Annotated in this window: 199 protein-coding genes, 15 tRNA genes and 3 rRNA genes (2 of these 217 running past the window's edge); 129 read left to right on the top strand and 88 right to left on the bottom strand. The window is 31.8% G+C overall.

Features of this window, described 5'->3' with window-relative positions; genetic code table 11:
- Positions 1-122, bottom strand: the 5' end (the start) of a protein-coding gene (gene dusB / locus J9309_RS03300) for a tRNA dihydrouridine synthase DusB (protein WP_230477013.1). It extends 877 nt beyond the left edge of the window; the window shows 122 of its 999 coding nt (coding positions 1-122); it begins with the start codon at positions 120-122; its stop codon lies off the left edge, out of view.
- Between the two features lie 34 nt (positions 123-156).
- Here dusB and J9309_RS03295 point away from each other — a divergent pair, with 34 nt between their 5' ends.
- The 8 genes from J9309_RS03295 to atpG all read left to right on the top strand — a co-directional run bounded on the left by J9309_RS03295 (position 157) and on the right by atpG (position 5927).
- A complete protein-coding gene (locus J9309_RS03295) occupies positions 157-372 on the top strand; it encodes an AtpZ/AtpI family protein (RefSeq protein WP_230477012.1) in 216 nt (71 codons plus the stop codon).
- Positions 373-375: 3 nt separating this feature from the next.
- Entirely contained in the window at positions 376-756 is a 381-nt protein-coding gene (locus tag J9309_RS03290; protein ID WP_230477011.1) for a hypothetical protein, read from the top strand.
- 78 nt (positions 757-834) lie between these two features.
- Positions 835-1965, top strand: a complete 1131-nt coding sequence (gene atpB, locus J9309_RS03285; protein WP_230477010.1) for a F0F1 ATP synthase subunit A — start codon at positions 835-837, stop codon at positions 1963-1965.
- Between the two features lie 73 nt (positions 1966-2038).
- Positions 2039-2248: an ATP synthase F0 subunit C gene (gene atpE / locus J9309_RS03280; protein WP_121934815.1), complete on the top strand. Its 210-nt coding sequence runs from the start codon at positions 2039-2041 to the stop codon at positions 2246-2248.
- 98 nt (positions 2249-2346) lie between these two features.
- A complete protein-coding gene (locus J9309_RS03275) occupies positions 2347-2841 on the top strand; it encodes a F0F1 ATP synthase subunit B (RefSeq protein ID WP_230477009.1) in 495 nt (164 codons plus the stop codon).
- Positions 2842-2843: 2 nt separating this feature from the next.
- Positions 2844-3404: an ATP synthase F1 subunit delta gene (gene atpH / locus J9309_RS03270; protein WP_230477008.1), complete on the top strand. Its 561-nt coding sequence runs from the start codon at positions 2844-2846 to the stop codon at positions 3402-3404.
- A gap of 11 nt (positions 3405-3415) precedes the next feature.
- Positions 3416-4990: a F0F1 ATP synthase subunit alpha gene (gene atpA / locus J9309_RS03265; protein ID WP_230477007.1), complete on the top strand. Its 1575-nt coding sequence runs from the start codon at positions 3416-3418 to the stop codon at positions 4988-4990.
- A 70-nt stretch (positions 4991-5060) separates the two neighbouring features.
- On the top strand, positions 5061-5927 hold the full coding sequence (gene atpG, locus J9309_RS03260) for an ATP synthase F1 subunit gamma (protein ID WP_230477006.1): 867 nt from the start codon (positions 5061-5063) through the stop codon (positions 5925-5927).
- A gap of 147 nt (positions 5928-6074) precedes the next feature.
- Here atpG and glyA read toward each other — a convergent pair whose 3' ends face one another.
- Positions 6075-7349, bottom strand: coding sequence for a serine hydroxymethyltransferase (glyA, locus tag J9309_RS03255; RefSeq protein ID WP_230477005.1), 1275 nt, complete (start codon positions 7347-7349; stop codon positions 6075-6077).
- A 152-nt stretch (positions 7350-7501) separates the two neighbouring features.
- On the opposite strand from glyA, the gene J9309_RS03250 reads away from it, so the two are divergent.
- The 10 genes from J9309_RS03250 (at position 7502) to rrf (ending at position 21666) form a co-directional block, all read left to right on the top strand.
- Complete coding sequence (locus J9309_RS03250) at positions 7502-8560, top strand: anhydro-N-acetylmuramic acid kinase (RefSeq protein WP_230477004.1); 1059 nt, start codon at positions 7502-7504, stop codon at positions 8558-8560.
- Positions 8561-8659: 99 nt separating this feature from the next.
- The gene (nhaA, locus tag J9309_RS03245; RefSeq protein WP_230477003.1) at positions 8660-9817 is read left to right on the top strand and encodes a Na+/H+ antiporter NhaA; all 1158 of its coding nucleotides are present in this window, start codon (positions 8660-8662) and stop codon (positions 9815-9817) included.
- A 94-nt stretch (positions 9818-9911) separates the two neighbouring features.
- Entirely contained in the window at positions 9912-11132 is a 1221-nt protein-coding gene (locus tag J9309_RS03240; RefSeq protein WP_230477002.1) for a bifunctional folylpolyglutamate synthase/dihydrofolate synthase, read from the top strand.
- Between the two features lie 211 nt (positions 11133-11343).
- Positions 11344-12060: a hypothetical protein gene (locus J9309_RS03235; RefSeq protein ID WP_230477001.1), complete on the top strand. Its 717-nt coding sequence runs from the start codon at positions 11344-11346 to the stop codon at positions 12058-12060.
- A gap of 52 nt (positions 12061-12112) precedes the next feature.
- Positions 12113-15583 (top strand): hypothetical protein, encoded by a 3471-nt coding sequence (locus tag J9309_RS03230; protein ID WP_230477000.1) that lies wholly within the window; start codon positions 12113-12115, stop codon positions 15581-15583.
- A 996-nt stretch (positions 15584-16579) separates the two neighbouring features.
- A 16S ribosomal RNA gene (locus tag J9309_RS03225) occupies positions 16580-18098 on the top strand.
- Between the two features lie 123 nt (positions 18099-18221).
- Positions 18222-18295 (top strand) — tRNA-Ile (locus tag J9309_RS03220).
- Positions 18296-18311: 16 nt separating this feature from the next.
- A tRNA-Ala gene (locus J9309_RS03215) sits at positions 18312-18387 on the top strand.
- 239 nt (positions 18388-18626) lie between these two features.
- Positions 18627-21403 (top strand): 23S ribosomal RNA (locus J9309_RS03210).
- A 155-nt stretch (positions 21404-21558) separates the two neighbouring features.
- Positions 21559-21666 (top strand): 5S ribosomal RNA (rrf, locus tag J9309_RS03205).
- The 16S, 23S and 5S rRNA genes sit together here with 2 tRNA genes alongside, the layout of an rRNA operon.
- Positions 21667-21771: 105 nt before the next feature.
- Here the strand turns inward: rrf and J9309_RS03200 are convergent.
- Entirely contained in the window at positions 21772-22176 is a 405-nt protein-coding gene (locus J9309_RS03200; protein WP_230476999.1) for a hypothetical protein, read from the bottom strand.
- Between the two features lie 261 nt (positions 22177-22437).
- Between J9309_RS03200 and J9309_RS03195 the strand changes: the two genes are divergently transcribed.
- The 9 genes from J9309_RS03195 (at position 22438) to J9309_RS03155 (ending at position 28908) form a co-directional block, all read left to right on the top strand.
- Positions 22438-23049: a trimeric intracellular cation channel family protein gene (locus tag J9309_RS03195; protein WP_230476998.1), complete on the top strand. Its 612-nt coding sequence runs from the start codon at positions 22438-22440 to the stop codon at positions 23047-23049.
- 114 nt (positions 23050-23163) lie between these two features.
- Positions 23164-23772, top strand: coding sequence for a trimeric intracellular cation channel family protein (locus J9309_RS03190; protein ID WP_230476997.1), 609 nt, complete (start codon positions 23164-23166; stop codon positions 23770-23772).
- Entirely contained in the window at positions 23772-24701 is a 930-nt protein-coding gene (gene hutG / locus J9309_RS03185) for a formimidoylglutamase (protein WP_230476996.1), read from the top strand. Before J9309_RS03190 ends, hutG begins: the two co-directional genes overlap by 1 nt.
- Positions 24702-24826: 125 nt before the next feature.
- Entirely contained in the window at positions 24827-25693 is an 867-nt protein-coding gene (locus J9309_RS03180) for a sigma-70 family RNA polymerase sigma factor (protein ID WP_121933638.1), read from the top strand.
- A 66-nt stretch (positions 25694-25759) separates the two neighbouring features.
- The gene (locus J9309_RS03175) at positions 25760-26152 is read left to right on the top strand and encodes a hypothetical protein (protein WP_230476995.1); all 393 of its coding nucleotides are present in this window, start codon (positions 25760-25762) and stop codon (positions 26150-26152) included.
- Between the two features lie 51 nt (positions 26153-26203).
- A complete protein-coding gene (locus tag J9309_RS03170) occupies positions 26204-26782 on the top strand; it encodes a DUF3575 domain-containing protein (protein WP_230476994.1) in 579 nt (192 codons plus the stop codon).
- 87 nt (positions 26783-26869) lie between these two features.
- Positions 26870-27517 (top strand): ribulose-phosphate 3-epimerase, encoded by a 648-nt coding sequence (gene rpe / locus J9309_RS03165; RefSeq protein WP_230476993.1) that lies wholly within the window; start codon positions 26870-26872, stop codon positions 27515-27517.
- Positions 27518-27828: 311 nt separating this feature from the next.
- A complete protein-coding gene (locus tag J9309_RS03160) occupies positions 27829-28329 on the top strand; it encodes a regulatory protein RecX (RefSeq protein ID WP_230476992.1) in 501 nt (166 codons plus the stop codon).
- 27 nt (positions 28330-28356) lie between these two features.
- Complete coding sequence (locus tag J9309_RS03155) at positions 28357-28908, top strand: hypothetical protein (protein WP_230476991.1); 552 nt, start codon at positions 28357-28359, stop codon at positions 28906-28908.
- A gap of 45 nt (positions 28909-28953) precedes the next feature.
- Here the strand turns inward: J9309_RS03155 and J9309_RS03150 are convergent, their stop codons facing one another.
- From J9309_RS03150 to J9309_RS03110, 9 genes are all read right to left on the bottom strand, one after another.
- Positions 28954-29586 (bottom strand): CatA-like O-acetyltransferase, encoded by a 633-nt coding sequence (locus J9309_RS03150; protein ID WP_230476990.1) that lies wholly within the window; start codon positions 29584-29586, stop codon positions 28954-28956.
- Between the two features lie 45 nt (positions 29587-29631).
- Complete coding sequence (locus tag J9309_RS03145; RefSeq protein WP_230476989.1) at positions 29632-30174, bottom strand: hypothetical protein; 543 nt, start codon at positions 30172-30174, stop codon at positions 29632-29634.
- Positions 30141-33545 (bottom strand): LamG domain-containing protein, encoded by a 3405-nt coding sequence (locus J9309_RS03140; protein ID WP_230476988.1) that lies wholly within the window; start codon positions 33543-33545, stop codon positions 30141-30143. The genes J9309_RS03145 and J9309_RS03140 overlap by 34 nt, the downstream gene beginning before the upstream one ends.
- Before the next feature lie 124 nt (positions 33546-33669).
- Positions 33670-34557 (bottom strand): DMT family transporter, encoded by an 888-nt coding sequence (locus J9309_RS03135; protein ID WP_230476987.1) that lies wholly within the window; start codon positions 34555-34557, stop codon positions 33670-33672.
- Positions 34558-34606: 49 nt separating this feature from the next.
- Positions 34607-36145, bottom strand: a complete 1539-nt coding sequence (locus J9309_RS03130) for a serine hydrolase (protein WP_230476986.1) — start codon at positions 36143-36145, stop codon at positions 34607-34609.
- A 34-nt stretch (positions 36146-36179) separates the two neighbouring features.
- Positions 36180-36524: a DUF4260 domain-containing protein gene (locus J9309_RS03125; protein WP_230476985.1), complete on the bottom strand. Its 345-nt coding sequence runs from the start codon at positions 36522-36524 to the stop codon at positions 36180-36182.
- Between the two features lie 92 nt (positions 36525-36616).
- Positions 36617-38413, bottom strand: coding sequence for a translation elongation factor 4 (gene lepA, locus J9309_RS03120; protein ID WP_230476984.1), 1797 nt, complete (start codon positions 38411-38413; stop codon positions 36617-36619).
- A gap of 141 nt (positions 38414-38554) precedes the next feature.
- Positions 38555-38983, bottom strand: coding sequence for a hypothetical protein (locus J9309_RS03115; RefSeq protein WP_230476983.1), 429 nt, complete (start codon positions 38981-38983; stop codon positions 38555-38557).
- 13 nt (positions 38984-38996) lie between these two features.
- On the bottom strand, positions 38997-40022 hold the full coding sequence (locus J9309_RS03110) for a homoserine O-acetyltransferase family protein (protein WP_230476982.1): 1026 nt from the start codon (positions 40020-40022) through the stop codon (positions 38997-38999).
- 117 nt (positions 40023-40139) lie between these two features.
- Between J9309_RS03110 and J9309_RS03105 the strand changes: the two genes are divergently transcribed.
- Complete coding sequence (locus tag J9309_RS03105; RefSeq protein WP_230476981.1) at positions 40140-41303, top strand: trans-sulfuration enzyme family protein; 1164 nt, start codon at positions 40140-40142, stop codon at positions 41301-41303.
- A 48-nt stretch (positions 41304-41351) separates the two neighbouring features.
- Here J9309_RS03105 and J9309_RS03100 read toward each other — a convergent pair whose 3' ends face one another.
- The 4 genes from J9309_RS03100 to J9309_RS03085 form a co-directional block, all read right to left on the bottom strand.
- Positions 41352-41921 (bottom strand): hypothetical protein, encoded by a 570-nt coding sequence (locus J9309_RS03100; protein ID WP_230476980.1) that lies wholly within the window; start codon positions 41919-41921, stop codon positions 41352-41354.
- Between the two features lie 9 nt (positions 41922-41930).
- On the bottom strand, positions 41931-43139 hold the full coding sequence (locus J9309_RS03095) for an acyltransferase family protein (RefSeq protein WP_230476979.1): 1209 nt from the start codon (positions 43137-43139) through the stop codon (positions 41931-41933).
- A gap of 80 nt (positions 43140-43219) precedes the next feature.
- On the bottom strand, positions 43220-44368 hold the full coding sequence (locus J9309_RS03090) for a DEAD/DEAH box helicase (protein ID WP_230476978.1): 1149 nt from the start codon (positions 44366-44368) through the stop codon (positions 43220-43222).
- A gap of 88 nt (positions 44369-44456) precedes the next feature.
- Positions 44457-45473: a threonine aldolase family protein gene (locus J9309_RS03085; RefSeq protein WP_230476977.1), complete on the bottom strand. Its 1017-nt coding sequence runs from the start codon at positions 45471-45473 to the stop codon at positions 44457-44459.
- Between the two features lie 88 nt (positions 45474-45561).
- Here J9309_RS03085 and J9309_RS03080 point away from each other — a divergent pair, with 88 nt between their 5' ends.
- The 3 genes from J9309_RS03080 (at position 45562) to J9309_RS03070 (ending at position 48015) form a co-directional block, all read left to right on the top strand.
- Positions 45562-46233 (top strand): response regulator transcription factor, encoded by a 672-nt coding sequence (locus J9309_RS03080; RefSeq protein ID WP_230476976.1) that lies wholly within the window; start codon positions 45562-45564, stop codon positions 46231-46233.
- 2 nt (positions 46234-46235) lie between these two features.
- Positions 46236-47513, top strand: a complete 1278-nt coding sequence (locus J9309_RS03075) for a sensor histidine kinase (protein WP_230476975.1) — start codon at positions 46236-46238, stop codon at positions 47511-47513.
- A 73-nt stretch (positions 47514-47586) separates the two neighbouring features.
- On the top strand, positions 47587-48015 hold the full coding sequence (locus tag J9309_RS03070) for a PepSY-like domain-containing protein (RefSeq protein ID WP_230476974.1): 429 nt from the start codon (positions 47587-47589) through the stop codon (positions 48013-48015).
- Between the two features lie 40 nt (positions 48016-48055).
- On the opposite strand, the gene J9309_RS03065 is transcribed toward J9309_RS03070, so the two are convergent.
- Positions 48056-48703, bottom strand: a complete 648-nt coding sequence (locus J9309_RS03065) for a protein-L-isoaspartate(D-aspartate) O-methyltransferase (RefSeq protein ID WP_230476973.1) — start codon at positions 48701-48703, stop codon at positions 48056-48058.
- A 72-nt stretch (positions 48704-48775) separates the two neighbouring features.
- On the opposite strand from J9309_RS03065, the gene J9309_RS03060 reads away from it, so the two are divergent.
- From J9309_RS03060 to J9309_RS03040, 5 genes are all read left to right on the top strand, one after another.
- Positions 48776-49780, top strand: a complete 1005-nt coding sequence (locus J9309_RS03060; RefSeq protein WP_230476972.1) for a Gfo/Idh/MocA family protein — start codon at positions 48776-48778, stop codon at positions 49778-49780.
- Between the two features lie 24 nt (positions 49781-49804).
- Positions 49805-50695: a 3-hydroxybutyryl-CoA dehydrogenase gene (locus J9309_RS03055; RefSeq protein ID WP_230476971.1), complete on the top strand. Its 891-nt coding sequence runs from the start codon at positions 49805-49807 to the stop codon at positions 50693-50695.
- Positions 50696-50771: 76 nt separating this feature from the next.
- A complete protein-coding gene (locus J9309_RS03050; RefSeq protein WP_230476970.1) occupies positions 50772-53729 on the top strand; it encodes a T9SS type B sorting domain-containing protein in 2958 nt (985 codons plus the stop codon).
- A gap of 26 nt (positions 53730-53755) precedes the next feature.
- Complete coding sequence (locus tag J9309_RS03045) at positions 53756-54697, top strand: PorP/SprF family type IX secretion system membrane protein (protein ID WP_230476969.1); 942 nt, start codon at positions 53756-53758, stop codon at positions 54695-54697.
- A gap of 27 nt (positions 54698-54724) precedes the next feature.
- Complete coding sequence (locus J9309_RS03040; protein WP_230476968.1) at positions 54725-56038, top strand: OmpA family protein; 1314 nt, start codon at positions 54725-54727, stop codon at positions 56036-56038.
- A 78-nt stretch (positions 56039-56116) separates the two neighbouring features.
- On the opposite strand, the gene tpx is transcribed toward J9309_RS03040, so the two are convergent.
- Positions 56117-56620, bottom strand: a complete 504-nt coding sequence (gene tpx, locus J9309_RS03035; protein ID WP_230476967.1) for a thiol peroxidase — start codon at positions 56618-56620, stop codon at positions 56117-56119.
- Positions 56621-56734: 114 nt separating this feature from the next.
- Here tpx and J9309_RS03030 point away from each other — a divergent pair, with 114 nt between their 5' ends.
- The 5 genes from J9309_RS03030 (at position 56735) to J9309_RS03010 (ending at position 65421) form a co-directional block, all read left to right on the top strand.
- Positions 56735-57916 (top strand): pyridoxal phosphate-dependent aminotransferase, encoded by a 1182-nt coding sequence (locus tag J9309_RS03030; protein ID WP_230476966.1) that lies wholly within the window; start codon positions 56735-56737, stop codon positions 57914-57916.
- A 428-nt stretch (positions 57917-58344) separates the two neighbouring features.
- Positions 58345-58418 (top strand) — tRNA-Met (locus J9309_RS03025).
- Positions 58419-58563: 145 nt separating this feature from the next.
- Entirely contained in the window at positions 58564-59616 is a 1053-nt protein-coding gene (locus J9309_RS03020; RefSeq protein ID WP_230476965.1) for an NAD(P)/FAD-dependent oxidoreductase, read from the top strand.
- A 104-nt stretch (positions 59617-59720) separates the two neighbouring features.
- Positions 59721-62633 (top strand): T9SS type A sorting domain-containing protein, encoded by a 2913-nt coding sequence (locus J9309_RS03015; RefSeq protein ID WP_230476964.1) that lies wholly within the window; start codon positions 59721-59723, stop codon positions 62631-62633.
- Between the two features lies 1 nt (position 62634).
- Positions 62635-65421, top strand: coding sequence for a T9SS type A sorting domain-containing protein (locus tag J9309_RS03010; protein WP_230476963.1), 2787 nt, complete (start codon positions 62635-62637; stop codon positions 65419-65421).
- Positions 65422-65462: 41 nt separating this feature from the next.
- On the opposite strand, the gene J9309_RS03005 is transcribed toward J9309_RS03010, so the two are convergent.
- On the bottom strand, positions 65463-66254 hold the full coding sequence (locus J9309_RS03005; protein ID WP_230476962.1) for a TIGR00266 family protein: 792 nt from the start codon (positions 66252-66254) through the stop codon (positions 65463-65465).
- A gap of 143 nt (positions 66255-66397) precedes the next feature.
- Between J9309_RS03005 and J9309_RS03000 the strand changes: the two genes are divergently transcribed.
- The 4 genes from J9309_RS03000 to J9309_RS02985 all read left to right on the top strand — a co-directional run bounded on the left by J9309_RS03000 (position 66398) and on the right by J9309_RS02985 (position 70844).
- Positions 66398-66730, top strand: a complete 333-nt coding sequence (locus J9309_RS03000) for a 2Fe-2S iron-sulfur cluster-binding family protein (protein WP_230476961.1) — start codon at positions 66398-66400, stop codon at positions 66728-66730.
- A 93-nt stretch (positions 66731-66823) separates the two neighbouring features.
- On the top strand, positions 66824-69658 hold the full coding sequence (polA, locus tag J9309_RS02995) for a DNA polymerase I (RefSeq protein ID WP_230476960.1): 2835 nt from the start codon (positions 66824-66826) through the stop codon (positions 69656-69658).
- A gap of 111 nt (positions 69659-69769) precedes the next feature.
- The gene (locus J9309_RS02990) at positions 69770-70195 is read left to right on the top strand and encodes a hypothetical protein (RefSeq protein WP_230476959.1); all 426 of its coding nucleotides are present in this window, start codon (positions 69770-69772) and stop codon (positions 70193-70195) included.
- Positions 70196-70289: 94 nt separating this feature from the next.
- Positions 70290-70844 (top strand): hypothetical protein, encoded by a 555-nt coding sequence (locus J9309_RS02985; protein ID WP_230476958.1) that lies wholly within the window; start codon positions 70290-70292, stop codon positions 70842-70844.
- A gap of 50 nt (positions 70845-70894) precedes the next feature.
- Here J9309_RS02985 and J9309_RS02980 read toward each other — a convergent pair whose 3' ends face one another.
- From J9309_RS02980 to recQ, 5 genes are read right to left on the bottom strand one after another with little or no spacing between them, the layout of a single operon-like run.
- Positions 70895-71641, bottom strand: a complete 747-nt coding sequence (locus J9309_RS02980) for a class I SAM-dependent methyltransferase (RefSeq protein ID WP_230476957.1) — start codon at positions 71639-71641, stop codon at positions 70895-70897.
- A gap of 40 nt (positions 71642-71681) precedes the next feature.
- Positions 71682-72491, bottom strand: coding sequence for a type I methionyl aminopeptidase (gene map / locus J9309_RS02975; protein WP_230476956.1), 810 nt, complete (start codon positions 72489-72491; stop codon positions 71682-71684).
- Positions 72488-72910, bottom strand: a complete 423-nt coding sequence (locus J9309_RS02970; RefSeq protein ID WP_230476955.1) for a BT0820 family HAD-type phosphatase — start codon at positions 72908-72910, stop codon at positions 72488-72490. Before J9309_RS02970 ends, map begins: the two co-directional genes overlap by 4 nt.
- A gap of 27 nt (positions 72911-72937) precedes the next feature.
- Positions 72938-74473, bottom strand: coding sequence for a 2,3-bisphosphoglycerate-independent phosphoglycerate mutase (gpmI, locus tag J9309_RS02965; RefSeq protein WP_230476954.1), 1536 nt, complete (start codon positions 74471-74473; stop codon positions 72938-72940).
- 56 nt (positions 74474-74529) lie between these two features.
- Positions 74530-76731 (bottom strand): DNA helicase RecQ, encoded by a 2202-nt coding sequence (recQ, locus tag J9309_RS02960; RefSeq protein WP_230476953.1) that lies wholly within the window; start codon positions 76729-76731, stop codon positions 74530-74532.
- Between the two features lie 149 nt (positions 76732-76880).
- On the opposite strand from recQ, the gene J9309_RS02955 reads away from it, so the two are divergent.
- The 7 genes from J9309_RS02955 (at position 76881) to J9309_RS02925 (ending at position 83123) form a co-directional block, all read left to right on the top strand.
- The gene (locus tag J9309_RS02955) at positions 76881-77846 is read left to right on the top strand and encodes a KpsF/GutQ family sugar-phosphate isomerase (RefSeq protein ID WP_230476952.1); all 966 of its coding nucleotides are present in this window, start codon (positions 76881-76883) and stop codon (positions 77844-77846) included.
- Position 77847: 1 nt separating this feature from the next.
- A complete protein-coding gene (tatC, locus tag J9309_RS02950; RefSeq protein ID WP_230476951.1) occupies positions 77848-78681 on the top strand; it encodes a twin-arginine translocase subunit TatC in 834 nt (277 codons plus the stop codon).
- A 66-nt stretch (positions 78682-78747) separates the two neighbouring features.
- The gene (locus J9309_RS02945) at positions 78748-79494 is read left to right on the top strand and encodes an electron transfer flavoprotein subunit beta/FixA family protein (RefSeq protein WP_230476950.1); all 747 of its coding nucleotides are present in this window, start codon (positions 78748-78750) and stop codon (positions 79492-79494) included.
- A gap of 25 nt (positions 79495-79519) precedes the next feature.
- Positions 79520-80479: an electron transfer flavoprotein subunit alpha/FixB family protein gene (locus J9309_RS02940; RefSeq protein WP_230476949.1), complete on the top strand. Its 960-nt coding sequence runs from the start codon at positions 79520-79522 to the stop codon at positions 80477-80479.
- Between the two features lie 117 nt (positions 80480-80596).
- A complete protein-coding gene (locus J9309_RS02935) occupies positions 80597-81220 on the top strand; it encodes a bifunctional nuclease family protein (protein ID WP_230476948.1) in 624 nt (207 codons plus the stop codon).
- A gap of 20 nt (positions 81221-81240) precedes the next feature.
- Positions 81241-82617 carry a nucleoside permease gene (locus J9309_RS02930; protein WP_230476947.1) on the top strand — a complete coding sequence of 459 codons (1377 nt, stop codon included), beginning with the start codon at positions 81241-81243 and terminating at the stop codon, positions 82615-82617.
- A 92-nt stretch (positions 82618-82709) separates the two neighbouring features.
- Complete coding sequence (locus J9309_RS02925) at positions 82710-83123, top strand: DUF2752 domain-containing protein (protein ID WP_230476946.1); 414 nt, start codon at positions 82710-82712, stop codon at positions 83121-83123.
- An 8-nt stretch (positions 83124-83131) separates the two neighbouring features.
- Here J9309_RS02925 and J9309_RS02920 read toward each other — a convergent pair whose 3' ends face one another.
- From J9309_RS02920 to J9309_RS02900, 5 genes are all read right to left on the bottom strand, one after another.
- Positions 83132-83623, bottom strand: a complete 492-nt coding sequence (locus J9309_RS02920) for a dihydrofolate reductase (RefSeq protein WP_230476945.1) — start codon at positions 83621-83623, stop codon at positions 83132-83134.
- Positions 83624-83694: 71 nt separating this feature from the next.
- Positions 83695-86232 (bottom strand): M1 family metallopeptidase, encoded by a 2538-nt coding sequence (locus J9309_RS02915; protein WP_230476944.1) that lies wholly within the window; start codon positions 86230-86232, stop codon positions 83695-83697.
- 50 nt (positions 86233-86282) lie between these two features.
- Positions 86283-86744 carry a hypothetical protein gene (locus J9309_RS02910; RefSeq protein WP_230476943.1) on the bottom strand — a complete coding sequence of 154 codons (462 nt, stop codon included), beginning with the start codon at positions 86742-86744 and terminating at the stop codon, positions 86283-86285.
- Between the two features lie 66 nt (positions 86745-86810).
- Positions 86811-89426 (bottom strand): zinc-dependent metalloprotease, encoded by a 2616-nt coding sequence (locus tag J9309_RS02905; RefSeq protein ID WP_230476942.1) that lies wholly within the window; start codon positions 89424-89426, stop codon positions 86811-86813.
- Positions 89427-89590: 164 nt separating this feature from the next.
- Positions 89591-90385 (bottom strand): thymidylate synthase, encoded by a 795-nt coding sequence (locus tag J9309_RS02900; RefSeq protein ID WP_230476941.1) that lies wholly within the window; start codon positions 90383-90385, stop codon positions 89591-89593.
- A gap of 81 nt (positions 90386-90466) precedes the next feature.
- On the opposite strand from J9309_RS02900, the gene J9309_RS02895 reads away from it, so the two are divergent.
- Genes J9309_RS02895 through J9309_RS02885 form a run of 3 tightly spaced genes read left to right on the top strand, consistent with a single transcriptional unit; the run spans position 90467 to position 91737 of the window.
- Positions 90467-90730, top strand: coding sequence for a hypothetical protein (locus J9309_RS02895; protein ID WP_230476940.1), 264 nt, complete (start codon positions 90467-90469; stop codon positions 90728-90730).
- 16 nt (positions 90731-90746) lie between these two features.
- Positions 90747-91496, top strand: a complete 750-nt coding sequence (gene rlmB / locus J9309_RS02890) for a 23S rRNA (guanosine(2251)-2'-O)-methyltransferase RlmB (RefSeq protein WP_230476939.1) — start codon at positions 90747-90749, stop codon at positions 91494-91496.
- Between the two features lie 10 nt (positions 91497-91506).
- Positions 91507-91737: a hypothetical protein gene (locus tag J9309_RS02885; protein WP_230476938.1), complete on the top strand. Its 231-nt coding sequence runs from the start codon at positions 91507-91509 to the stop codon at positions 91735-91737.
- 12 nt (positions 91738-91749) lie between these two features.
- Here the strand turns inward: J9309_RS02885 and J9309_RS13625 are convergent, their stop codons facing one another.
- Entirely contained in the window at positions 91750-92196 is a 447-nt protein-coding gene (locus J9309_RS13625; protein ID WP_394369289.1) for an exosortase F system-associated membrane protein, read from the bottom strand.
- Complete coding sequence (gene xrtF / locus J9309_RS02880; protein WP_230476937.1) at positions 92186-92725, bottom strand: exosortase family protein XrtF; 540 nt, start codon at positions 92723-92725, stop codon at positions 92186-92188. Before xrtF ends, J9309_RS13625 begins: the two co-directional genes overlap by 11 nt.
- A 220-nt stretch (positions 92726-92945) precedes the next feature.
- On the opposite strand from xrtF, the gene J9309_RS02875 reads away from it, so the two are divergent.
- From J9309_RS02875 to gyrB, 3 genes are all read left to right on the top strand, one after another.
- A complete protein-coding gene (locus J9309_RS02875) occupies positions 92946-93392 on the top strand; it encodes a GAF domain-containing protein (RefSeq protein ID WP_230476936.1) in 447 nt (148 codons plus the stop codon).
- Positions 93393-93397: 5 nt separating this feature from the next.
- Entirely contained in the window at positions 93398-94024 is a 627-nt protein-coding gene (rsmG, locus tag J9309_RS02870) for a 16S rRNA (guanine(527)-N(7))-methyltransferase RsmG (protein ID WP_230476935.1), read from the top strand.
- 156 nt (positions 94025-94180) lie between these two features.
- The gene (gene gyrB / locus J9309_RS02865; protein WP_230476934.1) at positions 94181-96118 is read left to right on the top strand and encodes a DNA topoisomerase (ATP-hydrolyzing) subunit B; all 1938 of its coding nucleotides are present in this window, start codon (positions 94181-94183) and stop codon (positions 96116-96118) included.
- Positions 96119-96249: 131 nt separating this feature from the next.
- Here the strand turns inward: gyrB and J9309_RS02860 are convergent, their stop codons facing one another.
- The gene (locus J9309_RS02860) at positions 96250-97872 is read right to left on the bottom strand and encodes an ABC-F family ATP-binding cassette domain-containing protein (RefSeq protein ID WP_230476933.1); all 1623 of its coding nucleotides are present in this window, start codon (positions 97870-97872) and stop codon (positions 96250-96252) included.
- Positions 97873-97939: 67 nt separating this feature from the next.
- On the opposite strand from J9309_RS02860, the gene smpB reads away from it, so the two are divergent.
- The gene (smpB, locus tag J9309_RS02855) at positions 97940-98392 is read left to right on the top strand and encodes an SsrA-binding protein SmpB (protein WP_230476932.1); all 453 of its coding nucleotides are present in this window, start codon (positions 97940-97942) and stop codon (positions 98390-98392) included.
- 55 nt (positions 98393-98447) lie between these two features.
- Entirely contained in the window at positions 98448-99965 is a 1518-nt protein-coding gene (locus J9309_RS02850) for an OmpA family protein (RefSeq protein ID WP_230476931.1), read from the top strand.
- A 140-nt stretch (positions 99966-100105) separates the two neighbouring features.
- On the opposite strand, the gene J9309_RS02845 is transcribed toward J9309_RS02850, so the two are convergent.
- The gene (locus J9309_RS02845; RefSeq protein WP_230476930.1) at positions 100106-101755 is read right to left on the bottom strand and encodes an ABC1 kinase family protein; all 1650 of its coding nucleotides are present in this window, start codon (positions 101753-101755) and stop codon (positions 100106-100108) included.
- A gap of 241 nt (positions 101756-101996) precedes the next feature.
- On the opposite strand from J9309_RS02845, the gene rpsA reads away from it, so the two are divergent.
- From rpsA to J9309_RS02810, 7 genes are all read left to right on the top strand, one after another.
- A complete protein-coding gene (gene rpsA, locus J9309_RS02840) occupies positions 101997-103811 on the top strand; it encodes a 30S ribosomal protein S1 (protein ID WP_230476929.1) in 1815 nt (604 codons plus the stop codon).
- Between the two features lie 159 nt (positions 103812-103970).
- Positions 103971-105407, top strand: a complete 1437-nt coding sequence (locus tag J9309_RS02835) for a porin (protein ID WP_230476928.1) — start codon at positions 103971-103973, stop codon at positions 105405-105407.
- An 84-nt stretch (positions 105408-105491) separates the two neighbouring features.
- Positions 105492-106169 carry a response regulator transcription factor gene (locus J9309_RS02830; RefSeq protein WP_230476927.1) on the top strand — a complete coding sequence of 226 codons (678 nt, stop codon included), beginning with the start codon at positions 105492-105494 and terminating at the stop codon, positions 106167-106169.
- 1 nt (position 106170) lies between these two features.
- Entirely contained in the window at positions 106171-107439 is a 1269-nt protein-coding gene (locus J9309_RS02825) for a sensor histidine kinase (RefSeq protein WP_230476926.1), read from the top strand.
- 144 nt (positions 107440-107583) lie between these two features.
- On the top strand, positions 107584-109005 hold the full coding sequence (locus J9309_RS02820) for a porin (protein ID WP_230476925.1): 1422 nt from the start codon (positions 107584-107586) through the stop codon (positions 109003-109005).
- Between the two features lie 32 nt (positions 109006-109037).
- On the top strand, positions 109038-110411 hold the full coding sequence (locus J9309_RS02815) for an MFS transporter (RefSeq protein WP_230476924.1): 1374 nt from the start codon (positions 109038-109040) through the stop codon (positions 110409-110411).
- Positions 110412-110596: 185 nt separating this feature from the next.
- Entirely contained in the window at positions 110597-111070 is a 474-nt protein-coding gene (locus J9309_RS02810; RefSeq protein WP_230476923.1) for an Lrp/AsnC family transcriptional regulator, read from the top strand.
- Between the two features lie 157 nt (positions 111071-111227).
- Here J9309_RS02810 and ribB read toward each other — a convergent pair whose 3' ends face one another.
- The 4 genes from ribB to J9309_RS02790 are packed head-to-tail and all read right to left on the bottom strand — an operon-like array spanning position 111228 to position 117051.
- Positions 111228-112355, bottom strand: a complete 1128-nt coding sequence (gene ribB, locus J9309_RS02805) for a 3,4-dihydroxy-2-butanone-4-phosphate synthase (protein WP_230476922.1) — start codon at positions 112353-112355, stop codon at positions 111228-111230.
- An 8-nt stretch (positions 112356-112363) separates the two neighbouring features.
- Entirely contained in the window at positions 112364-113830 is a 1467-nt protein-coding gene (locus J9309_RS02800; RefSeq protein ID WP_230476921.1) for an LptF/LptG family permease, read from the bottom strand.
- Positions 113831-113833: 3 nt separating this feature from the next.
- Positions 113834-114466, bottom strand: a complete 633-nt coding sequence (locus tag J9309_RS02795; protein WP_230476920.1) for a LolA family protein — start codon at positions 114464-114466, stop codon at positions 113834-113836.
- A 17-nt stretch (positions 114467-114483) separates the two neighbouring features.
- Entirely contained in the window at positions 114484-117051 is a 2568-nt protein-coding gene (locus J9309_RS02790; protein WP_230476919.1) for an FtsK/SpoIIIE family DNA translocase, read from the bottom strand.
- A gap of 132 nt (positions 117052-117183) precedes the next feature.
- On the opposite strand from J9309_RS02790, the gene dnaX reads away from it, so the two are divergent.
- The 3 genes from dnaX to J9309_RS02775 all read left to right on the top strand — a co-directional run bounded on the left by dnaX (position 117184) and on the right by J9309_RS02775 (position 119934).
- On the top strand, positions 117184-118272 hold the full coding sequence (gene dnaX / locus J9309_RS02785; protein ID WP_230476918.1) for a DNA polymerase III subunit gamma/tau: 1089 nt from the start codon (positions 117184-117186) through the stop codon (positions 118270-118272).
- 251 nt (positions 118273-118523) lie between these two features.
- The gene (locus tag J9309_RS02780) at positions 118524-118913 is read left to right on the top strand and encodes a hypothetical protein (protein ID WP_230476917.1); all 390 of its coding nucleotides are present in this window, start codon (positions 118524-118526) and stop codon (positions 118911-118913) included.
- A gap of 91 nt (positions 118914-119004) precedes the next feature.
- Complete coding sequence (locus J9309_RS02775) at positions 119005-119934, top strand: FKBP-type peptidyl-prolyl cis-trans isomerase (protein ID WP_230476916.1); 930 nt, start codon at positions 119005-119007, stop codon at positions 119932-119934.
- 60 nt (positions 119935-119994) lie between these two features.
- On the opposite strand, the gene J9309_RS02770 is transcribed toward J9309_RS02775, so the two are convergent.
- The 5 genes from J9309_RS02770 to J9309_RS02750 form a co-directional block, all read right to left on the bottom strand.
- Positions 119995-120489: a TlpA family protein disulfide reductase gene (locus J9309_RS02770; protein WP_230476915.1), complete on the bottom strand. Its 495-nt coding sequence runs from the start codon at positions 120487-120489 to the stop codon at positions 119995-119997.
- A 127-nt stretch (positions 120490-120616) separates the two neighbouring features.
- Positions 120617-122311 carry a TonB-dependent siderophore receptor gene (locus tag J9309_RS02765; protein WP_230476914.1) on the bottom strand — a complete coding sequence of 565 codons (1695 nt, stop codon included), beginning with the start codon at positions 122309-122311 and terminating at the stop codon, positions 120617-120619.
- Between the two features lie 33 nt (positions 122312-122344).
- Positions 122345-122617 (bottom strand): Plug domain-containing protein, encoded by a 273-nt coding sequence (locus J9309_RS02760; RefSeq protein WP_262897293.1) that lies wholly within the window; start codon positions 122615-122617, stop codon positions 122345-122347.
- A gap of 272 nt (positions 122618-122889) precedes the next feature.
- Positions 122890-123432: a 16S rRNA (guanine(966)-N(2))-methyltransferase RsmD gene (gene rsmD, locus J9309_RS02755; RefSeq protein ID WP_230476913.1), complete on the bottom strand. Its 543-nt coding sequence runs from the start codon at positions 123430-123432 to the stop codon at positions 122890-122892.
- Positions 123423-124199: a DUF3822 family protein gene (locus J9309_RS02750; RefSeq protein WP_230476912.1), complete on the bottom strand. Its 777-nt coding sequence runs from the start codon at positions 124197-124199 to the stop codon at positions 123423-123425. The genes rsmD and J9309_RS02750 overlap by 10 nt, the downstream gene beginning before the upstream one ends.
- A gap of 197 nt (positions 124200-124396) precedes the next feature.
- Between J9309_RS02750 and kdsB the strand changes: the two genes are divergently transcribed.
- From kdsB to J9309_RS02705, 9 genes are all read left to right on the top strand, one after another.
- Positions 124397-125125 (top strand): 3-deoxy-manno-octulosonate cytidylyltransferase, encoded by a 729-nt coding sequence (kdsB, locus tag J9309_RS02745; RefSeq protein WP_230476911.1) that lies wholly within the window; start codon positions 124397-124399, stop codon positions 125123-125125.
- A 163-nt stretch (positions 125126-125288) separates the two neighbouring features.
- On the top strand, positions 125289-125834 hold the full coding sequence (locus J9309_RS02740; RefSeq protein WP_230476910.1) for an HNH endonuclease: 546 nt from the start codon (positions 125289-125291) through the stop codon (positions 125832-125834).
- Between the two features lie 100 nt (positions 125835-125934).
- Positions 125935-126603, top strand: a complete 669-nt coding sequence (locus J9309_RS02735) for a LolA family protein (protein WP_230476909.1) — start codon at positions 125935-125937, stop codon at positions 126601-126603.
- Between the two features lie 99 nt (positions 126604-126702).
- The gene (locus J9309_RS02730; protein WP_230476908.1) at positions 126703-128667 is read left to right on the top strand and encodes a site-specific recombinase; all 1965 of its coding nucleotides are present in this window, start codon (positions 126703-126705) and stop codon (positions 128665-128667) included.
- Positions 128668-128675: 8 nt separating this feature from the next.
- On the top strand, positions 128676-129119 hold the full coding sequence (locus J9309_RS02725) for a deoxycytidylate deaminase (protein WP_230476907.1): 444 nt from the start codon (positions 128676-128678) through the stop codon (positions 129117-129119).
- Between the two features lie 68 nt (positions 129120-129187).
- Positions 129188-130702 carry a S41 family peptidase gene (locus J9309_RS02720; protein WP_230476906.1) on the top strand — a complete coding sequence of 505 codons (1515 nt, stop codon included), beginning with the start codon at positions 129188-129190 and terminating at the stop codon, positions 130700-130702.
- 1 nt (position 130703) lies between these two features.
- Complete coding sequence (gene xerA, locus J9309_RS02715; protein WP_230476905.1) at positions 130704-131594, top strand: site-specific tyrosine recombinase/integron integrase; 891 nt, start codon at positions 130704-130706, stop codon at positions 131592-131594.
- 14 nt (positions 131595-131608) lie between these two features.
- Positions 131609-132127: an NUDIX hydrolase gene (locus tag J9309_RS02710; protein WP_230476904.1), complete on the top strand. Its 519-nt coding sequence runs from the start codon at positions 131609-131611 to the stop codon at positions 132125-132127.
- 3 nt (positions 132128-132130) lie between these two features.
- A complete protein-coding gene (locus tag J9309_RS02705) occupies positions 132131-132655 on the top strand; it encodes a DUF4136 domain-containing protein (protein WP_230476903.1) in 525 nt (174 codons plus the stop codon).
- Here the strand turns inward: J9309_RS02705 and J9309_RS02700 are convergent, their stop codons facing one another.
- The 3 genes from J9309_RS02700 to J9309_RS02690 form a co-directional block, all read right to left on the bottom strand.
- Positions 132656-133135: a GNAT family N-acetyltransferase gene (locus tag J9309_RS02700; RefSeq protein WP_230476902.1), complete on the bottom strand. Its 480-nt coding sequence runs from the start codon at positions 133133-133135 to the stop codon at positions 132656-132658.
- Between the two features lie 85 nt (positions 133136-133220).
- Positions 133221-133691 carry a hypothetical protein gene (locus tag J9309_RS02695; protein WP_230476901.1) on the bottom strand — a complete coding sequence of 157 codons (471 nt, stop codon included), beginning with the start codon at positions 133689-133691 and terminating at the stop codon, positions 133221-133223.
- Positions 133692-133702: 11 nt separating this feature from the next.
- Positions 133703-134467 carry an exodeoxyribonuclease III gene (locus J9309_RS02690; protein WP_230476900.1) on the bottom strand — a complete coding sequence of 255 codons (765 nt, stop codon included), beginning with the start codon at positions 134465-134467 and terminating at the stop codon, positions 133703-133705.
- Positions 134468-134587: 120 nt separating this feature from the next.
- Here J9309_RS02690 and J9309_RS02685 point away from each other — a divergent pair, with 120 nt between their 5' ends.
- The gene (locus J9309_RS02685; RefSeq protein ID WP_230476899.1) at positions 134588-135343 is read left to right on the top strand and encodes a head GIN domain-containing protein; all 756 of its coding nucleotides are present in this window, start codon (positions 134588-134590) and stop codon (positions 135341-135343) included.
- 69 nt (positions 135344-135412) lie between these two features.
- On the opposite strand, the gene J9309_RS02680 is transcribed toward J9309_RS02685, so the two are convergent.
- Both J9309_RS02680 and J9309_RS02675 read right to left on the bottom strand, forming a co-directional pair.
- Positions 135413-136822: an OmpP1/FadL family transporter gene (locus J9309_RS02680; RefSeq protein ID WP_230476898.1), complete on the bottom strand. Its 1410-nt coding sequence runs from the start codon at positions 136820-136822 to the stop codon at positions 135413-135415.
- Between the two features lie 24 nt (positions 136823-136846).
- Positions 136847-138109 carry a hypothetical protein gene (locus tag J9309_RS02675; protein ID WP_230477885.1) on the bottom strand — a complete coding sequence of 421 codons (1263 nt, stop codon included), beginning with the start codon at positions 138107-138109 and terminating at the stop codon, positions 136847-136849.
- A 104-nt stretch (positions 138110-138213) separates the two neighbouring features.
- On the opposite strand from J9309_RS02675, the gene proS reads away from it, so the two are divergent.
- On the top strand, positions 138214-139692 hold the full coding sequence (gene proS / locus J9309_RS02670) for a proline--tRNA ligase (RefSeq protein WP_230476897.1): 1479 nt from the start codon (positions 138214-138216) through the stop codon (positions 139690-139692).
- Between the two features lie 47 nt (positions 139693-139739).
- Here the strand turns inward: proS and J9309_RS02665 are convergent, their stop codons facing one another.
- On the bottom strand, positions 139740-140048 hold the full coding sequence (locus J9309_RS02665; RefSeq protein ID WP_230476896.1) for a hypothetical protein: 309 nt from the start codon (positions 140046-140048) through the stop codon (positions 139740-139742).
- 213 nt (positions 140049-140261) lie between these two features.
- Between J9309_RS02665 and J9309_RS02660 the strand changes: the two genes are divergently transcribed.
- Positions 140262-142727 (top strand): TonB-dependent receptor domain-containing protein, encoded by a 2466-nt coding sequence (locus J9309_RS02660; protein WP_230476895.1) that lies wholly within the window; start codon positions 140262-140264, stop codon positions 142725-142727.
- A 131-nt stretch (positions 142728-142858) separates the two neighbouring features.
- Here the strand turns inward: J9309_RS02660 and mscL are convergent, their stop codons facing one another.
- The 5 genes from mscL to J9309_RS02635 all read right to left on the bottom strand — a co-directional run bounded on the left by mscL (position 142859) and on the right by J9309_RS02635 (position 145432).
- Entirely contained in the window at positions 142859-143239 is a 381-nt protein-coding gene (gene mscL, locus J9309_RS02655; RefSeq protein WP_230476894.1) for a large conductance mechanosensitive channel protein MscL, read from the bottom strand.
- Between the two features lie 14 nt (positions 143240-143253).
- Positions 143254-144135: a prolipoprotein diacylglyceryl transferase gene (lgt, locus tag J9309_RS02650; protein ID WP_230476893.1), complete on the bottom strand. Its 882-nt coding sequence runs from the start codon at positions 144133-144135 to the stop codon at positions 143254-143256.
- The gene (gene yidD / locus J9309_RS02645; protein ID WP_230476892.1) at positions 144135-144374 is read right to left on the bottom strand and encodes a membrane protein insertion efficiency factor YidD; all 240 of its coding nucleotides are present in this window, start codon (positions 144372-144374) and stop codon (positions 144135-144137) included. Before yidD ends, lgt begins: the two co-directional genes overlap by 1 nt.
- A gap of 82 nt (positions 144375-144456) precedes the next feature.
- Positions 144457-144963 carry a thioredoxin family protein gene (locus J9309_RS02640; protein ID WP_230476891.1) on the bottom strand — a complete coding sequence of 169 codons (507 nt, stop codon included), beginning with the start codon at positions 144961-144963 and terminating at the stop codon, positions 144457-144459.
- A 64-nt stretch (positions 144964-145027) separates the two neighbouring features.
- Positions 145028-145432 carry a hypothetical protein gene (locus tag J9309_RS02635; RefSeq protein ID WP_230476890.1) on the bottom strand — a complete coding sequence of 135 codons (405 nt, stop codon included), beginning with the start codon at positions 145430-145432 and terminating at the stop codon, positions 145028-145030.
- Between the two features lie 120 nt (positions 145433-145552).
- Here J9309_RS02635 and J9309_RS02630 point away from each other — a divergent pair, with 120 nt between their 5' ends.
- The gene (locus J9309_RS02630) at positions 145553-146833 is read left to right on the top strand and encodes a replication-associated recombination protein A (RefSeq protein ID WP_230476889.1); all 1281 of its coding nucleotides are present in this window, start codon (positions 145553-145555) and stop codon (positions 146831-146833) included.
- A gap of 55 nt (positions 146834-146888) precedes the next feature.
- Entirely contained in the window at positions 146889-147311 is a 423-nt protein-coding gene (locus J9309_RS02625; RefSeq protein WP_230476888.1) for a type II 3-dehydroquinate dehydratase, read from the top strand.
- Positions 147312-147345: 34 nt separating this feature from the next.
- Here J9309_RS02625 and yihA read toward each other — a convergent pair whose 3' ends face one another.
- Together yihA and J9309_RS02615 are read right to left on the bottom strand one after the other, a co-directional pair.
- Positions 147346-147981 carry a ribosome biogenesis GTP-binding protein YihA/YsxC gene (gene yihA, locus J9309_RS02620; protein ID WP_230476887.1) on the bottom strand — a complete coding sequence of 212 codons (636 nt, stop codon included), beginning with the start codon at positions 147979-147981 and terminating at the stop codon, positions 147346-147348.
- Between the two features lie 6 nt (positions 147982-147987).
- Positions 147988-148767, bottom strand: a complete 780-nt coding sequence (locus tag J9309_RS02615) for an alpha/beta fold hydrolase (RefSeq protein WP_230476886.1) — start codon at positions 148765-148767, stop codon at positions 147988-147990.
- Between the two features lie 270 nt (positions 148768-149037).
- On the opposite strand from J9309_RS02615, the gene mraZ reads away from it, so the two are divergent.
- The 15 genes from mraZ (at position 149038) to J9309_RS02540 (ending at position 165942) form a co-directional block, all read left to right on the top strand.
- Complete coding sequence (gene mraZ, locus J9309_RS02610; RefSeq protein WP_230476885.1) at positions 149038-149508, top strand: division/cell wall cluster transcriptional repressor MraZ; 471 nt, start codon at positions 149038-149040, stop codon at positions 149506-149508.
- Positions 149492-150400, top strand: a complete 909-nt coding sequence (gene rsmH / locus J9309_RS02605) for a 16S rRNA (cytosine(1402)-N(4))-methyltransferase RsmH (RefSeq protein ID WP_230476884.1) — start codon at positions 149492-149494, stop codon at positions 150398-150400. Before mraZ ends, rsmH begins: the two co-directional genes overlap by 17 nt.
- A complete protein-coding gene (locus J9309_RS02600; protein WP_230476883.1) occupies positions 150393-150785 on the top strand; it encodes an FtsL-like putative cell division protein in 393 nt (130 codons plus the stop codon). The genes rsmH and J9309_RS02600 overlap by 8 nt, the downstream gene beginning before the upstream one ends.
- An 85-nt stretch (positions 150786-150870) precedes the next feature.
- On the top strand, positions 150871-152760 hold the full coding sequence (locus tag J9309_RS02595; RefSeq protein ID WP_230476882.1) for a penicillin-binding protein: 1890 nt from the start codon (positions 150871-150873) through the stop codon (positions 152758-152760).
- Positions 152757-154220: a UDP-N-acetylmuramoyl-L-alanyl-D-glutamate--2,6-diaminopimelate ligase gene (locus tag J9309_RS02590; RefSeq protein WP_230476881.1), complete on the top strand. Its 1464-nt coding sequence runs from the start codon at positions 152757-152759 to the stop codon at positions 154218-154220. Before J9309_RS02595 ends, J9309_RS02590 begins: the two co-directional genes overlap by 4 nt.
- 3 nt (positions 154221-154223) lie before the next feature.
- A complete protein-coding gene (gene mraY / locus J9309_RS02585; protein WP_230476880.1) occupies positions 154224-155450 on the top strand; it encodes a phospho-N-acetylmuramoyl-pentapeptide-transferase in 1227 nt (408 codons plus the stop codon).
- Positions 155451-155455: 5 nt separating this feature from the next.
- Entirely contained in the window at positions 155456-156787 is a 1332-nt protein-coding gene (gene murD, locus J9309_RS02580; RefSeq protein ID WP_230476879.1) for a UDP-N-acetylmuramoyl-L-alanine--D-glutamate ligase, read from the top strand.
- Between the two features lie 23 nt (positions 156788-156810).
- Positions 156811-158019, top strand: coding sequence for an FtsW/RodA/SpoVE family cell cycle protein (locus J9309_RS02575; RefSeq protein WP_230476878.1), 1209 nt, complete (start codon positions 156811-156813; stop codon positions 158017-158019).
- On the top strand, positions 157991-159097 hold the full coding sequence (murG, locus tag J9309_RS02570; RefSeq protein ID WP_230476877.1) for an undecaprenyldiphospho-muramoylpentapeptide beta-N-acetylglucosaminyltransferase: 1107 nt from the start codon (positions 157991-157993) through the stop codon (positions 159095-159097). Before J9309_RS02575 ends, murG begins: the two co-directional genes overlap by 29 nt.
- The gene (murC, locus tag J9309_RS02565) at positions 159097-160440 is read left to right on the top strand and encodes a UDP-N-acetylmuramate--L-alanine ligase (protein WP_230476876.1); all 1344 of its coding nucleotides are present in this window, start codon (positions 159097-159099) and stop codon (positions 160438-160440) included. The genes murG and murC overlap by 1 nt, the downstream gene beginning before the upstream one ends.
- A complete protein-coding gene (locus J9309_RS02560) occupies positions 160430-161167 on the top strand; it encodes a cell division protein FtsQ/DivIB (protein WP_230476875.1) in 738 nt (245 codons plus the stop codon). Before murC ends, J9309_RS02560 begins: the two co-directional genes overlap by 11 nt.
- Positions 161160-162653: a cell division protein FtsA gene (ftsA, locus tag J9309_RS02555; RefSeq protein WP_230476874.1), complete on the top strand. Its 1494-nt coding sequence runs from the start codon at positions 161160-161162 to the stop codon at positions 162651-162653. The genes J9309_RS02560 and ftsA overlap by 8 nt, the downstream gene beginning before the upstream one ends.
- Positions 162654-162685: 32 nt before the next feature.
- The gene (gene ftsZ, locus J9309_RS02550) at positions 162686-164539 is read left to right on the top strand and encodes a cell division protein FtsZ (RefSeq protein WP_230476873.1); all 1854 of its coding nucleotides are present in this window, start codon (positions 162686-162688) and stop codon (positions 164537-164539) included.
- Between the two features lie 88 nt (positions 164540-164627).
- Complete coding sequence (locus J9309_RS02545; RefSeq protein ID WP_230476872.1) at positions 164628-165077, top strand: GatB/YqeY domain-containing protein; 450 nt, start codon at positions 164628-164630, stop codon at positions 165075-165077.
- 319 nt (positions 165078-165396) lie between these two features.
- Positions 165397-165942: a septal ring lytic transglycosylase RlpA family protein gene (locus J9309_RS02540; protein ID WP_230476871.1), complete on the top strand. Its 546-nt coding sequence runs from the start codon at positions 165397-165399 to the stop codon at positions 165940-165942.
- A 125-nt stretch (positions 165943-166067) separates the two neighbouring features.
- Here the strand turns inward: J9309_RS02540 and mqo are convergent, their stop codons facing one another.
- A complete protein-coding gene (gene mqo / locus J9309_RS02535; RefSeq protein WP_262897275.1) occupies positions 166068-167561 on the bottom strand; it encodes a malate dehydrogenase (quinone) in 1494 nt (497 codons plus the stop codon).
- A gap of 316 nt (positions 167562-167877) precedes the next feature.
- Here mqo and J9309_RS02530 point away from each other — a divergent pair, with 316 nt between their 5' ends.
- The 3 genes from J9309_RS02530 to J9309_RS02520 are packed head-to-tail and all read left to right on the top strand — an operon-like array spanning position 167878 to position 170976.
- Positions 167878-168858, top strand: a complete 981-nt coding sequence (locus J9309_RS02530; RefSeq protein WP_230476869.1) for a C-type lectin-like domain-containing protein — start codon at positions 167878-167880, stop codon at positions 168856-168858.
- Position 168859: 1 nt separating this feature from the next.
- Positions 168860-170023, top strand: coding sequence for a C-type lectin domain-containing protein (locus tag J9309_RS02525; RefSeq protein ID WP_230476868.1), 1164 nt, complete (start codon positions 168860-168862; stop codon positions 170021-170023).
- Positions 170024-170025: 2 nt separating this feature from the next.
- Entirely contained in the window at positions 170026-170976 is a 951-nt protein-coding gene (locus J9309_RS02520; RefSeq protein ID WP_230476867.1) for a C-type lectin domain-containing protein, read from the top strand.
- A 67-nt stretch (positions 170977-171043) separates the two neighbouring features.
- On the opposite strand, the gene groL is transcribed toward J9309_RS02520, so the two are convergent.
- The 9 genes from groL to miaB form a co-directional block, all read right to left on the bottom strand.
- Positions 171044-172669: a chaperonin GroEL gene (gene groL, locus J9309_RS02515; RefSeq protein ID WP_230476866.1), complete on the bottom strand. Its 1626-nt coding sequence runs from the start codon at positions 172667-172669 to the stop codon at positions 171044-171046.
- Between the two features lie 115 nt (positions 172670-172784).
- Positions 172785-173063, bottom strand: a complete 279-nt coding sequence (locus tag J9309_RS02510; RefSeq protein ID WP_230476865.1) for a co-chaperone GroES — start codon at positions 173061-173063, stop codon at positions 172785-172787.
- A 163-nt stretch (positions 173064-173226) separates the two neighbouring features.
- The gene (locus tag J9309_RS02505; RefSeq protein ID WP_230476864.1) at positions 173227-175521 is read right to left on the bottom strand and encodes a zinc-dependent metalloprotease; all 2295 of its coding nucleotides are present in this window, start codon (positions 175519-175521) and stop codon (positions 173227-173229) included.
- 9 nt (positions 175522-175530) lie between these two features.
- Entirely contained in the window at positions 175531-175950 is a 420-nt protein-coding gene (locus tag J9309_RS02500; protein ID WP_230476863.1) for a hypothetical protein, read from the bottom strand.
- A 149-nt stretch (positions 175951-176099) separates the two neighbouring features.
- On the bottom strand, positions 176100-176447 hold the full coding sequence (gene secG / locus J9309_RS02495) for a preprotein translocase subunit SecG (protein ID WP_230476862.1): 348 nt from the start codon (positions 176445-176447) through the stop codon (positions 176100-176102).
- Between the two features lie 3 nt (positions 176448-176450).
- The gene (locus J9309_RS02490; RefSeq protein WP_230476861.1) at positions 176451-178271 is read right to left on the bottom strand and encodes a hypothetical protein; all 1821 of its coding nucleotides are present in this window, start codon (positions 178269-178271) and stop codon (positions 176451-176453) included.
- Positions 178272-178292: 21 nt separating this feature from the next.
- Positions 178293-178748, bottom strand: a complete 456-nt coding sequence (locus tag J9309_RS02485) for an LptE family protein (RefSeq protein ID WP_230476860.1) — start codon at positions 178746-178748, stop codon at positions 178293-178295.
- Positions 178749-178816: 68 nt separating this feature from the next.
- A complete protein-coding gene (locus J9309_RS02480; protein ID WP_230476859.1) occupies positions 178817-180073 on the bottom strand; it encodes a sigma-54 interaction domain-containing protein in 1257 nt (418 codons plus the stop codon).
- A gap of 64 nt (positions 180074-180137) precedes the next feature.
- Positions 180138-181583: a tRNA (N6-isopentenyl adenosine(37)-C2)-methylthiotransferase MiaB gene (gene miaB, locus J9309_RS02475; protein ID WP_230476858.1), complete on the bottom strand. Its 1446-nt coding sequence runs from the start codon at positions 181581-181583 to the stop codon at positions 180138-180140.
- A gap of 130 nt (positions 181584-181713) precedes the next feature.
- Here miaB and J9309_RS02470 point away from each other — a divergent pair, with 130 nt between their 5' ends.
- The 7 genes from J9309_RS02470 (at position 181714) to porN (ending at position 191116) form a co-directional block, all read left to right on the top strand.
- Positions 181714-182532 (top strand): DUF2189 domain-containing protein, encoded by an 819-nt coding sequence (locus tag J9309_RS02470; protein ID WP_230476857.1) that lies wholly within the window; start codon positions 181714-181716, stop codon positions 182530-182532.
- Between the two features lie 93 nt (positions 182533-182625).
- On the top strand, positions 182626-185151 hold the full coding sequence (gene topA / locus J9309_RS02465) for a type I DNA topoisomerase (RefSeq protein WP_230476856.1): 2526 nt from the start codon (positions 182626-182628) through the stop codon (positions 185149-185151).
- The gene (locus tag J9309_RS02460) at positions 185151-186299 is read left to right on the top strand and encodes an arginase family protein (protein ID WP_230476855.1); all 1149 of its coding nucleotides are present in this window, start codon (positions 185151-185153) and stop codon (positions 186297-186299) included. The genes topA and J9309_RS02460 overlap by 1 nt, the downstream gene beginning before the upstream one ends.
- A gap of 120 nt (positions 186300-186419) precedes the next feature.
- On the top strand, positions 186420-187862 hold the full coding sequence (gene porK, locus J9309_RS02455; RefSeq protein WP_230476854.1) for a T9SS ring complex lipoprotein PorK/GldK: 1443 nt from the start codon (positions 186420-186422) through the stop codon (positions 187860-187862).
- A 34-nt stretch (positions 187863-187896) separates the two neighbouring features.
- On the top strand, positions 187897-188571 hold the full coding sequence (porL, locus tag J9309_RS02450; RefSeq protein ID WP_230476853.1) for a type IX secretion system motor protein PorL/GldL: 675 nt from the start codon (positions 187897-187899) through the stop codon (positions 188569-188571).
- Between the two features lie 49 nt (positions 188572-188620).
- On the top strand, positions 188621-190177 hold the full coding sequence (gene porM / locus J9309_RS02445; protein WP_230476852.1) for a type IX secretion system motor protein PorM/GldM: 1557 nt from the start codon (positions 188621-188623) through the stop codon (positions 190175-190177).
- 15 nt (positions 190178-190192) lie between these two features.
- Complete coding sequence (gene porN, locus J9309_RS02440) at positions 190193-191116, top strand: type IX secretion system ring subunit PorN/GldN (RefSeq protein WP_230476851.1); 924 nt, start codon at positions 190193-190195, stop codon at positions 191114-191116.
- A 61-nt stretch (positions 191117-191177) separates the two neighbouring features.
- Here the strand turns inward: porN and J9309_RS02435 are convergent, their stop codons facing one another.
- Entirely contained in the window at positions 191178-192233 is a 1056-nt protein-coding gene (locus J9309_RS02435; RefSeq protein WP_230476850.1) for an endonuclease/exonuclease/phosphatase family protein, read from the bottom strand.
- 74 nt (positions 192234-192307) lie between these two features.
- On the opposite strand from J9309_RS02435, the gene J9309_RS02430 reads away from it, so the two are divergent.
- The 12 genes from J9309_RS02430 (at position 192308) to J9309_RS02375 (ending at position 197665) form a co-directional block, all read left to right on the top strand.
- Complete coding sequence (locus J9309_RS02430; protein ID WP_230476849.1) at positions 192308-193375, top strand: NAD(P)/FAD-dependent oxidoreductase; 1068 nt, start codon at positions 192308-192310, stop codon at positions 193373-193375.
- Between the two features lie 4 nt (positions 193376-193379).
- Positions 193380-193820: a hypothetical protein gene (locus tag J9309_RS02425; protein ID WP_230476848.1), complete on the top strand. Its 441-nt coding sequence runs from the start codon at positions 193380-193382 to the stop codon at positions 193818-193820.
- 38 nt (positions 193821-193858) lie between these two features.
- A complete protein-coding gene (locus J9309_RS02420; protein WP_230476847.1) occupies positions 193859-195775 on the top strand; it encodes an ABC-F family ATP-binding cassette domain-containing protein in 1917 nt (638 codons plus the stop codon).
- A gap of 142 nt (positions 195776-195917) precedes the next feature.
- Positions 195918-196700: a patatin-like phospholipase family protein gene (locus J9309_RS02415; RefSeq protein WP_230476846.1), complete on the top strand. Its 783-nt coding sequence runs from the start codon at positions 195918-195920 to the stop codon at positions 196698-196700.
- Positions 196701-196835: 135 nt separating this feature from the next.
- Positions 196836-196908: transfer RNA gene (locus J9309_RS02410), tRNA-Gly, on the top strand.
- A 30-nt stretch (positions 196909-196938) separates the two neighbouring features.
- Positions 196939-197022, top strand: a tRNA-Leu gene (locus J9309_RS02405).
- Between the two features lie 28 nt (positions 197023-197050).
- Positions 197051-197123, top strand: a tRNA-Gly gene (locus J9309_RS02400).
- A gap of 31 nt (positions 197124-197154) precedes the next feature.
- A tRNA-Leu gene (locus tag J9309_RS02395) sits at positions 197155-197238 on the top strand.
- A gap of 26 nt (positions 197239-197264) precedes the next feature.
- Positions 197265-197337: transfer RNA gene (locus tag J9309_RS02390), tRNA-Gly, on the top strand.
- A 32-nt stretch (positions 197338-197369) separates the two neighbouring features.
- Positions 197370-197453, top strand: a tRNA-Leu gene (locus J9309_RS02385).
- Between the two features lie 29 nt (positions 197454-197482).
- Positions 197483-197555, top strand: a tRNA-Gly gene (locus tag J9309_RS02380).
- 26 nt (positions 197556-197581) lie between these two features.
- A tRNA-Leu gene (locus J9309_RS02375) sits at positions 197582-197665 on the top strand.
- 180 nt (positions 197666-197845) lie between these two features.
- Here J9309_RS02375 and J9309_RS02370 read toward each other — a convergent pair.
- Together J9309_RS02370 and J9309_RS02365 are read right to left on the bottom strand one after the other, a co-directional pair.
- Complete coding sequence (locus J9309_RS02370) at positions 197846-198325, bottom strand: hypothetical protein (protein ID WP_230476845.1); 480 nt, start codon at positions 198323-198325, stop codon at positions 197846-197848.
- Positions 198326-198389: 64 nt separating this feature from the next.
- The gene (locus tag J9309_RS02365; protein WP_230476844.1) at positions 198390-198683 is read right to left on the bottom strand and encodes a DUF3817 domain-containing protein; all 294 of its coding nucleotides are present in this window, start codon (positions 198681-198683) and stop codon (positions 198390-198392) included.
- A gap of 99 nt (positions 198684-198782) precedes the next feature.
- Here J9309_RS02365 and J9309_RS02360 point away from each other — a divergent pair, with 99 nt between their 5' ends.
- The gene (locus tag J9309_RS02360) at positions 198783-200411 is read left to right on the top strand and encodes a BamA/TamA family outer membrane protein (RefSeq protein WP_230476843.1); all 1629 of its coding nucleotides are present in this window, start codon (positions 198783-198785) and stop codon (positions 200409-200411) included.
- A 134-nt stretch (positions 200412-200545) separates the two neighbouring features.
- Entirely contained in the window at positions 200546-201739 is a 1194-nt protein-coding gene (locus J9309_RS02355) for a C1 family peptidase (RefSeq protein WP_230476842.1), read from the top strand.
- Between the two features lie 162 nt (positions 201740-201901).
- On the opposite strand, the gene J9309_RS02350 is transcribed toward J9309_RS02355, so the two are convergent.
- Both J9309_RS02350 and J9309_RS02345 read right to left on the bottom strand, forming a co-directional pair.
- Positions 201902-202225: a hypothetical protein gene (locus J9309_RS02350; protein WP_230476841.1), complete on the bottom strand. Its 324-nt coding sequence runs from the start codon at positions 202223-202225 to the stop codon at positions 201902-201904.
- Between the two features lie 35 nt (positions 202226-202260).
- Positions 202261-202653, bottom strand: a complete 393-nt coding sequence (locus J9309_RS02345) for a protease inhibitor I42 family protein (RefSeq protein ID WP_230476840.1) — start codon at positions 202651-202653, stop codon at positions 202261-202263.
- A gap of 94 nt (positions 202654-202747) precedes the next feature.
- Between J9309_RS02345 and J9309_RS02340 the strand changes: the two genes are divergently transcribed.
- The 3 genes from J9309_RS02340 (at position 202748) to J9309_RS02330 (ending at position 207668) form a co-directional block, all read left to right on the top strand.
- A complete protein-coding gene (locus tag J9309_RS02340) occupies positions 202748-204316 on the top strand; it encodes an NAD(P)/FAD-dependent oxidoreductase (RefSeq protein ID WP_230476839.1) in 1569 nt (522 codons plus the stop codon).
- 4 nt (positions 204317-204320) lie between these two features.
- Positions 204321-204692, top strand: a complete 372-nt coding sequence (gene crcB / locus J9309_RS02335; RefSeq protein WP_230476838.1) for a fluoride efflux transporter CrcB — start codon at positions 204321-204323, stop codon at positions 204690-204692.
- Between the two features lie 63 nt (positions 204693-204755).
- Positions 204756-207668: a M16 family metallopeptidase gene (locus J9309_RS02330; protein ID WP_230476837.1), complete on the top strand. Its 2913-nt coding sequence runs from the start codon at positions 204756-204758 to the stop codon at positions 207666-207668.
- A 58-nt stretch (positions 207669-207726) separates the two neighbouring features.
- Here J9309_RS02330 and J9309_RS02325 read toward each other — a convergent pair whose 3' ends face one another.
- From J9309_RS02325 to J9309_RS02295, 7 genes are all read right to left on the bottom strand, one after another.
- Positions 207727-208725 (bottom strand): helix-hairpin-helix domain-containing protein, encoded by a 999-nt coding sequence (locus tag J9309_RS02325; protein ID WP_230476836.1) that lies wholly within the window; start codon positions 208723-208725, stop codon positions 207727-207729.
- Between the two features lie 95 nt (positions 208726-208820).
- Positions 208821-209042: a PspC family transcriptional regulator gene (locus J9309_RS02320; protein ID WP_230476835.1), complete on the bottom strand. Its 222-nt coding sequence runs from the start codon at positions 209040-209042 to the stop codon at positions 208821-208823.
- Positions 209039-210310 carry a DUF2851 family protein gene (locus J9309_RS02315; protein WP_230476834.1) on the bottom strand — a complete coding sequence of 424 codons (1272 nt, stop codon included), beginning with the start codon at positions 210308-210310 and terminating at the stop codon, positions 209039-209041. The genes J9309_RS02320 and J9309_RS02315 overlap by 4 nt, the downstream gene beginning before the upstream one ends.
- A 106-nt stretch (positions 210311-210416) precedes the next feature.
- Positions 210417-211508, bottom strand: a complete 1092-nt coding sequence (gene prfA, locus J9309_RS02310) for a peptide chain release factor 1 (RefSeq protein WP_230476833.1) — start codon at positions 211506-211508, stop codon at positions 210417-210419.
- Positions 211509-211614: 106 nt separating this feature from the next.
- Positions 211615-212445, bottom strand: coding sequence for a T9SS-dependent choice-of-anchor J family protein (locus J9309_RS02305; protein WP_230476832.1), 831 nt, complete (start codon positions 212443-212445; stop codon positions 211615-211617).
- A gap of 449 nt (positions 212446-212894) precedes the next feature.
- Positions 212895-215078: a glutamine synthetase III family protein gene (locus J9309_RS02300; protein WP_230476831.1), complete on the bottom strand. Its 2184-nt coding sequence runs from the start codon at positions 215076-215078 to the stop codon at positions 212895-212897.
- A 207-nt stretch (positions 215079-215285) separates the two neighbouring features.
- Positions 215286-215699 (bottom strand): DUF4293 family protein, encoded by a 414-nt coding sequence (locus tag J9309_RS02295; protein WP_230476830.1) that lies wholly within the window; start codon positions 215697-215699, stop codon positions 215286-215288.
- A 176-nt stretch (positions 215700-215875) separates the two neighbouring features.
- Between J9309_RS02295 and rho the strand changes: the two genes are divergently transcribed.
- Positions 215876-217576, top strand: coding sequence for a transcription termination factor Rho (rho, locus tag J9309_RS02290; RefSeq protein ID WP_230476829.1), 1701 nt, complete (start codon positions 215876-215878; stop codon positions 217574-217576).
- 55 nt (positions 217577-217631) lie between these two features.
- Here the strand turns inward: rho and J9309_RS02285 are convergent, their stop codons facing one another.
- The 8 genes from J9309_RS02285 to tamL form a co-directional block, all read right to left on the bottom strand.
- Positions 217632-218156 (bottom strand): hypothetical protein, encoded by a 525-nt coding sequence (locus tag J9309_RS02285; RefSeq protein ID WP_230476828.1) that lies wholly within the window; start codon positions 218154-218156, stop codon positions 217632-217634.
- Between the two features lie 96 nt (positions 218157-218252).
- Positions 218253-218336, bottom strand: a tRNA-Leu gene (locus J9309_RS02280).
- 21 nt (positions 218337-218357) lie between these two features.
- Positions 218358-218430, bottom strand: a tRNA-Gly gene (locus tag J9309_RS02275).
- 29 nt (positions 218431-218459) lie between these two features.
- A tRNA-Leu gene (locus J9309_RS02270) sits at positions 218460-218543 on the bottom strand.
- A gap of 32 nt (positions 218544-218575) precedes the next feature.
- Positions 218576-218648 (bottom strand) — tRNA-Gly (locus J9309_RS02265).
- An 85-nt stretch (positions 218649-218733) separates the two neighbouring features.
- Positions 218734-219582: an acetyl-CoA carboxylase, carboxyltransferase subunit beta gene (gene accD / locus J9309_RS02260; protein ID WP_230477838.1), complete on the bottom strand. Its 849-nt coding sequence runs from the start codon at positions 219580-219582 to the stop codon at positions 218734-218736.
- 51 nt (positions 219583-219633) lie between these two features.
- Positions 219634-220701, bottom strand: coding sequence for a class II fructose-bisphosphate aldolase (gene fbaA / locus J9309_RS02255; RefSeq protein ID WP_230476827.1), 1068 nt, complete (start codon positions 220699-220701; stop codon positions 219634-219636).
- Between the two features lie 36 nt (positions 220702-220737).
- Positions 220738-223416 carry a translocation and assembly module lipoprotein TamL gene (tamL, locus tag J9309_RS02250; protein ID WP_230476826.1) on the bottom strand — a complete coding sequence of 893 codons (2679 nt, stop codon included), beginning with the start codon at positions 223414-223416 and terminating at the stop codon, positions 220738-220740.
- Positions 223417-223421: 5 nt separating this feature from the next.
- On the opposite strand from tamL, the gene J9309_RS02245 reads away from it, so the two are divergent.
- Entirely contained in the window at positions 223422-224165 is a 744-nt protein-coding gene (locus J9309_RS02245) for a TrmH family RNA methyltransferase (protein WP_230476825.1), read from the top strand.
- Positions 224166-224255: 90 nt separating this feature from the next.
- Positions 224256-225467: a serine hydrolase domain-containing protein gene (locus J9309_RS02240; protein WP_230476824.1), complete on the top strand. Its 1212-nt coding sequence runs from the start codon at positions 224256-224258 to the stop codon at positions 225465-225467.
- Positions 225468-225506: 39 nt separating this feature from the next.
- Here the strand turns inward: J9309_RS02240 and J9309_RS02235 are convergent, their stop codons facing one another.
- The 3 genes from J9309_RS02235 to J9309_RS02225 form a co-directional block, all read right to left on the bottom strand.
- Positions 225507-227915 carry a T9SS type B sorting domain-containing protein gene (locus J9309_RS02235; protein ID WP_230476823.1) on the bottom strand — a complete coding sequence of 803 codons (2409 nt, stop codon included), beginning with the start codon at positions 227913-227915 and terminating at the stop codon, positions 225507-225509.
- 114 nt (positions 227916-228029) lie between these two features.
- Positions 228030-229943, bottom strand: coding sequence for a hypothetical protein (locus J9309_RS02230; RefSeq protein ID WP_230476822.1), 1914 nt, complete (start codon positions 229941-229943; stop codon positions 228030-228032).
- Positions 229944-230026: 83 nt separating this feature from the next.
- Positions 230027-230686 carry the 3' portion of an ABC transporter permease gene (locus tag J9309_RS02225; protein ID WP_230476821.1) on the bottom strand. Its footprint extends 453 nt past the window's final position, so only the last 660 of its 1113 coding nucleotides appear in the window; its start codon lies beyond the right edge, outside the window; it ends in the stop codon at positions 230027-230029.

Below are 230686 nucleotides of genomic sequence, written 5' to 3'. Positions count from 1 at the left end.
GTATACATCAAATCTGCGCCATGTTCCTTACATAAACGACGGAATGGCGGATCACTTACATCCTCCATCGGAGCAAGTAACAAAGGGAAGTCTGGTAACTCTATGTTTCCTATCTTTACCACTAGAAATAATTTTTTGCAAAATTACGTAATAATTATGAAACAAGAGCCTAAGACAAAAAACGTGAATAATTTCTTGAAATTTTCTGGAATGGGAATTCAAATGGCGTTAACGATTGCTATCTTTGCCGGAATTGGATATTGGTTAGATGGAAAAATGGAAACCAAACAACCTTATTGGACAGCCGCAATGTCGTTAGTAGGTGTTTTTGGAGGAATATTTTCAGTCATTCGCCAATTACCAAAAGAGTAGATTATGGGGAAAGAATTTATAAAACTAACATTAATATATATAGCGTTAGTAATTATTGTAGGTGTAATTCATTTTGGAGTTGTATCAGCTATGAACTTGAGCGAAAATCCGCCAATAGTGTACAAAATCTATATTATTTTAGGATTAATTACGTTTATGATTTTACAATTAGGATTCTTTGTAAAAGTTAAAAGTCCTGATTTTGTAGGGTTCACTTTCATGGGTGGAATGGTAGCTAAAATGGGTATCGTATTAGCACTTATTGTTGTGAATGAGCAAATTAAATCAAATGTTTTACATTTGGTATTGGCATATTTTGTAATTTTGCTCATCGAAGTTTTAGTGTTTCTACGATTAATTAAACTTGAGTTAAAAAAGTTTTAATGATTTTTAGCATTACGCTTTGGTAAGTGGTTAATTTACTATAATTTTGCACGCAATTTAGATACAAAGGAATTATACATGAAATTTTCAGCGTTATTAACGTTTTTAATGTTATTCACATTCGGATTCGCAAATGCGGCTTCTACTGTGACTGATGCTAAGACGTTCAGTGAATTAGTACAGAAAGAAAAACAAGCGAAAGCAGAGGAAATGGCTCAAGTGAAAGCTGGTGACAAAACTTTCAATCCTGTACCAACAATTATGCACCACATTGGTGATGCACATGAGTGGCACTTATGGGGAGAAGGAGACAACAGTGTTTCTATTCCATTACCAATTATTTTATGGGATGATAACGGATTAAATGTTTTCATGTCATCTAAATTCCACCACGGAGAGGATATCGTAGAAAGCAACGGGAATCACTATGTTTTATACCACGAAAAAGTGTACAAGACAGATGCAAACGGTGCAATTTCTTTCGATGAGGCTGGGTATTTAGCAAATGAGAAACCATTAGATTTCTCTATTACAAAGAATGTAGCATCGATGTTATTATCTTTTGTAATCTTAATTTTAGTATTCTCTACTGTAGCTTCTAACTACAAAAAAGGTGATTTAGTTCCTAAAGGAATCGCTGGTTTCTTAGAGCCAGTTATTATCTTTATTCGTGACGAAGTTGCAATTCCAAATATTGGAGAGAAAAAGTATGCTAAATATATGCCTTACTTATTAACGTTATTTTTCTTCATTTGGGTTAATAACTTATTAGGTTTATTACCAGGTGCAGCAAACGTTACAGGTAATATTGCAGTAACATTTGTTTTAGCTTTAATTGCATTAATTGTAATTAATGTATCAGGAAACAAAGAATACTGGGGGCACATGTTATGGATGCCTGGTGTACCAGTACCAGTGAAAATCTTATTAGCTCCTATCGAGTTAATCGGTATTGTGACTAAACCATTCGCCTTAATGGTACGTTTATTTGCTAATATTACAGCAGGTCACATCATTATCTTATCATTAATTTCGTTAATCTTTATCTTCCAAACAGAATTTATGGCAGGTGGTTCTTTACCATTAGCATTATTTATCTACTGTTTAGAGTTATTAGTAGCGGTATTACAAGCATTCGTATTTACAATGTTAGTAGCATTATTCATCGGAACTGCAACAGCAGAACACGAACACCACGATGCACACTAAGAAGTAGAATACAAGAAGGACAAAAAAGTAAAAAAATAATTTTTTAATATATCTAAATCATATTATTATGGCAATTTCAGGAAGTATTGCAGCTTTAGGAGCTGGATTAGCAGTATTAGGAGTAGGTTTCGGAATCGGTAAAATCGGTTCTTCAGCTATGGAAGGTATCGCTCGTCAGCCAGAAGCAGCTTCAAAAATTCAAACAGCTATGATTATCGCTGCAGCCTTAATCGAGGGTGCTGGTTTATTCGGAATCGTAGTTGCGTTATTAGGTAACGGATAAGAATTGAAAGGAATTTAGCTTCTGTAACGGTTGGTTATAGAAGCTAATTCTTATTAAAAAATTAAAGTAAAAATTAAACATATCAAATAAAACATACAATGGATTTAATAACTCCTTCGGTTGGTCTGATTTTTTGGACAGCGATTGTTTTTATCATCTTATTAGTAATCTTAAGATCTGTAGCTTGGAAACCAATCTTATCTGCAGTTACTGAAAGAGAAAAATCTATCGAAGATGCTTTAAATGCAGCTAAGAAAGCAGAAGAAAAATTAGTAGCATTAAATGCAGAAAACGAAAGATTAATCAAAGAAGCTAAAATTGAGCGTGATGCGATTTTAAAAGAAGCTCGTGAAATGAAAGATAAAATCGTTAACGAAGCAAAATCTACTGCTCAAGTTGAAGCTGACCGTTTAATCGAATCTGCTAAAACAGCAATTTCTAACGAAAAAGCAGCTGCGATGGCTGATATCAAAAACCAAGTTGGTCAATTATCAATCGAAATTGCAGAGAAAATTTTATCTAAAGAATTAGCTGACAAACCAGCTCAAGAAGCTTTAGTAAATCAAGTTATTGATCAAGTTAAATTCAACTAATCATGGCAGGATTCAGAGCAGCAAATAGATATGCTAAAGGTTTGATGCAATACGCTTTAGAGGCGAATCAAACTGACCTTGTCTATGCTGAGATGAATGAAGTGATTAACATTATTAATAAAAGTGATGATTTAAAAGTTTTTTTAAACTCACCTATTTTAGATGTTAAAGTGAAAGAAACAACATTAGCACAAATTTTTGCTAGTTTCTCTCCAACTTCTCAAAAATTCATTTCATTAGTTGTAAAACAAGGAAGAGAAAACATTTTATCAAAAATCGCTGAACAATTTATCACGATTTATGATATTATGAATAATATTGTAACAGCAGAAATTACTTCAGCTGTTGAGTTGGATCAACCAACAATTGACAAAATTGTAGCTAAAGCGAAAGAAGGTTTAGATGCAAATGCACAAGTGAAAGTTGTGAATAAAATTGATGCTTCTTTAATCGGAGGTTTCGTTTTAAAAGTAGGTAATACTCAAATCGATTCATCAATTAAATCAAGATTAACTTCACTTAAAAAAGAATTTTTAAATAAAGATTACATTCCTAAATATTAAATATTTCAAAGATGCCAGAAATAAATCCAGCTGAAGTTTCAGCTATTTTAAAACAACAACTTTCTAGCTTCGATTCAGCAGTTGAATTAGCAGAAGTAGGAACCGTTCTAAGTGTTGGGGATGGTATTGCTCGCGTTTATGGGTTAGATAATGCTCAATATGGTGAGTTAGTAGAGTTCTCTAATGGTTTAGAGGGAATGGTACAAAACTTAGAAGAAGATAACGTAGGTATTGTACTTTTCGGAACGTCTACAGGAATCAAAGAAGGTGATACTGTAAAACGTACTAATAAAATTGCTTCGATCAATGTTGGTGAAGGAATGTTAGGACGTGTAGTAGATATGTTAGGAAATCCTATCGATGGTAAAGGTCCAATCGAAGGTCAATTATATGAAATGCCAATCGAGCGTAAAGCTCCAGGGGTTATCTACCGTCAACCAGTAAGCGAGCCGTTACAAACAGGTATCGTTTCTATTGATGCGATGATTCCAGTTGGTCGTGGTCAACGTGAGTTAATCATTGGTGACCGTCAAACAGGTAAAACTTCTGTTGCGTTAGATGCAATTTTAAATCAAAAAGAATTCTACGATAGAGGGGAACCAGTTTACTGTATTTATGTTGCTGTTGGACAAAAAGGTTCTACAGTTGCAGGAATTATGAAAACATTACAAGATCACGGTGCTGATAAATACACAGTAGTAGTTGCTGCAAATGCATCAGATCCAGCTCCAATGCAAGTTTATGCTCCTATGTCAGGTGCAGCTATTGGTGAGTTCTTCCGTGACTCTGGTCGTCCAGCTTTAATTGTTTATGATGATTTATCTAAACAAGCGGTAGCTTACCGTGAGGTGTCGTTATTATTACGTCGTCCTCCAGGACGTGAGGCTTACCCTGGTGACGTTTTCTACTTACACTCTCGTTTATTAGAGCGTGCAGCTAAAATCATCTCTGATGATACAATTGCATCTCAAATGAATGATTTACCAGAATCAATGAAAGGTATCGTGAAAGGTGGTGGTTCATTAACTGCTTTACCAATTATCGAAACTCAAGCAGGTGACGTTTCTGCATATATCCCAACAAACGTAATTTCGATTACGGATGGTCAGATCTTCTTAGAGTCAGATTTATTCAACTCAGGAGTTCGTCCAGCGATTAACGTAGGTATCTCTGTATCTCGTGTTGGTGGTTCTGCACAAACAAAACCAATGAAAAAAGTATCTGGTACTTTAAAATTAGATCAAGCTCAATACCGTGAGTTAGAAGCGTTCGCGAAATTCTCTTCAGACTTAGATGCAGCTACTATGGCAGTTATCGGTAAAGGGGTTCGTAACGTTGAAATTTTAAAGCAAGGAGTTAACTCTCCAATGCCAGTAGAAGAGCAAGTTGCTGTTATCTTTGCAGGTACAAACGGATTATTGAAAAATGTTCCTACTGATAAAGTTAAAGAATGGCAAGTTGATTTCGTTGAGTTATTGAGAAACAAATACGCTGAAACTTTAGAAGCTATCCGTAAAGGGAAATGGGATGATGCTATCATCGCTACATTAAACCAAGTGGTAGCTGATACTACAGCTAAATATTAATAATATCTATATAAACTAGGAGCTTCGGTTCCTAGTTTATACTATATAATCCTTCAACTTATAAAGTTATATGGCAAATTTAAAAGAAATCCGTAGTAGAATTACTTCTGTAGGTTCAACAATGCAAATTACAAGTGCTATGAAAATGGTATCTGCTGCTAAATTGAATCGTGCACAAGAGTCTATTGTTCAACTACGTCCATATGCAAATAAATTACGTGACTTATTACAAAATGTAAGTGCTACTTTAGATGCTGGTGTAGGTGGAGCTTTAACAGAACAACGTGAGATTAATAATGTACTTTTAGTAGCTATTAACTCTAACCGTGGTTTATGTGGAGGATATAATTCTAGTATTATTAAGAAAGTTAACGCTTTATTAGAAGGTGAATTAGCAGGTAAAAATGTTGAGTTAGTAACGATTGGTAAAAAAGTTTACGAGTCATTCAAAAAAACTCAAACAATTGCTTCTAATGAATCTGCTTTATGGGATAACTTAAATTTTGCAGATGTTGCAAAAATCGCTGACGAATTAGTAGCTCAATTCAAGGTAGGTAAATATGATCAAATTCGTATCGTATACAACCAATTTCAAAATGCAGCTGTTCAAATCGTTCAAGATGAGCAATTCTTACCTGTAGTTTTAGAACAAGGGGAAGAAGAAAATGCAGCGGAATTAGATTACATTTTCACTCCTTCGAAAGAAGAGATTTTAAATGATTTAATCCCTCAAACATTAAAAACGCAATTATACAAAGCTGTTTTAGATGCGAACGCTTCTGAACACGGTGCACGTATGACGGCAATGCACAAAGCAACTGATAATGCAAGCGAGTTACAAAGAGCATTGAAAATTCAATACAACAAAGCTCGTCAAGCTGCTATTACAAACGAGATCTTAGAAATCGTTGGTGGTGCAGAAGCATTAAATGCATAAGATTAGAATATTATATTCAACATACAATCAAGCAATCTCAATTAGAGGTTGCTTTTTTTGTGTTTGATTGTTAACATGATTAAATAAAAAAGTCCTGAACAACGTTCAGGACTTTCTAATATATAACTACTAGTTTCTAGTATCTAATTAATTCATTTGGAATAATGGACGATCAGCCATAAAATCGTTTACTTTACCAGCAACTTCATCCATGATTTCTTCATTTCCGATATTCATTAATACTTCGTCAATTAAATCTGCAATTGTTAGCATATCGCTTTCAACTAATCCACGAGTCGTTACAGCAGCAGTTCCTAAACGGATACCAGAAGTTACGAAAGGTGATTTATCATCGAAAGGAACCATATTCTTGTTACAAGTAATTTCAGCTTCTACTAATGCGTTTTCAGCTTGTTTACCAGAAATACCTTTATTACGTAAATCAATCAACATACAGTGGTTGTCTGTACCTCCAGAAACGATATCGTAACCTTTAGCAACTAACGCAGCAGCTAATGCTTTTGCATTTTTAACAACTTGTAAAATGTATTCCATATAACCATCAGATAAAGCCTCTTCGAAAGCAACAGCTTTTGCTCCAATCACGTGCTCTAATGGTCCACCTTGTGTTCCTGGGAAAACAGCAGCGTTTAAGATTTGAGACATCATTTTTACTTCACCTTTTGGAGTTTTGTGTCCCCAAGGATTTTCAAAATCTTTCCCCATCAAAATAACTCCACCACGAGGTCCACGTAACGTTTTGTGTGTAGTTGTTGTTACAATGTGACAGTGAGGCATTGGATCATTTAAAATTCCACGAGCGATTAAACCAGCAGGGTGAGAAACGTCAGCTAATAATAAAGCACCAACTTCGTCAGCAACTTCACGGAATTTTGCGTAATCAATATCACGAGAATAAGCAGAAGCGCCACAAATAATTAATTGAGGTTTTTCAGCACGAGCAGTTTCAGCCATTGCTTCGTAATCAATACGACCAGTTTCTTTATCTACACCGTAGAAAGATGTTTGGTAAGTCATACCTGAGAAGTTTACTGGAGAACCGTGAGTTAAGTGACCACCGTGCGATAAGTCAAATCCTAAGATTTTATCTCCAGGTTTTAAACAAGCTAAATAAACAGCAGCGTTTGCTTGAGAACCAGAGTGTGGTTGTACGTTTGCATATTCTGCATTAAATAAAGCTTTGATTCTTTCAATTGCAATAGTTTCGATTTGATCTACAACTTCACAACCTCCGTAATATCTTTTTCCTGGGTAACCCTCAGCGTATTTATTTGTTAAAACAGAACCCATCGCACGCATTACATTTTCTGATACAAAGTTTTCAGATGCGATTAATTCAATTCCGTTTAATTGTCTTTCTTTTTCGTCTTCAATTAAGTCGAAGATAATGTCTTGAGCCATTTTAATTTGTTTGTAAAATTATATGTTCAAATATAAGGTTTTATGATTGATTTTCTAAATCATTCATTTAGCCAGCGGATAAAAATATCCACTAACTTTTCAACATTTTTATTTCATTGTTTCACTTGATGGAAATAAAGTATTTTTACAATATGAAAAATCCTATTTACTGCATTGGTTTAATGTCCGGAACTTCGTTAGACGGATTAGATATTTGTTACGTTCGATTTGATTCTGATACTTCGTTTGAAATTTTGCAAACCGAAGGAATCGTTTATTCTTCAGTAATGAAAAATCAATTGAAAAATGCGTATCAAATGTCGGCTATGCAATTGTGCGAATTGGATGTTCAGTTTGGTTATTATTTAGGCGAGCAAGTCAAATTGTTTGTAGATAAACATCAAATTGAACATTTGGATTTTGTCGCATCACATGGACAAACTATTTTTCATCAACCCAATAAAAATTTTACGTTACAAATCGGAAATGGAGCTGCAATTTCTTCCAAATGTCAGCAACGTGTAATTTGTGATTTCCGAACGCAAGACGTTATCTTAGGTGGGCAAGGTGCGCCTTTGGTTCCGATAGGTGATGAATTATTATTTAATCAATACGATGCGTGTCTAAATTTGGGTGGATTTTCTAATATTTCAATGAATCGTGATGGAAAACGAATTGCATTTGATGTTTGTCCGATTAATATTGTTTTAAATTTTTATGCGAATCAATTGGGATTGGATTATGATAAAAATGGAGAAAATGCTTCGAAAGGAAAAGTAAACCAAAGATTAGTTGAAGAATTAAATCAATTGAATTTCTATCTTCAATCTTATCCTAAATCATTAGGTTTTGAATGGGTAGAAACAGAGTTTTTAACAATTGTTGAAAAGTATGATATTTCTATTGAAGATAAGCTGATTAGCTGTGTTGATCACATGGTTTATCAATTAAAATTGGTGTTCGATAATTACGATATCAACAAGGTGTTAATAACTGGTGGAGGCGTTAGAAATGAATTCTTAATCAGTTTATTAAAACAAAAATCAAGTACCGAATTAATTATTCCTAATGATGATTTAATCGATTTTAAAGAAGCTTTGATTTTTGCATTTTTAGGATACAAAAGATTTTTAAATCAGGTTAACTGTTTAACATCTGTAACTGGTGCAATAAAAGATCATTCTTCAGGAATTATTTATGAAGCAATCTAATCCTTAAATGACAGTTAATATTTAGGACTTCTAAAGCTAACTTTTTGGGAAAGAAATTTTATGTTCATTATATTTACCCAAATTACAATTTAAAATAAGATGGTTTCTAAACTATTTCAACGATTTCTACACAGTCAAACTTCTGGTGGAATCACTTTAATTTTCTGTACAATTTTTTCATTAATAGTAGCCAATTCAATGTTTGCCGAATCTTATCAACATATGTGGCATATTGACTTATTTGGACATTCTTTAGCACATTGGGTGAATGATGGTCTGATGGCAATTTTCTTTTTCTTAATTGGATTAGAGCTGAAACGTGAAATGATGATTGGCGAATTGTCAAGTTTAAAAAAGGCAATATTACCCATTTTTGCTGCAATAGGAGGTATGCTTGTACCAGCAGGAATATTTGCTGCGTTAAATTATGGTACAGATACAATCAATGGATTCGGAATACCAATGGCAACTGATATTGCGTTTGCAATCGCTGTTATTACCATGTTAGGAAAGCGAGTTCCGATGTCTTTAAAAATATTCTTAACCGCATTAGCTGTTATCGATGATTTGGGAGCAATATTGGTTATCGCGCTATTTTATCCAAATCCAGAATTACCGTTTGATATTACTCAATTTGGATTAGCAATGGGAATTTTAGCAGGATTGTTCGCTTTAAATAAATTTAAAGTAAAATCTATCATTCCTTATATTATTGGAGGAATTGCAGTGTGGTGGTTTATGTTACATTCGGGGATTCATGCTACAATTGCAGGGGTTTTAGTTGCGTTTACTATTCCTTTCGAAAAAGATCAAACGAAATCTTTATGTGCTAAAGTAGAACATGCATTACATCTACCAGTCGCATTTTTAATATTACCAATATTTGCATTAGCAAATACAGCAATTACAATTGATGGAGATGGGTTCTCGCACTTTAGTTTTCCATTAGCAGCAGGTATTTTCTTAGGATTAGTTGTAGGAAAGCCAATTGGTGTAACCTTAGCAAGTTTCATAGCAGTTAAATTAGGGTTATGTGAATTACCAACAGCTGTAAATTTTAAACGTGTTTTTGGGGCAGGTTTACTAGCAGGTATTGGATTTACCATGTCTATTTTCGTGTCGATGCTAGCATTTAGTGATCCACAATATGTAAACGAAGCTAAATTGATGATTTTAGTAGCATCTGTTACAGCAGCGTTATTAGGATTCTTTTACTTGAAAATGACATTAACTAAAAGACAAGATTTTTCTGATTAAGAATAATCTAAATATATAATCAAGGTCGATTTTTTCTTCGGAAGAAATCGACTTTTATTTTATACCTGCGTATCTTCGTGTAAATTTTGAACAAATGAGAACGTATCAAGAAACCATCGATTGGTTATTTTCTAATTTACCAATGTTTCAGCGTGTAGGCGCATCAGCAATGAAAAAAGATCTGACGAATATTACAGAATTATGTGAATATTTAGGTAATCCTCAGAAAAAGTTTAAATCAATTCATGTTGCAGGAACAAACGGAAAAGGAAGTACGTCTCATATGTTGGCTTCTATTCTTCATGAAGCTGGATATAAAGTTGGATTAACAACATCGCCACATTTAAAAGATTTTCGCGAGCGTATTCGTATGAATGGTGTAATGTGCGAAGAAGAATTTGTAATTGATTTTGTTCATCAACACGAACAAAAAATTTTAGCACAAGGCGCATCTTTTTTCGAGATAGCTATTGCAATGAGTTTTGAATATTTTGCGCAACAGCAAGTTGATATTGCAGTAATCGAAACAGGTTTAGGTGGACGATTAGATTCTACAAATATCATCTTACCAGAATTATCAGTGATTACGAACATTGCGTTAGAGCATACTCAGTTTTTAGGTGACACATTAGAATTAATTGCTTTTGAAAAAGGAGGTATTATCAAACCTAATAAACCTGTGGTTATTGGAGAAACAACTATGGAAACTAAAAAAGTATTCTCTGATTTAGCTACTGAGCGTCATTCGAAAATTGTGTTTGCTGAAGATAAACATTTTCAAGATCTACCTTCAGATTTAATAGGTTCTTATCAAGTAAAGAACAGGCGAACTGTTTTAACAGCAATTGAAGAGTTAAAACATCAAGGTTGGGAAATTACTGAAAACAATATTTCTGATGGACTTTTAAATGCTGTAAAAAACACAAATTTGAGAGGACGTTGGGATATTTTAGCACATGAACCTTTAATTGTTGCAGATACTGCTCATAATCCACATGGATTATTAGAAATAGCGAATCAAATCAAGCAACATGAATTTAATCATCTACATTTAGTTTTAGGTTTTGTAAATGATAAAGATGTGAAGGAAAGTCTTTCATTCTTTCCAAAAAATGCTATTTATTATTTTTGTGAACCTGATGTTCCTCGAAAACTTCCTATTGTCGAATTGCGTAATATAGTTCCTTCAAATTTAAATAATGTTCAATATTTTGAATCTGTCGACAAAGCTTTACAAGCAGCAAAACATGCCGCAGCTTCTAACGATATGATATATGTAGGTGGAAGCACATTTGTTGTTGCAGAAGTTATTTAGCGTTATTTTTTTTTTAAAAAATAATTTTAATTAAAGGATATTTTAGTCTGAATTTAACATCTTATATAGCATATTGTTATGTGTTTGATTTGATGTTAAAACATTATTTATCATGTAGTTAAAATCTGTAAAAATTGTTTTTTTTATCCATAAAGGAATATTTGTATATTTTTTTAAAGTACCTTTGTGCCGGTTTAATTAATAGGTTTTTATGAAAAGATATTTACTAGGTCTAGCATTAGCTATGTCAAGCGCAAGTTTATTCGCGCAGGTTGGGGTTGGAACTGATACTCCAAAAGCTACATTAGATATTGTAGCAAAAAATACTTCAGGAACATCTACTGATGTTGATGGGGTTTTAATTCCACGCGTGGATAGAGCAAGAGCTCAAAGCATGACACAAGTTGCTCCATCTACTTTAATTTATGTAAATAATTCTACAACAGGAGAGCAAATTAATCAAACAAAAAATGTAGATTCAGAAGGATTTTATTACTTTGTTTTAGATACTGCAAATTCTACAACAGAAGTAAAAGGATATTGGGTGAAATTAGGTGCAGAATACGCTAAGCCAGAATTTTTCTATATGCCTTCTGTTTTATTACCAACATTAGCTACTGATACTAAAATTTCAGCTGATGGTACATCTGGATATTCATATAGCAATGGTGTTTATACAGTTAATTTATATAGCTTGTTCAACAAACAATTTGGTACACCGGTAAAATCAAGTTCAGAATCATCTAACTTAACAGGTTTTGTTTTAGATGCAAATCAATACGATTACTTTATCACTTATATTGATGAAACAGTTTTTGATAAAGAATCAATCATTTTATTACCAGATGGTAAGGTTTCTTACAAAGTAAAACCAGACGCTATTATTAGAAATGGATCGTTTATGAATGTTGTATTAAAAGTTAAATAATACTTTAAACTATTGTTTAAAAGATTGAATTGTTTAATTAAAATTAATACAAATGAAATTCATAAATAAATTAAAATATACAATACTGATACTTTTTGGATTCTTCCAAATGGTATTTGCAAGTGCTAATGATGGAGGTATTTCATCAAATTCATATCATAAAATTCAAAGTTTATTTAAAACAGAATTTTTTGATTTTACTTCTATAGTTAATGATATTTGGAATAAGAATTCTTTGGTAGATATTATTCAGGCAAATGATAATGTAATTAACTATTCAGTTAAAAGATCATCACTAATTTCTGATGATTCAATAGATGGTAATATTGGAAGCATCATATTGTCGGGTGTAAATAAGAATGCTCGTATATCTACAACAGGAAACTGGCCGTTAGGTTACTCTATTGACACAGAAACTGGAGACTTAGTAATAGCAAATGCAGCCAACAGAATTGCCGGTCCATTACAATATACAATTTGTAATTTATTAGGAGTGTGTAGTACGGCTAATATTACTATTGATAATGGTACTGTTTCTAATGCTGTAAGTTCAATTTTTACATTAGAATCTGAGGTTTTAGAATCTTGTTTTACTGGTAATGCGAATACTAAAAAAGTAAGATATACTTTAAAGAATGTTTCTGGTAGAGAAATCACAATTGATGAAGAATCTGCAACAGCAACATTTGGAGGAAAGAAAATAAAATTCAATGGGGATAATATTAATGTTAATTCACTTAATGTTATTTCTGGAAATATGAGTTTTACTGGATTGATTGGTTATGTAAAGGAGAAAACATTTGCAAAAGATGAAGTTGTAATTTTTGAATTGAATTTTTCTTCTTTGAATTTTTCAGATGAAATTACAGGTGGATTAGAGTTAAGATATGGTAATTCTACAGCTTCTGGTCCTATGGACAATCCAGATCTAACTTTAAGAGTTTCTAATACGATATATAAAACTCCTTCTAAACCCAATGTATCTAATAACGGGGTTATATTATTAACTCCAGGAGCTTCATATACAGTTTATCAAGCTTCAGGTTTAACAGATGCGCCTTCTACTTTAAGATTTTATGATGCAAATAATGTTGAAATTCCTTTTGACACACCAATAGACATGACTTTTACTGAAACTCTAGAATATTCAGTAACAAAAGTATCGGTTGCAGGTTGTGAAAGTCAAAAAACTTATTTAACATTTTCTAAAACAACTGTAGAATTACCAAATCCTGGAGAAGTTTCATTATCAAGTAATAGTTCGGGCGCAACAATTTCTGAAACGACTATTTGTCAATTTGTTGATGAATTTAATCAAGATAATGAAGAAATAATTCAAAACTCTTTTACGATTTATAATAAAGCTGATGGTCAAGGAACTTATGTAACTCCTAATGGAGCTAGATATGCCTTAAAATACTCTTGGGAAGTTAGTTACGATGACGGATTAACATGGTATACTTTCGAAGATTCAGATGGAAATGCACAAGGAGAAACAAGTAATGGTAAAAAAGAAATTACTATTAACAATGTTAAAAAGGATGTTTGGATTAGAAGAAAAGCTCAAGAAAGACCAGAAGGTACAAGACCAAATCGATTTGCATTTTCAAATATCATCAAAATTGAAGTTCAGAAAAATGAAATTATTTTAAGCGGTGGTAACTATCATACAAGAGCTTTAACATTTCTTGATGCTGAGGATGAAAATGGTTTATTAGTTTTAAATGAAGAATTAAATAAATTTGTTTTTCCTGAAATTACAACATCGGTTCCAAGTATCATTCAAATTATAGGTGAAGATGGAACTATTTATAATCCTGGTGATATATTTAATTTTACAGCTGAAGGTACTTATAGTTTTACGATCAAAGCTAAATCTATAGCTGGAGAAGGTGTAATAGGAAATTGTGAAACTTTTGCAACATTATCTCTTACTGTTTATGATTTAAACAAATGTAAAATAGTAACAGATAAAATTATCGCAACTCAAAGTGGTAGTTGGTATACAACATTAGCAGGATTAGTTGCTAATTCTGAAAATGCGTACGATAATGATATGTCTACACATTCAACAATATCTATTGTCCTTGGAGCATTAGGTTTAGGTACAACATGGCAAAATTTAATGTTCGATCATGTTGTTGAAGCAGGTACGCCTCTAAAGGTTAAACTTGGTCAAGAATATTCAGGTGTTCAAGTTGCAGGAGGTATTACTATTGTTGGTTTAGACGAAAATGGTAATCAAATTGGAGCCATTAAGTCTGTTGGTGAAGGTGCATTATTAGATGCTTTAACTGGTGATAATGTATTTGAGTTTTCTTTTGTACCTACGGATGGTAACGGAGTAGCTAAACCTTACAAAGGTGTTCGTGTAATTTTAGGAAGTGTATTAGCTTTAGGTAATAATGCGGTGCTTTATGGTGCGTACTATGAAAAAGAAAGAATTATTCAAGATAATGAGCCTACAGTACAACAGCCTATATATGTAAAAGGAGCTAAATTACCCGTAACTAATACTCAAGAGAATCAATTACGTTACATAATGCCTGAAACACCAGAAGATATTGTAGTTTTAAAACCAGAAAATTCTGAAAGGGGAATCAAATTAAATGATTATGTAAGTGATGTGTCATGGGGAAATCAGGATGCAGGTCTTGGGGTAGCAACTGCTTTATCGTCTGTCGTATATCCTTATTTGGCTGTAGATGATGATCCATTAACGTATACAATATTCAATAAAACGGTTGGGGCTTTAAATGTTCAAACATTAAATATAAATTTGAGAAGAACTGCTCGACCTGGAGATGAAATTGAAGTTATAATGACTAATGAAGGTACAAATTTATTGTCATTAGATTTAGGTGCTGATTTTACAGTACAACGCTATATGGATGATGTACCTGTTGGAGCTGAAATTGCAAGTAATCAATTTAAAGTTATTAATTTAAATTTATTCCTTTTTAAAGATCCAATTCCACGCTTCCGTGTTGCAGGTATTAATCAACCATTTAACAGAGTTGAATTTAGATATTTCAGTGGTGTTCAAGCGAATCTAGGTAATCAAATGTATTTACATGATGTTTCAATAGTTCCTCAGTCAGTATTCGATGGAAATCTAAATGTTACAGATAATGTTGAATTATGTGCGGCAGATTTTATTAAATTTAAGAAACCAAGTGCTTGTACAGAGTATCAAGTTAGTTTTGTATTGGGTAAAGAAGTTCAAAAAGATGTATTAAATCCTGACGGAACAACTTCTACTATTACAAGCTACGATGAGCTAGAAGATTTACAATTAGAAGATAATTTCTTAAAACGAGTTTATGAGAATAATACAGAAGCTTATTATGAAATTAAAAGATTGTATGAGTTAGCTCCAGATCAAATTTTATTATTAAAAGTTCAAACTATACAGAATGGAGAAAATTTTGGAGGACCTCAGTATATTAGGGTATCTCTTAAAAACTGTTTAGAGAGTATTGTTAACCCAGTAATAAATCTTGATACTAAAGAATTAAATTAATATAATATAAGGAGTACAGAAATGTGCTCCTTTTTTTTATTTAATATTTTCAAACCTTCCTTGCTTCGCAACTCAGTTTCGCGAGTCCGTTCACCAAAGTATTTCGTAATGTCTGCTTTTTAATGAAGCATTCATTACAAAATAATCAATTCCGGCTATCACTACCATTGTTGTTTTTATATATTCATTTCCATTTCGTCATTCTGAACTCGTTTCAGAATCGCATCGTAATAATCAATTAATCTTCCTATAATAAAACCGACATTTAAGTCGTTTGCGTTAAGAAAAATCACTTGTTGAAGGATAAGAATGAATTACTGAGCGATAGCGAATGATTTAATTCATTCCCGTAACCAAGAGGTTTTTTAGCAAAAACGATTTACAGTCTTGATTTTTTGAATACTTTTTTATCAAGAAAAAAGTATTGATATATAAATAAGATTATACTGTTTGTAATTATTTTACCTAAGCCACACTGTGGCTTCTCCTTTTAATTTCAAATGTTTTGTGTCAAGACAAAAATGAAAGTATGCTATACATAATATAGAAAACTACCTAATTCTACAGAAAACGCTACACCAAAACACATATCTAAATTAATTTCAAAAAATATTTCGCTTCTGTTCAGTCAGTTAAGAATAAAACTGAAAATAATTCACAAAACCATTTGGAAAGCTGAAATATCTTGCCCTATATTTGCACTCTCAATACGAAAGACGAGTAGTATTGAAAATTGAAATCGCGAGGTGAATGATCGAAATTAATAACGAGAAAAATAAATGAAAATTTATTTTGCAGTTTAAAAATAAGTCTTACCTTTGCAACCGCAAACAACGAAAGAAGTTTGCATGAAACGAGAAGTTCATTTGAAATTACAATATAGACAGAAGAAATAAAAGCCGAATATAAATTAACGGTCAATCCTTGAATAATAGAGCTAAAGGAAATTCGAAGTTGTAAAACATAGAAGCGTTAAGCTTCAAACAATATTTATTTACAATGGAGAGTTTGATCCTGGCTCAGGATGAACGCTAGCGGGAGGCTTAACACATGCAAGCCGAGGGGTATTAGTAGCTTGCTACTGAGAGACCGGCGCACGGGTGCGTAACGCGTATGCAACTTGCCCTACTGAAAGGGATAGCCTTTTGAAAAGAAGATTAATACCTTATAACAGTGATTCTGGCATCAGAGACACTTGAAAGATTTATCGCAGTAGGATAGGCATGCGTAAGATTAGATAGTTGGTGAGGTAACGGCTCACCAAGTCAACGATCTTTAGGGGGCCTGAGAGGGTGAACCCCCACACTGGTACTGAGACACGGACCAGACTCCTACGGGAGGCAGCAGTGAGGAATATTGGACAATGGGTGGAAGCCTGATCCAGCCATCCCGCGTGAAGGATGACGGCCTTATGGGTTGTAAACTTCTTTTATATGGGGATAAACCTACTTACGTGTGAGTAGCTGAAGGTACCATATGAATAAGCACCGGCTAACTCCGTGCCAGCAGCCGCGGTAATACGGAGGGTGCAAGCGTTATCCGGATTTATTGGGTTTAAAGGGTCCGTAGGCGGACCAATAAGTCAGTGGTGAAAGCCCATCGCTTAACGATGGAACTGCCATTGATACTGTTGGTCTTGAGTGAGGTTGCAGTGGCTGGAATGTGTAGTGTAGCGGTGAAATGCTTAGATATTACGCAGAACACCAATTGCGAAGGCAGGTCACTAAGCCTCAACTGACGCTGATGGACGAAAGCGTGGGGAGCGAACAGGATTAGATACCCTGGTAGTCCACGCCGTAAACGATGGATACTTGCTGTTGGGTTTTCGGATTCAGTGGCTAAGCGAAAGTTATAAGTATCCCACCTGGGGAGTACGTTCGCAAGAATGAAACTCAAAGGAATTGACGGGGGCCCGCACAAGCGGTGGAGCATGTGGTTTAATTCGATGATACGCGAGGAACCTTACCAAGGCTTAAATGCATAATGACGTATTTGGAAACAGATATTTCTTCGGACAGAATGCAAGGTGCTGCATGGCTGTCGTCAGCTCGTGCCGTGAGGTGTTAGGTTAAGTCCTGCAACGAGCGCAACCCCTATCATTAGTTGCCAGCGTTTAAAGACGGGGACTCTAATGAGACTGCCAACGCAAGTTGAGAGGAAGGTGGGGACGACGTCAAGTCATCACGGCCCTTACGTCTTGGGCTACACACGTGCTACAATGGTAAGTACAGAGGGCAGCTACTTGGCAACAAGATGCGAATCTCGAAAACTTATCTCAGTTCGGATTGGAGTCTGCAACTCGACTCTATGAAGCTGGAATCGCTAGTAATCGCATATCAGCCATGATGCGGTGAATACGTTCCCGGGCCTTGTACACACCGCCCGTCAAGCCATGGAAGCTGGGGGTACCTGAAGTCGGTGACCGTAACAGGAGCTGCCTAGGGTAAAACTGGTAACTAGGGCTAAGTCGTAACAAGGTAGCCGTACCGGAAGGTGCGGCTGGAACATCTCATTTTTAGAGAACGACGAATTTTCTTCTATTAAATTAGAAGATTGACTGTTTTATTCGGTTTTATTTACTGTCGGATTTGATTTCAAAGATATATATTACAAAGACCACTCTTTAAGAGTATTAAAGAGTCTCATAGCTCAGCTGGTTAGAGCGCTACACTGATAATGTAGAGGTCGGCAGTTCGAGTCTGCCTGAGACTACTAATAGAAATAAAGAGGGGATTAGCTCAGCTGGCTAGAGCGCTTGCCTTGCACGCAAGAGGTCATCGGTTCGACTCCGATATTCTCCACCAAGCTATAAACGAAACTCGAAATTCGAACTTCGTGAAAAGCAGAAGAGTTCATTGACATTATTAGAAAAAGATAACAAGAAAATTGTTAACGACATACAATCAAACAGAGATTAAGAAATTAATCAAAGCAATATAGAATTAAATAAATAAACGATTTAATTCGGCATTGAAGGTATACAATTAAACAAAAAACGAGTAAGATTAACATAACCGCTCATTAATATGACGGTTAAATTATGAAAAAAGTTACTAAGGGCGTACGGCGGATGCCTAGGCTTTGAGAGGCGATGAAGGACGTGATAAGCTGCGATAAGCTACGGGGAGCGGCACATACGCATTAATCCGTAGATTTCCGAATGGGACAACCCGGCATGTTGAAGACATGTCACTGCGCAAGCAGAGCGAACGTTGGGAACTGAAACATCTAAGTACCAATAGGAAAAGAAATCAATTGAGATTCCGTAAGTAGTGGCGAGCGAACGCGGATTAGCCCTAAAGACTTTATAATTTTAGCAGAATAACCTGGAAAGGTTAACCGAAGAGGGTGATAGTCCTGTAAGCGAAAAGGTTATATAGTTGATAACGAGTAAGGCGGAACACGAGAAATTCTGTCCGAATATGGGAGGACCATCTTCCAAGGCTAAATACTCCTCAAAGACCGATAGTGAACTAGTACTGTGAAGGAAAGGTGAAAAGCATATCGAATAGATAGTTGAAATAGAACCTGAAACCGTACGCCTACAAGCGGTCGGAGCACGAAAGTGTGACGGCGTGCCTTTTGCATAATGAGCCTACGAGTTAATGTCACTGGCAAGGTTAAGTACTTCAGGTACGGAGCCGAAGCGAAAGCGAGTCTGAATAGGGCGATATAGTCAGTGGTATTAGACGCGAAACCTTGTGATCTACCCATGGGCAGGTTGAAGCTTTGGTAACACAAAGTGGAGGACCGAACCGGTTGACGTTGAAAAGTCTTCGGATGACCTGTGGGTAGGGGTGAAAGGCCAATCAAACTGGGAAATAGCTCGTACTCCCCGAAATGCATTTAGGTGCAGCGTTTAGTGAAGTATATTAGAGGTAGAGCTACTGATTGGATGCGGGGGCTTCACCGCCTACCAATTCCTGACAAACTCCGAATGCTAATATATGTTTCTAGGCAGTGAGGGCATGGGTGCTAAGGTCCATGTCCGAGAGGGAAAGAACCCAGACCATCAGCTAAGGTCCCCAAATATATGCTAAGTTGAAAAAACGCGGTTGGATTGCATAGACAGCTAGGATGTTAGCTTGGAAGCAGCTATTCATTTAACGAGTGCGTAACAGCTCACTAGTCGAGCGATCCGGCATGGATAATAATCGGGCATAAGCATATTACCGAAGCTATGGATTAGTACATTAGTACTACTGGTAGGGGAGCATTCTATCGACGTCGAAGTCACCTGGTAATGGGTGGTGGAGTTTATAGAAAAGAAAATGTAGGCATGAGTAACGATAAAATAAGTGAGAAACTTATTCGCCGTAAGACTAAGGTTTCCTAAGCTATGCTAATCAGCTTAGGGTTAGTCGGGACCTAACACGAACCCGAAGGGGGTAGTGGATGGCAAACGGGTTAATATTCCCGTACCTGCTCTCAACAAAAGTGACGGATGATCGTAGGTGGTGCGTACTGACGGAATAGTACGTTGAACTTAGGTAAACTAAGGATAGTACACAAAGCCTTCGGGTGGCGTGATAATCCACTGAACATTGTCCCTAGAAATAGCGAGAGAAGCAGCCCGTACCGTAAACCGACACAGGTGGTCGAGGAGAGTATCCTAAGGCGCTCGAGTGAGTCATGGTTAAGGAATTAGGCAAAATAGTCTCGTAACTTCGGGAGAAGAGACGCTGGCAGAGATGTCAGCCGCAGTAAAAAGGCCCAGGCGACTGTTTATCAAAAACACAGGACTCTGCAAAATCGAAAGATGACGTATAGGGTCTGACACCTGCCCGGTGCTGGAAGGTTAAGGAAGGGGTTAGCTTCTGCGAAGCTCTTAACTGAAGCCCCAGTAAACGGCGGCCGTAACTATAACGGTCCTAAGGTAGCGAAATTCCTTGTCGGGTAAGTTCCGACCTGCACGAATGGTGTAACGATCTGGGCACTGTCTCAACCATGAGCTCGGTGAAATTGTAGTATCGGTGAAGATGCCGGTTAATCGCAACGGGACGAAAAGACCCTGTGAACCTTTACTATAGCTTTGTATTGACTTCGGGTAAATAATGTGTAGGATAGGTGGGAGACTATGAAGCAGCATCGCTAGGTGTTGTGGAGTCATTGTTGAAATACCACCCTTTATTTACTTGGAGCCTAACTCCCTTAGGGAGGACAGTGCATGGTGGGTAGTTTGACTGGGGTGGTCGCCTCCAAAAGAGTAACGGAGGCTTTCAAAGGTACCCTCAGCACGCTTGGTAACCGTGCGTAGAGTGTAATGGCATAAGGGTGCTTGACTGTGAGGCCAACAAGCCGAGCAGGTGCGAAAGCAGGACATAGTGATCCGGTGGTTCCGTATGGAAGGGCCATCGCTCAAAGGATAAAAGGTACTCCGGGATAACAGGCTAGTCTCCCCCAAGAGCTCACATCGACGGGGAGGTTCGGCACCTCGATGTCGGCTCGTCACATCCTGGGGCTGGAGAAGGTCCCAAGGGTTGGGCTGTTCGCCCATTAAAGTGGCACGCGAGCTGGGTTCAGAACGTCGTGAGACAGTTCGGTCTCTATCTGTTGTGATCGTTAGAAGTTTGAGCGGACTTGACTCTAGTACGAGAGGACCGTGTTGAACAAACCTCTGGTGTATCAGTTGTGCCGCCAGGTGCACCGCTGAGTAGCTACGTTTGGATGAGATAAGCACTGAAAGCATATAAGTGCGAAACTCGCCGCAAGATTAGACTTCTTTAAAGGGTCGTGGCAGACTACCACGTTGATAGGCTATAGATGTAAAGGCAGTGATGTCATAGTCGAGTAGTACTAATTACCCATAAACTTTTTCAAATATTAATTTAACCGTCATAGAGAAGGTTAGTTAATCTTATTTGAATTGTGTACTGGATTGTATCAAAATAAATAAAACAAACACTTGTATTCAAGTATCTAATAATGTTGATAATATATTAGGAATCAAACCTAAATAAAAATATCTAAGAAATTAGGGTGGTTATAGCGAAAGGGCTCACCTCTTCCCATTCCGAACAGAGAAGTTAAGCCTTTCAGCGCCGATGGTACTGCTATTGCGGGAGAGTAGGTCGCCGCCAGTTTTTAAAAAGAATCCTCAATCATTTAGTTGGTTGGGGATTTTTTGGTTTCAGGTGATACGTAATATGTTTTAATTGTATGGTGTAATTATATATCATGTAAAGCGATTAGTTTATAGATTCTCTTTCGATGATATTTAATATTTTGTCTTGATTATACTTAGTCTTATCACAAAAATTTTCATAGCTTATTGATACAATAGAATCTTTTTTGTAAATATACATTATTGCTTCGCCTTTCCTTTTTATTATTGTATCTCCTTTTGAAATATACTTAGCAAATGGCTGCCATCCTCTTGTGTCGGGATTAAAATATTCAGACTTATTTGTATCAAGATTTTTACCTTTTAATTTTAATGTACCTAATGCAAATGAAGACTTTTCTGTATTATAATTCCTTTCAACAATAATATTAGATTGTTGATTTAAAACTAATTTATGAAAGTCGTAACATTGTGATTCGCCACATCCATAAAATATTATTGATATAAATAATAACAATGTTTTTTTCATTTAATAAAGGTTTTTATAATTCAAAATAACTTTTCTAAATTACTATTAATTCTATTATATTCAAGTACAATAATAGTTTATTTGTCATTTTTTCAATATTACAATTAGTTAGTTTTCTGTAGAAAAGAATTTTCTTCTAGTAATAAATTGTTATTTTAAATATTAATTTGTACTCACCAATTTTTTCAATAAAATATACTAGAATAAAATAATAGTTTTGAAATAGGATTCACTATTTTAGACGATATTTAAAAAATTGAAATGGAAATACAATATTACTTCGAAATTTTTGGAGTTGTATTTTATGGAATATCAGGAGCATTAGCTGCGGATGAAAAGTCGAGTAAAGATTGGTTTGGAGTTACTTTTACAGCTTTTATAACCTCTTTAGGAGGTGGTACAATTCGTGATGTTTTATTAGGTGCGTATCCAATTGTGTGGATTAAAGATGTAAATATATTATATGCGGTAGCTACAGGAATTATCCTAGCAGCTTTGTTCTATAACTTCTTTATGAAATTGCGTAAAACATTTATGTTATTTGATACTTTAGGAATCGCATTATTTACAATTGTGGGTGTTGAGAAAGCCTTAGGTTTAGGTGTAAGTCCAGTAGTCGCAATAATCATGGGTATGTTTACCGCAATTATGGGAGGTGTTATTCGTGATATGATGATTAATGAATTACCAATTGTCTTTAGAAAAGAAATTTATGCATCTGCATGTTTAGCTGGTGCTGTATTATATGTGTTGTTAGACACATTAGGTATAGATCGGACATTGAATTTCTTTTTAGCAGGTAGTTTAATTGTAGCAATAAGACTATTAGCTTTACGATACAATTTAGCTATTCCGAAATTTAAAAGTCATTAACGATAAATATTGATTAAGTGGAGCATAAAGCTTCACTTTTTTATTGTTAAAGCTTAATTGTAATTTTATTATTAATTAAATAATACTCATATTTGTCGCCCTTTTAAAAAAAATATGCAAATACAATATATATTCGAATTGATAGGTACTTTGGCTTTTGCAATTTCTGGAGCTTTAGCTGGAGATGAACGTCAAAAACACGATTGGTTTGGTATTACTTTCATCGCTTTTATCACTGCGATTGGTGGTGGAACGATCCGAGATTTGTTTTTAAATAGTTATCCTTTAGTTTGGTTTAAAGATATGAATATCGTTTATACAATATTTTTAGGGATAATCATGTCAAGATTATTCTATAAAAAATTCAACCAACTGAAATTAACATTAATGTTATTCGATACGTTAGGAATTGCTTTATTCACAATCGTTGGATTAGAAAAAGCTCAGTCTTTAGGAGCAAACGATTTTATATCTGTTGTGATGGGAATGTTTACAGCAGTACTTGGCGGAGTTTTAAGAGATACTTTAATCAATAAAACACCTACAATTTTTGTGCAAGAAATTTACGCAACTGCTTGTATAATAGGTGGTGTTATTTATTTGATTTTAGATGATTTACAATTAGATCGTAATATAAATTTTATAATTTCGGGTAGTGTAATTGCAGTTATTCGAATTATTGCTGTTAAATTTAATCTATCATTACCAAAATTTTACAAATAATGCATTTAACACCTTTTGATTCTACAATTTGGACTGGTAGAATAGATATTGAAGATGGAGAATTAGGCAATAGAATTCATCAAATTATAAAGCCATATAATGACTTGGACACAGCTTCCAAAGTACTTGTAGGATTTTCATCAGAAGAAGGTGTTAATAGAAATAAAGGTCGTTTAGGTGCAAAAGAAGCACCAGATTCAATACGCAAAGCTTTAGCAAATTTACCTTTACATTTTTCCAATCAAAAGATTTTTGATAATGGTAATATTAATGTAGAAAAAGATTTAGAAGCAGGAAGAGATAAACAAATAGAAATTGTAACTTCTATATTAAATCAAAATAATTTTCCAATAGTAATTGGTGGTGGACACGAAACTGCTTTGGGAAATTTCTTGGCTTTTATACAACGTTATCCACAAAATAGTGTAGTTATTAACATTGATGCACATTTTGATATTCGTATTCCTACTATAAATTCCACATCTGGAACACCGTTTTACGAGATGAAAAAATATTGTGAGGATAATAAAATTGAATTTAATTATATAGCAATTGGAATACAAGAATTAGGTAACACCAAAGCTCTATTTAATCGTGCGGATGAAATTAAAGCCGAATATATATTAGCAGACGAACTACACGCAAATTTTAATCGTGTTTTAGATGAAGTTAAAATCTTTACCGAAAAATTTGAAAATATTTATATTACGTTAGATATGGATGTTTTCGATGTAGCTTATGCGCCAGGAGTTAGCGCGACGACGATTAATGGTTTAACACCTTTTCAAGTTAAATATCTTCTAAAACTTTTAAAGAAATCAAATAAAGTAAAAATATTTGATATCGTAGAAGTTAATCCAACTTTTGATCGTGATAATCAAACATCAAAATTAGCTGCACACATGATTTATGAACTATTAAGAGATTAAAATAAAATATTTTACAATATTTTGTAACCTTTTTAGTTTTTCTTCGTATATAATATAAAGAGCCTAATCTATTAGGCTTTTTTATTCAAAACAATCATTCATATAAAAAGGAGGTTTTTAGTTAAATGAGACAGCTTAAAATTACAAAGCAGGTAACAAATCGTGAAACTGCGTCGTTAGATAAATACTTACAGGAGATTGGTAAAGTAGATTTAATTACAGCAGAAGAGGAAGTAGAATTAGCACAACGCATTAAAGCAGGAGATCGTGTTGCCTTAGAAAAATTAACAAAAGCAAACTTACGTTTCGTTGTATCTGTAGCGAAACAATACCAAAATCAAGGGTTAAGTTTACCAGATTTAATTAATGAAGGAAACTTAGGTTTAATTAAAGCTGCACAACGTTTTGACGAAACTCGTGGTTTCAAATTCATTTCATACGCTGTTTGGTGGATTCGTCAATCAATTTTACAAGCGTTAGCAGAACAATCTCGTATCGTACGTTTACCATTAAATAAAATTGGTTCTATTAATAAAATTAATAAAGCTTACGCTTTATTAGAGCAAGAGCACGAACGTGCACCATCTGCTGAAGAGATTTCTGAAGTTTTAGATATGTCTGAAGGTGATGTAAAAGAGTCGATGAAAAACTCTGGTCGTCACGTATCGATGGATGCTCCATTAGTAGAAGGTGAAGATTCTAACTTATACGATGTATTAAACATCGGTGAATCTCCATCGCCAGATATGCAATTAATGATTGAATCTTTACGTGTTGAGATTGAACGTGCATTACAAACATTAACTCCACGTGAGGCTGATTTAATTCGTTTATACTTTGGTTTAAATGGGCAACACCCAATGACTTTAGAAGAAATCGGAGAAACTTTCGATTTAACTCGTGAGCGTGTTCGTCAAATTAAAGAAAAAGCAATTCGTCGATTAAAACATACTTCAAGATCTAAAATCTTAAAAACGTACATCGGACGTTAATATAATATTGAAAGCAGCTTCTTTTAGAGCTGCTTTTTATTTATTAATTTATCATTAACTTATATTGTGAATTTAAAATTAAAGGATAGAGATAAATCTCTATTTTTCTTTGAAAATAAAAAGGCAGATCCTCGTTTTGTAGGGGTTTGGAAAGGTACTGACCACGGAAAATTTTTTGAAGGTGAAACAAATAGTTGGGTGGTTAATAGAAAACCAGACGGAACTTTATATATTACTTTTAAAACAATTCATGCTGATGATGAAGTTACCTATGCAGAAGAAAAAGGTGTTTGGTGCGTAATTGGTGATGAATATTTTGAGTTCAGAGAATCTGACCAAAAGAAAGATCAATACTCATTTTTATTTTTATCAAATAATAGTATTCATTTTACTATTAACGAAGAAAAATCTGGCGAAGAACCATATAACTTCGTAGATTTTAAAATGTTGTTAGATTAGGAAGTATTTAATTTTATATTTGTGTTAATTACAACTATGAATTAACACAAAATGAAAAAAACATTTTTTACTCTCTTATTATCATCTACTATTTTCGCTCAAGAAAAAGCAACCGATTTAAAATCAATACATATTAATGTCATCGGAATCGGTGCATCTTACGAAAAAGCTTTAGCAGATAATTTTACTGTTTTAGGAAATATTAATTATTCTACAATTAATTTCAGAGGTACTAATGATAGCCTAGATATGGATCTTACAATAAAATTAGGATTGGAAGGAAGATATTATTATAATTTTGATAGACGACTTTCTAAAGGAAAATCAACATTAAATAATTCAGGTAATTATGTAGGCTTAAAGATAGATTATTACACAGATTGGCTATCAACCTATGAAGGTATCGGAAAGGATGATGACTTTGTGAAATTAGTTGCTAATTATGGTATAAAAAGAAATTTTGGTAAGCAATTTTATTATGAATTCAATACTGGTTTAGGATTAATTGTTGATTCTTATCATTCATATAAATATTCGGATGATGGTGGTGTTAATTGGATTTATTCAGACAAAAAAACTGAGCTTAGTTTTTTACCAGAAGTAGGATTTAGAGTAGGATACAATTTTTAAAAATATTTCAATCGCTGTACACACAGCGATTTTTTTATTTCCGTACCTTTGCACCACAAAATACAAACAAACAATAAAACAAAAATTATGGCAATTATAGCACCTTCAATCTTAGCTGCAGATTTCGGGAATTTAGCAAAAGACATCGAAATGGTAAACAATTCACAAGCTGAATGGTTTCATTTAGATGTGATGGACGGCGTATTCGTTCCGAATATTTCTTACGGAATGCCAATTATCGAAAAAATTAATTCGTTAACGGATAAAGTTTTAGACGTTCACTTAATGATTGTTGATCCAGATCGTTACATTGCAGATTTCAAAAAAGTAGGTGCAGATATTTTAACGGTTCACTACGAAGCGTGTACACATTTACACCGTACAATTCAAGCCATTAAAGCAGAAGGAATGAAAGCTGGTGTTGCATTAAATCCGCATACGCCTGTATCGGTTTTAGAGGACGTTATCAACGATTTAGATTTAGTTTTAATCATGAGTGTGAATCCAGGTTTTGGAGGTCAAAAATTCATTGAAAATACATACAACAAAGTTTCTAAATTAAAACAAATGATTACAGAAGCTGGAGCTGATGTAATTATCGAAATTGATGGTGGAGTAGGCGTACAAAACGCAACGCAATTAATCGAAGCGGGTGCTGATGCATTGGTTGCAGGTTCGGCAGTTTTCAATGCGGAGAATCCAACAGAATACATCGCAGCTTTAAAGAAAGCATAAGAATTACAATTCTAAATATATCTTGAAACTGAATCAGCAATGATTCAGTTTTTTTATGAATAAAATTTTAAACTGGCCTCTAAATCTAGGACGTATTGTAAATAAATTGAATAAAGGATTAGAATGAATTAGTGAGCGAATGCGAATTATTTAATTCATTCCCAAAATGAGATTTATTTTTAGTCCAATAGATTTAAAGCCTTGATTTTTTGAATACTTTTTTATCAAGAAAAAAGTATTGATGAATAACCAAATGAGAATACTCGTTTCCCAATTTTCTAATTCTCATATTAACTAATTACCTTTGCAATATGAGTTTTACCCCAAAAGACAATTCGAAAAAGATTTATACGATTGATGAAATTAAAGACAAAATGGCCAAATATTGTCTTTACCAAGATCGTTGTCATTGGGAAGTAGAAAAAAAATTGCGCGAATTTGATTTAATTCCTGAAGCCAAGGATGAGATTTTATATAAACTAATTCATTATGGATTTTTGAACGAAGAACGATTTGTACATTCTTTTGTGCGTGGAAAAGTCAATCAAAAATTATGGGGAAGAAATCGACTTCGACAAGAATTAAAAATTCGTCAAATCGATGGAAAATTAATTAATAAAGCGTTTAAAGAAGAAATCGATCCAGAAAAATATTGGAACAATTTAGTTCGATTGGCGCAAAAAAAACACGATGCTTTATATAGCGAGCGTGAATCCTTTAAAAAAATGAATAAAATCAAAGCGTATTTGGCTTATAAAGGCTATGAATTTGATTTAATAAATGAAGCGATTCAAGTGATTGAGAAAGATTAATTTTTTATCTTTAATCAAACACTTGATATGAAATATTTTTATTCATTTATAATTCTAATTTTCTTTTTAGGATGTGAAAAAAATAAAACTTCTTGGCCTGCTAATGCAGAAATTCCAGAGGAAATCAAAGATGAAAAGTTTTACAAGACTTTACAACAAGTAATAGATATTACTGAAAAAAATAATATCGAAGTTTATAATATCAATGTAACGTTTACAGAAAATCAGATTTATTTTTTTACTTCAGAAATTATCGAAGATTGTATGTACGGTGATTATTATCAATTACCGATTAAAATTAATCATAAAGATTACGCTTTAATTCTAACAAACAATAAATTCTTAAATAATCATATTGATTTTAAAGATTTAATGTACGTTCCAGAACTCCAACATATAACTATGATTTGTTATTATTTTGATGGATTAGCTTTCGCTTATCGTAAAAATGAGATTGGCGAGTATCAATTAATAAAAGTATTGCATTACGATTTTTTGAACGATGATTTTATTTTAGGAGAAGATCAGGAATATTTTCCTATAATGGAAAAACCTGAATTAGTTGAAGAAATTCAATAATAATAAAACTCCGAAGTTCGAATTTCGAACTTCGGTTTTTTTATTTTAAAACTTGCTCAATTCTTTTTCAAAATTGGCTAAGTAATTGGCCAAATGTAAACCATCCACGAAACCGTGATTGGCCTCTACCGAAACAGGCATCATCATATTGTCGCCTTGTTGATAAGCTTTACCGAAAATAATGCGAGGAATAGATTCTTTTGTACCATAATTTGATGGTTGAATTAATCCTGTAAATCTCGACCAAGGAAAAGTAGAATGACGAATTAATCCTAAAGTTAAATCTTCGTTTTTGATGTGTAATCCTACACATTCTTCCACTTCTTTAATCTCTTGCTGTAATTTTGCATTAAACGTTTCAAAATCGTCCGAATAAGGAATAAAGGCAAATCCAAACGTTCCGTCTTTTCGGCCGATAGTTGTTCCGCAATCAATGTGATCGTAAATGAAAATTTCACCATCTTCTAAACGATATTTAAATTCTTCCACACTGTTTTCGGCTTGCATCGAACAAAATAAATATGTCGCAAAGAAAGATTGCTTGTTGGCTTTCGCAAATTGATACGCTTTTGTACAATCTACTTCCGCAACCACACCTACATAAGGATTATCTAAATTAGAAAATAAATCAAAATGTTCTTTTCTATTCCAACCTTCAGCATTAAAAATTCGTTTCATGTAACAAAAATAAAACCTTCTTATCGGAATAAGAAGGTTTTTGAATTATTTATAGAAACTCCAATTGTTACCATTAAATATAGCTATGACTTTATTGAAAGAATCATAACACATCATTCCAATAGGTGGATCAACTATAGTTTGATGTGGTCTATCAACATGTGGTAGAGTTATAGTTCGATGATCACTTTCTAATACCAAAATACCTTTAGGATGGTTGGTTACATCTTTTTTATCTGTAATTATGATTCCATTATTTGAAGCTATTTCTTCGTTTGTATTTACTTCTACATTTATACTTCCTTGTTCTGTAAGGTCTATCCAATTATGACCATCATAATATTGGATTTTAGAATTATTAAGGTTTACTCTAAAAGTTCCTTCAACAGGGGAAACTGTGTTATAATGATAAGGTAAAACAATACCATTAATATTCCCTTTGCCGAAGTCTATTAACGAAGCTCCTCTTGCATCACTTCTTCCGAAACTTACTTGTGCATAATTAATAGAAGAAAGCCCAAATCCTATTATAAGAGTTAATTTAATTTTATTCATTATTGTACACAACTTGCAGTTAAACATTTCCATTCTGTTCCATTAAATAATTTGACACATTTATCAAATTGATCATAGATTATCATTCCTTCAATTCCTTGATTGTGATTTATAGCAGTGTTTGCTGATGAAACACTAGGAATTACAAAACCTTTTTCTTTTGACTCTAACACAAGGTTTCCACCATTAACATTGTTTGGCCAATTTGGGTTATTTTGAATTTGAGTTGTAATTCCTACATTTGAGGGAATTATATTTCCAGTCAATTGAGCAGGCTGATTACAAGCAATGGAAGAACATAAATTGTTAAAATCATCCATAACTTCTATATCCGATAAAATTGAATTTGTTACATGGATATAAGCAATATTAGTAGGAGATTGTTCGTCTCTTACACGTAAGTCGTCTTTAATAAATAAGATATTGCCATTAGCTGGAACTTTATATAATCCAGCTGAATCATTGTAAGTAGATACTTTTTTTCCGTTAATATAAACTGTAATGATATTTGTAGCACTATTACGAGATAGAGTTAGGTAAGTATATTCGGCGTGAGAATTAGATAATAAATCGTTCCCTACATTTCCATTAGGATAGAAGTTTAATCCATTAGAAAGTCTGTAGATTCCCGCATCAGATTCCCCGTCACTAAAATCTATAAGACGTGCCCAACCTCCTAAATAAGGATTTAAACGAAAATATAAGCTTATGGTATAATCATTATACAATTCACCAACACCATCATTAAATATTAAACCAGCATTATCAGCTACGAAATATACAGTTCTAGATACGCCACAGTTTATAACCTCATCTTTTATAAACTTATTATCCAAATGTTGATTAACATACGAGGTTGGAACAAGTTCGTTTTCTCCAGTTGAATCTTTTAAATTCATGAACATAGGGAAAGTTCGGTTCACTTTTCTTACACATAAATTTTTATAATTGTTAATAATTTCAGTAGATGTAAATGCTCTATTTTCAATTTTAATTTCACCAACAAAAGCTTTTTTATCATTAAAAAAAGTAAGAGGAGATTGTTTTGTAAATGAGAAATTATTGTTAGGATCAGCTATTTGACCAACAAAATTACCATTCATATAAATTTGTAAAACACCAGGGTTTTTAACAATTGTTAATAAGTTATAGTTATGAATCATCAAAGATGATAAACTTAAATTATTGGAAGTTGGGGAAAAATATAATCTGTCATTTTGGTAAGTGATAGAATTATTATTCCCAAAGTTTATTAATTGATTTACGTCAGATTTAGAAGCTACTTTAAAATACAGACTGATAGTAAATTTATTGTAAACAAAATAATCTTCATCTTCATAAATAAAGCCTTCACCTTGATTTAAAGTATAGAAAACTTTTCGATCTCCACAGTTTGTGTTTTTATCGGAATAAAAATTTTGTACATTGTATGAATCCAACGATGGTACAAAATTTAAATTTTTTGTGTTTGTTTGATTACTTAGATTTCCATTAAATTCAAACGATTCATTAACAATTTTTGGACAAAATTCATTTAGAGTTAATTTAATATCATCTAAATCTTTAATCGAATTTGAAATATTAAAATATTTAATTTTAATATTAGTTAATGCAGAATTTATATTGTTTAATAAATATACATCTCCATTTGCGTTAATAGCAATATCATTATTAATATCTAAAACAGTTCCCAAATATATTTTATCCGCATAAACTTTTATTTCTTTCGTAGATCCGTCTTTAATAAATGATAACAAATTGAATTCTTGTGAATCTTGTGCAGGAATATTAAAAGTATAATCATTTATGGAAGTTTTAACAAGTAATTGGTTTCCATTTTGATAAATTCCTTTGGCAGAATCATCAAAGCTTATTAATTTTATAGATGAAGTATTATTATTATGAAAATATAACTTCAAGGTAAAGTTGTAGTAATACATTCCATATCCATTGTTATATTTAATTTTAGATTTTGGATTTGCATTATAAGTGTAGGCTGATGTATTACAATTAGAAATTACATTGTTTGAATAATTATTTGAACTGTGTGAATTATCTACAGAGCTAACAATTAAAGGATTTGTATTAGATAAGTTATTTAATGTTTGATTAAATAAATAGGTATTATCAATAGTAACATTACATATTGATGTAAATTCATTTTTGATTTTATCCAGAGTATAAACTTCATTTGTATATTTGAATAAAGCTAATGATGTTGTAGAATTATCGTTTACCTTACAAATTTTAGCTTCATAGGTATCTAAAAATTTAAAAATTTTATCAGAATCTAAATACGTTCCCAATAAAATATTATTGCTATATATATTTATTTTATTATCAGAATCGTTTCTAGTAATTGCTAAATCAATCCAAGAATTTTCATCTTGTCGGTTTAGTGTAATATTACTTGTATTTCCACCAAAATATAATTTATTATTTACTAATGAAATTTTACGATTTGTACCATTATTAGAAAAATCTATTAACGAAATATTATTACTACTTGATGAAGGTTTAATTTTAAAAATAAAAGTATAATTTAAATCAGATTGCGATTTGTTTTTGAACGTTAAATCATTATTTGAATTAATTAGTAATGCATTACGATTTACTTGACAAGAAGGATCGTAAACTTGGCCAAAAGTCGTTGTTGATGAATTTGATAAGTTAGAAGAATTATCCGTATTATTTAAATTATTTAAAAACAAATAACTTTCTTCTAAAATAGGATTTGTAGCTTTCTCAAAAATCTTTCTAATTTCATCAGCAGTTTGTATATAGTTGGCCACGTTAATATATGCCACTTTCGCAACATTTTCTTCTCCTCCATTATCTTTAAAGAAAGTAAATTTTTTATCAGATTGAATTTTTAAAGCGTCAGAAGTATTCGTGTATTCTTTATAAAAATCTCCATTTATATAGATTCTTACTGTATTTGTTGATGCTTTTCTTGATATACCTATATGAGTATAATTATAGCCAGATTTTGGTAATAATGAAGGTCTATCATTAATTCCAGAACCATAAACGTAAAGTCCAGTTCCATATCTATATACACCACCTTCTAAATTTCCAAACATTTGGATTCGATTATAGCTAGTGTACGCAGGCATGTAATAGATTACATTATAAGTATAATCTTTAAAATTGTTAATATCGTCTATCGTATAAACTAAACCATCATTTGCCTGAGATTTATTGTAAACCTGTTGGGTTTTACTTCCGACTTTTACATAGTCTTGAATAAAGCTTCCTCCTGAATTGCTTAAAAGTTTTGTAAGATATTTGGCTCTACTTTCAGCTTTTAAATTTCCTTTAAAATAGAATTCGTCATTGATCTGTTGCCCATAGAGTAAATAAGTAAAAAAAAATAAGAATAAATAAAAATGTTGTTTTTTCATGAGTATTTGTAGTAAATTTTAACAAAATTATCCAATTAAGACTTATGATTTTTTAAAATACAGGGTTTAGGTAAAATTTTTAATCAATAAATATAACAATATAAGTAATTAGTAAACTTTTATTCTATTGTATTCTAGTGTTATTAATGATTTTATCGCTTAGTATATTTAATATCATACCAACAATAATAAATAAAATACCTAGAGCCAAGCTCAAAGTAAAGTCTTCTCCGAATAATATCACACTTACAGCAACTGCGACTACAGGCTCAAAAGCTCCTAAAATAGAAGTAGGTGTAGAACCAATGTATTTTATCGCATAGATTAATGCAATACTAGAAACGACGGTTGTTACAAACGCAAACGTGAAAAAATTAAATGCAAGGGAATAGGATGGTAATAAAAATGGATCTTTGTTGATTATCATTTTTACCGCATAATAACAGGTTGTAAATAGAAACGAATAAAAACTAAGCGTAAATCCTTTTAATTCTTTTACGTTTGATTTATTTACGGTTATAATATATAGTCCATAACTTAAAGCACTAATTAAAACAATTCCTAATCCGACTGGATTTAAATTAAATTCGCCATTTTTAAAACTCAATAATAATACACCTGCTAACACAAAACCAATGGAAATAATTACAGAATTTGTAATTTTTTCCTTGAAAAAAATAGCCATTATGATTGCAACAATTAGTGGATATATAAATAAAAAAGTGGAGGCGATACCTGGTGTCAAATAATCGTAAGCTAAGAAAAGTGTTTCTGCAGAAATCGCATATAATAAACCTAAAATGATTAACACAGGAATTTGTTTTATACAAATTTTAATCGATTGTTTTCTTATAAATAAATAGGTTCCTACAATTAGAGCAGAAAATAAAAAACGATAAAACAAAGTCGTGTCTAACGAAAAATTTGCTTGTTTAACGGGTATGATAAATAATGGAATTAATCCATAGGAGATGGATGAAAGTAATCCTAATGCGTAACCTTTGAATTTCATAATTGAAAAAAAACGAAGTTCGAAAATCGAACTTCGTTTAAAGTATTTATTATTTTCTTGTAAAATCTAAATCGTGGAAATCGTAACTAAAATCAGTCATTGGCGATATTGCTTTCATTTTAAATCCAGCTAATTTTCCATCTTTCATTTCAGCAAATACAAACGCATCGGCGTGGAAATAACGATTGTACCATTTCACAGCATACGTATTGTCTTTGTAGAAAAACATTTCTCCCGTTAATTGAGGCGAACGTTTAGATTCGAAAATTAACTTTCCTTTTTTCTCGTAAATTTCTACCTCACCAAACCAATTATCTTTAAAGGTTCCGATTAATGATTTTGTATCGACTTTTAATTTTTTATTTTTTTGATTTGCTTCAACAGTTTTCCAAACCTCATCTGTAATTCCGTCTGCTTCAGCAGTTCTCGATTTCATGATGTTATCATAAAATTCAACCCAATTTTTTTCAGGATTTCCTAAATAAAAATCTTTGATGGTATTTGAAACTGAATTAAAAGCTACGCCAGATTGCTGATTCGTTAATACGACAATTCCTAAATTCAATTGAGGATAAAAAATAGTTTGCGTTACGATTCCTTCCAATCCACCAGTGTGCGAAACTTCTAATTTTCCGCTAAAATCTTGTAATTGCCATCCTAATCCATACGCTTTGAATAATGAATTATAAGGTGTTGTAGTTGCAACTTTTTGTAATGTTTGTGGCGTAATCATTTCTTTCATTTGTTTTTCAGAAATGATTTGTTTTCCGTTTACTTTTCCTTTATCTAAATTGAATTGTAACCATTTGGCAACATCATCCACATTGGAGTAAATTCCGGCAGCGGCATCAAAAATTGTATTCGTGTAACGATCGATGACTTGTAATTTTCCATCAATCGGCACGTGTGGCGCAATCGCATTCTTTTTATCTTTTACCAAATGCCAATTAGCACCAGAATTCGTCATACCGATAGGTTCTAATAAACGTTTTGTGACAAAATCTGTCCATGATTGACCAGAAACTCTTTCGATAACTTCACCCGCGATGATGTACAATAAATTATCGTAATCATATTTCGAACGGAAATCTGAAACCGGTTTTAGATATTGAATATTGTTGATTATATCTTTTGGTGTGAAATTGTGTCCATCAGGCCAAACCATTAAATCGCCAGCGCCTAAACCTAATCCACTGCGGTGTGTTAATAAATCACGAATCGTAAATTCTTTCGTCACATAGTCGTTGTACATTTTGAATTCAGGAATGTGTTGAATGACTTTATCATCCCATTTAATTTTTCCTTCATCAACTAAAATAGCTAAAGCTGCTCCAGTAAATGCTTTTGAATTTGATGCGATTCCGAAGTTGGTTGAAGATTCAACTTTTTCTCCCGTTAAAATCGATTTCACACCATAACCTTTCGAATGAACAATTGTTCCATCTTTAATAACTGCAACAGCCATTCCAGGAACGTCAAATGTTTTCATGGCATTTTCTGCAACTTGATCAATTTTTTGATTCGAAATATTTTGTGCGAAAGCAATCGTAGAAGCTAACGTAATTGTTGTAAATAGTATATTTTTCATATTTAATGCTAAAAAAGGCTAAGTTAAAAAGATATTATATATTTCCGAGATGAGTAAATTTAAAACCATCATATTTCTTTAATCCATAGCCTAGTATACGATCGAATGCAATATGAGAAGTAATAATTAAACCTACCATCAAAACGGTATCTAAATTGTAAAAGTAGCCGATGGCACAAGTTAAAATACTTATAATATAATTGTGTGCGATGTTATAACAAATAGCTCCGATTTTATTTCCGAAAAAATATCCAATAGCTGCTAAATCTGGTGTGAAAAACAATACAGCAAACCAAACCCATGAAAAATTGAGATGAGTATAAATTGAAAATATTACAATAAATAAAGTAAGTTGTTCTAGTTTTAAAATGTTTTTCATAGCAGTTTACTTTATTAGTTAATTCATCTGGTAAATTGTTACATAAAAAAAGCCACTCGAATGAGTGGCTTTGAAATTTATATAAAAAAAACTTAGTCGTTTAATTTTAATACCGCTAAGAAGGCAGATTGTGGAACCTCTACACGTCCAATTTGACGCATTTTCTTCTTACCAGCTTTTTGTTTTTCTAATAATTTACGTTTACGAGAAATATCTCCACCGTAACATTTAGCCGTAACGTCTTTACGTAACGCTTTAATTGTTTCACGCGCAATAATTTTCGCACCAATCGCTGCTTGGATCGGAATATCGAATTGTTGACGTGGGATTAATTCGCGTAATTTCTCACACATTTTTTTACCAATATTGTAAGCGTTGTCTACGTGAATTAAAGCAGATAAAGCATCAACTACATCTCCGTGAATCATAATATCCACTTTAACTAATTTCGAAGCTTTCATTCCTGAAGGCGCGTAATCGAAAGAAGCATATCCTTTAGAAATTGATTTTAAACGATCATAGAAATCGAATACAACTTCAGCTAAAGGCATATTGAAAATCATTTCAACACGGTGCTGCGTTAGATATGTTTGAGATTGTAATTCTCCACGTTTTTCGATACATAAACTCATTACTGGTCCAACGAACTCAGATTTAGTAATGATTGCTGCACGAATATATGGCTCTTCTACACGGTTTAATCCAGATGGATCTGGTAATTCAGATGGATTATGTACGTGAATTGCTTTTTCTGGATCTTTTTCTAAGTACGCTTCGTACGATACGTTAGGTACAGTTGTAATTACTGTCATACCAAACTCACGCTCTAAACGCTCTTGAACGATTTCTAAGTGTAACATTCCTAAGAATCCACAACGGAAACCGAAACCTAAAGCAGCAGAAGATTCAGCCTCAAAAGTTAAAGAAGCATCATTTAAACGTAACTTCTCAATCGAAGCACGTAAATCTTCATAATCTTCAGTATCTACAGGATAAATACCGGCGAATACCATTGGTTTTACTTCTTCGAAACCATCGATTGCTTCAGCAGCAGGATTATCAACTAACGTGATTGTATCTCCAACTTTTACCTCAGACGCATCTTTAATTCCAGAAATAATGTAACCAACATCTCCAGTTTTAATCGTTTTCTTTTCTACTTGGTTTAATTTTAAAGTTCCAATTTCATCGGCAAAATATTTTTTATTTGTTGCCATGAATTTTACTTGGTCCCCTTTATTAATTTGTCCATTTACAACTTTGTAGAATGCCTCGATTCCACGGAAAGGATTATAAACAGAGTCAAAAATTAAAGCTTGTAATGGTGCATCAGGATCACCAACTGGTGCTGGAACTTTCTCGATGATTGTGTGTAATAATTCTAAAACACCTTCACCTGTTTTACCAGAACAACGTAAAACGTCTTCTGGATCACAACCTAATAAGTCAACAATATCATCAGTTACTTCTTCTGGATTTGCAGAAGGTAAATCGATTTTGTTTAATACAGGAATAATTTCTAAGTTATTCTCTAAAGCTAGATATAAGTTAGAAATTGTTTGTGCTTGGATACTTTGCGCAGCATCCACAATTAATAACGCTCCTTCACAAGCTGCAATCGAACGAGAAACCTCGTACGAGAAATCAACGTGACCAGGAGTGTCAATTAAATTTAAAATATATTTTTCACCATCTTTTTCATATTCCATTTGGATAGCGTGCGATTTAATCGTGATACCACGTTCGCGCTCCAAATCCATATCGTCTAACGTTTGATTTTGTAACTCACGGTCTGAAATCGTGTTAGTTACTTGTAATAGACGATCGGCCAAGGTACTTTTACCATGGTCAATATGGGCGATAATACAGAAATTACGGATATTTTTCATACTCTTCTTGTCGAATAGGCAAAAATAATCTTTTCCTTTCAGAGTACAAGTATTTTAGAAAAGATTATGAGTTTATTTTGAGATAAATATTGCCAATATGTTATAAAAATAGCCTCTGAAATATCAAAGGCTTTAATTTATTTATTTTGATTGGTGATATCTAAATCGATAATGAATCTGAAAATCGATGGGATTTCCATCTTTTTTAGCTGGAATAAATTTTTTACTTCTCGATTCGTAATGTTTTTTGACACGATAAATGTGTTTTAGAAAGAATTTAGCAGCTTCAGGATTACTATCTTTAGTATAACTAAAATTTGCTAAATCTCCGTTTTTAGTAACGGTAAAAACAAGTATAGTTTGATTGATATTATTATTTTCAATCCAAAAATGATCTTGTTCATAAAATTCAGATCTAATTTCATCTGTTAATCTTTCGTAGAAACATTTTTGTAATTCTTCATTTGTCTTTTGTTTCTGACATCCTGGATAAGTTGGGAATTTAAAGTTTTCTTGTGCTGAGGAAAAAGTAGCAGCAAAAATAAAAAGTAAATAAACTGTAAGTTTCATTTTGTAAAAATATCTAAATATTTTTTTTATTCATCCAATCAGTCAATTTTAATCCAATTTTTTCGTTTTCAATCAAAAACCCATCATGGCCATATTCTGAATCAATTTCATAATATTCAGTATTCGGAATATGATTGGCTAAAAATTGTTGTTCTTGTGGCGGACATAAAATATCCGAACTAATTCCCACTACTAATGTTGGAATTTTAATTTGATTCAAAATTTTCTCAACAGATTTTTTCCTTCCTCTTGCCAATTGATGCGAATCCATGGCCTCGGTTAATTTATAATAAGATAAAGCATCAAAACGATCAGCTAATTTTTGCGCTTGATATTTGATATAACTTGAAGATTTATGATTCTGAAAAATTTCTGAATCAGTATCACTTTGTTGATTTTTAAATAATTGATAATTACGATAAGTTAACATTCCAATTCCTCGAGCAGATTTCAATCCTTTATCTCCAATTCCTATTTCGCCTTTTGTCCATTCAGGATCCGCTTCGATAGCCATTCGTTGAGCGGTATGAATCGCTTTTCCCCAAGCACTTTCTTCCGCAGAAGTTGCAATCAAAAATAAATTTTCAATAGCAGATTGTTCAGTAATTGTCCATTCCAACGTTTGGTATCCGCCCATACTTCCTCCGATCAACAATTTAATTTTATCAATTTCTAAATAATTTTTTAAAAGTTGATGTGCTTTCACCATATCACGAACCGTAAAAAAAGGAAAATCAATCCCATATTTTTCATTATTTACTGGATTAATATCATTTGCATTTGATGATCCATATGGACTTCCTATAATGTTGGCACAAACGATAAAATATTTTTCAGGATCGAAAATTTTTCCTTCTCCAACTAATCCATTCCACCAATCCTGAGCGTCAGCTGAGGCTGTAAGTGCGTGACAAATCCATAAAACGTTCGATTTTTCACGATTTAATTTTCCATATGTATAATAAGCGATTTTTAATTCTGGTAAAATTCCGTCCATTTCTAAATGAAAAGGTTGAGATGACAGAAAAATTTGTTTCATTTTAATCGTTTTGGTTAAAAATATTTGCAGTGTATTGATTGCTATGTATTTAGGTAAAGTTAATTTGAAATAAGTAAATTGTAAAGCATTTCAAACAATATAAAATTTAGATTAAATATGCACAAAATTACCGCAGCCATTCGAACGCAAATAGAGCAAACGCAAGAACGTGAACACTCAAATCCTCTATTTTTAACAAGTAGTTTTTGTTACGATGATGCGGAACAAATGCGTGCTGTTTTTGCTGATGAGGTAGAAGCCAATATCTACAGTCGTTTTGTTAATCCCAATTCAACAGAATTAGAAGAAAAAATGGCCATTTTAGAAGGAACAGAAGCTGCATTTGCGGTTGCATCTGGAATGGCAGCAATTTCTTCTACGTTTTTGGCTTTGTTAAAACAAGGCGATACGATTTTAGCTTGTAATTCTATTTTCGGAAGTACGCACACTGTTTTAACGAAATATTTACCAAAATTCGGAATCCATCATCGTTATGTTTCGGTAACAGCGACGGAACAAGAATGGGAAAATGCAATAGATGATTCGGTAAAAATGATATTCTTAGAAACGCCTACTAATCCAGGTTTAGATATTATTGATTTGGAAATGGTTGGAAAAATTGCAAAAAAACATAACATTATTTTTGTAGTGGATAATTGTTTTGCAACACCTTTAATTCAGCAACCGCAACAATACGGTGCAGATTTGATTATTCATTCAGGTACAAAATGGATTGATGGTCAAGGTCGTGTTTTGGGTGGAATTGTTTGTGGAACAAAAGTGTTGATAAAAGAGGTTTATGCGTTTAGCCGTAGTTTTGGTCCATCACTTTCCCCATTTAATGCGTGGTTGTTGTCTAAAAGTTTAGAAACCTTAGATGTTCGTATGGAACGTCACGCTTCTAATGCGTTTTATTTAGCGCAACAATTAGAACATCATCCTAAAATAAAATGGTTAAAATATCCACAATTACCTTCTCATCCTCAACATGAAATTGCAATGAAGCAAATGAAAAATGGTGGAGCTTTAGTAGTTTTTAATTTAAAGGGTGGAGTTGAAGCGGGAAGAAATTTCTTGAATAAGTTAAAAATGTTATCGCTAACTGCAAATTTAGGTGATACCAGAAGTATTGCCTCGCATCCAGCAAGTACAACGCACGCCAAACTAACAGACGAAGAACGAATGATGGTAAATATTACACCTGGTTTAATTCGAATTTCGGTTGGTTTAGAACATCGCGACGATATTTTAGCGGATATTTTACAGGCTTTAGAAGATTAATAATTCTTAAATAAAAATAAAAAACGCCTCAACTAATTGAGGCTTTTTTTATTTTGAACCACTTAAAGTGACTAATTGAAACTTAAAATCTAAAATACTTACTTCTTCATTACCTTTTTCATCATAAATTATGGATGCTTCTTCAGCGCGCTGAAATTTATAGTTTTGAGGTAAACCAAATTTTTGAATCAAAGGATCATACTTTAAATTTTCTTTTGTTCTGGAATTATAATAAGTCAATGCTGTTTTGAGATCAAATAATAAAGAATCAGAGATTTCAAACAATTGTCCATTTTTAGTCATCAGACGTTCGTCGTAGATGCACGAACAATATTTATCTTCTCCGACAAAAAAGCTAAAATCACTTGAACAAGCATTGCTTTCTTTCGAAGGTTTTAAATTTTCTAGACGATCAATAATCGAGTTAAATTCTATTGCTTTAATTAAAACGATTTCAGAATCTTTATTAAAATAAGCTTCATTTTCTCCACATTTTGGTGGAATATTATACTCTAAATCATTAGGAGGAAATGAAGCGATAATATCTTTTTTTTCTATCGGTTGTCTGCAGGAGGTGAAAAGGATAATACTAAATAGTTTTAAAATAATATACTTCATAAATAACACTTAAACTTTAATATAAATCTTTTTCTGATCTAACCAATAAGCCAAAGCGCAAAAGAAACCTAAAAAGATTAATGAATAAACAAAAGATCCAATTTCGGGAATTCCAGGAATTTTGGCACAAATCGTTTCGTAGAACCAACCCAAAGGAGAAATGTATTTCATTTGACCTTCTTCATTTAAACCATTTTCGATTCTGATTATACCTAATAAACGAGGAAATAATCCACTAAATGCAAAAATGAACAGCGGATTTTTACCAAAAACATCAAAGAATTTCATTATGCCATTTTTGATGTTCAGAATTTCGATGAACCAAATCATCGTTGCAATGGTGATTAAAGATAATCCTGTGGTGTGAACGACATACGAACTGCTCCAAATCTTTTTATTGTACGGAAATTCTAATTGCCAAAAATAACCAATAACTAAAGCGATTGTTCCTAAAACAAATAAACCTGCAACTAAACGATAATTCGGTTGATTGGTTTCAGGTAAAGCTTTGTTTAGCCACTTTATATTTCCTTGTTTATTGATGAAAATACCGGCTAGATAACCTAATAAAACTTGTGGAATCGCATTGATTGTACTGTATAAACCTTCGGGATCAAAAGGGATGGATTCGCCTTTGTAAATATGTGCTAAACCTAAAATTTGTGTATCGATTCTGGTTCCGATAAATCCTTCAATCGAATAAGGATCAATTCCGCCTAATAATTTTGTGAGCATCCAATAAGCAACTAAAATCAAGCCAGAAATCCATAACACTATTTTCTCTTTGAAATAAAAAGCGATTACAGATGCGAAGAAATAGGCTATCGCAATACGTTGTAAAACACCCATAATTCGGATTCCACTTTCGGGCGAATCTTGCCACGTTCTAAAAATGATTTCATTATTCTCCCATTTTAAAAAAGGAAACCAATTGATAAAAAGTCCGATTAAGAAAATGATGATGGTACGTTTGATAACTTTTTTCCAAAATTCAGTTGGTGGTTGTTGCTTGAAACGTGGTATTACAAATGCCATCGCATTACCAACGGCAAATAAGAAGAATGGAAAAACTAAATCAGTTGGTGTACAACCGTGCCAATCGGCGTGTTTTAAAGGTGCAAACATAAAACTCCAAGTTCCTGGATTGTTGACCAATATCATCAAAGCAACGGTTGCGCCTCGAAACACATCAAGAGAATAATAGCGTGGTGGTTTCATTTATAGTTCAATAAGGTTTAAAAATAAAAAATCCACGCTAAATACTAGCGTGGATTTTAAAATATATCATTAAAAAGATTTTAGTAACCGTGTAAGTTTACATCGTCTGTCGATTTTATCTCTACTTGTTTACCCATTTTCTTTTGTATCACTTTAAAATGGTGTAAATCTTCTTCTGTTAACAATGTAATTGCTTTACCAGTTTTATTTGCACGACCTGTACGACCAATACGGTGAACATAATCTAATGGCGAACGTGGTAATTCGTAATTAATAACTGTTGGTAAACCTTCTATGTGAATACCACGACCAATTAAATCTGTGGCAACCAAAACACGAATATCGCCTAATTTAAAATCTTCTAAATTATCCAATCTGGCACCCTGTGATTTTTTAGAGTGAATTGCCATTGCTTTGATTTTATTTTTCTTTAATTTTTCAACCAAATTATCCGCAGTACGCGTAGAAGAAACAAACACTAAAACTTGTTCTAATTCTTGCGATTTAATTAAATAGCGTAAAAATGGACCTTTCGTTTCTGCATCAATTTTATAAGCTATTTGTTCGATATTTTCTATCGTTTCTTCTTTGTCATCGTTTTTAACTTCGATAACTTCAGGATTAATTTTTAAAGTAGATTTAATTTCTTCTACCTTATCATTTAAAGTTGCCGAAAATAAAATAGATTGTTTTTTTGCTGGTAAAGCTTTTAAAATTTTAGCCATTTCATCGCCAAAACCTAATTGAAACATTTTATCAGCTTCGTCAATAATTAAATATTGTAATTGATCTAATGTAAATGCATTGTGCTCCATTAAATCTAATAATCGACCAGGCGTTGCAATTAAGATTTCAGTTCCATATAAATTTTTCATTTGTGGATTAATCGAAGTTCCTCCGTAAACTGCTTGTGTCTGTACTTCGCGACGTAAAGCTTCTTGTAATCCTGCAAAAGTTTGTTCAATTTGTACCGCTAATTCACGCGTTGGAACTAAAATTAAAGCTTTGATTGCTCTTGATTTTTCGTACTGTTGATGCTGAATTTTTTGTAATAAAGGAGCTACAAAACATAAAGTTTTACCTGAACCAGTTTTTGCAATTCCCATGACGTCTTTTCCTTTTAAAATAGAAGGAATAGTTTGTTCCTGAATTTCGAAAGGTTTTAAAAATCCAAGTTTAGAAATTGATTTTGCGATATATGGTGATAATCCTAATTTTTCGAACGACATAAATATAATTAAGTTACAAAGATAAGGTTTTAGATAGGAATTTGCTTCAATTAAAAAAAACCATCTTATAAGTAGATGGTTTTGAGATTTATAATTGATTTAAAAAATTATCAACTTGATGTTCTGGCGTTGCCCAAGAGGTAACTAATCGAATGGCAGAAGAGTCTTCATCGATTTTTTGCCAAACAAAAAATTCAAAACGTTCTTGTAATTGATTAATCAAATGATTTGGAAGAATTGGAAAAATTTGATTTGATGATGGTTCATTTAAAAAATTAAATCCTTTCGTAGAAATACCATCGGCTAATTTTTTGGCCATCGCATTTGCGTGAATTCCCATTTCGAAGAATAAATTATTTTTAAATAATTCAGCAAACTGAATTCCTATTAACCTTCCTTTAGCTAACATTCCGCCACGTTGTTTGATGTGAAAACGGAAATTCTCATTCAAATCTTGATTATTTATAATTATTGCTTCACCAATTAAAGCTCCATTTTTAGTTCCGCCAATGTAAAATACATCCGATAGATTAGCCAAATCTTCTAAAGTTAAATCGCATGTTGAAGAAGTTAAAGCCGAACCCAATCTTGCTCCATCCACAAATAAATACAAATTATTTTCTTGACAAAATTGATATAATTCCGTTAATTCTGATTTAGAATAAACACTTCCAACTTCTGTTGAATTTGAAATATATACCATTTTTGGTTTTACCATGTGTTCATCAGTATGCTGATTTAAAACTTCTTGGATTTGTGATGGATTAATTTTTCCGTTATCTGTATTTATGGTATTTACTTTATGACCTGTTGCTTCTATAGCGCCAGTTTCATGCACAGCAATATGTCCAGATTCTGCAGCAATAACAGATTCGTACGGCCGAAGTATAGCAGCAATAACAATTAAATTTGCTTGTGTACCGCCCGAAACAAAATGAATGGCAGAATCTCTTTGAATATATTCTTTTATTAAAGCTCGTGCTTCATTACAAAAAATATCCTCACCATAACCAACAGTTTGCTGAAGATTGGTTTCGATAATACGTTGCAAAATTGCAGGATGAGCTCCTTCGCTGTAATCGTTTTTAAAACTGTATTTTGTCAAAATAGAAGATGTAAATTTGAGTATAAAATTAAGAATTCCTAAATTATTCCAGATTTAGATTTTAATTTTCTTTTAAAATAAAATTATTATGAAGGTATTAGTTGTTGAAGATGAAATAGAATTACAAAAAACAATCATAGATTTTTTGACTCAAGAAAAAATTCTTGTAGAAACGGCGAGTACTTATAAAGAAGGTTTGGATAAGATTATTTCTTTTGATTACGATTGTATTTTATTGGATATGATGTTGCCAGACGGAAATGGAATGAATTTATTAAAGGAGTTACGCAAATCAAATAAAAATACATCTGTAATTATTTTGTCTGCCAAAGATTCTGTGGATGATAAAGTAGAAGGTTTGTTAGTTGGTGCGGATGATTATTTGGCAAAACCTTTTCATTTCGCAGAACTTTATGCGCGAATAAAAGTTGCTATCAGAAAGAATGCTCAACAAGGAGAAAATAGTATTAATTATAAAAATATCGAATTATTTCCGGATGATAGAAGAGTTTTGATTAACTCAACAGAAATTAAATTGAATCGAAAAGAATATGATTTACTGTATTATTTCTTGCTACGACCAGAAAAAGTTTTTCAGAAAACTACGTTAGCAGAGAGCGTTTGGGGCGATCATATCGAAATGGTTGATAATTTAGATTTTATTTATTCGCAGATTAAAAATTTACGAAAAAAATTAAAAGATTCAGGTTCCGAAGCAGATTTACAAGCTGTTTATGGTGTCGGATATAAATTGATATAAGGATGAAAATTTCATTAAAAAATTATACGTTCAGATACTTAACCATTTCGCTTTTAGCTGTTATTGGAATTTGGGCTTTTTTATTTCATTCATTCATTTTAGATGAGGTTTACGATAATGTTGATGACGGTTTAAAAAATCAGAAAATAGAAATTATCAGGCAATCGTACTTGAATGATGAAATCGTAAAAACAAACGAATTTGGTTTAGCACAATTCAGAATTTTACCCGTAAATATTAATGAGTACAATGAAATAAATCGATTTTCAAACGAATTAGTTTTTATGCCTTATGATGGGGAAGAAGAACCTTATCGTATACTTCGTACAGGATTTTATGGGAAAAATGGGGAACCTTATTCGTTAGAAATTAGGACTTCTACTGTAGAGGAAGGCGATTTGATTTATGATCTAACGTTATCTTTAATTGTACTTTATCTTGTTATTTTGATTAGTATTTTATTGATTAATCATATAGGATTAAATAAAGCATTATTACCTTTTAAATTAATTTTGAAGCAATTGCAAACCTATCGTTTTGGGGAGGCAAATCAATTAGAAAAAATAGAAACGAACGTGCTCGAATTTAATATTCTGCAAAACGAAATTTCTACGATGATTGACCGAAACGAAAAAGTATTTAAAGATCAGAAATTATTTATAGAAAATGCTTCTCACGAGTTGCAAACGCCAATTGCTATTGCGTCTAATAAAATAGACTTGATTTTGGAAAACGAAAAATTAGACGAATCAACCTATCTTCAATTGGTTGAAACTAAAAAATCGTTGTGGCGAATGGTAAATCTTAATAAGTCTTTATTAATGCTTTCTCGTATCGAAAATCAACAATATAAAACGCAGGAAAAGCTAGATTTTATTCCAATTTTGAATGAACTTTTAGAGGATTTTGAAATGATATTTGAATCGAATGAAATTAATATAGAAACAAATCTTTCTGAAAATTTCTTTGTTCAATTTAATCAAGATTTAGCGCGAATTCTAATTTCAAATCTATTAAGAAATGCAATTAAACATAATAATCAAAACAAGATTATAAAAGTTGAATCCAATGCAAATGAATTAATTTTTTCAAATTCAAGTGATGCAAATGAATTAAATTTAGATTTGATTTACAACCGTTTTTACAAACAAGGATCACATTCGGATAGTAATGGATTAGGACTATCAATCGTACAAACGATCATCAATAATCAAAACACGTTGCAGTTGGATTATCGATTTGAAAATGGACTTCATCAATTTATTTTAAAAAAAATATAGAAAATTAATTTATTCCTAATTCTTTCCTAAATCACCTCATAGCTTTGTCCTATCAAATTAAAAAATCAAGGTTATGAAAAAGTTAGTTAGTTTATTATTAATCGTGTTAGGAACATCAGCATTTGCACAAGAGCAAGTTGTTCAGTTTAACCAATTACCTTCAAAAGGTCAAAAATTTATTTCACAATATTTCCAAAAAGGACAAGTTAGTACAGTTATTTTGGATAATGATTACATCTCTAAAGATTATGATGTTTTGATGGCAAATGGTACTAAAATTGAATTTGACGGAAACGGAAATTGGAAAGAAGTTGACGGAAATCGTAATGCAATCCCAACTGGTTTTGCTCCGAAAAATATAGCAGCTTACGTCAAAAAAAGTTTTCCAAATACTAAGATTGTTAAAATCGAAAAGAATAAATTTTCTTATGATGTAGAATTATCTAATGGATTAGATTTAGTATTCGATACGAAAGGAAATTTTAAAAGAATTGATGATTAAAAATAAGAGGAGAAAGTCCAACCCAATAGGTTGGACTTTTTTATTTTTCACGGCTTTCTAACATCGGAACAAACTTGAAATTTCCGAATTCGTACATCTCAAAATTTTCCTCATTTAATCTTAAAATTGAAATCATTTTTTGTGATTCATTTCCAATCGGAATTACCATTATTCCTCCAATTTTTAATTGTTTTAATAATTCTTTAGGAATTTCTGGCGCACCAGCTGTAACTATAATTTTGTCAAAAGGTGCATAAGTTGGTAATCCTTTATAACCATCGCCATACGTTTGATAACGAGGTTCGAAATGGATATTTTTTAAGATGATTTTTGAAAAATCGTATAATTCCTTTTGTCTTTCTATGGTGAAAACTTCGGCTCCCATAGCAACTAAAACTGCTGTTTGATAACCACTTCCAGTTCCAATTTCTAATACTTTATCCAATGGTTGAATATCTAATAATTGCGTTTGAAATGCAACCGTATATGGATGAGATATAGTTTGACCAGCTGCAATTGGAAATGCTTCGTCTATATAAGCATATTCTGAAAATGCACTGTCAAGAAACAAATGACGTGGAATTTGGTTAATGGCATTTAAAACTTGTTTGTTATCAATTCCTTTGGAAATCAATAAATCAACAAGCATTTTTCTTCTTCCTTGGCTTTTAAAATCGTCTATAGACATCTTCCAAAATTTTTACAAAAATGCATTAAATACAACATATTCTCATTAATTTTATCGCAAATTCTACACGAAATGTTAAAAGTAGGCGTAATCGGTGCTGGACACCTTGGGAAAATACATTTAAAATTATTAAATCAATCTGAAAAATACGAATTAGTTGGATTCTTTGATTCATTTGAAGAGAATGGAAAAAAAGTTGAAGCTGAATTTGGATATAAGTATTTCCAGTCGATGGACGAGTTGATGGATGCAGTAGATGTTGTGGATATTGTAACACCTACTTTATCGCATTACGATGTTGCTGTAAAAGCGATAGAAAAAGGAAAACACTTCTTTGTTGAAAAACCAATCACGAATACTTTAGAGGAAGCAAATTCATTAATAGAATTGTCGAATGCAAAAGGTTTAAAAGCACAAGTTGGACATGTAGAACGTTTTAATCCTGCATTTACATCTGCTTTACCACATATTGGTGAGCCTTTGTTTATTGAAACTCATCGCTTGGCAGAATTTAATCCTCGTGGAACTGATGTTCCGGTTGTTTTAGATTTAATGATTCATGATTTGGATGTGATTTTATCGATTGTAAAATCAGAAATTAAATCGATTCATTCTTCAGGCGTTTCAGTTATTTCTGATACACCAGATATTTCTAACGCACGTATCGAGTTTGAAAATGGTTGCGTAGTAAATGTTTCAACCTCTCGTATGTCGATGAAGAACATGCGTAAAATGCGTATTTTTCAGCGAGATGCCTATATTTCAATCGATTTCTTAGAAAAGAAAACTGAAATCATTAAAATGCATCAAGCACCAGAAAATCCTTCTGAATATGCGATGATTTGGCAAAATGATAAAGGTGATCGTAAGGAAATTGCTTTCGAACATCCAGAAGTTTTACCTAATAATGCAATTTTAGATGAATTAGAAGCTTTTGCAGATTCTATTGTTAATGATTTACCAATCAAGGTTTCGTTAGAAGATGGTCGCAATGCTTTAAAAGTTGCTTTAGAGATTATCAATTATTTTGAAAAATCTCAACAAGTCATTCAAAACCAAAACATAGAAAAAGAATAATTTTTTAAATAAAAACACAAGAAAATGAAAAACATTACTGTAATTGGAGCAGGTACAATGGGGAATGGAATTGCTCACGTTTTTGCACAATCAGGATTTAAAGTAAACTTAGTAGATGTTGCACAAGCAAGTTTAGATAAAGGTATGGCTACTATTGCTGGTAATTTGGATCGTATGTTAGCGAAAGAAAAAATTACGGCAGAAGATAAGGCTAATACTTTAGCAAATATTACCACTTTTTTAAGTGTTGAAGAAGGAGCAAAAGAAGCTGATTTAGTAGTAGAAGCTGCAACTGAAAACATTGATTTAAAATTGAAAATATTTCAACAATTAGACGCTGTTGCTCCTGCGCATGCTGTATTAGCATCAAACACCTCTTCAATTTCTATCACAAAAATTGCATCTGTTACAAAACGTCCAGAGCAAGTTATTGGAATGCATTTTATGAATCCAGTTCCGATGATGAAATTGGTTGAAATTATTAGAGGATACAGTACTTCTGATAAGGTTACAACTGCAATTATGGAAATGTCTAAACAATTAGATAAAATTCCAGTAGAAGTAAACGATTATCCAGGTTTTATCGCTAACCGTATTTTAATGCCAATGATCAACGAAGCTATTTATTCTTTATATGAAGGAGTTGCAGGTGTTGAGGAAATAGATCAAGTTATGAAATTAGGAATGGCACACCCAATGGGACCATTACAATTAGCTGATTTTATTGGTTTAGATGTTTGTTTATCGATTTTAGAAGTTCTTTACGATGGATTCAAAAATCCGAAGTATGCTCCATGTCCATTATTAGTGAATATGGTAACTGCTGGTAAAATGGGAGTTAAGTCTGGTGAAGGATTCTACGATTATTCAGAATCTAAAAAAGCTGAGAAGCTTGCAAAGCAATTTGCAAAATAAATAACATAAAGCTTATGGAGTAAATAAATATTTATCTTACTTTTAACATTAATTAACACATTAACACTAATAACACATGAGAAAAACGCTAATTGCATTGGCTTCGCTATGCAGTTTTAGTGGGGTTTCTTTTGCTCAAAATAACACAGGTATCGTGAACTATGTTTGTTCTAACGATGCATTTGCAGCAGGACCCCCTCAAGCAACTACTTTTGATGTAGGCTCTACTTGTGCACCTACTGCATATTCTAATCGTATTGTATTTTATTTAGTTAAAATTCGTTCAGGATCTACTTTTACATTCGAAGTACAATCAGATGATCAACGAGATTACGACTTTATGTCGTGGCAAAATCCACCATTACCTGATGTTGGAAATATTTCCGTAGATGACATTAACAATTTACCATTAGCTGACCGTGGAAACCGTAATGCGGGTGGAAATTCAGGTCGTATCGGTTTACGTTTAAATGCACCGACTTTATGTCAAGGTGTAGCTGGTGATGGTTTCGAACGTCACTATGATGTACAACCAGGAGACGTAATTTTAATTGGTATTGACCGTTGGAGTTCAGACACAGGATTCAGTATTTCATTTGGTGGAGATGCAGACCTGGATTGTTCTATTACAGTTCCAGGGGAACACTTCAATAAATGTGATTCTGGAGATGGAACAGCAACTTGGGATTTAGAACCGATTGCTTTAAGTCTTATGGATGATGATCCTGCGTTATACTACAGAGTTTTCACAGATCAAGAGGAAGCTGAAACAGGTGTTGGAACACCTTTAACTTCGATGATTTATACAGCGCATAAGGATAACAATCCTAATCCATTATACTTCAGAGTTGAAAACTTTATTACAGGTGAAGCTGAAGTTACACGTATGAATTTTAACGTTGTAGATCCACCTTCATTTGATGATTTAGATGTTCCATTTTGTGATACTGAAGCTGCTGGAGAAGGAGCTGAACCAGTTGATTTAATCAATATTTTTAATGTATTAGTTGATAATAGAGAAGGTTATACTGCTTCTTACTTTACAACGCGTGAAGATGCTGAAGCGGAAACTAACGCTATTGCAACACCAAATGCATTCGTGGTTAGTAATGCTTCAAAAGCATTTATCCGTATTAAAAACGAGTATGATTGTTTTACAATTGTAGAGGTAACTTTTAACAATACAAGTAATACTGTAAACAATGCAGTTTTAGAATATTGTGATTCATTGGAAGATGGATTAGGTGTTGAAACAGTGAATTTACGTAATGCAGAAGCTCAAATTTTGGGTGGAATTACAAATGCAACAGTTAAATACTATCCAACTCGTGAGGATGCTGAAAATGGCACAAATGAGATTGAAAATGCTTCATCTTACTTAACTCCATTTAATACAAAAGTTTATGCTTCTATTTTAAACTTAGGTGGATGTACTTCTATTGCTGAAATTGATATTCAGATGACAGATATGGAAGGTGTTGCAAATGCTACTTTAGAAATTTGTGATTCATTTACGGATGGTTTAGGTGTAGAAGTTGTAGATTTAACATTAGCTGCTCCACAGTTAATCGGAAATTTACAAGGTGCAACAATTATGTATTATCCAACTGAAGATGATGCTTTAGCAAATACAAATCAAATTGATAACCCAACAGCATATAACTTAACTATCGGAAACGATGTTTATGTTCGTGTTATTAATGAAGACGAATGTTCTACAGTTGCAAAAATTTCTTTCACTTTAAGAGATTTAACTGGAATTACAGAACCAATCATTACATATTGTGATACATTAACAGATGGTTTAGGTGTAGAAATTGTAAACTTAACTGTAGTTGAAGCTGAAATTTTACAAGCTTATCCAGGAGTTTCATTTATTTACTATGCTAATTTAGCAGATGCTGAATCTAATGTTAACCCAATTACAGAACCAACAACTTACAACTATACAGCTGGAACTACAGCTTATGTAAGAGTTGTTGATCCACAAGGTTGTTCATCAATCGTGGTAATTCGTTTTGAAGTTTCTGAATTAACAGGAGCACAAAATGCTACAATTACTTTCTGTGATACTCCAGAAGATGGAGAAGGAATGGAAGTGGTAGATTTAACATCAGCTCAAGCTCAATTAGCTGGTTCTATTGCTAATCCAAGCTACATTTATTATCCAACTGCTATTGATGCAGAAAATAATACAAACCCAATTGCAGATCCTACAAACTACTTATTAACAATAGGTAACCAAGTTTATGTTCGTGTGATTGATGCAAACGGATGTTCATCTGTTCAATCAATTGATTTTGCATTAACTGAATTAGAAGTTTCATTAGGAGATGCTTTTGCAATCTGTGACGGAAATGTTCCAATTCGTGCAACTACAAATATTCAAGGTGAATCATTATCATACAAATGGTTCTTTAACGGAGAAGAAGTTGTAGGTGAAACAGGAGAAACTTTCACAGTTACAGTTCCAGGTACATACGGTGTTGAAGTGGTTTCAGCTTCAGGATGTAGAGGTACTCAAGAAATTGTTGTTACAGAAGGTGTAGGTGCAACTATTACAGATATTACTATTAACGAAAGAATGGTAACTGTAACAGCAACATCAGAAGCTATGCCTTTACAGTATAGTTTAGACGGAATCAACTGGCAGGATTCTAACACATTTACTAATGTTCCAGGTGGACAATATGTAATATTTGTTAAGAATGCTGATGGATGTATTACAACAAGAGAATTCTCTATATTCTCTATTCCAACTATGTTTACTCCAAACGGTGATGGTATCAATGATACTTGGAGAATTGTAGGTATCGAAATGTACCAAGGTTCTTCAGTAGAAATCTACGATCGTACAGGACGTTTATTAGTGGAAAAACGTATTGATTCAAATGTAATTTGGGACGGATTCTATGCAGATGGTAAAAAAGCTCCATCTACAGATTATTGGTATGTTATTAAATTAACTGATGGACGCAAGTTCACAGGAAGTGTAACAGTTAAGAGTCGTGTTGCAAAAGATAACAACAATTAATAAGTATTAATTCAGTATCTCAAATTATGAAAAAGATTAAACACGTACTATCAGTACTTACAATATTTGCTGCTTCGGCAGCATTTGCTCAGTCAAGTTTACCATTTGATGAGCAATACTTTACATCAGAAAAGTTTTTAATTAATCCAGCTTTTGCGGGGATTACTGATGATATTGCATTTAAAGTTTCTCATAGAAGACAATGGGATAATTTACCAAACTCGCCAGAAACTACAATTGCTAGTTTACACGGTGTAGTGGTAGATCGTTTAGCTGTTGGAGCATATTTTATGAAAGATAGAAATGGAAACACTTCTACCAACACATTTAATTTAGCAGCTGCATATCACATTCCAATTGGAGAATTTGAAAATCGTCAAGATGGTCAATTCTCATTCGGTTCATCTTTAAGCTTTGCAGGGATTCGTTTTGATGGTCAACCAGAAGATTTAAATGATCCTGTTTACATGGATCAATCTACAGTTTTTGTTCCTTATTTAAATTTAGGAGCTTCTGTACAATACAAAGGTTGGACATTAGCAGCATCTGTTTTAGACATTCCTTTAAGTTATAATTCGCCAATGGTAAATGAATTAGAGCCAAGTCCAATGTTCTATTACGGGATGTTAGGTAAAAGATTAAACATTTCTTCTAATTTCGAATTAGAACCAATGGTTGCTTACCGTATGAATGAAGAGAGTGAAAGTCGTTTAGATGCTAACTTAAGAGCAAAATTCAGAGTTAATGAAAATGCAGTTTGGGTTGGAGCTAATTACCGTACAGATTTTTGGGGTGATAATAACCAAGCTACTGCTATTTCGCCAGCAGTTGGAGCTGAAATCGGACGTTTTAATGTCGGAGCTTCTTACAACATCGGTTTATCTGATATTTCTAACGAAGGAAATAACGGATTTTCGATTAGCGTAGGTTATAACATCGAGAATTTCTTTAGTCCAAATCATCAATAATTCATTCGAACCGTATAAAAGAAACAAATGAAAAAATTATTATTGACAGCGGTTGCTTTGATTGGATTATTTGGTAATCAAGCGCAAGCGCAGAATACAACAAAAAAATGGTATGTGTCTACAGGGGCACATGCTGTTAACCATAACAGTGTACGTGGTATGTTTGATCAATTTTTCGTTACAGATAATTGGTCGGCAGTTCCACCACCATCACAATTAACAATTGCTAGAACTTTAAATAGCTCATTCGCAGTTGATGTACAAGCTTCTATCGGAGAGGTTGATAACTTTAGATTAAACCACAACAACGAATTTATGTCGTTAGTTGGTGCTGGTTTACGTTATAAATTAACGAATGGTTATATCTTGAATGAAGAATCATGGTTTGATCCTTATTTACGTGCCGGAGCTAATTTTTATCGTCATCCTTATCGTGGAATTCATTTCGACGGTGGACAAGATGTTGAAGGTGAAATCATGGGGAACGAACAAAATGCCCATAACAATTTCTTTGCCGTATCAGGTGGTGCCGGAATTAACTTTTGGATTTGGCAAAAAGTTGGTTTAAATATCGAAACACAATATGTTTGGGTACCAGCAATGGAATCAGATTACATCGATTTCTTCCAAGTGAAAGCAGGTGTTGCCTTCAGATTCGGAGAAAAAGTTTGTAAAGACCGTGACAAAGACGGAGTTTGCGATGATGAAGATGCATGTCCAGACGAACCAGGAATCAGAACAGAAGATCCAAGAACAAATGGATGTCCTGATAAAGATAAAGACGGTGTATTCGATTTCGAAGATGCTTGTCCAGACGAGTTTGGTTTAGTAGAATTCCAAGGTTGTCCTGATCGTGATGGAGATAAAATTATCGATAAAGATGATAAGTGTCCAGATGAGGCTTGTCCAGAAGGATTTGAAACAGGTGAATACACTTGTGAGCAAGGTTGTAAAGTTGAAAAACCAAAACCAATCGAGCCACCAGTTGTTATTCCAGATCCAGTAGTAATTCCAGAATTTAGCAACGTATTATTCGAATACAATAAATCTGAATTAACTGTTGATGGTAAAGCAAGTGCTAAAATTGCAGCTGAAATTATCAAACAAAAAGGTGGTAATTACTTCGTAGATGGATTCGCTGATAGCATCGGTTCTGATAATTATAACATGAACTTATCAAGAAAACGTGCAGAAGCAGTACGTCAAGCATTAATTGCTGAAGGAATTAAACCAGAACAATTAGAAGTTCGCGCATTTGGTGAGAAACATCCAAAATGTACTAACGATACAGACGAAGGTAGAGCATGTAACCGTCGTGTGGTTGTTCTTGAAAAATATTAATCAAACGTTTTTCAAACTATAAAAAAAGGTCATCCAATTGGATGACCTTTTTATTTATAAATAATAAAGATTTTTTTATTAACCTTTAATTGCTGCAATTGCAGCTTCATAAGATGGTTCTTGAGCAATTTCAGGAACTTGTTCAGTATAAATCACTTCTCCATCAGGATTCACAACTACAACAGCACGGCTTAATAATCCAGCCAATGGTCCTTCAACCATTTTTACACCATAGTTATTAGCAAAGTCGTCTGATTTGTAATCTGCTAACGAAATTACATCATTTAATCCTTCAGCACCACAGAAACGAGCTTGTGCAAATGGTAAATCTTTAGAGATACATAATACTACAGTATTTTCTAAAGTTGATAATTCTTGATTAAAAGTACGAACAGATTGTGCGCAGATTCCTGTATCTACACTAGGAAATATATTTAATACAACGTATTTTCCTGCGTAATCTTTTAAAGATTTAGAACTTAAGTCAGATGCAGTTAATTCAAATTCAGGAGCATTTGTTCCTACTTTAGGCAACTCACCATTTGTGTGAATTGGATTTCCTTTAAATGTAATTTGAGCCATAATATTTTGATAATTTTTGGTATTTAAATCAGGATAAATTTAATCAAATTCTGAAGAGAATAAATTATCTTCGCAAGAAGATTAGATTTTACACACAAATAATTCACAAATATTATGCAACTTTCAAAGCGTCTACAAAATTTAAAACCTTCGGCTACAATTGCGATGTCTACAAAGGCAAGAGAATTAAAAGCGCAAGGATTAGACATTATTAGTTTAAGTATCGGGGAACCTGATTTTAATACGCCAGATTTCATTAAAGATGCTGCTAAAAAAGCATTAGACGAAAATTATACAGCTTATACACCAATTGCTGGTTATCCAGAATTAAAAGAAGCAATTATCACAAAATTTAAACGTGATAATAATATTGAGTACACTCAAAATCAAATTGTTGTTTCTACTGGAGCAAAACAATCGATTTATAATGTATTACAGGCTATTGTAGACGATGGTGATGAGGTTGTAATTCCAACGCCTTATTGGGTTTCTTACTCTGATATTGTTGAATTATCAGGTGGAACACCAGTTTTTGTTGAAGCGACTTTAGAAAATGATTTTAAAATTACGCCAGCACAATTAGAGGCTTCTATTACTGATAAAACAAAAGCGATTATATATTCTTCTCCTTGTAACCCTTCAGGATCGGTTTATACAAAAGAAGAATTACAAGGTTTAGCTACAGTTTTAGCAAAACACCCGAATGTAATTATTATATCTGATGAAATTTATGAACACATTGTTTACGGTGAAAAAAATGTAAGTATTGCATCTTTCCCAGAAGTTTACAACCAAACAGTTACTGTTAATGGATTAGCAAAAGCCTTTGCAATGACAGGTTGGAGAATTGGTTTCATCGGTGCACCAGCTTGGTTAGCAAAAGCATGTGAAACATTACAAGGTCAAGTTACTTCTGGAACAAATTCTATTGCACAGCGTGCAGCTATTACAGCTTTAGAAGCAGATCCGTCATCTGTAAAATACATGATTGATGCTTTTGCAGAACGTCGTGAGTTAATGATTGGTTGGGCGAAAGAAATTCCAGGTTTTAAAGTAAACGAACCAAAAGGAGCATTCTATTTATTCCCAGATGTATCTGAAACTTTCGGAAAAACATACAACGGGGTAACAATTAATAATGCAGATGATTTAGCATTATATATTTTAGAATATGCACAAGTAGCAATCGTTTCAGGTTCTGCATTTGGATCTAAAGAATGTATTCGTATTTCTTACGCGGCATCTGTAGAAGAATTACAAGAAGCAATGGCTCGTATTAAAAAGGCATTATCTTAATATTGTCTAAAGAAAATATTTAAAAAAACCTCAAACTTTTGTTTGAGGTTTTTTATTTTTAGTTGAATGAAAAATATAATTTTTAATTTTTTAGGTTTAATTATTACTGGATTTTTAGCCTACGGATTATCCTTTTATTGGATATTTTATGGATTGACCTTTACAAAAGGAGATAAGTATAATTTTGAAGTTTATTTTTTGACCTTTTTTATACTTATGATTTATATTTTACTGCTATTTTTTCTCTTCAAATTAATCAAAGAAGCTTCAAAATTCATTCAAACTGAAAAAAAATAAAAAATATTTTAAAATTTATTTTTTTGTACATCAATTAATTAGCCTTTTAGAGCCAGAAAACTTAAAAAATATTTCAAAAAAGATTTGGTATAGTCCGAAATATGCTCTTATATTTGCACCACTAAAAACAAGGCGAGGTAGCTCAGATGGTTAGAGCGCAGGATTCATAACCCTGAGGTCGGCAGTTCGATTCTGCTCTTCGCTACGACCTCAAAAGCAGATTCATTACGAATCTGCTTTTTTTTTTGATGAAATATTAACAGTGTTCTGACGATAATCATCATTTAAATCGTTCAATTTCACTAAATTTGCGATCAATTTAGTCGTATTCTAAATAAGTTTTAAACAAAATGATTCAAACAGATATAATTATTATCGGTGCTGGACCAACAGGATTATTCGCTGTGTTCGAAGCAGGTTTATTAAAATTAAGATGTCACATTATAGATGCGTTACCTCAACCAGGAGGTCAGTTAGCAGAGTTATATCCTAAAAAACCTATTTTCGATATTCCAGGTTATCCATCAGTTGGTGCAGGAGAATTAATTGATAATTTGATGGAACAAATTAAACAATTTGAGCCAGGATTTACTTTAGCTGAACAAGCTACTACAATTGATAAACAAGAAGACGGTACTTTTATCGTTACTACAAATAAAGGAACGCAAGTTCATGGTAAAGCTGTTGCAATTGCAGGTGGTTTAGGTTCTTTCGAGCCTCGTAAACCTTTAATTGATAATTTAGCAGCTTACGAAGAAAAAGGAGTGGAGTATTTTGTGAAAAACCCAGAACAATTCCGCGACAAAAAAATTGTAATTGCTGGAGGAGGAGATTCAGCGTTAGATTGGTCTATTTTCTTAGCAGAAGTGGCTGCAGAGGTAACTTTAATCCATCGTCGTAACGAATTCCGTGGAGCTTTAGATTCTGTGGATAAAGTAATCGAATTAAAGAAACAAGGTAAAATCAACTTAATTACGCCAGCTGAGGTTGTCGGAATCAAAGGTGATGGAAAAGTTGAAGCTTTAGTGATCGAGAAAGAAGGTGAAACTTTTGATATCGATACAGATTATTTTATTCCGTTATTTGGTTTATCTCCAAAATTAGGTCCTATTGCAAATTGGGGATTAGAAATTGAGAAAAACGCGATTAAAGTGGATAACTCTTTAGATTATCAAACGAATATCGAAGGAATTTACGCGATTGGAGATGTAAATACATATCCAGGAAAATTAAAATTAATTTTATGTGGATTCCACGAAGCAACTTTAATGTGTCAATCAGTTTATAACAAATTAAACCCAGGAAAGAAATTTGTGTTAAAATATACAACAGTTTCTGGAGTGGATGGTTTTGACGGAACACGTAAAGAAGCTGAAAAAGCAGTTGTAAAAGCAATTGATTAATATCAATTTAAACATATCATAAAAGGAGCTCTTCGAGCTCCTTTTTTTATTGAGTTAATTATTTATAATCATATATTTGAGTTAATTAACACAATATATATAAAATGAAAAAAATAATATTTTCGGCTTTTATATTATCTGGAGTATTTTCTAATGCCCAGAATTATACAAATATTAATCTGGAACTATATAATGATGGATCTGACAATGCAGAATCAAAGCCTAATAATTTCTTGAAATTAGGAAACAAAATGGTTTTTGAAGCGAATAATTATGATACTCATTTATATTCTCATGAAAATGGAGTATTTAATTCGGTTAAAAGAACGCATGATGGCATCGAAATACATGATTTTAAAGTACTTATTCCTAAAAACGATAATGAGTTATATTTTATAGGAAGAATTAGAAACGGAAATAATTATACACTAAATGTATTTCATACAGGGCTTACTAATGAAACGACTCGTTGGTTACAGGAAGTAGAAGGTCCTGATCAGTTTACGGTGGTTAATGAAAAGTTATATTACGTAGATAAAGGTGAGTATAGGAATAATGCGACTGCTATCTCTTATAGTGATGGTACTTTAGAAGGTACTGGAACATTGGATACAGAATTACCACTTTCGAAAATTTATGATTTAAAAAGCTACAATAATCAACTTTATTTTAGTGCTAAAATAAATACGATTTCCCAAGTATTTAAACTTTCTTCGACTGGAGAAATTGTTCAACTAACCAATTTTACGGATGAAAATTTTACGATTCATGATTATATTGTAAAAGATGAATCTATTGAATTGATAAATACGATTGGAAACACAATTAACAATCAAGTTGTGGTTAGTGATTGTATTGATGGAAATTGTACAACAATAGCAACTCAGAATAACCAAAGAAGTCGTTTTACTAGTGAATCAAACAATAAAAATATCATAAAACTAGATGATGATATTTTTTATGTTATGGCGCAGATGGATAATGGTGATTTCTCTGAGTTAGATTTTTTTAGAATCACATCCAATACTTTAATTCCTTTGGAGTTTGTGCGTACAGGTTTTACGATAAATCCAGATGTGTCAAAAATTTTTGATCCTGTTAAATTAAATAACGAATGGTTTATTCCGACAGTTGGTATTCATAGTTTGATAAAAATTAAAGACAATAAAACGCATTTAATTGTTGATGAATATCGAAATACATATGGGAGTACTATTGTATCAACACCAAATCATATATACATTGGAGGAGATAGCTATATTTATAAAAGTGATGGAACCAGAGGAGGAACCACTATGGTAACAGCATATTTTACTTATGCGAATTCGGATGTATATGAAATGAAAAGAAATCTTATAGGATTTGATGGTGAAAATATTTTTTATCAAAAAGATAATGTTAATGTAGGTTATGAACCATGGATCTATAATACAATTACAGGAGAACATCGTTTATTTGAGGATATTAATTTAAAAGGGAATTTTGTAATTCGTCAATTTAAGAATAGAGGAAATCACCTTTTGGCTACATTAGGAAACTTAGAACTTTTAAAAATTTCTCATCCAAATATTCAAATTGAAAGATTTCCCTTTTCATTGCAATTAAATAGTTCAAGTTTTAGTCAATATTCGACTAAATATAAAAATAAAAATAATGTCAATTATTATATCCATGAAGATGAAGTTAATAGTAGTCATCACAGTGTTTATAAGGAAAATTTAGCGACAAACACCTACGATTTATTATATAGAAACCAACGTTACTATCAAGACTTTGGTTTTATGGAAGCTGATATTTACGGTGAATATTTTTATTTTAAAGGAGAGAATCCACAGACGACAGGGAAATTTAAATTATATTTTAATCCATTAAATTCTACCGAAAATAACATTGTTTCAAATTTACCAAATGAACAAGATTATACGTTAACTGATTCTTTTTTAGGTTTATTTGAGTTGAATGGTGATTATTATTTTTCTGCTTCAGGAACGAATAACGGAACCTTAATGCGTACAAATTTAGGAGGTCCTACTGCCGAAATTGCACATCAATTTAGACAAGGAACTGATATAAATAAATCCCGAATTTTAGCTAAAATTAATGGTGAATTAATCGTTAATTATAATCAGAATTTATATAAATACAATGGTGTTAGTATGAATCAGTATAATGAAGGAAATGGATTTGACTATTATTCAGAAAATGAAATTACGGGTTTAAATCAAGCTGTTTTTAACGATAAAATGTTAGTTTATAAAAATACTAATTTAACAGGTATTTACGAAGTTTGGATAGTTGATGATACAGAATCTGTGAATCTTGACTTGTTTACTACATCAAAAAAAATGAATAAATTTATAAAATGTAACAACAAGGTTTATTTTGTAACTGATGATAATATTTTATACGAAACTGACGGAACAGCTAGTGGAACAATGCCAATTGATGCCTTAGATAATTCCTTAGCAAATAGAGACAATTCTGTTAGATGTATCAACGATAATTTATTTTTTATTAATACTTCTGAACTTAACACTTTTGGAGTTATTAATCAAGAAGGTCGTAGAGATTATCGTGTTACCGGTAATTATAAAACGTTATTAAGACAAACAACTAATCATATTCTTACTGATATTGAAGTATTGGATGATAAAATTTATGCAATTTTATCAACAAATCAAACAGGAAAACGATTGTTTTCTGGAGATGCGAATCAGTTAAATTTAACTAGTTTATCAACATCAGATTCTACCTCTGAAGATCCTGGAAAAAAGCAAACAAAATTAAAAATCTATCCAAATCCAGTGGGTAATGAATTAAACGTAAAGTTGAGCCAAAACGAAATTGTTAATACGATTGATATTGTTGATATGAACGGTAAGAGATTTAATAACCCAAACTATTCGATTTTAAATAATCAATTAAAAATATCAACAAATCAACTTTTAGAAGGTTTATATTTTATAAAAATTTCAACCGATAAATCAACTTATTCTAATCAATTTATAAAAAAATAACATGAAAAAATTATTTGCATTCCTTTTTGGGATTTCTTTTTTTGCATTAACAAATGCTCAAAATTCAGCGGTTGATTTTTATGTTCATGATTTAGATAAGAGTGAAGGAGTTATTTATAATAAGCTTAAATTTGGATCGACTTATAATTTCTTGATTGATCATTCTCATAATTTTTATTATATGGATCATCAACTTAAACGAACTACTCGAATTCCAATTCAACCATATTTTCTTTATACAGATAATATCATTAATGCCGATAATGAATTTTTCAGAATCAATTCTTCAGCTAGTCAATTGTCAAGAATTTTATTTGGAGGCTCAGAGGAAGTGATTATAGGAAATGTTTCAGGATTGAAAGAACTTGGAAGTTTTCAAGGGCAAAAATATATTTCTTTCGAACAAGGAGAGCGAACTAAATTTGGACGATTAGATAGAAATGGATTTCATGAATTAGTTACTACTCATGCTAGTTTATTTAAAAATAGCGAATTACACGATAACTATTTCATCTCACTTTATTATAACAAAGTAGTTGTTTATAATATATTAGATGGGACATCTTTTACTTATCCTTTTGTTTCAACATACACTTTTAATTCGTCAGAAAATCACGAAATTGCGTATTTTAATAATAAATTATACTTTAATACAGTTGATGTTGAACGTACATTGATAGGATTAAAATCGAATATTCTTGATCTTCGTACTAATACTGTTTCAGTTAATACAAGTTTCCAAAATTTATACACAAAAATTATAAAGGTTAATGATAAAGGTGTCTTTAAGATTAATCCAAACTCTACACGTTTACATGTAATTAATCCAGATGAATCAATACAAACAGTGGAATTGCCGTATGTGATTCCAGAAACAGATTTTTATCGTGAAAATTATATTGGTGATGATCGTTTGATTATAAAACATAATGGTGCTAGAGGCTATGTTGAAGTAAATGTGGCAACATATACGGCAACAAAACACGATGCTTTAGAAGGAGTTTCAACTCCAATCGCAATTAGTGGGGACGAAATATATTATTTACGTAATAATAAATTATATATCTACAATGCAGTTACAAGAGTAAGTACATTATATAGTGATGAATTATCTGTAATAAAAATTTTTGAAAAAAATGGTGATGAAATTTTTATTAATGCATCATTACCAAAAACTGGTTATGAAATGTATTCTATAAATGTTAATACTAAAGATTTAACTTTTTATGGAGATGCGAATAACGAGCCTATAAGTTATCCGAAAAGATTTTATGATATTAATGGTAAAACTATTGTTTTAGGTATATTAAACGCATTTGTAACAGAAGGAACTCCTCAAAGTACTCGAATGTTAGAAAGTGATAATAATCTTGTTCACAATGATGAAGATCTCTCTTTAAAAGTGAATAACAATATTATCTTTTCATGTAAACCAATAGGAAGCCATGAGTATCAAAATGATTTATGTGTTATTGATGGAAATAATTTTGAGTTTAAGCAATTAAGTAATGATTCTAATAATAATGTAAAAGTTATAGATCTTTTAGCAGCTGGTGCTACAAAAGCTTATTTTATTGGAGAAACTCTTCAACACGGTAAAGAACTATGGGTTTCTGATGGTACCTTAAATGGTACTCGAATGGTAAAGGACATTACTTTAGGTGCTAATTCCACGGAAATTGAAATTTTATATAGTAAAGAAACTATTATTGGAGATAAATTTTATTTTATTAAAATTTATAGAATTGGTAATAATTTGCGAAAAGAATTATGGGTTTCTGACGGTACTTCTCAAGGAACATATAAATTAAAAGATATCACATCATTAACTACGTCAAGCTCGTATTTAACAGCATATTTAGTATCGGCGAAAGGAAATAATTTATTATTTACAAAACGAGATCCAAATATTCAAAATAGTAATTTAGGTTTATATCAACTTAATTTAGAAACTTTAGCAGAAACTAAATTATCCAATCTGAAAGATGATTATGGTTTTCGAGATATTGTTGTACAAGATGATAATATTTATTTTACTGAAAAAATTTCAATTTTTAATAATGGATTTTCAAGAATTAATGCTAGAACATTAGAAAAAAGAATTTACGAATCATCTTTTTTTGTAAGAGACGATACAAAAACAATAAGAGATTGTCAGGATTATATGTTGTATGATGATGGTGCTTTTGATTCTCAATTATTTGTTTTTAATAACAGAACAAATAGGAAACTACAACTTCCACATACATACGATCCGTACACTTTAACATCAATGTGTATTAATGGTCGTTTAGTTTTATCCGGGAATACGGATGGTATGGATTCACATTTTGTAACAATTTCAGACGATAGTTTTAATTTTCATCCTGTAACATTAAATGGAAATAGATATTCAAATCGTGTGAGTTTAATGTATTACAATGAATCGACGAATAAAATGTATTCGAGATCAGAGAGTGAAATTGTAGAAGCGGCAGGAGAATTATTAATAACTGATTTCGATCTAGAGCCTTTTACTTTGTCTTTGGCGAATTTAGATGATCCGAATAAAAAATCTTTAGTGTCTATTTATCCAAATCCGACTTCTAGAGAATTATTTATTTCTCCAAAAGATGTCACAATTTTAGATTATTCTATTTATGATTTAACGGGAAGAGAAATTAAATCATTTATTAATAAATCAGACGGAAATATTAAAATTGATGTTTCTGATTTTCTAAAAGGAATTTACATCATCAATGTAAATACAACTAAAGGAAAAGAATCAAAGAAATTAATTGTTAAATAAAAAAGGAGCTCATCGAGCTCCTTTTTTATTTATGAATATTCTTAATCTCCATCAATCAAACGTCCTAATCCACCTAAAATAGAACCTTCACCTTGCGATGATCCACCAGCTGATGGAGCATGAGCGATTATTCGATCCGCTAATCGGCTAAATGGTAACGACTGTACGTAAACAGTTCCAGGTCCGCGTAAAGTTGCAAAGAAAACACCTTCCCCACCGAATAAAGTATTTTTAATTCCACCAACAAATTCGATGTCGTAATCAACCGTTTGTTCAAAACCAACAATACAACCTGTATCTACTTTTAAAACTTCTCCTGGTTGTAAAACTTTTTTGTGTAATGTTCCTCCAGCGTGAATAAATGACATTCCATTTCCTTCTAATTTTTGCATAATGAAACCTTCTCCACCAAAAATACCAGTTCCAATTTTACGGTTAAATTCAATTCCAACCGAAACTCCTTTTGCAGCAGCTAAAAAAGCATCTTTTTGACAGATGAATTTACCATTAAACTCTTGCAAATCAATCGGAATAATTTTTCCTGGATAAGGTGAAGCAAAAGAAACTTTCTTTTTTCCTTGTCCATAATTCGTATAAGTGGTCATGAATAATCCTTCGCCCGTTAGCATACGTTTACCGGCATTCATCAATTTCCCGAAAATTCCTCCTGTTTGTTTTGAACCGTCACCGAAGATCGTCTCCATTTTAATACCATCTTCCATCATCATAAAGCTTCCAGCTTCGGCAATAACCGTTTCTTGCGGATCCAATTCGATTTCTACGAATTGCATTTCTTCTCCAAAAATTTCGTAATCTATTTCGTGTGCATTCATAACTTTTCAATTTTTATTGTTAGTAGCAAAAATGCACATTTTGTAACAAGAATTATTTTAAATTAATTCTAAAATTTACACAATCATTATAATCCTTTTTTAGTGGCTTAACTATTCTTATTTTTGTAAGAAGAATAAATGAAATGGCAGATATAAAAATTACTATTATAGATCGTGAAGGAGTTTCTCATGAAGTAGATGCTCCGACAGATATGAATATGAATGTGATGGAATTAGTTCGTGCATACGAATTAGCACCAGAAGGTACAATCGGTGTTTGTGGTGGTATGGCGATGTGTGCTTCTTGCCAATGTTACGTTCATACGCCAGAAGTAAATTTACCTGAAATGACACCAGACGAAGATGCTATGTTAGGAGAAGCATTCAATGTACAAGATAATTCTCGTTTAGGATGTCAGTTACATATCAATGAAGATATGGACGGATTGGTGGTAGAATTAGCGCCAGAATATTAATTATTGTGTTTTACGTAGTATGTGATACGATCTACGTGAACTTAATTTTGCGTTTACCGTAAGACGTAAAACGTAATACTTAAAACTTATTAAATGAATCAAGATAAAAGATTATTTCTTTTAGATGCTTATGCCTTAATTTTTAGAGGGTATTATGCATTCATCAAAAATCCACGCATCAATTCGAAAGGATTCAATACTTCTGCAGTAATGGGGTTTATGAATTCTCTTTTCGATGTTTTACGTCGCGAACAACCAACACATTTAGCTGTTGTTTTTGATGTTGGTGAAGCAACTGTTCGTACCGTTGATTATGCTGAATACAAAGGTAATCGTGACGAAACGCCAGAAGCAATCCGTGAAGGTGTTCCTGTAATTCAGGAATTATTGCACGCTTTAAAGATTCCAGTTTTATTTGCTGAAGGTTACGAGGCAGATGATGTCATTGGAACTTTAGCTAAAAAGGCAGAACAACACGGTTATGTAACATATATGGTGACGCCTGATAAGGATTTTGGGCAATTAGTTTCTGATAATATCAAAATGTATCGTCCACCTGCAAATGGAAAAGGCGTTGAGATTTGGGGTATCGAAGAAATCAAAGAAAAATTTGGTGTAGATGAACCAATCCAAGTGATTGATTATTTAGGAATGATGGGTGATGCTGTGGATAATATTCCAGGATTACCAGGAGTTGGAGCAAAAACAGCAAGTAAATACATCAAAGAATTTGGTTCGTTAGAAAATCTTTTAGCAAATACACATTTATTAAAAGGTAAGGCAAAAGAGAAAATCGAAGCGAATAAAGAATTAGGTCTTTTATCAAAGAAATTAGCAACAATTCTTATCGATGCGCCAGTTGATTTTGATGAAGAAGATTTATTAGTTTGTCCACCAGATTTAGATAAAGTAACGGAGTTATTTAATGAATTAGAATTCCGTCGTATGCTAGAAACGGTGTATAAAATCTATGGTTTAGATGCATCAGGAATTATTCAGGAAGCGCAAGAAGAAATCTCGAAAGCGTCTCAAGAAAATGTAGCTTCAGATCCAGCTGGACAACAGTCTTTGTTTGATTTTACTTCGGACAAAGAAATTGTTCCACAAAATTCGGTTTATACGAATGCTGCTTCAACCGATCATTTTTATCAATTAATTGATACGCCAAAAGCTAGAAATTTATTGATTAAAAAATTAAATGGTTTAACAGAATTTTGTTTTGATACAGAAACCACTTCATTAGAAGCGTTGGAAGCAGAATTGGTTGGAATCTCATTTTCTTACGAAAAAGGTAAAGGATATTACGTTCCGTTCCCTTCGGATTTTGATGCAGCTCAAGCATTAATCAATGAATTTAAAGATGTTTTAGAAAATGAATCAATAGCTAAAATTGGTCAAAATCTAAAATACGATATTAAAGTATTGGCAAAATATGGTGTGGAAGTGAAAGGAAATAACTTCGATACAATGATTGCGCATTACTTAATTAATCCTGATATGCGCCATAACATGGATGTTTTATCAGAAACATATTTGAATTATCAACCAATTAAAATCGAAGAATTAATCGGTAAAAAAGGAAAGAATCAAAAGGTTTTTAATGAGGTAGAATTAGATACGCAAACTGAATATGCAGTGGAAGATGCGGATATTACTTATCAATTAAAAACATTGTTTCAACCGGAATTGGTTAAGGCAAATACCTATAAATTATTTACAGATTTGGAAATGCCATTGATGCAAGTTTTAGCTGAAATGGAATTGGAAGGAATTAATTTAGATGTTCCATTCTTAAAAGAATTATCTGTTAAGCATCAAGCGAAATTAGAAGAATTAGAAGCTAAAATTCACGCAGATGCAGGTGAAGAATTTAATTTAAATTCGCCTCGTCAATTGGGTGAAATTTTATTTGATAAATTAGAATTAGATCCGAAAGCGAAAAAGACAAAAACAGGTCAATACGCAACAGGAGAAGAAGTAATTTCTAAATTAAAAGATAAACATCCGATTATCAATGATATTTTACAATATCGTCAGTTGCAAAAATTAAAATCGACTTATATTGATGCTTTACCAGAATTGGTAAATCCAAAAACAGGTCGTGTGCATACAACATATATGCAAACAGTTGCAGCAACAGGTCGTTTATCTTCAACAAATCCTAATTTACAGAATATTCCGATTCGTTCGGAAGAAGGACAACAAATTCGTAAAGCATTTGTGGCAAGAGATGAAAATCACGTGATTATTTCTGCCGATTATTCGCAAATAGAATTACGTTTAATCGCTCAAATGTCGCAAGATCCTGCGATGGTTGAGGCTTTTAAAAGTGGAGAAGATATTCACGCTTCAACGGCTGCCAAAGTTTTCAATGTCGCTTTAGATGAGGTAACGCGTGAACAACGTAGCCAAGCAAAAACGGTCAATTTTGGAATTATCTACGGGGTTTCTGCTTTTGGTTTAGCGGATCAAGCTAATGTTTCTCGTAAAGAAGCGAAAGAATTGATTGATGCTTATTATCAAACGTATCCAACGTTAAAATCGTACATCGAAAAACAAGTAGATATCGCACGAGAACAAGGTTTTGTAGAAACTTTGATGGGACGTCGTCGTTATTTGAAAGATATTAATTCGAGAAATGGAGTTGTTCGTTCGCACGCTGAAAGAAATGCTGTAAATGCACCAATCCAAGGTACAGCAGCAGATATCGTGAAAATGGCAATGATTGAAATTCAACGTGAATTGAAGAAAAACTTTAAAACAAAAATGCTTTTACAAGTGCATGATGAGTTAATTTTTGATGCGCCAAAAGATGAATTAGAAGCCGTATCAAAAATGATTAAGGAAAAGATGGAAGCAGCAGCTTCTTTCGATGTTCCTTTAATTGCCGAGGTTGGAGTAGGAGCCAACTGGTACGAAGCACATTAATCAAATTTTAAATAAATTAAAAATCCATGCTGAAAAGTATGGATTTTTTTATTTTAAGAATATTTAATAATTGATTAAAAATGTATATTTAGCGCACTAAAACTAAAATTCATGAAACAATTTTTACTATTATTTTTTCTAGTGTTTATGCAAGTTACAAGTTGGGCACAACAAATTGATCGTTTTCCAATTTATCCAGGTTGTGAAAGATATATGAAAGACAATCAAAAATTGAATGGATGTTTCCAAGAAAGATTAGCTGCAGATTTAAAATTATATACTAAAAATCCTATCAATAAAAAATCTGAAGAAAAAACTGAAATGGTTAAAATTTCTTTTGTTGTGGATCAGAAAGGATATATGAAAAATTTTGAATTAGTAGAAAGTGAGAGTGAGGAATCTTCTAAAAAATTAATGAAAAGATTGAATGAATTGGCTAAATATAACGAAGAAAAAAAGCGTAAAATTGAGCCTGCATCTTACAGAAAAAGACCTGTTCAGTTTAAAATTACATATGTAGGGTTACAGAATATTTAAAACTTACATATTTTTTGTAAATATAGTAAAGAAGCATATTCTTACATTTAAGAAATAGTTATATATTCGTCATAACCAACTAATATGTAACTGTATGAGAAATTTTTCTCTCGTTTTTATCATTCTTGTCTTGCTGATTTCTTGTAAAAAAGAAGTTGTTTTGGCAATAAATTCTCAAGAAGATTTAGATAAAAATATTACTAATTCTTATATCAAAGTAGCTTACGATACGGAAAGTCTTGACATGAAAACTTGTAATGATTTTTCGTTTGAATTTAAAGATGTGGAAGTGATAAAATTAAGTAAATCCGATTTTAATTCTATTTCTGAAGGATTGATAAAATCTAAATTAAATTCAAATCAAAACCTTTCTGGAGCAGATTTTTATGTGGAATACAGAGGGTATAAATTTTGTTTGAATCATTTGGGCAACATTATCCGAAATAATAGAAAAATGGAAGATAATCCTGAATTAGCGTATTTGATTAAAACTAAATCAAAATATTATAATCAGTTTTCTGAAGCTGATTTAGTAAAAAAAGATTCGCTAATAGCTTGGTATGATTTACCATTTAATCACAAATCTAACGACAGTATAGCCTTGCAAAATAAGATAGCAACTAAGAAAAATGTTATCCTTACATTTTAAAAATATTCAATAAAAATAAAAAATCCCGTTAAGAACGGGATTTTATTTTATTATAAAGGTTTTCTAACAACAGGTAGAATTTCGCCTTTTTCTAAACAATATTTTTCAACATCCGATGCCGGAATTTGTTTTGTGTAGTCTACTTGTTCTACAATAAAACCTGCATTTTCCAGACGTTTGTAATAATCCATTCCGTAAACACGAACGTGATCATATTGACCAAACTCGCGACGACGATCTTCTTTTGAAGTGATTGTAGGATCTTCGTAAGTAACTTCTCTCTGGTACGAAATAGGCACTTGTAAAATTCCCCAACCTCCTGGTTTCATTACTCTGAACAATTCAGACATTGCTTTTGCATCATCAGGAATATGCTCTAACACGTGATTACAGAAAATAACATCGTATGAATTATCTTCAAAAGGTAAATCACAAATATCAGCTTTTACATCAGCCAAAGGAGATTCTAAATCGCTGGTTGTATAATCTAAATGTTTTAAATTTCTGAAACGTTTGATAAACGATTGCTCGGGTGCGATATGTAAAACTTTAGCCGATTTCGTAAAAAAATCCGTTTCGTTTTTCAAATATAACCACATCAAACGGTGTCTTTCTAAAGAATAAGTTCCAGGAGAAAGTACATTATCACGTTGATTTTCGTAACCGTATGGTAATAAATTTTTGTACCCTTGATTATCAATTGGATCTACAAAACGATTCCCTCGCATGTACCAAACAATAAATGGTCGAACAATGTAACTTCCTTGGATTAACAAAGGACGTGGAACAATGTTCATGATTTTTTTAAATGCCGTTTTCACTAAAAGAAATTATAGCTTATGGTTTAAATAAAAATGGAGTTTCTTCGTCAGATACAATTCCTAATGCATCATAAATGTATTGGAATGTAGATAATAATTTTGGTTTCCCATCTACAACACAAACATCATGTTCGAAGTGTGCTGAATATTTATTATCACGAGTTGTAACTGTCCAACCATCTTTATGGAATTTAACTTTTTCAGTTCCCATATTTGTCATTGGTTCGATCGCTAAAACTAATCCGTTTTCAATTTTTTTACCAGTTCCTTTTTTTCCGTAATTTGGAACTTGAGGATCTTCGTGCATTTTACGACCTAAGCCATGTCCAACTAATTCTCGAACGATTCCGTAACCTTCTTTTTCACAATGAACTTGAATTGCGTTTCCGATATCGCCAATACGATTACCTTTTTGCATTTGCTCAATTCCTTTGTATAAAGATTCTTTCGTAACACGTAATAATTTTTCAGCTTCAGCATCAATTTCACCAACAGCAAAAGTATATGCGTGGTCACCGTAAAAATCATTCATGTACACACCACAATCTACAGAAAGAATATCGCCTTCTTGTATTGGTGTATCGTTTGGAATACCGTGAACAACTTGTTCGTTCGGAGAAATACATAAGTTTTTAGGAAAATCATACATTCCTAGAAATGCAGGATATCCACCGTTATCACGAATGAATTCACCGCCTAATTTATCTAAATAATTAGTAGTGATTCCTGGTTTGATTTCTTTTGCTAACATACCTAATGTTTTAGACACTAATTGTGCACTTAGGTACATTAATTCTAATTCTTCTTTACTTTTTAAATGTATCATAATCCAAAAAATCCTCTCTTTTTTTTCTTACGCACAGGTTCTGTACCATGCTCGTGAAGAGAAAATTCTATTTTTTTTGTTATAATTTGATAAACTTCGCCCCAACCAGGGAATCCACCTAAATTTCTATCGTCAATAAAAATATCAGCATTAATTTTTCGACTTGCTTTAGATTCGTCAAAATCTTCACCTATAAAACTGTTGTTAATTCCGTAGAATTCAATCCCATTATTAGTACAAAATTCAACAGCTTCTTCTAAAGCTTTTCCACTTCTGTAAGTCCAAAGCGTTAAACGATATCCGTCGTTTTGTAATTGTTTTAAAGTTTCGAAAGCAAATAATTTTGGTTTTCCAATTGCAGGATATTTATCATCTACAATGGTTCCGTCAAAATCAACAGCGATAATTTTATTAGTCATACTTATTAGGTTTAGTTATGTCTATATTTAGTTTTTTTCTACAATAATGTTTCCAGTCATTTCTGATGGAATCTCAATTCCCATTAAGGTAAGGATTGTCGGTGCAATATCTCCTAATTTTCCATGAGAAACGTTCCATTCATTTTCTTTTTGAGCTAAAATAAAAGGAACTTGGTTTGTTGTATGTTGCGTATTTGGCGATCCATCTTCATTTTGCATAAAATCTGAATTTCCATGATCTGCAAGAATTACAACTTTATAATTTTTTTCAATTGCTAACGTAACAATTTTTTCTGTACAAGAATCTACAACTTCAGCTGCTTTTATAGCGGCTTCCATTACACCTGTATGTCCAACCATATCTGTGTTTGCAAAATTTAAACAGATAAAATCAGCTGATTCATTTTCAATTTCAGGTAATATTGCATTGGTAATATCATACGCTGCCATTTCTGGCTTTAAATCGTAAGTTGCAACATCGCGAGGAGAAGCACATAAAATACGTTTCTCACCAATAAATTCTTTTTCTCGTCCTCCAGAAAAGAAGAATGTAACGTGTGGATATTTTTCAGTTTCAGCAATTCTGATTTGCTTTTTACCTGCAGTTTCCAAAACTTCACCTAAAGTGTTTTTTACATTACTATCGCTAAATAAAACTTCAACATTTTGATATGTTTCGTCATATTGCGTCATTGTAATGTATTTCACATTTAATGGTTGCATGTTATATTCAGGATAAGCTTGCTGAGTTAAAACTTCCGTAATTTCTCGACCTCTATCTGTTCTGAAATTAAAGCAAAGTACAACGTCGCCTTCTTCTATTTTAGCGATTGGTTCGTATTTTTCATCAGATACGATAATTGGCTGAATAAATTCGTCTGTAATATCTTTCTCGTAAGAATCTTCAATGGCTTGTAAAGGATAAGCAGTTTTTAAACCTTCTGCATTAACCATTGCATCATAAGCAAGTTTTACACGTTCCCATCTTTTGTCACGATCCATGGCATAATATCTTCCTGTAATAGAAGCTAATTTCCCAGTTGATTGCTCCATATGTTGCAAAAGATCTGAAATGAATCCTAAACCAGATTTAGGATCACAATCACGACCATCTGTAAATGCATGTACAAATACATTTTCGTTAAGCCCAGCTTTATTAGCGGCATCTAAAAGACCTTTTAGATGATTGATGTGAGAATGAACTCCACCATCGGATACTAAGCCGATAAAATGAACTTTTTTATTGTTATTTAATGCATAATCAAAAGCGTTTTTCAAGATAGGTTCTTCTAAAAAAGTACCATTTGTAACAGCCATATTAATGCGAACTAAATTCTGAAAAATTACACGTCCAGCACCTAAATTAATATGACCAACTTCTGAATTTCCCATTTGACCATCTGGTAAACCAACGGCCGAACCAAATGTATCTAAAGTGTTGTGAGGGAAACGAGAGTAACAACTATCTATAAAGGGTGTTTTTGCTTGGTCGATGGCAGAAACTTTTGGGTTTGTTCCAATTCCCCAACCATCAAGGATCATTAAAATAACTTTGTTGTTCATTGTGTGTTTGAAAATAAAGCCCAAAGTTACAAAACTTTGGGCTTTAATAAGGTATTTTAATTGGCAACTTCACTGATGAATTTGATACGCATTAAACGTAATTCTTCTTCATCATAATCGTCACCAAACTCTTTTAATAATGTTGACATCGAATCAGATTCTGCATCCATTAAAAAGTCATAAATTTCTTCTTGTTGGTCTTCATCTAAAATTTCTTCGATGTAGTAATCGATGTTTAATTTTGTCCCTTGGTAAACGATGGCTTCCATTTCTGAAAGTAAATCAGACATTGATAAGTTTTTGGCTTCTGCAACATCTTCCAAGTTTAATTTTCTGTCTGTAGATTGGATAATGTAAACTTTGTGACTTGATTTGTCAGCAACTTGTTTAATAACCATATCGTCTGGACGAATGATGTTATTATCTTCTACATAACGAGCGATAAATTCAACAAAATCTTTACCGAATTTCTGTGCTTTACCTTCACCAACCCCGAATACGTTTGTTAATTCTTTGATTGAAGTAGGGTATTGCATTGTCATATCATCTAAACTTGTGTCTTGAAAAACAGCAAAAGGTGGAATGTTATGTTTTTTTGAAATCTTCTTACGAAGTTCTTTTAATTGTTTTAATAAATTATCATCAAAAGCGGCAGGAGCAGAAGTAACTTCTTCTTTATCTACACCACCTTCCATTAATAATTTTTTGAAATCAACGTCTTCGGCAATTTTAAAAGAAGTTGGGTTAGAAATAAATTCTTTCCCCTCTTTAGTTACTTTTAAAGTTCCGTAAGTTTCAATTTCTTTTTCTAATAAAGAATGAACGATTAATTGGCGTAAAATTGATTTCCAGTAATAATCTTCTTTACTTTTTCCGATACCGAAGAAATCTTCGTTTTGTAAATTGTAAGATTTAGTAACTGAAGTTTCTTTCCCAACTAATACATTAACGACATCGTTAAGTTTTAATTTTTGACTCGTTTTTAAAATGATATCCAAAGCTGTTAAAGCATCATCTTTTGCTTCAATCATTTTCTTTGGATTACGCATGTTGTCATCCATCATAGCTCCAGCACCATCCGTTTCGTCAAATTCTTCTCCGAAATAATGTAGTAAAAATTTACGACGCGACATAGAAGTTTCAGCATAAGCAACAACTTCTGATAGTAATTGCATACCAACTTCACGTTCTGCAACGGGTTTACTTGCCAAGAATTTTTCTAACTTTTCAATATCCTTGTAATCGTAGAAAGCAACGCAATGACCTTCGCCACCATCACGACCAGCGCGACCAGTTTCTTGGTAATAACTTTCTAAAGATTTAGGCATATCGTAATGAATTACAAAACGAACATCAGGCTTATCGATTCCCATTCCAAAAGCAATAGTTGCAACAACGACACTTGCATCTTCCATCAAAAACATGTCTTGATGTTTGCTACGAGTTTTCGCATCTAAACCAGCGTGGTATGGGATAGCATTAATTCCGTTTACTTGTAACAGTTGAGAAAACTCTTCAACTTTCTTACGGCTTAAGCAGTAAATTACTCCAGATTTTCCTTCGTTTTGTTTAATAAACTTAACGATTTCTTTATCTTGATTTACTTTTGGACGAACTTCATAAAACAAATTCGTACGGTTAAAAGAATCTTTGAAAACTTTAGCTGTTTGCATTCCTAAAGTTTTTTGAATATCCTCTTGCACTTTAGGTGTTGCAGTAGCAGTTAAAGCTATGATTGGAGCGTCTCCAATTTTGTTTATGATTGCTTTTAAATTTCTATATTCTGGACGGAAATCATGTCCCCATTCTGAAATACAGTGCGCTTCATCAATAGCAAAAAAAGAAATTTCCACAGACTTGAAAAAGTCAATGTATTCCTCTTTTGTTAAAGATTCTGGTGCTACATAAAGCATTTTTGTGATACCATTTTTGATATCAGTCATTACTGTTTTAGTTTCTGACTTGTTCAAAGAAGAATTTAAAACGTGAGCGATTCCATCATTTTCAGAAATCCCACGAATTGCATCGACTTGATTTTTCATTAGTGCAATTAAAGGTGAAACGATAATTGCAACTCCATCTGACATTAGTGCCGGTAATTGATAACATAATGACTTACCTCCTCCGGTAGGCATTAAAACGAAAACATCTTCTTTGTTTAATAAAGATGTAATAATTTCATGTTGCTGTCCCTTAAATTGGTCGAAACCAAAATATTTTTTAAGATAAGATGTTAAGTTCTTCGAAGTGGCTTCCATCTACACAAAAGACTAAAATTAATATTATAAATTAAATAGTTCCTATATTTGACCTTTGATTTAACTCTTCAATAATTATTTCATTGAATTAGAGTTAAAAAAGGAGGTTAAAGATACGGAAAAAAATAAAAACAGACATACTTTTTGTTTTGGAAAGAAGAGATTTTATAGAAATAGCTCAAAAAGTTTTTCAAGAAGAGATTTTAGAGTTACAAGCAATTGCATCTAGATTGAACGATAGTTTTGTTGATGCGGTACAAGCGATATATAATACGAAAGGGAAATTGGTGATTGTTGGAGTAGGGAAAAGTGCACATATTGCGAATAAAATGGTTGCGACTTTAAACTCGACAGGAACTCCATCACAATTCTTACATGCTTCGGAAGCAATTCACGGAGATTTAGGATTGTTGCAAAAGGAAGATGTTGTGATTTGTATTTCTAAAAGTGGAAATACGCCCGAAATTACTTATTTAGCTCCTATTTTAAAACAATATTCATCTTGTTTAATTGGTTTAACGGCAAATTTAAAATCAGAATTAGCTAAAAATTCAGATATTGTTTTAGACGTTAACGTTTCTAAAGAAGCATGCTTGGTAAATTTAGCACCAACTTCTTCTACAACAGCACAACTGGTTATGGGTGATGCTTTGGCGGTTGCTTTAATGAAAATGCGTCAATTTAAATCGGAAGATTTTGCGAAATTTCATCCGGGTGGAGCATTAGGAAAAAGATTGCTTTGGACAGTTGAAAATATTGTTGATCCAAATAAACGTCCGTTTGTAAATCCAGATTCTTCTATAGTTGATGTTATTAATTCTTTGACATCTGGTAAACATGGTATTACAGTTGTTTTAGAAGATGAAAAAATTCTAGGAGTTGTTACTGATGGTGATTTACGTCGTATGTTGTTAAAATATCAGGATTTTAGTACGTTAACAGCTAAAGATATTGCAACAATGTCGCCTAAAACGATTAATAAAGATGAAAAAGCACGCGTTGCTTTAGATACATTAAGACAGAATAGTATTGGCCAATTAGTTGTTGTAGATGAAAATGACAATTATTTTGGTATTCTAGATATTCACTCAATTTTAAACGAAGGAATTGAATAATATGGCGGCAAGCGGAAAAACAGACATGTCTTTTTTAGCACATATAGGAGAATTAAGAGGAAATCTAATTCGTTCTGTTATTGCTGTTGTTTTAACATCAATTGGTGTTGCTTTTTTTTGGGACGAATTGGTCGAATATGTAATTATGGCTCCTTTAAAATCAACATTTCCAACTTTTGACTGGTTTAATGCATTTGGTCAATTAACTGGATTTGGTGTGATTTATAAAGAATCATTTGATATTTCAAAAGATTTAACCAATCTTAATCCATCAGGACAAATTACCTCTCAATTTTTTGCAATTATTGTTTGTGGAGTAATTTTAGCAATTCCATATATTATTTATGAGTTATGGAAATTTATTAGTCCAGCTTTAAAAGATTCTGAAAGAAAATATGCAGGAGCTACAATTTTAGCTGTTTCCTTCTTTTTTATATTAGGAGTTTTATTCAGTTACTTTTTGTTGATTCCTCTTTGTACACAATTTTTATTCACATATGATCCATTTAATGTAGGTAATACATGGACATTACCAAGTTATATCGACTTGTTTGTACAATTATTATTATCAATGGGATTAATGTTTTTATTACCTGTATTTGTTTATTTCTTAACAAGTATTGGTGTTCTAACGCCAATGTTCTTAAGAACATATAGAAAACATGCGTTTATAGTTGTGTTGGTAATTGCAGCTGCAATTACACCTAATGATTTGTATAGTATGATTTTGGTTACTATTCCACTTTGGATATTGTATGAATTCAGTATTTTAGTGTCAAATAGAGTGTATAATAATCAATTAGAAGCAGAGTCGAGAGAGATCGTTAAGAAATAATCTTTATTATGCTTACATAATAAAATAAATTAATTAAATTTACAATAAAGAAATAAACCCAAAATTATGAAGATATTAGTTTGTATTAGTAGTGTACCAGATACTACAGCTAAAATCAACTTCACAGGAGATGGAAAATCGTTTGATAAAAACGGTGTTCAATTTGTTATTAACCCGCACGATGAATTCAGCTTAAATAAAGCGGTTGAATTACAAGAAAAAGCAGGAGCTACAGTTACTATTTTAACTGTTGGAGATGCGTCAGTAGATGCTGTTATGCGTAAAGCATTAGCTATCGGTGCAAACGATGGTATTCGTATTGATGCAGATGCTCGTGATGATTTCTTTGTTGCAACACAAATTGCTAAAGCTGCTAAAGAAGGTGGTTATGATATCGTTTTAACAGGTAAAGAGTCTATAGATTATAATGGAGGTGCAGTACCAGGACTAGTTGCAGGATTATTAGATTATGGTTTTGTAAATGGATGTATTGGTTTAGAAGTAGAAGGTTCTACAGCTAAAGCTGTTCGCGAAATTGATGGTGGAAAAGAAAACGTAGAAGTTGCTTTACCAGCAGTAATTGCAGGACAAAAAGGTTTAGTTGATGAAGCTGCTTTAAGAATTCCTAACATGCGTGGAATTATGCAAGCAAGATCTAAACAAATCACAGTTGTTGCTCCAGAAGCTACATCTACAAGTGTAGAAGTTGTAGGTTATGAAAAACCTGCTTCTCGTGGAAATGTTACTTTAGTAGATAAAGATAACGTTGCAGAATTAGTTCGTTTATTACACGAAGAAGCAAAAGCTATCTAATAATCAATCTTAAAAACTATTAAAAATGGCAATTTTTGTTTACGCAGAATCTCATGACGGAAAATATAAAAAAGCAGGATTAGAAGCAGTTGCTTATGCTAAAGCAATTGCAGATGTAGCTGGTGATACAGTTACAGCTATCGCTTTTAACGTAACAGATTCTTCAGAAGAATTATATAAATATGGAGCTACAAAAGTTTTAAAAGTAGAAAATTCAACTTTAAAAAACTTTGATGCTAACGCATACGCTAAAGCAGTTGCTGAATTAGCTGCTGGTGAAGTTGTTGTTGTTCCTTCAACTAACGATGGTGCATCTTTTGCTCCGTTATTAGCATTAAAATTAGGTGCTTCATTAGTTACTAATGTAGAAAAAGCTCCTACAACTTTTGCTCCTTTTACAGTTGCTCGTAAAGCATTCTCAGGAAAAGGAATCGAAACAGTTGCAGTAACTGGAAAAGCAGTTATTACTTTATTACAAAACTCTTTCGGAGCTAAGGAAAATGCAGTTGCTGGTTCGGAAGAATCAGTTTCAGTATCAATTTCTGATGCAGATGCAAAAGTAAAAGTAACTGGTGTAGAAGTTGCTCAAACAGGAGCAATAGACTTGAAAGAAGCTGAAATTGTAGTTTCTGCAGGTCGTGGATTAAAAGGACCAGAAAATTGGGGAATGATTGAAGAATTAGCACAATTATTAGGAGCTGCTACAGCATCTTCTAAACCTGTTGCTGATATCGGATGGAGACCTCACGCTGAGCACGTTGGGCAAACGGGTAAAGCAATTGCACCAAATTTATACATCGCAATTGGTATATCAGGAGCCATTCAGCATTTAGCTGGAGTTAACGGTTCTAAAACGATTGTTGTAATTAATAATGATGCAGAAGCTCCTTTCTTTAAAGCTGCTGATTACGGTATTGTTGGAGACGCTTTCGAGGTTGTTCCAAAGTTAATCGAAGAGGTTAAAAAATTAAAAGGTGTTGCTTAATCTAAAGAAGTAATATCTATAAAATAATATAAATCCGAACCAATCAATTGGTTCGGATTTTTTTATGTGTTAAAACATCTTTAATATTTCATCATTTTTTGATAACTTTACGCCCAAATGAACAATTTAATCAGCTTAGTAATAAAAGGTATTTCATACAGTCAAACACAGACTGGTGCATACGCTTTAATTCTTGAGGAGGAATCGGGATTTCGAAAATTACCAATTATTATTGGTAGTTTCGAAGCACAATCAATTGCATTAGCATTAGAAAAAGATATAACTCCACCACGTCCGTTAACGCACGATTTATTTGTTAGTCTTGGCGAAGCATATAAAATTGATGTAGAATCAGTTTACATTTACAAGTTAGAAGATGGCGTGTTTTATTCAAACATTGTTTTTATAAATACTGATGGAGAACGGTCTGAAATAGATTCGCGTACTTCGGATGCAATCGCATTGGCTGTTCGTTTTAACGCTCCTATTTTCGCTTATGATCATGTCGTTGAAAAAGCAGGTATCCATTTGGATATTATGCAGGAAGAAGACGAAAATATTCAACGTGCTTTAGATGATATCGATGATGAAATTGATTTGATCGACGATGAAGCTACTTCTTCTGATTTTTCGGACTGGACAAAAGACGAATTAGAAGAAGAGATGAAAAAAGCAGTAATGAACGAAGATTACGAATTAGCTGCTCGCCTTCGTGATGAAATCGAAAATCTTAGAAACTAAATAATCTCTTTTATACAATTATGTCTTTAAAAATTAGACTAACAATAATGAACTTCCTGCAACTATTTGTATGGGGTGCATGGTTAATTACAATCGCCAACTATTGGTTTGGAACAAAACAATGGGATGGAACAAAATTTGGGTTGATTTTCGCAACAATGGGTTTTGCTTCATTAATTATGCCAACTATTACAGGTATTATTGCAGATAGATGGGTAAATGCTGAAAAGCTTTATGGAGTTCTTCATATCGCATATGCAGCGGTACTTTTCTATATTCCGCAAGTTGCAGATCCAAACACTTTTTTCTGGGTGATGCTTTTAGCAATGGCATGTTATATGCCGACAATTGCATTAAACAATTCGATTTCATATACGGTTTTAAAATCGAATAATTACGATGTTGTAAAAGATTTCCCGCCGATTCGTGTATGGGGTACTGTCGGATTTATCGTAGCAATGTGGATTACGAATCTAACAGGAAATAAAGCAACAGAAGTGCAATTTTACATTGCAGGTGTTGCAGCAGCAGTTTTAGGTTTATACGCATTCTTCACAATGCCTCCTTGTAAACCACAAAAAACAATTGACGAGAACGCAAGTATAACACAAATTTTAGGTTTAGATGCCTTTAAATTATTTGCGAATTACAAAATGGCATTATTCTTCATCTTCGCAATGTTCTTAGGTGGAGCTTTACAATTAACAAATGCTTATGGTGATGTTTTCTTAGACGAGTTTAAACATTTTCCTAAATATGCAGATTCTTTTGTTGTAAAGTATTCTACAATTATCATGTCTATTTCTCAAGTTTCTGAGACATTATTTATTTTAGCAATTCCATTTTTCCTTAAAAGATACGGTATCAAAAACGTGATGTTAATTTCGATGTTAGCATGGGTTTTACGTTTCGGTTTATTAGGATTCTCAGATCCGGCTGGAAATTTATGGATGATTATTTTATCGTGTATCGTTTACGGAATGGCTTTCGATTTCTTTAATATTTCAGGATCATTATTTGTTGAAACGACAACTGATTCTAAAATGAGATCATCAGCTCAAGGTTTATTTATGATGATGACAAACGGATTCGGAGCAGTTTTTGGAAGTTTAACTTCAGGTTGGTTAATTGATAAATACTTCACGAAATCTTTCAATAACACATCAGAGTTAGCTCAATTTTTAGATACAACTCCAGACAATAATTTAATGATTGATTTTGTAAAAGAAAGAGGAATTACAATTTCTAATGGTGTTTTTGATAATCCTTTAATGTTTAAAGATTGGCATAACATCTGGATTTCTTTTGCAATTTATGCTTTAATAATTGCTGTATTTTTCGCAGTATTGTTTAAACATAAACACGATCCAAAAGCAGTTGAAAATATTTCACATTAATATAAAAAAGGAAGGTTATTTAACCTTCCTTTTAATTTATAGCGAGTTGATTCTTTAGAAGTTTTATTGTAGTTTTAAACCTCAATAAGGTTATGGAATCAGCAAAAAGAAATAAAAATATTTTAATAAAAATATGCTCCATCCTTTTATTAGGTGGAGCATTAATTTTTTACTTTTATCAGAATAATCCTTCGGATAATAATTCATTTTTTTTGCGTTGTCCGTCAAATTTTTTATTCAATATTGATTGTCCAGGATGTGGAACACAAAGAGCAATACATCATTTATTACATTTAGAAATTGCAGAAGCTTTCCGTTTTAATGCATTATTTGTTCTGTTTTCTCCACTGATTTTGGTTGTAATTGCACTTCTGATTTATAATTTTATTTTTGATAAATCAGTTCGTTTACCATTTCTTGCCAATAAATATTTCTTAATTGTAATTATAGTAATCATCCTATTATTTGGGATTTTAAGAAATATTCCGATAGAACTATTTAACTGATTAAAAGCTTAATCTTCGATTCGTTTATAAGTTACAAAGGAATAAGAATATTCGTGTTTTTCGTCTTTAACGTGATTTTCACGACTAATTTCTTCAAATTTCTCTTCATCTATTTCTGGGAAATAAGTATCACCCTCAAACTCGTGATGAACTTCTGTAATGTATAATTCGTCAGCTAAAAGCATCGATTGTTTATAGATTTCTCCGCCACCAATGATAAAAAAATCGTTGTTAATCTCTTCAGCTTTTTTAATAGCTTCATTTAAAGAATGAGTAATTACAACTTTGTCATCTTTAAAATTTTTATCTCGTGTGATGATGATATTAGTTCGATTTGGAAGAGGTCTTCCTAAAGATTCGTAAGTTTTACGTCCCATTACAATAGGGTGATCCGTAGTTAAATTCTTAAAATGTTTTAAGTCGTTAGGTAAATGCCAAATTAAGTTGTTATTATCTCCAATAACATTATTGCTTGCTTTGGCTACTATAAGTTTCATCATATGTTACTTTATAAGGCTAAAAAAGCTATTCCCTCGCGAGAATAGCTTTATAAATATATAAAAATATATAATTATTTCATTTTATCGATAGCATTTTTTAATGCGTTAACCTGTTTTTCTATCGATTTGTTATTTTGTTTTTTTAATGCTTCTACTTTTAAAGCTAATCCTTTAGTTGCAGTTTGCTTAATTAAATTTGAAATCATCGGATTTTCATTTTTAAAATAGCTGTAATAACGTGTAAATGTAGCTGTAATAGAGGAAGTTGCTTCTGCGGTATCATTAGACATTATCCATTTGAATGCTTCTTCGTAAGTTTTTCCAGCAGCAGGATCTTGAAACTTTAATAATTCGTAAAATGCAGCATTTTCTCCAATTAACTTAGCTTTATCTAATTGATTATTTTTAATCCATAACGGTAAAAATTGCGTAACCAAAGCGTCACTAGATTTTATAACATCATCACTAATGGTATTAAATTGATGGATTGCACTTGGATTTTGTTTTAAAATTCCAGCAATTGCTGCACCTTGAACGCGAAAAGATTTGCTCTGTGAAGCTGTTGTAAATACTGTTTGATCAAAAATATCTGCGGTATTTAGAAGTTCTAATGCATCTCCTTGAGTCTTAGTTTTTGGATCTTTTGCAGCGATTTCTAACAATTTAGCTTTCGCTTTCTCCATCGTTTTTGGAGATTTCGGATCTAAACCTTGAATGGCGATACTTCTAATTCCGTGGAATGAATCACTTAATGCATGGACTAATGCGTCTAATGCTTTAGGGTTGGTAGCTTGTGCGTTAATAAAAGCTTCAACAGCTAAACGACGCGTGTCGAATTGACCTTTACCAGCATTATATTGTGCAATAAATTCTTCAATAGATTTGTTATCATTAATATCAGCTAATAAAACTTGATCAGCATTAGGAATTACTACATCAGGCTTTTTAGTAGCATCAAATTCAAATGAATTTTCTACAGATTTTCCTACCCAAACATAATGACGTTTAGCAATTCCGTTTTCGACAACGTCGAAAGCAATTGGAAATTCGAACATTAATTTTGGATCTTGTTTTACCGTCGCCTTAACTTTTTTAGTTGTGGCATTGTAATCGTAAGCAATTGTTAATTTTGGATGACCGTTGGAATTGAACCATTGATTAAAGAACCAATTTAAATCTCGACCAGAAACTTCCTCTAACGCTAAACGTAAATGAACAGATTCTGCAGCTTTGTATTTATTGGAAACTAAATAGTGATTTAACCCTTTAAAAAAAGCTTCATCACCTAAGAAATTTCGTAACATGTGTAATATTGCTCCACCTTTGTTGTAAGATACAGCATCAAACATATCTTCGCGAGAATTATAATGTGGACGAACTAATTTTTTTTCAAAATTGTCTCCCATTTTATACCCTCTAATATCTTCAAAACGATGTTTATCAGCGAATTCTTTTCCATAACGATGCTCAAACCATAAGTATTCTGAGTAATTAGCGAAAGATTCGTTAACCGTTAAATTTGCCCAACTTTCGGTAGTGACTAAATCTCCGAACCAATGGTGAAATAATTCATGCGCTATAATCGCTTCAGCAGTATTTTCATCAATTAATTGTCCTGGTTTTTGCTGAACAGCATCATAAAATAAAACTGCACCAGTATTTTCCATTGCACCAGAAACGTAATCGCGTGCCGTCATTTGGTGGTATTTGTCCCATGGATACGGATAATCTAATAAATTAGAAAAGTACGTAATCATATCTGGAGTCATTCCAAAAATATCTTTTGCGTAATCTTTGTATTCAGGTTCCACAAAATAATCCACCTCTATATTTTTCCATTTATCTTTGATAACGGCATAATCTCCGATACCAACGAAAAACAAATAAGGAGCATGTTTGAAATCAAATTTCCAATAATCAGTTTTTGTTCCGTCCGAATTTTTTTTCGAAGATTTTAGTAAACCATTTGATAAGGAAACGTATTTATCAGGATAAGTTAAATAAATTTCTTGCGAAGTTTTTTGATTTGGACTATCAATTGTCGGGAACCAACAAGAAGATGCTTCAGTTTCTCCTTGAGTCCAAATTTGTGTTGGTTTATTAGGTTCAGAACCATCAGGATTGATAAAATATAACCCTTTCGCATCGCTTATAGCTGCACTTCCTTGTTGTTTAACTTCGTTTGGACGAGCTGTATATTTGATGTAAACCGTATATTCTTGGTCTTTTTTGTATTCTTTATCTAAATCAATATATAATTGATTATCATCATTAGAAAAGTTTAATTTCTTTTTTGTTGTTCCTTGGACTAAAGCAACTTCATGAATCAACATAGCTTTAGCATCTAATGTTAATTTATTTGTTGCATAAAAATGAGGTTTTAACGTAATCCAAGCTTCTCCTAAAGCGTGCTGTTTTGCATAGTCGAACTTTAAATCCAATTTAGTATGAACTAAATTATTAATTCGTTCTTCTTCGGCGCGATAAATTTTTAAAGGATCTTTTTGATTTTCGTTATAACTCGGTGGTTGAGTCATTATTTGTGCTGTTGCAAACGTACTGAATGTAAAAGCAAAAGCAGTTGAGATATATAAAATTGACTTTTTCATTAAACGATTTTGATTATTAGATGATATTTTAATGGATTTGTTACACTTTATTAATGCATAGGTTTGAAAGATACTATTTTATTTGTTTTTGGGATTTCAACTAACTTAATTAATCGAAGGTTATTTAAATGAATTTGATTTTCTTTATAATGTATGCCCGAATAAAATAGGGTTGTAGCGTTTTTTTCCGTTTTAGAGTAGATCTCGAAATCGCTGTAATTTTCTGCCATCATATTAATTAATACCACAGAATTTTTATCAAAATTAACTTCTTTAAATTCAATACCTGGCATTCTTATTTCGTTGATTGCATTGGTAATTGAATAATATTCATCACTAGAATTAATCAATTGAATTGAATCATATTTTGCTAACGTATTTTCTCTTAAAGTAACAAGTACTTCATTGGTAGAAATATCTTTTTGTTGATTTTCTATCGCTGTTTTATTAGTTGTACAGTTAATTAAAAATAAGACAAGTACAATTGTAATAATGATGATTATATTCTTCATTTTGAAAATTTTTAAAATAAAAAAAACCTCAGTAAGCTGAGGTTTTTTAAAGTTATAAATTAAATCTTATTTAATGATTAATTTTTTAGATTGTGTTTGGTTTCCATCATTTACATTTACGATGTAAACACCTTTTGGTAGATGTGAAACATTAACTCTGTAATCGCTAACACTTGTAGATGTTGTATTGATTTTTTGAGTTGAAACTGTTTGTCCAGCCATATTTAAGATGTCTGCTGTAAAGTTTGGAGCTTTAGTTTCTAAACGAATGTTGAAGTTTCCATTGTTTGGATTAGGGAAAATTCCGAATTCTTTATTCTTAACTAAATCACCTACACTTAATGTAGTTGCTGTTCTGCTACAAGCTTCGATCGTAACTTTATTAATCGTACCTGTAAGTCCGGCTACGTTATCATTTACAATTAAACGATAAGTTCCTCTCACATTTGCACCAATGTAATTGTTAAAATCTACTGTTGTTCCAGTAACGTGTGCGAAATCTACACCACAATTATCATATAAATTTCCACCTTTACTACTAAAAATGAAGTTTACATTAGGAACAGAAGAATCACAAGATCTGTTGTATAAATTTATATATGAACGATCTGTGTTCACTTTCATGAAATATAAACTTAATTGATTAGAATTTGGATGTGTAATATCTGTTTTAACAGAAAGATCTTCAATTGTACCAGTATATCCTGTGTTTGCAGGCAAATTAACTAATACTGCTCCATTTTGTGTACCAACACGATCTGGAATATTGTAGGTTGTAGATGTTTCAATTGTTTGACAGTCTAATGAAATTTCATAATTAATAGCAACTTCTGGACTCGCAGCATAGAAAACATTCCCTATAGCTTCTACAATGATGTTAGCACTTTCTGCACTGATGTCGCTAGGAATTGTAATAGAAGCTTGTCCGTTATTTGGAGTACTTTCTACTAAAGTTGTAAACGTTTGTCCTTTATCAGTTGTTAATTTAATTGCAACATTCTGAACGTTAATTCCATTCGCATCTGTACCAGCTACATCCCAAGTTAAGTTGAATGGTTCACCAGGAATTAAAGTTTGATTTAAATCAATACCAGTAATTTGAAATGGTCCTACGTTTCTAATTAATAAACTTACATTTTTAGCATCAATTTGTCCTCCTTGTGGATTATTATCGCGCACTTGAAATGCAAAAATCATATTTTTTTGAACGTCAGATACAGTATTCCAAGTAGTTCTTAAATTTCCATTTAAAACTTGTTGTAATGGAGGGAAGTAACCAACAGGATCTGTTGAATGTTGTTTAATTCTGAAATTTGCACCATCTGTATTAAAACTACTTGAGTTTTTGAAGTTGCTTCCAGTATTTGTAGTCAATGGGTTCGATTGTTCCCAAGAATATGTTAATGTATCACCATCAGCATCAGTTGCAGATCCAACTAATTTTACAGCTGTACCTTTAGGTATTTGGTAAGTAGTTCTACTTCCAACATCTGCCACAGGTGGTGTATTTGTTGACGGAGAAGAATATCCACAAGTTTGATTCGCTAAATAACTATTGATTTGAGTTAAATTGAAATGGTGGAATTGTCCTAAAGTAAATTCTTGAGTTGTAACATCGTGTGTTCCTGTAACACCAGCATAACCCATGATTGACTCACCACTTCCGATTTCTCTGTTAGCACCTCTTCCTTCATTTCTAGCATGTGTATGATTTGCTCCAAATTGGTGACCCATTTCGTGAGCAACAACGTAAGCAAAAACCGGATAACCGTAATTAATTCCTCCTGAATATGCTGACCCTTTTATTGTATCATTACAAACAGAACCGATAGCACCTGCATTTCCACCTCCTGTTTTCTGTGTAAATAACATACCTACATCATAATTTTCAGCGCCGACATGTGTATCTAATAATACTTGTGTCTCACCATTTAAGTCAGATGAATATGGATCACTTTCTGCAGTAAGATAAGTTACAGGTTCTAAACCATTAACTAACTCGAAAGTAATAGATAAATCATTTTCATAAACTGGAGTTACATACGTCATTGTCTGTACAATAGCAGCCAAAGAATGTTCGTAAGTCGGAGTTTGCGATGTTGGAGTTACATATCTATTAAATTCATAATCAGTTACAACTGCCAATCTGTATTTTCTGTAAGTTGCAGGATTATTTAAAATATTTGTTCTTGGCTCAGTTGTTAGCGTTTCAACGTCACCACAATTGAAGTCATTTAAACGTGGAAAAGTTTCTTTTGTGAAAATTTCGTAGTTATCTCCAATTTTTTCGATAATATATTTTTCATTTGAATCATATACAATCGAGTTTATACCTTTAGTAGGTGAATAACTCAAGCTAATTCTTTTGTTCGGATTTGAAGTTGAATAACCTGTATATGATTTTATAGAAGGATACTTTTGTTGTAATTCTTCACTTAATAATTGGCGTTCAACTAAAATGAATTGTTCAGTTTTAGCTGCGTCAATACTTGGTAATTTAATCGAAAATTGTTGTGATTTAGCATTGATTGATTGCGTGATTACTCTTTCAACATTAGATAAATCAACAACTTTATTTTTAATTGCAATTTCTGACGGAATAAAACTATTGTTTTCTTGTGCAGAAATAGAAGTAGTAAATGTGGATAAAATTAATCCAATACAAAATAAATTTCTTTTCATATGTAGTGATGATTTTTTAGTGGTTGAGATACTAATGTATTGAATTTGAAATAATTTTTATGTTAATTTATTAGTGAAAATAATTTTTAAATAGAATTAATTCAAAAGAAAAAGCGTCTCATGAAATGAAACGCTTTTTTATAGATTTTATTTTCTATCGATGATTAAACTGCTACAATTCCTTTTATATGCGGATGAGCTTCATAATTTACTAATTCAAAATCCTCGTAAGAAAAATCGAAAATATCCTTAACAGCTGGATTAATTTTCATCTGAGGTAAAGGATGAGGTTTACGAGAAAGTTGTAACTCGATTTGTTCAAAATGATTAGTATATATATGCGCATCACCAAAAGTATGCACAAAATCTCCAACTTTTAAATCACAAACTTGTGCTACCATCATTTGTAATAAGGCATAAGATGCAATATTAAAAGGAACACCTAAAAAAATGTCAGCACTACGTTGGTATAATTGTAAAGATAATTTACCATCGTTTACATAAAACTGGAAAAAAGCATGGCAAGGAGCTAAAGCCATTTGGTCTAATTCTCCTACATTCCAAGCAGAAACTATAATTCTCCTAGAATCTGGGTTATTTTTTATTTGGTCAATCGCTACTTTAATTTGGTCAATAACTTCTCCGTCAGGTTTTCCCCAAGAACGCCATTGTTTGCCATAAACTGGTCCTAAATCTCCGTTTTCATCAGCCCATTCATTCCAAATTCTAACTCCATTATCTGTTAAATATTTGATGTTAGTTTCACCTTTTAAAAACCAAAGTAATTCGTGAACGATAGATTTTAAATGCAACTTTTTAGTTGTAACTAAAGGAAACCCTTCACTTAAATCGAAACGCATTTGGTAACCAAAAATACTTTTAGTTCCGGTTCCAGTACGGTCTTCTTTTAAAGATCCTTCGGTCATAACTTTTCGACACAAATCAAGATATTGTTGCATTTTGTATTATTTAATGGTTTGCTATTTTATTGAACAGAAATATAGCAAATTTAGTTTATTTTTGGATAGAAATATTCAAATATGAAATATCCTGCGATTCTATCGATTGTAATTCTATTGTTGTTAATCTTTTTTGTGAAAAGAACAAAGGCTGGAAGAGAAATGGTTCAACATTTTTATTTTCAAACTTTTATTATGATATTTTTAGTAGGCAGTTTAATATTTCGTTTGATTCATTTTAAACTTACTTTATGGAGTATTGCTGCAATTTTAATTCTGTCTTTTGTATTAGCAACAGGATTGCCACACTATATCCAAAAAGTAAAGAAAAGGATTGGTAAATAATTGTATCTTTGCACTTATGAAAAACGAAGGAGGTATTTTTGGTCTTAGACCTGTAATTGAAGCGATTGAAGCGGGAAAAACAATCGATAAAATTTTTATTCAAAAAGGATTACAAGGTGAAATCTTCTCTGAATTGAGAAAATTAGTAACTGAGTATGAAATTCCTGTTAGTTATGTTCCAGTAGAAAAGTTAAATCGTTTTACGGGAAAAAACCACCAAGGAGTTTATGCGTTTATTTCACCAATCGAATTTGATTCGATTGAAAATGTATTACCTCAGGTTTGGGAACAAGGAAAAACTCCATTCATTTTAATTTTAGATCGTGTTAGTGACGTTCGTAACTTTGGTGCTATTGCTCGTACAGCAGAATGTGTTGGTGTAGATGCGATCATCATCCCAGCGAAAGGTTCAGCTTCAGTTAATGGAGATGCGATCAAAACTTCAACAGGAGCATTATATAATATTCCGGTTTGTAAAGAAGGTAATTTGGTTAATGTAATTAAATATTTACAAGCATCTGGAATTTCTGTATTTTCAGCTTCAGAAAAATCAGCAGAATATATTTATGATGCAGATTTTTCAGTTCCTACAGCAATCGTCATGGGAAGTGAGGAAGATGGTGTGTCAGATTCTATTTTAAAAATTTCAGATAAAATTGTAAAATTACCAATGGCAGGACAAACAGCTTCTTTAAATGTTTCTGTTGCTTGTGGTGCTATGTTATACGAGGCAGTACGTCAACGTATGATTGCAGATTTATTTTAATATATAAATTATGTCTTACTCTTCAATAATTGGAATTCTTTTATTAATAATGGCGTATGTGATGTTTAATACAACACATTCTGTCTTTGGTGTTATGGTAAAAGAATTAAGTTTCTCAATTGGATTATTGGGTGGTGTAGGAATAGGTTTAATTTTTGGTGGATTTTTAGGATGGCTTTTTAAATATAGAAAGCTGAAAAAAGAAGACCAAAAACAAGAAGAAAATCAAGATAAAATATAAACAAAAAGCGACTCAATTTAGAGTCGCTTTTTTATTTCGTATTTCTTGGTAATAAAAACATGGAATTAAAATAATCATAAACATTGGTTGTATTAAAAATCTTCTGACGTAGAAGAAAATCATTTCGCCGAAATTAAAATTATTTTTTAGCATATAGGCGTAGATTGGTAACAGGATTACGAATCCAATAATTCCTACAATTATTGTGAACTTAACGTAACTCTGCTTCCAAAAAAGCATTTTAATAATTAAAACAGTCAGGAATAAATTGATCATAAAACGAAAAAATACATGCGTATATAATTTCATTAAATCAATTTGTGGTAAGGATGAATGTTTGGAATTTTTAAAATATTCTAACAATGGATCGTAGAATAATTTGGTTTCGAAAAATCTTACTGCGATTAATCCAAATATTAAAATTACAGCAATAGCATAGCGTAAAAATTTATTCGGCATTAGTTTTCTTTTTAATTACAAATAATTTAATCCACACAATCCATAAAACGATGATAGATCCATAAATAATAGCTGGAAATAGATAATCATGCGACATTTTCGAATATTCTGTATGAAAACGGTAAATGTAAGTTAACAAAATTATTCTGAAAATATTCATTACAAAAAGCAAGATCAAACTTCCAATAATGTATAAAAATGTTTGTTTAAATGTTGTGTAAAATGCTAATATAAAAGCAACAAAAATTATCAATACTGAAATCGCATTACAACCTTCATTTACAATCGAAGCATATTTTCCTTCTACAAGTAATCGCATAAAGTTTTCTTGTCCATAATGAATCGATTTTGTTTCAAATCCTAAAAAATTAAATCCATTTGCAGCTAAATCTGAACTAAATTTTGTAAAAGGATCTGGAATTCCATTGGGTAAATATTGATTCAAATACCAATTATAGATTAAAATCATAAGAATATATGATCCTAAAAATCTAATTAAGAAAAATATTAAGGGTTTGTATTGTTTCATTATTTTATGCGATAGTAGAACAAATATATAAGAAATAATATTACCATATTTTTTTCTAAGTATTCAGAAGTTAAATTGAGATAAAATATCAACATTAATTGATTATTTGTTGAATAAATTTCGGGTTACTGAATCATTAATAGATGAATTTTATTTTATGATTTTGCTAATACAATCGTCAAATTGTAATCCTTATTTTTGTGTAAAGAATTTGTAAAAAATGGAAAGTTTAAATAAAAGAATTGATGTGATTTTCGAAAGCCAAATAGGAGTAAACGAAAAATTACAAAAAATTTGTCAATTATTATCTGATGAAGTTGAATATTATAATTGGGTTGGATTTTATTTTAAAAACGGAGATAAAAACGAATTAAAATTAGGGCCTTATGTTGGTGCTGAAACAGATCACACTATCATTCCTTATGGTAAAGGAATTTGTGGTCAAGTTGCTGAATCAAATCAAACTTTCGTTGTTCCTGATGTATATGCACAAGATAATTATTTAGCATGTTCTATCGAAACTAAGGCAGAAATTGTTATGCCAATTTTCAAAAATGGAGAAAATATTGGTCAAATTGATATCGATTCTCACACAATTGATCCATTTACTGATGCAGACACAAAATTGTTGGAGTATATTTGCAACAAAGTTTCTGAAATCATTTAATCTTTATGGATTTAATTTTAAAATATTTTCCTGATTTAACTGAAAAACAAATCGAACAATTTAATAAAGTTGGCGATTTATATAAACATTGGAACGAGCAAATTAACGTCGTTTCAAGAAAAGATATCGAAGAGATTTATACCAATCATATTTTACATTCTTTAGCGATTGCTAAAGTGATGAAATTTGAAGATGGTTCTGATGTCTTAGATGTTGGTACAGGTGGTGGTTTACCTGGTATTCCGTTGGCAATTTTATTCCCGAATGTTAATTTTCATTTAGTCGACTCTATCGGTAAAAAAATTAAAGTTGTACAAGGTGTTGCAGACGGTTTAGGTTTAACAAATGTAAAAGCTGAACAAAAACGCGCTGAAGAATTACACAATCATTACGATTTCGTGATTTCTCGTGCAGTTACAGCAATGCCACGCTTTGCAGAATGGATTAGAGGAAAATTTAAAAAAGATTCTTTAAATCCACTTCCGAATGGTTTATTATACCTAAAAGGTGGTGATTTATCGGAAGAGTTAAAAGATTTCCCAAATGCAGAATTACACAATATTTCTGACTTTTTTGAAGAGGATTTCTTCGAAACGAAAAAAGTAGTTTATCTACATAAAAAAGATATATAATTTAATCAATTAAATTATTTAAAAGCCTTGAATTTTTCAAGGCTTTTTTTATCATTTTACATGGGAAATCGTTGGTTTTTAACCAATGTTTATGATGATAAAGTGGCTAATTTTTACTATATTTGTTTGTTTTAAAAAAGATAGAGAAATACATTTATGAGTAATAACACATATACGGCGGATAATATCCAAGCGTTAGAAGGTATGGAGCACGTACGTCTTCGTCCTTCAATGTATATTGGAGACGTCGGAGTTAGAGGTTTACATCACTTAGTTTATGAGGTTGTTGATAACTCTATTGACGAAGCGTTAGCAGGATACTGTGATACGATTAAGGTGACGATTTTAGAAGGTAATTCAATTCGTGTAGAAGATAACGGACGTGGTATCCCAGTTGATATTCATAAAAAAGAAGGAAAATCTGCTTTAGAAGTTGTAATGACTAAAATTGGAGCAGGTGGTAAATTCGATAAAGACACGTATAAAGTTTCTGGAGGTTTACACGGTGTTGGTGTTTCTTGTGTTAATGCACTATCAAATCACTTATCAGCGGAAGTTTTCAAAAACGGTAAAAAATACATTCAAGAATATTCAAAAGGAAAACCATTATATGATGTAAAAGAAGTAGGAGTTGCTGACCACAATGGTACAACAGTTACTTTTACACCAGATGATACAATTTTCCAAGAAGTAAGAACGTACAACTATTCTACGTTAGCCAATCGTTTACGCGAATTAGCTTTCTTAAACAAAGGAATTACAATTACGTTAACTGATGAGCGCGAAAAAGACGAAGAAGGTAATCCTTTGACTGAGACTTTCCACTCTGAAGAAGGGTTAAAAGAATTTGTCGCTTTCATTGATGGTAATCGTGAATCTATCATGGATAAAGTTATCTTCATGGAAGGTGAACGTGATGGAATTCCAGTAGAAGTTGCAATGCGTTATAACACTTCTTATACAGAAAACGTTCATTCGTACGTAAATAATATTAATACACACGAAGGTGGAACTCATTTAACAGGTTTCCGTCGTGCATTAACTCGTACGTTAAAAAAATACGCAGAAGAAAACTTTAACTTAGCAAAAGAAAAAGTTGAAATCGTTGGGGATGATTTCCGTGAAGGTTTAACAGCAGTTGTTTCAGTTAAAGTGATGGAACCTCAATTTGAAGGTCAAACGAAAACTAAATTAGGAAACTCTGAAGTTTCTCCAGCAGTTGATAAAATCGTTGCAGAAATGTTAACTAACTTCTTGGAAGAAAATCCTAATGAAGCGAAGTTAATTGTTGATAAAGTAATTTTAGCAGCAAAAGCTCGTCAAGCAGCGAAGAAAGCTCGTGAAATGGTACAACGTAAAAACCCAATGGGTGGAAGTGGTTTACCAGGTAAATTAGCTGACTGTTCTTCTCGTAATCCAGAAGAGTCTGAATTATTCCTTGTCGAGGGTGATTCTGCCGGAGGTACGGCAAAACAAGGTCGTGATCGTCATTTCCAAGCAATTTTACCTTTACGTGGTAAAATCTTGAACGTAGAAAAAGCGATGGCACATAAAGTTTTAGATAACGAAGAAATTAAAAATATCTATACTGCTTTAGGTGTTACGATTGGAACTGAAGAAGATTCTAAAGCTTTAAACATCTCAAAATTACGTTACCATAAAATTGTAATTATGACCGATGCCGATGTCGATGGTTCTCACATTTCGACATTAATTTTAACTTTCTTCTTCCGTTATATGAAAGAGTTAATTGAAAACGGACATATTTATATTGCTACACCTCCTTTATATTTAGTGAAGAAAGGTGCTAAAGCAGAATATGCATGGAACGATAAAGAACGTGAAGAATTAACGCAACAATTCTCTGCAGACGGTAAAGGTGTTGTTATTCAACGATACAAAGGTCTTGGGGAAATGAATGCTGAACAGTTATGGGATACAACTTTAAATCCTGAATTCCGTACTTTACGTCAAGTTACAATTGATAGTGCGACAGAAGCAGATCGAGTATTCTCTATGTTGATGGGTGATGATGTACCACCACGTCGTGAATTCATTGAACAAAATGCACATTACGCAAAAATTGATGTATAATTTATAAGTCAATATATATTTAAAAGTCCAACTGAAAAGTTGGACTTTTTTATTTTAACTCAGTATTTATCACATAAAAAAATCCAGATTGATTTATCAATCTGGATTAATATTATAATTTAAAGAATGAATTAAGCGTAGTATTTCGCTTTTAATTCTTTTACTTTAGGATCAGCTAAGAATTCATCATAAGTCATGTAACGATCGATAATTCCGTTTGGAGTTAATTCGATAATACGGTTACATGTTGTTTGAATTAATTCGTGGTCATGAGAACCCATTAAAATTGTCCCTTTAAAGTTTACTAAAGAGTTATTTAATGCAGTAATCGACTCTAAGTCTAAGTGACCAGTTGGTTCATCTAACATTAAAACGTTAGCACGTAATAACATCATACGAGAGAACATACAACGCATTTTTTCACCTCCTGATAATACAGATGATTTCTTTAATGCTTCGTCTCCAGAGAATAACATTTTACCTAAGAATCCACGCATAAACTCTTCATGACGCTCTTCATCAGATTCAGTGTACTGGCGTAACCAGTCTACTAAGTTAATATCTTCTTTGAAGAAATTTGTGTTATCTAATGGTAAGTAAGCTTGAGTTGTTGTAATTCCCCATGCGTACTCTCCAGAATCTGGTTGTGCATTTCCTGATAATATTTCAAAGAACTGAGATACAGCTTTTGAGTTACGAGAGAAAATACCAATTTTATCACCTTTCTTTAAAGTAATGTTCGCGTCTTTAAATAAAGTTTCACCATCAACAGAAGCAGATAAATTTGTAACTTCTAAGATTTGATCACCAGCTTCACGAGATTGTTCCCAAATAATTGCTGGGTAACGACGAGAAGAAGGTTTGATGTCATCAATATTTAATTTCTCGATCATTTTCTTACGAGAAGTGGTTTGTTTTGCTTTAGCAACGTTAGAAGAGAAACGAGCAATGAAATCTTGTAATTCCTTTTTCTTTTCTTCAGCTTTCTTGTTTTGTTGTGCACGTTGTTTCGCAGCTAACTGAGAAGACTCGTACCAGAACGTATAGTTACCAGAGTATAAGTTTAATTTACCGAAATCTAAATCACAAATGTGTGTACAAACAGAGTCTAAGAAGTGACGGTCGTGAGATACAACAATTACTGTGTTTTCAAAGTTTCCTAAGAAATCTTCTAACCAAGAAATTGTATTAACATCTAACTCATTCGTAGGCTCATCTAAAATTAACACATCTGGGTTACCAAATAATGCTTGAGCAATTAAGATACGTACTTTCGCTTTGTTATCTAAATCTCCCATTAAAGTGTAGTGCATATCTGATTCAATTCCTACATTAGATAATAATGTAGCAGCATCAGATTCTGCATTCCATCCGTTCATTTCTTCGTATTGAACACCTAATTCACCTGCTTTGATTCCATCTTCTTCGTTGAAATCTTCTTTAGCGTATAAGGCATCCATACGTTCTTTAATATCATAAAGAACTTTATTTCCACGTAATACTGTATCTAAAACTGTATATTCGTCGTATTTAAAGTGATTTTGCTCTAAAACAGACATTCTTTTACCTTTTTCTAAAGATACATGCCCAGATGTTGGGTCAATTTCTCCTGATAAAATTTTTAAGAATGTAGATTTTCCGGCTCCATTGGCACCAATAATACCGTAACAGTTGCCATTTGTAAATTTTATATTAACTTCGTCGAAAAGTACACGCTTTCCGAATTGAAGTGATAAATTAGAAACATTTAACATAATTTTTGGTATGATGTTTGTTTTAACATTTCGGCAAAGTTACGAATTTTAATTGGAATAAAATAAAGTGCAGAAGGAAGTTACAATTAAGAACAAACGTGCAAGATTTGAATACGAATTATTAGATTCTTACGATGCCGGTATCCAATTGTTTGGAACTGAAATAAAGTCAATAAGAATGGGGAAGGCCTCAATCACAGAAAGTTTCTGTCAAATTAAAGACGGAGAAGTTTATATCGTTAATATGTTTATAGACGAATACGATTGGGGAACTCATTTTAATCATAAAACTCGACGCGATCGAAAACTTTTATTACAAAAATCTGAAATAAAAAAATTAGAACGTAAAACCAAAGAAACTGGTTTGACAATCGTGCCTACAACTCTCTATATAAACAATAGAGGATTAGCTAAACTAAGGATTTATTTAGCTCGCGGTAAGAAATTATACGACAAGCGAGAAACAATAAAAGGAAAAGATTTAAAAAGAGATTTGGATAGAATGATAAAGAATTCTTAAATTTGCTTAATAATTACATAAAAATAAATATATTTAAAACGCTAAATATTTGATAATGAAAAAGTTTAATCTATTATTATCTGCAGTGACGTTACTATTAGCTGGTAACTCATTTGTAGACGCTCAGAATTCTAAAAATCCTTGGGCAATTACAGTAGGTGCACACGCGACTGACCACCGTGCAGTTCGTGGAGCTTTCAATCACTACTTTGATACTGATAACTGGGATATCGTTCCTCCTTTATCTAAATTATCTGTTATCCGTAACTTAAACAGATCTTTCGATGTTGATTTAACAGCTTCTGTTGGAGAAATTGACAACAAAAGATTAAATATCTCTGATGAGTTATTCATCAACGCTGGTTTAGGTTTACGTTATAAATTAGCTAACGGATACATCTTAGGTGAAAACTCTTGGTTTGATCCATACTTAAGAATCGGAGCTGGTTACCACCGTTACGATTACACAGGATTTGCAACTCCTTACAATTCTACAATTGGAGAGTCTGATAATCCTCAATTAGATGTTTTACGTGAAGACGTAGATGGTGAGAAAAATCACTTCGTATTAAACGGAGGGGTTGGTATCAACTTCTGGATCACTAAAAACTTCGGTTTAAATGTTGCTTCTGATTACAACTGGATTCCAGCAACACAAACTGATTATTTTGATTTCTTCCAACACTCAGTTGGTTTAACTTTCCGTTTCGGAAACAATGATAAAGATGGTGACGGAATCATCGACGACGAGGATGCATGTCCAGAAGTTGCAGGTATCGCTACTGCTGATCCAGCTACAAACGGATGTCCAGATGCTGACGGAGATGGAATTCCAGATCATTTAGATAACTGTCCTAACGAATTTGGACCAAAAGAAAACAACGGATGTCCATGGCCAGATACTGATGGTGACGGATTAACTGATAATGTTGATGGTTGTCCAGAGGTTGCAGGACCACAAGAAAACAACGGATGTCCTTGGCCAGATACTGACGGAGACGGAATCTTAGATAAAGATGACGCTTGTCCAACTGAAGCAGGTATTGCTACAAACAATCCAGCTACAAACGGATGTCCTGATAGAGACGGTGACGGAATTGTTGATAAATTAGATGAGTGTCCAGACGTTAAAGGACCAGCTGAAAACAATGGATGTCCTTGGACTGAAGTTCACGTATCTAAACGTTTATCTTCAATCTTATTCGAGTACAACTCTGATAAAATCGTTGAATCTTCTTACGAAGATGTACGTGTAGCAGCTCAAATTTTAAATTCAGATGATTTAAAAGACAAGCACTTCTACATTGACGGACACGCTGACCAAAGAGGATCTGCAGCTTACAACAAAACATTATCTTTAAAACGTGCTAAAGCAATCGTTAAAGTATTAAATGAAAGAGCTGGAGTTGATGCATCTCGTTTAACTGCTCGTGGATTAGGAGAAACTCAATTATTATGTACTGAGGAAACTGAAGAATGTTACCAAAAGAACAGACGTGTTGAGGTTTTACCAAAATCAGCTACTGTAGTTGAAACTAAAGTTGTTAAACCAACAACAAAAAAGAAAAAATAATTATCAATAGATAGTTAATATATTTCAGGCCTTCTTTTTAAGAAGGCCTTTTTTATTTCTGTATAGTTTCGGGTTATGTTGAAATAAAAAAAGTGTGAATCATATATGATTCACACTTTTTTTATTTTTATGCTGAAAGATTATTTTTTCTTGAATACGTAATATAAAATTGAAGCCGCTGTGATTACAGACATTGCATATCCCATCCAAGCTAATAAAGGCATATCTAATATTAAAGGTCTTACTTTGGTATTTGCTAACATACTTGCTCCAATACCAAAAGTTAAAGTTAAAATGGCTAATACTAATTTGTTAATACTTGATTTAAATATCGATAGGATTAATTTAATTTCAGCAATTTTAAAATTTAAAGCTAATTGATCATTATTAATTTTTTCAATTAGTTTTAATGTATCTTCAGGAATATCATCAAACAAATCTTTAATATCGCTTAAATTACTAATTGCTTTCTTAGCAATATTTTGTGGATATAATTTTTCCTTTGCTAATTTAGCAGCATAAGGACGCATTGATTTTTGAACATTTAAATCAGCATCCAATTGTTGACCAATTCCTTCAATCAAAGCAATTCCTCGCAGTAAAATGTAGACATATTCTGGTAAAAGAATGTGATTTGAATTTAAAATATTATTGAATTTTTTAATGATAACTTGTACTTCGATCGTATCAACTGTGTTGTATTCTAAATAGTCAAAAATATCAGAAATTTCTCTTTCTAATTGTTTATCATCTTCAATGTAATGTTTAATAGCCATCTTTTTTAGAGAGCGAACAATACGTTTGGTGTTTTTCAAACCAAAATTGATTACGACTTCTTCTAAAATTTCTCTTTCACCAACAGTTAAAACACCCATTGAACCAAAATCTATAAATACAATTTCTCCGTTTTCTCGTATAAATATATTTCCAGGATGAGGATCTGCATGAAAAAATCCATCTTCTAACAACTGTTTTAGATAAATGTCAAATCCTTTTTCAACAACCTTTTTGGGTTCAATTTTATTTTTACGAAGAGCCTCGACATCTGTTATTTTAAAACCTTCAATATATTCCATACACAAGATGTTGTTGTTACAATAATCTTCGTAAGTCTTAGGAACATATACATCTTTGCTTTTTTCAAAATTTCGTCTAAAACGTTCAATATTTTGAAATTCATTTATTAATGATAATTCTTTAAGAATAGAATTTTCAAAACTTTTTTCAATTTCAGAAATAAATAATTTTTGTAGACGATCATATTTTCTTTCTAAGAAAAAAACTAAATCACGAATCAACGCTAAATCTGACTCGATAATTTGTTGAATATTTGAACGTTTTACTTTTAAAATAACCTTATCTCCAGTAATTAAAGTGGCACGATAAACTTGCGAGATACTTGCGGCAGCAAAAGGGACTTTTTCAATTTCTAAAAAATGGTCTCTCACAACAATTCCAAATTCCTCGGCTAATCGATTTTCAATATCAATTGGCTCAGGTGGAACATTATCCTGAAGTTTTTTTAATTCTAAAATTAAATCTTCAGGAACTAAATCTTTTCTATTACTTAATAGTTGACCAAATTTGATGTAAGCAGGACCTAATTCTTCTAAAGCAAGTCTGAATCGTTGATTGAAATTTTGATTAAAAATTTCTTGAGTATGGCCAGTATTTAAAAAATCAGGAGTTAATGCTTCAAAATTACTTCTCGAAATTATTTCTTCAAAACCATATTTAGATAGTACACTTACAATTTTAGAGAAGCGTTTAATTTTTTTTAGGCTGTCCATAAGAATAAATTGATTGTTTATAAAGTTACTACAAATTCTCTTCCAAGTTATACAAAGGGCGACTTTTAGATTACATTTTTTCAGATTTATGATGTAATTAATTGAAAATTAATACTTATATTTGCACTCGCTAAAATGTGAAAGAAGTCAGCGAACTATTTTAAAGTTAAACATCTCTCAGTCATTTATTTACATTTTTATGACTTCTGATAAAACTGATTGAGATACAAATGATATTATTATGTCTACAGAAAATCAAGTAGAAGAGCAAGTAATTGAAACTGCTCAAATCGACGCTTTAGCTAATGCTAACGTTACTCCAGAGTCTTTTGACTGGGAATCTTTCGAATCAGGTTTAAACGAAGAAGATCGTAAAGAAAAAGCTGAATTAGAGCAAATGTACGATACAACTTTAGAAGACTTAAATGAAAATGAAGTTTTCAAAGGACAAGTTGTTCGTGTTACAGATAAAGAAGCTATCGTTGATATCAACTTCAAATCAGAAGGTGTTATTTCATTAAACGAATTCCGTTACAACTCAGACTTAAAAGTTGGGGATATCGTTGAAGTAATGGTTGATCAACGTGAAGATAAAAACGGTCAGTTAATCTTATCTCACAAAAAAGCTCGTACATTAAATGCATGGGATGCTGTTAATAAAGCACACGATGCTCAAGAAATCGTTAATGGATACATCAAAGCTCGTACTAAAGGAGGTATGATTGTTGACGTTTTCGGAATCGAAGCTTTCTTACCAGGTTCTCAAATCGATGTTAAACCAATCCGTGATTACGAACAATTCGTAGGAAAAACTATGGAGTTCAAAGTTGTTAAAATCAACCCAGAATTCAAAAACGTAGTAGTTTCTCACAAAGCGTTAATCGAGGCTGATATCGAAGTTCAGAAGAAAGAAATCGTTGCTCAATTAGAGAAAGGACAAGTTTTAGAAGGAGAAGTTAAAAACATTACTTCTTACGGTGTATTCGTAGACTTAGGAGGTGTTGATGGTTTAATCCACATTACTGACTTATCTTGGTCTCGTATCAACCACCCATCTGAAATCTTAGAAGATGGACAAAAAATCAACGTTGTAATCTTAGATTTTGACGAAGATAAATCTCGTATCCAATTAGGTATTAAGCAATTAGAAGCTCACCCATGGGATGCTTTAAATGCAGAAGTTAAAGTTGGTGATAAAGTTAAAGGAAAAGTTGTTGTTTTAGCTGACTACGGTGCATTCGTTGAGGTTGCTCCAGGTGTAGAAGGTTTAATCCACGTTTCTGAAATGTCATGGTCAACTCACTTACGTTCTGCTCAAGATTTCGTAAAAGTTGGTGATGAAGTTGAAGCAGTAGTTTTAACTTTAGACAGAGAAGAAAGAAAAATGTCTTTAGGTATCAAACAATTAACTCCAGATCCTTGGACTGATATTACAACTAAATACCCTGTAGGTTCTACTCACAAAGGTAAAGTTCGTAACTTCACAAACTTTGGTGTTTTCGTAGAATTAGAAGAAGGTGTTGATGGATTAATTTACATCTCTGACTTATCTTGGACTAAGAAAATTAAACACCCATCTGAGTTTACTAACGTAGATGATGTTTTAGACGTAGTTGTTTTAGAATTAGACGTTGAAGCTCGTCGTTTATCTTTAGGTCACAAACAATTAACTGAAAATCCATGGGATAAATACGAAGCTAAATACGGTGTAGGAACTATCCACACAGGTGTTGCTGTTGACGTATTTGACAAAGGAGCTACAGTTCAATTCGAAGACCAAGAAGTTGAAGCTTTCGCTCCAGCTCGTACTTTAGATAAAGAAGATGGTTCTCGTGTTAAGAAAGGAGAAGAAACTTCTTTCAAAGTTATCGAATTCAACAAAGAATTCCGTCGTGTAGTTGTTTCTCACACTGCAACTTTCCGTGAGGAAGAAGTTAAAGCAGAGAAATCTTCTAACAACAATAACTCTTCTAATAACACAATTGAAACTTCTACTTTAGGAGATATCGATTCATTAGCAGAATTAAAAAAGAAAATGGAAGAAGGAGGAAACTAATTCTCTAACTGAAATTTTTATATAAAATTAGGCTGTCCTTTTAGGGCAGCCTTTTTTATTGATAATTTAATCAACAATGAAATGAATTTTATGTTATTATTTTCAATAAATAATAGAGAAATTATTTAGTTATATTTGGCATCAATTTTATAAAAATATATGAAGAAATCTTTACTATATACAGGTTTTTTATTATTATCAATAAACATATTTGGTCAAGAAACTAATGATACAATTTTAAAAAACAATACAACTAATCAAGAAGAAAACTTAATAGATGATGAACCTAAATTCAAACATTCATTAGGCGATTTGAATATTAAGTTAGATGATACAGGTGACCGTTATTTAAAATTTGGATTAAACTCGCAAGTTTGGCTAAGAAGTATAGAAAATAATCCAGGAACTTTAGTAAATGGTGTTGAACAGAAAAACACTTACGATGCTGGCTTACGCCGTATGCGCGTAACGATGCAGGCACAGTTATCGCCAGCTTATCAAATTTATGTTCAATTAGGAATAAATAATCAATCTTTTATTGCAGGTGGTGGATCTGGTACAGGTGCAAATGGACAAGGTAAAAAACCAGCGATATTTTTCATGGACGCTTACAATGAGTTAGCGATAATTCCACAGAAAGATTTTAAAACAAAGCAAACGAATAACTTCAATCTTTATTTAGGAGCAGGTTTGCATGGTTTTAACGGAATTTCTAGAATGAGTAATGCATCAACTGGTAAAATTTTGATGGCTGATATGCCAATTTTTAATTATCCAAACATTGAAAATTCCGATCAGTTTGCTCGCCAATTAGGGATATTTGCTCGAGGTGAATATGATAAATTTAATTATCGTTTTGCAGTAAATAAACCGTTTGCTACTAATCTTCAACCGCAAATTGGTCAAACTGTTGATAATAATCAATCAGGTAAATTAAGCTATTCAGGTTATTTGATGTATAATTTCTTTGATAAAGAATCAGGTTCAACTGCATTTTTACCAGGATTTTATTTAGGGACTAAGAAAGTGGTAAATGTAGGAGTAGGATTTTATTCGTCAAAAGAAGGTGCTTTGTCTCAGCCAGAGTTAGGTGTTTATAAATCTCATGATCATTCCGTTTTAAGTGCTGATATTTTTGCAGATTTGCCAGTTGGAATAAAATCTAAGGAAATGGCTATTAATTTATATTCTGTTTTCTATCGTTATAATTTTGGACCTAATTATTTGAGAAATTTAGGGATTATGAATCCAGGAACGCTTGATCCTAATTATCCAGGAACAGTAGCTATGGAAGGCGTAGGTAATGCCAGAAACTTATTAGGAACAGGAAATATTTGGTTTACACAAGTTGGTTTTTTATTACCTAAATTTAGTGAAACGGTAAAACTTCAACCATTTGCATCTTATACCTTAAAAGATTTAGAAGGTTTAAATGAACAAGGAAGTTATTATGATATTGGTGCAAATTTATTTGTGTTCTCGCAATCGGCTAAAATCAGTTATCAATATTCATCTCGACCATTATATGATCCAGTAAATAAAAAACAATTCGATCGCAAAGGTGAACATATTTTAATGTTTCAGTTAGCGTTTTAATACATATATCAACCACTTCTTTACAAGAGAAGTGGTTTTGTTTTATAAGAAAAAGTGTAACTTTAAACCAAGATTAACACCTCAATGAAACTACTACTTGTTGAAGATCATCATGAACTTGCGACCAATATTATCCATTTTTTAACGCAAGAAAATTATGTTTGCGAATGGGCAACTTCCATAGCTCAGGCAAAAGATTTATTGTCAATGTTCGATTACGAATGTATATTATTGGATATTACACTACCTGATGGTACAGGAATTTCACTTCTTCAATATATAAAGGAAACATATTATAACGCACAAGTAATTATCATATCTGCTCAGAATTCTTTAGACTATAAAATTCTAGGTTTGGATAGCGGAGCCGATGATTATATTACGAAACCATTTCCATTGCCCGAATTACATTCGCGTATAAAAGCGGTGATGCGTAGAAATCAAAAAGAAAAAATAAGTGATATTTTAACTTATAACGAGATTTCTATCGACATGCAATCAATGGAATGTAAAGTAAATGAAACACTTCTTAATTTGACTAAAAAAGAATTAAACTTGTTGATTTATTTTATTAATAATAAAAACAGAGTGCTTTCGCGCCAAGCAATAGCAATACATCTTTGGGGTGATTATACATATAATTTGGATAATGTTGATTTTATCTACCAGCATTTAAAGAATTTAAGAAGAAAAATAAGTGAAGCGGGTGGGACTGATTATGTACAAACGGTGTATGGTTTAGGGTATAAATGGTCAGTTTAGTATGCGTTTAAGCGAGAAATTAACAAAATATTTTACCATTATTGTTTTCTTTTCGATGGCATTTGGTTTCGTAATTTTCTTTTTTGCCATCGAACGAGCAACGACACAATCAGCAATTGGAAAGTTAGAAAACTTAAATAAAATTGTTGAAAATAAACTTCAAACTCAATCTATAGAACAGATTGTCAAATCACATCCGCATGTAAAAATTAGCGTATTATCAGACCAAGATATTAATTTAATAGATGAAGTAATTAAAGAAGGTAATTACGAATGGAACGATAAGCTGCAGACTATGGTTAATCATGTTTCAGTAATAACTTATCCATTTGTTGGCAAAACACATTATGCGATTCAAAGTCAGATAAGTCTTACGATAATCGATAACGAATTTTTTGTAGGTATTATAATGGTTGTAGCTTGGATATTCGTTTTTGTTATTATCACGATTATATTTTTTGGGGAGTTAATTACTCGTAAACTATATACACCATTTTATCATCTTTTAGATGAGATGAAGCGATTTGATGTTCGTGAAAATTACCAGTTACAATTGATGGATACGAATATCTCGGAACTGAATGATCTTAATCAATTATTTGTGAAAACTTCATCACAGACCGTTGAACATTATGAAGCTTTAAAAGAGTTTACACAAAATTTATCGCATGAATTACAAACGCCAATTGCAAATATTAAAGGTAAAATAGAGCTGATGTTGAATTCTGATTTGACGGAAGATCAAATGTTTTCTTTAAGTAAAATGTATGATGAGTTAAATAAAGTTTCTACAATTAACCGTTCATTGGTTTTATTGATGAGTTTAGATCATCACGAAGTAACAGATGAAAAAATAAATCTTTCCGAATTAATAGAAGAAATTATTTCTGATCAAGATGATATGATTGCGATGAATGGTGTAACTGTTACGTTAAATATAGAAGCGAACGTTTACGCAAAATTGAATCCTTTATTGGCTCAAATTGTATTTTCAAATTTGATAAGTAATGCGAACAGACATAATATTCCAAATGGAAAAATTTCAATCGTATTGAATCGAAATCTTTTCAAAATTAGTAATACAGGTAATGAACAGGAATTTACCAATGAAACAATTTTTCAACGATTTAAAAAAGGAAAACACAATTCAGAATCGATAGGCATTGGTTTAGCTTTGGTTAAAAAGATTTTAAATTTATATAATTTTGAAGTTGAATATCAATTTCATCAAGATTTACATATTTTTTCGATTGATTTATCAGATAATTAATCCCTAAAACTATGTTTTTGATGGTTTTGTAAAATTTCAAACTTTCTTCATAAAAACTTCAAATTTTCTTCAAATTTCAATTGTTATTTAGTAGTGTAAAAAATACACAGATATTTTTTGCAACTCAAAATCACGATTTATAAAATGAAGAAATGTTTATTATTGATTACTTTAATCTTAGCTAATATAGGATCTGCACAAGATACCATAAAGCAATCAGAAGTGATTGTAGTTGAACAACCTGAGGTAGAAAAAAATCAATTCAAAAATTCGTTAGGGGATTTAAAAATTAATTTAGACCAATCAGGAGAAAAAAATATCAAAGTTGGTTTATCAAGTCAAATCTGGTTGCGTTACTTAGAAAATAATCCAGGTACAGCTGTCAATAATGTTCCACAAAATCATACATATGATGCTGGATTACGTCGTATGCGTATAATTCTGAACGCGCAATTAACCAATGCATATTCTATTTATATGCAATTTGGAATCAATAATCAGTCATTTATTAGTGGTGGTGGATCAGGAACTGGAGCGAATGGTGCAGGGAAAAAGCCTCAACTTTTCTTCATGGATGCATACAATGAGTTGGCAATTATTCCACGTATAAATTCTTCCACTAAAAAAGCGAATAAAAATCATTTTTATTTAGGTGCTGGTTTGCACAGTTGGTCTGGAATATCTCGTATGACGAACGCAAGTACAACTAAAATGTTAACTGCTGATTTACCTGTTTTTAACTTTCCTAATATTGAAATAACTGATCAATTTTCCCGTCAATTCGGAGTTTTTGGTCATGGTGAATATAATAAATTCAATTATCGTGTAGCGATTAACAAACCATTTGCTACAAATAGACAACCAGGAGTTGGCGAAATTGTAGATAATAACCAATCAGGAAAATTATCTTTTGCTGGATACGGAATGTATCAGTTCTTTGATCAAGAGAATACAGCAACTTCATTTTTAGCAGGAACATATTTAGGTTCAAAAAAGGTATTTAATCTTGGAGCAGGAATTTATTCGACAAAAGATGCCACGTTAGCTCAAACAGAACCTGGAGTTTTCGAATCACATGACAATTTAATGTATGGGATTGATGCTTTCTTCGATATGACTATTGGTGCAAAATCTAAAGAAATGGCTTTGTCAGTTTACTCTGTGTTTTATCGTTATGATTTTGGTCCAAATTATTTAAGAACAAACGGAATTATGAATCCTGGTACTAAAGATCCAAACTTTACAGGCGAAACTGCTGTAGAAGGATTCGGGAATGCTAAATACCTTTTAGGAACAGGAAATTTATGGTACACGCAAGCCGGATTTGTTTTACCAAAATTCAGTAATAAAGTTAAACTTCAGCCTTTTGCAACATACTCTTTGAAAGATTTAGAAGGATTAAGGGATATTGCACATTTCTATGATTTTGGAGCAAATCTATATATCCTTTCTCAAAATGCTAAAGTTGCTTATCAATATTCTTCTCGTCCGTTATTTAATGGAGATACTAAAGAGGTTTTAACTCGCAGAGGAGAGCATATTTTAACGTTACAAATTGCTTTATAATATAAAATTAACATCACATAAATCACAAAAAAATGTCAGAAACTATACATTCAAAAACAGTCGTTCAACAAGACATGAAAAAAGTAATTGCTGGACAAAAAAATAAAAAAACAGATGCGCAATTAACAGTTAAAGATCGTGTTCAAGCTATTATTGGTGGATCAATCGGGAATTTAGTAGAATGGTACGATTGGTACGCTTATGCTGCATTCGCTATTTATTTTTCGTCTTCATTTTTTCCATCAAGTGATCAAACGGCACAGTTGTTAAATACAGCAGGGATTTTTGCAGTAGGATTTTTAATGCGTCCAATTGGTGGCTGGTTATTTGGAACTATTGCGGATAAAATTGGTCGTAAAAGAGCGATGACCTTATCTGTATTATTAATGTCATTCGGATCATTATTAATTGCCTTAACACCAACATACGCAACAATCGGAGTTTTAGCACCAGCGTTGTTATTAATTGCTCGTTTATTACAAGGTTTAAGTGTAGGAGGTGAATACGGAGTTTCTGCAACTTACTTATCAGAGATGGCAACAGAAGATCGTCGTGGATTTTATTCATCTTTTCAATACGTAACGTTAATCGGGGGGCAATTAATCGCTTTAGGAATTTTATTAATCTTACAAAAATTTGTTTTATCTGAAGATCAATTAATAGCTTGGGGATGGAGAATTCCTTTCGTAATTGGAGCAATTTTATCTGTAATTGCATTATACTTAAGAAAGAACTTACACGAAACCGAAGCCTTCGAAAATAACAACGAGGATTCTAACAAAAAAGAAGAAAGTGGTTCAATCAAATTATTATTACAACATCCAAAAGCAATTTTAACGGTGGTTGGATTAACAATGGGAGGAACTTTAGCTTTCAATACTTACACAACATATATGCAAAAATTCTTGGTTAATACCGTGAATTTAACGAAAGAAGAATCAACCTTTATATCATTCTTATCCTTATTAATCTTTGCTTGTTTGCAACCATTATTCGGATTATTATCTGACAAAATTGGACGTCGTCCGTTATTATTAGGATTTGGAATTTTAGGAACAATTTTTACAGTTCCATTATTAACAGGTTTAGCAAGTGTAACATCTATGTGGGGAGCATTTGTTTATTTGATGCTAGCATTAATCATCGTATCAGGATATACATCAATTAATGCAGTGGTAAAAGCTGAATTATTTCCGGCTAAAATTAGAGCTTTAGGTGTTGGTTTACCATATGCATTAACGGTATGTATTTTTGGTGGATCAGCAGAATATATCGCATTATTATTCAAACAAAATAACATAGAGCATTATTTCTATTGGTACATTACCGGTTGTATCGCCTTTTCGTTAGTTGTTTATTTCTTTATGAAAGACACAAAAGAGCATTCTATGTTAAATAAAGACTAAGACTTATTTAATTTAAATACTATTGATTGTTTTATTATTTATAAGGCTGAACCAATTGGTTCAGCTTTATTTTTATCTGAAAATTTTCAATTATTCTGATATTAAATGTTAAAAATGAATAATATTCTAAAATAAATCATAAATATTGAATTTTATACATTTTAATTTGTATTTTTGTATCTGTAATGAATAAAGTAGAAATAAATTTAGACAATACGGACCTAAAAATCATGCGTATGATGCAAGAAAATGCTCGTATCAATAACGCTGATATTGCAAGAGAACTTGGAATGGCTCCGTCTGGTATTTTAGAAAGAGTAAAGAAATTAGAACAAAAAAAGGTTATTCTTTCTTACCATGCGAAGATAAACCCTTTAGCAATTGGACAAAAATTATTATCATTTATTTTTATCAAAACTACTGATATAATCGGGGACGAAACAGTAGGAAAACTTTTAGCTGAAATTCCTGAGGTTTTAGAAGTTCATGATATTGCTGGAGATGATGGATATTTAATTAAAGTTCGTACTGCAGATTCAGAAGGATTAGTAGAATTAATGAGAACATCTTTAAGTAAAATTGACGGTATTACATCAACAAGAACAACGATTGTTTTACAAACGATAAAAGAGGTTCCGACAATCGTAATACCAGAATAAGTAAAATTTTATTCAACACATATTAGGAAATGATTAGTCGGATAAATTTATTTAGAAACTGATCACTTTTCTGAAACAAATTATGATTTTTATTATGAAAAAACCCTGTTTATGATTATCTAAACAGGGTTTTTGCTTTTTATAAATTTTTATTTTCTTATAATTTAGTGTAATCCACAATTTCTAAACCGTATTGTGTTGTATGTGGTTTTTCGTGAATATTACGTGTAATAACATTCATTTTTGCAATTCCTAAATCTTTAATAATCTGAGAACCAATTCCGTGATTTTTTTCATCTTCTGGTAAAACTCCAGATTCAATTAAACCTCCTGAAAAGGCTTTAAAAGCTTCTAATTTAGACTGTACTAAGTCTGCATTTTGAATATTATTAATAAAAATAATTACTCCTTTTCCAGCGTCTTCGATGATCTTAGCCGTTTTTTCTAATAAAGGTGTTTCGCCGTTTTGTAATGCTGAGAAAAGATCGTAATAATTATTTGAAGATTTTACACGAACAGGAACCACATCATCTTTCGTCCATTCGCCTTTAGTTAAAGCAAAATGTACTTGATCGTTTGTCGTTTGTTGGTAAGCGATTAAGTTAAAATCACCAAATTTAGTTTTTGCAGTAAATTCTTCAATACGTTTAACTAATGATTCGTGTTCTAAACGATAGGCAATTAAATCTTCTATTGAGATGATTTTTAAATCAAATTTTTTAGCAATTTCTAAAAGTTCAGGTAAACGTGCCATTTCACCGTCTTCTTTTAAAATTTCGACAATACAACCAGCTGGGTAATGACCAGCCATGCGAGCTAAATCTACAGCAGCTTCTGTATGTCCCATACGAACTAAAACTCCTCCATCTTTAGAAATTAATGGAAAAATATGTCCTGGACGTCCTAATTCATCTGGATCAATGTTGTCGTCGATTAATGCTTGTATTGTTTTTGAACGATCTGAAGCTGAAATTCCAGTTGTACATCCATGCCCTTGTAAATCTACAGAAACAGTAAAATTCGTTTCGTAGATGGCTGTATTGTGTCCAACCATTAGATCTAAACCTAATTTTTTACAACGATCCTGCGTTAAAGGTGCACAAACTAAACCACGACCATGTGTGGCCATAAAGTTAATAACTTCTGGTGTAGCAGATTGTGCAGTACATAAGAAATCACCTTCGTTTTCACGATCTTCATCGTCAACAACGATAATAACTTTACCTTGTTTTAAATCTTCTAGTGCTTCTTCAATTGTGTTCAACTGAGATGATCTTGTGCTCATTTTTTTCTTTATTGATAGCGGGAATGTTCTTCCGTGAGTTGTTTCTTTTTTCTAAACTTATTAACGAAGTTCATGATTGGATCAATGTATTTTGATGCATCAAAAAGACCTGAATCTTTATTTGCTTTGATACAAAATACGATTGCAAATGGTAAAGCGATAAAGTTAGCAATCCAAGCAGCTAAGAAAGGAACTATATTTCCATTTTTAGCCATATTTTCTGCTGTAAAATTAATAACGAAATATACAACGAAAATAATGATTGATATAATAACAGGCATTCCTATACCACCCTTTTTAACAATAGATCCTAAGGATGCTCCAATTAAAAAGAATATAATACATGTAACAGCATAAGATAAATTTCTGTAGTAATGTAAATTTACTTTAGAAAAATATTTATCATTTTGCTTTAGTTGATCAACTAAATATCCAGAATTTTCTTTGTCACGCTGTGCATGTTGTAAAGCCTGAATATAAATACGATCCTGATCTTGAGGATTAAATTGATCAATAGTAACAACAGGTTCTAAATTCGTAGAGTCTACATTTTTATACTCTCTGGCAAAATAGAAGTTGTTATCGTACGCTTTTTGTTGTTCTCCTTGATATAGGTCAACGTATGAAGTTGTTAATGTGTCAATCATTTTAGATAAATCACCACCATTTAAAAATTTGTAATGATCACCTACTTGATTTTCACTATTATTTTTTTCAATTAATTCAGAAATATCAAAATAATAATTAAGCGTATCAAATTTAGTTGTTTGATTTTCTTGTCTTTGACGTTCGATAATATTTTTTCCTTGGATATTATCAGTATAAGCAATACCGTTAAATAATTCAAGTTTCAAGAATCGATTATCCTCTTTGTCAGCTTTTAAAATACCGTTTTTAGCTAAAATTGTCATCGTGTTTTCGCCAAAACCTGCGTTTTGATGCACGAAAATATCTTCTAAAAATTCGCTATTTTCACCTGTAACTTTATTGATTTTTAATTGAAAATTAGGAATAGTTTCACTAAAAACACCTTCCTTAATTTGCATGGTAGGTTTAGTTTGTAAGATGGAAAATGCCAAATTCTTAGCCTTTCTTTGTGAAAGTGGCATGATTCGGTCTCCGAAAAAATAAAGACCGACTGACATTAACATAACTAAACCAAAAACAGGAGCAATGATGCGTACCAGAGATATTCCGGATGCCTTCATTGCTGCAAGTTCGTATCGTTCACCAAAACCACCGAAGGTCATAATTGATCCAAGTAAGATGGTTAATGGTAAAACTAATTGTATAACGTTTATACCTAAGTATAGTAATAATTCGACGATGGTATACCATTCTAGCCCTTTACCAATAAATTTTCCCATTTCTTGCCAAGCAAATTGAACAATGAAAATGAAAAATAAGATACTGAAAATGAAAAAAAATGGTCCTAAAAAGGTTTTAAGGATATATCCGTCAAGCTTTTTAAACATTGATTATAATTGAGTAATAATATAGCCTTTAGACTTATATTTCTTTTGGTCAAAGTTAAAGTAATCTTTGTGAATAATTAAATTTTCGAGATAATCTTTTACTGTGATGGTTGTTTTTGAACCATCTTTTCCGAATTCTTGGTACGAATAAATCTGGTTGTTTTTTGTATTAATACCTAAAATGCTATGTTTCATTGTCGCATTTTGTGTTGTAGGTGTTAATTTAATTAACTGGATCGTTTGTCCACCAATCGTTTGCTTTTTATCTAATGTATAATGATAACCAGTTTTATATGAATTTAAAACTTTTGTTGGAGTTAAAAAATCATCTGAATTTGATGCATTCGAGATAACAACTTCACTATCTTCTTTAGAAATTGTGTATAATTTTTTAGCATCAAAAATTTGATTGATGTCATCAACACTTAAGTTAAATTTCTGTTTAGCAGAATACACTTCGCCCGATTTTTTTTGCGTGTTTCCTTTGTTTTGATATTCAAAATCGAATTTGATGTAATACGACTGTGCATTTTGGTATTTGTTGTGCACTTTATCCAACCATTGTTTAGCTGTTTGTGCATTTACCATTCCAACCCCTATTAATAAGAGTATGAAACTAAAAATAGTTTTTTTCATACAATTTGACATTTTTGTTAATTTAAATTATTCAACAATTGTTCCAAACTAACCTCGTCAGAAACTAAAACTTGTCGAGCTTTACTTCCTTCGAAAGGCCCAACAATACCGGCTGCTTCTAACTGGTCAATTAATCTTCCGGCTCTATTGTATCCTAATTTTAATTTTCTTTGTAAAAGTGATGCTGAACCTTGTTGTGCAATAACAATTAATCTTGCAGCATCATTAAATAATACATCACGATCTGATAAATCAATATTTAAAGCTGAAGAAGAATCTCCTTCGCCAACATATTCTGGTAAATGCATCGCATCTGGATAACCTCTTTGTTCACCAATAAATTCAGTAATATCATCAACTTCAGGAGTATCTACAAAAGCACATTGTAAACGTACTAATTCATTACCTGTTGTATATAACATATCACCTTTACCAATTAATTGATCTGCTCCCGGAGAATCTAAAATTGTACGTGAATCAATTTTTGAAGTTACACGGAAAGCAACACGTCCAGGGAAATTGGCTTTAATAGTACCTGTAATTACATTTACAGAAGGACGTTGCGTTGCAATAATTAAATGGATTCCTACGGCACGAGCTAATTGTGCTAAACGTGCAATTGGTAATTCGACTTCTTTACCCGCAGTCATAATTAAATCAGCAAACTCATCCACAATTAATACGATATATGGTAAAAATTTGTGTCCGTTTTCTGGATTTAATTTTCGGTCCTTAAATTTTGCGTTATATTCTTTTATGTTACGAACGTATGCATTCTTTAATAATTCATAACGATCGTCCATTTCAATACAAAGCGAATTTAATGTGTTAATAACTTTGTTATTATCTGTAATAATCGCTTCGTCCGAATCAGGAAGTTTTGCTAAGAAATGTCGTTCAATTTTAGAATATAAAGTTAATTCAACTTTCTTAGGATCCACCATTACAAATTTTAATTCAGATGGGTGTTTCTTATAAATTAAAGATGTAATAATCGCATTTAATCCTACAGATTTTCCTTGTCCAGTAGCACCAGCCATTAACAAGTGTGGCATTTTAGCTAAATCGGCAACAAAAGTTTCATTCGTAATAGTTTTACCAAAAGCAATTGGTAATTCCATATCAGCATTTTGAAATTTAGCTGAGGCCAAAACAGATTGCATAGAAACCATAGAAGGATTGCTATTTGGAACCTCGATACCAATTGTGCCTTTCCCCGGAATAGGAGCAATGATACGAATACCTAATGCGGCTAAACTTAAAGCGATATCGTCTTCTAAGTTTTTAATTTTAGAAATACGAACTCCCGCTTTTGGTACAATTTCGTATAGTGTAACAGTAGGACCAATAGTTGCTGTAATAGATTGAATTTCGATACCGTAATTACGTAAGGTTTCTAAAATTCTATTTTTATTTTGTTCTAATTCTTTTTGATCAATTGCTGTGCTTGATGAAGATTCGTATTTTCTTAATAAGTTTAAGTGTGGAAACTGATAGTTTGGTAAATCTTGTCTTTGATCGTATTTACCTTGTTGAGCAACTAATCTTGCAGCAGTTTCTTCAACCGTTTCTTCTTCAGTTACATTTTCAATTTTCAATTCTAAACCGTCAGATTTAATTGGTTCAATCTCGATTGTTTCTTCCTCTTCAGCAATTTCAAAAGTAAATTCGTTACCGTTATTTTCTTCATCAATAACTGCATCTGTGATGTTAATCACTTCTGGTTGATCTTCAATTTTTAGATCAAATGCATCCTCTGCAGATTGTGGATTAATTGCAAAATTAGCTTCAGGTTCTTCTTTTAAAGTAATTTCTTCTAATTCTTTATTTTGCTGTTGTTTTTCAGCTTCAATATTGAATTGATTAATTAAATCCTCTTCTTTTTTAGTTCTTTTTTCTAATTCCTCTAAACGCTTACGTTCGGCTTCTTCCGCTTCTTCTTTTTTACGTTGTTCTAAAAGAATTTTTTCTTGTTCGATTCTTTTTTGTTCTTCCGCTTCTAATTCTAATCTTATTTTCTCGGCACGTTTTTCTTTCCATTCCTGAAAAGATTCGTAAGAAAGATTATATCTAAACATCAAATAGACAGCTAATGAAACGAATAGTAACGCACCAACCCCAATCTTACCAATAAAGCTTTTTAAGAAATCATTCACCTCAAATCCCATAACACCAGAAAATTGTGTATGATCTGGATAGATGTAACCAACGAAGATTGGAAGCCAAATTAAAAAGAATATAATTTTTGATAAGTAGCTAAAAGGTTTAAATATTTTTTTACCTGTGATGATCTTAGCACTTAAAATAAATAAGAAGAATGGTAAGAAAAATGCTGCGATTCCTACACCGTAATGGATGAAAATTTCACCCAGAAGTGCACCAAATTTTCCGAAAATATTTTCGGCTACAACATCACGATCAATCATGTTTGTAATTTGACTTTGATCTTCAAATCCATTAAAATAATATGATCCAAAAGATAAAAGTAAAATAAGACCGAAAAATGCAATTAACACAAATATTGCATTAATGTATTGTTTAGATTTATTTGTTTTTGGAGCTTCCTGCGTATTTTTTATAGCCATTTTGTATTATGAGTGTATGAGATTGCAAAAATATAAAACTTTAAAGTAGACTTATTGTAAAAATCTGTAAATTTTACTTTCTAAAATTATATTTTTTATTCGAGAATTAAAACTATTATATTTGCCTATCATATGGAAAACTTTGTAGTCTCAGCTCGTAAATATCGCCCGTTAGAATTTTCAGATGTCGTAGGACAATCTGCAATTACAAATACGTTAGAACAAGCGATTGAGAGTAGTCAAATCCCTCAAGCGTTATTGTTTTGCGGACCACGTGGAGTTGGTAAAACAACTTGTGCACGTATTTTAGCGCGTAAAATTAACGAAGAGAATGGAGTAGACGGTGACAATGATTTTGCTTTTAATATTTTCGAATTAGACGCTGCGTCAAATAATTCGGTTGATGATATTAGAAATTTAATTGACCAAGTTCGTATTGTACCACAAGTAGGTAAATATCGTGTGTACATTATTGATGAGGTCCATATGTTATCTACGGCTGCTTTTAATGCATTTCTTAAAACATTAGAAGAACCACCAGCACATGCAATTTTTATTTTAGCTACGACAGAGAAACATAAAATTATACCAACGATTTTATCTCGTTGTCAAATTTATGATTTCAAGCGTATTTCTGTAGAAGATATCAAAGGTCATTTAGTAAATGTTGCAACAAAAGAAGCTGTAACTTATGAAGATGATGCTTTACATTTAATCGCTCAGAAAGCAGATGGAGCTTTGCGTGATTCACTTTCTATCTTTGATAGAATGGCAACTTTTACAAACAAAAATCTAACTTTAGATGCAGTTGCAGAAAATTTAAATGTATTAGATTACGAATATTATTTTAAAATGACTGATGCGTTTTTAGAAAATGATATTCCAGAAGCAATGCTTCAGTTTAATACAATTTTAAACAAAGGATTTGATGCACATTTGTTTATTACAGGCTTAGGATCTCATTTCCGTGATTTGTTAATGGCAAAAACGGCAAATACTGTTCAGTTATTAGAAGTTGGTGATCGTACAAAAGCTAAATATGTAGAACATGCGCAGAAATGTACAAGTGTTTTCCTTTTTGGTGCGATAGAAATTTGTAATCATGCGGATATTAATTACAAAACAAGTAAAAATCCAAGATTAACGGTAGAAATTGCTTTAATGCAACTTGCTTCTTTAACTGCAGAAGAGCAAGGGCTTAAAAAAAAAAATATAGGATAGTTCCACCTTCATTTTATTTAGCGGAAGATATTAAACAACAATCAAATCAAAATACGATTGTTGCAAATAACGTATCTGCAAATCAAAGTCAAGGAATTCCTGCTCCAAAAACAGTAGCTGTACCGACAGAATTAATCGAAAATCAACATAAAAGAGCTTCAAAACCTCTTGGATCATCTAATGGATCTGCGTTTAGTTTAAAAAATGTTATCAAAGAATCTAATGAAAAATTAGAATCAGATGATGAGGTTTTGAGAGATGATTTACCTCGCGACAATTATACATTGGAACAAGTTGAAAATTTTTGGAATAAATTTTTAGATCGTTTAAAAATCGAACATAGTATTCCTGCTTACAATGCTTTGGCGACTACAACAATTAAGTTATTAGACGATAATGTAATTCAACTAGAATTTATTTCTGCTTCCTCTGAAGCTGAATTTGATATTTATAAAAGTCGTATTTTGAACGGACTTCGTAGAGCAATTAATAACTTCTATTTTACGATTGATGTAAAATTATCTGAAGCTGAAGCTAAAAGCCATATTTTAACAACAAAACAAAAGTTTGAAGCGTTTGTAGAAAAGAATCCAACAATTCTAAAATTGAAAGAAGAGTTCGGGTTAGATTTATACGAATAGTAAAGTACTATAAAAAGTTGTTGTAAAACATTCAATAAAAAATGATTTTATCAAATTATTTTGTAAACTTGCATAGTTAAATACAGATATAATGAAAAAAATTCTTGTAGGAATTTTCGTTGTTGCATCATTAGTTTCATGTAACAAAGGAAAAACTGTAGAAAAATTAGATAACGACGATCAAAAAGCATCTTATGCTTTTGGAGTTGGTTTAGGTGAAGGAGTTAAACAAATGTCTGCTCGTTTAGTTGAATCTGATAGTATCGATTACGCTCAATTAGAAAAAGGTTTAAAAGATTATTTAAACGGATCTACAGGGAGAGAATCTTACTCAATTGGTCAACAAATGGGACAACAGATTGAAACTGTTATCAACCAACAACAATTAGATCAGTTAGACAAAGACATCATCGTACAAGGTATTATGGATGTAGTTCGTCACAAAAAGTTATTAATTACTCAGGAAGCTGGAATGGGATTCTTAGACACTTACGCTCAGAATCACATGAAAAATACAGCTAAGAAAAATGCTGAGGAATCTAAAAAATTAGTAGAGGCTAAAAAAGGAGGTAAAGCAAAAGCTACTGCTTCTGGATTAGTTTACGAAGTTGTGAAGGAAGGTACAGGAGCAAAACCAAATGCTAATAGTATCGTTAAAGTAAAATATACTGGTAAATTATTAAAAGACGGTAAAGTTTTCGATTCAACTGAGAAAAACAACAAAGGTGAAGCTGTAGAATTCCCATTAAACGCTGTTATTCCAGGATGGTCTGAAGGTTTACAATTAATGTCTAAAGGAGGTGTTTACAAATTCTACATTCCATCTGAATTAGGATACGGTGAACAAGGTGCTCCAGGAGGTCAAATTGGACCTAACCAAGCTTTAGAATTTGAAGTTGAATTAGTTGATTTCAAAGAAGGTGAACCAGCTCCAGCTCCATCACAAGGTGGAGGATTAACTGAAGCGCAATTACAAGAGTTACAAAAACAATTTGAAGCTCAAGCTCAACAAGGAAAATAATCCAAATTGAATATAAAAAAAATGCGACTCAATCGAGTCGCATTTTTTATTTAAAATATTTTATAAAAATTGAAATATCTGATTTACTTCTACAGAGCCTCTTTTTACAGTTATTAATTCTCCTTTTTTATTGTATAAATAGAAAGTTGGGATAGTTAATGGTTTAAATTTTTCTGCAAATTCATAATCCGAATCTTGTAGAATTTCAACATTATTTGCTGAGTAAAAATTAGGAGCTAAAGCGTTGATTTTATTATAAAATTCCTCTTTGCTGTATTCTGTTACTAAAACAATATTTACATCTTTTAGCTTTTCAAAATTGTTGTTTAAATGCTCAAGTGATAATAAACAATGGATACATTCTGGAGAAACTAATCCTATTATTGTCGTTTTATTTTTCTTCAAATCTTTAGAATCGAAAATACCTTCTCCTTTAATCTTTACAAATTGAAAAGCTGGCATTGTTGATGGATACTCATGTTCAGGCAGATTTGTTTGTGCAAATGTAAAAACGCTAAAACAGGCAACGAACAAAAACGTAAAAATTGACTTCATGTTATATTTATAATTTGAAATGAAGATATAAACACTTTTGTAAATAAAAAAAAGAGATCGTAAAAAATACGATCTCAAGTAAAAATGAATTTAAAAAACTATTTAGAGTTTAGATAGGATTAAAATTTTAGAATTTAAAAACGACTTGACCTGCAATATTAAATGGATCAATTTGATTAATAAAACCGCCTCGGTAATAAGAATTATATCCTACAACGTCCGTTATGTTATTAAAGAATAGACGGAAATCAAATTGCTTTGCGGCATAACCTAATTGTGCATTTAAAGTTGTGTATTCTGGCATTAAGAATGGAGCAACTCCGTTCATTACATTTCCATGCGAATCTCTTGAACTAGTTTGGTCATTAACAGGTCTTGATCCCGTGTAATATGCACCAACCGAAACTGATAAACCATCTACAATAGTTTGTGTGTTTTGAAATTTGTATTGTACCCAAGCATTTGCAGTTGAATAAGGTGAGTTCATTGGTCGAGATCCTTGTACATAAGAAGGTGAGTTGTTATAACCTGCATCTACATAAGAATATCCTAATAATACTTGCAAATTATTTAACGGGCGACCAGTTACTTCTACTTCGATACCACTTCTTCTTAAATTACCTGCGTAATCATAGAAATTTGTAGCAGCGTTAGTTTGTGGATCATAGTATTGATATGTTAAGTTGTCTTGGTTCATGTTAAAGTAGTTTACATTTGCTCTTAAACGATCATGAATCCAAGATGTTTTAATACCAGCTTCAAATTGATCAGTTACAGAAGGACCAGCTTTTGTTCCATCAATCATATTTTGTGATGCAGTGCGTAAACTTGTTGTTGTCGCATAAGTACCATAAATATTAATATTTTTTGTAGGAGAATACATTAATCCAACCATTGGATCGATAGCAGAATCTTTGTAATTATTAGCGTAAGAATAGCGAGCTGCTGCGACTAATTTGAATTTATCTGCATAGGATAACTGTTGCTGAGTTAGGATTCCGTAAGAAGTCATGTTTTCCATTGTAGACTCTCTTAATTCTAACTTCGCCCACTGTTCTGGAGTTAATTCGATGTGATTATTAATTGGACCTGTCGAAGTAACATCACTATTTACATTAGTAATTCCTTCGGCAGTACGGTTATCAGTTCTTGTTGTTGTTAAATCATATCCAACTTGCCAAGACCATTTGAATTTTCCGAAATCGAATTCTTTACCAATCACATCAATTTGTAAAGTAGAATTGCGATCGTCTTTAAAACTGCGAGCCATTCCACGTTGTCTTGTATCTCCATTTCCAGTTAAGGTAGAACCTAATACATTTCTTGTGTAAAAATTAGACATCCATGCTGCGCGTACATTAATCTGATCAGTTAATTGACGAGTTAAGCGTGCAGCGTAAGAAAATGTTTCCATTTCTTCATTATCAATATCAAAACCTAAAAAACGAGAGCCCATATCAATTAATCCATTTTCGGTAATTCCTTTCGTATTGTAAGTACCTCGATCGGGTGTAGCATCTCCTTTTAAATAATCAAATTCTGTAATGAATTCTGTTTTATCGTCGATTTTCCAAGCCAATGATGGATTAATATAAAATTTATCTTTATTGATAATATCTCGGTAACTATCAGCCTGTTCGTAAGCTCCATTTACACGAAATGCAAAATTTTTATTTTCTCCAACAGTTCTTTGAACATCAAAAGTAGTTCTGATTTGATTCCAAGAACCAACACGTAAGCCAATGTTTCCTGTATTTGTATAGCGAGGTGTTTTAGTAACTAGATTGATAACTCCACCTGCAGAACCTAAACCATTTGCCATACCTTGAGTAATTGCTGTTGCTCCACGAATTACTTATAAAGATTCAATCCCTTGCATATCTGCTACACCTGAAGAAGTTCTAAAATCAGAATCCATACGAATACCATTTTTAAGAACTGGAGTTCCTCGGTAACCACGGATAGACATAGATTCTCTATTTCCTCCATACGATCCAAATAAAGTAACTCCTGGAACATTGCGAGCAGCTTCGGTAATGGTTAAAGCTCCTTGGTCTTCGATTAATTTCTCTGAGACTACTGATATAGATTGTAATTGATCTTGAGGTGAACCTGGGAAACGTGTAATTGTTTCTAAACCTCTTTGTTTGGTATTTCTATCACCAAAGATTTCAACTTGTTTTAGTTGATTAATTGAATCATTTTCTTGTGCTTGAGTATATGTTGTACTAAGTAAAGTAATTATGGATCCTAATAAAAATGCATGTTTATTTATATAGTTTTTATTTAATCTAAATAATAATTAACAAATTTAATTAGAATTGATATAAATAAAAAAGAAATCGCATGATAAATATCATTTACCATGCGATTGTTTAAACTTATTCTAAATATGTTATTTTACTCAAAAAAAGAAAAATGTACGTTACCGTATTTTTTGTGTTGAACAAAACGTGGGTGATCTTCAAATTTGATTGATGCAGGATGTTCTAATATAAAGTTTCCTTCTTCTTCAATCCAACCATTCTCTAAAATACCGTCTAAAAGTTTTTTATAATCTTCCTCTGGTAAGTCGTAAGGAGGATCGGCAAAAACAATATCATAACCCTTTACAGCTTTTTTGCTCACATATTTAATAGCATCATTTTTTTGAGTATTAATGATGTTATCTAATTCTAATTTTTTTGAAGTTTCTTCTAAGAATTTTACACAAGCAAAATAGTTGTCAACAGAAGTTACTTTTTTTGCACCACGAGAGGCAAATTCTAATGAAATAGATCCAATTCCAGAAAATAAATCTAAAACTGTAATCTCATCAAAATACCATTGATTGTTAATAATATTGAATAAAGCTTCTTTTGCAAAATCTGTAGTTGGTCTTACAGGTAAATTTGACGGAGCTGTAATTCTTTTTCCTTTTAATGATCCTGAAATTATTCGCATTCAAAAATTTTATAAAGTAAATATTTTGGACCTATCGCTTCAATCTCTCTGTTAAAATCAATAAACTGAATATATTTTGCCAAATGTTCGTAAGCAATACTATCTTCAGTTATTCCTCCTTCTAATGAGACGTAAACTTGATTAGGATCCACATTAAATTGTTCTAATGAATTTAAGATGTAATAAACGATATCTTCGTCTGATGTTACATCAAATACATTATAAAGAGTAAAAACTCCTTTTTTATAAATGCAAAGTTCTAATTTTTGTTTGATTAAACGAACAAAAATCTGATTCTTTTCTGAATCTATTCTATTATTATCGATTAAGAATTTACCAACATGGAAAGTTGTTCCATTTTTAAGATTTGGTAAATTATTCAAAACTTTATTGAGCGGATTGTATGTGTTGAAAACTAAACTAGCATCTACATTTTTCAATTTTATAGTTTCAGCTTCAAATTTTGATTGATTTGATAAACTTATAAAAGAAGATAAATTATCTGATAAATGTACATTAGGTACAACAGTTACAGGAGTAGAAATGTAGCAAATTTTTACATCGTTATAATATAATAATAAAGGTAAATTTGATTTGATTTCTTTTTCTACTAGATCATACGAAACAGCTTCATTTAAATCAGGTAGATTAACATTAATCGCTTCTGAGTAAAATTCTTCAGTTCCTTGAACAGTCTTAGTTAAGAATGTTAACGTATCGTTTGTTATTAATAACGCTAATGATTTTGTAGAGGCGTTTTCAGACATAATTTGATTTATTTCAACTCGTTAATTAAAATATATATTAAAGCGAATGAGATCAAAAATAATAAAATTTTGAAAGCTATTTTCATCGGTGGTTAACTTTGATGTAAATATACTAATAAAATAAATCAGACTTCCCGAATTGTAAAAACTAATTCATCAAACATATATTTTTAGTTTCTTTGTAAATAAAAAATAGAATGAGAAAAATTGCAGTAATTCCTGCGCGATATGCAGCCTCTCGATTTCCAGGAAAATTGATGGAAAAATTAGGAGATAAAACTGTAATTCGCATGACTTATGATAACGTTGTCGCAACAAATTTGTTTGATGATGTTTTTGTAGTTACAGATTCAGAATTAATATATAACGAAATAGAAAATCACGGAGGTAAAGCTATTTATAGTTTAAAAGAACACGAAACAGGTAGTGACAGAATTGCAGAAGCAGTAGAAAAACTAGATTGTGATGTTGTTTTAAATGTACAAGGCGATGAACCGTTTATTAACGAAAAAGCTTTGGCTGATCTTTTAACTTCATTTGATGGCGAAGAAGGCCAAAATGTAGATGTCGCGACATTAAAACAAGAAATTACAGATGTAGAAGAAATTAATAATCCGAACATTGTAAAGGTAATTGTTGATTTTAAAGATTATGCGTTATATTTTTCACGCAGTCCTATACCTTATGCCCGTGAAACAAATTTTACTGCTACATATTATAGACATATCGGGGTGTATGCTTTTCGAAAAAATGCATTGTTAAAATTTGCAAAACTAGAAATGCGACAATGTGAGCGTGCTGAGAAACTTGAACAGCTTCGTTATCTTGAATATGGTTTGAGAATCAAGGTGGTTGAAACTGATTTTAATGGTGTGGGAATCGACACTCCAGAAGATTTAGTGAAAGCAAAAACGTTATTGAAATAACGTTGTAAAAAAATTAACAATATATCTAAAATGTTTGTTTTATATTTGCCCGCTAATCAAAATTTAACTTAAAAAACTCTTAAAACTAAACCTTTGATATGGTATTGTGCTTTTCGGTATGAATATTGTTGTTTTATAAATATAGTAAGTTAAATTAGTGATTATGAGTGATTCATGGAAAGAGTATGAGTCTGAGGGTCTGATTGAAAAAAGATCATTCTTAGTATCTAGAAGTGGACTTGTGAAAAAACTTTACACAGGTCAAGACAAATACAAAATTTTAGAAGGGGCTATTAACAACGGTTACCGTGCAATATGGGTAACTAAAGCCGATGGGAAAAGAACTGCAAAATACGTTCATAAGATGGTTGCAGAGACTTTTTTGTCAAACGATGAGAACAAAGAATATGTGATCCATTTAGACCATAATAAATTGAATAATAACATTGAAAATTTAAAATGGGCTACGTTAGAGGAATGGAAAGAACATAACAAAGATTTGTTTAGAATGATGAAAGGACGTTCTCGTTTAGATAGCATTCCTAATAGCAAGTTGACAGAAAATCAGGTGGTTCGTTTAAAGAAAAAATTAATGGATCCTAACCGAAAAACTAAAATCGCAACTTTGGCGAAACAATTTAATATCTCTCAAGGACAAGTTTACAGAATCCTTAGAGGTGAAAACTGGTCTCACATTGAAGTGAAGTAAACCAGAACATGAAGTAAAAAGAAAAGGAGATTTTTAAATCTCCTTTTTTTGTTTGTATCTTCATTTTAATTTTGAAGAAATAACCATTAAATATATACATATGTTGAAAGCTAAATTATCAATCTTGATTGCCGTTTTTTTATCAATTTGTGCATTTGCTCAATCAGCCGATGGAATAATTAAAAATAATTTAGCCCGATCTGGGGGAGAAAATGCATGGAATAATCTGAATAGTATTATTCTAAAAGGTGAAGCAAATATAAATGTTGATTATTCGTATCCAATTATTATACAACATCAACGCCCGTACAATAAAAAGGTTTCTTTTATTATTGATGGTAAAGAAGTTTTAAACGAAGGTTACGATGGTAAAAATGGATGGACGTACAGCGAAATTCAAAAGAAAAATGTTGTAGTACCTAATTATATTCCTGATGCATTTGATTCTGATCTTTTAAAGTATAAACAAAAGGGTTTCAAATTAAATTATATCGGTAAAGAGACTTATGAAAAAGGGAAACAATGCCATAGAATCGAATTATTAAAAAATAAGAATCAATCTTTTTATTGTTTTGATGATAAAACGTATGCAGTAGTTTTCGAAGAAAATAAAGACGAAATCTTATATTATCATGATTACAAAACTTTTAATGGTTTAAGTTTTGCCACTCGTATCATAGGGAAACCAAAAGAAGGAGGCGAATATGTTATTAAATTTAATACTATTCAAATCAATCCGCCTATCGATAAAAAAGTATTTAAATTTTAGTAATTTAAGTGCTAGCCTTAACCCTATTTTATAAAAAATAATTAAAGATTCTATATAATTAAGAATGTTTAATTTTGTACCAATCTAAAAAAGATATACATGTCTTTAAATTCACTATTTGATCCGAATTATACTTCTGAAAAGAATTATATCATAGATCTATTAGATAAAGCTAAAAAGCAAAATCTTAATGGAGTTACTTTCATTGATGAGCTGACAAGTATAATTGAAAATGATGAGTCTAAAAGATTGTTTTTAATTCAACAATTAAATAAGATTTTTTCAAACATCAATTTTATCAGTTATTTGGTAGACTCAGGTATCCATGTTGAAGATGGTATTTTATCCGTTTTTAGAAAACGTGTTGTTGATTTGCTTTTGCCAGAAATTGAAGATAATAACGAATTAACATCTTTAGTAAATGATGTTTTTTACGATTCTAAACGTTTCCAAATAATATCTTCAATTCCTAAAGATAGATGGACAAAGTTCTTTACAATCTTAGCACAAAATATGCCTGAGGAATTTGCAAAGAAAAAAATTAGCAGTGTAAAAAATTCATTATTACAAGCCATGTTAATTTTATCAGATCGTGTGTCTGGTGGATTTTCAGGTAAAGAAATGATTCGATATAGTTCCGAGGTAAACTACTTAGGTAACCCATTTTCAGTATTAGGTTTACATATCAATAAAATTTTATTAAAACCAGATGCTTCTTTTGATATTCTTGAGATTAAAGAATGTATTTCGAATTGTAGAAAATTGTTAGATGATATTTTAACACAAAAAGATTATAAAGGAATTTCGTTAGATGTAGCTGCTAAAATCAATAGGATACAGCAACAATTAACTCGTTTACAAGTTGTATTAAGTGCTTTTAATGACATTAAAAATGGAAATTTAATTGCATTTTACTCTAATTCCGCTAAATCTTGGACTGAATATTATTCTCCTAAAAAATGGATGAATAATCAATTAAGTTCTACATTATATTTAATCACATTTTTGGTTACTTACCATAACGGTAAAACGGGCGAAAAATACATCACTACCACTGCGAAAGAATATGTACGAATGTTTTGGACTGCATGTGGAGGTGGATTAATTGTAGCTATTTTATGTTTTATTAAAACTGCAATTGGTAACGTACCAGATTCGTCACCATTTTTCAAAGGATTCTTCTTTAGTGTAAATTATGCGATTGGTTTTACAACAATCTATTTATTACACTGGACATTAGCTACAAAACAGCCATCCATGACGGCTGCAAGAATTGCACGTGCATTAGTTCCAGCTTCTGGTACAGATTTAAATGTGAAGGATTTTACCACATTATTTGCCCAATTATGCCGTAGTCAGTTGATTGCTATTTTAGGAAATGTTATAGCTGGTTTCTCAATCGCGTTGTTAATATTCTTGTTTTTGGATAAGGTATTAGGGATCGAAGTTTTAAAATATTCTAAAGCTTATCATTATTGGGAAGAAGTTGTAATAATGGATCCAAAGATTTTCTATTTCGGAGGTATAGCTGGAATTTTCTTATTTATTTCGGGTGTTATTTCAGGAATTACAATTAATAATCAACGTTTTTATAATATTCCGGAAAGAATTTATCATCATCCGTTATTAGTTAAATTTTTTAATGCAAATCGTAGAAGAAGTATCTCGAATTGGTTCGAAAGAAATAATGGTGGTATTGTTGGTAATATAGCATTCGGTTTTATGATGGGATTTGCTTTTTTAATTGGAGATATTTTAGGTGTTCCGTTCGACATTCGACATATTACTTTTGCGGCAGGTAATTTTGCAATAGGTATTGGTGGAATGGATTATCACTTTACAGATAAAGGTGCAATTTTTATGGGATTTATCTCAGTTTTCCTTATTGGTTGGTGCAACTTTATCGTAAGTTTTGTACTATCATTAATGTTAGCATTTAGATCAAATAATTTACCTATCTATAAAATGTTTCCGATGTTTATTAACATCATTAAAGCATTTTTCAGAAATCCGTTACCATTTTTTATTCCACCATTGTGGACAAAATCAAAAGAAGAAGCATAATAAATATTATGGAAGTTAGTGTTTGTAAACAAACAAAATACGATAAGGCATATTTAAGAATGGCTTTAGAATGGGCCAAATTATCTTATTGTAAAAGAAAGCAAGTTGGTGCAATTATTGTTAAAAATCGTATGATAATATCAGACGGTTACAATGGTACGCCAAGTGGTTTTGAGAACTGCTGTGAAGATAATGAAGGCAATACACAATGGTATGTTTTACATGCAGAAGCTAATGCAATATTAAAATGTGCAGCATCTACGCAAGATGCTGAAGGCGCAACATTATATATCACAATGTCTCCTTGTAAAGATTGTAGCAAATTAATTTTACAAGCTGGTATTAAAAGAATTGTTTACATCGAGAAATATAAAGATAATTCCGGTTTAGAATTCTTAGAAAAGGCTGGAATCACAATTGTTCATATTCCTGAATTGGAATTAGATGCTTAATGAATAAGTTTTTTAAAATATTAAATATTTTTCTGCTTGCCACAATTTTATTTTTGGTAGGATTTCTTGTGGGAAAAAAGTTCGATTTTGCTTTTGATGAAAACGACGAAATTGTCGGTTTAAAATATAGTAGCAACGAGCAAAAAATTAGAAGATTAGTTTCCTTAATCGATAACGAATACATTAACAACGTAAATTCGGATAGTTTAGTAGACGAAGCTATAAATTTTATGGTTGGTAAACTTGATCCGCATAGTACTTATTTAGATAAGGAAATGATTAAAAAGGCCAACGAAGAAATTAGTGGTTCTTATGTTGGTGTGGGTTTACAATACCGAGTTTTAAATGATACCGTTGTTGTTACTCGAATGTTGCCTGGATCTCCCAATGAAAAGCTATTAAAATTTGGTGATAGAATAGTTGCTATAGATGAGCAACAAGTAACTGAATCTAATCTTAAAAAATTTACAACTCTTTTAAAAGGGAAAAAAAATACAGATGTTAACATAGCTGTTATAAGAGATAATCAACCCATTTCAATTACTTTAAAACGTGCGTCAGTTCCGGTACCAACGGTGGTTGGCGAACATATGATTACAAAAGATATAGGCTATATCAAATTAACTCGATTTGGGGAAAAATCTGGAGATGAGGTTCATGATGCGTTAAAAAATCTTTTGGATAGTGGAATGAAAACTTTAGTTTTTGATTTGCGTGGAAATCCTGGAGGAGTAATGAGAGTTGCAGAGCAAATTGCAGATGAATTTTTAACAAAGGATGAATTAATCGTATATACAAAAGATAAATCACAAACAAAAAAATACATTTACGCTACAAATTATGGACTTTTCGAAAAAGGAAAAGTTTATGTTTTAATTGATGAAAGTTCTGCTTCATCAAGTGAAATTGTTGCAGGTGCTATTCAGGATTATGGACGCGGAACTATTGTTGGTCGTCGTTCATATGGAAAAGGTTTGGTTCAGCGCGAAATAAATTTAGGTGACGACACTCGTGTTCGTTTAACTGTAGCAAACTATTATACACCTTCTGGTAGATCTATCCAAAAACCTTACGATAAAGGAAATCAAGCCTATGCAGAAGATATTTATGCACGTCTTAAAAGTGGAGAATTATATAACAAAGATTCAATCAAAGTAAATGAAAAACTTCGTTATGTAGCGCCATCAGGAAAAATTGTTTACGGTGGAGGTGGAATTATCCCGGACGAGTTTGTTGCGTTAGATGTAACCTCAGTTTCAAATTGGTTAGATTATAATAATGATGCTAAATTTTACCAAGAATTTATTTTAAAACAGGCAGATAAAACACATAATCTGTTCTTTTTTGAGAACGAAAAACGTTACATAAAATATTTTGGAGCTGGAATTTATAGAAATGAATTTTTACAAATGATGGGAGTACCTTCTGATCAATTTAATGAAAATTTAGGTGCAACTGTTGACAACTACATAAAAGCCACATTAGCGAATGAATTATTTGGAACTCGAGCTTATTTAGAAATATGGAGCAAAGAGGATGAAATGATCAAACGAATTTTAGAACTAGAAAATACAAAATCTTAACATGCTTTGGAAAGACGCATTGTATGATTATAAAATGTATCTGAAACTTGAAAAAAGAGTTTCAGATAATACAATAGAAAATTATTTAAGAGACATTAATAAACTAATTAATTCTTCCGATAAACTACCTTTAGAATTTACTCAAGACGATATAACAGCGTTTATACATGGATTTGCTTCCAGTGATTATAGTGTACGCTCGCAAGCGAGATTAATATCAAGTTTGAAAAGTTTTTTTGGATATCTTCAATTAGAAGAATTCCGAGAAGATAATCCTGCATCAATGTTAGAAACACCTAAAATCGGTTTAAAATTACCTGATGTATTATCAGAAATAGAAATCGATCAAATGATTGAAGTTATCGATTTATCTAAACCAGAAGGTCAACGAAATAGAGCAATTTTAGAAATGCTATATGGTTGCGGACTTCGTGTTTCAGAATTGATTAATCTTAAAATTTCTGACCTGTTTTTTGATGAAGGATTTGTGCGTGTTATCGGGAAAGGTAATAAACAACGTTTGGTCCCGATTAGTGATTATACAATAAAATATATTAACTTGTATAAAGATACAATTCGTGTGCACACAAATATACAACCAGGCTTTGAGGATTATTTGTTCTTGAATAGAAGAGGTAAAAATTTAACAAGGGTGATGATATTTACAATTGTAAAAGAGTTATCAATTATTGGAGGTGTAAAAAAGACAATTTCGCCCCACACATTTAGACATTCTTTTGCAACACATTTATTAAAAAATGGTGCAGATTTGCGTGCAATTCAGTTGATGTTAGGTCACGAAAGTATTACAACAACGGAAATTTATACTCATGTAGATCAAGAATTTATTCGTGATGCGATTTTAAATTTCCACCCAAGAAACAAGAACTAATCAATTCTAAATATATGGAAATCAAATCGTTTAATTTTTGTCCGAACTGTGCATCTAAAAATATTTCTTTCGATTACAGAAAGTTTAATTGTAATGATTGCAATATGGTTTATTATCAAAACGTAGCTACTGCAACTGCTGTAATTTTACGTAAAGGTGAAGAAATTCTTTTCACTGTAAGAAATCGAGAACCGCAAAAAGGAAAATTAGATTTACCAGGCGGATTTACTGATCCGGATGAAACGGCAGAAGAATCTTGTCAGAGAGAATTAAAAGAAGAATTAAACATTACCACTCCATTAGAAAATTTCAAATACTTATTATCACAACCTAATAATTACGAGTATAAGACGATTCCGTACAAAACGTGCGATTTAGTTTACGAAGTGACTTTTCCAATTGGCACTGAACTTGCGATTGAAGAAGATGAAATTGCTGAAGTAAAATGGATTAATATAAATGAAATTAATTTAGACGAAATTGGTTTTGTTTCGTTACGTAAAGCAGTTGAATATTACATAAATAATCAATAAACTATGAATAAATTTGTTACGTTTTGTATTGCAATACTATTTTTTGCAGGTTGTAATTCTCAGAAAGTAAGTGTAGATTATGATAGAAATGTAAATTTTTCTCAAATCAAAACTTACAAAATCAATACAACTATGGCTACAGGTTTAAATGATTTAGATCAAGCAAGATTATTTGATGCTTTAGAGAAGAATTTTAAATATAGAGGTGTTTTAAAAGCTGAGCAATCAGATGTTGAGATTTCAATTCGACCAAGAGAATATGTCTCTACTAATCGAGGTCCATCTGTTGGAGTAGGAGTAGGAACAGGAATTTTAAGTAGAGTAGGTGGAGGAATTTCTATGGGAATACCATTAAATACCAAAAGTTTAAATCAAGAATACACGGTATCAATGTATCAAAAAAATACAATGATTTGGGAAGGTATTCTTAATTTAAAAATGCCTGTAAATGCTTCCGCTGAAGTTAAGCAACAAAATATGGATAAAGGAATTGCAAAACTTTTAGCAAATTATCCACCTAAGAAATAATTATTTACGATAGTTAAAAACCAACGGGTTATCTTCTGAATTAACCAAGATTGATTTTTCCAATATTCTTAAAGTTGCAGGTTGGGCCGGATGTGCTTTTCCTGCAATTTTATCTAAACGAAGTTCGTTCACACCATAATTAATTACTGCGTTTAAAACTTCAGTTCCATAACCTTTATTCCAGAATTTCTTTTTTAATCTTACATTCAATACAGGACCATATTTTGTTTGGCGCATTCCTGCCCAACCAACAAAACGTCCGCTTTTTTTCTCGAAAGTAGCCCATAACCCATAACCAAATTCATGGTAATGTTCTATCATTTTTTCGATAAAGTATAAAGCTTCATCTTCAGATAAATATGGTTTTTCATTAACAGCTTTCGCTACTTCTTTTTCAGAATTCATCTGGAATAAGTCGAAAGCATCAAAATCAAGAAATTCTCTTACTACAAGAGACTTTGATTCACAAATAGTCTTCATTAATTTATTGATGTATTGACTGCAAAGGTAAGAGTATTCCTACAAAATAAAAAAGTCTTACAATAGATGTAAGACTTGTGATAAGTTATTTAACTTTATCCTGAATTTCTTTAACAAAGATTTGTTTCTTTAAATTGATAATCTCGTTGTTTTGATTTTCAATTTTAGCTTCCAATTCTTTTTGATTTTTTAGTAATTCTTCTACTTGCTTTTCTTTATCTGTTAATTGATTAAAGAAAGTTTGAGATTTTTGACTTGAGCTATTTAATGCTGAATGCATTTCTTGTAACAATCCTTCAAATTCAGACTGAGATACATTCATTAATCGTTGTGCATTTGCGAATGCAGTGTCTTTAACATATAACTCTTTTTTGGTTTTGTCTAACTCTTTTTCTAGAGTTTCAATACTATGATTTGCAAGTGTTAATTCTTTATTTAATTTACCTTGCTCATCTAAAGAGGCATAATAACTGTTTTCTAAATCGTCGAATTTCTTTTGAGGAACACAACTTGTAATTCCTGCAAGAATAACGCAACTAAAGATTATTTTTTTCATTATTCAAATGATTATAAGTCTAATTCTAATAAAATAGGACAGTGGTCCGAATGTTTTGCTTCTGGTAAAATTGCTACTCTTTTCATTTTAGATTCTAAAGTAGAACTTACCATGTTGTAATCAATTCTCCATCCTTTGTTGTTTGCACGAGCATTTGCACGATACGTCCACCATGAATAGTGATGTGGTTCTTTTACAAAATATCTAAAAGAATCAATCATTTCACAATCTTCCATAAATCCACTAATCCACTCACGTTCGATTGGTAAAAATCCTGATACTTTAGCATTTCTAATCGGATCGTGAATGTCTATTGCTTCATGACAAATATTGTAATCACCACAAATTATTAAATTTGGATGAGTCTTTTTTAATTCTGAAATATAGTTTTTAAAATCTTCACAAAATTGCATTTTAAAATCTAATCTATCAATATTAGTTCCACTTGGAAGATATAAACTAATCACAGAAACGTGATCAAAATCTAAGCGAATTACACGTCCTTCAAAATCAATATAATCAATTCCAGTTCCAATTTCTACATGATTTGGTTTTATCTTAGTAAAAATTGCAACGCCACTGTAGCCTTTCTTTTCTGCCGAATGCCAATACGATTCATATCCTAATTCTTCAAAAGCTAATGTATCAACTTGCTCTCTTAAAGCTTTCGTTTCTTGTACACAAAATACATCTGGATTAGCTGCTTTTAACCATTCAACAAGGCCTTTTGTCATGGCTGCCCTAATTCCGTTAACGTTATAACTGATGATTTTCATAAGAAGCGAAAATAGTAATTATCTACATTTTAACTGCAATATAATAATAGCTTTTATATATAATTGAATTTGTTTTGTAACTTTTTGAAAATTAATACGTCTAATTATAAAACCCTATTTATGAAAAATATTATTTTACCAATAACAGTAGCATTATTTACAATTTTTTCTAGTTGTTCTGTTGATTTGAATGGAAAAAAAAGTAATGATATCGAAGAATCATTAACATATACAGATAGAAATGCAATAAAAGAAAATAGAAAGGTGTCTAATTTTGAACATGTGGATATTTCAAGTGCTTTTAATGTAGTAGTTTCAGATAACGATTTTAATGGAAATGTGGTTGTTTCTGCGCCAGATTACGCAATGGAAAAAATTGTAACCAAAGTTGTGAACGGCACTTTAAAGGTTTATGTTGATGGTTCATTATCGATGAAAAACGGTGAGAAGTTGGAAATAACTTTTCCACATCGTAAATTAAGAGATATTAAACTTTCTGGTGCATCAAAATTAGTTGCTAAACATGCTATGAAGTTAGATAAATTGGATGTAAATTTATCAGGAGCGAGTAGTTTAGATCTAAATGTCATTTCTAATTCTATTAATTTAGAAAATTCAGGCGCTTCAAAATTTATCTTAAAAGGTAACGCCAAAGATTTTGAAGTTAAAGTTTCAGGAGCTTCAAAAATTGAGGCAGAAGAATTAAAAGCATCTAAAGTTAGAATTAATGCTTCTGGAGCTAGTTCGGCTAAGATTTGGGCAGTAGATAACTTAATAGTTGATGCTTCTGGCGCAAGTAAAGTTTATGTTATAAAACAAAATGGATTGAAAAAATCAATAAATACATCAGGAGCTTCAAAGGTTTCTGAAATTTAATTTTTTAGTATTAAGAAAAAAAGTGGATGATCATTCATCCACTTTTTTATTTATATCTTTTTTAGATTTTTAGAATTGCCAACCTAATGTTAATAAGAATAAATTGTTATTCAATTTTGCTTTAGGAGCATAAGAGTTGTTTAAATCTACGCTAAACAAATCTCTATCAACATAAGTTGAATTCCCGATCAAATAATTAGCTTCTTGCGTTTGATGTTGGTAAGCTGCATCAATATAAAAACCTCCAAAATCGTAACCTAAACCAGCACTAAATCTATTAACATCTCCTAAGAAAGGCTTATTTAATGTAGTTGTAGCTACATTATTATTTACATCAGCAATATTCATTGTGATATCCTCATAAGGTGATTGTACATAGTTGTAACCGGCACGAATTTTTAATCTATCGTAACGATATTCTCCACCCACTCTAATTTCACTCGAATTAGCTACATATTGATCAATAAAAGCATTGTCCGCAGCAAAATTAGCTGAAGGTTTCAGTTTTGAATCATTGTTTAGATGATAGGTATAATCAACTCCAAAAGAGAAGTTTTTATCTAATACAAAACCTAACGATCCTACTAAACGACCACCTCTAGTCATGTCGTAATTGCTTCCGTATAAATTATAATTAGAAACGTCTCTATTGTCGTTAAAATTAGCAGCATAATAAACTTCATCAACATTGTACCAAACTGGTGAGTGATATGCAACACCTGCTCTTACATTATGATTAAATTTATAAATTGCACCTGCAGTTAAAGAGAAACCTTGTCCAATTTCGTTATAAGGAGTTCCATTCTTATCATAAACATAGGTAGTTCCAGAAACATCAGATTTTTCAGCATACTGGCTGAAAGCTTGATAATTACTTTCGTGGAAATTTAATCCTAAACCTAAGTATAATTTATTATCATACGCTGTAGCAAAATTTAAAGTAAATTTAGATTTATAACCTTCAATTTGATCTGCATAACCAGCAAAACGATAAGTGTCTGTTATATTACCAGCATCGTCTATTACGTCAAAAGCGATATTTTGGTTAGAATTAATTTGGTTTAGACGATCTAATCTCTGATTCAAATAATTTAAACCAATTGTAAATCTATTCCATTTTGAAGATTCATCATTATTAAAAACGAATGTTCCACCAAAATGTTGAAAATCAAAACGTGAATCTTTTTCTGTTCTTTCAGTAGCGAAAGTATTCGTGTTTTTGAAAGATGATACGCCAGCTGTAACTTGAACTTCAGAATTTATTGCAACTCCCAATCCCGCAGGATTTTGTTCAACAGCAGAAATATCTCCACCTAAAGCACCTACTGCACCACCTACACCAATATATTTTGCGCTTCCACTATTAATATCTTGTCCGTACAATTCTATAGCATTTGTTGAATATTGCGTACTTACTTGTTGTTGCGCATATGTCAATCCACTTCCTAAGACAAGGATATTGATAAATATTTTTTTCATTATATGTTAGTAATATACTTTATTTTAACGTCTTCCTGATCCACCTCTTGCACCAGAACTCATTGATCCACTTCCCATAGAACCTGATCCTACAGAACCAGAACTTCTCATTCCTCCAGTATTAGAAGGTGTGTATGATGGAGTCGTTCTTTGTGGCTCGTATGATTGCTGTCTTGTAGGTTGTTGCGTTCTACTTGGACGTGTTGATTGATTCGTAGTACCAGAAGTAGTTCCTTGTTGTGGTCTCGTAGTTCTAACTGGACGAGTTTCACGAACAGGAGATGTACCAACTGTACCTGAATTAGACATTGAATTTGTAGGTCTTACTTCTCTTGTAGGTCTAGTTTCACGGACAGGAGTAGTACCAACAGTTCCAGAATTAGAAATGCTGTTATTAGGTCTTACCTCTCTCGTAGGTCTAGTTTCTCTAATTGTAGAAGTACCAACAGTTCCTGTATTAGAAATATTGTTTGTAGGTCTTACTTCACGAGAAGGTCTTGTATTTCCAGTAATATTATTTTCAGGTCTAATTGTATTATTAGGTCTTGTTAAAATATTATTTCTACCATTATTCGGATCAATTAAACCATTATTAGGTCTTCCTCCTGGAGTTGCATAGTTTGGTCTATTGTAATGGTTGCTGTAGTAATAAGATCCGTAGTAGTTAGGATATACCCATCCACCATAGAAAGGTCTATTCCAACCCCAACCGTATCCACCGTACCATGAGTTACCCCATCCACCGTAAAAACCTCCGTAAAAAGGATCATTCCATCCCCATCCGAATCCCATTCCGTAATTCCAACCCCAACTAGAATTAAATCCCCAGTAAGGATTCATACCCCAACCGTAGTGTCCGAAATGCCATGGGCTACCCCATCCGAAGTTGTTGTTATAAACTGTAATATTCGTACCGTCGTTTCTTCCCCAATCAGCATTGTTTCCTAAGCTATTATAGAAATTATTTCCAAAAGAAGAATATCCGTATCCGTAAATATTTACATTTACGTTGTCATTTTGTTCATCCGAATTTTCATAGTAAAATTCTTCAGCACCATTACCGTTAGCGTCAAAGTAAGGAGAACCAACTCTGATACCGCTTTCTGCTGGTGAATTCTCTACCTCAACTTGTGCATAGGTTTTATCGGTATTAGGATTATAATACACACCATCAGTTTCTATATTCGAAGCTGATTGATACGTTGTACATGAAGAAACTCCTAAAATTACCGTTAACGGCACTGATAGTTTAAGTAAATTTTTAGAAATTTTAAAAACTTTATTCATTGTAAATGTATTTACTATGTTTGAAATTAATAAATTTGTACTTTATTTTAAAGGCAACAAGTATGCCATTGAAATGAAGTTACATAAACAAATATATAAATAATATGGCAAAACTTACAACTCGTGCTGAGGATTATTCTAAATGGTATAACGAACTTGTAGTTAAGGCAAATCTTGCTGAAAACTCGGGAGTTAGAGGATGCATGGTTATTAAACCGTACGGGTATGCTATTTGGGAAAAATTACAGGCAGAATTAGACAAAAGATTTAAAGAAACTGGTCACCAAAACGCGTATTTTCCACTTTTTGTACCCAAAAGTTTATTTGAGGCAGAGGAAAAAAATGCAGAAGGTTTTGCTAAAGAATGTGCTGTTGTAACTCATTACAGATTAAAAAATGATCCAGATAATGAAGGTAAATTAATGGTAGATCCAGAAGCTAAATTAGAGGAAGAATTAATTGTTCGTCCAACTTCTGAAGCTATTATTTGGAATACTTACAAGAATTGGATCCAATCATATCGTGATTTACCAATCTTAATTAACCAATGGGCTAATGTAGTTCGTTGGGAAATGAGAACAAGGTTATTTTTACGTACTGCCGAGTTTTTATGGCAAGAAGGTCACACGGCTCATGCAACGAAACAAGAAGCTGAGGAAGAAGCTGTAAAAATGCAAGAAGTTTACCGCGATGTAGTTGAAAATTTTATGGCAATCCCGGTTGTTAAAGGGTATAAAACTCCGTCTGAGCGTTTTGCAGGTGCAGATGAAACTTATACAATCGAAGCTTTAATGCAAGATGGTAAGGCGTTACAAGCTGGTACATCTCACTTCTTAGGTCAGAATTTTGCGAAAGCATTTGACGTGAAATTTACAACGAACGAAGGAAAACAAGAATATGTTTGGGCAACATCTTGGGGTGTTTCAACACGTTTGATGGGAGCTTTAATCATGACACATTCTGATGATTTGGGATTAGTTTTACCTCCGAAATTAGCTCCAATTCAAGTTGCAATTGTTCCAATTTATAAAACAGAAGAGCAATTAGCAGAGATTCGTCAAGTAGTTGATAAAATCCAAACTGAATTGAAAGAGAAAGGAATTACGGTTAAGTTTGATGATGATGATAAAACTAAACCAGGTTGGAAATTTGCTGAATACGAACTAAAAGGTGTTCCTGTACGTATGGCAATTGGACCAAAAGATCTTGAAAAAGGTCATGTTGAGGTTGCTCGTCGTGATACTTTAGAAAAACAATTTATTGCTTTAGATGAGGTTGTGAATCGTACAGAAAGTTTATTAGAAGAAATTCAAACTAACTTATATCAACGTGCATTTGATTACAGAGCTGAACATACAACAGAAGTTTCTACTTGGGAAGAATTCCAAGAAGTTTTAGAAAACAAAGGTGGATTTATTTCAGCTTTATGGGATGGAACAGAAGAAACAGAAGAAGCTGTAAAAGATGCTACAAAAGCTACAATTCGTTGTATTCCTCAAGCATTTGAAATTCCTACGGAAGGAGTTGATATGTATTCAGGAAAGCCAGCGAAATACAGAGTTTTATACGCGAAAGCTTATTAATAAATTATATAATTAAAAAAAGCCGTGAATTACTTCACGGCTTTTTTTTACTTTTTTTGCGCTTTATGTTTCTCAATAATCGCTTTTAATTTAGCTTTTTGTTCAGGAGTATAAATATCATCAATTTCTTCTAACTCACGTTTACGTAAGTCGTTCAATTTACGTTTCAACTCAGCCTTTTCAGGGTTATATTTATCTTTGATTGCTTTAATTTTTAATACTTGAGCGTCAGTCAGATCCATCTCTTTCTTAAATTTCTCAAATTTCTGCTCATTACTTTGGTTAGTTTGTCCAAAAGCTGATACAGAAGTTACAAATAAAGCAATATAAGCTATGTTTTTTAGACTTAAATTCATATTCTAAATATTTTAATCAAAACTCTTTACAACTTTAGACCTAAATTTTTAATAAAGGTTTAATTAAAGAGAATAAAAATTATGATTAACTTAAAAATGAGGTGATTTTTTTTGATTGATCAATTTTGATAAAAAAACTTTAAATATTGATTAAACCTTTTGTCTATTTTATTGTCTAAGGTAGTATATCAAAATTAACTACAATCAAAATTAATGATGGGATTTAAGAATTTATTTACTTTACTATTTGGTTTGTTTGTTATTGTGTTGAATGCACAAGATAAACTACAAATCAAGGGAAAAGTACAATCGAATGAGAATACACCTTTGCAGTATGTTACGCTTACTTTAGAAGATAATGAAGGTGTTGTGGCTGAAGCAATGGCAGATGAAAAAGGAGATTTTAATATTGAAGCTCCTGCAGGAAATTATATTTTATTGATTGAGCCTTTAGGATATGATGTTATCCAAAAAGATATCAATTTATCATCTAACATCAACTTAGGTTTAATGACAGTTAAAACAGGGGAAACTGTAAGTTTAGGTGCCGCTGTAATTACTGCTGAAAAACCAGTTTATAAGGTTGAATTAGATAAAAAAGTGTATGATATGGCTAATGACCCAATGTCGCAAGGTCAGTCTTTATCAGATGCTTTACAAAATGTACCATCTGTACAAGTTGATGCAGAAGGTAATGTTTCATTACGTGGTAATGATAACGTAAAATTTTTAATAGATGGGAAACCATCAGGAATGTTAGGAGTTTCTAGTGTAGCAGATGCATTAAAAAATATTCCAGCAGAAAACGTTGAGCGTATTGAAGTGGTTACAAATCCATCTTCTCGTTACGAGGCTTCAGGTTCAGCAGGTATTATTAATATCGTTCTTAAAAAAGGTTCAAACACTGGATTTAATGGTTCTGTAACATTGAATGGAGGAATTCCTGAAATGGTTGGTGTTAATGCGAATTTGAATTATAAAACTAAAAAATTCAACTGGTACACAAACTTTGGAACTCGTTATGCAGATCGTGAAGGTGAAGGTTCAGCATTTATGACAAGTTACGAGAATGGTGCAATTTCTTCATACCGTGCAACAGATCGTACAAATAATCGTATCAGAAGAAACTACAATTTCCGTATAGGTACTGAATATTATTTAGACGATAAAAACACTATTGGAGCTTCTGCAGGATACCGTTACAATAACGGAGACAACATCTCTTTAGTTGATTATTCTTACTTTGATTCTAACATGACTTTAGCTTCTAAAAGCTTTAATTTACAGAATGAAAAAGAATTAGAAAATAACTTTGATGCTGATATTAGCTATAAGCACGAATTTGATAAAGCTGGTCACGAATTTTCTTTTACAGGTCGTTTTTCTGCGCAAACTGAAGAAGAAGATGGTGTAATTAGTAGTAATTCTAGCAACAACAGAATTACAGATAATTTAGAAGAGCAAACAACAGTTGTATTTACTGCTGATTATGTTCGTCCAATTGGTGAAAAAGGTAAATTTGAATTAGGTGCTCGTGCTGATTTCAATAATAATAAATCAGACAATCAAACATTTTTTGATCAGAATGGAGTTTTAGTTCCAGATCCAAACTTTAATGCAAATATTGATAATCAACAAAACGTTTACGCTGCATATGCACAATACGGAAACGCTATCGGAAAATTCCAATATTTTGCAGGATTACGTTTAGAATCATCTGATATGAATATTGATTTCTTATCTACTGGAGATAAAATCAAAAAGAATTATACAGATTTATTTCCAACTGCAACATTAAACTATACATTTAACGAGAAAAACGAATTACAATTAAGTTATTCTAAGCGTATTCGTCGTCCAATGGGATTCATGTTAAACCCATTCTTTTCTCCAACTGATGATAAAAACATTCGTTACGGTAATCCAGATTTAGATCCAACTTATACAAATTCATTTGAGTTAACTTATATCACAAATATTGGTAAATTAATGGTTACACCAGGAATTTTCTACCAAAAAACAACAGATATGATTAACCAATTTCAACGTAAAAATTGGAACGAAGCTGGCGAAGAAATTTTTATTACACGTCCAGTTAATGCAGGAAATGAGGATCGTTACGGTTTAGATTTAACAGCTACTTATCGTCCATTTAGATGGTGGAACTTAATGTTAAACGTTAACTTATTCGGTTACGAAAGAACAGGTTATTATGAAGAAGTTAATTCTTACTTAGATCCAGTAACTGGTATTGCAGGAACAAAAGTAGATTCACAAGATTTTTCTGGAGACGGATTTAGTTCAAGAGGTCGTTTATCATCTAACTTTACATTACCAGGTGATTTCAAAATGCAAATTGCAGGAAACTACATGGGAGCTATTGAAACAGCTCAACAAAGAGTAGAAGATAACTTATCAATGGATTTCTCTTTATCTAAAGATTTATTCGATAAAAAAGCGACAATCGCATTTAATATTCGTGACGTATTTGATTCAAGAAAACGTGAAATGACACAGTTTGCTAACGATTATACAAATTACGAAAGTATGCGTTGGATGGTTAGATCTTTCAATTTATCATTTACATACCGTTTCAAGAATTCAGACAAGGACAAGAAAAAACAAGGTCCAGATAATGAAGAAATGCAAGAAATGGGTGAAATGGGAGGAGGATTTTAATTCACTATCATAACTCAAAAAAAAATAGTAAAGCACTTGAAGTTTTTCAAGTGCTTTTTTTATAATATGAATCAAATAAAAACCCCGAAGTATAGACTTCGGGGTTTTTATTTTTATATTAATTAAGACGATTATTTATTTTTTAATAAATCACGAATCTCAGCTAATAATTCTTCTTGTGTTGGTCCAGCCGGAGCTTCTTCTACAACTTCTTCTCTTTTTAATTTGTTAATTCCTTTAATCATTACAAACAATGCAAAAGCAACTACTACAAAAGAGATAAATGCTGAAAGGAATAATCCGTATTTAATTGCAGTACCCGGAATTACTAAATCAGCTAAATTGTCTAACTGTAATGTTTCTAATGTTGGAGTTAATATCGCAGGTGTAATAATATCTTCTACCAAAGAAGTTACGATTTTACCAAAAGCGCCACCGATCACTACACCGACAGCTAAGTCTACCACGTTTCCTTTAACGGCAAACTCTTTGAATTCTTTAAAAAATCCCATAAGTTTATAAATATTTAGTTGATAAATTTTCTGTTTTTAGACGTGATATAAATGTAAACTCCAATAATCATAAAAGGAATACTTAATATCTGTCCGTTGTTTAAGCCGATATTTAATGCTTCAGCTACAGCTTCGTTTCCTTGATCTTCTTTAAAGAATTCAACTACAAAACGTATTAAAAATAAGAAAAATAAGAAGATTCCGAACAATGCTCCTAAATCATTTTTCTTTTCTGTTTTGTTGTAAGCGTATAACATCACAAATCCTAAGATAATATAGCCAAATGCTTCGTATAATTGTGCAGGATGACGAGGAATTATTTCACCATAACCTGAGCTTTGATTGTGGAATTTAACTGCCCATGGTAAATCTGATCCTTTTCCTACAATTTCAGAATTATAAAAATTACCAATTCGTACAGCTGCACCACCAAATGGAACTACTGTTGCAATTCGGTCTAAAAGCCATAACATACTTCTTTTAGTATATTTTTTTGAAAAGATGTATGCTGCAATTATAACACCAAGTGCAGCTCCGTGACTTGCTAAACCACTAAATCCTACAAATTCATAATCATTTAAAAATCCAAAAGCAGTAGAACCAGGAGAATGAACTACAGGTAAAAAAACTTCGATTGGTTTTTCAATAAACGCAGCAGGATCGTAAAATAAATATTCACCTAAACGTGCACCACCAATAGCTCCTACGAAAATGTACAAGAAAAGTGGGTCTAACCATTCTTTTTTATTATTTTCTTTTTTGAAAATATTTGCCATTAAATACCATCCAACAACAAATGCGATAATCCAACATAAGCTATAAATATGGATTTTGAAACTTCCTAATTCGAATAAATAAGGCGAAGGTTGCCAATCAATGTAAGCGAATAAACTCATTATATTTTTGTATTATTTTTAGGTACTGGGTCGTATCCATGTCCTCCCCAAGGATGACAACGACCAATTCTTTTTGTGCCAAGCCATAATCCTTTAAATAAACCATGCTCTTTTAATGCATCAATCATATAATGCGAACAAGTTGGTTGGTATCTGCAATTATTTCCCAGCCAAGGAGAAATTGCTAATTGATAAAACCTAACCAAGATGATAAAGGGTTTAATTAAAAGATTATTCATTCAACAAAGGTAATTATTAGGAAACAATAATAGATAAAAAAACTCTTACCAAGGATAAGAGTTTTATATCTATTAATGTTTATTATTTTTTAATATAAGATGCTGGATCTAATGCTTTGTAAGACCAACTTTGTAAAAAGCTCATAACTTCTTTTGGATCATGACCTTTAATTTCTTTACTTTCTAGGTATGCTGAATTTTGAGTATGAATTAAATTTCCTTTATCATCTAAAACGACAAATACTGGAAATCCGAATCTTTCTGGATGTTTTAATTCAGCTAAAACAGCTTCATTTTTATTTTTAGGAGAATAATTAACGTGAACCACTTCGTAATTATCGTTCATGTATTTATTAATTTCTTCGTTATTAGTCGTTAAATCATTAAATAACATACACCAAGCACACCAATTACCTCCAATTTGTAATAAAACATGTTTCTTGTTTGTTTCAGCTTTTTTTACAGCTTCAGCAATTAAAACTTTAGCATCTGCATTTTCATCATAAACTTTTTTCTTTTCGGCTGTTTGTCCAAAAGCAAAGCTTAGCGACATCATCATTAATCCGAAAAATATAGTTAATTTTTTCATTGTATCGTTTTAAACAATTATTCAACTAAATTAATATAAAAATCGGGCCAAAATGCATTTTGAGCTACATTTTGATTAATTGATAGTATGTATTTAACTTTCCTTGTATAATTTCTATTTCTTGAATTTGATGCGTATAATTTTTAGATTCTTGATCAAATAAAGTGATATTACTTTCAAATTTTAACAAATCAATCTGCATTTGATATCGATTTATTTTTAGTGAAATTTGTTTGGAATAATATTTAATCAAATTATTATAAATATCTTTTAAATTATTATTTAATAAAATGATTGATTTAAACTCTTGAATTTCAGCTAAGAAATCTAACATTTGAGAAGTAATTACAGTTTGTTTTTTTCGTAATTCCTTTTGACTCGAATAACTGTGAGTTGCAACAATTTGTTGTTCTAAGATTTTGTGTTTTTCTGTTAAGATTACTGCACATTCAAAAGCTTTATTCATCATCTAAGATTTTTAATTGGAGCAAATAAAATATGTTTTAATGCCAATATGTGTCGTTTAAAAATGATGTGATAAATTTCCATAAAACTTTAACTAAATTTGAATTCAATAAATTCTCGAATTATGAATATGCCTCTTGCAGAACGAATGCGTCCACGCACCTTAGAAGATTATATCAATCAAAAACATTTAGTTGGTCCAAATGGTCCAATATCAATGATGTTAAAGAATGATTTAATTGCTTCAATGATTTTTTGGGGACCTCCAGGAACAGGAAAAACTACATTAGCGCAATTGGTAGCAGAACTTTCTGGTCGACCATTTTATACTTTAAGTGCGATTAATGCAGGTGTAAAAGATGTTCGTGAAGTGATTGATAAAGCAAAAGATCAGAATTTATTTTCGGGTGGTCGCAATCCAATTTTATTTATAGACGAGATTCATCGTTTTAATAAATCGCAACAAGATAGTTTGTTAGGAGCCGTGGAAAAAGGATGGGTTACTTTGATTGGAGCAACAACTGAAAATCCAAGTTTTGAAGTTGTACCAGCCTTATTGTCACGCGCACAGGTGTATGCTATAAAATCATTAGAAAGAGAAGATTTAGAGGGGTTAATAACACGAGCTTTAATAAAAGATGAATTTTTGTCTAAAAGAACGGTAATAATAAAGGAAACAAATGCTTTGATAAGATATTCTGGTGGAGATGCAAGAAAATTATTAAACGGATTGGAATTGGTAATTAATAGTTTTTCTGATGATGAAGAAATTTTGATTACAGATGAAATCGTTACCTCAAGAATTCAACAAAATTTGGCACGTTACGATAAAACTGGCGAACAGCATTATGATATTATTTCGGCCTTTATAAAATCGATACGAGGTTCAGATCCAAATGGAGCAGTTTATTGGTTAGCTCGAATGATAGAAGGTGGCGAAGATTTAAAATTTATTGCACGAAGATTGTTGATATCAGCTTCGGAAGATATAGGAAACGCCAATCCAACAGCGATGATTTTAGCTAATAATACTTTTCAAGCTGTTTCGGTAATTGGTTATCCAGAATCTCGAATTTTATTAAGTCAGTGTGCGATTTATTTAGCTAATTCGCCTAAAAGTAATTCAACGTACATGGCAATTAATAAAGCGCAGCAAGCGGTAAAGCAAACGGGCGATTTGTCTGTTCCTTTACATCTAAGAAATGCGCCAACTAAATTAATGAAACAGATGGATTACGGGAAAGAATATAAATATTCACATGATTATGATAACAATTTTACATATCAAGAATATTTACCCGATGAATTGCAAAACGTAACTTTTTACGAACCTGGTGATAATAAAAGAGAGCAGCAAGATAAGTTTGCTTTGAACCAAAAATGGAGAGGGAAATACGGATATTAATTGGTTGTAGATTAAACGCTTATTTATTTGCCGTAAATTATATAAAATTAAGAAGATGAAACAGATACAAATCATAAATGGACCAAACTTAAATTTGTTAGGTGTGAGAGAACCAGAAATTTATGGAACTCAAACTTTTGAAGATTATTTTTTAGAATTAAAAAAAGAATTCCCTGATTATTCGATTCATTATTACCAATCCAATCATGAAGGAGATTTGATAGATATCTTACATAAGGTTGGTTTTTCGTATGATGGAATAGTGTTAAACGCAGGTGCGTATACACATTATTCATATGCATTAGCAGATGCGATAAAAGCGATAAAAACTCCGGTTATTGAAGTTCATATTTCTGATATTTATGCACGAGAAGGTTTTAGAGCTACAAGTGTTACAGGTGTAAATTGTATAAAAATTATTTCTGGAAAAGGATTGTCAGGTTATAAAGAAGCGATTGAAGAATTGATTCAAAAATAAAAAAGGATGAAGTTAACTTCATCCTTTTTTTATTTTAATATTCTTTTTTGTACTGTTCTTTTTTAAACTCGTCAACTAAATGTTCGTTTAAACTATCAATGTAACCTAAGATTTCTAATTTCCCAATTTGGCTACTTGCTGAACTTGAAAATATCACTGGTAATTCTTCCCAAGATTTTAATAATTCAGTTTTATAATTGTTTAAATTCTTTTGGAATTCTGTACTTGATAATTTATCCAACTTTGTAAAGACAATAGAAAAAGGAATTCCTTTATTTCCTAACCATTGCATAAATTGTAAATCTATGGCTTGTGGTTTATGTCTTGAGTCAATTAATAAAAAAACATTTACTAAATTTTTACGAAACTCGATGTAATCGTAAATCATTTTATTAAATCCTCCACGAACACCTTTCGGAGCTTTTGCGAATCCATAACCTGGTAAATCTGTTAAATACCAAGTATCATCCATTTCAAACGTATTAATTAATTGCGTTTTACCTGGAGTGGAAGATGTTTTTGCTAATGCTTTCTTATTCGCAAGCATATTTATTAATGAAGATTTCCCCACATTAGATCTACCGATGAAAGCATATTCTGGTTTGAATGGTGGAGGGCAATCTGTATATTTTTGAGAACTTGTAACAAATTCTGCTTTTTTAATCATCATAACTTTTTAGTTTGAAGATGGATTAATACCTTTTTCAATTAACCAGTTATTTAATATTTCATTGAATAAATCTGGATGCTCCATCATAGGTGCGTGTCCACATTCATCAATCCAATATAAAGATGCATCTGGTAACTCTTCATTAAATTCTATCGCAACTTCTGGTGGTGTAACATTATCTTGTTTTCCCCAAATTAAACATACAGGAATTTTAATGTCAATTAAATCTTCTTTCATGTTAGATTTAATTGCATCACGAGCAATGTATAAAGTTTTTATTGCTTTATTTCTATCGTTAACGGTATTAAATACGTCATCAACAATTTCTTTTGTAGCTACTTCAGGATTAAAAAATACTTCACGAGTTTTACGTTCTACATAAGAATAGTCACCTCTTTTAGGGTAAGTTTCTCCAAATGATTTTTCGTATAAACCAGAACTTCCTGTTAAACATAAAGCAGTAACTAATTCAGGACGTTTATGGCTTACAACTAAACCTATATGTCCTCCTAAAGAATTTCCTACTAAAATTACAGGCTCTTGAATTATTTCTTCAATAAACTTCGCAACGTGTTTAGCAATGTTTGCAACATTAGTACTAATTATAGGCAAAGAATATAAAGGTAATTCTGGCGCATAAACTTTGTATCCTCTCTGTGCAAAGAAATTTGTAAGTGAACTAAAGTTACTTAATTCGCCCATTAGTCCATGAAGTAAAACGATAGGTTTTCCTTCTCCTTCTTCAATATAAGAGAACGTATCTTTCTTTTTTAAGCTAAAAAACATCTACTTGTTGTTAAGTCGACAAATTTAGTCAATAATTATTTTTTATAGTATATAAATTCAAAAACTTTGCAGAATACATGCAAATATCAGGTTAAGTTTATTAAAACAATGGCTATATAAATAGTTTTTAAATGATTGTGTTTTACACTTTGAGAAGCTATTCATAACTAATTGATTATAAAATTCAAATTGTTAATAAATTTTTAAAATAATTGTGGTAAAAAATGGTAAATTGTGGTAAAATATTTTTTATTTTTGAAAAAATTCTCCATGAACACCCTGATCGGTACATATGAATGCAAAGTTGATGCAAAAGGGAGACTTCCTATTCCAGCCGGATTGAAGAAGCAACTGTCTGATTGCCTTAGTGATGGATTCGTAGTTAAGCGTTCAGTTTTTCAGAAGTGTTTAGAGATTCATCCCATGAAAAATTGGGATAAAATCATGACCGATTTAAACAAGTTGAATCGGTTTGTGAAGAAAAATAACGATTTTATTAGAGCATTTACCGCTGGTGTAAAAGTAGTGGAAGTAGATTCTAATAATCGTTTGCAGATTTCGAAAGATTTGGTAGCGTATGCTCAAATTGATAAAGAAGTAGTTTTATCAACTTCAATCGATATAATAGAAATCTGGGATAAAGACTTGTACGAAAGTATTATTAATGTAGATGATGTCGATTTTGCTCAATTAGCAGAAGACATTATGGGAAATTTAAACGAAAATGAGCGAATATCATAACCCAGTATTATTAAAAGATAGTGTAGATGCATTAATTATTAATGAATCTGGTATTTATGTAGATTGTACTTTCGGCGGAGGTGGGCATTCGCGCGAGATAGTAAGCAGATTAGCAGAAGGTGGAAAGTTATATTCTTTCGATCAAGATGAAGATGCTGTTAGAAATAAATTTGAAGATCCAAAATTCGAATTAATCGAACAAAATTTTAGGTTCTTAAAAAATAACTTACGCTTTCGTTTAGTGCGTCAAATTGATGGAGTTTTAGCTGACTTAGGAGTTTCTTCGCATCAGTTCGATACACCAGATCGTGGATTTTCTACACGTTTCGATGGTGAATTGGATATGAGAATGAATCAAAATTCTAAACTATCTGCTAAAACAATTGTAAATGAATATGAGGAAGAAGATTTAGCTCGTATTTTTTATGATTATGGTGAATTACAAGGTTCTTACCGATTAGCCAAAGAAATCATCAAAGCAAGAGAAATTAAACCAATCGAAACAATTGAAGAATTAAAAGCTATTTTTTCATTTATTCCAAAAATGAAAGAAAATAAATTCTTCGCTCAAATGTTTCAAGCGTTAAGAATCGAAGTGAATGATGAAATGGCTGCTTTAAAAGATATGTTAATGCAATGTGCCGAGGTTATTAAGCCAGGTGGTCGTTTAGTAATTATATCTTACCATTCATTAGAAGATCGTTTAGTAAAACGTTTTATCAAAAATGGAATGTTTGAAGGAGAACCAGAGCGTGATATGTACGGAAATTGGTATGCACCATTTAAACCATTACAGTCAAAAGTGATTGTTCCTACACAAGATGAAATAAATGTAAATCCAAGAGCACGTAGTGCGAAAATGAGAATTGCTGTAAGAAACGAAAATGAATAAAAATAGACCGACACCTAAAAAGATAGATAGAGTTAAAAAAGAAGATTTGCCTTCAAAGAATACAGTTTTAAAGATTCTTGCGGGTGATTTCTTGACGAAAAATGGTTCTCGTCAAAACTGGAAATTTATATTCTTTTTAGTTGGTCTTGCATTTATCAGTATTACCAGTTCGCATTGGGTTGATAAAAAAGTAGTACGCATCAATGAGTTGCAAGAAAGTGTAGAAGATTTAAAATCGCAGTACACAGATAAGCATCGAGATTTAATGCGTATGCAGCTAGAAACAGAAATTATTAGTAAAACAGAAATGTATGGGCTTAAAATTCCAGATAAGCAACCATATTATATCGTTGAAGAAGTAGAGGAACAAGAAGTTGATGAATAACAAGGATAACAAAAAAAGTATTGTATTAAAAGGTTGGGTATTCGCTGGGGGACTAGCGATATGGGCCTTTGCTGTGCTTTTTTTTATGTTCAGAATCAATGTGCTTGAAGGAGACGAATTAAAAGAATTTGCTGAAAATAATAATTTTAGATTAGCTACTGAAGAGGCTGAAAGAGGAAATCTTTATGCTTCAAATGGAGCTTTAATGGCTACAACGGTAACTAAACACAATATTTATGTGGATTTAGTTGCGATTAAAGATGATTTATTTAAAGAAAATGTTCAGCACTTAGCTGATTCTTTAGGTAAAATGTTTGATAAATCTCCAACTCATTTTTTTGATAAATTAACAAAAGAGCGTGAAAAGAAAAATCGCTATATGATGTTAGTTAAAGGATTGGATTATGAACAATACCAACGTATTCGTAAGTTTCCAATCTTTAATAAAGGTCAAAATAAAGGTGGATTTATTCATGAAATTGAATCGAAACGAGAATTAATCGTAAAAGATATTGGTGCTCGTACAATTGGATACGATGATACACGTGGTAAAGTTGGTTTAGAAGGAGCTTACAGCGATCTGTTAACAGGTTTAGAAGGTCGTCGTTGGGAACAATTTATGGGCCGTGGAAAATGGAAACCATTTAAAAATTGGGAACAAGAGCCACAACCAGGTTCGTCTGTTTATACGACGATTGATGCAGATTTACAGATGATTTCTTACGATGCTCTATATCAACAATTATCAGCTTTCGAAGCTCAGCACGGAAGTGTTGTGGTGATGGAAGTTCCAACAGGAAAAATTAGATCAATTGTTAATTTAACTCGTAAAGAAGACGGTACTTATGTTGATGATTATAACTATGCGGTAGGAGAAGCTGCAGAGCCAGGCTCTACTTTCAAAGCTGTGTCTATGCTTGTTGGTATGGATGATGGTTATTTTGATAAGAATACAGTGGTTGAAACTGGAGGAGGATCATATAAATTGTATAACAGAAGAATCACGGATTCGCATCCGAATGGAAGATTAACAGTAGATGGTGTAATTAAAAAATCATCTAATATTGGTACAGCGAAACTAATTAATCAACATTATAACTCGCAACCAGAGCAGTTCTTTAAAAAGTTAGAAAAATGGAATTTAACCAAACCTCTTGGAGTTGATATTCTTGGGGAAGGTAAACCGGTAATGCATAAACCAGATTCTAAAAGTTGGTCTAATGTTACATTACCAGTTATGTCTTACGGTTATGGTTTAAATATTACTCCAATCCAATTAGTAACATTTTATAATGCTATTGCTAATAATGGTAAAATGGTAAAACCTCTTTTTATGGATAAAATATCTAAAAAAGGGGAAGAAGATATAGTTTTTGAACCTGTAGTTTTAGTGGATCGAATTTCATCTCCAGAAAACATTCGTGCAATGCAGGATATGTTGAAAGGAGCAGTAACGGAAGGAACTGGACGATTAATTCATACAGATAACTACGAGATTGCAGGAAAAACAGGAACAGCAAGGGTTGAATATTGGAAAAAAGATCAAGGGATGCAATATCGTGCCTCTTTTGCAGGATATTTCCCAGCAGATAAACCAAAATATTCTTGTATTGTAGTTGTTCATAAACCAAATCCACAGAAAGGATATTATGGTGGTGGAGTAACTGGACCTGTATTTAAAAAGATTGCTGATTGGGTATATTCAAAAACTCCCATACCTTTGCCGTCCGAAATAAAAAAGAGTGGCAAGAATGTGAAAAGCAGTTTTGCGAAAGAATCTGTAATTGTAACAAGTAAAACTAAAAATATAACTCCTAATGTTACGGGGTATTCAGGATCTAAAGCGATTCCTGTTTTAGAAAATTTAGGGTTTGATGTTAGATATTCAGGTATTGGACGCGTAACGAATCAATCAATTCCTGCAGGCGTAAGATTTAGAAAAGGTGAAACAATTTATTTAATGTTGGAGAGATGAGAAGTTTAAAGGATTTACTATATGGTGTTTCTATCTCTCAAACTGTGGGACGTACAGACGTGTCTGTTAACGAAATTCAGTTTGATTCCAGAAAAGTAAAAGACAACGACGTATTCGTTGCAGTACGAGGTGTTACTGTTGATGGACACGCTTATATAAATAAGGCAATAGAGTTAGGAGCTCTTGCTGTAATTTGTGAAGAAATTCCAACTCAATATGATGAAAATGTAACTTATATACAGGTTACAGATGCTCAGATTGCTTTAGGTGTTTTAGCTTCAAATTATTACGATAATCCTACAAAAGATTTAAAATTAGTAGGTATTACCGGAACAAATGGTAAAACAACGACTACAACTTTGTTGTATGAATTGTTTACGAAAATGGGATATGCATGCGCATTAATCTCAACAATTAAAATTGTTATTGATGGTGAAGTAATTCCGTCTACACACACAACTCCAGATATTCTTACTTTAAACAAAATGTTTAGAGAAGCAGTTGACAGAGGTTGTGAATTTGCGTTTATGGAGGTAAGTTCTCATGGAATTCACCAAAATCGCATTGCTGGATTGCATTTTTCAGTAGCTGGTTTTAATAATATTACACACGATCATTTAGATTATCATGTAACATTTGCAAATTACATTGCTGCAAAAAAGAAATTTTTTGATGATTTACCAAAATCTGCAGTTGCGATTACAAACATTGATGATAAAAATGGTTTAGTGATGCTACAAAATACAGTAGCATCTAAAAAAACATACGCTTTAAGAACAGATGCTGATTTTAAAGCAAAAATTTTAGAAAATCAATTTGACGGAATGTTGTTAGAATTTAATGGAAAAGAATTCTGGACTTCATTAATCGGTCGATTTAATGCTTATAATTTATTAGAAGTTTTTGCAATAGCATCAATTTTAGGACAAGATGAATTACAAGTATTAACAACGCTTAGTACGTTGAAAAATGTTGATGGTCGTTTCGAAACTTTCAAAACAGCCTCTGGAATTGTCATTATCGTAGATTATGCACACACACCAGATGCTTTAGAGAATGTTTTAAATACCATTGATGCAATACGCACAAAAAATGAAAAATTAATTACTGTTGTAGGTTGTGGTGGTGACCGCGATAAAACGAAGCGTCCAGAAATGGCAGATATCGCAAGTTCTCAGTCGCAAGTTGCAATATTTACATCAGATAATCCTAGAACTGAAGATCCTGAAGTGATTCTGCAGGAAATGGAAGCTGGTGTTAAACCACAATTTTATAACCGAACGCTAAAAATTACTGATCGCAAAGAAGCGATTAAAACAGCGTTAAAAATGGCTGAACCGAACGATATTGTTTTAATCGCAGGTAAAGGTCATGAAACATATCAAGAGATTAATGGGGTTAAATCTCATTTCTCAGATTTAGAGGTAGCAACAGAATTAAGTCAATTATTGAACAAATAGCAAATGTTATATTATTTATTTGATTATTTAAACGAATTAAACATTCCAGGAGCAAGGATATTTCAATATACATCTTTTCGCGCTGGTATGGCAATTCTATTAGGAATGTTCATCAGTTTGTTTTACGGTAAAAATATCATCAATTATTTACGTCGTGAACAAATGGGGGAAATCGTTCGAGATTTAGGATTAAAAGGTCAAGTTGAAAAAGCTGGTACTCCAACAATGGGAGGTATCATTATCATTTTAGCTACACTTATTCCGGTTTTATTATTTGCCAAATTACACAATATCTATATTATCATACTATTGGTTTCAACGTTATGGTTGGGAGTTATTGGGTTTTTAGATGATTATATTAAAGTCTTCAAAAAGAATAAAGAAGGGTTAAAAGGTAAATTTAAAGTTGTTGGTCAAATTGGTTTAGGTTTAGTCGTTGGGATTATGCTATTTACGAGTGAATCTGTTACGGTAAAACACCAAATTGATCGTGCAGATAAAGTGACTGAATTAGCTTACAAGCAAGTTAAATTCGGCCAAGAAGAAAAATCTTTAGATACAACAATGCCTTTCGTGAAAGGAAATGAATTTAATTATTCAGATGTTTTATTCTGGATGGATGACGATAATAAATTAGTTTGGGGAGGAGTAATCTTCGTTATTGCTGTAATTTTTATTATCACAGCAGTATCAAATGGAGCTAATTTAACGGATGGAATTGACGGTTTAGCTGCCGGTACTTCCGCAGTTATTGTCTGTGCTTTAGCCTTATTTGTATTCGTATCAGGTAACATTATTTTTGCAGATTATTTAAATATCATGTTCATACCAAAATCAGAAGAAGTATTAATCTTCTGTGGAGCATTTTTAGGTGCTTTGATTGGTTTTATTTGGTATAATACTTACCCAGCACAAGTGTTTATGGGAGATACAGGAAGTTTAGCAATTGGTGGAATCATCGCTGTTTTAGCAATTATTTTGCGTAAAGAATTATTACTACCAATCTTATGTGGAATTTTCTTTGTAGAAAACCTTTCAGTGGTTCTACAAGTTTCATATTTCAAATACACTAAAAAGAAATTTGGCGAAGGTAGACGTATCTTCTTAATGGCGCCATTACATCACCATTACCAAAAATTAGGGTATCACGAATCTAAAATTGTAGTTCGTGCAATCATCATCGGAATTATTCTAGCAGTAGTTTCTGTAATTACACTTAAAATTAGATAAGTTCGATGAAAAGATTAGTTGTTTTAGGTGGTGGAGAAAGTGGTGTTGGTACAGCCATCTTAGGAAAAAAAGAAAATTTTGATGTTTTTCTATCAGATAGAGGAATTATCAAAGACAAGTATAAAGCAATGTTGGAAGAACATGGAATTGCTTACGAGGAAAATCAGCACACAGAAGAATTAATTCTGAATGCAGATATCGTAATGAAAAGTCCAGGTATTCCAAAGAAAGCGACCCTGATTCAGAAATTAAAAGAACAAGGGACTTCGGTTATTTCTGAAATCGAATTTGCATCAAGATATACTGATGCAAAAATTGTTGCTATAACAGGATCTAATGGTAAAACAACAACAACAAGTTTGATGTACCATATCCTAAAGCAAGCTGGATTAAATGTAGGATTAGGTGGAAACATCGGTACAAGTTTCGCGCTTTTGGTAGCTACTCAACAATACGATTATTATGTGTTAGAGATTAGTTCTTTCCAATTAGATGATATTGAAACTTTTCGCCCTGATGTAGCTATTTTATTAAACATTACACCAGATCATTTGGACGAGTATGATTATAGTTTTGATAAATATGCCTTGTCTAAATTCAAAATCACAGAAAACCAAAGCGAAGATGATTATTTCATTTACAATTTAGATGACCCTAAAATGGTTGAAATGTTGGAAGGAATAAACATTCGAGCGAACCAAAACCCATTTACTATGAAAGATGCTAATCAAAATTCGTACGCGAATAATGAGTTCTTTTTTATAAATGACTCTGATGGTGGATTAAAAATGCGAATTGATGAATTAAGTTTAATCGGTACGCATAATGTTTCAAACTCTTTAGCAGCAGCAACTGCAGCTAATATTTTAAAAGTTAGAAAAGAAATCATCAAAAAAAGTTTAATGGATTTTAAATCTGTTGAACATCGTTTAGAACCTGTTTTAAAAATTGGAGGAATTAATTTCATCAACGATTCTAAGGCAACAAATGTAAATGCAGCATATTTTGCTCTAGAAAGTATGAAGAATCCTACTGTTTGGATTGTTGGAGGGAAAGATAAAGGAAACGATTATGAAGAATTACTTCCTTTTGTAAAAAAGAAAGTTCATTCTATCGTTTGTCTAGGATTAGATAACCAAAAGATTATTGATTTTTTTAGTCCTTATATTTCAACAATTGTACAAACAGATAATATGAAAGATTGTGTTGAACAAGCATATAAATTAGCCAACAAAGGAGATACCGTTTTATTATCACCTGCTTGTGCAAGTTTCGATTTGTTCAATGGATATGAAGATCGTGGAGATCAATTTAAAGAAGAAGTTCGAAAATTATAATACCAAGACAACCTAACAAATTAATGGCAACTATAATACAGAAATATTTTAAAGGCGACAAATCGCTATGGTCTTTCATTTTGATTTTAGCCATCTTTTCCTTCTTACCTGTATATTCAGCAAGTTCTAACTTGGTGTATACAGTAGGAACAGGTACTGTATTATCGCATTTAACAAAACACGCTGGTTTTCTTTTAGTAGGTTTACTAATCATGTTTGCTGTACAAAGGTGGGATTACCGATATTTTGGTTTTTTTGCATCTACGGCAGTTGGTATTTTAGCCATCTTACTTTTATTTACCTTGATTCAAGGACAAACCATTGGAGGTGCCAATGCTTCACGTTGGATTATGATTCCAGGAATCGGAATTGGTATTCAGCCTTCAACTATCGCTTCACAAGCTTTAATGATTTATATCGCACGTTTTTTAACTAAAAACAGAGATAAAGAATATACTTGGAAAATAGTAATTCTTCAGTTGTTATTACCAATGGGATTAATCATTGGATTAATCTTCCCATCGAATGGTTCAACAGCATTAATGCTAGCAATGATGGCAGGTATGTTATTAATTATTGGAGGATTCCCTTTAAAATTTTTAGCTGTAATTGGTGGAATTGGAACTGCTGCAGTTGGTATTTTTATTTGGGCAGCATTAACGTTTGCTGATTTATTTTCTAATAACCGTGTACACACTTGGATTTCTCGTATAGAAAAGTTCTTCAGCGACGAAGCACAAACAACATTAGAATCATATCAAGTATTACACGCAAAAGCAGCAATTGCAAGAGGAATTGCAGAGATGTCTGGTCCAGGTAAAAGTGTTTTTAAACAAACATTACCTCAGTCATCTTCCGATTTTATCTTTGCAATTATCGTAGAAGAATATGGAGCAATTGGAGCAATCTTATTAGTATTTACATTCTTGTTTATACTTTTCAGAATTTGTGTTATTGCATCTAAAATACACACAGTATTTGGAACTTTATTGGTATTTGCAGTAGGAATACCAATTATTTTCCAAGCTGTAATCAATATGTCGGTAGCTGTTAATTTAATTCCGGTAACTGGGCAACCATTACCAATGATAAGTTACGGTGGAACCGCCTTGTGGATGACATGTTTATCATTTGGTATAATCTTAAGTGTAAGTACACAGATTAAATCAAATGAAGAATTAGAAATAGAACGAAAAAGATTTAATGGAAATGACATCGAAGACATCGCCTAAGGTTTTAATTTCTGGCGGAGGAACTGGTGGACATATCTATCCAGCAATTGCCATTGCAGATGAAATCAAAAGACGTTTACCTAACGCTGAGATTTTATTTGTTGGTGCAGATAGTAAGATGGAGATGGAGAAGGTGCCAAAAGCTGGTTACGCAATTAAAGGATTACCTATTGCTGGATTTGATCGTAGCAATATGAAAGCTAATTTTAGTTTTCCTTTTAAATTGATTAAAAGTGTTTCGCTTGCCAAGAAAATTTATAAAGAATTTAAACCAGACCTTGCCGTTGGTACGGGTGGTTATGCAAGTGGACCTATGCTTTGGATAGCTGGTAATAATAATGTTCCGTATGTATTACAAGAACAAAATTCGTTTCCAGGGGTTACAAACAAAATATTAAAAAATAAAGCTGCTGCAATTTGTACAGCTTATGAAGGTATAGCTCAGTTTCCTGCTGATAAAGTTCATTACACAGGAAATCCGATTAGAAGCGAAATTTTTACAAATTTACCTTCGAAAGATGTAGCTATGAAAGGGTTTAATTTAGATCCTAATTTACCAACGGTTTTATCTGTTGGTGGTAGTCAAGGTTCAAGAGCGATGAACAATGCTTGGCTTGAAAATTTAGATGAATTAGTTGCGAGTGGAGTCCAATTAATTTGGCAAACAGGAAAGTTAGATTTTCCTAAAATTAATGAATTGGTTGGTAATAAATATCCAACAATACATGTAACGGAGTTCATTTATAACATGAAAGATGCTTATGCAGCTGCAGATACAATTGTATCGAGAGCAGGAGCAATGGCTATTTCGGAATTAAGTATTATTGGTAAACCAACAATTTTAATTCCTTTACCATCTGCGGCAGAAGATCATCAAACAAAAAATGCAATGGCATTAGTTAATCAAGATGCAGCAATCTTGGTAAATGATTCGGAAGCAAAACAAAAATTAGTCAAAGAAGTTGTTGCATTAGCAAATAATAATGCCTTAAAGAATAGATTATCATCAAACATTAAAGCATTCGGGAAACCTAATGCAACAAAAGAAATTGTTGATATCTTATTGAATTTATTATAATGGGAATTTTAGATAAAAAATATTATTATTTCATCGGTGCTGGAGGAATCGGCATGAGTGCTTTAGAACGTTTTTTCAATTCTATTGGAAAAGTAGTTTTAGGGTATGATAAAACACCGACTGAATTAACATCTGAATTAATTGAAGAAGGAATTGATATTCATTTTAAAGATAATATCGATTTAATTCCATCAGATATTAATCAGGAAAATACATTGGTTGTTTATACACCAGCAATTCCAAAAGATCATAAAGAATTAAATTACTTTTTTGATCAAAATTTTGAGGTTTTAAAACGTTCAGAAGTTTTAGGTGCTATTACAAGAGATACTTACGCAATTGGTGTTGCGGGGACTCATGGTAAGACAACAACTTCGTCAATTTTAGGACATATTCTGAAAGTTGCTGATTTAGATTCAACAGCATTTTTAGGCGGAATTGCAGAAAATTACAATTCAAATATCATCTCAAATGGCTCTAAATATACAGTTTCTGAAGCTGATGAATTTGATCGTTCATTCTTAAGATTATCTCCAAAAGTTGCGATCATTACATCTGATGATGCAGATCATTTGGATATATATGGCGAAAGAGATGAAGTAAAAAAATCATTTCAAGAATTTGCGTCTATCGTAGAAGAACAACTTTTCGTAAGAAAAGGGTTAGAATTTTCTAATGCTAAAACTTACGGAGTAAATGAAGGTGCTGATTACGATGCTGTAAACGTGAGAATAGAAAATGGCTTTTATATTTTTGATGTTGTAACTCCGAATGGAGTATTGAAAGACATCTATTTCATGTTACCAGGAAGACATAATATGGAGAATGCAACTGCGGCAATTGCTGTAGCTGATTTTTTAGGAATTTCGGGTGAAAAAATTCAAGAAGCTCTACAATCATTTGTTGGAGTTAGAAGACGTTTTAATCGTACCACTATTAATGGTAAAATTTATATAGACGATTATGCGCATCATCCAACAGAATTAGATGCTGTAATTAATTCGCTTAGAGAGTTATATCCAGGTAAGAAAATTTTAGGAGTTTTTCAGCCACATTTATTTACTCGTACAAGAGATTTTGCAACAGAATTTGCACAAAGTTTATCTCAGTTAGATGAATTAATGTTATTGGATATTTATCCTGCGAGAGAGCTTCCGATTGAAGGAATTACTTCAAATTGGTTGTTAGAAATGGTGGATTTAAAAGAAAAAGAAGTATATTCATTAGATGAAGTATTACCTGCTATAAAAACAAAAGATTTTGATGTTTTATTAACGGTTGGTGCTGGTAATATTGATACAATTGTAAAACCTATAAAGAACTGGTTAAATAGTGAAGCGTAAAGAGGTCATATTTTTGATTTTTGGTGTTATTGTATTAGCTATATTAGTAAGCTTTTCAGTAATTCATAACGCAGTACGTCCAGTTGAAAACGTAGCAGTGAAATTTTCTTCTGAAAATGCTAATTATTTTTTGAACGATAGCATCATTAAAAATATAGTTAGCAAAGAGGATAAAGATATCATGTCATTAACTTTAAGCGAAGTTGATGTTGAAAAAATAGAAAATAAAGTAGCAAAAAGTCCTTATGTTGACTCGGTAGAGGTAAGTAAAGATGTAAAAGGTACAATTCATTTTGAAATTAAAACAAATGTACCAATTGCTAGAGTTAATTCCCCAAGAGGTGAATTTTATATCTCGACAACTGGACAAAAAATGCCTTTATCAAAATTGAATTCAGCCGTTGTTTTATTAATCAGTGGTGATGTTCAAGAATATGAATTTGAAGATTTAAGTAAATTTGTTGAAGCGATTCAAAATGATGATTTGTTTAAAAATCATATCATCGGAATTGAAAAAGTAGGTAAAAGATCCTATAATTTGATCGTAAATCGTGGAAATTTTTACATAGAATTCGGAACTTTAAATAATTTTGAAAAAAAATTAAAAAACTTAAAGTTATTTTACGAACAATACATTAATTATGTAGGTACGGAAGAATACGAAAAATTAAGTCTAAAATTTATTAACCAAGTTGTAGCAACCAAAAGAACTATACAAGATGAATAACAATATTGCAGTAGGACTAGACATTGGAACTACTAAAATTGTAGCCTTAGTCGGAAGAAAAAATGAAAATGGAAAAATCGAGATTCTTGGCTTTGGACAAGCGAAGAGTTTAGGGGTACATAGAGGTGTTGTAAATAATATTACACAAACTATTAATTCTATACGCGAAGCTGTTGATAAAGCGGAGCAATCATCTGGTATAAAAATAACTGAAGTTACAGTAGGTATTGCTGGGCAACATATTCGTAGTTTACAACATAGTGATTATATCACTCGTGAAAACTCTGAAGAAGTAATTAATGACGTTGATATTAAAAAATTAACGCAACAAGTTCATAAATTGGTAATGTTACCTGGAGAAGAAATTATTCACGTATTACCACAAGATTTTAAAGTTGATAATGAAGACGGAATTGCAGAACCAATTGGTATGTATGGGAGTCGTTTAGAGGCTAATTTTCATGTGGTTGTAGGGCAGGTTTCATCTATTCGTAATATTGCACACTGTGTTAAAAACGCAGGATTAAAATTGGCTTCAATGTCTCTAGAGCCTTTAGCTTCTGCAAGTGCTGCATTAAGTATGGAAGAGAAAGAAGCAGGTGTAGCTTTAGTTGATATTGGAGGTGGTACAACTGATATAGCTGTGTTTAAAGATGATATTATCAGACATACATCAGTTATACCTTTCGGAGGAAATGTTATTTCTGAAGATATTAAAACAGGTTGTTCTATCATTGGTAAACAAGCAGAATTATTAAAACAAAGATTTGGTTCTGCGTGGCCAAATTTTAATAAAGAAACAGAAATCGTTTCTATACCAGGTTTAAAAGGTAGAGATGCGAAAGAAATTTCATTAAAAAGATTATCACAAATAATTCACGCTCGTGTTCAAGAAATTTTAGAACAAGTTTATTTAGAACTTAGAAATTATGGAAGCGAAGACTATAACAAGAAATTAATTGCTGGTATAGTTCTAACAGGTGGTGGTTCTAAATTAAAACACATCCAACAATTAACGGCTTACGTTACTGGTATGGATGTAAGAATCGGATATTCTAATGAGCATATTGTTGGAAGTAAAGCCGAAGAAATTAGTGGTCCTGAATATGCAACCTCAGTAGGTTTGTTAATGAAAGGATTAGACGAGTTAGATTACAGTTTACATAACGAAATCTACCACGCACCAATCAAAGAAAATTTAAAAGAAGTTGTAGATAATGTAGTAGCATTACAGTCTTTATCAACAGCAGAAGCCGTTGAAGTAGCAATTACTGAAATTGCTAAAGAAGACACAGTAGTTACTCCAAAAGATGCAACAACTATTGAAGATACTCCTAAATATGTAGCACCAAAACAAGAAATTGATGACGTGATGGGAGGTGTAGTCGGTGAAGTTGAAGAAACAAAACCAAAAGAACCTAAAAAACAAACATTCTTTTCAAAATGGACTGATAAGTTCATTCAAATGATTAATGAAACTGAATAAAAAAACTATTTGAACGACTAAATAATAAGAATATGGACGAAATTTTAACAGGAGATATCGTTTTCGATATGCCTAAAAGCCGTTCTCTGGCTATCAAAGTGATAGGAGTAGGTGGTGGAGGTAGCAATGCTGTAAACTACATGTATGAGCAAGGTATTGCTGGTGTAGACTTCGTTATTTGTAATACAGATGCACAAGCATTAGCTAACAGTCCAGTGCCTACAAGAATACAACTAGGACAAGCAATTACTGAAGGTTTAGGTGCAGGTGCCAATCCTGAAGTAGGAGAAAAAGCAGCGGAAGAAAGTGTAGATGATGTACGCGCAGTTTTAGATGCGGGAACTAAAATGGTTTTCGTTACTGCTGGTATGGGAGGTGGTACTGGTACAGGTGCAGCTCCGGTTATCGCTGGAATCGCTAAAGAAATGGGTATCTTAACAGTAGGTATTGTTACAGCGCCATTCTATTTTGAAGGTAGAATGAGGTTAGAACAAGCTGAAAGAGGTATTGAAAAATTAAGAAAAAACGTTGACTCATTAATCGTTATTAATAACGATAAATTACGTGAGTTATATGGAAACTTAGGTTTTAAATCTGGTTTCTCTAAAGCTGATGAGGTTTTAACAACAGCAGCAAAAGGTATTGCAGAGGTAATTACTCAGCACTACGCTATGAATATCGATTTACGTGATGCTCGTACAGTTTTAGCTAACTCTGGTACAGCTATAATGGGATCTGCAAAAGCTTCTGGTGAAAACAAAGCAAAAGATGCAATTACAGCTGCGTTAGATTCTCCATTATTAAATAATAACAAAATAACTGGGGCTAAAAATGTCTTATTATTGTTATTATCTGGTAATAATGAGATTACGATGGACGAAATCGGTATTATTAATGATCATATCCAAAATGAAGCAGGAAATTCTGCTAACATTATTATGGGTATCGGTGAAGATCTTGAATTAGGAGATGCTATTAGTGTAACTATCGTTGCAACTGGTTTCCCTACAGAAGATCAATCATACACAGGTAAAGAAGAAGTTAAAATTGTTCATGCTTTAGAAGAAGAACAACCAATTCACAGAACTTTATCTACAGAAAATCCAATTCCGACAAAGGTTAATCCAATTTCATTAAATTTTGGTCGTAATGCAGCTCCAGCTCAGCCACAAGCTCCGAGTTATACTGCTCCATCACAACCATCACAAGGAATAAATTACCCAACACAACCAGAAGCTCCACAAAATTCTTTTGAACAAAGACGTTTTGAGCAACCAGTTGAGACAAGTAATGGACAAACTAGATATACATTAATCGACGATGAGGTAGAACCAGTTCAGGAAACTAGAAATTACGATGATTTTGAGCCAAGATTAAAAGATACATCTTCATCATCTACAACAGTAGATAATACAGTAAATGTATCAAATCAATCTCAAAATTTATTCGGGTCTAATTCAACGAACGTAAATCCGTCGAATAATCAACCTCAGAATAGTTTAAATAACTATGAGGCTCCACAATCTCAGATGTTTAATATTAATGAAGTTCCTTCATTACAACAAACATCAGCACAAGAAATTGTAGATGAAATTAGTGTTATTGAAGAGGTTCAGAATCCAATTCAGAATCAAGCAATAGACGAAGCATTAAATCAAACAGTAGAAAATAGAAGAGATAGATTACGTCAATTTAATTTTAAATTTAATTCTCAATTGAGTAATCAACAAGTTGATGAATATGAAGCGATTCCTGCTTATCAAAGACAGGGATTACAATTGAACAATAGAACTGAAAATCGTTCATCAGATTTATCTTTAGGATCTAATAACAACAACGAACCACAAATTAGACCTAACAATTTTTTACATGACAATGTAGATTAATAAATAGTCGCAATATTCTTATTATATAAAACTCCAAATCTTAGATTTGGAGTTTTTTTGTGGTAAATTTGAATCAAAATTTATTACAATGAGTTTAGAAATAGAAATTATGTCTCAATTAAAAGAGGCAATGAAAGCAAAAAATACTATTGCATTAGAAGCGTTACGTGCTGTAAAATCTGAATTATTATTAGCAAAAACTTCAGGTAGTAACGAAGAATTAACTGAAGCTCAGCAAATAGCTTTATTACAAAAGTTAATTAAGCAAAGAAAAGAAGCTGCAGAACAATTTAAAGCTAACGGTAGAGTAGAATTAGAAGAAAAAGAATTAGCACAAGCAGAAGTTATCTTACAGTTTTTACCAAAACAATTAACACCAGAAGAATTAGAAGCTGTAATTAAAGAAATTATTGTTGAAGTTGGTGCCACATCTCCAAAAGATATGGGAAAAGTTATGGGAGCTGCATCTGCAAAACTAGCTGGTAAAGCAGAAGGTAAGCTGATTTCTGAAAAAGTAAAGGAGTTATTAAATAACTAAAATATATCTTTAAAAAACTGAAGATAAATTACATAAAGCTAAGACATACAATGTTTTAGCTTTTATTTTGTGAAATATTCAAAATTTTAATGAAAAGATAAGTTGTTGTAATTCAGTCAAAAAAACGTTTAATTGGAATGTTTCCCAAAAAAATTAATATATAGCTGTTTTTTTAACAAGGATTTAACAAATTGCCCAAACCTATGCTATACTAGCGCTTTAAGAGATTAATATGGAGTAAAAAATAGCAAATAGAACCATTCTAAATAATAAGCCTTAATCGTCCTTATATTTGCAACGTAATCAGAAAATCTAAAGGATGAACAAAATTATATTAACATTACTTTTTATGTTAGTTATTTTTCCAATAGCAAATGCTGATGGTAAAATTTTAAGAGAGTCGGACTCTATGGTAGTTGAAAGAATTACGAAAATCGTGCCAGACTCGAATGAAAGATTTAGCAATGATGTTGATAATGATACAATTAAACCTGTAAAAGAATTATCAACTGAAGAGACAAAGAAAATTGAAGAGGTTATTGAAAATGCTGCAATAGTTTCTTCTGGTGTGGTTTCTTGGTATGGAGCTAAATTCCATGGGAGAAAAACAGCGAGTGGTGAGGTTTATGACAAAAATGAATTAACAGCTGCACACAAAACATTACCTTTCGGAACAAAAGTTAAAGTAACGAATATTAGAAATGGTAAATCTGTTGTCGTAGAAATTAACGACAGAGGGCCATACGCTAAATCGAGAGTGTTAGATCTAAGCCAAGCGGCCTTCAGTGAAATTGGACATACCAATTCTGGAGTAATGCATGTTGAATATGAAATCTTAGATGATTCATCTTCAAAAGAGTTATAGTAATAACACTACATGTAAAATTTAAAAAGGATAAACTTTATAGTTTATCCTTTTTTGTATCTTAAATTTTAAAGCAATAAAAAAGCCACTCGATGAGTGGCTTTTTTAATTTATATAATAATCAATTATTTGATTTTTAAAGTAGCGTTTGTTCTTGTTCTACTTTCTTCAACTAAAGAAGCATCGTTGAAATCTTTTCCGAAAGAAGGAATCATTGTTTTTAAAGTTTCGTTCCATTGATTTTTCATCAATTCAGGGAAACATTTATTTAAAACATTAATCATTGCAGAAACAGATGTAGACGCACCAGGAGAAGCTCCTAATAACGCTGCGATTGAACCATCTTGTGCAGCAACAATTTCAGTTCCGAATTTTAAAACACCTTTTCCGTTTTGATTTTCGATAACTTGTACACGTTGTCCAGCAGTTTGTTCAAACCAATCTTCTAATTTAGCTTCAGGTAAGTAATCTCTTAAAGATTCAACTTTTTTCTCTTTTGATAATAATACTTGTTCAATTAAGTATTTTGTTAAATCCATATTATTTAAACCACAGTTCATCAAGAAACCTACGTTTCCTAAATTTACTGATTTAAATAAATCTAAGTTAGATCCTTCTTTTAAGAATTTAGTTGAGAAAACAGCAAATGGTCCGAATAATAAAGATTTTTTACCATCAATTACACGAGTATCTAAGTGAGGTACAGACATTGGAGGAGCTCCAAGTTGTGCTTTACCATATACTTTAGCAAAGTGTTTGTTGATAACTTCTTCGTTTTGACAGATTAACCATTGTCCACCAACTGGGAAACCTCCAAAGTTTTTAGATTCTGGAATACCAGATTTTTGTAAAGTTAAAATAGCTCCACCACCAGCACCAATAAATACGAAATCAGCATTTACAGGTTTAGAGTTTCCAGCTTTTAAATCTTTTACTTTAACAGCCCATTTACCATTAGATAAACGAGTAACGTCAGTAACTTCGTGAGAAGTTTCTAAAGTAATTTCACCTTTATTTTGTAATCCTTTGAAAATTTCACGAGTTAATTCTCCGAAGTTAATATCTGTACCGATCTCCATAAAAGTAGCAGCTACTTTTTCATTCGGATTACGACCGTCTACAATTAATGGAGCCCAAGTTTTGATTTGTTCAAAATCCTCAGAATATTCCATATCGCTAAACAACGGATGTTTAGACATTGCTTCGTATCTTTTTCTTAAGAAATTCACATCATCTTCACCCCAAACAAAACTCATGTGAGGAGTTTTGCGTAAGAAATTTTCAGGAGAAGAAATATAATTATTGTCTACTAAATAAGACCAAAATTCTTTAGATGTTTCAAATTGCTTCGCAATATCAATTGCTTTAGCAATATCAACATTACCATCTTTACCTTGCGGAGTATAGTTTAATTCACAGAAAGCAGAGTGTCCAGTACCTGCATTGTTAAATGCTTCTGAACTTTCAAAACCAATTTTATCTAATTTTTCAAAAACTGATATTTTGATTTCTGGATTTAATTTTTTTAGAATAATACTTAAGGTAGCGCTCATGATTCCAGCACCAATTAAGACTACCTCTTGTGGTTGTTTTTCCATCTTGATTTCTAAATTTACCACAAAGTTATTAATAAATACCTTGATTTTTTTAATAATATGCAACTAAAAAGAATGATTTTTTACATAATGTAATTGATATGAAGACTAATATAAATTTGAATTCAGGTAAAAAACGATATAGAATACTTATAAAAAAAGCTAAAGTAAAAAATTAAATCCGTGTTAACATTTAAGTGGTTGATATATAGTTATATGATTTTTATTTTAATTAGTTAAAAAATGATTATAATTAATTTAAGTTTTTATATTTTTGATACCAATCATTCACACCACCCCTATGAATCATGCTATTTAGTATAAGTAATACTAAATAAAGATGAAACATAATTTACTTTTAGGACTTCTGTTATTGAATATTAATTCTTTAGCGCAAGTTTCCATTTCATACGATCCGCTTTATGAAGGAGATAAACAATCAGTTTTAGATCTTTCAGATGTAAAAAATAAAGGTTTTTTAGGACCTAAAGTTGCATTGAATGGGATTTATGATAATTTAACAATCATACGTCCTAGTAGAGGTTTAGTTGTTTACAATACAAATACAGTTGAAGTTTTTGATCCAAATACTTCAAACATGGTTAAATCTATCGTGCCAGGATATTACAGCTGGGATGGATCTAAGTGGTTAAGCTTCGAATCTAAAGAAACTACGAATATTGTTGATAAAAGGGATTTTAGTATTACTTCGTTAGGATATTTACCATCTGGTGCTTTTAGAAATGCTCCTTTGCGTTTTGAAAAAGATGATATCATCGCAATTCAAACAAAATGTGTTACAAATACAAATCAAACAGGTCAGTATTGTAGCTTTGATTTGCAAGATGCTGCTGGGAATATAAAAGGTGTTGATTGGAATTCTGCTTATCAATTAGCGAAAGAAATCGGAGGACATTTACCAGTTATTACGACAAATTCAGAAATTGAATTTTTATATAAGAATTACTTTCACAAAGACATTCAATCAAATTCAAGATATTTTAATTCATGGATTGGATTAAAATCAGTAGCATTACCAGGAGAAAAAGAACAATTTAAATGGATTACAGGTGAATACAGTGATGTGAATTGGTTGAATGGTAAACTGGAATATGAATTTGAAAATGGATCACCTTCACAATTAGGATGCGTTCATTATTCTGAAGATTTGTATAATATAAATTTAGAACCTAATTCTACCGGGCAAGATATCCAACGTAAATGGGAAGTATCACCATGCGACGTAAAAGAGCGCTACAATAATCAAGTCAATCAAAATTTTCCAATGTCATATTTAATCGTTGAATTCTTATTTTATTAATATGAAGAAGCTATTTATTCTATTAACATTTTATACCATACAGCTTCAAGCTCAGATTCGTGTAAATGTTTTAGAGAACAATCAAAAACCAGAAGCTATATTACAAATTGATAATAATCCGAATCAAACTCCAAAAGGTGTATTATTACCAAGAATTCAATTAACTGATAAATATGATTTTACTCCATTCGAGACCGAACCAAAAACGGGTTTAATTGTTTTTAATACCTTGAAAAGTTTAGACTTTCAAGTTGGTGTTTACAGTTGGACTGGTGATATGTGGGAATTATCGAGTAATAATAATATCAAAGAATATATAGAACAACAAGTAGATACGAAATTTTTGGGTTATACTCCAAAAAGAGAAGTGCCTAGTAGATTGAGAGTTGGGAATGAATTTTCTATATCGCTTGTGAATGGTGGTACTGCAAGTGCTAAATTATTAAAATGCATAACATGGGAAATTCCTAATATCGGTAGCGATTTTGGACCACTTTTAAAAAATACTTATTGTATCTATAACGTTTCTTCATCGGCTGGAACTGAAAGTGATTTATCTACTAATCTTACATGGTTTGATGCTTTTCAGTTTGCGAAACAACAAGAAGGACATTTGTTAACTGTGACTGATGACAGAGAATGGGATTTTGTGAAAAAGAATGTATTAAATCAGGAAGTAGTTGGTGATGCAGCGGTAAATAAAAAATCTTGGTTAGGTTCTATTAGAATTAATGATCGTTATGTAGGTACTGTTAGCGCACCATCAAATAATAGAGACCGAATGAAATTTGTATGGGTTACAAATGAAAATAGTGTTTCAATTTGGACAGATCCTCAAAGAATTTTACAAACACACTACGAAGCAGGTTATCCTTCAATAGATATGAATACTCCATTAAACATATCTAATACAGCAGATAACAACAACGATATAACAAACTACGCAGCATATATTACCTCAACGCAAGTTAATTCAGAAAGACAATGGAGAGTAATGAACTCTGAAGGAGTTAATACAAAAATCCGCTCCTACTTAAATAATAATAGAGAAGTTGAGTTATCACCAACAAATATTGATAATGGAAATACAGATGATTTTAAATCGGTTAACATTATTGTTGAGTATACGAATTTCAATGAAAGTAATCTTGTAAATACCCCTTAATTATGAAGAAGTTTTTATTAAGCATTTTAACTTTAACTTCCATTCAAGCTTTTGCACAAGAAGTTTTAGTTTCTCATCCTTCATATAATACATCACATTTAGCAATGAATGGAGATGTAAAAGGATTTCATTTACCTAATGTTGCTTTGGTTGATGTAGCCTCTAAAGCTCCTTTTGAAAATGTAACGGAAGGATTATTGGTATATAATACGAATCCTGATATTGTAAATGGTAATGGAAAAGGAATTTACATCTACATCAATAATAAATGGATAAGATCTGGTGAAAATGCAGATCACTATTTAATTAAAGATTATAAGCAAAAACCGTTATTTAATTATTCATATTCTTCAAACTTCGAGATTAGTAATACAATTACAATAGGTAACAAAACTTTTACAAAAGAAGGGAATTGTGAACCAAGATATGCTGATGATTATGCAGGGAAATATTGTTTATTCACAACTAATCAAGGAGTGAGTTGGACTGAAGCATATGCATTAACAAGAAATAATGAAGTTAATGGTTATTTGCCAATCGTAACAACAGAAGCAGAACAGCAAAATTTAGAAGCGTTTTTAACGAATAAAGGCGTTACATCTAATATTTGGTTAGGGACTAGAAAATTAAATCATTCTAATACTGCGAATATTGAAAATGAATTCATCACACCTAATTATCAAAATTTCTTTGGTAAATCTACAGGTATGAAATGGAGTAACCGTCCGCAGAAATATCATAATTTTTTAGAATCAGAACCTGATAATACTAACCGATCAGAAGGTTGTGTATTAATGTTAGGTGCTAATTTAGGAACTAACGCACAAGGAATATTGTTAGAGAAAAATAAATGGATTGATGTGAGTTGTTCATTATCCAGCTACATTGGTAATTTTTCATCTTCAACTGAGACGGGAGAAATAACAAAAATTGTAGTAGAATTAGGAAATTAAAAATGAAATATAATAAAAATGCCATCCGAAAGGATGGCATTTTTTATATCAATTAGATGAGGTTTGATTACATCATACCTGGCATTCCTCCACCCATTGGCGGCATAGAAGGCTCATCTTTTTTAATTTCTGTAACAACAGCTTCCGTAGTAATTAACATACCAGCAACAGAAGCAGCATTTTCTAATGCAACACGAGAAACTTTAGTAGGGTCGATAACTCCAGCTTCAATCATGTTTACGTACTCGTCAGTTTTTGCATTGTATCCGAAGTCACCTGTTCCTTCTTTTACTTTTGCAACAACTACAGAACCTTCACCACCTGCGTTGTGAACGATTTGACGTAATGGCTCTTCAATAGCACGAGTAACAATTTTAACACCTGTCGCTTCATCAGCATTAGAAGTCTCGATTGATAAGTTGTTTAATGCTCTTACGAAAGCAACACCTCCACCAGCAACGATACCTTCTTCTACAGCAGCACGAGTTGCGTGTAATGCATCATCTACACGGTCTTTGATTTCTTTCATCTCAACCTCAGAAGCAGCACCAACGTATAATACAGCAACACCTCCAGCTAATTTAGCTAAACGCTCTTGTAATTTTTCACGATCGTAGTCAGAAGTTGTAGTTTCAACTTGCGCTTTAATTTGGTTTACTCTGTTTTTAATTTGTTCAGCATCACCAGCTCCGTTTACAACAGTTGTGTTGTCTTTGTCGATAACTACTCTTTCAGCAGTACCTAACATTTCTAAAGTAGCAGTTTCTAAAGTGATTCCTTGCTCTTCAGAGATTACAGTACCACCTGTTAAAATTGCGATATCTTGTAACATTGCTTTACGACGATCACCAAATCCTGGAGCTTTAACAGCAGCAATTTTTAATGAACCTCTTAAACGGTTAACAACTAAAGTAGCTAAAGCTTGACCTTCAACTTCTTCAGAAATGATTAAGAATGGACGTCCTGATTGTGCAACTGGCTCTAATAATGGTAAGATTTCTTGTAAGTTAGAGATCTTTTTCTCACATAATAAGATGTAAGGATTTTCTAACTCAGCAATCATTTTATCAGCGTTTGTTACGAAGTATGGAGATTGGTATCCACGGTCAAATTGCATTCCTTCAACTACGTCAACGTAAGTTTCAGTTCCTTTTGCTTCTTCAACAGTAATAACACCTTCTTTTCCAACTTTAGAGAAAGCTTCTGCGATTAATGAACCGATTGTATCGTCATTGTTTGCAGAGATAGAAGCAACTTGTTTAATTTTTTCTGATGAATCACCAACTTCTTCAGATTGCTCTTTTAAGTTAGCAACGATTCCAGCAACTGCTTTGTCAATACCACGTTTTAAATCCATTGGATTTGCACCAGCAGCTACGTTTTTTAATCCTTCGCGAACGATAGCTTGCGCTAAAACTGTTGCAGTAGTTGTACCGTCACCAGCTACATCATTCGTTTTAGAAGCAACTTCTTTTACCATTTGTGCTCCTAAGTTTTCGATTGGATCTTCTAATTCGATTTCTTTTGCAACAGATACACCATCTTTAGTTACGTGTGGCGCACCGAAAGATTTTTCTAAAACAACGTTACGTCCTTTTGGTCCTAAAGTTACTTTAACTGCATTTGCTAAAGCATCAACACCTCTCTTTAAAGCGTCTCTTGATTCAATATCGAATTTAATATCTTTTGCCATTTTTTTAATGTATTATGTACGATGTAGAATGTACAAAGTACTTGGTTTTGTTATTAATAATTTAAAAATCTAATTATACTATTTACTTAATACAATTATACTTTTTACAATTTAATTAGATGATTGCTAAAATATCAGCTTCACGCATGATTAAGTAATCTTTTCCTTCTAATTTTAATTCTGTTCCAGAATATTTACCGTAAAGAACTTTGTCACCGATTGCAACAGTCATAGGCTCATCAACTTTACCATTACCAACTGCAACAACGATACCTTCTTGTGGTTTTTCTTTTGCTGAATCTGGAATAATAATTCCTGATGCTGTTTTAGTCTCTGCTGGCGCAGGTTCAATAACAACTCTGTCCGCTAATGGTTTAATGTTTAATTCTGACATATTTTTTATTTTTTTATAAATATTAAGTTAATGTGTTTTTGTGCTGATTACTACTCGAAAAGTGTGCCATAGGCTGATTTATGACATTTTGAAATACTTCATGTAAAAAAAAATGCCAGGTTATGACAACCTGACATTTTTATATGGTAAATTGATGATTAAATTATTTTTTGATCACTAATTTTTTAGAATATTGCTCACCATCAGCTTTAACTGTAACAATGTAAACTCCGTTTGGTAAGTGTGATAAGTTTAATTTGTGTGACTTAACACTTGCTCTAGCTGTATTGTAGTTGAAAACTTGTTTACCAGTCATATCATTTACATAAGCAATGAAGTTTGAGTAATTTTTAGCAGTTTCAATATTAACTTCACCTCTCGATGGGTTTGGTGTAATTGTAATTGCGTTATTATTTTCAACTTCAATTGTTGCTAATGGACTATTGATTGTAAAGTTAACTTTGTTAACAGCTAAATAAATATTATTTACCGGACGAATCATTAATCGAGCTGTTGTAGTATCTCCAATTCCGTGAGGAACTGTAAAAGTATAAGAACCATTATTTGGTGTAGATTCAACTAAAGTGTAATCCCAAGTTAAACCTCCATCTAATGATAAAAGAATTTTTACGTCAGTTGTATTGATGTTATTAACATCTGTTCCTGCAACATCCCATGAAATTGTAGCTGATTGACCTGCAACCCATGTTTCAGTAGTAGCTTGTGATGTTACTTTGAATGGTCCTGCATCTCTTAGACGAACAATTAAATTTTTAGTAGCTGTTTGTCCAGTTGCTAAGTTATTATCACGAACCGTACCTGCGAAAGTTAAATTTCTTACATTATTTGGAACAACTTCCCAATCATTTAAATGATATGATGTTGCTGATCCTCTGTAAGGATTTGTAGTGAATACAATTTTATCAGCTAAAATTTTCTCCATTTTAGGGAAAAATCTAACTGGGCTAGTTGAAGGTGTCCATGATCTAAACATTGGTCCTAATGTATTTGAAGATAATGGAGGCATTCTTTCACCAACAGATGTATCCATTTGATCCCAGTTATACGTTAACTGATCTCCATTAGCATCAGTAGCAACCATTTCTAATGAAAATGCTGTAGAATGTGGAATATTGTATAACGAAGGCATTGTAGCAATAACAGGAGGAACATTTTCAGTTACTGTTGTTTGTGCACAGTTGTAACTATTCATCGTGTTATTCATCTGATCAATACTTCTTTGGTGATAGTAAGCGTCAGAGTTTCTTTGAATATTTGGTGCACAAATACCTGTATATGCCATAATTGTAGATCCAGAACCTGGTTCAGCAGAAGCATTACCTCTGTTACACTCATTATTTTGTGTATGGTGAGCTCCAAATTGATGACCTAATTCGTGTGCTGTAAAATCAATATCAAAAGGATCTCCTACAGGAACAACCGTACCTGTAACCCCTCTCGCTTTACCTGATGTACAAATTGCAGGAGTTTGTGCTAAACCGTTTGATGCATTTGCAGAGTTTACTTTAAAGAATAAGTGTCCTAAATCGTAATTCCCAGCACCGATGATACGGTCTGTAACGATTTGGTTTTCATCAATCATTTGATATGCATCGTTCACATTAAACGTATCCGAAGTAATAAAGAATAATTGATCAGTATTAGCAACTAATTCCATGTGTGCACCAACGTCGTTTCTTAAAACACCATTAATACGTGTTACAGAAAGATTTACAGCAGCTAAAATTGCAGCTCTCTTTTCTTCTTCAGTACCATTTGTAACGCCAGCTTGTTGAATAATGTAGTTAGAATATTCAATAGTTGTTGAAATTGCTAATCGATAAGTTCTTAATTTAGAATCATTCACTAAAGTTCTTGATGAAACTTCGTTTTGAATGTGATCAAAATTTAAATTATCAATTCCTAAACCGCTTGCATTATCGCCTTCAACGTGACAAGTGAAATCACTAGAATTATGACTTACATTTGCTTTGTTGTAAATCATGTAAGTTGACTTATCTTTTGTATAAGTATCAATTAAATAATTTACTCCAGCGCCTTGAATTGATCCGTATAAACCAAATTGAGGAGAAATACTAAAGTTGATCTTTTGTGCTGGATTATCAATATTGTATCCTACATAAGTTCTAATGTCAGCATATTTTGCTTGTAAATCCGGATGAAAGTTAGATTGTTCAATAATTTTATAATTACTGAAGTTTCCTTTATCATCTGGGAATTTTAATATAGTTTCTGAATTTCTACCTTGAATTTGAGTTAAATGCTGAACAAATTGATCGTAGTTTAAATTTAACTTAATAGATTCAGTAGGATTATGCATTCTTTCTACTAATTTATCTTGAGAAATTGGAGCTTTGCTTTGATTTTTCCAGAAATTTTGTTGAGCAGAAGCTGCTCCACCTATTAGTAATGCAAATAGAATAAAATTCTTTTTCATTTTGTAGTGTTATTTATTTAATTCTAATGTGTTAATCTGTTTTGGTATTTCTAGTAATAACGTGTTTGATGTATTACTATGATTGTCATATCCTTCAATTTTTTCTAAATTAAGAATATTCGATTTTTTTCTTACTTCAATGTCTTTGATTTGAAATGCTCCTATATCAGATTTGCAGATTGCAACAACATTTTTAGTAGTAAAATCTATGACAAATAAGGGTGCTGATCGTGGTCCTGATTTTTCTAAAGATGATTGAAATTTATTAAAATCATCTTGGTTATTAAATATTTTAATTTCGTTTGTACAGTCTTTTTGTTTTGTCAAACTTAAGTAAGTAATATCTGATCCAGGAATTTTAGAAATTGCTTTTTGAGAAGCACAATTGCTGAAAAATAATATACCAATGATGCTTAATAATTTATTCATCTAAGAGAATTTCGAATTTTTATGATGTAAATTAATCGAAGATAAAAAAAAAATAAAAAGCGAGCTCTATAATCTCATTTGTTTTTAATAAAAAAGCGAATTCAATACAATTGAATTCGCTTTTAAATATTTTACTATAATATGTAATATTATTTTGTCGGTGCCTGTGGCGCAACTGGTGCAGTTGTATTACCAGTAGGAACAGTTGTATTTCCTGTAGGAATTTCAACTTTCTTTTGTGTAGGTAATTTAATTGCATTAGGATTGTCTTGCATTACGTTTGCTCCAATCACTAAAAGTATAACTGCGAAAAATAATCCCCAAGTTGTACGATCTAAGAAGTTATTTGTACGCTGTACTCCAAACATTTGGCTTCCACCGCTTCCCCCGAAAGATGAAGATAAACCTCCTCCTTTAGGATTTTGTGATAAAATAACTAATGTTAATAAAACACATAGGATCATGATGATAACCATGAAAAATTGAAATGTTCCCATTTTTTATTTAGAGTTTTTTAAATTTTCTATTTCTTTAATTTGTTTTGCAAATAAACTATTTTTTTCTGGATATTTCAAACTTAATATCTTATAAGCTCTTATTGCTTTTTCATATTGCTTTTGATCAATATAAACTTGCGCTAAAGTTTCAGTCATTAAATAAGAAAAATCAGTTTCAGTAGGTTTATTTGCTTCAGATTTTGCTTCTGGAATTTCTTGCTTCTTTAATGGCGTAATTTTAGGATTTTTTTCTAAAAATTCGTCAATAATCTGATATTTCTGTTCTTTTTCTGTCTCCATTGTATCTGCTGAAGGTAATTTTAACCAATCATTAAATGAAAAGGAATCATTTGTTTGTATAAAATCAACTTTATTTACTGCTTCTTTCTCTGTTTCTGTAGGCTTAGATTCAATAATTTCGGTTGGTTTATCAACAATTTCATTTGTTTTTTCAATAGGTGTTGGTTGTGTTGCTTCAACAATATTATCTTCAGATACTTGTGGATGCTCGATTTTTTCTGAAACATTAGCTGTATTCTGAATTTCTGCTGCAGTTGCAGTTTCTATTTCAGAAATAATTTCTTCCGTTTCAATAATATCTTCGATGACCTCAATTTCAATAATTTCTTTATTGATGATCACTGCAGGTGCACCTTTTATTTCGTTATATGTATTTTGAACTTGAAAAGAATTAATATTTGAAACTGGTTTCGAAGTTTTTTCAATCTCCGTTTCTGTTGTAGCAGAACGATTAATTAAACTAATTTGTTCAATTTTAGGTTCGTGTTCAACATTTGTATTAATATCTAAAGTTTCAGATACGGCATTTGAGATTTCGTGATCTTCTTGTAAAAATTGTTCCGCTATTTGTAAAGAATTTTCAATTGAAGATTCTAAATTGATCTGATTTTGAACAGATTCAGGAATTAATTCTTCTTCAATTATATAATTATCAATAATCTGATCAGCAATTTCAACTTCAGGAGCTAATTCTAATTCAGCAACTAAATCTTCAGTTGTTAATCCTTCTCCGATTATATTATTATCAATAATATTTTCAACAATTTCAACTTCAGGAGCAAATTCTAATTCAGCAACTAAATCTTCAGTAGTTAATTCTTCTTCAATAATATTATTATCAATAATATTTTCAACAATTTCAACTTCAGGAGCAAATTCTAATTCAGCAACTAAATCTTCAGTAGTTAATTCTTCTTCAATAATATTATTATCAATAATCTGATCAACAACTTCAACTTCAGGAGCTAATTCTAATTCAGCAACTAAATCTTCAGTCGTTAATTCTTCTTCGATTATATTATTATCAATAATTTGATCAACAATTTCAACTTCAGGAGCTAATTCTAATTCAGCAACTAAATCTTCAGTTGTTATTTCTTCTTCAATTATATTATTATCAATAATATTTTCAACAACTTCAACTTCAGGCGTTAAATCTAATTCAGCAACTAAATCCTCAGTTGTTAATTCTTCTTCAATTATATCATTATCAATAATTTGATCAACAACTTCAACTTCAGGCATTAAATCTAATTCAGTAACAGAATTTACTTCATTACTGATTGGATTTTGAACATTTATATTGTTTACGAAATTGAATAAATCTTTTCGATTACTACTTAAGACTGCTGCTATTTGTAAGTTTTCGTCAAAAGATGAGTCGTTACTATTTTTAAGAGCTCGTAATTTTAGCGCACGTAAAGAATAGAAATATGGATATTTTTCAATTTCAGAGTTTAATAAATTAAGGTCGTCGCTTGTAACCTCAGTAGGATTATTAATAAGATATTCTATTCTAGCCATGCTCAAATATAATTTATTTTTTTACCAATCCATTGCTATAGAAGCAAAAACTTGGTCTCGAATGATATTAATAATATTTGGTACAATAGTCGATTCTACGTCCGATAACATCGCTGTTCCAGGGAAGTTTTCGTAAGCAGTAAAAGTTCTGTCAAAACTTTTTGTTTCATCAACATTGTTAATATATCTAACTTTTACAGAGACCGTTAATCTGTTTTCGGCAGCGATATCATTGCTTTGTATTTGCATGGGAGCAACATCATAACCAGTAATTTCGCCTTCAATAACAAGATCTGCTTCTTCTGTGTTTGTCATATTTAATTTCGTACGATTTCTGAATGCATCTTGCAAAGTTAAAGTCAATTCTTGGCTTAAACTTGGGTTTTGAAGTGGCGCATAGTTAGGAAATTGTGCAATATACATGGTTTTCCATTCGGGTAAAATAGAAGATCCTGATAAAGAATAATTCCCTTTCATTGATCCACATCCGCTGCATGCGAAAAGGATAAAAATCGAAACGGTTAAATAAGTTAAATAACGCATAGTTATAAATGATATTGTTTAATTTTTCGGTATAATGTTCTTTCAGATATACCTAATTCATCTGCAGCAAGTTTGCGTTTACCACGATGTTTTTCTAAAGCTAATTTAATCATTTCTCTTTCATTTTCTTGCAATGAAAGTGATTCTGGCTCTTCGATTGGACTAATATCATAGATGTCGTCAGAATATTCATACGCGGGTTGCGTATAATTTGGCTGATTTTGTTCTGGATGATAAATATTAACACTTGGTAAAGAAAGTTCTTCGTTAGATTGTTCACGGTACACACGCTGAATTAATTCTTGTGTATTACCATTAAAATTTTCAGAATCTTTATTCTTTATCAAATCAAGAGTTAAAGCACGTAAATCGTTCAAATCTTTTTTCATATCTAAAAGAACTTTAAAAAGAAGTTCTCTTTCCATAAAATCAGATTTTGTACCATCAGCAGATTTTGTAACTGTTGGCATCATGTTGTTTAGAGGTAATAATTGCATGATTTTTTCAATAGAAATCACACGATCTTTTTCCACAACAGAAACTTGTTCAGCAAAATTTCTTAACTGTCTAATATTTCCTGGCCAAGGATAATTGGCTATATAATTTGCTGCCTCTGGAGAAAGCTCGATATGAGGCATTCTGTATTTCGCAGCGAAATCTGAAGCAAATTTTCTGAACAATAAATTGATATCTTCCTTACGTTCGCGTAATGGGACTAAATCAATTTGTACTGTATTTAATCGATAATATAAATCTTCACGAAATTTACCTTTTTCTACAGCTTCTTTTAATTTTACATTAGTTGCAGCAACTACTCGTACATTGGTTTTTTGTAAATCAGAAGAACCTACTTTCATAAATTCACCAGATTCTAAAATACGTAACAAACGTACTTGTGTAGATAAAGGTAATTCACCAACTTCATCTAAGAAAATTGTACCGCCATCAGCTACTTCAAAATAACCTTTACGCGTTTGTGTCGCTCCAGTAAAGGCACCTTTTTCATGTCCGAATAATTCAGAATCAATTGTACCTTCAGGAATTGCACCACAGTTTACAGCTATGTAAGCATTGTGTTTACGGTGCGATTGGTTATGGATGATTTTTGGAATAAATTCTTTTCCAACACCACTTTCACCAATTACTAAAACTGATATATCAGTAGGAGCAACCTGAATCGCCTTTTCTAAAGCACGATTCAAGTTGATATTATTTCCGATTATTCCAAATCGTTGTTTAATGGTTTGTAAAGAATCCATAGTATAAGTTTTGAGTTAAAAAAAAATGTAATCTGAATTGAATTCAGACTAAAAAATTTAATAATTACTCAGCTACCATTTCACCAATTAATGTAGCGGTAGTACATGAATTTGCTTTTACATTTACAAAATCACCAACTTTAGTTCCTTCTACTTTTGGGAAAACTAAAACAGCATTTTGTGAGTTACGTCCGTACCAGAAATTTTCATCACGTTTAGAATTTCCTTCGATTAAAACTTCGTGTACTTTTCCAACGTAAGAATTCATACGAATTGCAGAATGTTTTTGTTGCATTTCGATAATTTCTTGTAAACGACGTTTTTTATCTTCTGGCGCTACATCATCTGGCATCTTTTTGTGAGCCGGAGTTCCAGGACGCTCAGAATAGGCAAACATATATCCGAAATCGTACTGAACGTATTCCATTAATGATAAAGTATCTTGATGTTCTTCTTCAGTTTCTCCACAGAAACCAGCAATCATATCATGTGATAATGCACAATCTGGAACAATTTTGCGAATCTTATCAATTAATTCGAAATATTCTTCACGCGTGTGTTGACGATTCATACGCTCTAAAACTGTTGTAGAACCTGATTGAACTGGTAAGTGAATGTATTTACAGATGTTTTTGTGTTTTGCCATCATTAATAATACATTCTCGTCCATATCTTGTGGATTAGAAGTTGAGAAACGTAAACGAATTCCAGGGAATTGAGTCGCAACCATATCTAATAATTGGGCAAAATCAACTGCAGTTGCTTGTTGAATTTCAGATGCTTTTTTGAAATCTTTTTTTGGTCCTCCACCATACCATAAATATGAATCGACGTTTTGACCTAATAAAGTAATTTCTTTGTATCCAGCTTCTGCTAATTCTTTACACTCGTTAATAATAGAATGAGGATCACGAGAACGCTCACGTCCACGAGTAAATGGTACAACACAGAAAGTACACATATTATCACAACCACGAGTGATTGTTACGAAAGCTGTAACTCCATTACCACCTAAACGAACAGGAGAAATTTCAGCATAAGTTTCTTCTTTAGATAATTGTACGTTGATTGCATCACGACCGTCTTCAACCTCGTTTAATAAGTTTGGTAAATCACGGTAAGCATCAGGACCAACAACGATATCTACTAAGTGCTCTTCTTCTAAGAATTTGTGTTTTAAACGCTCAGCCATACAACCTAAAACACCAATTTTCATCGATGGACGTTGCTTTTTAATCGCATTTAAAGTTCCTAAACGTTTACGAACTGTTTGTTCAGCTTTTTCACGAATAGAACAAGTGTTTAATAAAATTAAATCAGCTTCATCAACTTTTTGTGTCGTTTGATATCCTTCTTGACTTAAAATTGAGGCAACGATTTCGCTATCAGAGAAATTCATCTGACAACCGTATGATTCTAAGAATAATTTTTTTGTTGCATTTCCCGTAGGTAAAGTAAGTAACGCTTCGCCTTGTCTAGCTTCGTCTATATGTTTTTCTTCTGTATGCATTATTTTCTAATTCATTGATTGCGCAAAAGTACAAAATCATCGTGACATATTGGCAGTAAATTTTTCTTTTGCATTTTATTAACAATTTCGTAGATTTAGCTGATTGTAAAATCAATCTGAAACTATTTTTATGAAACATAATGAAGAAAATAATATCCAACAATTAATCAATGGTGGATATAAAGCACAATTTGGAGCCGCATTTAGTGATGCTTCAGAAATTTTTAAAGGGATAGCGGGTTTTTCTATTTTAGCATTTATAATCTATTTTGTAGCGTCAACAATTTTATCTAGTTTTATTGGATTAATTATTCCAGGAAATCCGATGAATGTTGAGGATATTATGGAAATACTACAATCAGGTGATGAAAATTTAATGAATGAATTAATTTTAGAAGCCAATGAAAATCCGAATTATCTTCCATCATTTATTAATTATTTTGTGCAATCAGCATTGTATCCTATATTATATAGTGTTTTCGTAATGGCAAGAAAATATGATACACATCTTAATGTAGATTTTTCTGATATTTTCGTTCATTACAGAGATGGAAAATTTTTGTCGTTATTTTTATTAACAATATCGGTTAATATTATAGCTGCGATAGGAATGGTTTTATGTTTAATTCCTGGAATTTTGGTTTACATCTTTTTAATGTTATCAATTCCATTAGTGATTTTTGCAGATGCTAATGTAAAAGAAGCAATAAAGTATAGCTATAAAATAGTTTCAAAAGATTTCGGAACTTTTGCAGTTGCTTTATTAGCAATTGTCGGGATTTTGATTGTTGGATTTTTATTATGTTGTGTTGGTATAGTAGCTGCAATGCCTTTTACATATATAATAATTTATGCATTGTATAAACAAATAATAGGTTTTCCGGGCGAATCATCTGAAATTGACGAAATAGGAACAGATATTTACAAGGATAATCCTTACATGAAATAGGAATAAATAATAGAAAAAACGAAGTTGTTTAAAATCATTTTTGGCTGCTTCGTTTTTTTGTTTATAATTTTGCAGAAATTTTAAGAACATTATATGTCAAAGAATCTCGTAATAGTTGAGTCCCCAGCCAAAGCAAAAACCATCCAAGGTTTTTTAGGCAACGATTTCATCGTAGAGTCAAGTTTTGGTCACGTTGTAGATTTGCCGAAAAAGGGTATGGGTATTGAGATTGAGAACGATTACAAGCCTGTTTATGAAGTAACACCTGATAAGCAAGATGTAGTAAATAAATTAAAAAAATTATCAAGTAAAGCAGATACTGTTTGGTTAGCATCCGATGAGGACCGTGAAGGAGAAGCGATTTCTTGGCACTTGTATAATGTTTTAAATTTAGAAAAGAAGGATACAAAACGTATCGTATTTAATGAGATTACTAAAAAGGCAATTCAACGTGCAGTTGAAAATCCTCGTCAAATTGATGTTAATTTAGTAGATGCTCAGCAAGCGCGTCGAGTTTTAGACCGTTTAGTTGGTTTTGAAATGTCTCCAATTCTTTGGAAAAAAGTTAAACCAGGTTTATCTGCAGGACGTGTACAATCAGTTTCTGTACGATTAATTGTTGAACGTGAAAAGGAAATTCAGAATTTTACACCAAAATCGTCATATCGTTTTGTTGCATTATTTTCAACTTCTGAAGACAAACAATTAAAAGCTGTATTAACGAAAGAATTTTCAACTTTAACAGAAGCTGAAACCTTTTTAAATACATGTATCAATGCTGAATTTTCTGTAAAAGATTTACAGAAAAAACCAGCAAAACGTACACCATCTGCACCATTTACAACTTCTACATTACAACAAGAAGCTTCTCGTAAATTAGGATATTCAGTTTCTCGTACGATGCGCGTTGCTCAACAATTATACGAGCAAGGGCATATTACGTATATGAGAACAGATAGCGTTAATTTATCTGATGATGCATTATCAGCAATCCAAACAACGATTGAATCTGAATACGGAAACAAATACGTTGAAGTAAGAAAATATAAAAACAAAAACTCTTCAGCTCAAGAAGCTCACGAAGCGATTCGCCCAACACACTTCGAAAATCAATCTATAAATGCAGATGATTCTATGCGTCGTTTGTACGAGTTGATTTGGAAAAGAACTGTTGCTTCGCAAATGGCTAATGCCGAATTAGAGCGAACAATTATCGATATAGAAAATCAAAACAACGAATTTATTTTCCAAGCTAAAGGGGAAGTTATTGTGTTTGATGGTTTCTTAAAAGTATATCAAGAATCGCATGATGATGAAGATGCTGACGATGATAAAGTTTTATTACCTAAAGTAAATATTGGTGAAATTTTAAAAACAAAATCAATCAATGGTACTGAGCGTTTCTCTAAAGCAGCTGCACGTTATACAGAAGCGTCTTTAGTTAAGAAATTAGAAGAACTTGGGATTGGTCGTCCTTCTACATATGCGCCAACAATTTCTACTATCCAAAATAGAGGTTATGTTGAGGTTGGTGAATTAGAAGGTCAAAAACGAGAATATCACACATTACAATTAGTAGATAATAAAGTGGAAACGGCTGTTGCAACTGAAATTTACGGTGCAGATCGTCGTAAATTAATGCCAACAGATATCGGTATTGTAGTTAATGATTTCTTGGTTGATTACTTTAAAAATATTATGGATTACGATTTTACTGCTCGTGTAGAATCTAATTTTGATGATATTGCTGAAGGAAAAGTAGAGTGGACAAATATGATTGATGAATTTTATCAAGAATTTCACGCTACTGTAGAAGATGTTCAAGAAAATGCAGAACGTGCTTCTGGAGAAAGAGAAATTGGTATAGATCCAGCTTCAGGAAAAGTAATGCATGCTCGTATTGGTCGATATGGTCCAATGATTCAGATCGGTAGTGCTGATGATGAAGATAAAAAATACGCTAGTTTACAAAAACATCAATCTATACATAATATTACGTTAGAAGAAGCTTTAAAATTATTTGAATTACCTAAAGTGTTAGGAGAATATAAAGGTTTTGAAGTTGAGGTGAATAACGGTCGTTTTGGACCTTATGTAAAATTTGATGATAAATTTGTTTCTGTTCCTAAAGAAATTGATCCTGTTGATTTATCTTTCGAAAAAGCAATTGAGTTAATCGAAGAAAAATTACAAGCTGATGCACCTATTGCACAGTACGAAGGACACGATGTAACGAAAGGAAAAGGAAGATTTGGACCGTTTATTAAATGGAATGAATGGTTTATTAATGTTTCTAAAAAATATGATTTCGACAATTTATCTCAAGCTGATATTATCGAATTAATTGAAGATAAAAAACGCAAAGAATCTGAACGTGTTGTTCGCGAATGGCCAGAACAGGGAATTCGTTTAGAAAAAGCACGTTGGGGACGTTATAACTTAATTAAAGGTAAGATTAAGGTTGAATTGTCTAAGGAAACAAATACTGAAGCGATTACTTTAGAAGAAGTTGAAAAAATTATTGCTGAACATACACCTGTTAAAAAAACAGCAGCAAAAAAAGCAACGACTACTAAAAAGGCTTCGACTACGACTAAAAAAGTGACGAAGAAAAAATAATGTTTACAGATTATTTAAAACCTGTTTCAAAAGAATTACAAGACTTTGCTAAGTCTTGTAATTCTTTTTGTTTAGGAGATGCTATAAATTTTGAAAAAGAATATTTAAACGAAGATTCTAAAAGTGTAGAGAAAATTGCAATCATAGGAGTGCAAGAAACGAGATCTAAAAATACAGACGAACTTGAAGATTTAGATTTTGATTTGATTCGTAGAACACTATATGAATTAAAAAAAGGGAATTGGTATTTACCGATTTACGATTTTGGTGATATTATTCCTGATCAAAATAAAGCAACTACCGGAGAAAATTTCACAAAGGTTTTAACATCTTTACTAAAAGAAAAATACTTTGTTGTAATTTTGGGAGGTAGTCCAAGCATGGCTTTTTATCAATACAGAGCTTACGATGAAATTGTAAAAAATATCCATTTTGTCTCTGTTGATGAAAAGTTACGATTGGGAAATGAAATTTTGCAAGCGAACGACGATAATTATTTAACTAAAATAATTGCATCAGAACCTTTAAATTTACTTGATTTTACTAATTTAGGCTATCAAACATATTTTGTTGCGCAAGAAGAATTAGATTTAATTAATCAATTAAATTTTGAAGCAATTCGATTAGGCGAAATTAATCAAGATATAAAAGAGATAGAGCATAATGTAAGAGAAGCGAATGCGGCTGTGATTGATCTTTCTTCAATCGAATCAAATTACTTCAATTCTACACAAAATTTAAGTCCAAATGGATTTAATTCGCGAGAAATTTGTGGTGTAGCAAAATATATTGGCTCAAGTCACGTTTTATCATCTATTTACATTTCTAATTATTATGAAATGTATAAAAAAAATGATCATTTATTGCTAAGTCAAATCATTTGGTATCTGTTAGATGGTAGAAATCATCGTACGGAAATAAAAAGTTTTGATGATGCACAATATTTTGATAAAATTTTTGTTCCTTCTGATGTACAAGTATTTGTTTTCTATCATAATCTATTTACAGATCAATGGTGGATCGAAATAAAAGAGCAAGAAGAGGACGAAAGAGTACACATAGTACCGTGTTCTAAAAAGGATTATACTAAAGCTTTAGATGGTGAAATTCCAAATAAATGGTGGAAGTACTTTAAAAAATTTTATTAAGAAACGTTAACATTCTTAATTTTAACACTTTAGAACTTAGTTGCTTTGCGTACTTAAATTTGTATAATTTTAAATAAAATAATAGTTTTACAACCCTGTATAAAATAAATCTATAACAGAATGAATAGAATTTTGGTAAGTACTTTATTACTGTCTCTTTCATTTTCTTCATGTAAAATGTTGAAGAGTGGAGGAAGTAGTAATAAACATGATGGACAGATCACCTCGAAATCATCAACTGCATGGACTCCAGCTCGTCCAAAAGGGATGGTTCCAATTCCTGGAGGATCATTTGTGTTAGGTCAAAGTGATTATGACTTTACACAAAACAATGATGCGCCTGTAAAAACAGTTTCGGTTGCTGGTTTCTTTATGGATGATACGGAAATTACAAACTCTGAGTATCAGATTTTTGTGAATTATGTAAAAGATTCTATCGCTAGAACATCTTTAGCAATCAAAGCAGAAGAGTTAGGATTTGATCCTATGAATCCAGGTGGTTCTGACGCCGGAATTGGTGCTTATTCTTATATTTCTGGATCTGAAGATGGAGAAGGTACTCCATACGATGAATACATCCAACAAGCTAACACTGGACGTGATGGTAATACCATGGACGGACGTAAGTTAAACTGGGATGTAAAATTAGAATGGGATAAATATAAATATCCAGATGTAGATTATACAGAGGTTATGGAAGGTTTATATTTCCCACCAGAGGAAAGAATGAATGGAGAGCGTCGTATTGATACTCGTAAATTAAACTACTCTTATGTAGTGGTTGACCAAATGGCAGCTGCTAAAAAACGTGGAACTTTCCAAGTTGATTTTAGAAAAGAATTTCAAGTTAACGTATATCCAGATACTACAGTTTGGGTAAGAGATTTTAACTACTCTTACAATGATCCAATGCATCAAGATTACTTTTGGCACACAGCTTACGCAAATTACCCAGTAGTTGGAGTAAACTGGAATCAAGCGAATGCATTTGCAGACTTTAGAACTAGATACCACAATATCGCTTTAAATAGAAAGAAAAAGAAAAACGGATCTGCAACGAAAGTGATTAGTTACCGTTTACCTACAGAAATTGAGTGGGAATACGCTGCAAGAGGTGGAATTCAAAATGCACCTTACCCTTGGGGAGGACCTTACTTAACAGACGATAGAGGATGTTATTTAGCGAACTTCAAACCAAAACGTGGTGATTATATCGAAATTACTAAAGGTAAGAAAACAGGTTACATGTACACAGCTCCAGTAAAATCTTTCCACCCTAATGGATACGGTTTATACGACATGGCTGGTAACGTAGCAGAGTGGACATTATCTCCACATAACAGAACATCTTACCAAATGGCATCTTCATTAAATCCATCGATCACATCTACTAATGAGACTAAGATGGTTGTAAGAGGAGGATCTTGGAAAGACATTGGTTACATGTTAATGGTTTCTACAAGAGATTTAGAGCACAAAGATTCAGCTCGTTCTTTCGTAGGATTCCGTACAGTACAACCTTTCCCTGATGGATCTAAAGTAACTTACAGAAGATCTAAATAAGAAATTATACACAAACAAATAATTATTAACACACATGGCAGTACAAGCAAGTAAGAAAGAACGTATAACAAATTTTATTTATAGTTTTTTCGCAGGTATCGTAATTTTAGGGGCATTATTTAAAATTACTCACATCTCAATCGGACCATTAAATGGTAACGTTTTATTAACAGTAGGTTTAGTAGCAGAAGCATTAGTATTCTTCTATGCTGCAATCTTCGATCAACCACAAGGTCAATACGAGTGGGAAAAAGCTTACCCAGAATTATTAGATGGTGCACCAGTTGCTAAGAAAACAGCAGCAGTTGCAGCAGCAGGTAACTCTTTAACTCAAGAATTAGACAAAGTTTTAGCTGAAGCTAAATTAGACAAGCAAGTATTTGAAAGCTTACGTTCTTCTTTAGATAACTTCGGAGCAGCAGTTTCTGAAATCAACAAAACGACTACAGCAGCAGCAGCTACACAACAATACAACGACGAGATTTCTAAAGCAGCAGTTAATGTAAATGCATTAAATACATTATACGCTCAACAAATTGAAAACTCTAACAAACAAGTAGAATTAAACAAACAATTCATCGAGGAGATGCAAAAATCTTCTGGTCACTCTGAGAAATTCTTAACTGAGATGCAAGCTTTATCAGCTAACATCAATGCTTTAAACAAAGTTTACGGTGGAATGTTACAGGCAATGAAAAACAATAACTAATCATTGCTTAATTATTAAACTTAATATTAATTAATTCTACTGAAACACTATGGCAGGAGGAGGAAGTGCTCGCCAGAAGATGATCAACTTAATGTATCTTGTATTTATCGCTATGATGGCGTTAAATGTAGATCGTGAAGTTTTAAGATCATTTGAGAGCATTTATTTGACAATGGAGTCGTCAACAGGGTTGACTACTGAAAATAATAATACTTTCTATTCGAATATTTCTAAGAAAGCACAAGAAGAGGAAGATTATAAAGCTATTGATGTAAAAGCAAAAGAAGTTCAAAAACAAGCGAACGATTTTTATGCTTACATTGAAAGTTTAAAAACTGAATTAAAAGGAGCAGATTACCAACCAGGAGCTGAAGAAACTGATTATAATTTATTAGCAAATTCAGAGCCAGTAGTATCTTTATTATTTAAAGGAGAAGGTGGTGATAACGGTAATGCAAAAGCACAAGAGTTAGTTTCTAAAATCGATGGTTTCCGTCAATTTTTATTAACTTTCACTAAAGATGATGCTAATGCTACAAAAAGAATCAATCAAGTATTCTCAACTGAAGCTCAAGGTAAAGGAAAGAAATCTTGGTTACAAGAAAAATTCTATGACCAACCAATGGTTGCAGCATTATCTAACTTAACAAAGTTACAAGCTGATGCTCGTACGGAAGAAGGTAATATCGTTCGTGATTTATTAGCTGGTAAGTTAAAAGAGAAGATCGAGTTAAACGCTTTCGAAGGGATGTTCTTATCTCCAGGTATTGTTAAAGTTGGTGACGAAGCAACATTAAATGTTGTTTTAGGAGCTTTCGATAACTCTATTACTGGATCAGTTCAAACATCAGTTGGTAGCGCAAGTATCGTGAACGGTAAAGCAGCTATTAAATTAAATACAGGTTCTGTTGGAATTCACAAATTAACAGGTAACTTAACTTACAAAGCACAAGATGGATCAACTAAAACTGTTCCGATCGTACCATCAACTTACCAAGTTGTTGCTCAAACTTTAGACGTGAAAGCGGCTGAAATTATCGAGAAAGATCCAACAGGAGGTTCTATCGTTGCTGATAACTTAAGAGTAGTTTACCGTGGTGTTGAAAACCCAGTTTCTGCAACAATTAACGGAGCTAATGGACCAGTATCTATGACTGCTTCAGCAGGTTCTTTATCTGGTGCAGGCGCTAACAAATGGAACCACATGCCTGGATCAGGAAACGAGGTTGTATTTACAGCGACAGCTAAAGCTTCTTCAGGAAAAACTTTAACAGTTCGTGAAACTTTCCGTGTTAAACCATTACCACCAGCACGTGGTGTTGTTATGGGTAAAACACATGCAGGAGTTCCTCAGGCTTCTTTAGCAAGCCAAAGAGTTCGTGTTGATTGGCCAGACTTCTTATTCCCTGTTAAAGGTGAAGTTGAATCTTTCAGCATCAAAGTTCCTGGAAGTCCGATTGAACGTGTTAATGGAAACAGCTTAGGTGGAGCTTCTTCTATCTCTAAAGCGAAACGTGGAGATAACATCTCAATCATCAACATTAAATACAAATCTTCTTTAGGACAATCAGGAGACGCTTCTATTGTATCTATCGAAGTATTATAAAATAATTAAAGAAATATGAAGTATCTTTTAGTTGGATTATCATTCTTAATGTCTACAGCAGCATTAGCACAAAACGTGTTAAATGCTAAATCACCAGAAGAATTAAGAGAGCAAAGAGCTAACAAATTAGTTATTAATGAAGCAGGTGATTCTATCAGCACTGAAGTAGAGCCATTAGCTTATGGGTTTATTGAAGACAAAGATATCATCTGGTCTAAAGTAGTTTGGGAAACAATCGATCTTAAAGAGAGATTAAATCAGCCATATTCTAAAAAAGGCGATGAAATCATTCAAAACACTAAATCACTTTACGAAGTGTTAATGGATGGAATGAAAAGTGGTCGTATTAAAGAAGTATATGCTACAGATGATTTCACTCAAAGATTAGACTACGATCAAATTGTAAGTAAATTAGAATTTGTTGAAGTAGATCAGGCTTTCTTAGATGATTTAGCAGCTAATGGAGAAACTCCAGCTGAAGGTGAGGGAGTTTTAAAACACCAATTACATAATGATGATGTTCGTATGATCCAAGTAAAAGGATTATGGTACATTGACCGTCGTGTAGGTGAATTAAAATACCGTTTATTAGGATTAGCATTATTATCTAAAGATATCCAAGCACAAACGACTCAAGCGCGTATGGCTGGTATCGAAAGTAATGAGATGTTCCCTTTATTCTGGATTTGGTATCCAGATGCTCGTAAGGAATTATCAAACTTTACAATTTTCAATCCTAAGAACTCAACTTCAAGTATTACTTACGACGAAGTATTAAATGCAAGAAGATTTTCTTCGATCATTTATAAAGCTCAAACGAATGTAGGGGTTAAGGCAATTAACGAATATATTCCAGAAGATGCAAAATCACAATTAGAAGAACACAACAGAATCAGAAACTCTATTATTCAACAAGAGTCTGATATGTGGAATTACTAATTAGATACTTTATTCATAAAATAAAACCTGCTCAGTTACTGAGCAGGTTTTTTTATGTTTATTAATTAGCATCACCTTTTTCAATGCCATCTTCTATTTTTTCTTTAGCTTCTTGCTTTTCTTCAGCATCTAATCGCATTTCGCCTGATGTATCATCTTTTCTTAAAACAACAGATATTGAAATTGGAAAATGATCTGAATCGATAGAATCTTCAATTTTCATATCAATTAATCTGAACTGAGAACTTAAAAAATAGTGATCTAAAGGCCAGCGAAAAAACCAATATTTTACATGAAAAGTATTGTACATTCCTCGTCCACGACGTGGATCTAACATTTGTGATGTTTTCAAAAATAAACGAGTTGTTCTACTCCAAGCGACATCATTCATATCACCAAAAACAATACAAGCTTTGCCGTAATTTTTAGCAGCTTTCCCTGTAATTAAAATTTCAGCATCACGTTCAGTACTTTCTTCGTTTTCTTGTGGAACGGGTGGAGTAGGGTGCAAACCATATAATCTTATAATTTCATTATTATATTCCACATCAACAACGATGGATGGGATTTCGGTACTGATCAAATAATTTACCTCATAGTGTTTAATTGGTAATTTTGAGTAGAATAATAATCCGTATGTATTTTCTAAAGGAACTTCAATTTTATATTCATATTTATTTGTCGCAGATTTGATATTATCCATCCACGCTTGATTTGTTTCCAATAAAAAAATTACATCAGGACTCGTTTTTTCAATCAAGTTTACTAATTTTTGATATTGTGTATTGTCTTGATAAACGTTGGTAACTAATAAATTGAATGGAACTTCATTTTCCTTCAATTCTACTTGATCAATCATCTTTTTTCCTAACGGTGTATAAGGAATAATAACCCAAAAAAGATAAATTGTACAAATCCCAAGTAAGCCTAAAATAAAATCATCATAAATGGTTTTATCTTCTATAAATAGCCAAATGATAAAGGAAATAATGATTAATACGAGTTTCTGAAATCTGGGATAATCAAAAACGCGAATGGTCCAATGATCGCTTTTAATAAAAGGAACCAATACAGACGCGATCAAAAAAATTGATAAACTGTAAAATACGTAAATCATAATGAGTGTTAATTAACTTAAGTTGTTTTTAGTCGATTTTACTTTCTTAACTTTGTAATCTTAAATAGAATTTTTTGAAAACTGTAGATTATATTATCGTTGGGCAAGGTGTTGCAGGTAGTTGTATGGCACTTAAATTATTAGAAAATAATAAATCTTTTGTCGTTATTGACGATAATGCACATAAAGCTTCTGCTATTGCAGCCGGAATTTATAATCCTGTTGTTCTAAAACGATTTGCTATCGTTTGGAATGCTATTTACCAAATACAATTGTTGAAGAAAGTATTTAGTTCCTTTGAACAATTATTAAACCAAAAATATTTATACGAATTTCCAGTTTTTAGAATCTTTAATGATGAGAATGAAAAAAAAACATGGTTAAAGAAATCTGATCGAGAAGATTTGAATATTTTCTTATCTAAAGATTTTACAAAATTAGATCATTATTCAAATATAAAACAGCCATTAGGTACAGGAGAAGTTCAGCATACAGGACGTATAGATTTAACAAATCTTTTACCAGATTTTAAAGACTATTTATTAGGAAAAGATTTATGTTTAGATGAATCCTTCGATTATGAAACTTTACAAATATTTGATGATAAAGTTATCTATAAAGAAATTGAAGCAAAGAAAATTATTTTCGCAGAAGGTTATCATATAAAACAGAATCCTTGGTTTAATCAATTGCCAATTATTGGTGTAAAAGGCGAAGTGTTAAGAGTAAAAACAAACGCGAATTTACCAGACGCAGTTGTAAAAGCGAAAGAGTTTTTGATGCCTTTAGGAAATAACGAATACTTTGTTGGCGCAACTTACGATCGTGATAATGTAAATTATCAAACAACTGAAGCTGCAAAAGAAAATTTAGTAAATGGTTTAAATCAATTTTTGTCTGATGAAATAGAAGTTATTGATCAAAAAGCATCTATCCGACCTACGGTTTCAGATCGTCGTCCGATTATTGGTTCGCATCCAAAATATAAAAATTTAATTTGTTTAAATGGTATGGGAACGCGAGGAACCATGTTGGCACCTGTAATGGTGGAAGATTTATACAATTATTTAGAAAACGAAACTATTTTAGACAAAGAATCAGATATTTCACGATTTTATACCTTGTTAAATGACGAACTATAAAAATATGTTTTTCCAGTTTATCGCTGGATTATTACTATTGCTTGGAATTAAACAATTTTTCATTTTTATTGATTTAGAATTATTAGATCTTATTGCCTCGATGGGAAAAGAATCTTTTTCTTATTTCGCAGATAAAACTGATAAATTCGGAATTTCAAATAAATTGCAACAATTGGTAAAAACTAAAATTGTTTTAGGATTTATAGCCATTGCAATTAATTATTTTATTCTATTTGTTTTAGCTTATAAAAACCGATTAAATTGGAATATTTCTCTTCTAATAACAGTTGTTTTAAGTTTAATTCATTTTTTTAAATTAGTTGAGATTCCGCCGATTTCATCTCTACAAATCAATCTTATTTTAGCCTATATGCTTCCAGCATTTTTGGCATTAATTTTATCAATCGTATTTTATTTTCTGGCTTTTAAAACAACTTCTAAGTAAAATTTTATAAAGCGAATAAAAGAGATTATTTTTGCAAAATGTTATTAGTACAAAATTTAGGAGTTTTCTTTTCAGGAAAATATTTATTTGAAGATGTTTCATTTCGTATCAACAAAGGTAACCGCGTAGGTTTAGTTGGTAAAAATGGTGCTGGAAAGTCAACTTTATTAAAAATATTATCAAAGCAAGATCAACCTTCTGAAGGTGAAATCGTTTACGAAGGTGAAGTTACTGTTGGATATTTATCGCAAGATATCGACTTTGTACAAGGTCGTACAGTTTGGCAAGAAGCAGATTCTGCTTTCGAACAGTTAGTCGAAATCCAAGAACGTATTGATTTTGTGAACAAAGAATTAGCAGAACGTACAGATTACGAATCTGACGAATATGCTAAATTAATTGAAGATATTTCCACTCTTACGGATCGTTTCGGTTTATTAGGTGGTTATACAAAAGATGCTGAAATCGAACAAATTTTAGGTGGTTTAGGATTTAAAAATTCTGATTTTCACCGTCCAACGGAAGAATTTTCTGGTGGTTGGCGTATGCGTATCGAATTGGCAAAATTATTACTTCAAAAGCATGATGTAATGCTTTTAGATGAGCCTACGAATCACTTAGATATTGATTCGATTATTTGGCTAGAAGATTTCTTAAAAGATTATGCTGGTGCTGTGGTTTTAGTTTCGCACGACCGTCAATTCTTAGATAACGTAACAAATCGTACAATCGAAATTGCAAATCGTCATATTTCTGATTTTAAAGCGAACTATACAAAGTATCTTGAATTACGCGAAGATCGTCGTATTAAATTAGAACAAGCGCAGAAGAATCAAGAGCAAATGATCAAGCATACGGAAGATTTAATTTCTAAATTCCGTGCAAAAGCGAACAAGGCTTCGATGGCGCAATCTTTAATTAAGAAATTAGATAAGATTGATCGTATCGAAATCGAAAGTGATGATGTTACGAAAATGAATATTCGTTTCGTTGATGCTGTACAACCAGGAAAAATTATTTTCGAATTAGATAATGTCGGTGTTTCTTTTGGTGATCATCAAGTTTTTGATGGTGTTTCGTTTTATGTAAACCGTGGTGAAAAAATTGCTTTTGTAGGTCAAAATGGTCAAGGAAAAACAACTTTATCACGTTGTATAACGGGCGATCAACCTTTTACAGGTATGATAAAACACGGTCATAATGTAGAAATTGGATATTTTGCTCAAAATCAAGCACACGTTTTAAATGACAAATTAACGGTTCAAGAAGAAGCTGAAAATTCGGCTACAGAAGAAACACGTAAACATGTTCGCGATTATTTAGGAGCTTTTATGTTTGGTGGTGATGCTGTAGATAAAAAAGTTTCAGTTCTTTCAGGAGGTGAACGAAATCGTTTGGCACTTTGTAAATTATTATTACGTCCATTTAACGTTTTAATTATGGATGAGCCGACGAATCACTTGGATATTGTATCGAAAGAATTATTGAAAAAGGCTTTACAAAAATATACAGGTACGTTAATATTAGTTTCTCACGATCGTGAATTCCTTGAAGGTTTAGTGGATAAAGTTTTCGATTTTAGAAACGGACAAGTGAAAGAATATTTATCGGGTATTGATGATTATTTAGCAGAAATTAAAGCTGGAAACTTCCGTGAAGTGGAAAAAGGTAATATTCTAGCTGCTCCGAAAGAGGAAAAATCAATCGAAGTTAAGATTGAACAAGCAAAACGTGTTTTATCTTTTGTAGAAGAAAAAGAACAAAAACGTTTAAAGAATAAACTTTCAAAAATTGAAGCTGATATTACAACTTTAGAAAATAAAGTTGCTAAAATCGAATCACATATGGCTGAAGGTAATCAATCGCAAGCAGAACTTGATGAATATACTAAAGCTAAGCAAGATTTAGAATCTAAGATGTTAGAATGGGAAGAAGTTTCTGAACAAATCATCTAATCATATTTTAATAAAGTTATTACAAGTGCTGTATTTACACAGCACTTTTTTTATTTGTTAGATTTATTTTAATTCAATAATTCTTTATCCAAAATACATAAAGTACTCGTTAGTTTTAATAATTTTAAACAAATTAAATTAAATGATAAACGCAGTATTCGGAATAGCATTATCTGGAGGTGGACATAGAGGTTTAGCACATGCAGGAATTTTACAATTTTTAGAAGAAAAAGGAATATCTCCAAAAATTATAGCAGGGACGAGTGCAGGTGCAATTGTAGGAACAATGTATGCAATAGGAAAAACACCACAACAGATATTAGAATTATTTCAGACGGTTTCATTTTTTAATTGGAATTATATTACTACAAAAAAAGCCGGATTATTTGATATTGATCGATTAGAAGTTTATTTAGATAAAGAATTAGGAAATATGACCATTGGTGACTTGGATAAACAAGTTTACATTTCCGCTACTGACATGCAACGTGGAAGGTTAAAAATTTTTGGTAAAGATACTATTGCTAAAAAGGCAGTTTTGGCTTCATGCGCATTTCCAGCTGTATTTTCACCAGTAGTAATTGATGGGATTATTTATAGTGATGGTGGAATGTTAAATAATTTTCCAGTCAATGCTATACAAGGTCATTGCGATTATTTAATCGGTTCTAATGTGAATCCTGTTGTCGAAACTTCTGCAGAAAACCTAAAAACAATAAAATCTATAACGTTGCGATCTTTCGAAATTATGATGAATAATAATACTCATTTACATAAGAATTTATGTGATTGGTATCTTGAACCAGCAGATTTAACTAAATATTTCACATTTGAAACATCAAAATCTAAAATGAAAGAAATTTTCGATATCGGTTATTTAGAAGCGAAATCAACATTTTCAGCCTTTGAAGATATCTTAAAGTAAAAAATATGATTTTTTTTAATTGCTGTAAAATTTTTGTTATTAAATAGTTATGAGAAAAGATTGATAAACCTTTGAAAAAAACATTTTCAAAAGTTTGGTATTTCAAAATCCTGCTCTATATTTGCACTCACAATCGCGGGAATAGCTCAATTGGTAGAGCGTCAGCCTTCCAAGCTGAATGTTGCGGGTTCGAGTCCCGTTTCCCGCTCTTTGAAATATTAAATAATATTCAAATTTTGCCTTGGTGGTGGAATTGGTAGACACGCAGGACTTAAAATCCTGTGCTCATTAGAGCGTGCGGGTTCAAGTCCCGCCTGAGGTACTTTTTAAAATTTGAATAAATAATTTACGCGGGAATAGCTCAATTGGTAGAGCGTCAGCCTTCCAAGCTGAATGTTGCGGGTTCGAGTCCCGTTTCCCGCTCTTTGAAATAACAATAAGATAATTAAATTTTGCCTTGGTGGTGGAATTGGTAGACACGCAGGACTTAAAATCCTGTGTCCATTAGGACGTGCGGGTTCAAGTCCCGCCTGAGGTACTTTTTTTAATTCATCTTATAATTACGCGGGAATAGCTCAATTGGTAGAGCGTCAGCCTTCCAAGCTGAATGTTGCGGGTTCGAGTCCCGTTTCCCGCTCTTTGAAATAACAGAAAATATAAATTAATTTTGCCTTGGTGGTGGAATTGGTAGACACGCAGGACTTAAAATCCTGTGCTCATTAGAGCGTGCGGGTTCAAGTCCCGCCTGAGGTACTTTTTAAATTAATTTATTTTTCAATACTGCGGGAATAGCTCAATTGGTAGAGCGTCAGCCTTCCAAGCTGAATGTTGCGGGTTCGAGTCCCGTTTCCCGCTCTAACTTTTCTTTACGAAAGTTGGAGGCCTTGGTGGTGGAATTGGTAGACACGCAGGACTTAAAATCCTGTGTCCATTAGGACGTGCGGGTTCAAGTCCCGCCTGAGGTACAAGGCAAAAAGCTCAAGAATTTATTTTCTTGAGCTTTTTTTGTTTTATATCATTTCAATTATAAAGTCTTAAATAACTTATAAGTTTTAATTACACCTTTTAAATAAGGATAATTCGTACCGAAATTAGAAATTTAAATAGTACAAAATAAAAAAGCTGAAGTATTACTTCAGCTTTTATTATATTAATTTGTTTAGAATCTCTTTTGGGATATCGCAACTGATGTGTAAAACCTCGTTATTTTTTAAATCAATTCGCAGCGTATTACTCATGTCTGATACATTGTAGGTTTCTCCTGATGATGCGAAACTAATTATACCCATCACACCAATACTACCTAATTTTAAGTTGAAGAGGTTTACAGGAACTTTACGAATAGAATCTATATCTTGTTTATAAATTGTTCTTGACGCTACGATACTTTTTAATACATATCGATTTTCATAAATCTCAATTCTTCTGTATCTAACCAATGCTAAATATATAAAAAAAGACACAGCTAAGATTGATATGATCAATCCTATCACTTCATCTTGATGATTTCCTATTCCTAATAATCCCTTAAAGTTTTTTATTCCGTATGTTATAAAGATTAATAAATATACACTCGAAATCAAGACAAAAACGGGATGTAAAGATATATTTATTCGTTTCTTCATAATTTTGTAGTTAGTATAAATATACAAAAAAAGCTAAGAGTTTAACATTCTTAGCTTTCGAGATTTAGTTATTATTATATTTTTTTCCTTCAATCAAACGTTTGTCTGCCCAAATTGTACCTCCTGGAATGATAGATGCGACAAAAAATATAGCAAATATTTTCCAAGACCAGTTGTATTTCTCTTTTAAGATATAAACCAATACCATGTAAAGAATAAATAATCCACCATGTATACGTCCGATATGAGTAACCCAAATTGGATCATCAAAAATATACTTCATTGGCATTGCGAAAAAGAATAAAGCAATAGCAGAAAGTGCTTCTAAATATCCCGTAATTTTAAAAAACTTCAACATTAATCTTAAATTTGCTCAAAAATAATTGGTTTTTCTTTGATTAAAAATGATTTTTAATCATATATATTTATAAATCAATTATTTTAATCTCTAACCTTAATGTTAAAACACTTGTTCTACATCTATTGTATTTTTTTATTTCTTTGTGGGATTAGCATTTCTGCACAAAACAAAACTGAATTTTATAGATGGAACGAACAAAAAAATAGCTACGAATTTGATTTTTATTCTCAAGACAAAATAAAAGCGCTTGATTCGTTAGCTACAATTGGGTTTTATACACTACAAATAGATTCAATCAAAGCCGATAAAATTTATTTAAATAAAGGAAAAAACTTTAAAAATATTTGGGTTAAAAATGAAACGATTTTCAAAAATCAAGATTTCAATCCTACGAATAATTTAGATTCTATTCTATCAAAATATATCGAAGAACAAGATAAAAATGGTTTTTCATTTACAAATGTTCAGTTAATTCCACATGGAAACATCAAAGACGAACAAAAAATAGAATTAAAACTAAATTTAGGTGTACAAAGAAAGATTGATGCTGTAAAATCTGTTGGTTATACTAAACTTTCTAAAGGTTATATTCTACATGGTTTAGGCCTAAAAAAAGGAAAAATATATAACGAATCTGTTCTTGCTAATGCAAGTAGCGTTATGCAAAATACGAATTACATTGTGCAGTTGCAAGAGCCACAAACTTTGTTTAGACCAGATTCTACCATTATCTATCTGTATCCAAAAAAAGTTAAATCAAATACATTTGACGGAATTTTAGGTTTCGGGAATGATGAAAATGGCGATTTCAAATTAAATGGAAATGTTCAATTAGAAATGAATAATATTTTTAATGGATTAGAACAAATTCGATTGAATTGGATCGGAACGGCAAATAAAAATACAACTTTAGATATTCGAGTTAAATTACCTTATTTATTTAAATCACCAATTGGATCCGAAACTCAATTTAAGTTATTTAAACAAGATTCTGTTTTCGTCAATTTAGATTTGAACGAACGTTTATTTTATCAAATCAATCCAAACTCAAGTTTAGGAGCGAATTTATCTTATACTACATCAAATTATTTGTTAGATGATGAAAGTTTTGCTAAGAATTATGACGATTTTAATAAAACGGGAATTGGTTTAAGTTACGAATATTTTGTTCGTCATCCATTTCAGTTAATGGAAGGAAAATCATTATTGCGTGTTTTTGCATCGTCGATTAAAAAGAAAGAAAAAAACTTTTCTTTGACTGAAGAGATCGTCAATGAAAATTCAAAACAATACGAAATAGGTTTAGAAACTTATCGAATTTTTCAGTTTTATAAAAAACATTATTTAAAAGGTGCAGTTAGTTTTAAAACTTTGTTAGATGAAAATGATTTGTTATCTGAAAACGAATTGTACCGAATTGGTGGTTTTGGTAGTATTAGAGGTTTTAACGAGGAAAGTATTATTGCGAACCTTTACGGAATAGGAAGTTTGGAATATCGCTTTTTACCTAATGAAGGATTTTACGTTAGTGTTTTCGGAGATTATGCGTTTATCGATAATAAGCGAATGGATTTGAATACAAATTTCATCAGTTTCGGAACAGGATTATCATTTATGACTAAGATTGGAATTTTTAATTTAAGTTATGCGGTTGGTAAAACAGAAAATACACCTTTTGATTTTAAAGAATCAAAAATACATTTTGGTATTTTAAGTCAATTTTAAATATTAATTCTACACTTAAAATAGGATATCATTTAAAAAAACATAAATATTAAAACTTTATCTAAAAAAATAGAGCTTTTTTATAACATTTTAAAGATATTAGCTACCTATAGCAAACAACAATTCAAATTAAAATGCGTAAAATATTCTATCCTATCTTAGCTTCAGCTTTATTTTTAGGAGCAACACAAATAACATTTGCACAAGATAACTTAGTTAATTCTTTAAGCAAAAATGCAAGTGAAAATGCAAAACAAGCATTCCAATTTACAGAGTTAATCAACTTAGCAAAAACACCTGTTCAAAATCAAGGTTCATCAGGAACTTGTTGGTCATATTCAGGAAATTCATTCTTAGAGTCTGAAATGTTAAGAATGGGAAAACAACCTGTACAATTATCTCAAATATTTGTAGCGCGTAATGCTTATGCAGATCGTGCGAACCAATATGTAAAAATGCATGGAAATATTGCTTTAGGAGAAGGAGGTTTATTTCATGATGTGATGGATGTGTACAAAAAATACGGAATGGTTCCGCAGGAGGTTTATTCTGGATTGAATTACGGTACGACTAAAAACCAATTTGGAGAAATGTCGGCTGCAATGGAAGGTTTCTTAAAAGGAATAGTTTCTAACCCAAATGGGAAATTAACTCCTAATTGGAAAACAGCTTATTCTGGTATTATGGATGCTTATTTAGGTGAATATCCTAAAGAGTTTACTTATAACGGTAAAAAATATACACCTCGAACATTTGCTGATGAAGTAGTGGGTATAAATCCTGATGATTATATTCCGTTATCATCTTTTAAAGAATATGAATTATACAAGCCATTTATTTTAATGATTCCAGACAACTGGGCGTTTGGGCAGTATTATAATATTCCAATGAATGATATTACAAATACGATTGATTATGCTTTGAAAAATGGATTTACTGTAGCTTGGGCACAAGATGTTTCAGAAAAATCTTTTTCTTGGAAAAATGGAGTAGCGTATGTACCAACAAAACGTTTTGAGGACATGTCTGCTCAAGAAAAAGCTGAAATGTTTAATGGTCCAAAACCAGAAGCTGTTATTACGGAAGAAATGCGTCAAATGGCATTTGATAATTACGAAACTACTGATGACCACGGAATGCACATTGTTGGTTTAGCTAAAGATCAAAACGGAAAAGAATACTACATTATAAAAAATTCTTGGGGAACAACAAATGATTATGAAGGATACATGTATGTAACGAAAGCTTATGTACAATACAAAACATTAAATTTATTGGTTCATAAAAATGGAGTTCCAAAACAGCTTTTAAAGAAATTAGGTAAATAATTACAATGATATAATAAAAAAATACACTCAAATTTGAGTGGATTTTTTTTATTTAATATGAATATGAATCGTTTTTGTTTCGTTAGAAATTTTTGAGATAAATTTCAATTTCGTGTTTCCTTTCTTACTAGCTTGAAAAGTAAAATATTGTTTGCCGTCAGATTATTTTTCGGGTTGATCTAATTCAGGTTCGTAGATTTCTGAAACATAAACTAAATTATTATCAATTTTAGGATCTAATTCCCATAATAAATTCTGTTCATCTGTTTTGAAGACAAATCCAAAATACTGATCAGTGGCTACATCAACTTTTTTGTTATGCTCATTATAATATGTAAAAGAATCTTTTACAAAAGATTGTGGATTTTCCGATTCCAAAACAACTTCTTCAGATGAAGTTGATTCAGATTCTAAATTCTCCTTTTCTCCACAAGAAACAAATGCAAAACTTGTTGCAAGTATAAAAGTTCTAAAGATAAATTTCATAAACTAAAATTACTCAAACTTAACTAAACAAAATTTTATTTTACAATAAATTTTATACGTTTTGGTTGATTACTTTTTCCTTCCCAAGGTCTTGAATAATCAAACTCAACAACACACTCACCTTTCGACACACCTGTATAATTATAAATATTTCGAATTGGTGCACCTAGCATTACTTCTTCACTCAAGTTTTTGTTTTCAACTTCCGTCAAGTTTACATTACAATTTTCTGGAGTTGTAATATTCCAAGAATATCCAGTTGACGGATTTGCTTTAGCTGTAATTTGTATCCTTTCATCAACCTTCATATTTACAGTTAGATCAGACTTAACTTCATCTAAATTGTATATTTTAGTGTGTTCTCCTTTTTGAACTGAACAAGAACTGATTAATGTAAGAAGCGCTGAAAAAATTAATGTATTTTTCATAGTTATATTGGTTTTAAAATTATTTATTAAAACAAAATTATATCTTTTGATTCGTTTAGATTAATTTTGTATTCTTATTTTTTAGACAATAAATATGCCTCAAAACGTAACTATCCGAATTTCTCCTGCAGAAGCAGCAAACGAAACTATTTTGAAACAACGTTTAGCCGCAGCAGCGAAAACAAGACCGGAAAATATCAATGCATATCAAATTACCCGTCGCTCATTAGATGCAAGAAGTAGAAATATTGTAACGCAATTACAAGCAAATGTTTTTATTGGGGAAGATTTTTTTGATGCTTTCGAATTTCATCCAAATTTACAAAATGTAGCTAACGCGCAAGAGGTTTACATAGCCGGTGCCGGCCCTGCTGGTTTATTTGCAGCATTGGAGTTGATAGAACTTGGTTTAAAACCTATTATCATCGAGCGTGGTAAAAATGTTCGTGATCGTCGACGAGATTTAGCTGCGATGAATAAAGAAGGTAAAGTTAATCCAGAGTCTAACTATTGTTATGGTGAAGGAGGAGCTGGAACGTATTCGGACGGAAAATTATATACACGTTCAACTAAACGTGGTAATATTTTAAAATCTCTACAATGGTTTGTTCACTTTGGAGCAACCGAACGTATTTTACAAGAAGCACATCCACATATCGGTACAAATAAGTTACCTGGGATTATAGCTAATATGCGTGAAGCGATTATTGAATGTGGAGGAGAAGTTTTATTCGATACTAAATTAACTGATATCATTATCGAGAATAATCAGATCAAAGGAATTGAATTAAATAATGATACACGTATCAAAACTTCATCTTTAATATTAGCAACTGGACATTCAGCTCGTGATATTTTTAGAATGTTAGCAGCAAAAAAAGTGTTGATAGAAGCTAAACCATTTGCTTTAGGAGTTCGTATAGAGCATAAACAAAATCTTATTGATTCTTCTCAATACCATTGTCCAATTGGAACTGAAAGAAATCAATATTTACCGCCAGCATCATATTCATTAGTTTCGCAAGAAGCAGGACGTGGAGTTTTTTCATTTTGTATGTGTCCAGGTGGAATTATTGCACCAGCTTCTACAGATGAAGGTGAATTAGTTGTAAATGGATGGTCACCATCTAAGCGCGATGGATATTTTGCAAACTCAGGAATGGTAGTAACTGTTGATGAAAAAGATTTTGCAAAATATGGTTTCGAAGGACCATTAGCTGGAATGAAGTTTCAACAAATGGTAGAACAAAAAGCTTGGCAAGTTGGAGGTGGATTATTAAAAGCACCGGCGCAACGTATGACGGATTTTGTTTCAGGTAAATTATCAAATTCCTTAAACGATAGTTCATATTTACCAGGTCTTACTTCAGGATTATTAAGTGAAGTTTTACCAAAAGAAGTTCACGATTCTTTGCGATTAGGATTTCAAACTTTCGGAAAAAAAATGAATGGTTACTACACAGAAGAAGCTAACGTTGTAGCAACAGAATCTCGTACTTCGTCACCTGTGCGTATTCCTCGAAACGATGAAACTTTAGAGCATGTGCAAGTTTCTGGTTTATTTCCTTGTGCTGAAGGTGCTGGATATGCCGGCGGAATCATTTCTGCTGCAATGGATGGCGCTAAAGTTGCTGTCGCTGTAAAGAATTTTTTAAAGAAATAAAATAATGATCAAAACTATTTTATTTGTTGGTTTTGGTGGAGCATTAGGAAGTGTATTACGTTATCTGATTACAATTGGGATTAATCAGATTATTACAATATCTTTTCCTATTGCAACATTTTCAATAAATATTATAGGTTGTTTACTTATTGGAATATTATACGGAATTTCCGAGAAAAATAATCTCGGAAATTCTGATTTAAATTCTTTATTAATCATTGGTTTTTGTGGCGGATTTACAACTTTCTCCACATTTGCAAATGAAAATCTCAAACTATTTCAACAGGAAAATTTCTTAGTTCCTGCGCTATATATTTCACTAAGTGTAATTTTAGGAATCTTAGCTGTAAGATTAGGTTATAAAATCATTCTTTAACATTAATTTATTAATTTCATTTAGTTAATAATGCTTATTTTTAAGTTGATTAAAATTAACTACATGAAAAAATCACTTCTAGTCTGTGGAATTTTATTTTCCTCAGTATTAGCTCATGCACAATTTAATACCGTGAAAAAAACTGATAATAAAGGTTATAGTTACGAAATTGTTGAAAATGATCCAACTAAAACTCGTATCTATACATTAGATAATGGTTTAAAAATTTATTTAGCTCAAATAAAAGACGAGCCAAGAATTCAAACTCATATTGCTGTAAAAACAGGTTCTAATAACGATCCGGAAGATAATACTGGTTTAGCTCACTACTTAGAGCATATGGTATTTAAAGGAACGTCTAAAATTGGAACTCAGAATTGGGAAAAGGAAAAACCATTACTTCAACAAATTTCTAATTTATACGAACAACATAAAGCAGAAAAAGATCCAGAAAAAAAGATTGCGATCTATAAAAAAATTGATGAGGTTTCACAAGAAGCATCTAAATATGCTGTTGCAAATGAATACGATAAATTAATTTCGTCTTTAGGTGCATCAGGAACTAATGCACATACATCTTTAGAGGAAACAATTTACCATAATAACATTCCGAGCAACGAATTAGAAAAATTCTTAATGATCGAAGCTGAAAGATTCAACGAATTAACTTTACGTTTATTCCACACTGAATTAGAAGCTGTTTATGAGGAATTTAATCGTTCTCAGGATAATGATGGTCGTTTGGTTTTCTATAAATTAATGGAAACTTTATTCCCAAAATCACACTACGGAACACAAACAACAATCGGAACTTCTGAACATTTAAAGAATCCGTCAATGGTTGCAATTCATAATTACTTCGATAAATACTATGTTGCAAGTAATATGGCTGTGTTATTAATTGGTGATTTTGATTATGATACAGCTGTTCCTTTAATTGATAAATATTTTGGTGGAATGGCTAAAAAACCAGCTCCAGCACAATATGTAGCAAAAGAAGATCCAATCAAAAAAATTATTTCATCGGATGTAACAAGTCCATCATCTGAAAGAGTACAATTTGCTTATCGTTTTGACGGAGTTAATTCTAAAGATGCGAAATATGTAACTTTAATCGATTATATTTTAAGCAATTCTACTGCAGGTTTAATTGACTTAAATATCAATCAACAACAAAAAGCTTTAGGCGCAGGTTCTGGAGCATCTTTTTTCCGTGATTACGGAATGCATTCTTTTTCTGGAGCACCAAAACAAGGTCAATCTTTAGAAGAAGTTCGTGATTTATTATTAGGTCAAATTGAAAAAATTAAGAAAGGAGATTTTGATGATTGGATGATTGATGCGGTTGTAAATGACATGAAAAAATCTCGTATGAGATCATGGGAAAATACACGCTCGTTAGCTAGTAGTTTATACAAATCTTTCATTAACGATACACCTTGGGAAAAAGTAGTTTCTGAACACGAAGATTTATCCAAAATTACGAAAAAAGAATTGATGGATTTTGCGAATAAACATTACAAGGACAACTATGTAATTGTTTACAAGCGACAAGGAGAAAATAAAGATTTAGTTCGCGTTTCAAATCCAGGAATTACGCCAATTCAATTAAATCGTGATGCACAATCTAACTGGTACAAAGAGTTTATGAAAATAAATTCTGATGATATCAAACCTGTTTTTGTTGATTTCAAGAAAGAATTGAAAGAAGGAAAAGTAAAAAAAGCAAAATTTACTTCAATCCAAAATAAAACTAATGATATTAGTACAGTGTACTACATTTCTGAAGTTGGATCTGATCATGATAAAAAACTTTCTTTAGCGATTAATTATTTAGATTATTTAGGAACTTCTAAATATTCACCAGAAAATTTAAAGAAAGAATTTTACAAATATGGAGTTGAGTATAATGTAAATTCAGGTACAGATCGTACTTACGTTTCTGTAACTGCTTTACAAAAGAATTTAGGAGAAGGTTTACGTTTATTTGAACATTTGATTTCTGATGCTGTGGCAAATAAAGAATCTTATGACGAATATGTAAATACGATTTTAAAATCTCGTGTAAACGCGAAGAAAAATAAAAATGCAATTGTTGCTGCTTTAAATAGCTATGCACAATATGGACCAGAAAATCGTTTCAGAAATATTTTGTCTGAACAGGAATTAAAAGCAATTGATCCAAAAGAATTAACGCAATTAATTAAAGATTTCTTTAATTATGAGCATCAAGTTTTTTACTACGGAAATAATGAGGCAGAAGCTAAAAAGTTAATTGAAAAATATCACAACTTCGGAACTTCATCTAAAATTCCAGCGAAAAAAGAATTTGCTCAAAACCCAACATTAGGTAAAGTTTACTTTGCTCCTTATGATATGGTACAAGCTGAAATTAATTTTGTAGCTAGAGATCAACAGTTCGATTCTAATTTATTAACACCATCAGGAATGTTCAATGAATATTTCGGAGGTGGTTTATCATCAATTGTATTCCAAGAAATTCGTGAGTCTAAATCATTAGCATATTCTGCACGTTCTTCTTACTCTAATGGAACTAAAAAAGGTGATTACAACTATGTAAGAGCAAACATCGGAACGCAAGCAAATAAATTGCCACAAGCTGTTGATGCAATGTTAGATTTGATGAATGATATGCCAAAAGCTGAAAGCCAATTTGAGAATTCTAAACAGGCTGCTTTAAAGCAAATCGCTACAAAAAGATATACAAAATCTAATGTATTCTTCTACTGGTTATCTTTACAAGACCGTGGTTTAAATTACGATATTAACAAAGATATTTACAACCAAACATCAACGTTGACTATCGATAAATTAGATCAATTTTTCCAAAAACATATTAAAGGACAAAAATTTAATGTGGGATTAATCGGGAAAAAAGAAAGTTTAGATTGGGAAGCTGTAAATAAATTAGGAGAAGTTAAGGAATTAACTCTTGAAGATTTATTCAACTATTAAGATTAAAATTCTTGTTATAAAAAAAAATCCACTTCTTAATTGAAGTGGATTTTTTCATTTAATCAAACACTAAATATGGTTCCATTTCTTTAAACTTTTCTTCCGTAATTACATAACTTCTGCTCAGTGTTTTTGCATCTTTAAATTTCCCGCCTAATGAGCGTTTAAAATTTAATATAGTTTGAGCTTGTTTTTCGGAAAATCCTAATTTCATCCAACCTTCTAAATCCAAATCGTTAGGATTAAATTTTTCAGTAATCTCAACTTTTTTTACTTCGGATTTTGTTGTTGTTGGAATATTTTTGGGTTCAGAATTGTCTATTGTATTTTTAGTATAATTAACTTCAACTTTCTCTGGAAGATTAATGAAATTTTTCATTTCATTGTACTTTTCATCAGAAATTACATAACATTTTTTTAGCTGTTCTTTCGATTTAAATTCACCTCCAACAATGTTTTTGTATTTCAGTATTGTTTCTGCTTGTTTTGGACTAAAACCAATTGCTACCCAATCTTCAATTGAATAATCATTTGGATTAAAATTTCTATAATTAATCTTTTTAGAGGTTTGTGATTTTTCTAATTTATAATCAGATTTGGCTTTATCAGGCAATAAAATATAAGGAGCTAAAACTTCGTAAGCTTCATCAGAAATTACATAACATTTTTTAATTTGCTCTTTAGATTCAAATTTTCCTCCAAGAATTTGTTTGTATTTCATGATTACTTCAGCCTGTTTTGGTGTAAAACCTAATTGTTCCCAACCTTGTTTTGGTAAATCATTTGGATTGAAAGGTTTTAAAGAATCTTTTTTAAAATGATTTGAAGTAAATGAAGATTTTTTAAAAGGTTTTGATTTTTGAACTTCGATTAATTGTTCTAATTCAATTTCTAGTTTTTTATAATATTCTGTGTCTATCTGATGCAAGGATAGATCTTTGGGTTTGTTTTGAAAAGCTAAAAATAATTCAAAACATAACAAAGTAAGTAATAAGATAAAAATTCCGATTCTTTGGCCGAAGGTAAAATGCCAGCGATCTTTACTTAAACTTTTCATAGGCTAATAGATTTAAGGTACCAACCAAACCACAAGCTATAATTTGATGAAGCTAAAATATCTAAAGTTAAGCGATGAAATCGGTAAATAATTATTTATAAATCAAAAACAGATTTTCTTTTGATTACGAAGCAGTCTTTTAACCAAAAGAAAAATAACATCATAAAATAACCAATAAAGGCTAAACCGAAAGTAGCAAAAGCTAAATAAATGTAGATAAATCTCAGTTTAGTTACACGAATCCCCAATTTATCAGCGATACGAGAGATAACGTTAAACCAACTTTTTTCAGTAAAATTTCTTATTTGATCTTTCATGGTTTCAAAACTTCAGTTCCGATGGCACAATTTAAGCATTTTTTTTCATCACAATATCTTTTTTTCAGATGGATGATGCTTTGCGAATCTTTTGCAGAATTTATTTTAAAACCTGAAGCGATATAAGCATCAATAATATTATTATTTTCAACCTTTAAATCATTTAAAATATCTAAAAAATAATCTGAATCTAATTTATCAATTGTTAAATCATAGGCAAATTTTAGTGGTATAATTGTATTAATAATTAGATTATGAATTTTATCAATTGAAAGTTTTTTAGATGATTCTTTACTTTCTTTGCCGAAAACATAATGTGATTTCCAATAACTATTAAGGTCAAAGTTTTGAAAGAATTGTTCTATTTCTTTTAAATTGGTAAAAGAGATTATTTTAGAAAATAAACTTTTTTCTGATGTATAAATTGCAGATAATTGAGCCAAACGAATGGTAGGAAAACCATAAGGGCGCATGCTCGAAAATTTAAAAATAAATTTATTTAACGGACTCAAATCGTATTTACGTTGCAAAAATAAATATTCCTTTTTTAAATCTTTCGTATAATCATCGAGTTCATCTTCTAAAAATCCGGCTTGACCAAAAAATAATGCTTCAAGACTTAAAGGTTTATTTTGATTTTTTTGCAAAACAGCAAAAGGGAAAGAATTAGCCCAAATTTCAAAAGTTTCCTTATTTACTCTTAAGCCAAAATTTGAAGCAAATAATTTAAAAGATACTTCTTCCCAATTATTATTTGATTGCTTGAATAAATTTAAAATAGTAATGGATTTTTCTTCAAGTCGATCAATTAAAAGACGATCAAACCAAAATGATATTTTATTCCAATCTATTTTTTTTAATAAGCCTTTGCATGGAATAGAGTAGGACTGATTAGATAAAATTTGTTGGTAATTATAGATAATTTCTTTGGAAACGAAATCTTGTAAAACCAAAGTTTCAACATTTGATTGACGCAATTTTTCAATTTCCTTGTCATGATTCCAAACAACGTGTAAAATTACATTTTGATAATTTTTATCATTCGAATGGTGATGAAAATCCCAATCTGAAGAATTGATATGCATTTCTACACAACCAACCCAAAGTTGTTTTCCAATTACAATTTCAGCATTATAAAAATCTGGTCCAGCGTCATGATTTATTTTACCGAAATTAATAATCTCAATCGGATTTCCATGAAATGTACATAAATCTTTCATCTCAATACATTTCATTTGCCAAATATGATGTAAAAATGCCTCTTTCATTCTTTAATTTATTTAAAAAACATTTTACAATCTGAATATTAATTATTTAAAATAAAAAAACCTTCCAAAAATTGGAAGGTTTTATATATTTAAAAAGCAATAAGATTTAGTAATCTTCTTCAGCTCCTTTTAATTTTTCTGCATTTTCAGCCATTTTCAATGCATCAATCATTTCTTGGATATCTCCATTCATAAAGTTATCTAAGTTATAAATTGATTTATTGATACGGTGATCTGTAATACGCCCTTGCGGATAGTTGTACGTACGAATTTTAGCCGAACGGTCACCAGTTGATACTAATGATTTACGTTGTGCTGAACGCTCAGAGTGTTTCTTTTCAAACTCAATTTCGTATAATTTTGTACGTAATAATTGTAATGCTTTTTCACGGTTTTTAAGCTGTGAACGAGCTTCCTGACATACAATAACGATTCCAGATGGTTTGTGCGTTAACTGTACTTTAGTTTCTACTTTATTTACGTTTTGTCCTCCTGCTCCAGATGAACGAGATGTTTGATACTCTAAATCTGCTGGATTAATAGTAACATCAACCTCTTCTGCTTCTGGTAAAACCGCAACAGTAATTGCCGATGTATGTACACGACCTTGAGATTCTGTTTCAGGAACACGTTGTACACGGTGAACTCCAGATTCGTATTTTAAAGTTCCGTAAACAGCATCACCGGAAACTTCCATAATAAGTTCTTTGAAACCTTTACCAGATGCTTCAGAAGTATTTAAAACTTCGTGCTTCCATCCTTTGTCTTTAAAGTACATAGAATACATACGGTAAACATCTTCTACGAAGATAGCTGCCTCATCACCACCTGTACCAGAACGTAACTCCACGATAACGTTTTTGTCATCTTCTGGATCTTTAGGGATTAACATCATTTTAATTTCTTCCTCTAAAGCTGGAATTGCATTGATCGCTTCGTCTTTTTCAATTTTAGCTAATTCAACCATTTCAGCATCAGAACCATCTGCGATGATTTCGTCTGCTTCTTCGATTGCATTAATAAAACCTTCGTACGTTTTTTGAATTTCAACGAAGTCTCTTAAATCTGAATATTCCTTGTTTAATTTTGCGTAACGAGCCTGATCAGTAACGATGTCAGGTTGGATGATTAAATCCGCAACCTCATCGAAACGTTGTTTAATTGCTCTTAATTTATCTAATAGACCTAAATCTGCCATAATCAATTATTGGTTTGCAAAGATACAATATATCAAGTGATTCAGAAAATTTGAATAAAAAAAACCGATGATAAATCATCGGTTTTATATTTAGAAATGTATTTTATTATTTCTTAATTAATTTTTGAGTAAACTGATTAGCTCCATCTGTTACAGTTAAAATGTAAACACCTTTTGCTAAATCAGAAACGTTATAAGTTTCTCCTGCTGCGAAAGTTTTTACTTTTTTACCTGTTAAATCAGTTACAGTAACTTGAGTTTTAGCTGAGTTGTAAGCTGCACTTAAGTTTAATTTGAACTCGTCTTTTACTGGGTTTGGATAAACAGATACTTTAGACGCATTCATATTTGCTAACCCTAAAGTTTCTGCTTTTACAGTTACATCATCTAAAGATAAGTAATCCATATCTGTCACATCGTGGTGTCTGAAAGTAACAAAGATATTTTGTCCTGCAAAAGATGAAATGTCTACTGTTCTTGTGTATTGAGTTCCTGCATTTGCTGGATCATTATAAGTTTCTGAGAAAACAGGCTCTTCGAAAATTGCTTCGTAAACATCTTCTACAGTATGTACATATACTGAGTAATTTTCCATATCCCAAGAAGCAGCAGCAGCAGTAACTTTCCACTCTAATGTAATTGTTCCACTAGCATTAGTTAAATCAATTAACGGAGATGTAGCTGTATTATTAGGTGTTAATGGAGCAACTTGCCATGATCTTGAAATTAATGAAACTGGTGTGCTTGGCTCTCCTAAACTATTTGGTACATAGTACATATCACCAAAATTAAAACCATCACCATCCATGTCTTCAAAAGCCCAACCTGCTGGTGGATTATCTTCTGATGCATTGTTAAAATCTTCTGAGTAAACAACTGTTTGAGCATTTGCTGAAAAAGCAGCAACTGCTAATAAAGAGAATAAAATTTTCTTCATAAATATATTAGTTTAAAGTAAATAATTCTTATTAAAGTTAAGACAAATATAAATAAAGAGAAATAATATACACTATATAATGAGATTTTAATTTAAAAAATAATGTGTTTACTTAATAAATAGCTAAAAAATATCTTGATTATTGATGATTTATTAAAATTTAGTTTAAATCGTTTATCAAAAATTTATTTACTGTAATTTGTATATTTTATGATGATGAAATGTTATTAACCTTTATTGATAAAACTGATATTTTAAGTAGCCTTTTACATTGTATTTCGCATATTTTACGAATTAAGGAAGTTAAATTGATTTAATTTTTTAAAAGTGTTTTAAGGGGAAATAATTGTTGAATTGAAACTAATTTATATTTAATACCATCAAAATTAAAAGAACAAAAAAAAACCTAAGCATACGCTTAGGTTCTTTAATTATATATTAATTAACTATTATCTTGTGAATAACATTTCACGGTATTTAGTTAATGGCCATAAATTGTTATCGATTAATTCTTCTAACTCATCCGAGTGGTAACGAATTTCATCGAATAATGGTTTAACTTTAGATCCGTAATATTCAGCTTGTGCTTGATGATTAGCGATTTCTTTTGCTGCTTTTATTTCTGCAGCTAATTGATCGTTGAATGATTTGATTGAATTAATATGTGTAGAAATTACACGAATTAAATCCATTTGATCTTTCGCTAATTCTTTGAACTCATCTCCAAAAATATCTTTTAATCCTTTCACGTTTTTCACTAAAACATTTTGGTAATTAACCGCTGCTGGAATTACTTGAGAAGAAACTAAATCAACTAATACATTTGCCTCAATCGAAATTTTAGTCGAATATTTTTCTAGTTTAATTTCGTTACGAGCCTCAACTTCACGAGCAGATAAAACACCTGTTTTTTCGTAAACATCAACATATTTTGGATCTAATTCTAATTTTAAAGCTTCTGGTGTTGTTTTGTAATTGTTTAATCCACGTTTCTCCGCTTCTTCAACCCAATTGTCAGAGTAACCATCTCCTTCAAATAAGATATTACGAGAAGATTTGATGTACTCACGTAATACGTTGAAAATTGCTTCGTCTTTTGATAAACCACCATCGATTAACGCATCAACTTCCACTTTAAATTCTTTTAATTGTTGAGCAACAATTGTATTAATAACAGTCATTGGCTCCGCACAGTTTGCAGAAGATCCAACCGCACGAATCTCAAATTTATTTCCTGTAAAGGCGAATGGAGAAGTTCTGTTACGGTCTGTGTTATCTAATAAAATTTCTGGAATTTTACCAACAACATTTAATTTTAATTCTGTTTTTTCTTCAGGAGATAATTTACCTTCCGTTACTTTTTCTAATTCATCTAAAACATTTGTTAACTGAGATCCAATGAAAATAGAAATAATTGCTGGTGGTGCCTCATTTGCTCCTAAACGGTGATCGTTACCTGCTTCTGCAATTGCAGAACGTAACATATCTCCATATTCAGAAACTGCTTTAATGGTATTCACGAAGAACGTTAAGAACTGTAAGTTTTTCTTCGGGTTTTTACCTGGCGATAATAAGTTTTCACCTGTATCTGTAGATAAAGACCAGTTGTTGTGTTTACCAGATCCGTTTACTCCTGCGAATGGTTTTTCGTGTAATAATACTTTAAAGTCGTGTTTCTTCGCAATACGACCCATTAAATCCATTAATAATGAATTGTGATCAACTGCTTGATTTGCTTCTTCGAACATTGGAGCACATTCAAATTGGTTTGGAGCAACCTCGTTGTGACGTGTCGTTACAGGAATACCTAATTTCATCGATTCCACTTCCATTTCTTGCATGAAAGCCATCACACGCATTGGAATTGCACCAAAATAGTGGTCGTCTAACTGTTGACCTTTAGCTGGAGAATGTCCTACTAAAGTACGACCTGTCATTTGTAAGTCTGGGCGCGAGTTATATAAATTTAAGTCAACTAAGAAGTATTCTTGTTCCCAACCTAAAGTTGACTGTACTTTTGTTACGTTTTTGTCAAAATATTTTGCTACTTCTGTAGCTGCTTCATCAACTGCTTGTAAAGCTCTTAATAATGGTACTTTATAATCTAAAGTTTCTCCTGTATAAGAAATAAAAACTGAAGGAATAAATAAAGTTGTACCGATAATAAATGCTGTAGAAGTTGGATCCCAAGCTGTATATCCACGAGCTTCGAAAGTATTACGGATACCACCATTTGGGAAAGAAGATGCATCTGGTTCTTGTTGTACTAAAGCTGTACCTTCAAAAGTATCTATTGCACGACCATCTTCAGTTGGACGAAAGAACGAATCATGCTTTTCAGCAGTTGTACCAGTTAATGGTTGGAACCAGTGTGTATAATGAGTTACTCCTTTAGAGATTGCCCAATCTTTCATAGCAGACGCAACTTGATCAGCAAATTCGCGAGGAATTTTAGTTCCTTTATCTTTTGCAGCCATAATTGCTTTAAAAGCTGGTTTTGGTAAATATTCTCTCATAGTATCGTGAGAAAATACATTTTGTCCGAATAATGTAGATAATCTATCGTTGATTACTATCTTTTCAGCTTGTTTGCTTACTGATTTTTCAAGGGCTTTGAATCTTAAAGATGACATTGTTTTGTGTAATTATTTTGTTTGACTGAGCAAAAATATAATAATTTTTAATACACCCCTGTTTTTTTTAGGGGTATAGCTAAAAAAATATCATTTAATATTTGAAATACAAGGAATTTATGTAGTTGTCAAAATTGCGAGAATAAAAAAAGCAGTTTTAGAAAACTAAAACTGCTTTAAATTGCGCTCATATAAAAGTTGTTGGTCTTATCTAAATCTATCTACAGATTTCACAAGATTATCATCCTTTTTTATCAAACGATTAGCTATTGACAGTAAAACAATCGTGATTAAAGGAACGATAGCCCAAATACCTTTCTCAGAATTTTCTTCTCCAGGTAAGTTTAGTAGACTAAATATGAAAGAACCAATTAATAAAATATTCAAAATTACATTTACCCAACCTAATGTCATTTGAAGTTTTCTATTCTTAAACATTAAAATTGAGAAAAAAGATACTGCCGCAGAAAAGAAAAATGCTAAACTAAAAATTGTATCACCTTTTGAAGGATCTGATAAAAAATCTAACGATATATCTATTAATTTATCAAAATTAATAGCAAATAGCATTGAAATTAATCCGGCTAGAAATAAGTAAATACTTTGTTTTCTCTGAATCATATCTTAAAATTCGTATACAAATGTATATATTTTTTTTACTTATTCCAAGAATTTCGTACTATTGCATTACAAATACTTTATAACCACATCATTTACAATCCAATTACATCTGTTCTAAGTTGTTAAGATTTGTAAATTTTTCAAAATATACATTCATCCCTTACTTATATAGGAATATGTCAGATAACGATATTAAATTAAAAAAATTACCAGAGCTTCAAGAATTAGCAAAAAAATTCAACATTCCTGATTATAAAAAATTAAAAAAAGGAGATTTACAAAATGCTATTTTAGAATTTCTGGATAAAAATTCTGCTACAGTAGATGCTAAACCTATCGCAAAAGAAAAAAAGGAAAAAGCGCAAAAAGTAGAATCAGAAGAAAGTGAATCGATTATAGAAGACAATGCGAAAAATCCAGTTCCTGAAAAGAAAATTAAGAGAAAACGTGTTAATTCTGACGAAGTTGAAAAAACAAAAACTTCAGTAGAAATCGAAACTTCTGAAAAAATTTCTAACGAATCAAAACCTGATTCAAATGAAACAAAAACTACTGAAAATAACGTTGAAGATGCTGAATTAAATGACCAAGAGAAAAAAGGTCGTCCACAAAATCAAAAAAATAACAATCAACAACGTAATCAAAATAATCAGAGAAAGGTTAACAACCAAAATCAACAACGTAATAATTCTTCTGATCAACCCAATAATCAACACCAAAACCAAAATCAAAAAAATAAATATCGTGCTGCAAACTATGAGTTTGATGGTATTATTAAAACAGAAGGTGTTTTAGAGATTTTACCTGAAAATAACTACGGTTTCTTACGTTCTTCTGATTTTAATTATTTATCATCTCCTGATGATGTTTATGTATCACAATCACAGATTAGATTATTTGGTTTAAAAACAGGTGATACAATTACAGGAGAAGTAAGACCTCCGAAAGAAGGAGAAAAATATTTCCCACTGATTAAAATTATAGAAATTAATGGTCGTACACCAGATTTTGTACGTGATCGTATTTCTTTCGAACATTTAACTCCATTATTCCCTAACGAAAAATTTAATTTAAGTAATTCTACTGCTTTATCAAATCGTGTTATTGATTTATTTACACCAATTGGTAAAGGTCAACGTGGGATGATTGTTGCTCCACCTAAAACGGGTAAAACAACTTTATTAAAAGATATTGCGAACGGAATTGCACAAAATCATCCAGAAGTTTATTTAATTGTTCTATTAATTGATGAGCGTCCGGAAGAGGTTACGGACATGAAACGTTCGGTTAATGGTGAAGTTATTGCTTCAACTTTTGATGAAGAAGCATCTCGCCATGTAAAAATTGCGAATATCGTTTTAGAGAAAGCAAAACGAATGGTTGAATGTGGACATGATGTTGTAATTTTATTAGATTCTATAACACGTTTAGCTCGTGCATACAATACTGTTTCTCCAGCTTCAGGAAAAGTTTTATCGGGTGGAGTTGATGCGAATGCTTTACATAAACCAAAACGTTTCTTTGGAGCGGCTCGTAATATCGAAAATGGAGGATCATTAACAATTATTGCAACGGCATTAATTGATACAGGATCTAAAATGGACGAAGTAATCTTCGAAGAATTTAAAGGAACGGGTAACATGGAATTACAATTAGATCGTAAAATTTCGAATAAACGTATTTTCCCTGCGATTGATTTAGTAAGTTCTTCTACTCGTAAAGATGATTTATTATTAGACGATGCTACTCAACAACGCATGTGGGTTTTACGTAATATGTTAGCTGACATGAATCCTGTCGAGGCAATGGATTTCTTACATCAACGTATTAAAATGACTCGTAACAACGATGAGTTTTTAATTTCGATGAATAAATAAAAATTTTATAACTATATACCATAAAAAAAAACCGACACGTAAGTGTCGGTTTTTTTTATTCTTGATATAAAATTTTTTCTAATTTTTCGTAATCGCCATCACCTCCAAACCAATCTGTTTCTCCAGATGCTCCACTAATAGCATGTTGACCACATTGAAAACAAATTTTTGCTATTCCTATAATTTCATTTTCCTTTTTAAAAATTAAAATATCTCTATATGAAGGCAAACACATTGCTTGAAATGATTCCTTATATTCTTTATAACTAAAAATTTTATCAATATCCTTATAATATTTTTCTGGAATTTCTAACTTACTAAATCCAATTTCCTTTAATTTATTTTGAAGTTGATTATTATTTAAATCTAAAGGTATAGAAGTATTAATAACATTAAATTGAAACACTGCAATATTAGTTGTATCCAATGGATTAATTACTTTCGAATCTTTATTCAAATCAATGTAATTCTTATCTAATCTATAATATTCGATTTTATTAAATTCAAAATAGCTATTTGGATTATTATAACTACAATTGATAAAAATGATTAAGAAAAGTAAAAAAGGATATTTATACATACTATTAAGATTGACAATATATAAACGATTAAGAAGTCAAATTCGTATAAAACAAAAAAAAGCTCAAGAAAATAAATTCTTGAGCTTTTAGCCTTGTACCTCAGGCGGGACTTGAACCCGCACGTCCTAATGGACACAGGATTTTAAGTCCTGCGTGTCTACCAATTCCACCACCAAGGCATCCAACTTATAAAAAGTTAGAGCGGGAAACGGGACTCGAACCCGCAACATTCAGCTTGGAAGGCTGACGCTCTACCAATTGAGCTATTCCCGCAGTGTTGAAAAATAAATTAATTTAAAAAGTACCTCAGGCGGGACTTGAACCCGCACGCTCTAATGAGCACAGGATTTTAAGTCCTGCGTGTCTACCAATTCCACCACCAAGGCAAAATTAATTTATATTTTCTGTTATTTCAAAGAGCGGGAAACGGGGCTCGAACCCGCGACCTCAACCTTGGCAAGGTTGCGCTCTACCAACTGAGCTATTCTCGCAAATGGAGTGCAAATATATAAAATCAATTTTTATAATTCCAAATTAAAATTAAAAAAGATTAAAAATATTTGCACTCTAATAAATTTAGTTGATAGGCATTAACATATCAACGACATCTTTCAATTTGTTTTTCATCTTTGTACGATGAACAATCATGTCTACAAAACCTTTTTCTAATAAGAATTCAGAAGTTTGGAAACCTTCTGGTAAGTCGCGACCGATTGTTTCCTTAATTACACGAGGTCCAGCGAACCCAATTAACGCACCTGGCTCAGCCATAATTACATCTCCAATTGATCCAAATGAAGCTGTAATACCACCAAATGATGGGTTTGTTAATATCGTAATGTAAGGGATTTGATGCTCAGATAATTGAACTAATTTAGCTTCAACTTTCGCTAATTGCATTAAAGAAATTGCAGCTTCCATCATTCGAGCTCCACCTGATTGTGTAATAATAACGAATGGTAATTTATGTTTGATACTGTAATCAATAGCACGAGCGATTTTTTCACCCATTACTGATCCTAAAGAACCACCGATAAATTTAAAATCCATACAAGAGATAACAATATCTCTACCGTTCACTTTTCCTACCGCATTACGGATAGAATCAGTTAAACCAGTTTTCTTTTTGATTGATTTTAATCTATCTACATATGGTTGAGTATCTGTCCAATTTAATGGGTCTTTACTTTGTACGTTCGCATCTAATTCTGTGTATTTTCCGTCGTCAAATAAGATTTCGAAATATTCTTCAGAACCGATTTGCACGTGGTGATCGTCTTCTGGACTTACATAACAATTTGCTTTTAACTCATCTGTTTCAATAATTTTTCCAGATGGAGTTTTATACCATAATCCTTTTTGAACATCTTTTTTAGACTCTGTTGGAGTCGTGATATTCTTTTTACGTCTTATAAACCAAGGCATACTTTCTTTATTTTTATGTGGAATAGAATCAGTCATTGCTGCACCAATGAATTATCCTAAAGTGTTTACATTATTTAGATCGTGGAAGGCTTGAATCATTCTTTCTTTGAATGAAACTTCACCAGCTCGTAACCAAACTCGTGGGTCGTAATATTTTTTATTAGGAACTTCAGCACCTTCTGGGTTACCAATCTGACCTTGTAAATATGCTACATTGGCGTCGAAGTATTTACGTACTCCTTCCATATATGCATATTGTAAGTCAGTATCAATGTTCATTTTTATAACACCATAACTGATCGCTTCTCTAATTTCTTCTAAAGTTGATCCAGAACCTCCGTGGAACACGAAATTAACGTCTTTTTCAACTCCGAATTTTTCTTGAATATATTTTTGTGAATTGTCTAATATTTTTGGAGTTAAGACTACATTTCCTGGTTTGTAAACTCCGTGTACATTACCAAAAGCAGCAGCAATCCAGAAATTATCAGAAACTGACTTTAAATTTTCGTAAACATAAGCAACTTCTTCAGGTTGTGTGTATAATAATGAGTTGTCTACGTTAGAGTTATCAACACCATCTTCTTCACCACCAGTGATACCTAATTCCATTTCTAAAGTCATTCCGATTTTAGACATTCTCTCTAAGTATCTTTTACAAGTTTCAACATTTTCCTCTAAAGGCTCTTCAGATAAATCTAACATGTGAGAAGAGTATAATGTTTTTCCTGTTTTGTTATAGAAATCTTCGTTAGCATCCATAATACCATCAATCCATGGTAATAATTTCTTAGCACAGTGATCTGTATGTAAAATTACAGTTGCGCCGTAAGCTTCAGCTAACTCGTGGATGTGTTTAGCTCCTGCAATTGCTCCTTTAATAGCTGCAATTTGTCCTTCAGCTTTCAAACCTTTACCTGCATTGTAAATAGCTCCTCCGTTTGAATATTGAATGATTACAGGTGCATTAGCTTCTACTGCGGCTTCCATTGCTGCATTTACTGTAGAAGATCCAGTAACATTACAAGCTGGTAATGCATATTGGTTGGCTTTTGCATCATTAATAATCTCTTGGACTAAAGCTCCGGTTGCTACTCCGGCAGGAAATTTTCTACTCATTGTGTTTTATTTTAGTTAAACAAAGATATGTTTTTTTTAGAATGGATAATTAATTCCGAAGTGTAATCTTGGTTTTAGGATATTTATATTGTCAAATTGCCATCTATCACCTTCTTGATAAGCAGGGTTGTATAGTTTATAACCAAGGTCAAAACGTACAATTGCAAAGTTACCGATGTGCATTCTAAGTCCGAAACCAGTTCCGATACCAAATTGTTTATAAAATTCGCTGAATTTGAATTTATATTCAGCACGATCATCTGTTACAGACCAAATGTTACCAGCGTCTAAGAAATAAGCAACTTCGAACATATCAGTCATACGGTAACGGTATTCTGCATTGAAAAGTAATTTCATACTTTCAAAAGCTAAACTTTCACGATTTACATCTGACATAGCTGGACGATCGGCTGGACCTAAAGTTAACGGCCACCAACCACGAACATCATTTGATCCACCGGCAGAATAACTACGAACAAATGGCGTAAAATCTGTATTGCCGTATGGTTTTATAATTCCAAATGCTCCACGAGTTGCAACTTCTGAATTTAAGCCAACTTTCCATTTTTTTCGAACTTCTAAATCAAATTTTATGAATTGTGAATATGGAATTCCGAACACCATTCCGGTTTCATTTCCTAATTCATCATAACCTTTATTAAATCCGAAAGTTTTGTCTAATACATTCAATAAATTACCAGCTAATTCGATTCTCGCAGATCCATACCAAGGATTTGGAACCGTACGAAAAGCATTTTCTTGATTGTAGGTAAACTGATATATAAATGAATTGATTAAAATATTTTGTGAAATACTTGCTTTTCGGTATAACATATCTTCGAAAGCGACATAATTTCTGGCTTCATCACCTGTTAATGAATTTCGATACCCAATATCATCTTGGATAATGTCGGTCATCTCATCATCTGTAATTAAACCATTATTGTAATCATCAAGATAGGTATCATTGTATTGGAAATAATCATTAAGAACAATATTTTTACGATCGTTATCAGCTTGGAAAATAGTGTAATAGCGATCTTTCTTTGAGTTATTAACAAATTCGGTATTAAAAAACGAGATTTTGTGTTGAAATTCGCCACTTGTTAAATCCATATCTAAACCGAAACCATACGATACACGATCCAATCCTACATTGCGTTGGGTACTAGCATTCATGCGGATGTAAGATTCAGACACGAATCTTCTAGGAACCCAACTTTCGATGAATTTTGGTGCTAATAAATAAGGTAATTTAAGACGAGTTTCTAAGGCAATTTCGTATGCATTTAAAAACTTATCGCTATCTGTAAAATCTTTATCAACAGATCCAAGATTTCCTTTTAAAGTAGTTTCTAAATTTTCACCACCTCCAAATAAATTACGAGTTGTTAGCGTAACCCCGGGAGATATAGCAAAATTCATGTATTGAGAAGCGTAACTTTCTAAAAATAGATTAAGATCGTACTTCTTTTTTGGAGTAAAATATACATTAACATCCAACAAAGAATCACGACGAATTACATCAAATTTATGTAAGTTTAAATTCTCTCTTTTGAAAATATTTCTTTTCGTTTGAATTTCTTGTCGTTGTCTAAAAATTTGACCAGGTCTTATGACAAAAGCGTCTGTATAATAACGAGGTTTGTATTTTTTATTTCCAATATAATTAATGGTATACCCATCATATTCTTCAGAGTTTATAGAATCGTAATTAATATTATTATTTGATCTTGCATCTGTGTAAACGTTAATATTTCCCCAGTTGTATCTTAAAAATTGTCTTGTACTATCTTTTACCAAAGTGTCTTGTACAAATTTGTCGATAAATAGAGTTACATCAAGTCGTTTATCACTTTTAAGCGTATCCGCTTCGAAGTATAAATCTTCACCAGAATCATTAAAATCATAATAACCACGATTTTTTAATAAATCGACAATACGGTCACGTTCATTTTCAAAATCATCAAAATTATATTGTTTACCAGCAACAATTTTAGATTCTGACATGTAGTTCGTGCGCACGATTTTACGCTTCCCGAAAAGGTTTATTCCGTTGTATTGATCACGATCTTCGGTTAAAAATTCTTTAATCTCTCTGTCAGAAATTTTATTTTTAAAACTTTCGATATAAGATGGTTCACCTAATTCTATATGATAATTAGTTTCAGCTTTTTTAGCCTTCTCATTTTTATCATAATCCACAACTACTTTCGAGTCGAAATAACCTTTATCATGAAAAAGGCGATTCAAATTTTCAGCAGAAAATTCAGATAATTCTTCATCTAATAATACTGGTGCATCACCTTTGTGATAGAAAAAACGTTCTTTCCACAAATTCTGACCAACATATTGTGGTAGATTATTTTTTGTAAGTAAACTATCTAATAATTTTTGGTTACGATTGTTTTCATCGACGCGATAATATTCCTCGAAAGTTTGGTCCAATTCTTTTGGAGACCAATTATAAACCCATTGCCATAGAGGAATAAAGCCTAAAAACTTTGCGGCAGGTTTTTGCTTTACATATTCACTAAGATCAGCATCTATATTTTTTTTCTTCTTTTTGATGTCCGGATCGTTGTCATCGTAATCAAAATTATTTTTCACAAATAAATACTCACCTTCAGGAACTTTCTCTGTCGTACTACAACCAGATAAAATTAAAGTTAAGCCATAGATAAGTGCTATATTTGCAGTGATTTTTTTACGCATAAAATATGTTATCGAATAACGTTATAAAAATAATAACTTCTTTAGGATCTAAAAAATATAGACAAAAATATAATTTGTTTGTCGTAGAAGGTGTTAAAAATATAGGAGAAGTTATAAAAAGTTCTATAAAAGTTAAAGAATTATTTATTACTGAGGATTTGTGGCCTGAAGAAAAATCGATTAAGAAAACTATAATCGATGAAAAAGATTTAAAGAAAATTAGTTATTTAACGACTCCAAATGTTGGATTAGCTTTATGTGAGCTTCCTCAAAATACAGATTTAAAAAATTTCGAAGGATTAGCTATTGCATTAGATGATATACGCGATCCAGGGAATTTGGGAACAATAGTACGATTAGCTGACTGGTTTGGGATCGAGCATGTTTTGTGTACGAAAGAGTCGGTGGATTTGTATAATCCTAAAGTAATTATGTCTACAATGGGTTCATTTTCTCGTGTAAATGTTCATTACATTGATCTAAAAGAATATTTACAAAATTACAAAGGAAATATTTTCGGAACCTTTATGGAAGGTGATTCTATTTACGGAAATGAACTTCCACAAGAAGGAATTTTAGTAATGGGTAACGAGGCGAATGGTATTTCTAAAGAAATTGAAAATTTAACAACTCATAAAATAAGTATTCCATTTTTTGGTAAAAATGGTAGCACTGAAAGTCTTAATGTAGCAGTTGCAACAAGTGTTATTTTGGGTGAATTTAAATCGCAATTTTCTAAGAAAAATTAAAACTTTATTAAAATAAATCGATTTGTAGTTGACACAAAAAAATATTATTTAATTTAGCTTTTTAGGTTAGAAAATGGTTAAATATTTTAAATGAGAATTTTAAGTGTTATGGCTGTTTCTTTTGCATTAATTTTTACGAGTTGTGGAAAAGAATCAGCCAAAGAAAGTACTAAAACAATCGATCCTAATGCACCACCGAGATATGATTCTATTGATTGGAACAACGAAACAAAACATCCTGTTTTAACTGCTCAACAACTGGAACATTATAAAAGTAGTGCAACTAAATTTTATAAAGAATTTTGGGAAGGATCTAAAGTTAGTGGAGGTTTATTGATTGCTAAAAATGGAAAAATTGTTTTCGAACAATATTCTGGTTTAGCTAATTTAGATAAAAATATTGCGGTTACTGCGGAAACTCCAATTCATATTGCTTCGATATCTAAAGTATTGACAAGTATGGCAATTTTGAAACTTGTTGAAACCAATAAGATAAAATTAGATCAAAAAGTTAATACAATTTTACCCACATTTCCTTACGAGGAAACTACAATTCGTCATCTTTTAAATCACCGTAGTGGTTTGCCAAATTATGCAAATGTGCTTTGGGATTTGAAATTAGAAGATAGAAACAATCCAATTACCAATCAACAAGTTTTAGATGTTTTTGCAAAACATAATGTAGGGCTTGTAAGAAATGTAAATACAGGATTTTTCTATTCAAATACTAATTATGTTTTGTTGGCTTTAATTGTTGAAAAGATTCAAAAAATGCCATTTCCACAGGCGATGAAATATATGATTTTTGATCCTGTAGGAATGACTGATACTTTTGTTTTCGAATATGATAAACATAAAGATGTTGTTTCAGAATCTTACGGTTATAGAGGAACAAAATGGGATTGGGATCATTTAGATAAAACGTATGGAGATAAAAATATTTATTCAACTCCACGAGATTTATTAAAATTAGATCAAGCAATGTATTCTGATAAATTCTTACCAAAAGCTATAAAAGATGAAGCTTTTAAAGGATATAGTTACGAATCTAAAGGTTATAAAAACTATGGTTTAGGAATGCGAATGTTAGAATACGAAAATGGTGAAAGATTGTTGTACCACAACGGTTGGTGGCATGGAAATAACACTGTATTTGTACATGATGTAAGAAATAGTTTTACAATTATAGCATTAGGAAATAAACAAAATAAATCTATTTATAGCGCTTTTAGATTGGCTGGATTACATGAAACTTATCCAATAAAATTACCAAGTAAAGATTCTATAGATAATGTAGATTAAAATAAAAAAGCCATCTATTAGATGGCTTTTTTATTTTATTTAATTTTTATTAATAACATTAATATAACCGGTATATTTTCTACCATCTGGTAAATTGATCATGTACCAATAACTTGAAGATGGTAATGGTCTATCGTTTTGTTTACCATTCCAACTAAGTTCTGTATTACTTTCTTGTTTGTATAAAAGTTTACCGTAACGATCAAAAATTTCAAGTTTTGCATTTTGTCCGTTAAATGCATCCATATCTTTTATTTTCCAACTATCATTAATTCCGTCACCGTTTGGAGTAATGGTGTTAACAATGATTGGAATAACGCCTTTGTATGGTCCAACGATACAATTTTCTGTTTCAAATTTTATATAGAAATAATGAGCTCCAGGTAATAAATTTTCAAAAATATTGCTTGTTTGCCAAGTTATACCGTCCATTGAATATAGAATTGTTCGGTTTCCTGTGGCAATAACTGCTGCTGAATTTTGTTGAAAAATTACTTCTGTAATTGTCGGAAGATCATAATGAGAAATTTCAAATTCTTCAGTAAAAGAGCATCCATTGCTGGCTGTTAAAGTTAAACGATAAATTCCTGGTTCAATCAAAGTAATTGTTCTTTCATTAGAGATAATTGATCCGTTTGCATCTTCCCAACGATAAGAATCAATTTCCCAATTATCATCGTTTGGAGTAATAGTAATTTCAGTTCCAGGACAAATATGATAATCTTCAATCTCAACAAATGGAACCTTTTTTAAGGTGATTTCTATTTTACCTAAATTAGGACAAATACTTCCGTTTTGAAATATTTTAAAATAAATATTCTCACCTAAAGTTTCATTAAAATTATAATTTGATGGCGTTTCTATTGGATTACTATCATTATTTAAATCGTTTAAATTTCGATAATATATAAAAGTTGCATCAGGGAAATTATTTTCGAATTGTGTTAAATCTACTAATTCAAAACCGTCGTTTAATTCATCACAAATTGGTTCGATCGTGTAATTATAATGAGTTGGAGTAGAATAATTAATTTGCACTGTTACAAAATCTACACAACCACCATCTATCGTAGCTTCAATAATAAATGAAGTATGAATAGCTGGATTTAATATAAAATTAATTTCCTGTTCAGGAGTTAAAAATCTACCGTTATCAAAATCAGATTGCGTTAAATAAATGCGGTAATTAGCTAATCTATTAGCGATAGGATCAGTTAATAAATCATTTAACGTTTCTGAATCTTGCGTTAAACTGTTAATCCATTCTCTGAAATTGAATTGGTAAATAGAATCTAAATTTTGATCACAAACATCAACGTTTAAATTGTTTTTAAGTTTGATAATTCCGATAATATTCAAATGAATTGGAGCAATACTATAACAACCAGAAACGCTTTCAAAACGCGCATAAATCGTACGATTTGGGATTGTTGCTTGAGATTGAAAAGCTTGAGGATTTCGGATGAAATTATCATTTCCTAAAGTTGCATCAGCGATGTTTTCGTAATATTTTATGCCTGTTATGAATGTTGAAATTTCTGGATTATTCGTTTCTAAATATAATTGTGGAATGGCAAGATCTAAATTATACGTCACAAATGTTTGATTCGCTTCGTTGCAAATTAGTAAATGCGCTTCGTCTTCCAAATCAATTGGTGGATTAAGATCTGTATTAAAAATTAATTCAATTTCTAATTTTTGATAACATACACTTTCTAGGTTATTATCAGTTAATTGAATATATACTATTGTATTTTGATTGAAAACAAAATTAGTATAGTTTGTAATCTGATTTGTAAATGCATTAGTTGTTGCATTGTAATTTCTGAAATATTTAATTGTGTAATTGTCAGGATTCTGAACAAACTCAGAAATATAAGCTGATAAATTTATAATTTCTTGTTGATCGTTGTTGTTATCACAAACAAGATTTACTACATGAGTAGGTTTTAGAATTCCTTCATTTGCAATTAATTTAATATCCAATGGACTTATTTGCTCACAATATTCATCAGTTTGCAAAAATCTAAGTTTTACCCAAACACGTTGATATTCTCTTGTAGCTTGTAATTCTGTAATTGGAATAGTAGCATCTTGATCTGCATAAAATTCAATGACAGGATTAGGATTTAAATTCAGAATATTGGTAGGTAATAATCTAGTGATATAATCATTTAATGTTAATAACTTTTCGTTGATTGTATAATCTACACACACATCAATTTTTTCAATAATTGGTGTAGTTGGCGTTATCGTATAAATCAAAGGTTTTACAATATATTCTTGTCTTGGTGGATTTTCAGGATCAATTTCACCTAAAAATGGAATCGCTAAACGTACATAAAAAGTTGCTCCATTTCCACTAAATAGTTGAATAGTATCAATTCCTTCATTTTCTGAATTGTTAGCTGTACCGTAATTGTTATGAAATGTTATTTCTAAAATCATCCCACGAATAATTTGTACTCGTGATATTAAATAACCTTCTCATATCTGTCATCAAATTCACTTCATATTCATCATCGGCACATAAATAAATGTCTGCCGTTTCCAAATCAAATTTTAAAGGAAATCTATTGGATCGTCAGGATCATTATCATTAATATTTAGGATAATACGTTTAAATTTTACGCGCGCATTTACAGGCAGAATATTGTAACAAAAACCTCTACAATCCTTGCTTTCATTTTCTATTCTTAAGTAAAGATCATATTCGTAATTATTTTCCTCAAGCCCTTCTTTTAATCTATTTTGTGGGTTTCGATTATTGATTGCATCTTCTAAAGTTAAAAAAGCTTTGATAGAAGTTATGTCACTTGCGTTAGATAAAACAATTCCAGATTCTTCTAACTCTTCTTCCCAAATATAAGGTTCTTCATAGATTGGATTGTTGTTAGTAATTATATCAAAAATTTCTTCGAAAGATTCAAAATTTAATTCTTGCATTAATAGGACAGGACCATCAATAAAGTTTACTCTAATTTCATTAGACATGATGTTTGGACAACCAGGTAAATTATACTCCACTCGTATACGAGTATTCGATGTTAAAATCGCGGTTGTAGAAGGATTGGTCTGATTGTCTAAATAGTAACGGATATTGGTTACGTTTGGAATATTTTCGAACAATAGACAATTTAATCCTGATAAAACATATTCTTGCGTACGATCATTTCCAGCATCACAAATTTCTACATGTGAAGGAAATTCTACCTGACTAAGAAGTTGTAACGTTGCAATTTTAAAACATGACGAATCATTCGCATTTTCAATTCTAACATAATACGTTTGATTGGCTTGTAAATTTTGATTAAAAGGTATAAAATTCGAATTGTTATTAATTGCATCAGCATTACTCAAATAAAATTTATATCTAAATAATGAATGATTGGTTTGAGTATTTATACTTGAATAAAATTGAGATTGTTGTAATGAAGTTGTCGTATTACATATTACTTCCGAATGATTTTTTGGAATTGGATATGCATTGTCAAAAGTTATAGGATGATTTTGTTTGACATTAAATACTTCATTATTCTGATTAGTATAATTTGCAGTCGCCGTATATATTGACGGAACAATGTTGCAAACATTAACAGTTGCGTTATTTGTAACTGAATTGTTTAGCGAATTTGTCCATCTGTAATTTGTAGGTGATAAATTATTACCGTTTGGTGTAAAAACATAGGATTCATTCGTTGCTTGCCAATTTCCTGTATTTCGGTTTGGAGCAGCAATTCCGTTTAAAACATTTCCATTAATACCAATCAAAGCATTTTTGAAACGCATTGATGAATCAGCTAGCGGTTTAGATTCTACATTAATCTCAATAATTCCTGTTCTTTCATTCAAAACAATCTGAAAAGTAGAAGTTAATTCTGTACCACTTAATCTTGCTTTGTAATAATTGATGATTAATTTTCTGCAGGGATATCCACCCATTACATGATAATAAATTTCAGAATCATTAGCGCTATTAAATTCTAAATCTTGAAAAATTCCATAAATAGCATCTTGTGGTAAGAAAGCAGAAGGCAACGAATTATTATTCGAATCTGGCGTGCTAAAATCACCTTCGTTAATATTATCATTAAACGAGATTATTCCATTGGAACTAATAGTTAAAGAACTTTTTACATTCCCATAAAAATGAAAAAGAAAAGGTTCATTTCCGCCTATTTCAGATAAATGTAATTTTTTAATAAATCTATCATCATCATTTGCGTTTAAAGCAATTCCTGTTGTGTAATTTCCTGTCGGATTATACGCAATTTGTGTTGGACTGGCGTAACTATAAGAATCCCGAATTGTTGGAAAATTCGCTGTAATATTAATACACGAATTAGAAAAATTATAGCCACATGAAATGTGCGTAGACCCAATGTTTCCATTATGGTCTTGTGTAAATTTGCAAACTTGTGCAAAAATATTAGGGTAGGTCAGTAGTAGAGAAAAAATATAAAAAAAATTTCTCATAGTTTAAGTTGGTTGAATTTAAAGTTAGTCAATAATTTAACATATGAAATAAAAAAAAGCGATTCAGTTAGAATCGCTTTGTATTAATTTTTTATATCCATTAAATCTCGGAGTGTATTACCGAAAATATTAAATCCTAAAACTAAAATCATAATGGCTAAACCTGGTAAAATAGCTAAATGCTGTTTGCCTAAAATGATATGGCTGTAATGTTCTTTTATTATGTTTCCCCACGATGGTGTAGGAGGTTGTGCTCCAATACCTAAAAAGCTTAATCCCGATTCTACTAAAATAGCTGAGGCAAAATTGGCCGCTGAAATCACAATAACTGGAGCAATAATATTGGGCATAATTTGTTTAAAAATGATATTAAAATCACTAAAACCTAAAGCTCTTGCAGCTTCTACAAATTCTTTTTCGCGGTAAGATAAAAATTGTCCTCTTACGACACGTGCAACTTCAACCCACATGGTTAATCCAACTGCAATAAATATTTGCCAAAATCCTTTTCCGATGGCTAAGGTAATTGCGATAACTAAAAGTAGAGTAGGAATTGACCAAATGACATTGATAAACCACATGATGATATTGTCTGTTTTTCCTTTGTAATAACCAGCAATAGCACCTAAAGTAACACCGACAACTAAAGAAATAAAAACAGCTATAAATCCAATTAAGAAAGAAATTCTTGTTCCGATTACTAATCTCGAAAAGAAATCTCGACCGTAACTATCAGTTCCTAA

This window comes from Faecalibacter bovis, assembly GCF_017948305.1.
Lineage (GTDB): Bacteria > Bacteroidota > Bacteroidia > Flavobacteriales > Weeksellaceae > Empedobacter > Empedobacter bovis.
Note: the sequence above shows the minus strand (reverse complement) of the source record. Positions and strands in the feature narration are given on the sequence as shown.

Excerpts from the sequence above, each read along its gene's own strand:
- J9309_RS03295 (WP_230477012.1), top strand. The coding sequence starts at position 157 with ATGAAACAAGAGCCTAAGACAAAAAACGTGAATAATTTCTTGAAATTT.
- J9309_RS03290 (WP_230477011.1), top strand. The coding sequence starts at position 376 with ATGGGGAAAGAATTTATAAAACTAACATTAATATATATAGCGTTAGTA.
- atpB (WP_230477010.1), top strand. The coding sequence starts at position 835 with ATGAAATTTTCAGCGTTATTAACGTTTTTAATGTTATTCACATTCGGA.
- J9309_RS03275 (WP_230477009.1), top strand. The coding sequence starts at position 2,347 with ATGGATTTAATAACTCCTTCGGTTGGTCTGATTTTTTGGACAGCGATT.
- atpH (WP_230477008.1), top strand. The coding sequence starts at position 2,844 with ATGGCAGGATTCAGAGCAGCAAATAGATATGCTAAAGGTTTGATGCAA.
- atpA (WP_230477007.1), top strand. The coding sequence starts at position 3,416 with ATGCCAGAAATAAATCCAGCTGAAGTTTCAGCTATTTTAAAACAACAA.
- atpG (WP_230477006.1), top strand. The coding sequence starts at position 5,061 with ATGGCAAATTTAAAAGAAATCCGTAGTAGAATTACTTCTGTAGGTTCA.
- glyA (WP_230477005.1), bottom strand. The coding sequence starts at position 7,349 with ATGGCTCAAGACATTATCTTCGACTTAATTGAAGACGAAAAAGAAAGA.
- J9309_RS03250 (WP_230477004.1), top strand. The coding sequence starts at position 7,502 with ATGAAAAATCCTATTTACTGCATTGGTTTAATGTCCGGAACTTCGTTA.
- nhaA (WP_230477003.1), top strand. The coding sequence starts at position 8,660 with ATGGTTTCTAAACTATTTCAACGATTTCTACACAGTCAAACTTCTGGT.
- J9309_RS03240 (WP_230477002.1), top strand. The coding sequence starts at position 9,912 with ATGAGAACGTATCAAGAAACCATCGATTGGTTATTTTCTAATTTACCA.
- J9309_RS03235 (WP_230477001.1), top strand. The coding sequence starts at position 11,344 with ATGAAAAGATATTTACTAGGTCTAGCATTAGCTATGTCAAGCGCAAGT.
- J9309_RS03230 (WP_230477000.1), top strand. The coding sequence starts at position 12,113 with ATGAAATTCATAAATAAATTAAAATATACAATACTGATACTTTTTGGA.
- J9309_RS03200 (WP_230476999.1), bottom strand. The coding sequence starts at position 22,176 with ATGAAAAAAACATTGTTATTATTTATATCAATAATATTTTATGGATGT.
- J9309_RS03195 (WP_230476998.1), top strand. The coding sequence starts at position 22,438 with ATGGAAATACAATATTACTTCGAAATTTTTGGAGTTGTATTTTATGGA.
- J9309_RS03190 (WP_230476997.1), top strand. The coding sequence starts at position 23,164 with ATGCAAATACAATATATATTCGAATTGATAGGTACTTTGGCTTTTGCA.
- hutG (WP_230476996.1), top strand. The coding sequence starts at position 23,772 with ATGCATTTAACACCTTTTGATTCTACAATTTGGACTGGTAGAATAGAT.
- J9309_RS03180 (WP_121933638.1), top strand. The coding sequence starts at position 24,827 with ATGAGACAGCTTAAAATTACAAAGCAGGTAACAAATCGTGAAACTGCG.
- J9309_RS03170 (WP_230476994.1), top strand. The coding sequence starts at position 26,204 with ATGAAAAAAACATTTTTTACTCTCTTATTATCATCTACTATTTTCGCT.
- rpe (WP_230476993.1), top strand. The coding sequence starts at position 26,870 with ATGGCAATTATAGCACCTTCAATCTTAGCTGCAGATTTCGGGAATTTA.
- J9309_RS03160 (WP_230476992.1), top strand. The coding sequence starts at position 27,829 with ATGAGTTTTACCCCAAAAGACAATTCGAAAAAGATTTATACGATTGAT.
- J9309_RS03155 (WP_230476991.1), top strand. The coding sequence starts at position 28,357 with ATGAAATATTTTTATTCATTTATAATTCTAATTTTCTTTTTAGGATGT.
- J9309_RS03150 (WP_230476990.1), bottom strand. The coding sequence starts at position 29,586 with ATGAAACGAATTTTTAATGCTGAAGGTTGGAATAGAAAAGAACATTTT.
- J9309_RS03145 (WP_230476989.1), bottom strand. The coding sequence starts at position 30,174 with ATGGAAATGTTTAACTGCAAGTTGTGTACAATAATGAATAAAATTAAA.
- J9309_RS03140 (WP_230476988.1), bottom strand. The coding sequence starts at position 33,545 with ATGAAAAAACAACATTTTTATTTATTCTTATTTTTTTTTACTTATTTA.
- J9309_RS03135 (WP_230476987.1), bottom strand. The coding sequence starts at position 34,557 with ATGAAATTCAAAGGTTACGCATTAGGATTACTTTCATCCATCTCCTAT.
- J9309_RS03130 (WP_230476986.1), bottom strand. The coding sequence starts at position 36,145 with ATGAAAAATATACTATTTACAACAATTACGTTAGCTTCTACGATTGCT.
- J9309_RS03125 (WP_230476985.1), bottom strand. The coding sequence starts at position 36,524 with ATGAAAAACATTTTAAAACTAGAACAACTTACTTTATTTATTGTAATA.
- lepA (WP_230476984.1), bottom strand. The coding sequence starts at position 38,413 with ATGAAAAATATCCGTAATTTCTGTATTATCGCCCATATTGACCATGGT.
- J9309_RS03115 (WP_230476983.1), bottom strand. The coding sequence starts at position 38,983 with ATGAAACTTACAGTTTATTTACTTTTTATTTTTGCTGCTACTTTTTCC.
- J9309_RS03110 (WP_230476982.1), bottom strand. The coding sequence starts at position 40,022 with ATGAAACAAATTTTTCTGTCATCTCAACCTTTTCATTTAGAAATGGAC.
- J9309_RS03105 (WP_230476981.1), top strand. The coding sequence starts at position 40,140 with ATGCACAAAATTACCGCAGCCATTCGAACGCAAATAGAGCAAACGCAA.
- J9309_RS03100 (WP_230476980.1), bottom strand. The coding sequence starts at position 41,921 with ATGAAGTATATTATTTTAAAACTATTTAGTATTATCCTTTTCACCTCC.
- J9309_RS03095 (WP_230476979.1), bottom strand. The coding sequence starts at position 43,139 with ATGAAACCACCACGCTATTATTCTCTTGATGTGTTTCGAGGCGCAACC.
- J9309_RS03090 (WP_230476978.1), bottom strand. The coding sequence starts at position 44,368 with ATGTCGTTCGAAAAATTAGGATTATCACCATATATCGCAAAATCAATT.
- J9309_RS03080 (WP_230476976.1), top strand. The coding sequence starts at position 45,562 with ATGAAGGTATTAGTTGTTGAAGATGAAATAGAATTACAAAAAACAATC.
- J9309_RS03075 (WP_230476975.1), top strand. The coding sequence starts at position 46,236 with ATGAAAATTTCATTAAAAAATTATACGTTCAGATACTTAACCATTTCG.
- J9309_RS03070 (WP_230476974.1), top strand. The coding sequence starts at position 47,587 with ATGAAAAAGTTAGTTAGTTTATTATTAATCGTGTTAGGAACATCAGCA.
- J9309_RS03065 (WP_230476973.1), bottom strand. The coding sequence starts at position 48,703 with ATGTCTATAGACGATTTTAAAAGCCAAGGAAGAAGAAAAATGCTTGTT.
- J9309_RS03060 (WP_230476972.1), top strand. The coding sequence starts at position 48,776 with ATGTTAAAAGTAGGCGTAATCGGTGCTGGACACCTTGGGAAAATACAT.
- J9309_RS03055 (WP_230476971.1), top strand. The coding sequence starts at position 49,805 with ATGAAAAACATTACTGTAATTGGAGCAGGTACAATGGGGAATGGAATT.
- J9309_RS03050 (WP_230476970.1), top strand. The coding sequence starts at position 50,772 with ATGAGAAAAACGCTAATTGCATTGGCTTCGCTATGCAGTTTTAGTGGG.
- J9309_RS03045 (WP_230476969.1), top strand. The coding sequence starts at position 53,756 with ATGAAAAAGATTAAACACGTACTATCAGTACTTACAATATTTGCTGCT.
- J9309_RS03040 (WP_230476968.1), top strand. The coding sequence starts at position 54,725 with ATGAAAAAATTATTATTGACAGCGGTTGCTTTGATTGGATTATTTGGT.
- tpx (WP_230476967.1), bottom strand. The coding sequence starts at position 56,620 with ATGGCTCAAATTACATTTAAAGGAAATCCAATTCACACAAATGGTGAG.
- J9309_RS03030 (WP_230476966.1), top strand. The coding sequence starts at position 56,735 with ATGCAACTTTCAAAGCGTCTACAAAATTTAAAACCTTCGGCTACAATT.
- J9309_RS03020 (WP_230476965.1), top strand. The coding sequence starts at position 58,564 with ATGATTCAAACAGATATAATTATTATCGGTGCTGGACCAACAGGATTA.
- J9309_RS03015 (WP_230476964.1), top strand. The coding sequence starts at position 59,721 with ATGAAAAAAATAATATTTTCGGCTTTTATATTATCTGGAGTATTTTCT.
- J9309_RS03010 (WP_230476963.1), top strand. The coding sequence starts at position 62,635 with ATGAAAAAATTATTTGCATTCCTTTTTGGGATTTCTTTTTTTGCATTA.
- J9309_RS03005 (WP_230476962.1), bottom strand. The coding sequence starts at position 66,254 with ATGAATGCACACGAAATAGATTACGAAATTTTTGGAGAAGAAATGCAA.
- J9309_RS03000 (WP_230476961.1), top strand. The coding sequence starts at position 66,398 with ATGGCAGATATAAAAATTACTATTATAGATCGTGAAGGAGTTTCTCAT.
- polA (WP_230476960.1), top strand. The coding sequence starts at position 66,824 with ATGAATCAAGATAAAAGATTATTTCTTTTAGATGCTTATGCCTTAATT.
- J9309_RS02990 (WP_230476959.1), top strand. The coding sequence starts at position 69,770 with ATGAAACAATTTTTACTATTATTTTTTCTAGTGTTTATGCAAGTTACA.
- J9309_RS02985 (WP_230476958.1), top strand. The coding sequence starts at position 70,290 with ATGAGAAATTTTTCTCTCGTTTTTATCATTCTTGTCTTGCTGATTTCT.
- J9309_RS02980 (WP_230476957.1), bottom strand. The coding sequence starts at position 71,641 with ATGAACATTGTTCCACGTCCTTTGTTAATCCAAGGAAGTTACATTGTT.
- map (WP_230476956.1), bottom strand. The coding sequence starts at position 72,491 with ATGATACATTTAAAAAGTAAAGAAGAATTAGAATTAATGTACCTAAGT.
- J9309_RS02970 (WP_230476955.1), bottom strand. The coding sequence starts at position 72,910 with ATGACTAATAAAATTATCGCTGTTGATTTTGACGGAACCATTGTAGAT.
- gpmI (WP_230476954.1), bottom strand. The coding sequence starts at position 74,473 with ATGAACAACAAAGTTATTTTAATGATCCTTGATGGTTGGGGAATTGGA.
- recQ (WP_230476953.1), bottom strand. The coding sequence starts at position 76,731 with ATGGAAGCCACTTCGAAGAACTTAACATCTTATCTTAAAAAATATTTT.
- tatC (WP_230476951.1), top strand. The coding sequence starts at position 77,848 with ATGGCGGCAAGCGGAAAAACAGACATGTCTTTTTTAGCACATATAGGA.
- J9309_RS02945 (WP_230476950.1), top strand. The coding sequence starts at position 78,748 with ATGAAGATATTAGTTTGTATTAGTAGTGTACCAGATACTACAGCTAAA.
- J9309_RS02940 (WP_230476949.1), top strand. The coding sequence starts at position 79,520 with ATGGCAATTTTTGTTTACGCAGAATCTCATGACGGAAAATATAAAAAA.
- J9309_RS02935 (WP_230476948.1), top strand. The coding sequence starts at position 80,597 with ATGAACAATTTAATCAGCTTAGTAATAAAAGGTATTTCATACAGTCAA.
- J9309_RS02930 (WP_230476947.1), top strand. The coding sequence starts at position 81,241 with ATGTCTTTAAAAATTAGACTAACAATAATGAACTTCCTGCAACTATTT.
- J9309_RS02925 (WP_230476946.1), top strand. The coding sequence starts at position 82,710 with ATGGAATCAGCAAAAAGAAATAAAAATATTTTAATAAAAATATGCTCC.
- J9309_RS02920 (WP_230476945.1), bottom strand. The coding sequence starts at position 83,623 with ATGATGAAACTTATAGTAGCCAAAGCAAGCAATAATGTTATTGGAGAT.
- J9309_RS02915 (WP_230476944.1), bottom strand. The coding sequence starts at position 86,232 with ATGAAAAAGTCAATTTTATATATCTCAACTGCTTTTGCTTTTACATTC.
- J9309_RS02910 (WP_230476943.1), bottom strand. The coding sequence starts at position 86,744 with ATGAAGAATATAATCATCATTATTACAATTGTACTTGTCTTATTTTTA.
- J9309_RS02905 (WP_230476942.1), bottom strand. The coding sequence starts at position 89,426 with ATGAAAAGAAATTTATTTTGTATTGGATTAATTTTATCCACATTTACT.
- J9309_RS02900 (WP_230476941.1), bottom strand. The coding sequence starts at position 90,385 with ATGCAACAATATCTTGATTTGTGTCGAAAAGTTATGACCGAAGGATCT.
- J9309_RS02895 (WP_230476940.1), top strand. The coding sequence starts at position 90,467 with ATGAAATATCCTGCGATTCTATCGATTGTAATTCTATTGTTGTTAATC.
- rlmB (WP_230476939.1), top strand. The coding sequence starts at position 90,747 with ATGAAAAACGAAGGAGGTATTTTTGGTCTTAGACCTGTAATTGAAGCG.
- J9309_RS02885 (WP_230476938.1), top strand. The coding sequence starts at position 91,507 with ATGTCTTACTCTTCAATAATTGGAATTCTTTTATTAATAATGGCGTAT.
- J9309_RS13625 (WP_394369289.1), bottom strand. The coding sequence starts at position 92,196 with ATGCCGAATAAATTTTTACGCTATGCTATTGCTGTAATTTTAATATTT.
- xrtF (WP_230476937.1), bottom strand. The coding sequence starts at position 92,725 with ATGAAACAATACAAACCCTTAATATTTTTCTTAATTAGATTTTTAGGA.
- J9309_RS02875 (WP_230476936.1), top strand. The coding sequence starts at position 92,946 with ATGGAAAGTTTAAATAAAAGAATTGATGTGATTTTCGAAAGCCAAATA.
- rsmG (WP_230476935.1), top strand. The coding sequence starts at position 93,398 with ATGGATTTAATTTTAAAATATTTTCCTGATTTAACTGAAAAACAAATC.
- gyrB (WP_230476934.1), top strand. The coding sequence starts at position 94,181 with ATGAGTAATAACACATATACGGCGGATAATATCCAAGCGTTAGAAGGT.
- J9309_RS02860 (WP_230476933.1), bottom strand. The coding sequence starts at position 97,872 with ATGTTAAATGTTTCTAATTTATCACTTCAATTCGGAAAGCGTGTACTT.
- J9309_RS02850 (WP_230476931.1), top strand. The coding sequence starts at position 98,448 with ATGAAAAAGTTTAATCTATTATTATCTGCAGTGACGTTACTATTAGCT.
- J9309_RS02845 (WP_230476930.1), bottom strand. The coding sequence starts at position 101,755 with ATGGACAGCCTAAAAAAAATTAAACGCTTCTCTAAAATTGTAAGTGTA.
- rpsA (WP_230476929.1), top strand. The coding sequence starts at position 101,997 with ATGTCTACAGAAAATCAAGTAGAAGAGCAAGTAATTGAAACTGCTCAA.
- J9309_RS02835 (WP_230476928.1), top strand. The coding sequence starts at position 103,971 with ATGAAGAAATCTTTACTATATACAGGTTTTTTATTATTATCAATAAAC.
- J9309_RS02830 (WP_230476927.1), top strand. The coding sequence starts at position 105,492 with ATGAAACTACTACTTGTTGAAGATCATCATGAACTTGCGACCAATATT.
- J9309_RS02825 (WP_230476926.1), top strand. The coding sequence starts at position 106,171 with ATGCGTTTAAGCGAGAAATTAACAAAATATTTTACCATTATTGTTTTC.
- J9309_RS02820 (WP_230476925.1), top strand. The coding sequence starts at position 107,584 with ATGAAGAAATGTTTATTATTGATTACTTTAATCTTAGCTAATATAGGA.
- J9309_RS02815 (WP_230476924.1), top strand. The coding sequence starts at position 109,038 with ATGTCAGAAACTATACATTCAAAAACAGTCGTTCAACAAGACATGAAA.
- J9309_RS02810 (WP_230476923.1), top strand. The coding sequence starts at position 110,597 with ATGAATAAAGTAGAAATAAATTTAGACAATACGGACCTAAAAATCATG.
- ribB (WP_230476922.1), bottom strand. The coding sequence starts at position 112,355 with ATGAGCACAAGATCATCTCAGTTGAACACAATTGAAGAAGCACTAGAA.
- J9309_RS02800 (WP_230476921.1), bottom strand. The coding sequence starts at position 113,830 with ATGTTTAAAAAGCTTGACGGATATATCCTTAAAACCTTTTTAGGACCA.
- J9309_RS02795 (WP_230476920.1), bottom strand. The coding sequence starts at position 114,466 with ATGAAAAAAACTATTTTTAGTTTCATACTCTTATTAATAGGGGTTGGA.
- J9309_RS02790 (WP_230476919.1), bottom strand. The coding sequence starts at position 117,051 with ATGGCTATAAAAAATACGCAGGAAGCTCCAAAAACAAATAAATCTAAA.
- dnaX (WP_230476918.1), top strand. The coding sequence starts at position 117,184 with ATGGAAAACTTTGTAGTCTCAGCTCGTAAATATCGCCCGTTAGAATTT.
- J9309_RS02775 (WP_230476916.1), top strand. The coding sequence starts at position 119,005 with ATGAAAAAAATTCTTGTAGGAATTTTCGTTGTTGCATCATTAGTTTCA.
- J9309_RS02770 (WP_230476915.1), bottom strand. The coding sequence starts at position 120,489 with ATGAAGTCAATTTTTACGTTTTTGTTCGTTGCCTGTTTTAGCGTTTTT.
- J9309_RS02765 (WP_230476914.1), bottom strand. The coding sequence starts at position 122,311 with ATGGCAAATGGTTTAGGTTCTGCAGGTGGAGTTATCAATCTAGTTACT.
- rsmD (WP_230476913.1), bottom strand. The coding sequence starts at position 123,432 with ATGCGAATAATTTCAGGATCATTAAAAGGAAAAAGAATTACAGCTCCG.
- J9309_RS02750 (WP_230476912.1), bottom strand. The coding sequence starts at position 124,199 with ATGTCTGAAAACGCCTCTACAAAATCATTAGCGTTATTAATAACAAAC.
- kdsB (WP_230476911.1), top strand. The coding sequence starts at position 124,397 with ATGAGAAAAATTGCAGTAATTCCTGCGCGATATGCAGCCTCTCGATTT.
- J9309_RS02740 (WP_230476910.1), top strand. The coding sequence starts at position 125,289 with ATGAGTGATTCATGGAAAGAGTATGAGTCTGAGGGTCTGATTGAAAAA.
- J9309_RS02735 (WP_230476909.1), top strand. The coding sequence starts at position 125,935 with ATGTTGAAAGCTAAATTATCAATCTTGATTGCCGTTTTTTTATCAATT.
- J9309_RS02730 (WP_230476908.1), top strand. The coding sequence starts at position 126,703 with ATGTCTTTAAATTCACTATTTGATCCGAATTATACTTCTGAAAAGAAT.
- J9309_RS02725 (WP_230476907.1), top strand. The coding sequence starts at position 128,676 with ATGGAAGTTAGTGTTTGTAAACAAACAAAATACGATAAGGCATATTTA.
- xerA (WP_230476905.1), top strand. The coding sequence starts at position 130,704 with ATGCTTTGGAAAGACGCATTGTATGATTATAAAATGTATCTGAAACTT.
- J9309_RS02710 (WP_230476904.1), top strand. The coding sequence starts at position 131,609 with ATGGAAATCAAATCGTTTAATTTTTGTCCGAACTGTGCATCTAAAAAT.
- J9309_RS02705 (WP_230476903.1), top strand. The coding sequence starts at position 132,131 with ATGAATAAATTTGTTACGTTTTGTATTGCAATACTATTTTTTGCAGGT.
- J9309_RS02700 (WP_230476902.1), bottom strand. The coding sequence starts at position 133,135 with ATGAAGACTATTTGTGAATCAAAGTCTCTTGTAGTAAGAGAATTTCTT.
- J9309_RS02695 (WP_230476901.1), bottom strand. The coding sequence starts at position 133,691 with ATGAAAAAAATAATCTTTAGTTGCGTTATTCTTGCAGGAATTACAAGT.
- J9309_RS02690 (WP_230476900.1), bottom strand. The coding sequence starts at position 134,467 with ATGAAAATCATCAGTTATAACGTTAACGGAATTAGGGCAGCCATGACA.
- J9309_RS02685 (WP_230476899.1), top strand. The coding sequence starts at position 134,588 with ATGAAAAATATTATTTTACCAATAACAGTAGCATTATTTACAATTTTT.
- J9309_RS02680 (WP_230476898.1), bottom strand. The coding sequence starts at position 136,822 with ATGAAAAAAATATTTATCAATATCCTTGTCTTAGGAAGTGGATTGACA.
- J9309_RS02675 (WP_230477885.1), bottom strand. The coding sequence starts at position 138,109 with ATGAATAAAGTTTTTAAAATTTCTAAAAATTTACTTAAACTATCAGTG.
- proS (WP_230476897.1), top strand. The coding sequence starts at position 138,214 with ATGGCAAAACTTACAACTCGTGCTGAGGATTATTCTAAATGGTATAAC.
- J9309_RS02665 (WP_230476896.1), bottom strand. The coding sequence starts at position 140,048 with ATGAATTTAAGTCTAAAAAACATAGCTTATATTGCTTTATTTGTAACT.
- J9309_RS02660 (WP_230476895.1), top strand. The coding sequence starts at position 140,262 with ATGATGGGATTTAAGAATTTATTTACTTTACTATTTGGTTTGTTTGTT.
- mscL (WP_230476894.1), bottom strand. The coding sequence starts at position 143,239 with ATGGGATTTTTTAAAGAATTCAAAGAGTTTGCCGTTAAAGGAAACGTG.
- lgt (WP_230476893.1), bottom strand. The coding sequence starts at position 144,135 with ATGAGTTTATTCGCTTACATTGATTGGCAACCTTCGCCTTATTTATTC.
- yidD (WP_230476892.1), bottom strand. The coding sequence starts at position 144,374 with ATGAATAATCTTTTAATTAAACCCTTTATCATCTTGGTTAGGTTTTAT.
- J9309_RS02640 (WP_230476891.1), bottom strand. The coding sequence starts at position 144,963 with ATGAAAAAATTAACTATATTTTTCGGATTAATGATGATGTCGCTAAGC.
- J9309_RS02635 (WP_230476890.1), bottom strand. The coding sequence starts at position 145,432 with ATGATGAATAAAGCTTTTGAATGTGCAGTAATCTTAACAGAAAAACAC.
- J9309_RS02630 (WP_230476889.1), top strand. The coding sequence starts at position 145,553 with ATGAATATGCCTCTTGCAGAACGAATGCGTCCACGCACCTTAGAAGAT.
- J9309_RS02625 (WP_230476888.1), top strand. The coding sequence starts at position 146,889 with ATGAAACAGATACAAATCATAAATGGACCAAACTTAAATTTGTTAGGT.
- yihA (WP_230476887.1), bottom strand. The coding sequence starts at position 147,981 with ATGATGATTAAAAAAGCAGAATTTGTTACAAGTTCTCAAAAATATACA.
- J9309_RS02615 (WP_230476886.1), bottom strand. The coding sequence starts at position 148,767 with ATGTTTTTTAGCTTAAAAAAGAAAGATACGTTCTCTTATATTGAAGAA.
- mraZ (WP_230476885.1), top strand. The coding sequence starts at position 149,038 with ATGAACACCCTGATCGGTACATATGAATGCAAAGTTGATGCAAAAGGG.
- rsmH (WP_230476884.1), top strand. The coding sequence starts at position 149,492 with ATGAGCGAATATCATAACCCAGTATTATTAAAAGATAGTGTAGATGCA.
- J9309_RS02600 (WP_230476883.1), top strand. The coding sequence starts at position 150,393 with ATGAATAAAAATAGACCGACACCTAAAAAGATAGATAGAGTTAAAAAA.
- J9309_RS02595 (WP_230476882.1), top strand. The coding sequence starts at position 150,871 with ATGTTCAGAATCAATGTGCTTGAAGGAGACGAATTAAAAGAATTTGCT.
- J9309_RS02590 (WP_230476881.1), top strand. The coding sequence starts at position 152,757 with ATGAGAAGTTTAAAGGATTTACTATATGGTGTTTCTATCTCTCAAACT.
- mraY (WP_230476880.1), top strand. The coding sequence starts at position 154,224 with ATGTTATATTATTTATTTGATTATTTAAACGAATTAAACATTCCAGGA.
- murD (WP_230476879.1), top strand. The coding sequence starts at position 155,456 with ATGAAAAGATTAGTTGTTTTAGGTGGTGGAGAAAGTGGTGTTGGTACA.
- J9309_RS02575 (WP_230476878.1), top strand. The coding sequence starts at position 156,811 with ATGGCAACTATAATACAGAAATATTTTAAAGGCGACAAATCGCTATGG.
- murG (WP_230476877.1), top strand. The coding sequence starts at position 157,991 with ATGGAAATGACATCGAAGACATCGCCTAAGGTTTTAATTTCTGGCGGA.
- murC (WP_230476876.1), top strand. The coding sequence starts at position 159,097 with ATGGGAATTTTAGATAAAAAATATTATTATTTCATCGGTGCTGGAGGA.
- ftsA (WP_230476874.1), top strand. The coding sequence starts at position 161,160 with ATGAATAACAATATTGCAGTAGGACTAGACATTGGAACTACTAAAATT.
- ftsZ (WP_230476873.1), top strand. The coding sequence starts at position 162,686 with ATGGACGAAATTTTAACAGGAGATATCGTTTTCGATATGCCTAAAAGC.
- J9309_RS02545 (WP_230476872.1), top strand. The coding sequence starts at position 164,628 with ATGAGTTTAGAAATAGAAATTATGTCTCAATTAAAAGAGGCAATGAAA.
- J9309_RS02540 (WP_230476871.1), top strand. The coding sequence starts at position 165,397 with ATGAACAAAATTATATTAACATTACTTTTTATGTTAGTTATTTTTCCA.
- J9309_RS02530 (WP_230476869.1), top strand. The coding sequence starts at position 167,878 with ATGAAACATAATTTACTTTTAGGACTTCTGTTATTGAATATTAATTCT.
- J9309_RS02525 (WP_230476868.1), top strand. The coding sequence starts at position 168,860 with ATGAAGAAGCTATTTATTCTATTAACATTTTATACCATACAGCTTCAA.
- J9309_RS02520 (WP_230476867.1), top strand. The coding sequence starts at position 170,026 with ATGAAGAAGTTTTTATTAAGCATTTTAACTTTAACTTCCATTCAAGCT.
- groL (WP_230476866.1), bottom strand. The coding sequence starts at position 172,669 with ATGGCAAAAGATATTAAATTCGATATTGAATCAAGAGACGCTTTAAAG.
- J9309_RS02510 (WP_230476865.1), bottom strand. The coding sequence starts at position 173,063 with ATGTCAGAATTAAACATTAAACCATTAGCGGACAGAGTTGTTATTGAA.
- J9309_RS02505 (WP_230476864.1), bottom strand. The coding sequence starts at position 175,521 with ATGAAAAAGAATTTTATTCTATTTGCATTACTAATAGGTGGAGCAGCT.
- J9309_RS02500 (WP_230476863.1), bottom strand. The coding sequence starts at position 175,950 with ATGAATAAATTATTAAGCATCATTGGTATATTATTTTTCAGCAATTGT.
- secG (WP_230476862.1), bottom strand. The coding sequence starts at position 176,447 with ATGGGAACATTTCAATTTTTCATGGTTATCATCATGATCCTATGTGTT.
- J9309_RS02490 (WP_230476861.1), bottom strand. The coding sequence starts at position 178,271 with ATGGCTAGAATAGAATATCTTATTAATAATCCTACTGAGGTTACAAGC.
- J9309_RS02485 (WP_230476860.1), bottom strand. The coding sequence starts at position 178,748 with ATGAAAGGGAATTATTCTTTATCAGGATCTTCTATTTTACCCGAATGG.
- J9309_RS02480 (WP_230476859.1), bottom strand. The coding sequence starts at position 180,073 with ATGGATTCTTTACAAACCATTAAACAACGATTTGGAATAATCGGAAAT.
- miaB (WP_230476858.1), bottom strand. The coding sequence starts at position 181,583 with ATGCATACAGAAGAAAAACATATAGACGAAGCTAGACAAGGCGAAGCG.
- J9309_RS02470 (WP_230476857.1), top strand. The coding sequence starts at position 181,714 with ATGAAACATAATGAAGAAAATAATATCCAACAATTAATCAATGGTGGA.
- topA (WP_230476856.1), top strand. The coding sequence starts at position 182,626 with ATGTCAAAGAATCTCGTAATAGTTGAGTCCCCAGCCAAAGCAAAAACC.
- J9309_RS02460 (WP_230476855.1), top strand. The coding sequence starts at position 185,151 with ATGTTTACAGATTATTTAAAACCTGTTTCAAAAGAATTACAAGACTTT.
- porK (WP_230476854.1), top strand. The coding sequence starts at position 186,420 with ATGAATAGAATTTTGGTAAGTACTTTATTACTGTCTCTTTCATTTTCT.
- porL (WP_230476853.1), top strand. The coding sequence starts at position 187,897 with ATGGCAGTACAAGCAAGTAAGAAAGAACGTATAACAAATTTTATTTAT.
- porM (WP_230476852.1), top strand. The coding sequence starts at position 188,621 with ATGGCAGGAGGAGGAAGTGCTCGCCAGAAGATGATCAACTTAATGTAT.
- porN (WP_230476851.1), top strand. The coding sequence starts at position 190,193 with ATGAAGTATCTTTTAGTTGGATTATCATTCTTAATGTCTACAGCAGCA.
- J9309_RS02435 (WP_230476850.1), bottom strand. The coding sequence starts at position 192,233 with ATGATTTACGTATTTTACAGTTTATCAATTTTTTTGATCGCGTCTGTA.
- J9309_RS02425 (WP_230476848.1), top strand. The coding sequence starts at position 193,380 with ATGTTTTTCCAGTTTATCGCTGGATTATTACTATTGCTTGGAATTAAA.
- J9309_RS02420 (WP_230476847.1), top strand. The coding sequence starts at position 193,859 with ATGTTATTAGTACAAAATTTAGGAGTTTTCTTTTCAGGAAAATATTTA.
- J9309_RS02415 (WP_230476846.1), top strand. The coding sequence starts at position 195,918 with ATGATAAACGCAGTATTCGGAATAGCATTATCTGGAGGTGGACATAGA.
- J9309_RS02370 (WP_230476845.1), bottom strand. The coding sequence starts at position 198,325 with ATGAAGAAACGAATAAATATATCTTTACATCCCGTTTTTGTCTTGATT.
- J9309_RS02365 (WP_230476844.1), bottom strand. The coding sequence starts at position 198,683 with ATGTTGAAGTTTTTTAAAATTACGGGATATTTAGAAGCACTTTCTGCT.
- J9309_RS02360 (WP_230476843.1), top strand. The coding sequence starts at position 198,783 with ATGTTAAAACACTTGTTCTACATCTATTGTATTTTTTTATTTCTTTGT.
- J9309_RS02355 (WP_230476842.1), top strand. The coding sequence starts at position 200,546 with ATGCGTAAAATATTCTATCCTATCTTAGCTTCAGCTTTATTTTTAGGA.
- J9309_RS02350 (WP_230476841.1), bottom strand. The coding sequence starts at position 202,225 with ATGAAATTTATCTTTAGAACTTTTATACTTGCAACAAGTTTTGCATTT.
- J9309_RS02345 (WP_230476840.1), bottom strand. The coding sequence starts at position 202,653 with ATGAAAAATACATTAATTTTTTCAGCGCTTCTTACATTAATCAGTTCT.
- J9309_RS02340 (WP_230476839.1), top strand. The coding sequence starts at position 202,748 with ATGCCTCAAAACGTAACTATCCGAATTTCTCCTGCAGAAGCAGCAAAC.
- crcB (WP_230476838.1), top strand. The coding sequence starts at position 204,321 with ATGATCAAAACTATTTTATTTGTTGGTTTTGGTGGAGCATTAGGAAGT.
- J9309_RS02330 (WP_230476837.1), top strand. The coding sequence starts at position 204,756 with ATGAAAAAATCACTTCTAGTCTGTGGAATTTTATTTTCCTCAGTATTA.
- J9309_RS02325 (WP_230476836.1), bottom strand. The coding sequence starts at position 208,725 with ATGAAAAGTTTAAGTAAAGATCGCTGGCATTTTACCTTCGGCCAAAGA.
- J9309_RS02320 (WP_230476835.1), bottom strand. The coding sequence starts at position 209,042 with ATGAAAGATCAAATAAGAAATTTTACTGAAAAAAGTTGGTTTAACGTT.
- J9309_RS02315 (WP_230476834.1), bottom strand. The coding sequence starts at position 210,310 with ATGAAAGAGGCATTTTTACATCATATTTGGCAAATGAAATGTATTGAG.
- prfA (WP_230476833.1), bottom strand. The coding sequence starts at position 211,508 with ATGGCAGATTTAGGTCTATTAGATAAATTAAGAGCAATTAAACAACGT.
- J9309_RS02305 (WP_230476832.1), bottom strand. The coding sequence starts at position 212,445 with ATGAAGAAAATTTTATTCTCTTTATTAGCAGTTGCTGCTTTTTCAGCA.
- J9309_RS02300 (WP_230476831.1), bottom strand. The coding sequence starts at position 215,078 with ATGTCATCTTTAAGATTCAAAGCCCTTGAAAAATCAGTAAGCAAACAA.
- J9309_RS02295 (WP_230476830.1), bottom strand. The coding sequence starts at position 215,699 with ATGATTCAGAGAAAACAAAGTATTTACTTATTTCTAGCCGGATTAATT.
- rho (WP_230476829.1), top strand. The coding sequence starts at position 215,876 with ATGTCAGATAACGATATTAAATTAAAAAAATTACCAGAGCTTCAAGAA.
- J9309_RS02285 (WP_230476828.1), bottom strand. The coding sequence starts at position 218,156 with ATGTATAAATATCCTTTTTTACTTTTCTTAATCATTTTTATCAATTGT.
- accD (WP_230477838.1), bottom strand. The coding sequence starts at position 219,582 with ATGCCTTGGTTTATAAGACGTAAAAAGAATATCACGACTCCAACAGAG.
- fbaA (WP_230476827.1), bottom strand. The coding sequence starts at position 220,701 with ATGAGTAGAAAATTTCCTGCCGGAGTAGCAACCGGAGCTTTAGTCCAA.
- tamL (WP_230476826.1), bottom strand. The coding sequence starts at position 223,416 with ATGCGTAAAAAAATCACTGCAAATATAGCACTTATCTATGGCTTAACT.
- J9309_RS02245 (WP_230476825.1), top strand. The coding sequence starts at position 223,422 with ATGTTATCGAATAACGTTATAAAAATAATAACTTCTTTAGGATCTAAA.
- J9309_RS02240 (WP_230476824.1), top strand. The coding sequence starts at position 224,256 with ATGAGAATTTTAAGTGTTATGGCTGTTTCTTTTGCATTAATTTTTACG.
- J9309_RS02235 (WP_230476823.1), bottom strand. The coding sequence starts at position 227,915 with ATGATTTTAGAAATAACATTTCATAACAATTACGGTACAGCTAACAAT.
- J9309_RS02230 (WP_230476822.1), bottom strand. The coding sequence starts at position 229,943 with ATGAGAAATTTTTTTTATATTTTTTCTCTACTACTGACCTACCCTAAT.